The 225,708-nt window shown below is 65.5% G+C and carries 223 protein-coding genes, 7 pseudogenes and 1 riboswitch (1 of these 231 only partly in view); of the genes and pseudogenes, 135 read left to right on the forward strand and 95 right to left on the reverse strand.

The annotated features are described in order from the left end of the window. The first annotated feature begins 216 nt into the window (after positions 1 to 216). The 5 genes from DB708_RS23715 to rfbA all read left to right on the forward strand — a co-directional run bounded on the left by DB708_RS23715 (position 217) and on the right by rfbA (position 5,248). Positions 217 to 1,761: a DUF7159 family protein gene (locus tag DB708_RS23715; RefSeq protein ID WP_420873725.1), complete on the forward strand. Its 1,545-nt coding sequence runs from the start codon at positions 217 to 219 to the stop codon at positions 1,759 to 1,761. Positions 1,762 to 1,850: 89 nt separating this feature from the next. After that, entirely contained in the window at positions 1,851 to 3,176 is a 1,326-nt protein-coding gene (locus DB708_RS23725) for a UDP-glucose dehydrogenase family protein (protein WP_108925924.1), read from the forward strand. Between the two features lie 29 nt (positions 3,177 to 3,205). Continuing rightward, positions 3,206 to 3,961, forward strand: a complete 756-nt coding sequence (locus DB708_RS23730; RefSeq protein ID WP_108925925.1) for a maleylpyruvate isomerase family mycothiol-dependent enzyme — start codon at positions 3,206 to 3,208, stop codon at positions 3,959 to 3,961. Positions 3,962 to 4,013: 52 nt separating this feature from the next. Further along, on the forward strand, positions 4,014 to 4,364 hold the full coding sequence (locus DB708_RS23735; RefSeq protein WP_108925926.1) for a nuclear transport factor 2 family protein: 351 nt from the start codon (positions 4,014 to 4,016) through the stop codon (positions 4,362 to 4,364). A 17-nt stretch (positions 4,365 to 4,381) separates the two neighbouring features. Then, a complete protein-coding gene (rfbA, locus tag DB708_RS23740) occupies positions 4,382 to 5,248 on the forward strand; it encodes a glucose-1-phosphate thymidylyltransferase RfbA (RefSeq protein ID WP_108925927.1) in 867 nt (288 codons plus the stop codon). Here rfbA and DB708_RS23745 read toward each other — a convergent pair. The 4 genes and pseudogenes from DB708_RS23745 to iniR all read right to left on the reverse strand — a co-directional run bounded on the left by DB708_RS23745 (position 5,199) and on the right by iniR (position 13,340). Then, positions 5,199 to 6,497 (reverse strand): YibE/F family protein, encoded by a 1,299-nt coding sequence (locus tag DB708_RS23745; RefSeq protein WP_108925928.1) that lies wholly within the window; start codon positions 6,495 to 6,497, stop codon positions 5,199 to 5,201. The genes rfbA and DB708_RS23745 overlap by 50 nt on opposite strands. 22 nt (positions 6,498 to 6,519) lie before the next feature. Continuing rightward, positions 6,520 to 7,809, reverse strand: a complete 1,290-nt coding sequence (locus DB708_RS23750) for a pyridoxal phosphate-dependent aminotransferase (RefSeq protein ID WP_108925929.1) — start codon at positions 7,807 to 7,809, stop codon at positions 6,520 to 6,522. A gap of 30 nt (positions 7,810 to 7,839) precedes the next feature. Further along, the gene (locus tag DB708_RS23755; RefSeq protein ID WP_108925930.1) at positions 7,840 to 10,803 is read right to left on the reverse strand and encodes a heterodisulfide reductase-related iron-sulfur binding cluster; all 2,964 of its coding nucleotides are present in this window, start codon (positions 10,801 to 10,803) and stop codon (positions 7,840 to 7,842) included. Between the two features lie 136 nt (positions 10,804 to 10,939). After that, positions 10,940 to 13,340, reverse strand: a pseudogene (gene iniR, locus DB708_RS23760) (isoniazid response ATPase/transcriptional regulator IniR). A gap of 259 nt (positions 13,341 to 13,599) precedes the next feature. On the opposite strand from iniR, the gene DB708_RS23765 reads away from it, so the two are divergent. From DB708_RS23765 to iniC, 4 genes are all read left to right on the forward strand, one after another. Continuing rightward, positions 13,600 to 14,139, forward strand: a complete 540-nt coding sequence (locus DB708_RS23765) for an Rv0340 family IniB-related protein (protein ID WP_108926266.1) — start codon at positions 13,600 to 13,602, stop codon at positions 14,137 to 14,139. A 247-nt stretch (positions 14,140 to 14,386) separates the two neighbouring features. Next, the gene (locus DB708_RS28030) at positions 14,387 to 16,615 is read left to right on the forward strand and encodes an IniB N-terminal domain-containing protein (RefSeq protein ID WP_133251050.1); all 2,229 of its coding nucleotides are present in this window, start codon (positions 14,387 to 14,389) and stop codon (positions 16,613 to 16,615) included. A gap of 93 nt (positions 16,616 to 16,708) precedes the next feature. After that, the gene (locus DB708_RS23785; protein ID WP_108925934.1) at positions 16,709 to 18,550 is read left to right on the forward strand and encodes a dynamin-like GTPase family protein; all 1,842 of its coding nucleotides are present in this window, start codon (positions 16,709 to 16,711) and stop codon (positions 18,548 to 18,550) included. Further along, the gene (gene iniC, locus DB708_RS23790; protein WP_108925935.1) at positions 18,547 to 20,052 is read left to right on the forward strand and encodes an isoniazid-induced dynamin-like GTPase IniC; all 1,506 of its coding nucleotides are present in this window, start codon (positions 18,547 to 18,549) and stop codon (positions 20,050 to 20,052) included. Before DB708_RS23785 ends, iniC begins: the two co-directional genes overlap by 4 nt. Here the strand turns inward: iniC and DB708_RS23795 are convergent. The 4 genes from DB708_RS23795 to DB708_RS23810 all read right to left on the reverse strand — a co-directional run bounded on the left by DB708_RS23795 (position 20,046) and on the right by DB708_RS23810 (position 23,438). Continuing rightward, the gene (locus DB708_RS23795) at positions 20,046 to 21,680 is read right to left on the reverse strand and encodes an Hsp70 family protein (protein ID WP_108925936.1); all 1,635 of its coding nucleotides are present in this window, start codon (positions 21,678 to 21,680) and stop codon (positions 20,046 to 20,048) included. The genes iniC and DB708_RS23795 overlap by 7 nt on opposite strands. 68 nt (positions 21,681 to 21,748) lie before the next feature. Continuing rightward, positions 21,749 to 22,237: an oligopeptide transporter substrate-binding protein gene (locus tag DB708_RS23800; RefSeq protein WP_108925937.1), complete on the reverse strand. Its 489-nt coding sequence runs from the start codon at positions 22,235 to 22,237 to the stop codon at positions 21,749 to 21,751. Positions 22,238 to 22,334: 97 nt separating this feature from the next. Next, positions 22,335 to 22,835: a hypothetical protein gene (locus DB708_RS23805; protein ID WP_409347631.1), complete on the reverse strand. Its 501-nt coding sequence runs from the start codon at positions 22,833 to 22,835 to the stop codon at positions 22,335 to 22,337. Between the two features lie 15 nt (positions 22,836 to 22,850). Further along, the gene (locus DB708_RS23810; protein ID WP_108925939.1) at positions 22,851 to 23,438 is read right to left on the reverse strand and encodes a hypothetical protein; all 588 of its coding nucleotides are present in this window, start codon (positions 23,436 to 23,438) and stop codon (positions 22,851 to 22,853) included. Between the two features lie 246 nt (positions 23,439 to 23,684). Between DB708_RS23810 and DB708_RS23815 the strand changes: the two genes are divergently transcribed. Continuing rightward, the gene (locus DB708_RS23815) at positions 23,685 to 24,248 is read left to right on the forward strand and encodes a nucleotidyltransferase family protein (RefSeq protein ID WP_235616922.1); all 564 of its coding nucleotides are present in this window, start codon (positions 23,685 to 23,687) and stop codon (positions 24,246 to 24,248) included. A gap of 1 nt (position 24,249) precedes the next feature. On the opposite strand, the gene DB708_RS23820 is transcribed toward DB708_RS23815, so the two are convergent. Further along, on the reverse strand, positions 24,250 to 25,200 hold the full coding sequence (locus tag DB708_RS23820) for an amidohydrolase family protein (RefSeq protein ID WP_108925941.1): 951 nt from the start codon (positions 25,198 to 25,200) through the stop codon (positions 24,250 to 24,252). A gap of 10 nt (positions 25,201 to 25,210) precedes the next feature. Continuing rightward, positions 25,211 to 26,701: an aldehyde dehydrogenase family protein gene (locus DB708_RS23825; protein ID WP_108925942.1), complete on the reverse strand. Its 1,491-nt coding sequence runs from the start codon at positions 26,699 to 26,701 to the stop codon at positions 25,211 to 25,213. A gap of 141 nt (positions 26,702 to 26,842) precedes the next feature. On the opposite strand from DB708_RS23825, the gene DB708_RS23830 reads away from it, so the two are divergent. After that, positions 26,843 to 27,736, forward strand: a complete 894-nt coding sequence (locus DB708_RS23830) for a LysR family transcriptional regulator (RefSeq protein WP_108925943.1) — start codon at positions 26,843 to 26,845, stop codon at positions 27,734 to 27,736. A gap of 1 nt (position 27,737) precedes the next feature. On the opposite strand, the gene DB708_RS23835 is transcribed toward DB708_RS23830, so the two are convergent. After that, positions 27,738 to 28,910, reverse strand: a complete 1,173-nt coding sequence (locus tag DB708_RS23835) for a sulfotransferase family protein (RefSeq protein WP_108925944.1) — start codon at positions 28,908 to 28,910, stop codon at positions 27,738 to 27,740. Between the two features lie 409 nt (positions 28,911 to 29,319). On the opposite strand from DB708_RS23835, the gene dnaK reads away from it, so the two are divergent. The 8 genes and pseudogenes from dnaK to DB708_RS23875 all read left to right on the forward strand — a co-directional run bounded on the left by dnaK (position 29,320) and on the right by DB708_RS23875 (position 40,379). Beyond that, positions 29,320 to 31,182 (forward strand): molecular chaperone DnaK, encoded by a 1,863-nt coding sequence (gene dnaK, locus DB708_RS23840; protein WP_108925945.1) that lies wholly within the window; start codon positions 29,320 to 29,322, stop codon positions 31,180 to 31,182. Then, positions 31,179 to 31,814 carry a nucleotide exchange factor GrpE gene (grpE, locus tag DB708_RS23845; RefSeq protein WP_108925946.1) on the forward strand — a complete coding sequence of 212 codons (636 nt, stop codon included), beginning with the start codon at positions 31,179 to 31,181 and terminating at the stop codon, positions 31,812 to 31,814. Before dnaK ends, grpE begins: the two co-directional genes overlap by 4 nt. A gap of 53 nt (positions 31,815 to 31,867) precedes the next feature. After that, complete coding sequence (gene dnaJ, locus DB708_RS23850; RefSeq protein ID WP_108925947.1) at positions 31,868 to 33,046, forward strand: molecular chaperone DnaJ; 1,179 nt, start codon at positions 31,868 to 31,870, stop codon at positions 33,044 to 33,046. Continuing rightward, positions 33,046 to 33,432, forward strand: coding sequence for a heat shock protein transcriptional repressor HspR (locus tag DB708_RS23855; protein ID WP_108925948.1), 387 nt, complete (start codon positions 33,046 to 33,048; stop codon positions 33,430 to 33,432). The genes dnaJ and DB708_RS23855 overlap by 1 nt, the downstream gene beginning before the upstream one ends. A 429-nt stretch (positions 33,433 to 33,861) precedes the next feature. Beyond that, positions 33,862 to 37,137: a LuxR C-terminal-related transcriptional regulator gene (locus DB708_RS23860; protein ID WP_235616923.1), complete on the forward strand. Its 3,276-nt coding sequence runs from the start codon at positions 33,862 to 33,864 to the stop codon at positions 37,135 to 37,137. A gap of 427 nt (positions 37,138 to 37,564) precedes the next feature. Further along, entirely contained in the window at positions 37,565 to 38,764 is a 1,200-nt protein-coding gene (locus DB708_RS28110) for a PPE family protein (RefSeq protein ID WP_165839906.1), read from the forward strand. A 119-nt stretch (positions 38,765 to 38,883) separates the two neighbouring features. Beyond that, positions 38,884 to 39,183: pseudogene (locus DB708_RS23870) on the forward strand (PE family protein). A gap of 20 nt (positions 39,184 to 39,203) precedes the next feature. Continuing rightward, a complete protein-coding gene (locus DB708_RS23875) occupies positions 39,204 to 40,379 on the forward strand; it encodes a PPE family protein (RefSeq protein WP_108926267.1) in 1,176 nt (391 codons plus the stop codon). Positions 40,380 to 40,449: 70 nt separating this feature from the next. Here the strand turns inward: DB708_RS23875 and DB708_RS23880 are convergent, their stop codons facing one another. From DB708_RS23880 to DB708_RS27860, 3 genes are read right to left on the reverse strand one after another with little or no spacing between them, the layout of a single operon-like run. Further along, positions 40,450 to 41,340, reverse strand: coding sequence for an aldose 1-epimerase (locus DB708_RS23880; protein ID WP_108925950.1), 891 nt, complete (start codon positions 41,338 to 41,340; stop codon positions 40,450 to 40,452). A gap of 16 nt (positions 41,341 to 41,356) precedes the next feature. After that, positions 41,357 to 42,529, reverse strand: a complete 1,173-nt coding sequence (locus tag DB708_RS23885; RefSeq protein ID WP_108925951.1) for an FAD-binding oxidoreductase — start codon at positions 42,527 to 42,529, stop codon at positions 41,357 to 41,359. Positions 42,530 to 42,570: 41 nt separating this feature from the next. After that, positions 42,571 to 43,506 carry a DUF3060 domain-containing protein gene (locus DB708_RS27860; RefSeq protein ID WP_235616924.1) on the reverse strand — a complete coding sequence of 312 codons (936 nt, stop codon included), beginning with the start codon at positions 43,504 to 43,506 and terminating at the stop codon, positions 42,571 to 42,573. 104 nt (positions 43,507 to 43,610) lie between these two features. Here DB708_RS27860 and clpB point away from each other — a divergent pair, with 104 nt between their 5' ends. Further along, the gene (gene clpB, locus DB708_RS23895; RefSeq protein WP_108925952.1) at positions 43,611 to 46,157 is read left to right on the forward strand and encodes an ATP-dependent chaperone ClpB; all 2,547 of its coding nucleotides are present in this window, start codon (positions 43,611 to 43,613) and stop codon (positions 46,155 to 46,157) included. Positions 46,158 to 46,160: 3 nt separating this feature from the next. On the opposite strand, the gene DB708_RS23900 is transcribed toward clpB, so the two are convergent. Beyond that, on the reverse strand, positions 46,161 to 46,976 hold the full coding sequence (locus tag DB708_RS23900; protein ID WP_108925953.1) for an enoyl-CoA hydratase/isomerase family protein: 816 nt from the start codon (positions 46,974 to 46,976) through the stop codon (positions 46,161 to 46,163). 92 nt (positions 46,977 to 47,068) lie between these two features. Here DB708_RS23900 and ttfA point away from each other — a divergent pair, with 92 nt between their 5' ends. The 4 genes from ttfA to DB708_RS23920 are packed head-to-tail and all read left to right on the forward strand — an operon-like array spanning position 47,069 to position 50,066. After that, positions 47,069 to 47,926: a trehalose monomycolate transport factor TtfA gene (gene ttfA, locus DB708_RS23905; protein ID WP_108925954.1), complete on the forward strand. Its 858-nt coding sequence runs from the start codon at positions 47,069 to 47,071 to the stop codon at positions 47,924 to 47,926. Between the two features lie 46 nt (positions 47,927 to 47,972). Continuing rightward, positions 47,973 to 48,512 (forward strand): orotate phosphoribosyltransferase, encoded by a 540-nt coding sequence (gene pyrE, locus DB708_RS23910; protein WP_108926269.1) that lies wholly within the window; start codon positions 47,973 to 47,975, stop codon positions 48,510 to 48,512. Between the two features lie 13 nt (positions 48,513 to 48,525). Continuing rightward, a complete protein-coding gene (locus DB708_RS23915; RefSeq protein WP_108925955.1) occupies positions 48,526 to 49,425 on the forward strand; it encodes a hypothetical protein in 900 nt (299 codons plus the stop codon). Further along, a complete protein-coding gene (locus DB708_RS23920; RefSeq protein WP_108926270.1) occupies positions 49,422 to 50,066 on the forward strand; it encodes a TrmH family RNA methyltransferase in 645 nt (214 codons plus the stop codon). Before DB708_RS23915 ends, DB708_RS23920 begins: the two co-directional genes overlap by 4 nt. 97 nt (positions 50,067 to 50,163) lie before the next feature. On the opposite strand, the gene DB708_RS23925 is transcribed toward DB708_RS23920, so the two are convergent. Then, on the reverse strand, positions 50,164 to 51,129 hold the full coding sequence (locus DB708_RS23925; protein ID WP_108925956.1) for a LysR family transcriptional regulator: 966 nt from the start codon (positions 51,127 to 51,129) through the stop codon (positions 50,164 to 50,166). A 23-nt stretch (positions 51,130 to 51,152) separates the two neighbouring features. On the opposite strand from DB708_RS23925, the gene DB708_RS23930 reads away from it, so the two are divergent. The 8 genes and pseudogenes from DB708_RS23930 (at position 51,153) to DB708_RS23965 (ending at position 59,801) form a co-directional block, all read left to right on the forward strand. Next, positions 51,153 to 52,322 carry an XdhC family protein gene (locus DB708_RS23930; protein ID WP_201263607.1) on the forward strand — a complete coding sequence of 390 codons (1,170 nt, stop codon included), beginning with the start codon at positions 51,153 to 51,155 and terminating at the stop codon, positions 52,320 to 52,322. A 66-nt stretch (positions 52,323 to 52,388) separates the two neighbouring features. Then, positions 52,389 to 53,267 (forward strand): FAD binding domain-containing protein, encoded by an 879-nt coding sequence (locus DB708_RS23935; protein ID WP_108925957.1) that lies wholly within the window; start codon positions 52,389 to 52,391, stop codon positions 53,265 to 53,267. A 2-nt stretch (positions 53,268 to 53,269) separates the two neighbouring features. Continuing rightward, the gene (locus DB708_RS23940) at positions 53,270 to 53,749 is read left to right on the forward strand and encodes a (2Fe-2S)-binding protein (RefSeq protein WP_108925958.1); all 480 of its coding nucleotides are present in this window, start codon (positions 53,270 to 53,272) and stop codon (positions 53,747 to 53,749) included. Next, a complete protein-coding gene (locus tag DB708_RS23945) occupies positions 53,746 to 56,145 on the forward strand; it encodes an aerobic carbon-monoxide dehydrogenase large subunit (protein WP_108925959.1) in 2,400 nt (799 codons plus the stop codon). Before DB708_RS23940 ends, DB708_RS23945 begins: the two co-directional genes overlap by 4 nt. Before the next feature lie 11 nt (positions 56,146 to 56,156). Continuing rightward, positions 56,157 to 56,855: pseudogene (locus tag DB708_RS23950) on the forward strand (XdhC family protein); the annotation flags it as partial. 176 nt (positions 56,856 to 57,031) lie between these two features. Then, positions 57,032 to 57,910: an AAA family ATPase gene (locus tag DB708_RS23955; protein ID WP_108925961.1), complete on the forward strand. Its 879-nt coding sequence runs from the start codon at positions 57,032 to 57,034 to the stop codon at positions 57,908 to 57,910. Positions 57,911 to 57,923: 13 nt separating this feature from the next. Further along, on the forward strand, positions 57,924 to 58,589 hold the full coding sequence (locus DB708_RS23960) for an SRPBCC family protein (RefSeq protein WP_108925962.1): 666 nt from the start codon (positions 57,924 to 57,926) through the stop codon (positions 58,587 to 58,589). A gap of 6 nt (positions 58,590 to 58,595) precedes the next feature. After that, complete coding sequence (locus DB708_RS23965) at positions 58,596 to 59,801, forward strand: vWA domain-containing protein (protein ID WP_108925963.1); 1,206 nt, start codon at positions 58,596 to 58,598, stop codon at positions 59,799 to 59,801. A gap of 51 nt (positions 59,802 to 59,852) precedes the next feature. Here DB708_RS23965 and eutC read toward each other — a convergent pair whose 3' ends face one another. After that, positions 59,853 to 60,614 carry an ethanolamine ammonia-lyase subunit EutC gene (gene eutC / locus DB708_RS23970; RefSeq protein WP_108925964.1) on the reverse strand — a complete coding sequence of 254 codons (762 nt, stop codon included), beginning with the start codon at positions 60,612 to 60,614 and terminating at the stop codon, positions 59,853 to 59,855. Then, positions 60,614 to 62,020, reverse strand: a complete 1,407-nt coding sequence (locus tag DB708_RS23975) for an ethanolamine ammonia-lyase subunit EutB (protein ID WP_108925965.1) — start codon at positions 62,018 to 62,020, stop codon at positions 60,614 to 60,616. The genes eutC and DB708_RS23975 overlap by 1 nt, the downstream gene beginning before the upstream one ends. 185 nt (positions 62,021 to 62,205) lie before the next feature. Between DB708_RS23975 and DB708_RS23980 the strand changes: the two are divergent. Further along, positions 62,206 to 63,325, forward strand: a pseudogene (locus DB708_RS23980) (glycoside hydrolase family 76 protein). Between the two features lie 13 nt (positions 63,326 to 63,338). After that, a complete protein-coding gene (locus DB708_RS28115) occupies positions 63,339 to 64,697 on the forward strand; it encodes a 3-oxoacid CoA-transferase (RefSeq protein WP_108925966.1) in 1,359 nt (452 codons plus the stop codon). On the opposite strand, the gene DB708_RS23990 is transcribed toward DB708_RS28115, so the two are convergent. Further along, the gene (locus tag DB708_RS23990) at positions 64,632 to 65,348 is read right to left on the reverse strand and encodes a DedA family protein (protein WP_108925967.1); all 717 of its coding nucleotides are present in this window, start codon (positions 65,346 to 65,348) and stop codon (positions 64,632 to 64,634) included. The two genes, DB708_RS28115 and DB708_RS23990, sit on opposite strands and share 66 nt — an antisense overlap. Positions 65,349 to 65,437: 89 nt before the next feature. Here DB708_RS23990 and fbaA point away from each other — a divergent pair, with 89 nt between their 5' ends. Further along, the gene (gene fbaA / locus DB708_RS23995) at positions 65,438 to 66,472 is read left to right on the forward strand and encodes a class II fructose-bisphosphate aldolase (RefSeq protein ID WP_108925968.1); all 1,035 of its coding nucleotides are present in this window, start codon (positions 65,438 to 65,440) and stop codon (positions 66,470 to 66,472) included. Here the strand turns inward: fbaA and DB708_RS24000 are convergent. Continuing rightward, positions 66,469 to 67,323, reverse strand: a complete 855-nt coding sequence (locus DB708_RS24000; protein ID WP_108925969.1) for an Rv0361 family membrane protein — start codon at positions 67,321 to 67,323, stop codon at positions 66,469 to 66,471. The genes fbaA and DB708_RS24000 overlap by 4 nt on opposite strands. A gap of 45 nt (positions 67,324 to 67,368) precedes the next feature. Between DB708_RS24000 and DB708_RS24005 the strand changes: the two genes are divergently transcribed. Further along, positions 67,369 to 67,782 carry a DUF3151 domain-containing protein gene (locus tag DB708_RS24005; RefSeq protein WP_108925970.1) on the forward strand — a complete coding sequence of 138 codons (414 nt, stop codon included), beginning with the start codon at positions 67,369 to 67,371 and terminating at the stop codon, positions 67,780 to 67,782. Here DB708_RS24005 and DB708_RS24010 read toward each other — a convergent pair. The 3 genes from DB708_RS24010 to DB708_RS24020 are packed head-to-tail and all read right to left on the reverse strand — an operon-like array spanning position 67,779 to position 70,152. Further along, on the reverse strand, positions 67,779 to 68,672 hold the full coding sequence (locus DB708_RS24010; RefSeq protein ID WP_108925971.1) for a cation diffusion facilitator family transporter: 894 nt from the start codon (positions 68,670 to 68,672) through the stop codon (positions 67,779 to 67,781). The two genes, DB708_RS24005 and DB708_RS24010, sit on opposite strands and share 4 nt — an antisense overlap. A 40-nt stretch (positions 68,673 to 68,712) precedes the next feature. Next, complete coding sequence (locus DB708_RS24015) at positions 68,713 to 69,489, reverse strand: site-2 protease family protein (RefSeq protein WP_108925972.1); 777 nt, start codon at positions 69,487 to 69,489, stop codon at positions 68,713 to 68,715. Between the two features lie 9 nt (positions 69,490 to 69,498). After that, the gene (locus DB708_RS24020; protein WP_108925973.1) at positions 69,499 to 70,152 is read right to left on the reverse strand and encodes a peptidase M50; all 654 of its coding nucleotides are present in this window, start codon (positions 70,150 to 70,152) and stop codon (positions 69,499 to 69,501) included. A gap of 80 nt (positions 70,153 to 70,232) precedes the next feature. Here DB708_RS24020 and DB708_RS24025 point away from each other — a divergent pair, with 80 nt between their 5' ends. The 5 genes from DB708_RS24025 (at position 70,233) to DB708_RS24045 (ending at position 75,006) form a co-directional block, all read left to right on the forward strand. Then, the gene (locus tag DB708_RS24025; protein ID WP_108925974.1) at positions 70,233 to 71,531 is read left to right on the forward strand and encodes an adenylosuccinate synthase; all 1,299 of its coding nucleotides are present in this window, start codon (positions 70,233 to 70,235) and stop codon (positions 71,529 to 71,531) included. Further along, positions 71,528 to 72,166 carry a PaaI family thioesterase gene (locus DB708_RS24030; RefSeq protein ID WP_235616925.1) on the forward strand — a complete coding sequence of 213 codons (639 nt, stop codon included), beginning with the start codon at positions 71,528 to 71,530 and terminating at the stop codon, positions 72,164 to 72,166. Before DB708_RS24025 ends, DB708_RS24030 begins: the two co-directional genes overlap by 4 nt. Positions 72,167 to 72,261: 95 nt before the next feature. Continuing rightward, a complete protein-coding gene (locus DB708_RS24035; RefSeq protein WP_108926272.1) occupies positions 72,262 to 73,338 on the forward strand; it encodes an ATP-grasp domain-containing protein in 1,077 nt (358 codons plus the stop codon). A gap of 40 nt (positions 73,339 to 73,378) precedes the next feature. Further along, positions 73,379 to 73,789 carry a rhodanese-like domain-containing protein gene (locus tag DB708_RS24040; RefSeq protein WP_108925976.1) on the forward strand — a complete coding sequence of 137 codons (411 nt, stop codon included), beginning with the start codon at positions 73,379 to 73,381 and terminating at the stop codon, positions 73,787 to 73,789. Then, positions 73,786 to 75,006: an O-succinylhomoserine sulfhydrylase gene (locus DB708_RS24045; protein ID WP_108925977.1), complete on the forward strand. Its 1,221-nt coding sequence runs from the start codon at positions 73,786 to 73,788 to the stop codon at positions 75,004 to 75,006. The genes DB708_RS24040 and DB708_RS24045 overlap by 4 nt, the downstream gene beginning before the upstream one ends. On the opposite strand, the gene DB708_RS24050 is transcribed toward DB708_RS24045, so the two are convergent. Together DB708_RS24050 and DB708_RS27345 are read right to left on the reverse strand one after the other, a co-directional pair. Further along, a complete protein-coding gene (locus DB708_RS24050) occupies positions 75,003 to 76,379 on the reverse strand; it encodes an NAD(P)/FAD-dependent oxidoreductase (RefSeq protein WP_108925978.1) in 1,377 nt (458 codons plus the stop codon). The genes DB708_RS24045 and DB708_RS24050 overlap by 4 nt on opposite strands. 112 nt (positions 76,380 to 76,491) lie before the next feature. After that, on the reverse strand, positions 76,492 to 76,734 hold the full coding sequence (locus tag DB708_RS27345; RefSeq protein WP_165839907.1) for a hypothetical protein: 243 nt from the start codon (positions 76,732 to 76,734) through the stop codon (positions 76,492 to 76,494). A gap of 667 nt (positions 76,735 to 77,401) precedes the next feature. Here DB708_RS27345 and DB708_RS24065 point away from each other — a divergent pair. After that, complete coding sequence (locus tag DB708_RS24065) at positions 77,402 to 77,692, forward strand: CDGP domain-containing protein (RefSeq protein ID WP_108925979.1); 291 nt, start codon at positions 77,402 to 77,404, stop codon at positions 77,690 to 77,692. Positions 77,693 to 77,715: 23 nt separating this feature from the next. On the opposite strand, the gene DB708_RS24070 is transcribed toward DB708_RS24065, so the two are convergent. The 3 genes from DB708_RS24070 to DB708_RS24080 form a co-directional block, all read right to left on the reverse strand. Further along, the gene (locus tag DB708_RS24070; protein ID WP_108925980.1) at positions 77,716 to 78,318 is read right to left on the reverse strand and encodes a hypothetical protein; all 603 of its coding nucleotides are present in this window, start codon (positions 78,316 to 78,318) and stop codon (positions 77,716 to 77,718) included. A 17-nt stretch (positions 78,319 to 78,335) separates the two neighbouring features. Continuing rightward, entirely contained in the window at positions 78,336 to 79,565 is a 1,230-nt protein-coding gene (locus DB708_RS24075; RefSeq protein WP_108925981.1) for a serine hydrolase domain-containing protein, read from the reverse strand. A 103-nt stretch (positions 79,566 to 79,668) separates the two neighbouring features. Then, entirely contained in the window at positions 79,669 to 80,853 is a 1,185-nt protein-coding gene (locus DB708_RS24080; RefSeq protein ID WP_108925982.1) for an acyl-CoA dehydrogenase, read from the reverse strand. A 36-nt stretch (positions 80,854 to 80,889) separates the two neighbouring features. Between DB708_RS24080 and DB708_RS24085 the strand changes: the two genes are divergently transcribed. From DB708_RS24085 to DB708_RS24110, 6 genes are read left to right on the forward strand one after another with little or no spacing between them, the layout of a single operon-like run. Next, complete coding sequence (locus DB708_RS24085) at positions 80,890 to 81,252, forward strand: DUF3054 domain-containing protein (RefSeq protein WP_108925983.1); 363 nt, start codon at positions 80,890 to 80,892, stop codon at positions 81,250 to 81,252. Between the two features lie 7 nt (positions 81,253 to 81,259). Then, positions 81,260 to 82,204, forward strand: a complete 945-nt coding sequence (locus DB708_RS24090) for an SAM-dependent methyltransferase (RefSeq protein ID WP_108925984.1) — start codon at positions 81,260 to 81,262, stop codon at positions 82,202 to 82,204. Positions 82,205 to 82,224: 20 nt separating this feature from the next. Further along, positions 82,225 to 82,710, forward strand: a complete 486-nt coding sequence (locus tag DB708_RS24095; RefSeq protein ID WP_108925985.1) for a GNAT family N-acetyltransferase — start codon at positions 82,225 to 82,227, stop codon at positions 82,708 to 82,710. Next, on the forward strand, positions 82,707 to 83,807 hold the full coding sequence (locus DB708_RS24100; protein WP_108925986.1) for an LLM class flavin-dependent oxidoreductase: 1,101 nt from the start codon (positions 82,707 to 82,709) through the stop codon (positions 83,805 to 83,807). The genes DB708_RS24095 and DB708_RS24100 overlap by 4 nt, the downstream gene beginning before the upstream one ends. Beyond that, positions 83,804 to 84,919, forward strand: a complete 1,116-nt coding sequence (locus DB708_RS24105; RefSeq protein ID WP_108925987.1) for an LLM class flavin-dependent oxidoreductase — start codon at positions 83,804 to 83,806, stop codon at positions 84,917 to 84,919. The genes DB708_RS24100 and DB708_RS24105 overlap by 4 nt, the downstream gene beginning before the upstream one ends. A gap of 35 nt (positions 84,920 to 84,954) precedes the next feature. Further along, the gene (locus tag DB708_RS24110) at positions 84,955 to 86,271 is read left to right on the forward strand and encodes an NtaA/DmoA family FMN-dependent monooxygenase (RefSeq protein ID WP_409347632.1); all 1,317 of its coding nucleotides are present in this window, start codon (positions 84,955 to 84,957) and stop codon (positions 86,269 to 86,271) included. Here DB708_RS24110 and DB708_RS24115 read toward each other — a convergent pair. After that, the gene (locus DB708_RS24115) at positions 86,246 to 86,581 is read right to left on the reverse strand and encodes a YnfA family protein (protein ID WP_108925989.1); all 336 of its coding nucleotides are present in this window, start codon (positions 86,579 to 86,581) and stop codon (positions 86,246 to 86,248) included. The two genes, DB708_RS24110 and DB708_RS24115, sit on opposite strands and share 26 nt — an antisense overlap. Next, positions 86,578 to 87,330 carry an MBL fold metallo-hydrolase gene (locus DB708_RS24120; protein ID WP_108925990.1) on the reverse strand — a complete coding sequence of 251 codons (753 nt, stop codon included), beginning with the start codon at positions 87,328 to 87,330 and terminating at the stop codon, positions 86,578 to 86,580. Before DB708_RS24120 ends, DB708_RS24115 begins: the two co-directional genes overlap by 4 nt. 29 nt (positions 87,331 to 87,359) lie before the next feature. On the opposite strand from DB708_RS24120, the gene fgd reads away from it, so the two are divergent. The 4 genes from fgd (at position 87,360) to DB708_RS24140 (ending at position 92,551) form a co-directional block, all read left to right on the forward strand. Beyond that, positions 87,360 to 88,370, forward strand: a complete 1,011-nt coding sequence (gene fgd / locus DB708_RS24125) for a glucose-6-phosphate dehydrogenase (coenzyme-F420) (protein ID WP_108925991.1) — start codon at positions 87,360 to 87,362, stop codon at positions 88,368 to 88,370. After that, on the forward strand, positions 88,363 to 90,450 hold the full coding sequence (gene pta, locus DB708_RS24130) for a phosphate acetyltransferase (protein WP_108925992.1): 2,088 nt from the start codon (positions 88,363 to 88,365) through the stop codon (positions 90,448 to 90,450). Before fgd ends, pta begins: the two co-directional genes overlap by 8 nt. Then, complete coding sequence (locus DB708_RS24135) at positions 90,443 to 91,591, forward strand: acetate kinase (protein ID WP_108925993.1); 1,149 nt, start codon at positions 90,443 to 90,445, stop codon at positions 91,589 to 91,591. Before pta ends, DB708_RS24135 begins: the two co-directional genes overlap by 8 nt. Before the next feature lie 96 nt (positions 91,592 to 91,687). Next, positions 91,688 to 92,551: an endonuclease domain-containing protein gene (locus DB708_RS24140; RefSeq protein ID WP_108925994.1), complete on the forward strand. Its 864-nt coding sequence runs from the start codon at positions 91,688 to 91,690 to the stop codon at positions 92,549 to 92,551. Positions 92,552 to 92,598: 47 nt separating this feature from the next. Here DB708_RS24140 and DB708_RS24145 read toward each other — a convergent pair whose 3' ends face one another. The 3 genes from DB708_RS24145 to glnX are packed head-to-tail and all read right to left on the reverse strand — an operon-like array spanning position 92,599 to position 97,165. Further along, on the reverse strand, positions 92,599 to 94,869 hold the full coding sequence (locus DB708_RS24145) for a serine/threonine-protein kinase PknG (RefSeq protein WP_108925995.1): 2,271 nt from the start codon (positions 94,867 to 94,869) through the stop codon (positions 92,599 to 92,601). Continuing rightward, on the reverse strand, positions 94,869 to 95,846 hold the full coding sequence (locus tag DB708_RS24150; RefSeq protein WP_108925996.1) for a glutamate ABC transporter substrate-binding protein: 978 nt from the start codon (positions 95,844 to 95,846) through the stop codon (positions 94,869 to 94,871). The genes DB708_RS24145 and DB708_RS24150 overlap by 1 nt, the downstream gene beginning before the upstream one ends. Then, positions 95,846 to 97,165: a protein kinase G-activating protein GlnX gene (glnX, locus tag DB708_RS24155; RefSeq protein ID WP_108925997.1), complete on the reverse strand. Its 1,320-nt coding sequence runs from the start codon at positions 97,163 to 97,165 to the stop codon at positions 95,846 to 95,848. The genes DB708_RS24150 and glnX overlap by 1 nt, the downstream gene beginning before the upstream one ends. A 132-nt stretch (positions 97,166 to 97,297) precedes the next feature. On the opposite strand from glnX, the gene DB708_RS24160 reads away from it, so the two are divergent. Further along, a complete protein-coding gene (locus tag DB708_RS24160; RefSeq protein WP_108925998.1) occupies positions 97,298 to 97,930 on the forward strand; it encodes an NUDIX hydrolase in 633 nt (210 codons plus the stop codon). Here DB708_RS24160 and thiE read toward each other — a convergent pair. Next, entirely contained in the window at positions 97,902 to 98,573 is a 672-nt protein-coding gene (gene thiE / locus DB708_RS24165) for a thiamine phosphate synthase (RefSeq protein WP_108925999.1), read from the reverse strand. The genes DB708_RS24160 and thiE overlap by 29 nt on opposite strands. A 154-nt stretch (positions 98,574 to 98,727) precedes the next feature. Between thiE and thiO the strand changes: the two genes are divergently transcribed. Genes thiO through DB708_RS24185 form a run of 4 tightly spaced genes read left to right on the forward strand, consistent with a single transcriptional unit; the run spans position 98,728 to position 101,468 of the window. Beyond that, entirely contained in the window at positions 98,728 to 99,756 is a 1,029-nt protein-coding gene (gene thiO / locus DB708_RS24170) for a glycine oxidase ThiO (RefSeq protein ID WP_108926000.1), read from the forward strand. Further along, the gene (gene thiS / locus DB708_RS24175; protein WP_108926001.1) at positions 99,756 to 99,953 is read left to right on the forward strand and encodes a sulfur carrier protein ThiS; all 198 of its coding nucleotides are present in this window, start codon (positions 99,756 to 99,758) and stop codon (positions 99,951 to 99,953) included. The genes thiO and thiS overlap by 1 nt, the downstream gene beginning before the upstream one ends. Next, positions 99,946 to 100,704 (forward strand): thiazole synthase, encoded by a 759-nt coding sequence (gene thiG / locus DB708_RS24180; RefSeq protein WP_108926002.1) that lies wholly within the window; start codon positions 99,946 to 99,948, stop codon positions 100,702 to 100,704. Before thiS ends, thiG begins: the two co-directional genes overlap by 8 nt. Beyond that, the gene (locus tag DB708_RS24185) at positions 100,701 to 101,468 is read left to right on the forward strand and encodes an SGNH/GDSL hydrolase family protein (RefSeq protein WP_108926003.1); all 768 of its coding nucleotides are present in this window, start codon (positions 100,701 to 100,703) and stop codon (positions 101,466 to 101,468) included. Before thiG ends, DB708_RS24185 begins: the two co-directional genes overlap by 4 nt. 3 nt (positions 101,469 to 101,471) lie before the next feature. Here the strand turns inward: DB708_RS24185 and DB708_RS24190 are convergent, their stop codons facing one another. Continuing rightward, on the reverse strand, positions 101,472 to 101,990 hold the full coding sequence (locus DB708_RS24190; protein WP_108926004.1) for a serine/threonine protein kinase: 519 nt from the start codon (positions 101,988 to 101,990) through the stop codon (positions 101,472 to 101,474). A 180-nt stretch (positions 101,991 to 102,170) separates the two neighbouring features. Next, positions 102,171 to 102,692, reverse strand: coding sequence for a serine/threonine protein kinase (locus DB708_RS24195; protein WP_108926005.1), 522 nt, complete (start codon positions 102,690 to 102,692; stop codon positions 102,171 to 102,173). A gap of 337 nt (positions 102,693 to 103,029) precedes the next feature. Here DB708_RS24195 and DB708_RS24200 point away from each other — a divergent pair, with 337 nt between their 5' ends. The 6 genes from DB708_RS24200 (at position 103,030) to DB708_RS24225 (ending at position 109,003) form a co-directional block, all read left to right on the forward strand. After that, positions 103,030 to 103,362, forward strand: a complete 333-nt coding sequence (locus DB708_RS24200) for a CD225/dispanin family protein (RefSeq protein ID WP_108926006.1) — start codon at positions 103,030 to 103,032, stop codon at positions 103,360 to 103,362. A 21-nt stretch (positions 103,363 to 103,383) separates the two neighbouring features. Continuing rightward, on the forward strand, positions 103,384 to 103,803 hold the full coding sequence (locus DB708_RS24205; RefSeq protein WP_235616926.1) for a DUF2752 domain-containing protein: 420 nt from the start codon (positions 103,384 to 103,386) through the stop codon (positions 103,801 to 103,803). Between the two features lie 59 nt (positions 103,804 to 103,862). Continuing rightward, the gene (locus DB708_RS24210; protein ID WP_108926007.1) at positions 103,863 to 105,359 is read left to right on the forward strand and encodes a M28 family metallopeptidase; all 1,497 of its coding nucleotides are present in this window, start codon (positions 103,863 to 103,865) and stop codon (positions 105,357 to 105,359) included. A gap of 8 nt (positions 105,360 to 105,367) precedes the next feature. Then, positions 105,368 to 106,837 (forward strand): M28 family peptidase, encoded by a 1,470-nt coding sequence (locus DB708_RS24215; RefSeq protein WP_108926274.1) that lies wholly within the window; start codon positions 105,368 to 105,370, stop codon positions 106,835 to 106,837. Positions 106,838 to 106,941: 104 nt separating this feature from the next. Next, a complete protein-coding gene (locus DB708_RS24220; protein WP_201263608.1) occupies positions 106,942 to 108,438 on the forward strand; it encodes a neutral zinc metallopeptidase in 1,497 nt (498 codons plus the stop codon). A 73-nt stretch (positions 108,439 to 108,511) separates the two neighbouring features. After that, positions 108,512 to 109,003 (forward strand): DUF4190 domain-containing protein, encoded by a 492-nt coding sequence (locus DB708_RS24225; RefSeq protein WP_235616927.1) that lies wholly within the window; start codon positions 108,512 to 108,514, stop codon positions 109,001 to 109,003. 37 nt (positions 109,004 to 109,040) lie between these two features. Here the strand turns inward: DB708_RS24225 and DB708_RS24230 are convergent, their stop codons facing one another. After that, positions 109,041 to 109,229 (reverse strand): hypothetical protein, encoded by a 189-nt coding sequence (locus tag DB708_RS24230; RefSeq protein WP_372510866.1) that lies wholly within the window; start codon positions 109,227 to 109,229, stop codon positions 109,041 to 109,043. Positions 109,230 to 109,306: 77 nt separating this feature from the next. Between DB708_RS24230 and DB708_RS24235 the strand changes: the two genes are divergently transcribed. Next, complete coding sequence (locus DB708_RS24235; RefSeq protein ID WP_108926009.1) at positions 109,307 to 109,585, forward strand: hypothetical protein; 279 nt, start codon at positions 109,307 to 109,309, stop codon at positions 109,583 to 109,585. Between the two features lie 4 nt (positions 109,586 to 109,589). Here DB708_RS24235 and DB708_RS24240 read toward each other — a convergent pair whose 3' ends face one another. The 3 genes from DB708_RS24240 to thiC form a co-directional block, all read right to left on the reverse strand. After that, positions 109,590 to 110,210, reverse strand: coding sequence for an alpha/beta hydrolase family protein (locus DB708_RS24240; RefSeq protein ID WP_108926010.1), 621 nt, complete (start codon positions 110,208 to 110,210; stop codon positions 109,590 to 109,592). 73 nt (positions 110,211 to 110,283) lie between these two features. Next, entirely contained in the window at positions 110,284 to 111,111 is an 828-nt protein-coding gene (gene thiD, locus DB708_RS24245) for a bifunctional hydroxymethylpyrimidine kinase/phosphomethylpyrimidine kinase (RefSeq protein WP_108926011.1), read from the reverse strand. Then, positions 111,108 to 112,748: a phosphomethylpyrimidine synthase ThiC gene (gene thiC, locus DB708_RS24250; protein WP_108926277.1), complete on the reverse strand. Its 1,641-nt coding sequence runs from the start codon at positions 112,746 to 112,748 to the stop codon at positions 111,108 to 111,110. Before thiC ends, thiD begins: the two co-directional genes overlap by 4 nt. Beyond that, positions 112,739 to 112,849, reverse strand: a riboswitch (TPP riboswitch). It overlaps the preceding gene by 10 nt. Before the next feature lie 174 nt (positions 112,850 to 113,023). Between thiC and DB708_RS24255 the strand changes: the two genes are divergently transcribed. Beyond that, positions 113,024 to 113,743, forward strand: coding sequence for a PAS and ANTAR domain-containing protein (locus tag DB708_RS24255; RefSeq protein ID WP_108926012.1), 720 nt, complete (start codon positions 113,024 to 113,026; stop codon positions 113,741 to 113,743). Between the two features lie 5 nt (positions 113,744 to 113,748). On the opposite strand, the gene DB708_RS24260 is transcribed toward DB708_RS24255, so the two are convergent. Beyond that, on the reverse strand, positions 113,749 to 114,024 hold the full coding sequence (locus DB708_RS24260) for a hypothetical protein (RefSeq protein WP_108926278.1): 276 nt from the start codon (positions 114,022 to 114,024) through the stop codon (positions 113,749 to 113,751). Positions 114,025 to 114,087: 63 nt separating this feature from the next. On the opposite strand from DB708_RS24260, the gene DB708_RS28040 reads away from it, so the two are divergent. Beyond that, positions 114,088 to 114,342 (forward strand): Rv1535 domain-containing protein, encoded by a 255-nt coding sequence (locus DB708_RS28040; protein ID WP_108926013.1) that lies wholly within the window; start codon positions 114,088 to 114,090, stop codon positions 114,340 to 114,342. Positions 114,343 to 114,354: 12 nt separating this feature from the next. Here the strand turns inward: DB708_RS28040 and DB708_RS24270 are convergent, their stop codons facing one another. The 4 genes from DB708_RS24270 to DB708_RS24285 form a co-directional block, all read right to left on the reverse strand. Then, positions 114,355 to 114,792 carry a hypothetical protein gene (locus tag DB708_RS24270; RefSeq protein ID WP_108926014.1) on the reverse strand — a complete coding sequence of 146 codons (438 nt, stop codon included), beginning with the start codon at positions 114,790 to 114,792 and terminating at the stop codon, positions 114,355 to 114,357. A gap of 171 nt (positions 114,793 to 114,963) precedes the next feature. Beyond that, positions 114,964 to 115,770 (reverse strand): exodeoxyribonuclease III, encoded by an 807-nt coding sequence (locus DB708_RS24275; RefSeq protein ID WP_201263624.1) that lies wholly within the window; start codon positions 115,768 to 115,770, stop codon positions 114,964 to 114,966. Positions 115,771 to 115,841: 71 nt separating this feature from the next. Next, complete coding sequence (locus DB708_RS24280; RefSeq protein ID WP_108926016.1) at positions 115,842 to 116,627, reverse strand: GNAT family N-acetyltransferase, cg3035/Rv0428c family; 786 nt, start codon at positions 116,625 to 116,627, stop codon at positions 115,842 to 115,844. Continuing rightward, positions 116,627 to 117,220 carry a peptide deformylase gene (locus DB708_RS24285; RefSeq protein ID WP_108926017.1) on the reverse strand — a complete coding sequence of 198 codons (594 nt, stop codon included), beginning with the start codon at positions 117,218 to 117,220 and terminating at the stop codon, positions 116,627 to 116,629. The genes DB708_RS24280 and DB708_RS24285 overlap by 1 nt, the downstream gene beginning before the upstream one ends. A gap of 200 nt (positions 117,221 to 117,420) precedes the next feature. On the opposite strand from DB708_RS24285, the gene DB708_RS24290 reads away from it, so the two are divergent. From DB708_RS24290 to DB708_RS24320, 7 genes are read left to right on the forward strand one after another with little or no spacing between them, the layout of a single operon-like run. Continuing rightward, a complete protein-coding gene (locus DB708_RS24290) occupies positions 117,421 to 117,729 on the forward strand; it encodes a DUF3263 domain-containing protein (RefSeq protein ID WP_003873790.1) in 309 nt (102 codons plus the stop codon). A 19-nt stretch (positions 117,730 to 117,748) separates the two neighbouring features. Continuing rightward, entirely contained in the window at positions 117,749 to 118,228 is a 480-nt protein-coding gene (locus DB708_RS24295) for a LytR C-terminal domain-containing protein (RefSeq protein ID WP_108926018.1), read from the forward strand. Between the two features lie 32 nt (positions 118,229 to 118,260). After that, positions 118,261 to 118,968, forward strand: a complete 708-nt coding sequence (gene sodC / locus DB708_RS24300; protein ID WP_108926019.1) for a superoxide dismutase[Cu-Zn] — start codon at positions 118,261 to 118,263, stop codon at positions 118,966 to 118,968. Then, entirely contained in the window at positions 118,958 to 120,088 is a 1,131-nt protein-coding gene (locus DB708_RS24305; RefSeq protein ID WP_108926020.1) for a glutamate--cysteine ligase, read from the forward strand. The genes sodC and DB708_RS24305 overlap by 11 nt, the downstream gene beginning before the upstream one ends. Then, positions 120,088 to 120,711 (forward strand): LON peptidase substrate-binding domain-containing protein, encoded by a 624-nt coding sequence (locus DB708_RS24310; RefSeq protein ID WP_108926021.1) that lies wholly within the window; start codon positions 120,088 to 120,090, stop codon positions 120,709 to 120,711. Before DB708_RS24305 ends, DB708_RS24310 begins: the two co-directional genes overlap by 1 nt. Positions 120,712 to 120,758: 47 nt before the next feature. Continuing rightward, positions 120,759 to 121,781: a TIGR03617 family F420-dependent LLM class oxidoreductase gene (locus DB708_RS24315; protein WP_108926022.1), complete on the forward strand. Its 1,023-nt coding sequence runs from the start codon at positions 120,759 to 120,761 to the stop codon at positions 121,779 to 121,781. Beyond that, positions 121,778 to 122,596, forward strand: a complete 819-nt coding sequence (locus DB708_RS24320) for an enoyl-CoA hydratase-related protein (protein ID WP_108926023.1) — start codon at positions 121,778 to 121,780, stop codon at positions 122,594 to 122,596. The genes DB708_RS24315 and DB708_RS24320 overlap by 4 nt, the downstream gene beginning before the upstream one ends. Positions 122,597 to 122,614: 18 nt before the next feature. Here DB708_RS24320 and DB708_RS24325 read toward each other — a convergent pair whose 3' ends face one another. Both DB708_RS24325 and DB708_RS24330 read right to left on the reverse strand, forming a co-directional pair. Beyond that, positions 122,615 to 123,544 carry an SDR family NAD(P)-dependent oxidoreductase gene (locus tag DB708_RS24325; protein WP_108926024.1) on the reverse strand — a complete coding sequence of 310 codons (930 nt, stop codon included), beginning with the start codon at positions 123,542 to 123,544 and terminating at the stop codon, positions 122,615 to 122,617. A gap of 67 nt (positions 123,545 to 123,611) precedes the next feature. Then, positions 123,612 to 124,433, reverse strand: a complete 822-nt coding sequence (locus DB708_RS24330; protein ID WP_108926025.1) for a DUF2867 domain-containing protein — start codon at positions 124,431 to 124,433, stop codon at positions 123,612 to 123,614. Positions 124,434 to 124,454: 21 nt separating this feature from the next. On the opposite strand from DB708_RS24330, the gene DB708_RS24335 reads away from it, so the two are divergent. After that, positions 124,455 to 125,063: a TetR/AcrR family transcriptional regulator gene (locus DB708_RS24335; protein ID WP_108926026.1), complete on the forward strand. Its 609-nt coding sequence runs from the start codon at positions 124,455 to 124,457 to the stop codon at positions 125,061 to 125,063. On the opposite strand, the gene DB708_RS24340 is transcribed toward DB708_RS24335, so the two are convergent. Genes DB708_RS24340 through DB708_RS24350 form a run of 3 tightly spaced genes read right to left on the reverse strand, consistent with a single transcriptional unit; the run spans position 125,037 to position 128,826 of the window. After that, positions 125,037 to 127,208, reverse strand: coding sequence for an AAA family ATPase (locus DB708_RS24340; RefSeq protein WP_108926027.1), 2,172 nt, complete (start codon positions 127,206 to 127,208; stop codon positions 125,037 to 125,039). The two genes, DB708_RS24335 and DB708_RS24340, sit on opposite strands and share 27 nt — an antisense overlap. Further along, positions 127,205 to 128,098, reverse strand: a complete 894-nt coding sequence (gene pssA / locus DB708_RS24345) for a CDP-diacylglycerol--serine O-phosphatidyltransferase (RefSeq protein ID WP_108926028.1) — start codon at positions 128,096 to 128,098, stop codon at positions 127,205 to 127,207. Before pssA ends, DB708_RS24340 begins: the two co-directional genes overlap by 4 nt. After that, the gene (locus DB708_RS24350; protein WP_235616928.1) at positions 128,095 to 128,826 is read right to left on the reverse strand and encodes a phosphatidylserine decarboxylase; all 732 of its coding nucleotides are present in this window, start codon (positions 128,824 to 128,826) and stop codon (positions 128,095 to 128,097) included. The genes pssA and DB708_RS24350 overlap by 4 nt, the downstream gene beginning before the upstream one ends. 132 nt (positions 128,827 to 128,958) lie before the next feature. On the opposite strand from DB708_RS24350, the gene DB708_RS24355 reads away from it, so the two are divergent. After that, a complete protein-coding gene (locus DB708_RS24355; protein WP_108926030.1) occupies positions 128,959 to 130,116 on the forward strand; it encodes an MFS transporter in 1,158 nt (385 codons plus the stop codon). Here the strand turns inward: DB708_RS24355 and moeA are convergent. After that, on the reverse strand, positions 130,113 to 131,318 hold the full coding sequence (gene moeA / locus DB708_RS24360; RefSeq protein ID WP_108926031.1) for a molybdopterin molybdotransferase MoeA: 1,206 nt from the start codon (positions 131,316 to 131,318) through the stop codon (positions 130,113 to 130,115). The genes DB708_RS24355 and moeA overlap by 4 nt on opposite strands. Positions 131,319 to 131,396: 78 nt before the next feature. On the opposite strand from moeA, the gene DB708_RS24365 reads away from it, so the two are divergent. Together DB708_RS24365 and DB708_RS24370 are read left to right on the forward strand one after the other, a co-directional pair. Continuing rightward, a complete protein-coding gene (locus tag DB708_RS24365; RefSeq protein WP_108926032.1) occupies positions 131,397 to 131,873 on the forward strand; it encodes a VOC family protein in 477 nt (158 codons plus the stop codon). Next, complete coding sequence (locus DB708_RS24370) at positions 131,864 to 133,306, forward strand: flavin-containing monooxygenase (protein ID WP_108926033.1); 1,443 nt, start codon at positions 131,864 to 131,866, stop codon at positions 133,304 to 133,306. Before DB708_RS24365 ends, DB708_RS24370 begins: the two co-directional genes overlap by 10 nt. Position 133,307: 1 nt before the next feature. On the opposite strand, the gene DB708_RS24375 is transcribed toward DB708_RS24370, so the two are convergent. Further along, positions 133,308 to 135,062 (reverse strand): CocE/NonD family hydrolase, encoded by a 1,755-nt coding sequence (locus DB708_RS24375; protein ID WP_108926034.1) that lies wholly within the window; start codon positions 135,060 to 135,062, stop codon positions 133,308 to 133,310. Between the two features lie 87 nt (positions 135,063 to 135,149). On the opposite strand from DB708_RS24375, the gene DB708_RS24380 reads away from it, so the two are divergent. Next, complete coding sequence (locus tag DB708_RS24380) at positions 135,150 to 135,761, forward strand: TetR/AcrR family transcriptional regulator (protein ID WP_235616949.1); 612 nt, start codon at positions 135,150 to 135,152, stop codon at positions 135,759 to 135,761. 20 nt (positions 135,762 to 135,781) lie between these two features. Here DB708_RS24380 and DB708_RS24385 read toward each other — a convergent pair whose 3' ends face one another. Then, entirely contained in the window at positions 135,782 to 136,273 is a 492-nt protein-coding gene (locus DB708_RS24385; RefSeq protein ID WP_108926036.1) for a cupin domain-containing protein, read from the reverse strand. Positions 136,274 to 136,303: 30 nt separating this feature from the next. Between DB708_RS24385 and DB708_RS24390 the strand changes: the two genes are divergently transcribed. Next, complete coding sequence (locus DB708_RS24390) at positions 136,304 to 136,996, forward strand: M24 family metallopeptidase (RefSeq protein WP_108926037.1); 693 nt, start codon at positions 136,304 to 136,306, stop codon at positions 136,994 to 136,996. Between the two features lie 5 nt (positions 136,997 to 137,001). Here DB708_RS24390 and DB708_RS24395 read toward each other — a convergent pair whose 3' ends face one another. Then, positions 137,002 to 137,913: an SDR family NAD(P)-dependent oxidoreductase gene (locus DB708_RS24395; protein ID WP_108926038.1), complete on the reverse strand. Its 912-nt coding sequence runs from the start codon at positions 137,911 to 137,913 to the stop codon at positions 137,002 to 137,004. Between the two features lie 105 nt (positions 137,914 to 138,018). Here DB708_RS24395 and DB708_RS24400 point away from each other — a divergent pair, with 105 nt between their 5' ends. From DB708_RS24400 to DB708_RS24415, 4 genes are all read left to right on the forward strand, one after another. Then, positions 138,019 to 138,585 (forward strand): TetR/AcrR family transcriptional regulator, encoded by a 567-nt coding sequence (locus tag DB708_RS24400; RefSeq protein WP_108926039.1) that lies wholly within the window; start codon positions 138,019 to 138,021, stop codon positions 138,583 to 138,585. Positions 138,586 to 138,806: 221 nt separating this feature from the next. Beyond that, on the forward strand, positions 138,807 to 140,432 hold the full coding sequence (gene groL, locus DB708_RS24405) for a chaperonin GroEL (protein ID WP_108926040.1): 1,626 nt from the start codon (positions 138,807 to 138,809) through the stop codon (positions 140,430 to 140,432). 165 nt (positions 140,433 to 140,597) lie between these two features. Further along, the gene (locus DB708_RS24410) at positions 140,598 to 140,972 is read left to right on the forward strand and encodes a heme-binding protein (RefSeq protein ID WP_108926041.1); all 375 of its coding nucleotides are present in this window, start codon (positions 140,598 to 140,600) and stop codon (positions 140,970 to 140,972) included. A gap of 22 nt (positions 140,973 to 140,994) precedes the next feature. After that, entirely contained in the window at positions 140,995 to 141,810 is an 816-nt protein-coding gene (locus DB708_RS24415; RefSeq protein ID WP_108926042.1) for an SDR family NAD(P)-dependent oxidoreductase, read from the forward strand. Positions 141,811 to 141,817: 7 nt separating this feature from the next. On the opposite strand, the gene DB708_RS24420 is transcribed toward DB708_RS24415, so the two are convergent. The 4 genes from DB708_RS24420 to DB708_RS24435 are packed head-to-tail and all read right to left on the reverse strand — an operon-like array spanning position 141,818 to position 145,485. Further along, a complete protein-coding gene (locus DB708_RS24420; protein WP_108926043.1) occupies positions 141,818 to 142,381 on the reverse strand; it encodes a carboxymuconolactone decarboxylase family protein in 564 nt (187 codons plus the stop codon). Positions 142,382 to 142,416: 35 nt separating this feature from the next. Continuing rightward, a complete protein-coding gene (locus tag DB708_RS24425; protein ID WP_108926044.1) occupies positions 142,417 to 142,845 on the reverse strand; it encodes a hypothetical protein in 429 nt (142 codons plus the stop codon). 31 nt (positions 142,846 to 142,876) lie between these two features. Beyond that, positions 142,877 to 143,716 carry a PPE family protein gene (locus tag DB708_RS24430; RefSeq protein WP_108926045.1) on the reverse strand — a complete coding sequence of 280 codons (840 nt, stop codon included), beginning with the start codon at positions 143,714 to 143,716 and terminating at the stop codon, positions 142,877 to 142,879. 38 nt (positions 143,717 to 143,754) lie between these two features. Next, positions 143,755 to 145,485: an N-acyl-D-amino-acid deacylase family protein gene (locus tag DB708_RS24435; protein ID WP_108926046.1), complete on the reverse strand. Its 1,731-nt coding sequence runs from the start codon at positions 145,483 to 145,485 to the stop codon at positions 143,755 to 143,757. Between the two features lie 45 nt (positions 145,486 to 145,530). Here DB708_RS24435 and DB708_RS24440 point away from each other — a divergent pair, with 45 nt between their 5' ends. Genes DB708_RS24440 through DB708_RS24450 form a run of 3 tightly spaced genes read left to right on the forward strand, consistent with a single transcriptional unit; the run spans position 145,531 to position 147,310 of the window. Beyond that, on the forward strand, positions 145,531 to 145,917 hold the full coding sequence (locus DB708_RS24440) for a VOC family protein (protein WP_108926047.1): 387 nt from the start codon (positions 145,531 to 145,533) through the stop codon (positions 145,915 to 145,917). Between the two features lie 10 nt (positions 145,918 to 145,927). Next, positions 145,928 to 146,443 carry a mycothiol transferase gene (locus DB708_RS24445; RefSeq protein ID WP_108926048.1) on the forward strand — a complete coding sequence of 172 codons (516 nt, stop codon included), beginning with the start codon at positions 145,928 to 145,930 and terminating at the stop codon, positions 146,441 to 146,443. Between the two features lie 21 nt (positions 146,444 to 146,464). Next, entirely contained in the window at positions 146,465 to 147,310 is an 846-nt protein-coding gene (locus DB708_RS24450; protein WP_108926049.1) for a hypothetical protein, read from the forward strand. Between the two features lie 5 nt (positions 147,311 to 147,315). Here the strand turns inward: DB708_RS24450 and DB708_RS24455 are convergent, their stop codons facing one another. The 7 genes from DB708_RS24455 to DB708_RS24485 are packed head-to-tail and all read right to left on the reverse strand — an operon-like array spanning position 147,316 to position 154,501. After that, positions 147,316 to 148,017 carry an anti-sigma factor gene (locus DB708_RS24455; protein WP_108926050.1) on the reverse strand — a complete coding sequence of 234 codons (702 nt, stop codon included), beginning with the start codon at positions 148,015 to 148,017 and terminating at the stop codon, positions 147,316 to 147,318. After that, entirely contained in the window at positions 148,014 to 148,577 is a 564-nt protein-coding gene (locus DB708_RS24460) for a sigma-70 family RNA polymerase sigma factor (RefSeq protein WP_108926279.1), read from the reverse strand. Before DB708_RS24460 ends, DB708_RS24455 begins: the two co-directional genes overlap by 4 nt. Positions 148,578 to 148,621: 44 nt before the next feature. After that, positions 148,622 to 149,425, reverse strand: coding sequence for a DUF1295 domain-containing protein (locus tag DB708_RS24465; RefSeq protein WP_108926051.1), 804 nt, complete (start codon positions 149,423 to 149,425; stop codon positions 148,622 to 148,624). Next, on the reverse strand, positions 149,422 to 150,693 hold the full coding sequence (locus DB708_RS24470; RefSeq protein ID WP_108926052.1) for a class I SAM-dependent methyltransferase: 1,272 nt from the start codon (positions 150,691 to 150,693) through the stop codon (positions 149,422 to 149,424). The genes DB708_RS24465 and DB708_RS24470 overlap by 4 nt, the downstream gene beginning before the upstream one ends. Next, complete coding sequence (locus DB708_RS24475; protein WP_108926053.1) at positions 150,690 to 151,400, reverse strand: DUF1365 domain-containing protein; 711 nt, start codon at positions 151,398 to 151,400, stop codon at positions 150,690 to 150,692. The genes DB708_RS24470 and DB708_RS24475 overlap by 4 nt, the downstream gene beginning before the upstream one ends. Continuing rightward, positions 151,394 to 152,701 (reverse strand): NAD(P)/FAD-dependent oxidoreductase, encoded by a 1,308-nt coding sequence (locus tag DB708_RS24480; RefSeq protein WP_108926054.1) that lies wholly within the window; start codon positions 152,699 to 152,701, stop codon positions 151,394 to 151,396. The genes DB708_RS24475 and DB708_RS24480 overlap by 7 nt, the downstream gene beginning before the upstream one ends. A gap of 57 nt (positions 152,702 to 152,758) precedes the next feature. Continuing rightward, a complete protein-coding gene (locus DB708_RS24485; RefSeq protein ID WP_108926055.1) occupies positions 152,759 to 154,501 on the reverse strand; it encodes a cytochrome c biogenesis protein DipZ in 1,743 nt (580 codons plus the stop codon). 110 nt (positions 154,502 to 154,611) lie between these two features. Between DB708_RS24485 and DB708_RS24490 the strand changes: the two genes are divergently transcribed. The 3 genes from DB708_RS24490 to DB708_RS24500 all read left to right on the forward strand — a co-directional run bounded on the left by DB708_RS24490 (position 154,612) and on the right by DB708_RS24500 (position 159,005). Next, the gene (locus DB708_RS24490; protein ID WP_108926056.1) at positions 154,612 to 155,298 is read left to right on the forward strand and encodes a TetR family transcriptional regulator; all 687 of its coding nucleotides are present in this window, start codon (positions 154,612 to 154,614) and stop codon (positions 155,296 to 155,298) included. Positions 155,299 to 155,529: 231 nt separating this feature from the next. Continuing rightward, the gene (locus DB708_RS24495; protein ID WP_108926057.1) at positions 155,530 to 156,078 is read left to right on the forward strand and encodes an MmpS family transport accessory protein; all 549 of its coding nucleotides are present in this window, start codon (positions 155,530 to 155,532) and stop codon (positions 156,076 to 156,078) included. Continuing rightward, positions 156,075 to 159,005, forward strand: a complete 2,931-nt coding sequence (locus DB708_RS24500; RefSeq protein WP_108926058.1) for an MMPL/RND family transporter — start codon at positions 156,075 to 156,077, stop codon at positions 159,003 to 159,005. Before DB708_RS24495 ends, DB708_RS24500 begins: the two co-directional genes overlap by 4 nt. 139 nt (positions 159,006 to 159,144) lie before the next feature. Here DB708_RS24500 and DB708_RS24505 read toward each other — a convergent pair whose 3' ends face one another. From DB708_RS24505 to DB708_RS24520, 4 genes are all read right to left on the reverse strand, one after another. Then, complete coding sequence (locus DB708_RS24505; protein ID WP_108926059.1) at positions 159,145 to 159,597, reverse strand: DUF5078 domain-containing protein; 453 nt, start codon at positions 159,595 to 159,597, stop codon at positions 159,145 to 159,147. 65 nt (positions 159,598 to 159,662) lie between these two features. After that, positions 159,663 to 160,571, reverse strand: coding sequence for a crotonase/enoyl-CoA hydratase family protein (locus DB708_RS24510; protein WP_108926060.1), 909 nt, complete (start codon positions 160,569 to 160,571; stop codon positions 159,663 to 159,665). A 14-nt stretch (positions 160,572 to 160,585) separates the two neighbouring features. Beyond that, entirely contained in the window at positions 160,586 to 160,912 is a 327-nt protein-coding gene (locus tag DB708_RS24515; protein WP_235616930.1) for a hypothetical protein, read from the reverse strand. Beyond that, a complete protein-coding gene (locus DB708_RS24520; protein ID WP_108926062.1) occupies positions 160,909 to 162,957 on the reverse strand; it encodes a prolyl oligopeptidase family serine peptidase in 2,049 nt (682 codons plus the stop codon). Before DB708_RS24520 ends, DB708_RS24515 begins: the two co-directional genes overlap by 4 nt. A 59-nt stretch (positions 162,958 to 163,016) precedes the next feature. Between DB708_RS24520 and exaC the strand changes: the two genes are divergently transcribed. From exaC to DB708_RS24550, 6 genes and pseudogenes are all read left to right on the forward strand, one after another. Continuing rightward, positions 163,017 to 164,540, forward strand: a complete 1,524-nt coding sequence (gene exaC / locus DB708_RS24525) for an acetaldehyde dehydrogenase ExaC (protein ID WP_108926063.1) — start codon at positions 163,017 to 163,019, stop codon at positions 164,538 to 164,540. Then, positions 164,540 to 165,029: pseudogene (locus DB708_RS24530) on the forward strand (DUF779 domain-containing protein). Before exaC ends, DB708_RS24530 begins: the two are co-directional and overlap by 1 nt. A 19-nt stretch (positions 165,030 to 165,048) precedes the next feature. Then, the gene (locus DB708_RS24535; RefSeq protein WP_201263609.1) at positions 165,049 to 165,327 is read left to right on the forward strand and encodes a putative holin; all 279 of its coding nucleotides are present in this window, start codon (positions 165,049 to 165,051) and stop codon (positions 165,325 to 165,327) included. Next, the gene (locus DB708_RS24540; RefSeq protein ID WP_108926065.1) at positions 165,320 to 165,928 is read left to right on the forward strand and encodes a hypothetical protein; all 609 of its coding nucleotides are present in this window, start codon (positions 165,320 to 165,322) and stop codon (positions 165,926 to 165,928) included. The genes DB708_RS24535 and DB708_RS24540 overlap by 8 nt, the downstream gene beginning before the upstream one ends. A gap of 18 nt (positions 165,929 to 165,946) precedes the next feature. Beyond that, complete coding sequence (lpdA, locus tag DB708_RS24545) at positions 165,947 to 167,344, forward strand: dihydrolipoyl dehydrogenase (RefSeq protein ID WP_108926281.1); 1,398 nt, start codon at positions 165,947 to 165,949, stop codon at positions 167,342 to 167,344. 8 nt (positions 167,345 to 167,352) lie between these two features. After that, positions 167,353 to 167,628, forward strand: coding sequence for a hypothetical protein (locus DB708_RS24550; protein ID WP_108926066.1), 276 nt, complete (start codon positions 167,353 to 167,355; stop codon positions 167,626 to 167,628). A 4-nt stretch (positions 167,629 to 167,632) separates the two neighbouring features. On the opposite strand, the gene DB708_RS24555 is transcribed toward DB708_RS24550, so the two are convergent. Both DB708_RS24555 and ramB read right to left on the reverse strand, forming a co-directional pair. After that, on the reverse strand, positions 167,633 to 168,211 hold the full coding sequence (locus DB708_RS24555) for a carboxymuconolactone decarboxylase family protein (RefSeq protein WP_108926067.1): 579 nt from the start codon (positions 168,209 to 168,211) through the stop codon (positions 167,633 to 167,635). Next, positions 168,208 to 169,623 carry an acetate metabolism transcriptional regulator RamB gene (gene ramB / locus DB708_RS24560; protein ID WP_108926068.1) on the reverse strand — a complete coding sequence of 472 codons (1,416 nt, stop codon included), beginning with the start codon at positions 169,621 to 169,623 and terminating at the stop codon, positions 168,208 to 168,210. The genes DB708_RS24555 and ramB overlap by 4 nt, the downstream gene beginning before the upstream one ends. A gap of 163 nt (positions 169,624 to 169,786) precedes the next feature. On the opposite strand from ramB, the gene DB708_RS24565 reads away from it, so the two are divergent. The 4 genes from DB708_RS24565 (at position 169,787) to DB708_RS24580 (ending at position 174,112) form a co-directional block, all read left to right on the forward strand. Continuing rightward, positions 169,787 to 170,581, forward strand: a complete 795-nt coding sequence (locus DB708_RS24565; RefSeq protein ID WP_108926069.1) for an acyl-[acyl-carrier-protein] thioesterase — start codon at positions 169,787 to 169,789, stop codon at positions 170,579 to 170,581. A 253-nt stretch (positions 170,582 to 170,834) separates the two neighbouring features. Further along, on the forward strand, positions 170,835 to 172,121 hold the full coding sequence (gene aceA / locus DB708_RS24570; RefSeq protein WP_108926070.1) for an isocitrate lyase: 1,287 nt from the start codon (positions 170,835 to 170,837) through the stop codon (positions 172,119 to 172,121). A gap of 157 nt (positions 172,122 to 172,278) precedes the next feature. Beyond that, positions 172,279 to 173,142, forward strand: a complete 864-nt coding sequence (locus tag DB708_RS24575) for a 3-hydroxybutyryl-CoA dehydrogenase (protein ID WP_108926071.1) — start codon at positions 172,279 to 172,281, stop codon at positions 173,140 to 173,142. Between the two features lie 109 nt (positions 173,143 to 173,251). Beyond that, positions 173,252 to 174,112, forward strand: a complete 861-nt coding sequence (locus tag DB708_RS24580) for a cyclopropane mycolic acid synthase family methyltransferase (RefSeq protein WP_108926072.1) — start codon at positions 173,252 to 173,254, stop codon at positions 174,110 to 174,112. A gap of 49 nt (positions 174,113 to 174,161) precedes the next feature. Here DB708_RS24580 and pcaA read toward each other — a convergent pair whose 3' ends face one another. After that, on the reverse strand, positions 174,162 to 175,025 hold the full coding sequence (pcaA, locus tag DB708_RS24585; protein WP_108926073.1) for a cyclopropane mycolic acid synthase PcaA: 864 nt from the start codon (positions 175,023 to 175,025) through the stop codon (positions 174,162 to 174,164). A gap of 181 nt (positions 175,026 to 175,206) precedes the next feature. After that, the gene (locus DB708_RS24590) at positions 175,207 to 175,908 is read right to left on the reverse strand and encodes a TetR/AcrR family transcriptional regulator (protein WP_108926074.1); all 702 of its coding nucleotides are present in this window, start codon (positions 175,906 to 175,908) and stop codon (positions 175,207 to 175,209) included. A 133-nt stretch (positions 175,909 to 176,041) separates the two neighbouring features. Between DB708_RS24590 and DB708_RS24595 the strand changes: the two genes are divergently transcribed. The 6 genes from DB708_RS24595 (at position 176,042) to deoC (ending at position 180,276) form a co-directional block, all read left to right on the forward strand. Further along, positions 176,042 to 177,421 carry a DUF445 domain-containing protein gene (locus DB708_RS24595; protein WP_201263610.1) on the forward strand — a complete coding sequence of 460 codons (1,380 nt, stop codon included), beginning with the start codon at positions 176,042 to 176,044 and terminating at the stop codon, positions 177,419 to 177,421. Between the two features lie 87 nt (positions 177,422 to 177,508). Beyond that, positions 177,509 to 177,916: a helix-turn-helix domain-containing protein gene (locus tag DB708_RS24600; protein WP_108926075.1), complete on the forward strand. Its 408-nt coding sequence runs from the start codon at positions 177,509 to 177,511 to the stop codon at positions 177,914 to 177,916. 313 nt (positions 177,917 to 178,229) lie between these two features. Continuing rightward, positions 178,230 to 178,838, forward strand: a complete 609-nt coding sequence (locus DB708_RS24605; RefSeq protein WP_108926076.1) for a heparin-binding hemagglutinin — start codon at positions 178,230 to 178,232, stop codon at positions 178,836 to 178,838. A gap of 43 nt (positions 178,839 to 178,881) precedes the next feature. Further along, positions 178,882 to 179,169, forward strand: a complete 288-nt coding sequence (locus tag DB708_RS24610; RefSeq protein ID WP_036466514.1) for a DUF2516 family protein — start codon at positions 178,882 to 178,884, stop codon at positions 179,167 to 179,169. Between the two features lie 4 nt (positions 179,170 to 179,173). Further along, a complete protein-coding gene (locus tag DB708_RS24615) occupies positions 179,174 to 179,611 on the forward strand; it encodes a DUF2599 domain-containing protein (protein ID WP_108926078.1) in 438 nt (145 codons plus the stop codon). Beyond that, the gene (gene deoC / locus DB708_RS24620) at positions 179,608 to 180,276 is read left to right on the forward strand and encodes a deoxyribose-phosphate aldolase (RefSeq protein ID WP_108926079.1); all 669 of its coding nucleotides are present in this window, start codon (positions 179,608 to 179,610) and stop codon (positions 180,274 to 180,276) included. The genes DB708_RS24615 and deoC overlap by 4 nt, the downstream gene beginning before the upstream one ends. Before the next feature lie 8 nt (positions 180,277 to 180,284). On the opposite strand, the gene DB708_RS24625 is transcribed toward deoC, so the two are convergent. The 3 genes from DB708_RS24625 to DB708_RS24635 form a co-directional block, all read right to left on the reverse strand. Continuing rightward, entirely contained in the window at positions 180,285 to 181,289 is a 1,005-nt protein-coding gene (locus tag DB708_RS24625; protein ID WP_108926080.1) for an LmeA family phospholipid-binding protein, read from the reverse strand. Continuing rightward, a complete protein-coding gene (locus tag DB708_RS24630) occupies positions 181,286 to 182,128 on the reverse strand; it encodes a carbon-nitrogen hydrolase family protein (RefSeq protein WP_108926081.1) in 843 nt (280 codons plus the stop codon). The genes DB708_RS24625 and DB708_RS24630 overlap by 4 nt, the downstream gene beginning before the upstream one ends. Positions 182,129 to 182,208: 80 nt before the next feature. Further along, positions 182,209 to 182,730 carry a DUF2505 domain-containing protein gene (locus DB708_RS24635; protein ID WP_108926082.1) on the reverse strand — a complete coding sequence of 174 codons (522 nt, stop codon included), beginning with the start codon at positions 182,728 to 182,730 and terminating at the stop codon, positions 182,209 to 182,211. 2 nt (positions 182,731 to 182,732) lie between these two features. On the opposite strand from DB708_RS24635, the gene DB708_RS24640 reads away from it, so the two are divergent. Together DB708_RS24640 and DB708_RS24645 are read left to right on the forward strand one after the other, a co-directional pair. Next, entirely contained in the window at positions 182,733 to 183,833 is a 1,101-nt protein-coding gene (locus tag DB708_RS24640; protein ID WP_409347633.1) for a UDP-N-acetylmuramate dehydrogenase, read from the forward strand. Positions 183,834 to 183,872: 39 nt separating this feature from the next. Next, on the forward strand, positions 183,873 to 185,234 hold the full coding sequence (locus DB708_RS24645; RefSeq protein WP_409347628.1) for a L,D-transpeptidase: 1,362 nt from the start codon (positions 183,873 to 183,875) through the stop codon (positions 185,232 to 185,234). Here DB708_RS24645 and DB708_RS24650 read toward each other — a convergent pair. Then, positions 185,218 to 185,967: an SDR family oxidoreductase gene (locus tag DB708_RS24650; protein WP_108926085.1), complete on the reverse strand. Its 750-nt coding sequence runs from the start codon at positions 185,965 to 185,967 to the stop codon at positions 185,218 to 185,220. The genes DB708_RS24645 and DB708_RS24650 overlap by 17 nt on opposite strands. A 178-nt stretch (positions 185,968 to 186,145) precedes the next feature. On the opposite strand from DB708_RS24650, the gene DB708_RS24655 reads away from it, so the two are divergent. From DB708_RS24655 to DB708_RS28265, 8 genes are all read left to right on the forward strand, one after another. Continuing rightward, the gene (locus tag DB708_RS24655) at positions 186,146 to 187,453 is read left to right on the forward strand and encodes an ROK family protein (protein ID WP_235616931.1); all 1,308 of its coding nucleotides are present in this window, start codon (positions 186,146 to 186,148) and stop codon (positions 187,451 to 187,453) included. A 59-nt stretch (positions 187,454 to 187,512) separates the two neighbouring features. Then, positions 187,513 to 188,847: a D-inositol-3-phosphate glycosyltransferase gene (gene mshA / locus DB708_RS24660; protein WP_165839910.1), complete on the forward strand. Its 1,335-nt coding sequence runs from the start codon at positions 187,513 to 187,515 to the stop codon at positions 188,845 to 188,847. Then, on the forward strand, positions 188,844 to 189,359 hold the full coding sequence (locus DB708_RS24665) for a type III secretion system chaperone family protein (protein ID WP_165839911.1): 516 nt from the start codon (positions 188,844 to 188,846) through the stop codon (positions 189,357 to 189,359). Before mshA ends, DB708_RS24665 begins: the two co-directional genes overlap by 4 nt. Positions 189,360 to 189,384: 25 nt before the next feature. After that, entirely contained in the window at positions 189,385 to 190,134 is a 750-nt protein-coding gene (locus DB708_RS24670) for a phosphoglyceromutase (protein ID WP_108926285.1), read from the forward strand. A 162-nt stretch (positions 190,135 to 190,296) separates the two neighbouring features. Beyond that, positions 190,297 to 191,526, forward strand: coding sequence for a sensor histidine kinase (locus DB708_RS24675; RefSeq protein WP_108926087.1), 1,230 nt, complete (start codon positions 190,297 to 190,299; stop codon positions 191,524 to 191,526). After that, positions 191,523 to 192,206, forward strand: a complete 684-nt coding sequence (gene regX / locus DB708_RS24680; RefSeq protein ID WP_108926088.1) for a two-component sensory transduction protein RegX — start codon at positions 191,523 to 191,525, stop codon at positions 192,204 to 192,206. The genes DB708_RS24675 and regX overlap by 4 nt, the downstream gene beginning before the upstream one ends. 368 nt (positions 192,207 to 192,574) lie before the next feature. Further along, positions 192,575 to 193,792, forward strand: coding sequence for a PPE family protein (locus DB708_RS28120; protein ID WP_108926089.1), 1,218 nt, complete (start codon positions 192,575 to 192,577; stop codon positions 193,790 to 193,792). A 10-nt stretch (positions 193,793 to 193,802) separates the two neighbouring features. After that, positions 193,803 to 193,979: a PPE family protein, SVP subgroup gene (locus DB708_RS28265; RefSeq protein WP_165839912.1), complete on the forward strand. Its 177-nt coding sequence runs from the start codon at positions 193,803 to 193,805 to the stop codon at positions 193,977 to 193,979. A gap of 46 nt (positions 193,980 to 194,025) precedes the next feature. Here the strand turns inward: DB708_RS28265 and DB708_RS24695 are convergent, their stop codons facing one another. Together DB708_RS24695 and DB708_RS24700 are read right to left on the reverse strand one after the other, a co-directional pair. Beyond that, positions 194,026 to 194,967, reverse strand: coding sequence for a hypothetical protein (locus DB708_RS24695; RefSeq protein ID WP_201263611.1), 942 nt, complete (start codon positions 194,965 to 194,967; stop codon positions 194,026 to 194,028). Positions 194,968 to 194,998: 31 nt separating this feature from the next. Further along, complete coding sequence (locus tag DB708_RS24700; RefSeq protein WP_108926092.1) at positions 194,999 to 195,784, reverse strand: hypothetical protein; 786 nt, start codon at positions 195,782 to 195,784, stop codon at positions 194,999 to 195,001. Between the two features lie 174 nt (positions 195,785 to 195,958). On the opposite strand from DB708_RS24700, the gene DB708_RS24705 reads away from it, so the two are divergent. From DB708_RS24705 to DB708_RS24745, 9 genes are all read left to right on the forward strand, one after another. Next, positions 195,959 to 196,975 (forward strand): Ppx/GppA family phosphatase, encoded by a 1,017-nt coding sequence (locus tag DB708_RS24705; protein WP_201263612.1) that lies wholly within the window; start codon positions 195,959 to 195,961, stop codon positions 196,973 to 196,975. Continuing rightward, positions 196,972 to 197,991 carry a hypothetical protein gene (locus DB708_RS24710; protein ID WP_108926093.1) on the forward strand — a complete coding sequence of 340 codons (1,020 nt, stop codon included), beginning with the start codon at positions 196,972 to 196,974 and terminating at the stop codon, positions 197,989 to 197,991. The genes DB708_RS24705 and DB708_RS24710 overlap by 4 nt, the downstream gene beginning before the upstream one ends. A 16-nt stretch (positions 197,992 to 198,007) precedes the next feature. After that, the gene (locus DB708_RS24715; RefSeq protein ID WP_108926094.1) at positions 198,008 to 198,850 is read left to right on the forward strand and encodes a sugar phosphate isomerase/epimerase family protein; all 843 of its coding nucleotides are present in this window, start codon (positions 198,008 to 198,010) and stop codon (positions 198,848 to 198,850) included. A gap of 13 nt (positions 198,851 to 198,863) precedes the next feature. After that, positions 198,864 to 199,694 carry a thioesterase family protein gene (locus tag DB708_RS24720; RefSeq protein WP_108926095.1) on the forward strand — a complete coding sequence of 277 codons (831 nt, stop codon included), beginning with the start codon at positions 198,864 to 198,866 and terminating at the stop codon, positions 199,692 to 199,694. A 36-nt stretch (positions 199,695 to 199,730) separates the two neighbouring features. Next, the gene (proC, locus tag DB708_RS24725; RefSeq protein ID WP_201263613.1) at positions 199,731 to 200,609 is read left to right on the forward strand and encodes a pyrroline-5-carboxylate reductase; all 879 of its coding nucleotides are present in this window, start codon (positions 199,731 to 199,733) and stop codon (positions 200,607 to 200,609) included. 140 nt (positions 200,610 to 200,749) lie between these two features. Next, the gene (locus DB708_RS24730; protein ID WP_108926097.1) at positions 200,750 to 201,004 is read left to right on the forward strand and encodes a cell division/environmental response transcriptional regulator; all 255 of its coding nucleotides are present in this window, start codon (positions 200,750 to 200,752) and stop codon (positions 201,002 to 201,004) included. 175 nt (positions 201,005 to 201,179) lie between these two features. Then, the gene (locus DB708_RS24735) at positions 201,180 to 201,281 is read left to right on the forward strand and encodes a 30S ribosomal protein bS22 (protein WP_003402602.1); all 102 of its coding nucleotides are present in this window, start codon (positions 201,180 to 201,182) and stop codon (positions 201,279 to 201,281) included. Positions 201,282 to 201,364: 83 nt separating this feature from the next. After that, entirely contained in the window at positions 201,365 to 202,492 is a 1,128-nt protein-coding gene (locus DB708_RS24740) for an SDR family oxidoreductase (RefSeq protein ID WP_108926098.1), read from the forward strand. Next, a complete protein-coding gene (locus DB708_RS24745; protein ID WP_108926099.1) occupies positions 202,474 to 203,553 on the forward strand; it encodes a lysophospholipid acyltransferase family protein in 1,080 nt (359 codons plus the stop codon). The genes DB708_RS24740 and DB708_RS24745 overlap by 19 nt, the downstream gene beginning before the upstream one ends. Positions 203,554 to 203,653: 100 nt before the next feature. Here DB708_RS24745 and cmaA2 read toward each other — a convergent pair whose 3' ends face one another. The 4 genes from cmaA2 to DB708_RS28270 all read right to left on the reverse strand — a co-directional run bounded on the left by cmaA2 (position 203,654) and on the right by DB708_RS28270 (position 206,722). Next, a complete protein-coding gene (cmaA2, locus tag DB708_RS24750) occupies positions 203,654 to 204,562 on the reverse strand; it encodes a cyclopropane mycolic acid synthase CmaA2 (RefSeq protein WP_108926100.1) in 909 nt (302 codons plus the stop codon). 10 nt (positions 204,563 to 204,572) lie between these two features. After that, the gene (locus DB708_RS24755) at positions 204,573 to 205,106 is read right to left on the reverse strand and encodes an FAS1-like dehydratase domain-containing protein (protein WP_108926101.1); all 534 of its coding nucleotides are present in this window, start codon (positions 205,104 to 205,106) and stop codon (positions 204,573 to 204,575) included. Positions 205,107 to 205,153: 47 nt separating this feature from the next. Continuing rightward, on the reverse strand, positions 205,154 to 206,071 hold the full coding sequence (locus DB708_RS24760) for an HAD family hydrolase (protein ID WP_108926287.1): 918 nt from the start codon (positions 206,069 to 206,071) through the stop codon (positions 205,154 to 205,156). Between the two features lie 168 nt (positions 206,072 to 206,239). After that, entirely contained in the window at positions 206,240 to 206,722 is a 483-nt protein-coding gene (locus DB708_RS28270; protein ID WP_369692936.1) for an ADP-ribosyltransferase domain-containing protein, read from the reverse strand. On the opposite strand from DB708_RS28270, the gene DB708_RS24770 reads away from it, so the two are divergent. Further along, positions 206,681 to 208,075, forward strand: a complete 1,395-nt coding sequence (locus tag DB708_RS24770; protein WP_108926103.1) for a type VII secretion protein EccE — start codon at positions 206,681 to 206,683, stop codon at positions 208,073 to 208,075. The genes DB708_RS28270 and DB708_RS24770 overlap by 42 nt on opposite strands. Before the next feature lie 208 nt (positions 208,076 to 208,283). Continuing rightward, entirely contained in the window at positions 208,284 to 208,553 is a 270-nt protein-coding gene (locus DB708_RS27350) for a hypothetical protein (RefSeq protein ID WP_165839915.1), read from the forward strand. Positions 208,554 to 208,775: 222 nt separating this feature from the next. Here DB708_RS27350 and DB708_RS24780 read toward each other — a convergent pair whose 3' ends face one another. Further along, a complete protein-coding gene (locus DB708_RS24780) occupies positions 208,776 to 210,704 on the reverse strand; it encodes a tRNA-dependent cyclodipeptide synthase (protein WP_108926105.1) in 1,929 nt (642 codons plus the stop codon). Positions 210,705 to 211,261: 557 nt separating this feature from the next. Between DB708_RS24780 and DB708_RS24785 the strand changes: the two genes are divergently transcribed. Then, positions 211,262 to 211,498: a hypothetical protein gene (locus DB708_RS24785; RefSeq protein WP_108926106.1), complete on the forward strand. Its 237-nt coding sequence runs from the start codon at positions 211,262 to 211,264 to the stop codon at positions 211,496 to 211,498. 171 nt (positions 211,499 to 211,669) lie between these two features. Here DB708_RS24785 and DB708_RS27105 read toward each other — a convergent pair whose 3' ends face one another. From DB708_RS27105 to DB708_RS27355, 10 genes and pseudogenes are all read right to left on the reverse strand, one after another. Continuing rightward, positions 211,670 to 212,038 carry a hypothetical protein gene (locus tag DB708_RS27105; protein ID WP_133251051.1) on the reverse strand — a complete coding sequence of 123 codons (369 nt, stop codon included), beginning with the start codon at positions 212,036 to 212,038 and terminating at the stop codon, positions 211,670 to 211,672. Between the two features lie 100 nt (positions 212,039 to 212,138). After that, the gene (locus DB708_RS24795) at positions 212,139 to 213,377 is read right to left on the reverse strand and encodes an FtsK/SpoIIIE domain-containing protein (protein ID WP_165839916.1); all 1,239 of its coding nucleotides are present in this window, start codon (positions 213,375 to 213,377) and stop codon (positions 212,139 to 212,141) included. 50 nt (positions 213,378 to 213,427) lie between these two features. Continuing rightward, complete coding sequence (locus DB708_RS24800) at positions 213,428 to 213,865, reverse strand: hypothetical protein (RefSeq protein ID WP_133251052.1); 438 nt, start codon at positions 213,863 to 213,865, stop codon at positions 213,428 to 213,430. A 135-nt stretch (positions 213,866 to 214,000) separates the two neighbouring features. Further along, entirely contained in the window at positions 214,001 to 215,083 is a 1,083-nt protein-coding gene (locus tag DB708_RS27110) for a hypothetical protein (protein ID WP_133251053.1), read from the reverse strand. 380 nt (positions 215,084 to 215,463) lie between these two features. Further along, entirely contained in the window at positions 215,464 to 216,237 is a 774-nt protein-coding gene (locus DB708_RS24805) for an ESX secretion-associated protein EspG (protein WP_108926110.1), read from the reverse strand. Beyond that, positions 216,230 to 216,394 (reverse strand): annotated as a pseudogene (locus DB708_RS28275) (WXG100 family type VII secretion target); the annotation flags it as partial. The gene DB708_RS24805 and the pseudogene DB708_RS28275, both read right to left, overlap by 8 nt. A 12-nt stretch (positions 216,395 to 216,406) precedes the next feature. Continuing rightward, complete coding sequence (locus tag DB708_RS28045; protein WP_261859501.1) at positions 216,407 to 216,529, reverse strand: hypothetical protein; 123 nt, start codon at positions 216,527 to 216,529, stop codon at positions 216,407 to 216,409. 218 nt (positions 216,530 to 216,747) lie between these two features. Then, the gene (locus DB708_RS24815; protein WP_133251054.1) at positions 216,748 to 216,948 is read right to left on the reverse strand and encodes a hypothetical protein; all 201 of its coding nucleotides are present in this window, start codon (positions 216,946 to 216,948) and stop codon (positions 216,748 to 216,750) included. Positions 216,949 to 217,683: 735 nt separating this feature from the next. Further along, positions 217,684 to 218,139, reverse strand: a pseudogene (locus DB708_RS28280) (PPE family protein); the annotation flags it as partial. Between the two features lie 93 nt (positions 218,140 to 218,232). Beyond that, positions 218,233 to 218,532: a WXG100 family type VII secretion target gene (locus tag DB708_RS27355; protein ID WP_165839917.1), complete on the reverse strand. Its 300-nt coding sequence runs from the start codon at positions 218,530 to 218,532 to the stop codon at positions 218,233 to 218,235. 462 nt (positions 218,533 to 218,994) lie between these two features. Here DB708_RS27355 and DB708_RS24830 point away from each other — a divergent pair, with 462 nt between their 5' ends. From DB708_RS24830 to DB708_RS24865, 8 genes are all read left to right on the forward strand, one after another. Beyond that, the gene (locus DB708_RS24830; protein WP_108926114.1) at positions 218,995 to 219,267 is read left to right on the forward strand and encodes a hypothetical protein; all 273 of its coding nucleotides are present in this window, start codon (positions 218,995 to 218,997) and stop codon (positions 219,265 to 219,267) included. Between the two features lie 29 nt (positions 219,268 to 219,296). Beyond that, on the forward strand, positions 219,297 to 219,566 hold the full coding sequence (locus DB708_RS24835) for a glutaredoxin family protein (RefSeq protein WP_108926115.1): 270 nt from the start codon (positions 219,297 to 219,299) through the stop codon (positions 219,564 to 219,566). A gap of 122 nt (positions 219,567 to 219,688) precedes the next feature. Continuing rightward, positions 219,689 to 221,086, forward strand: a complete 1,398-nt coding sequence (locus DB708_RS24840; protein ID WP_108926116.1) for a glutamyl-tRNA reductase — start codon at positions 219,689 to 219,691, stop codon at positions 221,084 to 221,086. 13 nt (positions 221,087 to 221,099) lie between these two features. After that, on the forward strand, positions 221,100 to 222,047 hold the full coding sequence (gene hemC, locus DB708_RS24845; protein WP_165839918.1) for a hydroxymethylbilane synthase: 948 nt from the start codon (positions 221,100 to 221,102) through the stop codon (positions 222,045 to 222,047). A gap of 23 nt (positions 222,048 to 222,070) precedes the next feature. Beyond that, entirely contained in the window at positions 222,071 to 223,738 is a 1,668-nt protein-coding gene (locus tag DB708_RS24850) for a bifunctional uroporphyrinogen-III C-methyltransferase/uroporphyrinogen-III synthase (RefSeq protein ID WP_108926118.1), read from the forward strand. Between the two features lie 46 nt (positions 223,739 to 223,784). After that, complete coding sequence (gene hemB / locus DB708_RS24855) at positions 223,785 to 224,774, forward strand: porphobilinogen synthase (protein WP_108926119.1); 990 nt, start codon at positions 223,785 to 223,787, stop codon at positions 224,772 to 224,774. A gap of 40 nt (positions 224,775 to 224,814) precedes the next feature. Continuing rightward, positions 224,815 to 225,366 (forward strand): DUF3093 domain-containing protein, encoded by a 552-nt coding sequence (locus DB708_RS24860; RefSeq protein WP_108926120.1) that lies wholly within the window; start codon positions 224,815 to 224,817, stop codon positions 225,364 to 225,366. Next, the gene (locus tag DB708_RS24865) at positions 225,366 to 225,623 is read left to right on the forward strand and encodes a hypothetical protein (RefSeq protein ID WP_409347634.1); all 258 of its coding nucleotides are present in this window, start codon (positions 225,366 to 225,368) and stop codon (positions 225,621 to 225,623) included. Before DB708_RS24860 ends, DB708_RS24865 begins: the two co-directional genes overlap by 1 nt. Here the strand turns inward: DB708_RS24865 and DB708_RS24870 are convergent. Then, a protein-coding gene (locus tag DB708_RS24870) for an STAS domain-containing protein (protein ID WP_108926288.1) crosses the window boundary here: on the reverse strand, positions 225,607 to 225,708 show its end. Its footprint extends 336 nt past the window's final position; only the last 102 of its 438 coding nucleotides appear in the window; the start codon falls outside the window, past its right edge; the stop codon is at positions 225,607 to 225,609. The genes DB708_RS24865 and DB708_RS24870 overlap by 17 nt on opposite strands.

Here is a 225,708-nt window from a genome sequence, read left to right on the forward strand (position 1 = left end):
GCGGAAGCCACAGCAGCGGCGGCGGTGGGGGGCACAGCGGCGGCGGTGGCGGCGGCCACCACTAGCCATCTCACCCCGGGCGCGGTCAGCGGAACGCGCGTAAAGTCGGGTCGCTAGGGGAATACAGGGTGGGGACTCGTGACGTCTCGAGGTGGCCGGAGCCTGCGATGACGACGATCCCCACGACACTGTCTAGCAAATGACAATGGAGGGGCATTGGACACCGTACTTGTGGTGTCGATGGCGCCGACGGCAGTCCGGATGGTTCTGGTCGAAGGCGAAAATGGCGATGGCGCCACCGTCGACGAAGACAATTTCGACGTCGCTACCGACGATGACACAGCAACGACCAGCGCCGCGAACCAGGTGGTCTCGGCGATCCTGGGCACCCAGGAGGGTGCAGCCCAGGGCGGCTACCAGCTGACGTCGACGGGAGTCACCTGGACCGATCCCATCGAGGCCGCCGCGCTGCGTGACGCGCTGGCCGCACATAAGGTCGAGAACGTGATGTTGGTCTCGGCCTTCCTGGCCGCGGCCGCTCTGGCGCAGTCCGTCGGCAATGAAACCAACTACGCGCAGACCGCGCTGCTGTTCATCGAACCCGACACCGCGACCTTGGCGCTTGTCGATACCTCCGACGGGTCGATCGCCGACGTGCACCGCCAGCCGCTGCCCGAAGACGATGACGCGGCAGTGGCGCAGCTGGCCACCATGGTCTCGGAGGCTGAGGCGCTAGAGACGCGTCCGGGCGCCGTGTTCGTCGTGGGCTCCGGCGTCGACGTGCCGCTGATCAAGTCGGCACTGGAGTCCGCAACCACACTTCCGCTGGCGATGCCCGAGGAACCGGAGACCGCGCTGGCTCGCGGAGCGGCCCTGGCGTCAGCGCACGCGCCGCTGTTCGCGTCCTCCACCGCCGCGCAGGCATACGCGCAGGATCCTGGCACCGGTGCGCTCGACCCGTTCGCGGTTGCCCCCGGATACTTCGACATCCCGGATTCCGACGAGGGCGCGCTCGCCTACAGCGCCGTCCCCGACGACTACGCCGAGGCCTATACCGGCGCGCACACCGCTGCCACCGCGCTTGCCGACTACGACGACCGCAGGTCCTTCGGGCTGGTGGGCAGCGTGGTCGCGGCCATCTTCATCGTCGGCGTGGCGGCGCTGGTCGTTTCCCTGGCCATCGCGATCCGACCGACATCTGGCGTGAAACCCGCGCCAAGCCAAAACATCGTGGCACCGGCCACGCCGGCGCCCGCAGCTCCGGCTCCTGCGCCAGCGGCACCTGCCCCGGCTCCTGCTCCTGAGGCGGCTCCGGTGCCGGCTCCGGCGTCTGTTCCTCAGGCACCCGCGCCGATTCCTCAGGCTCCCGCCCCGGTCGCGGTCCCGGTGCCGGCCGCGCCCGCTCCGATACCCGAGGCTCCTGCACCCGTCCCGGTGCCCGCGGCCCCGGCTCCTGTACCGGTAGCGCCGATTCCCATCCCGATCCCACTGCCCATTCCGCCGATCATCGGCGGGCCGATAGGTCCCGGTGGTGGCGGGTTCCCAGGTAACGGGGGTCCGGGCGGCGGCTTCCCGGGCGGTGGTAGCCGCGGTGGCGGCGGCCCCGGTGGCGGCGGCCACGGCGGCGGCTTCCCCGGCGGTGGCGGCTTCCCGGGCGGTGGCCACGGTGGGGGTGGGTTCCCCGGTGGCGGTGGCTTCCCAGGTGGTGGCGGCGGTCACGGTGGATTCGGCGGCGGCCACGGCGGGTTTGGTCGCCGGTAGTTCTTCGAGAGTCACCTGTCACCTCCCGTTTGCCTCCCGCTTAGCGGAGCGATGCAGTTAGCTCATCGCGGCCACCTACACACAGTGGTATGCGATGCACCGTCTTTGGCACCGGATACCTGGGTGCCACGCACGCCGTGGGGATGGCTGAACTGGGACACGAGGTCGTCGGTGTTGATATCGACCCGGGGAAAGTCGCGAAGCTGGCCGCGGGTGACATCCCCTTTTACGAACCAGGTCTGCGAGAGTTGTTGGCCGACAACTTAGCTGCCGGACGACTGCGGTTCACCACCGATTACGACTTGGCAGCCGATTTCGCCGACGTGCATTTCCTTGGAGTCGGCACGCCGCAGAAGAAGGGCGAATACGGCGCCGACCTGAGCCACGTCCACGCCGTCATCGACAATCTCGTGCCGCGGTTGACCAGGTCGGCCGTGCTCGTCGGGAAATCGACTGTCCCAGTGGGCACTGCCGCAGAACTGGGCGATCGGGCCGCCGCACTGGCACCCGCGGGGGTCGACGTCGAAATCGCCTGGAACCCCGAGTTCCTGCGCGAGGGGCACGCCGTGCACGACACCTTGGAGCCGGACCGCATTGTGCTTGGCATTCAGCAGGACTCGGTGCGCTCAGAGATCGTCATCCGCGAGTTGTACGCGCCGATCCTCAACGCCGGCGTGCCGTTCCTGGTAACCGATTTGCAGACAGCGGAATTGGTCAAGGTTTCAGCCAATGCCTTTCTAGCGACCAAGATTTCGTTCATCAACGCGGTCTCCGAGGTGTGCGAAGCGGCGGGTGCCGACGTCACGCTGCTAGCTGATGCGCTCGGGTACGACTCCCGGATCGGGCGCAAATTCCTCAACGCGGGCTTGGGCTTTGGCGGTGGCTGCCTGCCCAAGGACATTCGGGCGTTCATGGCGCGCGCGGGCGAGCTGGGTGCCAACCAGGCGCTGACGTTCCTGCGCGAGGTGGACAGCATCAACATGCGTCGGCGTACCAAAACGGTCGAGTTGGCCACCGCGGCGTGCGGCGGTTCGCTGCTAGGTGCCAACATCGCCGTGCTCGGCGCGGCGTTTAAGCCCGAGTCCGACGATGTCCGCGACTCGCCGGCGCTCAACGTCGCGGGGCAGCTGCAGCTCAACGGGGCCGCGGTCAACGTTTACGACCCGAAAGCCCTCGAGAACGCCCGTCGCCTGTTCCCGACGCTGAACTACGCGGTTTCGGTGACCGAGGCATGCGAGGGCGCGGACGCGGTCTTGGTGCTGACCGAGTGGCAGGAGTTCACCAACCTTGACCCGAACGACCTAGCCGACGGGGTGCGAGCCCGCGTCGTCGTCGACGGTCGCAACTGCCTGGACGCCGAGCGCTGGACGCAGGCGGGCTGGCGGGTGTTCCGGCTCGGAGCGCGACGCCCCTAAAGCGCACCCTTGCCAGGTAGCCTGATTGCGTGGATTACGCGGCGGCCTTTGTCGACGAAAACCGCGCTTTTTCGGAGTTTTTCCGCGATGTCGACGACTCACACCCGGTGCCGACTTGCCCGGGCTGGAGCCTCCAGCAGCTGTTCCGCCACGTCGGGCGGGGCGATCGCTGGGCCGCACAGATCGTGCGGGATCGACTTGACCAGCCGCTCGACATGCGCAGCGTCGAAGCCGGGAAACCACCGCCAGACCCGGCCGACGCGATCTCCTGGTTGCACGGCGGGGCGCAGCGGCTGATCGACGCCGTCGAGCTGTCGGGCGTCGAGACGCCGGTGTGGACCTTCCTCGGCGAGCGCCCGGCGAACTGGTGGATCCGGCGCCGGCTGCACGAAACGTCGGTGCATCGCGCCGACGCGGCCATCGCGCAGGGGCGCGAATTCATCCTCGAACCCGATGTCGCGGCGGACGGAATCACCGAGTTCCTCGAGCGGATCGAGATCCAGGCCGGCGCCAACGGCGCCCTGCTGCCGCTCGATGACGGTAGAACCCTGCACCTGCACGCGACCGACCCGGGGTTGGGTGAAGCCGGCGAATGGACGGTCGGCGTCCGCGACACCGGCCTCGCCTGGTCGCACGAGCACGGCAAGGGCAGTGTGGCGTTGCGGGGCGGCGCCACCGAGCTGTTGCTGGCGATGTCGCGACGAACTCCGCTCGCCGACACCGGCATCGAGATGTTCGGCGACGAGGCGGTGTGGCAACACTGGCTGGAGCGCACTCCTCTCTAGCAACGTCGGGGAAACGACGTGCTGCAAGGGGGTACACGGTAATTTTTAGATCATGACCACTTCGGAGATCGCCACCGTGCTGGCGTGGCATGACGCTCTCAACACCGCCGACATCGAGACCTTGGCGGCCCTATCCAGCGACGACATCGACATGGCCGACGCGAACGGTGCCCAACAAGGCCACGAGGCGCTGCGCACGTGGGCCGCCTCCGGCCGGGCGGCCACCGAACTCGGCAAGATGTATGTGCACAACGGCGTTGTGGTCGTCGAACAAAATGGCGGCACCAACGCCGCGTTAGCCTTCCGGGTAGTCCACGACCATGTCACCTCGGTATTCCGTCATCAGGACTTGGCGTCGGCGCTGGCGGCCACCGAACTCACCGAGGCAGACCTCGTTACCTAGGGCATAGGAGCCACTACATGCGCGGAATCATCTTGGCCGGCGGTTCGGGCACTCGACTGCACCCGATCACGATGGGCATCAGCAAGCAGCTGCTGCCCGTCTACGACAAGCCGATGATCTACTATCCGTTGTCCACGTTGATGATGGCCGGAATCTGCGACATTCTGGTGATCACCACCCCGCATGACGCGCCCGGATTTCAGCGACTCCTGGGCGATGGCTCGCAATTCGGTGTCAGCATCAGCTACCTCGAGCAGGAAAAACCCGATGGTCTGGCGCAAGCTTTCATTTTGGGCGCCAAGCACATTGGTAATGATTCGGTAGCTTTGGTGTTGGGGGACAACATCTTTTACGGACCGGGTTTGGGTACCAAACTCAGCCGATTCCAATCCGTCAGCGGCGGAGCGATTTTCGCGTATTGGGTGGCGAACCCGTCGGCCTACGGTGTCGTCGAATTCGGCGCGGACGGGATGGCGTTGTCGTTGCAGGAGAAACCCGAAACGCCGAAGTCCAAGTACGCGGTGCCGGGCCTGTACTTCTACGACAACGACGTGATCGAAATTGCCAAGGGCTTGAAGAAATCCGATCGCGGCGAATACGAGATCACCGAGGTCAACCAGATCTATCTCAACCGCGGCCGGCTCTCGGTCGAGGTGCTCGCTCGCGGCACCGCGTGGCTGGACACCGGCACCTTCGACTCACTGCTGGACGCCAGCGACTTCGTTCGCACCCTGGAACGCCGGCAGGGCCTGAAGGTCGGCGTGCCCGAGGAAATCGCGTGGCGGCAGGGCTGGATCAGCGACGAGCAGCTGGCCAGACATGCGCGCAGCATGGTCAAGTCCGGGTACGGCGACTACTTGCTGGAGCTGATGGAACGGGGCTGACTGATCCGGTTTCGGAGCCGGGTTTGGCCAGCACCGCGGCGATCGCCGTCGTCAACGGCACTGACAGCGCCAGTGCGATTCCGCCGACGGCGGAGCGCACGAGTTCGATGGCCACGCTTTCGCTGATCAGCACGTCGCTCAAAGATCGATTCGCGACACTGAACAACAACAGCAGCGGTAGCGAACTGCCGGCGTAAGCCAGCACCAGCGTGTACACCGTGCTGGCAATGTGATCGCGTCCCACCCGAATCGCGCTCAGGAAAATCGCCCGTCGGGAGGTATCGCCGCCGATGTGGGCAAGCTCAAACACGGTCGAAGCCTGCGTCACGGTCACGTCGTTCAGCACACCCAGCGATCCGATGATGAATCCGGCGAGCAGCAGGCCGCTGATCGACACGCTGCCAAGGTACGCGCTTACCGCAGAGTTCTGTTCATCCGACAGGCCGGTCAAGTGTGCGAGTTCGATTGCTGCCCAAGACAATCCGGCGGCCAGCAGTAAGGCCGACAAAGTGCCCAGTAAGGCGGCACTGGTGCGCAGGTTGACCCCGTGGGCCAGGTAGATAACGGCGTACAGGATCGCGGCCGACGCCACCAGGGCCACCGGGACCGCGGGCGCTCCGTCGCGCAACGCCGGCAGCAAGAACATCACCAGCACCGAGAACGCAACCACGATTCCCACCAGTGCCAGCAGCCCACGCCAGCGGGCCACGGCGACAATGACCACCGCGAACGCCAGGGCCAGCGCGATCAGCGACCAGCCGCGCTCGAAGTCGTAGAACGCGTACGTGGTGGCGCCTTGGGCGTCAACCTGCCGCACCACCCGGATGTGGTCGTCCGCTTTGAATTGTGGCTGGCCGGGACCGGGGGAGAACTCCAGCAGGGTTTTCGCGCCGGCATTCGGTCCCGAATCGATTGCGACCAACGTCTGCACGCATCGTCCCCCGCCCGGAGCTCCCGGTTGCGGAGCCGTGGTGAGCACCTGACTGGCCGACGGGCTGCCGCAATCGCCGAGGCCGCTGGACAGCACGTGCGCGCGCTGGGTGCTCACCGCGCCACCCGTCGCGGTCTGGAACGTCATCGGGATGTCGACATGCTGGCGGCTCGGCCACAGCAACACGGCGCCGGCGATCACGGCTATCCCGATCGCAATCAGCAATCCCACCACGATTTTGGCGGGCAGCGGCCCCAGTGGGGACGGACCTGACGACAGGTTGTGCGAGTGCGCGTGGGAGTGGGTCACGCGCTCCACCGTAGAGGCGGTGCCTGCCTACTTACTGTCGATAGGCGGTCAGGAAGTTGCCCAGCCGTTCGATTGCGGACGACAGATCGCGCGCCCACGGCAGGGTCACAATGCGCAGGTGATCCGGTGCCGGCCAGTTGAACCCGGTGCCCTGGCCTACCAGGATCTTTTCCTGCAGCAGCAAGTCAAGGACCAGTTGCTCGTCGTCGGCGATGTCGTAGACCTCGGGGTCCAGCCGCGGGAATGCGTACAGCGCGCCATCCGGCTTGACGCAGGACACCCCCGGAATCTGGTTGAGCTTGGTCCACGCGACATCGCGCTGCTCGAGCAGCCGGCCGCCGGGCAGCACAAGGTCATCGATGCTCTGGTAGCCGCCGAGGGCGACCTGGATCGCATGCTGGGCAGGGACGTTCGGACACAGCCGCATGTTGGCCAGCAGGCTGATTCCCTCGATGAAGCTGCCGGCGTGGTCCTTGGGCCCGGTGATCGCCAGCCAGCCGGAGCGGTAGCCGGCGACCCGGTAGGCCTTCGACAGCCCGTTGTAGGTCAGGCACAACACGTCCGGGGCGAGTGTGGCCAGGCTGATGTGCTTCGCGTCGCCGTAGAGAATCTTGTCGTAGATCTCGTCGGCGAGCAGCAGCAGTTGGTGCTTACGCGCGAGCTCGACGATCTGGGTGAGAATTTCGCGGCTGTAGACGGCGCCGGTGGGATTGTTTGGGTTGATCACGACCAGCGCCTTGGTGCGCTCGGTGATCTTCGACTCCATGTCGGCGATGTCGGGCTGCCAGCCCTGCGTCTCGTCGCACAGGTAGTGCACCGGCGTGCCGCCGGCCAGGGACGTCGACGCCGTCCACAACGGGTAGTCGGGGGAGGGAATCAGCACCTGATCGCCGTTGTCCAGCAGAGCCTGCAGCGTCATCGTGATCAGCTCGGATACGCCGTTGCCGAGGAAGACGTCATCGACGTCGAATCGTGGGAAGCCGTCGACCAGTTCGTAGCGGGTGACCACCGCGCGCCGGGCGGGCAGGATGCCCTGCGAGTCGGAGTAGCCCTGGGCGTAGGGCAGCGCCTGGATCATGTCGCGCATGATCACGTCGGGTGCGTCGAAGCCGAACGGCGCCGGGTTGCCGATGTTGAGCTTGAGAATGCGGTGGCCCTCGGCCTCTAGCCGCGCAGCATGCTGGTGCACCGGGCCGCGGATTTCGTACAGAACGTCCTGAAGTTTGGACGATTGCGCGAAGGTCCGCTGCCGGTGGTGGCCGGGGATGTGCACGGGCACCTGGTGAGTGGTCACGTCACCTATGGTGCCATCGTTGTCCACCGAAATTTGCTGGTCTACGCCAATCTGTGATCAGCGCTTGCCCGGTGGACGGGCGCCACGAGCCATGCCGAGCCCCTTAACAGGGGCTGCCGGTGGTGCCGCGTCGCCGTTGGATTCCTCCGGCTTCGGCTCGGGTTTGGCCTCGGCCTTGGGCTCGTCGGCCGCGGGAGCCTCGGCCTTGGCTTGGGTTGCCGGGGCTGCGGGTGCCGTTTTCTTCGCGCCTGGCTTCCGCGCGCCGGCGGCGATACCCAGACCCTTGACGGGTGCGGCCGGTGCGGCCGGCGCTTTGGGCTCCGCAGCCTCCGCCTTGGTCTCGGGGGTTTGCTCGGCTGCCGGGGCTGCGGGTGCTGTTTTCTTGGCGCCCGGCTTCCGCGCGCCGGCGGCCATGCCCAAGCCCTTGGCGGGCGCGGCTGGTGCCTTGGCCTCTGCGGCCTCAGTGCTCTGCTCGGCTGCCGGCGTCTCGGCGGCCGGGGCTGCTGTTTTCTTGGCGCCCGGCCTCTTCGCGCCGGTTGCCATACCCAATCCCTTGGCAGGCGCGGCCTTGACCTCTGCGGCCTCGGCTGCTGGTGCCTCGGCCGCCGGCGCCGCGGCTTTCTTGGCTCCGGGTCGCTTGGCGCCACCGGCGATACCCAGCCCCTTCGCGGGAGCGGCGGCCTTGGCGGGCTGCTCCGGCTCGGCGGCCGCGGGTTCGTCGGTCTTGGCGGGCGCTTGCGCCGGGGCGGCCGGTGCAGCGGCCTTGGGCTCCGCTTTCGCGGCCAGCTCTTCTGCTTCCTTTGCGGCCGTGCCCTTCTCAGGCAGCGTCGCCTTGTCGTACTCGAGCGAACTGAGCAGGATCTGCGCGACGTCGAGCACCTCGACGCCGCTGCGGCCGGCCTCTTCCTGCCGGTCGTTGACACCGTCGGTCACCATCACCCGGCAGAACGGGCACCCGGTCGCGATTGTCGAGGCGTTGGTGGCCAGCGCTTCGTCGACGCGCTCGTGGTTGATGCGCTTGCCGATGTGCTCTTCCATCCACATGCGTGCACCGCCGGCACCGCAGCAGAAGCTGCGGTCGGAGTTGCGCGGCATTTCGGTGAGGTTCGCTCCGGCGAAACCGATCAGCTCGCGCGGCGCCTCGTAGACCTTGTTGTGCCGGCCCAGGTAGCAGGGGTCGTGATACGTAATGTCCTGCGAGACAGGCTTTACCGGAACCAGCTTCTTGTCGCGCACCAATCGGTTGAGCAGCTGGGTGTGGTGCAGCACGCTGTAGTTGGCGCCCAGCTGGCGGTATTCCTTACCGATCGTGTTGAAGCAGTGCGGGCAGGTGACGACGATCTTGCGGTCGACGTTCTCCACACCCTCGAACACCCCGTCCAGGGTCTCGACGGCTTGGGCGGCCAGCTGCTGGAACAGGAATTCGTTGCCGGACCGGCGTGCCGAGTCACCGTTGCAGCTCTCCCCGGTGCCGAGCACCATGTACTTCACGCCGGCGATGGCCAGCAGCTCGGCGACGGCCTTGGTGGTCTTCTTGGCCTTGTCGTCGTAGGCGCCGGCGCAGCCTACCCAGAACAGGTACTCATAGCCGTCGAAGCTCTCGACATCCTGGCCGTAGACCGGGACATCGAAGTCGACCTCGTCGATCCAGTTGGTCCGGTCGCCGGCGTTCTGGCCCCACGGGTTGCCCTTGGTCTCCAGGTTCTTGAACAGCACCGACAGCTCGGAGGGGAACTCCGACTCCATCATCACCTGGTAGCGGCGCATATCGATGATGTGATCGATGTGCTCGATGTCCACCGGGCACTGTTCGACGCAGGCGCCGCAAGACACGCACGACCACAGCACATCGGGATCGATCACACCGCCCTGCTCGGCGGTGCCGACCAGCGGCCTGGCTGCCTGCTCGGGCCCGTGCCCGGGAATCCGGCCGAAGCCGGACTCCGGAACGTGGTGGCCCTCTTCCTTTGCCGTTTCGAGGTCCAGACCCTCGAGCGGTTCGGCGGTCTTCTCACCCAGGATGTAGGGCGCCTTGGCCATCCAGTGGTCGCGCAGGTCCATGATGACGAGCTTGGGCGACAAAGGCTTTCCGGTATTCCAGGCCGGACACTGCGACTGGCAGCGCCCACACTCGGTACAGGTGGCGAAGTCGAGGTTCGCCTTCCAGGTGAAGTCCTCGATCTTGCCGCGCCCGAAAACGTCGTCCTCGCCGGGATCTTCGAAGTTGATCGGCTTGCCACCGGACTCCATCGGCAGCAGCGGGCCCAGGCCGTCGGGCAGTCGCTTGAAGGTGACGTTGATCGGCGCCAGGAAGATATGCAGGTGCTTGGAGTGGAGCACGATCAGCAGGAAGAACAGCGCCACCGCGATATGGGAGAGCAGCGCGATGGTCTCGATCCACTCGTTGGCAGTTACGCCCAGCGGATGCAGGAGCGCCCCCATCGCGTGCGAGAAGAATGCCGCCCGGCCGTAGGGAGAGTTTCCGGTGTTCACCGCGGCACCGCGGACGAAGGCGTAGCTGAAGATGACCAAAAAGATCATGAACAGGATCAGCCAGGCGCCGCCGGTGTGTGAGCCGTAGAACCGCGATGAGCGGCCGTGTTCCTTTGGCTCGCTGCGCAACCGGATGATGGTGAACGTGATGATGCCGGCCACCACGGAAAGGGCAATGAAGTCCTGCAAGAAGCCCAGCACGCCCCACCGACCGACAATCGGGATGTGGAAGTTGGGCTGGAACAGCGTGCCGTATGCCTCGATGTAGACCGTGATGAGGATGAAGAATCCCCACATGGTGAAGAAGTGGGCAAGGCCGGGGATCGACCATTTCAGCAGTTTGCGCTGACCGAACACCTCGGAGACCTGCGCCCAGATTCGGGAGCCAATGTCGTCGGTGCGTCCACTGACCGGCTGGCCGGACATGACGAGCCGGTAGAGCCACCAAACGCGTTTGAGCGCGAACAAGACCACGACCGCGGTCAGGCCCAGCCCCAGCACCAACCTGATGAGCGTCTGCGTGGTCACAGCAGGTCTCTCCCCAATGCCTCGTCATTCAACGAAAATTCGTTCGATCTTTGCCAGCTAATAGTGACATCTGCGCCGTGATCGACGCGAGAAAGGTTCCCCTAACTGACGTCCGTCAAAGTCGTTGACCAGCGGCTTAGCTCTCCGATACCAGCATGGCGCGCAACATAGAGAGCATCTCCGAGCGCGAACCGGCATCGAGCCGCCGACGGATCCGGGCGACGTGATGCTCGACCGTCTTCGCCGAGATGAAGAGTTGCGCACCGATGTCGCGATACGGCATTCCCAGGAGTAGGAGTTCAGCGACTTCGCGTTCCCGATGAGACAGCGGCGATCCCGACGTCGGCTGGTGCTGGGGCGATAGGGTCGCGCCCGCCGGTTCGTCGCCCGCCGGTGCGCTGGGCAGGTCGCCCGGCGCCGCCCCCAACTTGAGATCGCGGGCCAGTTGCAGCATCGCTCCTGACACCCTGCCGTCGGGGGTTTGCAGCGCGGCCTGGCCAGCCAGCCGGGTCGCGTCCGAGGTCAGCCCCACATGCGATAGCGCGCGCCGACGCGGTGACCTCGTCGGCGTCGACCTGGTTGGCCAGCACGCGTAACCAGGTGCGCCCGGCGCCCGACAGGACCTGCGCCAGGGTGCTGGCCTCGGTCGCCACACCGAGGGCCTGCCCATGTGGGGCCACCAACTCCGGCGCATTGGCGAGGATTCCCGCATGCACGCCGGCCCAATGTAATGGGATTGACCACAAAATCGGATTGCCCAGCGATTCCAACAGGGTGAGTGCCTGATCCAAGGCATGTCGCAGCTGCTCGACCTGACGCATCCGGGCGGCCGCGACCCACAACTCGCCCAACGGCAGCAGTGCGAACAGGTCGACAGAGTATTCGGCCAGCACTTCCATGCCTGCGTACCAATGCTTTTGCAGGGCGCCGGTGTCGCCGCTGCGCCGCGCGATCGCCGTCTGCAGCGCCGCCGCCCACAATGCGTCGCGCCGGTGTAGCGCGGCAGATCCGGCCGCGGCGGCGTCCGCGCTGGCGGACGCCAGCTGACCGTCCAGCATTTTGATCCAGCCGGACAGCAACATGTGCCGGGGCGCAAATAGCGCTTGATTATCGGCGCGCACCGCGCGCCCGATCACGCTGCGGGCGCGGACCGGATCGCCGCCGTGGATCGCGGCCAAGGTAACCAGTGCCGCCGGGCTGTCCGGTGTGACTTCGCTCATGGGTTGTTCGGTCGCGATGGCCTGGCCTAGTTGCGTCATCGCTGCCGTATACGGCTGGTCCATGGTCAATAGCAGCCCCTCGGCCAGGCTGCGCGAGGTGCGGGCGGCCATCGTCGGGGGACCGGAGTCCTTGAGCCGCAGCGCTGTTCGCGCCGTCGTCAAATCGCCGGTGGCGGTAAGCACGATCGCTGCGGCCGCGCCGACCACCGCGTCCGGGTGCGGGCCCAGCCAGCTGAACAATTCTGCTGCCTGATTCGCGTTGCCCTGATGGGCCGCGACGCTGGCCGCGATCCGAACCGCCGCGGCGCGTTCGGCGGAATCGGGCGAGCTGAGCAGGCCGTCGGCCAGTGCCGCCGCGGTGGCGCAGTCTCCCGTGAGGGCCAGCGCGTCGGCGGCGCGAGATGTCAGGCCTTCGGCGCCGGCGTTGATGGCTGCCTGGTAAAGCTTTGCGGCCCTGATAGATTCGCCGTGCACGGCGGCGGCTTGCCGAGCGAGTATGCCGGCCAGCCGATCGTCTTTGTGCCCGTGCTCGGCGAGCCGCAACGCGAGCTGCGGTGTAACCGTCGAAATATCGAGTTGTGAACGCAGTAGCGCGGTTTCGACTTCCCGGTGGTGGGCATTGCCGACGATCTGGGCAATCGCGCCATGCAGCAGCTGTTGGAACTCCGGGGTATGTGATGGCTCGATCAGCCCGCTGGCGCGCGCGCGATCGACCAGTCGACGCCCTTCCGTTGTTGAAATGCTCAGTGCAGCAGCCACATCGGCTGCTCCTAGCTCCTGGGTCAGCGACATGATGAGAAGCGCGTCCAGGTCGGGTTCGTCGAGCCGGCGCAACCGCGCGATTAACGCGAACGTCGCCGACTGAGTCGGCGATTGCGCCCCCTGGGCCGTTGCATGCACTAGAAGAGGCAGCCCCGCAGTACATGCCAGCAGGTCTTCGGCGACGGGAAGGCGACCCAGCACTATGCGGGGTCGCTCACGTTCCATCGCCACAGTCAGGTCCCGCAGCTGCTCCTGTGGTTCGCCGGCCACCACGACAGTGGTGCGCGGGTCGGTGACGCACTCGGTGAGGCTGAGCAGTTCGTGCTCGCGGAGCAGATGGGCGTCGTCGATCACCAGCGCCGCGTCGGGCGAATCGCCGGGTCGAAGAGGGCGTGCAAGCACGGTCAACCCGGCACTGCGCAGTGCGTCTCGGGCGGTGGCCAGTGCCGTGGACTTACCGGAGCCGACGCCGCCGCAGATCAAGAGCTTCACCGGAACTGTCGACGCGTTGGCAAGGGCCTCGACGGCTTCTTGCGCGATCGGGGAGTCGCTCATGGTGCGTACCCCCTGGATTCGGCGCTTCGTGGTGGTCGGGAGCGGTTTTCACACCATAACCGCAGCAACCCCCGTATCCCGGTAGCCATCCCCGTAGTCCCGGTATTCCCCTAAAGCAGCACCCCCTAATGTGGTGGAACGGCAGGTGGGTTGCGCACCGATCACAGCGCCCGGCTGAGCCGATAACATCGTGGTAATTGACTGGGCTTTCCCTGCGGAGGCGACCGCAGAGGCAGAGTGCGGCAAGGAGGTGTACTCGATGGCAAACTCATTGCTGGACTTCGTGATCTCGCTTGTGCGCGATCCCGCTGCCGCGGCGCGGTATGCGTCCAACCCCGCGCAGTCCATCGCAGATGCTCACCTTACCGATGTGACCAGCGCCGATGTGAACAATTTGATTCCCATGGTGACGGACTCGCTGTCGATGGCAGCTCCTGCCGGCCCCGCCTCGGGGGTGCCCGCCGCTGATCACGGAAACGTCTGGGCAAGCGGCGCGGCCGCGGCCGCTCTCGATGCCTTCACGCCGCATACCCCCATCGGGATGGTGGATTCCCATGGTCCGACGGGCGGCGTGATCCATCAGCCGTCCGCACCGGCACCCATCCAGCCGGCGGCCGAGCCGCATCCGCTAGGGATCCACTCTCCGGAGCCATCGGTGCAGTTCACTGGTGCTGAAATGGCCGACAGCACGGTCGACCACGGCGGATTCCCGGCGCATGATGTGTCCCTGTGGGAGCACCCGGTCGCCCACCCGCATCCCGCCGAACCAGAGCACCACGACTTCGGCCTGCACGGCTAAGTCATCCCTCTTCCAGATCTCCTCTTGCGGTCCTGAACTGCTTAAATGCCGTTGACTAGGGGCATCTGCTGCCCTGCGTGGGGGTCCCCCGCAAATCCCCTAATCCCCTAATGGGGTGTACCGGCGGATCCCGATGGGGTGCCGGTCAGCTGGGGGATCCGTCCCCGATTCCGAGCACATCCGGAATCCATAGCGTGTATTGCAGAACGCCGGTTGTCGGCGCAGGGGATTTGAAGGGGAAACGATCATGGACTCGCTGATTCAATACATCCTGGATCTGTTCAGCAATCAGGACGCGGCTCGCGCTTTCGTCTCAGGACCCGGGCAGGCGATGACTGATGCAGGTCTGGTCAACGTGGCCCCGGACCAGTTCTTTTCCGCGCTCGCCAGTGCCCTACCCGGGGTGGCTCTTGGTCCGGGCGACCCGATCGGTGGGTTGCAGCAGGTGCTGACCGACCAGTACGGCTTTGCCCCGGGCTACGGGGGCTACGATCAGGGCTACGGCGGCTATGACCCCGGCTATGGCGGATACGACCAGGGTTACGGGTACGGACCCGGCCTTGTTGGTGCGGTTGCCCAGGACGCGGGCGCCCTGGTGGGTGACGCGGTTGCCCCTGTTGTCGACGGCGCCGGCGCTGTCCTGGGTCTAGGCGGTGCGCTCGTGGGAGACGTGGGCGGCAGCCTGCTAGGCGGAGTCGACGCCGGACTGTACGGCGGCGGGTACGGCGGGATGGGCCTGCAGCCCGGCTGGGGTGGGTTCGGACCGGGCACCGGCGAGTGGGGTCACGGCTTCCGCCCGGGCTGGGGCGAGCCTCGCCCCGGTTGGGGACACGGGTGGGGTGATGGACGGCCTGGGTTCGGCCACGGCGGTGGCCCTGATTGGGGCACTGGTTGTGGCCCCGACTGGGACGGGTTCCGGCCTGGCGTAGGCGAATTCGGCGCCGGCGCCGGCTTCGGCGGACACGTTGGTCTGGGCGTAGAACTCAATGCAGGCTTGGGCCTTGGTGGTGGCGTCGACGGACACACCGGCTTCGGTTTGGCCAACGAGGCCGGCTTTGATGGCCGCGCTGGCTTTGGTGAGGGTGTTGGTCTGCGGGCTGGTGGTGGGCTTGAAGGTGGCGGCGGTGCGGCCCTGGGCGGCCGCGCCGGTGCCGGCCTAGGCATCGGCGGCCAGACGGGCGGCGGACTTGGCGGCGACATCGGAGGCCACGCCGGCATTGGTCTGAGGGGTCATGCCGGTGGTGGTCTCGGCGCTGGCGGCCAGGCTGGTGGCGGAGTGAGCGCTGGCGGTCAAGCCGGTGTTGGCGTTGGTAGCCAGGTCGGTGGTGGCTTTGGTGCCGGTGGTCAGGCAGGCGGCGGGTTCGGCGTTGGTGGTCAGGTCGGTGGCGGCTTTAGTGCTGGTGGTCAAGCTGGCTTGGGGGGCCAGGCTGGCGGCGCATTCGGTGCCAGCGGTGGACTGGCCGGTGGCAGCAACCTGGGCGGCCAAGCCGGTTTCGGAGGCCAGGCCGCTCTGGCAAGCCAGACAAGTTTCGGCGCCAGCGGTCAGTTGGCGGGTGCCGCCAACGTCGGTGCTGGTGGCAATGCAGCGCTGGGCGCTAGCGGTCAGGCGGGGTTGATCGCTAGCGAGGGCGCAGCGCTGAACGGTGCCGCCACTCCTCACGTGGCCGGCCCGCTCGGGGGTGTCGGTGTCGGCGGTGCCGGCCTAGGCATCGGCGGCGCACGCACTGGGGCCTCAGTGAGCGGCGAGGGCGGGCTGGGAGGTCACGCGCAATCCGCAACCCCGGCCCTGGCCGGCGGCGCGGGCATGGGCAGCCACGCCGGAGCCGGTGGTGCCGCGGGGGCTGGTGTCGGCGGCGGCGTCCCGGCTGGTGGAGCTGGCGGCGGGCTGAACGCGGGTGCCGGCGGTGAAGTTGGCGGCGGGCTGAACGCGGGTGCCGGCGGTGGAGCGGGCGGCGGCGTCAATGCGGGTGCCGGCGCGGGAGCTCACGGCGGCATCCTTAACCAGGAAGGCGCGGCGCTCGGTGGCGGCGGCAGTATCGCCGGCAACGGGGGTATCGCGGCTCCGCATGGCCCGACCAGTCCGGCTGGACAGGGCCCGGTTATTCAGGGCGGCGGCGGTGCCGCGGGCGGGCCGGGCGGTCACGTGACGCCGCCGTCGAACCCGGGCCCCGTCATCCAGGGTGGGGGCTCCGGCGGCGCTGCCGGCCACGGCGGCGTGGGCGGACCGGTGATCCACGAGCCGGCGCAACAGGCCCCGGTGCAGCATTCGCCGGCTCCGGTCGAGCACGCGCCGGCTCCGGTTCAGCATTCGCCTGCGCCGGTGCAGCATTCGCCGGCTCCGGTCGAGCATTCGCCTGCCCCGGCACCGCATAGCCCGTCGGTGTTCGAAGGCACTCCGCACGCACCGGCCCCGGTGCATGAACCTGCACCGGCGCCGCATCCTGCGCCGTCGCACTTCGGCGGCCCACATGGATAACGGCTGACAAGAGCGAAATTGGCGGGGATCCTTTGATCCCCGCCAATTCGCGCGCATACCGTAATCGCAGATGCGAGAAAGTGGGGAAGCGCGGTGACTCAACCCAATGACCCTCGACGGGTCAGCGTGATCGTCGAGCTGATCGACCACACGACTGCCATCGCCGAACTGAACGAGCGCAATGATCTCGCGCAGCGACTGGCGCGGGCGCGCGAACGCATCACCGACCCGCAGATCCGGGTGGTCATCGCCGGGCAACTCAAACAGGGCAAGAGTCAGCTGCTCAACTCGTTGCTCAACCTGCCGGTGGCGCGAGTCGGCGACGACGAGGCCACCGTGGTCATCACGGTCGTCAGCCACGGCGACCCGCCGTCGGCACGGCTGATCGTGGCGGCAGGACCCAACGGCGAGCCCGCGCCCGTCGACATCGCGATCGACGACATCAACAAGGACCTGCGCCGAGCGCCGCAAGCCGGCAGTTGCGAGGTGCTGCGCGTCGAAATCGGTGCGCCCAGCCCGCTGCTGCAAGGCGGGCTGGCGTTCATCGACACTCCCGGTGTAGGGGCCCACGGGCAGCCGCACCTGTCGGCGACGCTTGGACTGCTGCCCAACGCGGACGCGCTGATCATGGTCAGCGACACCAGCCAGGAGTTGACCGAACCGGAGATGTGGTTCATCCGGCAGGCACACCGGATCTGCCCCGTTGGGGTGTTGGCGGCCACCAAAACTGATCTCTATCCGCACTGGCGCGACATCGTCGGCGCCAACACCGCGCACCTGCAGCGCACCGGCGTACCGATGCCGATCCTGCCCGTGTCGTCGCTGCTGCGCAGCCACGCCGTCACGCAGAACGACGGCGAACTCAACGAGGAATCCAACTTCCCGGCGATCGTCAAATTCCTCAGCGAGAAGGTGCTGTCCCGGGAGAGCGATCGGGTGCGCGACGAGGTGTTACGCGATATCCGTTCGGCTGCAGAACAATTGGCGATGTCTGCGGGATCTGAACTCGCGGTCGTCAACGATCCGGGACTGCGTGACCGACTTGCCGAGGACCTGGAGCGGCGCAAGCGCGATGCGCTGGACGCGCTGGAACAAACCGCCCTGTGGCAGCAGGTGCTCAACGACGGATTCACCGACCTGAGCACCGACGTCGACCACGACATGCGGGCTCGATTCCGCTCGCTCACCGAGGACATCGAGCGCCAGATCGATTCGTGTGACCCGACGAGGCATTGGGCCGAGATCGGCGCCGACGTCGAGGACGCGGTCGCCACCGCCGTCGGGGACAACTTCGTGTGGGCCTACCAACGCGCCGAGGAGCTGGCCGACGACGTCGGCCGTTCGTTCGCCGCGGCGGGACTGGATTCGGTGATGACTCCTGAGCTGAGCCAACGTGCGATGGGTGAGGATTTCGGCCGGCTCAAGTCGGTGTCCGAGCTGGACTCCAAACCGGCCGGCAAGGGCCAGAAAATGGTGAGCGGTCTGCGTGGTTCGTACGGTGGCGTGGTGATGATCGGCATGTTGTCCTCGGTAGCGGGGCTGGGCCTGTTCAACCCGCTGTCCGTGGGCGCCGGGCTGATCCTGGGCCGCATGGCGTACAAGGAGGACAAGGAGAATCGGCTGTTGCGGGCGCGCGCCGAGGCCAAAACCAATGTGCGGCGCTTCGTCGACGACATCTCGTTCGTGGTCGGCAAGGAATCTCGAGACAGGCTCAAGATCATCCACCGCGCGCTGCGCGACCACTACCGCGACATCGCCAACGAGATCACCCGATCGCTCAACGAATCGCTGCAGTCCACCGTCGCCTCGGCGCACGTCGAAGAAGCCGAACGCGACACCAAAGTCCGTGAACTCGAGCGGCAGTTGAATATCTTGAACCAAGTCACCGACAATGTGGACAAACTAACGCCACAGGTGACCGTAGGACGGGTGTGAGCACTAGCGATCGAGTTCGTGCGATTCTGGGCGGGACCATCCAGGCCTACCGTAGTGAGCCGGCATTCCGGCAACGGCCCGAGGTCTTCTACGAACTAGAGCGCATCGGCGCGCGGCTGAACGAACCGATCCGCATCGCGCTGGCCGGCACGCTGAAAGCCGGAAAGTCCACTCTGCTCAACGCTTTGGTCGGTCAAGACATCGCACCTACCGACGCCACCGAGGCTACCCGCATCGTGACGTGGTTCCGCCACGGTTCCACCCCGAAGGTCACCGCCAACCATTGGGGCGGAAGGCATTCCAATGTGCCGATTAGCCACAGCGGTGGGCTGACGTTCGATTTTCGGGCGCTCAACCCCGCCGACGTGGCCGACCTGGACGTCGAATGGCCCGCCGAAGAACTGGTCGATACCACCATTATCGACACCCCCGGAACGTCGTCGTTGACGCGTGAGGCCTCCGAGCGCACGCTGCGGCTACTGGTACCGCCCGATGGGGTGCCGCGGGTGGACGCCGTGGTGTTCCTGTTGCGCACCCTCAACGCCGCAGATATCGCCCTGCTCAAGCAGATTGGGCAACTCGTTGGCGGGTCGGGCGGTGCGCTGGGCATCATCGGGGTGGCGTCACGTGCCGACGAGATCGGCGCCGGCCGCATCGATGCGATGCTCTCGGCAGCCGACGTGGCGCGGCGATTCACCAAAGAGATGAACGAGACCGGCATCTGCCAGGCGGTGGTGCCGGTGTCGGGGCTGCTGGCGCTGACCGCGCGCACGCTGCGCCAAAGTGAGTTCATCGCACTGCAGAAGCTCGCCGCGGCCGACAAGGCCATGCTCGGCAAGGCCATGCTCAGCGTGGACCGCTTCGTCCGGGTCGACAGCCCGCTGCCCGTCGACGCGGCGACCCGCGCCCAGCTGCTGGAGCGGTTCGGCATGTTCGGCCTGCGGATTTCGCTCGCCGTGCTGGCCGCCGGAGTCGCCGATGCGGCGGGGCTCGCCGACGAATTGCTGGAGCGCAGTGGGCTGGTGGCTTTGCGTGAGGTCATCGATCAGCAATTCGCGCAGCGTTCCGACATGCTCAAGGCGCACACCGCGCTGGTGTCATTGCGTCGATTTGTAGAGGTCTTCCCGATCGTCGCGACGCCCTACGTCATCGCCGATATCGACCCGCTGCTGGCAGACACCCATGGTTTCGAAGAGCTTCGGATGCTTAGTCAATTAGCTTCTCGCCCAACATCATTGAATGAAGAAGAGGCAGCGTCACTGCGCCGCATCATCGGTGGATCGGGCACTCGGCCGGCCAGCAGGCTGGGTCTGAATTCCGAGAACGCCGACCCCCAGGAGGGCCCGCGGGCCGCATTCGCCGCGGCACAACGCTGGCGCCGCCGAGCCGAACATCCGCTCAACGACCCGTTCACCACCAAGGCGTGCCGTGCCGCGGTGCGCAGCGCTGAGGCGATAGTGGCCGACTTCGCCGCGCACGGTTCCCGCATCCAGCCTCAGTAGCGCCGCCACGGCCAGCGCCGCTCCCGTTCCGTCGGCAGCGGCGGCGGCGGAACCGTCGTGGTGACCGGTGGAGCCGTCGTGGTGGGCGGAGGTTGGTAGGTCGTGGTGGGCGGTGGTTGATAAGTCGTTGTGGGCGCCTCGGTGGTTGTCGTCGACGGTGGCGGCGGTGCGGTCACCGTCTCGGTTGGCTCGGTCACGGTTACGGTCTGCTCGGGTGGCGGTGCCGTTGGCTGGGTCGGCGGGGTCCGGACCGGGGTGGTGTTATCTTCGCCCAGGGTCAACGCCAGCACCGTGGCCACCAGGATGGCAATGCCCGCACCGGCCAGGCTCAAGACCACGGCGGTGCGCTTGTACCACGGGCCGGCTTCGGCCGCGTAAGGATCGTCGTCCGCGTAGTCCAATCCCATTGCGTCCCTGATATATTGGCCGCTGTGCTCAGGGCCGCTATAGGGGACCGGATCGTCCTCGTCTTGGTCCTCCGACCAAGCCAGCGGGCGCTCTTCCTCGATCCGGGCGCCGGGGAGGGCTTGGGTCATGTCTGCCGGTGCAGCGCTCGCCAGTTGCGTCGGGTTCTCGACGGCGGGACTGGCCGTCGCCGCGCCGGCCGCGGGGTGCTGCTCACCGAAGGCGGCCGCGCCGATCGCGGCGCTCAACCCCGGCTGCGGCGCGGTGCGGATCGGCGCTTCGAGACGTTGGGAAAGGCGGGTGCCGAGCAGCGGGATTACGGCACCACCACCCACGGTGGCCACAGCGGCCAGCTTTGTCTTCGGAATCTCGTTGCGCTGCAACACGTCTTCGACGCCTGCGACAAATTCGTCCAGCGGTCCGGAGATCAGGTCCTCGAATTCGTTGCGGGACAGCTCGATATCCTCGCCGGTGACCGCCGGGACGGTGGTGATCGTCTCCGTCGACAGACTTTCCTTGGCGGTCCGGCATTGGTCGAGCAGGCGGGCCAACGACCCCATCCGGGTCGTGCTTGCCTGGCCACCGGAGCTGTCGCTCGGCGCGCTGTCGCGCACCCGGTCGAGGATGAGCTGGTCGATCGCGTCGCCGGAGAAATCCCGGTAACGAACCGACGGGCCGATCTGTGCAAAGTCCGACCCGGCGTCGCAGAGCGTCACGGTGGTGCCACTGGCGCCGAAGTCGCACAACGCGACGACACCCTGCGTCGGGAAATCCGGCTCGGTCCGCAGCGCCGTGAGCGCGGCGGTGGCATCAGAGATCAGGGCGGGCGGCACGCCGCCCGGCGCCAGTCCCGGCTGGGCGAAGAATTCCTCACGCAGGGCCGAGGACTGCTCCCGTGACCAGTACGCGGGGACCGCGATGGTGACCGGCGTGCCGTAGTCGACAGCGCGCGCCATTGCCTCGAGCGCCTCGACCGTCAGCGCGTCCCCGAGGTACTTCGTCCCGTCCGCTGCCACCAACGGAGTTCGGTCACCGACCCGTTCGACGAATCCGCGCATCACCAGGCCGGCTTGAGCCGGGTCCGGATTTTCCTCCGGCAGACCGGCTTCGGATGCCTGCTGGTCGAACAACGTCAGCACGGATCGGCGAGTCACCGCGTCGCGATCAGCGCGGGCCGCGACCAGGTTGGCCACCCCGATCGACAACCCGAGCGACTCGCTCATCTGGCCTGCCCCTGTGTTTTGTCGTACATGTGACTGTGGGTTCCCGCGAGTCTAAGTGGAAGCCCTCTTCACAGGCCGGGCGGCAACGTGATCTCGGTCGGTAGCCCGGGCAGTGCCGGCAGCGTGATCACCGACGGCAGTTGCGGCAGCGGGTACGCCTCGCTCGATGGGGTGGTCGGCGTGGTCGTCGGGGTCGATTCCTCGGTGGACGCCGTCGGAGCTTCAGGTGCGGTGGTCGTGGTAGCCGGATCGCTCGATTGCGGGGGAGTCACGCTCGCGCTGCTCGACGGCCGGGTGGTCGTCGTGGTGGGCACGGGCGTGGTGCGGGTGATCGGCTCCTGTGGCGGGGGCCCCTGCGCGAGCTGGATGATGCCCCAGACGATTAGCGCGATCAGAACCGCGATGAGGATGCCCCACCCGGCCAACGCAAATGGTTTGCGCCAACCGGGAATCGGGTCGTCGGTCACGGGCTGCGCGGGGCCGTACACGTCGTCGCCGTAATGGATGTAGACGGTCGGCTCATCGACGCCATAGTCCGCCGGCGCGTGCCTTGCCATGGTCGCCGACACTACTGGCGGTGGTTGGGGGGACGCGGCTCCCACACGCTCGGGTTCCGATCGGCCGTCAAACGTTGACCTAATTGCAACCAACTCGTTAGGGCAGGGCCGGGATGGTCGTGGGCAGCCAGGACGGCCAGTGATGCCGACGCGTTGGCTCTTGGCGGGTCGGTTGTTGCGTCGGCGGGGCGACCGCAGTGCTGGTGGTCTGCGGCGCGGTGGTGGTGGTGGGTGTGGTGGTCGACGGCGGCGTGGTGGTGGTCGTGGTCGTCGTTGTGGTGGTGTGCGACGGCGTCGTGGTGGTGCTCGGCGTGCTGCCGGTGCCCTGGTCTCCGATGAGCTCGATGATGCCGTAGACGATCAGTGCGATCAGGATCAGGACCATCAAGCCCCAGCCGATGAGCACCACAGGCCGGCGATACCAGGCGGTGGGCTCGGTCCCCTCGTCGTCGAAAGGATCCAGCGATGCTTCACCCTCGAACCGGTCGGGACCTCGCGGCGGCGGTTCATCGCCCTGCGGGCGATCGCCACTACCGACGTCTCTGTACCGCGTCGGCTCATTGTTGAAGTTGTCCGGCGGGCCTGCCACGGCACCGATCGTACTGACCCGCGCTTAGAACGTGCTGACCTTCTCGACACTGACGAACATGCCGTGGCCTGTGTGGCTGTTGGTGAACCTGGTGCCCGCTTCCGACGCGTCGATCGTCCAGCCCTGAGCGTCGTAGGTCTTGTAGTCGATCGTGACGGTGGGAATGGCGCCCAGGTTGCCCAAAATCCACTGCACAGAGCCCCCGGAGGTGATGTTGACGCCGTTGGTGTGCTCACCATCCTGCAGGGGTGAATCGGTGAACGCAGCCTCACACCCGACGCTGTCTTTGTTGATCTGGCAGCGCGTCACGCCGGACTTGGTCTCGATGAAGACATAGCCGTTCTGATCGGGCGGCAGCGGGATGGCGCCGGCCGGTGCGGTCGGGTTGGCCGGCGTGGTCGGTGGGGCTGCGATGGGGTTCGACGGTGCCGCCGCGCTGCTCGACCTCGGCGTGGGGAACGAGGGTTCGGTGGGCCCGGTACCCGGCGCGGCGACCGGCCGGCCCTCGATGACGGAGCTGCAGCCCGAAGTCAGCAGGGGACTAGCCAGCAGGGCCGCGAGCACCAGCGAACCACCCGCCAGGCCTCGCCTTGCGTTCTGCGAAAACCGCACGCGTCACTCCCGAAGTTCGGAGATATCAGTCGTAGATTACGCACGAGGTGGGGCAAGGTGCCGGGGTGACGCGCTTTTGAAATGTCGCTGATAGCAAAGTGTTATCGCCGAGTGGCAGGAAATGTCCGCGGCCGCTGACCCACGGTGTCACCAGCCTCAGCGATGGAACCGCTTGGCGGACTTGGGCATCGGCGCCCGCGTCGTTGGTCGCTCGCCGAGCGAGCAAGTGAATGCCATCATAGAAGGGTGGGGTTGTCGCAGTTCACGGATCCGCCACGGCACGTCGGAGTCCTGCTGGCCGCGGGTGCCGGCCGACGGTACGGCAAGCCGAAAATCCTGGTCCAGGGCTGGCTGGAGATCGCGGTCGGCGCGCTGCGCGACGGGGGCTGCACCGACGTCGTTCTGGTCATGGGCGCCGCCGAGGTCCCGGCCCCGCCCGGGGTCACGGCGATCACCGCGCCGCTTTGGCACGAGGGGCTCAGCGTCTCGGTGCGCGACGGCTTGGCTCAGGCCGACCGCATGAACGCCGACTACGCGGTGCTGCATGTGATCGACACCCCCGACGTAGGCCCCGCCGTGGTGGCGCGGGTGCTGGGCCGCGCGACCGCCTCGCCAAGCGGTCTGGCACGCGCACACTTCGGCGACCGGCCCGGGCACCCGGTCGTCATCGCGCGGCGGCACTGGCCCGAGGTACTGGCCCAAATATCGGGAGACCAAGGCGCCGGGGCGTATCTGCGCAGCAGGCGCGACGTCGAGATCGTCGACTGCACCGACCTCGCCGGCGGTCAGGACGTCGACGAGTCCGGCTAGCTCACAGACCCAGCAGCTTCTCGGCGTTGCGGTGGCTGATGCGTGCCCGCTCGTCGTCGGTCAGGGGGAGGTTGTCCATAAAGGCGCGGGCCGCCTTCATCGATCCGAACGGATAGTCGGCGGAGAACGCCACCCGGTCGATGCCGACTTGTGCGACCAGGTTCGCGTACATCGCCTCGTCGTTGAAGTTGGCGAAGGTGTAGGTCAGGTTCTGTCGTAGGTAGGTGCTGACGGGGTGTTTGAGCCCGGTCAGCTCCGGCTTCAACGTGGCGTCGAATCGCGGCAGCATGAACGACGTCGCCTCGCCCATGTGCCCGATCACTACCTGCAACTCCGGATAGCGGTCGAACACGCCACCGAGGATCAGCCGCAGCACGTGGGTGGCGGTGTTGATGTGCCAGCCCCACCCCACCGTTGCCAGCGCGAACGTGACTTCAGGCGCGAACCCCGCGTAACTGGACTCGATGACGGCCGTCGGCGGGATCGTCGGGTGCAGGTAGATCGGAGCATTCAGCGCCGCGGCGCGATCGAGAACCGGCTCGAAGTAGGGGTCGTCCAGGTAGCGGCCTTGGCTGTGCCCGTTGATCACCGCGCCAAGGAAACCGAGCTTGAGCATCGCTCGCTCCAGCTCGTCGGCCGCCGCATCGGGCGCGCTGATCGGCATGGTCGCGAAGCCCGCCAGCCGACCGGGATACCGGCCGACCGCTGCCGCGAGTTCGTCGTTGCATTCGCGGGCCAGCGGGGCGGCCTTGGGGCCGTCGAGTTGTTCGACGCCGGGCGCGGCCAGCGAGAGCACCGCCAGATCGACACCCGCCTCGTCCATCGCCGCGATGCGGCCATCGCCGAGATCGGCGATGGGTTCGATCACGCCCGCGCGCGACGCGAGCCAGCTGCCCGGTCCGCGCAGGAATCCCGCTGTGGCGTAATGCTCTTCGAGTGCGATGGTTCGCACTTAGTTGTCCTTAGGTCGCCAGCACCCGGCTGGCCGCGGTCCAATAGGGCAGCTCTTCGCGTTTGGCGGCCCACCGGATCGTCTTGGTGTACCCGTATTCGCTCAGCGTCTCCTCGGCGTGCTCGCGCCCGAATCCGCTGTGGCCGACCCCGCCGAATCCGGTGCCGATCGCAATCCGGACGTAGTTGTTGACGAACACAGCGCCGGCCCGGATCTGCCGACTCACCCGCAACGCGCGGTCGCTGTCCTGGGTGAACACCGCCGCCACCAATCCAAACGGTGTGCTGTTGGCGATTCGCACCGCCTCAGCTTCTTCGGAGAACGGGATCAACGTGACCACGGGACCGAAGATCTCTTCCCGGGCGATCCGCATCCGCGGAGTCACGTCGGTCAGCACGGTTGGTGATACGTAGAAGCCGTCGGCCAGGCGGGGATCTTCGGGCAGCGGCGCCTGGGCCGCGATGCGCGCGCCCTCGGCCACGCCGAGCTTGAGGTAGTCCAGCACCTGCTTTTGCTGCGCGCGGGTGACCAATGGCCCGACATCGGTCATGGCGTCGGCGCCGTCGCCCACCCGCAACCGAGTCACCGCTTTGCACAACTTCGCGGCGAACTGCTCATAGATCGTGTCCTGCACCAGGATTCGCGACGACGCGGTGCACGCTTCGCCCTGGTTGAAGAAACCACCGTCAATGGCGGCCAACAGCGCCTCGTGCACGTTGGCGTCATCGAACACGACTAACGGGTTCTTTCCGCCCAGCTCCATCAGCGTCGGGGTGAGGTTGCAGGCGGCATTGCGCATGACTGCCGAACCCGTCCTCGGCGATCCGGTGAAGGAGACCTTGCCCACCAGCCGGTGTCCGGCCAGGGCGGCACCCACCTCGCCCCTGCCGGGCACGGCGTGCACTACGCGGTCCGGAAGCACCGACTGGATCAGTTCCACCATGCGCAGCACCACCGAGGGCGCCTGCTCCGGTGGCTTCACCACGACGGCATTGCCGACAGCCAGTGCCGGAGCGATCTTTCCGGCGGTGTGGATGGGTGGCCAGTTGAACGGCACGATGGCGGCGATCACCCCGTACGGCTCGAGGGTGGTGACGTCCAGGACGGTGTCGTGGTCGCGCGCCCGGTTCGGCAAGGCCTCCACGATGCTGCTGAAGTATTCGAAGATGGAGATCGCCGCTTCGAGGTCGAACTGGCGCGCTTGGGCGATCGGCTTGCCCATTTCCCGTGACTCGAGCATCGCGAGTTCATCCGCGTGCGCGCGGATGACTTTGGCGATCTCACGCAGGTAGGCACCGCGCTCCCGGGCCGGCCGCTGCTTCCAGCGCAGGTGTGCGGCATGGGCTTTGCGCACCGCCTGGTCAACCTCGTTGGGCCCCGCTCCCTGGACCACGGTGATGGTCCGGCCGGTGGCGGGGTTCTCGACGACGAATTGGTCGTCGGTGGAGGGAGACGACCAACGCGTTCGGGTTCTGGTCAGGGGGGGAGCTTGCAGAGTCATTGGCACGTCCAGCAAGGTCGGGGGTGGGATGGTCGACGGGCGATACGGCACGCTCGACGAAAACGACGCTACGTTTGCCCGCCACATCAGGGCCAACGAAAAGTTTTGATGGCTCTCAGCACAGTCGGTGATAATGGCTGTATGGAGCTTCGCCATCTTGAGTACTTTCTGGCGGTCGCGGACAACAGGAGCTTCACTGAGGCAGCGAAGAAACTGCACGTCGTCCAATCGGGTGTGTCGGCGACGATCAAGGCCCTGGAACGCGAACTCGGCGCCGAGCTATTCGTCCGGGGCTCTGCGGGAGTGGAGCTGACTCCCGCAGGAGAGGAGCTGCGACCCCGCGCCCGCGAAACTCTGGACGCCGCCCGCGCGGCCAAGGACGCTGTCAACGCCACCCGCGGCTCTGTACGCGGCACTGTCGCGGTGGGGATCCTGACGTCGATCAGCGTGATCGACATGCCCGCGGTGCTGGCCGAACTGCATAGCAGGCATCCCGGGGTGACGGTGCACTTGCGTGCCGCCAGCGCCGGCTCGGCCGGGCTCGCCGGCCAGCTCCGCGACGGTGATCTCGACGTTGCCTTTCTCGTCTTCACCGGGCCGCCGCCGGCCGACCTGAATGCCCGGCTCGTTGCGGCCGTCCCGCTGCTTCTAGTGGTGCCGGCCGATCATCCACTCGCCCAACGGGATTCGGTGCCATTGGCCGAGTTGGCGGGAATGTCGTTCGTCGACAGCCCACCGGGATACGGCACCAGAACCGTGATCGACAATGCGTTCACCGCCGCCGGCGTCGAGCGGACCGTCGCGGTGGAGGTCGCCGACCTCGGCACGGCGGCCACCTACATCCGCAACGGTCTGGGGATCGGCTTCCTGAGCTGGACCATCCTCGACGAGATCGATGATTTCGGCTTGGCCACGCTGCGGGTGAGCGACTACGACCTGGAATGGCGTTTGTTCGTCACCACGTCCGCGGCCCGATCGACCAGCGCGGCCACCCGCGCCGTGCTCGCACTGATCGAGGAAATCGCTTCCCGCTGAATTACCCTGCGAAGGATGCCTTTTCGCACGTTAGCGCCGCGCCCTTAGCCGCCACCCCGTAGCCGTAGCGATCGATGACCTCGGCCCAGCGCTCCGTGACGATCGCACGCTGTTCGGTCGTCATCTCGTAGGTGTTCGTCCGGTAGGCTGCCTTGTCGGCAAGGTATTGGCGAAGCCGCGGCGCGTACCGGTCGAAGTCGCCCAGGTCCAGGTGCTCGTACATTTTGCGCAGGTGCCCCTCGGGATCGCCGACCAGATCCTCGTAGCGCAATTCGTAAAACTTTGATGGGTCGACGAGTTCGCGGCCTTCGTCCAGCTTTCGGTACAGGTCGAGGTAGGTGGACAGCACGTTTTCGATCAATCCCTCAAACGTCGGCCGTTGCAGGCCGTGGACAAGCGAGAACGCCTTGAAAAGATTGACGGTCGACGGATATACGACGTAGGGATCGCGCACGATGTGGATGAACTTCGCCTGCGGAAATATGTCCAGCAGCACCTTGATCCGGAAACTGTGCGTCGGGCTCTTGAGGACGATTGCCTTGCGGCGGCGGAAGTACACCTGCTGAACGAACCGAAAGAGGGTCCGTTTCCACGTTTCCAGTTCCCGCGCGCTCAGCTTGTCCATGTCCAGGTACTGCTCGTCCTGGGTCGGCCGATTCGGGAACGCGATGGTCAGGTACGGGGAGGGCAGGCCCAGCATGCACCATGCGAACTCGTCTTCCTGCGGGTGCGCCATGCTCATGTCCATGTTGTCCATGGCGCGGTGCTTCGACGTCAGGAATTCCGCGAATCGGGCAAACCGCTGGGTCAGCAGAAAGTGGTGCGGCGCAATGCATTCGTAGGTCGTGGGACCGGTGTGGCGGTCGTCGAGGACCATCATTTCGTGCAGCATGGTGGTGCCGCTGCGCCAGTGCCCGACGATGAAGATCGGCGCATCGCCGATCGCCGTGTTGGCGACGCGCCTGCCGAATACGATCCGTTGGCACATCCCCAGAAAAGAGTTGACGACGCTGAGCACCGTGTAGAGCGCCGCGTAGTGCCAGCGGCTCCAGTGCACGGCGAAGCGGTTGCGGATCAGCAGGCGCGTCCAGGCAGTGAAGTTGCAACCGATCCACAGCGGTGCGGCCCACTCGTGCCACCACGCCAATCGCGATGCCGAACGTCCGGCCTTCATCGCAGTCGGGGACAACACTCATGCGTTGCGTGCTGCGCAACGACGACCCGCGGAGCAGCCATGACGCTTTCGCCCTTCTCGTGGAGGACTAGGACAGATGCACAACAGTGCAGACGCTACTGCTTAGTTGTCCTACACATGGCAAATTAACGAGAACGTCATTTCCATGACGCGGCGAGTTTGGTTCGACGCCGTCTGGCCTGGTGGAAAGGGGTGGCGATGACTACCGGAAGAATTTTCAGACCCCCGGGAACAAAGCTGCCGATGCCAGCCGTTAGCATGATCGACAAGTTGAGTGACCCAGACTCAATACTGGGTTGACAGGCCGACGCCCCCAAAGGCAGGCTTGAGCGGGGTTCACTCAGCATAGTGGCACCAAACAAGCTCTACATAGTCAGGAGGAATCACTATGGCTCGTGCGGTCGGTATCGACCTCGGGACCACCAACTCCGTCGTAGCAGTCCTGGAGGGTGGCGACCCCGTCGTCGTCGCCAACTCCGAGGGCTCACGCACCACCCCGTCCGTCGTCGCCTTTGCGCGCAACGGTGAGGTGCTCGTCGGTCAGCCCGCCAAGAACCAGGCGGTCACTAACGTCGACCGCACCATCCGTTCGGTGAAGCGGCACATGGGCACCGACTGGTCCATCGAGATTGACGACAAGAAATACACCGCTCAGGAGATCAGTGCCCGCGTGCTGATGAAGCTGAAGCGTGACGCCGAGGCGTACCTGGGCGAGGACGTGGCCGACGCGGTCGTCACCGTGCCCGCCTACTTCAACGACGCCCAGCGTCAGGCGACCAAGGAAGCCGGCCAGATCGCCGGCCTGAATGTGCTGCGCATCGTCAACGAGCCGACCGCGGCGGCACTGGCCTACGGTTTGGACAAGGGCGAGAAGGAGCAGACCATCCTGGTCTTCGACCTCGGCGGTGGCACCTTCGACGTCTCGCTGCTCGAGATCGGCGAGGGCGTGGTCGAGGTCCGCGCGACCAGTGGTGACAACCACCTTGGTGGGGACGACTGGGATGACCGCGTGGTCGAATGGCTGGTCGATAAGTTCAAGGGCACCAGCGGAATTGACCTGACCAAGGACAAGATGGCGATGCAGCGGCTGCGTGAGGCCGCCGAGAAGGCCAAGATCGAGCTCTCGAGTTCGCAGAGCACTTCGATCAACCTGCCCTACATCACCGTCGACGCGGACAAGAACCCGTTGTTCCTCGACGAGCAGTTGACCCGCGCCGAATTCCAGCGCATCACACAGGATCTGCTGGACCGCACCCTTCAGCCCTTCCAGTCCGTGATCAAGGACGCCGGCATCTCGGTGTCCGAGATCGACCACGTGGTGTTGGTGGGTGGTTCCACCCGCATGCCCGCGGTGTCGGAACTGGTCAAGGAGATGACCGGTGGTAAGGAGCCCAACAAGGGCGTCAACCCCGACGAGGTCGTGGCCGTTGGTGCCGCGCTGCAGGCGGGTGTCCTCAAGGGTGAGGTGAAAGACGTTCTGCTGCTTGATGTGACGCCGCTGAGCCTCGGTATCGAGACCAAGGGTGGCGTGATGACCAAGCTCATCGAACGCAACACCACGATCCCGACCAAACGCTCGGAGACCTTCACCACGGCCGATGACAACCAGCCGTCGGTGCAGATCCAGGTGTACCAGGGCGAGCGCGAAATCGCTTCGCACAACAAGCTGCTGGGCTCCTTCGAGTTGACCGGTATCCCGCCGGCTCCGCGAGGCGTCCCGCAGATCGAGGTCACCTTCGACATCGACGCCAACGGCATCGTGCACGTCACGGCCAAGGACAAGGGCACCGGCAAGGAGAACACGATCAAAATCCAGGAGGGCTCCGGCCTGTCCAAGGAGGAGATCGACCGGATGATCAAGGACGCCGAGGCGCACGCCGAGGAGGACCGCAATCGTCGCGAAGAGGCGGACGTCCGCAACCAGGCGGAATCGCTGGTCTACCAGACGGAGAAGTTCGTCAAGGAGCAGCGTGAAGCCGAGGGCGGGTCGCAGGTCCCCGAGGACACGCTGACCAAGGTCGACGCCGCGATTGCCGATGCCAAGTCGGCACTGGGCGGCACCGATATCTCGGCGATCAAGTCGGCAATGGAGAAGCTGGGCCAGGAGTCTCAGGCGCTGGGTCAGGCGATCTACGAAGCGACTCAGGCGGCCGGGCCGCAGCCCGGTAGCCCCGAGTCCGGCGGCTCATCCGGCTCCGCTGATGATGTCGTGGACGCGGAGGTGGTCGACGACGACCGGGAGTCCAAGTGACCGAAGGCAATCCGCAGGAACAGGTAACTGTGACCGACAAGCGGCGGATTGATCCCGAGACCGGAGAAGTACGGAACGTCCCTCCCGGCCCCCAGCAAGGGGAGCCGGGAGGAACCGTCCCGGCGGGTTCCGCGACGGAGCAAGACGCCGGCAAGGTCGCCGAGCTGACCGCCGATTTGCAGCGGGTGCAGGCCGACTTTGCGAACTACCGCAAGCGGGCGCTTCGCGATCAGCAGGCCGCGGCGGATCGGGCTAAAGCCGGCGTTGTCAGCCAATTGCTTGGTGTACTCGACGATCTCGATCGTGCGCGCAAGCACGGTGACCTGGAGTCGGGCCCGCTGAAGTCGGTAGCCGACAAGCTGGAAAGCGCACTGACCGGGCTCGGGCTGGTGGCGTTCGGCGCCGAAGGCGAAGATTTCGACCCGGTGCTGCACGAGGCGGTTCAGCACGAGGGCGATGGCTCTCGACCGGTGATCGGCACCGTGATGCGACAGGGCTACAAGCTGGGCGAAAGCGTGCTGCGCCACGCGCTGGTCGGCGTCGTCGACACGGTGGGTGACGAGACCAGCGCGGTGAACGAGACCGCCGCTGACAGCGACACCGGCGAAAATAACGACACCTCCGGTGAATAAGGCACAGAATCAGGACTACGGAAACAGCGAAAGGTGAGAGGGGGTGACGCGACATGGCTCAGCGTGAATGGGTCGAAAAGGACTTCTATAAGGAGCTTGGCGTCTCCCCCGACGCCAGCCCCGAAGAGATAAAGCGCGCCTATCGCAAGTTGGCGCGTGATCTGCATCCGGACGCGAATCCCGACAACCCCGCCGCCGGTGAACGGTTCAAAGCGGTGTCGGAAGCACACAATGTGCTCTCGGATACCGCCAAGCGCAAGGAGTACGACGAAACCCGTCGACTCTTCGCCGGCGGTGGCCTTGGTGGTCGAAGGTTCGACACCGGCGGCTTCGGTGGTTTCAACGTGGGTGGCGACGGCGCCGAGTTCAATCTCAACGATTTGTTCGACGCCGCGGGCCGTAGCGGCGGGACCAACATCGGTGACTTGTTCGGCGGTCTGTTCGGACGGGGCGCGAGCGCTCGTCCCAGCCGGCCCCGGCGCGGCAACGATCTGGAAACCGAGACCGAGCTGGATTTCGTCGAGGCCGCCAATGGCGTCGCGATGCCGCTGCGACTCACCAGCCCGGCGCCGTGCACGAATTGTCATGGCAGCGGGGCACGCCCGGGCACCAGCCCGAAGGTGTGTCCCACCTGTAACGGCGCCGGTGTGGTCAGCAGCAACCAGGGGGCGTTCGGATTCTCCGAGCCCTGCACCGACTGCCGGGGCATCGGCTCGATCATCGAGCACCCCTGCGACGAGTGCAAAGGTACCGGTGTCACCACCCGCACCCGCACCATCAATGTGCGGATCCCACCCGGAGTCGAAGACGGACAACGTATCCGGTTACCCGGGCAGGGTGAGGCGGGCTTACGCGGTGCACCGTCGGGTGATCTGTACGTGACGGTGCATGTGCGGCCGGACAAGGTCTTCGCCCGCGACGGCGACGACCTTACCGTCACCGTGCCGGTCAGCTTCAGCGAATTAGCTTTGGGTTCAACGCTTTCAGTGCCCACACTGGACGGAAAGGTCGGCGTTCGGGTGCCCAAAGGCACCGCCGACGGCCGCATACTGCGGGTGCGTGGACGCGGTGTGCCCAAGCGCAGCGGTGGCAGCGGGGACTTGCTTGTCACCGTGAAAGTCGCTGTGCCGCCGAACTTGGAAGGCGCTGCGGAGGAGGCGCTTAAGGCGTATGCGGAGGCCGAGCAGTCCAGTGGTTTCAACCCGCGGGCAGGATGGGCAGGTAATCGCTGATGGCGAAAAACCCTAAGCGAGAAGATGCCCGGACGTTTTTGATCTCGGTGGCGGCCGAGCTGGCCGGCATGCATGCGCAGACGTTGCGTACCTACGATCGCCTCGGACTGGTCATCCCGCGCCGCACTTCCGGTGGCGGGCGGCGCTATTCGCAGCACGACGTGGATCTGCTGCGCGAGGTGCAGCGGCTCTCGCAGGACGAAGGCGTCAACCTCGCCGGCATCAAGCGCATCATCGAGCTGACCAACCAGGTCGAGGCGCTGCAGTCGCGGCTCAAGGAAATGGCCGAGGAGGTAGCCGTGTTGCGAGGTAAGCAGCGCCGCGATATCGCGGTGGTGCCCAAGAGCACGGCGCTGGTGGTGTGGCAGCCACGTAGAGGTCGTTAGTCGACCGCCATCAGCGGCACCCTTTGCCTCGTCGGCTTGGGCAGCAAGGGTTTTCGGTGTATTCGAGGAGCGTCGCATCCCGCCTTGAGAGCAGAACAGAGGGCCGGGTGCCGGCCGTCAACGCAATTCATATCGCCTTACTTGTTTCGGCAGGGCAAACTCAAATGTGAAACAGAGGAACCGCGCAGTAGTCGGTCGAATTCAGCCTCCCTCAATGGCTTGCCGGCTGACAGCAGACAGCACGGCTTAATGCCCAACTCTTTCAGCTTCATTCGACCCGCACCGACGAGGAGCCTGTACCTTAGTATCGGATGTCAGCCCCGTACATCCGCTGGTGGATTGTCAAGAACCCGAATAGGGATGACAGCATCTTTTGATACCGACAGTTCCGCCTTCAGGACCGCTCATAGAAGTGATCAGAATGTCAATATGGTTCTCGCAACTGGAACGGTGACACTATTGCTCGCCGAGGTAGCGGGATGGACGCAACTATGGCAGTCGCACCCTCGGGACATGAAGGCAGCAGTAACCCAACTCGATGCGGCCGTGCCGAGCATCGTCGGGAACCACCAGGGCGTCAAACTAGCCGAGCAAGGCATTGGCAACAGTTTCATGGCGGCATTCACCTGCGCCACCGATGCCGTCGCATGTGCGTTGGAGCTACAGCGCGCGCCGCTGGCCCCGCTTCAGCTGCGTATCGGTCTGCACACCGGCGAGGTGCAGCTGCGCAATGAAACCAGTTATGTCGGTGCTGCCCTCAACCGCGCGGTTCGGTTGCGCGACTTGGCTCATGGTGGTCAGACCGTCCTATCAGGGACAGTGCATGACCTTGTCGTCGACTGCCTACCCGCTGATGTCTGGTTGATGGACCTGGGCACGCACCATCTGCGGGATCTACCTCGTCCGGAGCGAGTCTTTCAGCTGTGCCGTCCGGGGATACGCATCCAGTTCCCGGCTCTGCGCTCATCCGACAGCTCATTGGCGCGCCAACTTCCTTTGCAGCTAGTCAGTTTCGTATGCCGTGGTACACGCCTGAGCGAAGTGCAGGAACTGATTCACCGCAGCCGGCTGGTGACGCTGATCGGTGTGGGCGGTGCCGGGAAGACCCGCCTGGCCATACAGGCGGCGGCAGCAGCAGCGGCGAACTTTGCCGATGGCGTCTGGTTTGTCGATCTGGGGCCCGTCACCGAACCACACGGTGTGGAGACGGCGATCGCACGCACGATCACCTCACCCGACCAGCCCAGGAGTTCGACGATCGCTACCCTGACGAACTTCCTCTGGGGCAGGCAGACCCTGATCGTGCTCGACAACTGTGAGCATCTGCTTGACGCTTGCCGAGCCGTTGTCATGAGACTGCTCGCGCAATGTCCGAGATTGACCATTGTGGCCACCAGCCGTGAACCGATTGGTTTCGCGGGGGAAATTCGTTGGCGGGTACCACGGATGTCACTGGATGATGAAGCCGTCGAGCTATTCGCCGATCGCGCCCGAGATGTCCAGCCGGACTTCGATCTTTCCGACGGTCACCGCGAGATAGTGAAGGACATATGCCGCCGTCTCGACGGACTGCCACTGGCGATCGAGTTGGCTGCAGCACAAGTTCGTTATATGTCCTTGGGTGAGATCGTGGACGGCTTGGACGAGACCTTCATTCGTCTGGACGGGGGCGTGCGAGCCACCACTAGCCGCCAACGGACTTTGTGGGCTTCGATCGACTGGTCTCATCGTTTGCTGACTGGACCCGAACGTGTTCTGTTTCGTCGGCTGGCGGTATTCAGGGGCGGGTTTACCGTGAGCGCCGCGAAGGTCGTAGGCAGGGCTGATCACGAGGAGCGCGCCGATGTCACCCGTAGGCTCAGCCGGCTGGTCGACAAGTCGGTTGTCGTGGCGGAAACCATTGACGGCCGAACCCGGTACCGGTTGCTTGAGACAATGCGCCAATACGCGCTCGACGTGCTTCGTGATTCTGGTGAGTACGAACTCGTAGCGCGTCGTCACAGCGACTACTACATGAACATGGCGGGTGCTTTTGAGACGCCCGCACGATGTGGAGATGAGCAGCACGTCCAGCAACTCGACCGTGACTTCGACAATCTGAAGGCCGCGTTTACCTGGTACTGCGATAGCGCTGAAATTGTTTCGGCACTGCGACTGACATCGTTGTTGCAACCAATGTGGCTCGCGCGCGGCCGAATCCAAGAGGGGTTACGTTGGTTCGACGCCATTTTGGCCGCGAACCTCGGGTGCAATCAGGCAGTTACGCAGGTTGTGCGAGCGCGCGCGCTAGCCGACAAAGCGGGGTTGGACGCGTGGGTTGGTGCTGTCGACAGTACTGCGCTGGCGCATGAGGCGTTGGAGACTGCGCGAAGGCTCAACGACCCCGATCTGCTGGTACGTGCACTCACCGCCTGCGGGGCAACGAGCGGTTACGACCTAGACGCCGCACGCTCCTACTTCGCTGAGGCGTTAGGCGCAGCGAGATCGATCAACGCGCGGTGGAGACTGACCCACGTCCTCGGATGGCAGGCTTACAGTGCGCTCGTGGCGGGTGACCCGGTCACCATGCTTGCAGCGGCCGAGGAAGGCAGAGACCTTGCGCATTCGGGCGGCGACCGCCTCTCTGCCCGGTACTGCCGCTGGAGCGTCGCTGTGGCAACGATGCTCAAAGGCGAACTCGAACCGTCAATTGCCACGCTGCGCGACATGGCAGACGAGGCCGAAGCAGCGCGTGACCCGTTGTGGTACACGATCGTCCTGGTAAATCTGTCACGCGGACTGGCATATAGCGGAGAGGCGAACGGCGCAATCACCGCAGCACGCGATGCCCTCGGAACAGCTGCCGTCATGGGGCCATGGTACGAAGGCTTTGCGCAGGGCGCCTTGGCGGCTGCCGCGTTGTCAGCAGGTGATATCCCGATGGCTGGCAAGGCAATTGCCGCAGCGCCTCAGCTGGTGGGAACCCACCCCAGCATGATGGCCAGAATCAACGCGTATACGGCCCAAATAGAACTTGCACGCGGCAATCTTTCTGCGGCCAAATGTAAAGCCGACGAGGCGATATCATCATCTTCGGGCTGGCACCTCGCACAGACATTGACGACGCGCGCGCGGATCTGGTCAGCGCAAGGTGAGTGGTCCCGCGCTGAAAGCGATGTGCGCGCGGCGCTCACGAAAGCCGTTGAAGTTGAGGCATTTCTCGGGGTCTCCGACATAATCGAGTGCCTTGGCGCGGTTGCCGCCCACGAAGAGAATTACCGCTGCGCAGCTCGACTGCTCGGAGCGGCCAATGCTATCCGTGAACGGAGCAGCGAAGAGCGATTCACGATATATCAAGCCGAGTATGACGCTGCGCTTGCGGTGACGCGTAGTGCCCTGGGCGATGCTGATCTCGCTGCAGCCTTAGCTGAAGGCGATGTGTTGGGTGTGCAGGAAGCCATCGCCTATGCACAGCGGGGTCGCGGCCAGAAGAAGCGGGCGGCCAGCGGCTGGGCATCGCTCACTCCCACTGAATTCGAGGTTGCAGAACACGTCGCAGAAGGTTTGTCCACCAAGGAGATTGCCGCGCTGATGTTCGTGTCGATCCGGACGATACACTCGCATCTCACCCACATCTATACCAAACTCGGGATCAACTCACGCGTGCAGTTGGCGAACCTTGCCAACCACCACATCTTCAAGACTGAATCCGCACCATCGCTGTGACGGGCGATCACGCCGCAATTTAGCAGTCACCGAAAGCGAACCCGAGCCGCACGCCGTATGCATGCGTAGGAATTTCCTTGTTCACCACGCATCGGTAGGTATACGTAGGCGGGCGTGGTGCGGCTTTAGTCAAATTAACGACGACTCATAGTGCGCCCTCCGTATTTTGACCGATGGTTTGTTCTCGCCGGTCCTGCACCCTAGTACTGCATCGATGAGCAAACACCAACCGTGTTACCCACCGGCTCATCCGTATCGGAACAAAGTGAGGCCTCGATAATGCAGCCGTTTTTGACTACCTCGCTACCATCCCTCGGCGGACAGCGCCGTCCCGAGAACCATCGACCTCGATTGCGAACCAATCTGCGCCGACCAACCAAACCCTGGCTCCGGCTACCCGGATGGACGTGGTAGCGGAGCTGTCCAAGTGGACTTTGGGGTGCTGCCTCCGGAGATCAATTCGGGGCTGATGTATACCGGCCCCGGGTCGGGCTCGATGATGTCAGGGGCTTCGTCCTGGGATGCGTTAGCTATCGAATTGAGTTCGGCAGCTTGTGGTTACACGTCGTTGGTGTCAGAGATGACTAGCTCGGCGTGGTTAGGGCCGGCATCGCGTGCCATGCTTGCTGCAGCGACACCCTACCCGTTGTGGCTGAGTGCTGCCGCCATCGTGGCCGGTGAGGCAGGCACACAGTTGAGAGCGGCAGCCGCAGCTTATGAAGCGGCGTTTGCGATGACGGTGCCCCCGCCGGTAGTTGCAGCCAACCGGGATCTCCTCGTCGCGCTGACTGCGACAAACTTCTTCGGCCAAAACAATCCGGCGATCGCGGCGACCGAAGCCCAGTACGCCGAAATGTGGGCTCAAGATGCCACTGCGATGTATGACTATGCGGCCGCTTCGGCGAGCGCCACGCGGTTGGCAACGTTCGCCGACCCGAAACCAAAACAAGAGCAAGCCGAGTCGCTCGCCCACGCTACCGCGGTCGGACGAGCTGTCGGGAGTGCGAGCGCGGTGATAGAGCTGACCGTGACCGAGAGTAACGGAATGGGGACGTGGTTAACCATAGGCTCGGCGATCACCCAGAAACTTCAGCCACTTGCGAGATCGACCTCGTCGCTACGATCCTTGTCCACCAATCGTATTCAGGTGAGGCCCGGGCCCATGCGGGACGAAGAAAAAGGCTGGATCGGTACCGATGAGCGGCATGCACTGTTTCGCACCATACCGGGTTTGGTCGAGCTCGCAACGAGTCTTTCAAATGCATGGTCCTCGCTGGCTCAGCAGTTCCTACCTATTGCGGGTGCAGCAGGAGCCACTAGTCCAGCGCCGCAATCCGTGCTCCCGCCGGCGATCGGTGGAGACGGGTTGGTTTCAGTTAATAGGCTGACCGCAAACAGGATTGGGAATCTCTCGGTGCCGTCCTCCTGGACCAGTGCACCCGGCATGGCGGAAGGGTCGGCCTTTCGGGTGGCAGCCGTCAGTCATGTAGGCGGCCCGGGAAGCGCGACGGATGGACTTCTTCGCGCAATGCCAATGGGCAGACACGGTCGGCGTGCAGCAGCTGTCATTGCGCACAAATACGGATACCGCCAACGGGTGGTCGTCCGCCCACCGCCCGGGGGATGACGCCGTGGTTTCAGAAAGGGAAAAGACGACCAGGTAGTGACGATAAACGCTAGCGCGGGGTTGAGCTGCGCCCACAACTCAAACCCCTTGCGCCTGAAGGGCTGAGAGAAGGAGATGACATGTCGTATGTGACTGCGCAGCCAGAAGAGTTGGCGGCGGCGGCCGCTGCGTTGCAAGCCATTGGCGCGGGCTTGAGCGCCGAGAATACTGCTGCGGCAATGCCGACCACGGGGGTGATTCCCGCGGCCGCCGACCCGGTATCGGCCCTGACCGCCGCGCAGTTCGTCGTGCATGCCTAGATGTATCAGGCAGTGAGCGCCCAAGCTATGGCGATCCACGAAATGTTCGTGCATACCTTGATGGCGAGTTCGGCGTCCTATGCCGCCACCGAGGCCGCTAACGTGATCGAGACCAGGTGAGTACGGATCGATCCATGGCAATCGATTTTGGGGCGCTGCCACCAGAGGTCACTTCGGCACTCGTATATTCCGGTCCGGGGTCAACGTCGTTGATGAATGCCGCGTCGTCCTGGAATTCGCTGGCAGCCGAGCTTAATTCGGCGGCAACAGGTTGCGGCCACTTGGTCCAGCGGGTTGAGGAGCAGTGGATGGGTGCGGCGTCGGAGTCGATGATGTCGGCGGTGCGGCCGTATCTGGAGTGGATGAATGCCATGTCGATTGCGGCTGAGCGGGCGGCAGTCCAGGCGCAAGCAGCCGCGGCGGCCTTCGAGGCTGCGTTCGCGGCGGTGGTGCCGCCGCCGTTGATCGCGGCCAACCGTGGGGACCTGGCGAAAGCGACGGCTACCAACGTGTTCCGTCAAAACGACGGCACAATCGCGGCACTGGAAGCCCAATACTTCGAAATGTGGGCTCACAACGTCTCGACGATGTACAGCTACGCCGCCAACTCCTCAGCAGCTTCGATTCTCGAGCCATTCGTAGCAGCACCAAAGGTCGCCCGCCCGGATGGTCTGGCCGCCCAGGCCGCCGCGGTCACCTCTGCCGCTGGTAATTCGGACGGTTCAATCCAGGACCGCCTCGAGATTGTGAACAGCGAGATCACCGCACTGCTAGAAGGCCTGGCGGAGCATCGGAACGGAATGTTCGAAGAAATTCGTCCCGTATCCAGAAGAGGCCCTCTGTGGTGGCTATGGCAGTTCCTGTTCGGGAAAGATACCTTTCCGAAGGGTCTTCAAGAGTTTCTAACCCAATTCGGGCCTTACTCTAGCTTCATCTATAACACCTTTGGTATGCACAACTTTGGCGTAGCCGCGGCCAGAGATTTTTTACAGATCTCGAAATCCTTTGTGCCAAGCGCAGCCATACCGGCCGCAGCCGCCATCAGCGGCGCGCCCGCGATGTTGGGGCGAGCCATGGGCGCCGCGGCTTCAGTAGGAAGGTTGTCGGTTCCGCCGGCGTGGAACGTGTCCTCGGCCGTCGTATACCCGGGCACGGCTCCGCTACCGGTCAGCACTATTACTGCAGCGGAGAGCGAAGGCGCCGGAAACCTGCTGGGCGGCATGCCAATTCCCGGATCCAGCATCGGCATGACCAGCAGCGGACCGAAATACGGATTCCGGCCGACCGTCATGGCCCGTCCGCCATTCGCCGGATGAGTTGCCCAAACAGCCAACGGTCAGTGCCGAGCACAGCGCTGGTGGAGTGGTGGCAGCAGCGAAGCGGTCGTTAGGCGCGGACCGAAAAAACCGCGACCGCCGGCTCGCCGGGGCACGCACTGCGGTAACCGCCGCGGCTCAGCGCATCGGTCGGAGCGGTCATCGGCTCGAAGCACACCACGTCCTCGCCGGGCGGTGCGAAGATCTGGGTCGCGGAATACCCTTGCTCGAAGTGCACTTCCAGGCGGCGTCCGCCGCCGGACAGCGCGAACACCGCGCCATCGGCCACCTGGTCGTAAGCATCGTCAAAAGTGTTGTCGCCCAATGGTTCCTTCTTGGCCGGCTGCTCAGAAAACTCACCGGTGGGCAGACCCCGCTCGTCGAGACTCAAATGCCGTAGCGGTGGTGTCTCGATGATCCAGTCGCTGCGCTCCGCGTCGGGCACGCGCAGATACGGATGAAAGCCGAAACACAGCGGGACCGCGGTCTCGCCGGTCGCGGCGACCGTTGTGGTTACCGTCAGCGTCCGCTCGGCCAGTCGCACCGACACCGTCAGCAGGTGCGGATACGGAAAGCTGGCCAGCAGCCGCTGCTCGGCGCCGAAGTCAACTTCGGCGGTCAGCTCATTGGACGACTCGGCCGTTACCCGCCAGCCCGGGTATGCGGCCAGGGTGCCGTGGATGGGCAGCCCGTTGGGGTCCGCGCGCACCCCGTTTTCACCCGGTGTCAATTCGACAGTCACGTTCTCCGCGGTATATGTGTTGGCGCCCAGCCGATTTGCCCAGGGATACAGAATCGGTATGCCCATCGTCTTACCGGCTTCGAGGTAGGCGCCCAGTCCGCGCCGCTGACCGAGTAGCTCGACTCCCGAGTCGGTAAGTGAGGCGCCGATCATGCCGCCGTCCGGTACGAACTGTGCAGCTAATGACGACGACGGATCGCGCAGGGTCACCACGTGCACGCGGTCAGCCTATCTCTTAACGGCTCAAGGGGTCGTGCTGAATACGCTCCGGCGAGGCACCTTTGGCGATCAGCGCCGCCTTGGTAGCGCGGACCATGGCGGGCCCGCCACAGACCAGGATCTGCCGGTCGCCCCAGCCGCCGTATTTCGTCACCACCTCGGGGAGCTGGCCGATCTGATGTACGTGCAGACCACGTGGCGGCGTGACGTCCGGGTAATCGGCAGCCCAGGCCGGGTCGCTGTGGTACTCCGACACCGGCGAGACCGACAGCCACGGACTGTGCGAGGCGACCTGCCACAGCGTCGGCAGGTCGTAGAGCTCGCAGCGATAGCGGGCGCCGAAGAACAGGTGCACCCGTGGGTTCTCTCCGTAGCGGGACAGGTCCATGATCAGCGCCCGCAGCGGTGCCAAACCGGTGCTGCCGGCCACCATCAGGATGTCGGCGCCGTTGCGGTCGATTTGCAGGCCGCCGTGCGGGCTGGATAGCCGCCAGCGATCGTCGGGCCGGGTTTCGTTGACTATCGCGGTGCTAACCAGACCACCGGGAACCTGGCGGACGTGAAACTCGATGCCGCCGTGCGCGTCGGCCGGAATGGCGGGGCTGAGAAATCGCCACCGTCGTGGGCACTGCGGTACTTGCACGTTGATGTACTGACCGGGGTGGTAGTGCATCGCGCGGTCCAGTCGCAGCCGCACAACGGCAAGGTCCCGCGAGACCCGCTGATGTTCGATCACGGTGCCATCCCACCAGGCGGGTCCCTCTTCGGCATCGGCGGCGCCGCTCATCACCCCGGTGATCAAGTTCAGCGACTGGCCGGCTGCCGAGTCGACGGCGCCGGTCCAGGCGTCCCCCAAGTGGGCGCGCAGCGTCGTCTGCAGCGCACGTCGCAACGACTCGTAATGTGTTGGCAGCACACCGTATTTGCGATGATCCCGGCCGAGCTGAGCAAGAAAGGCCACCGGCTCGGCGGCGCGCTGCTCCACCAGCTCGCCGTAGACCCAGTGCAGTGCGTGGCCGAAAGCGGCTCGCTGAGCATCCATTTCGGGAGGGAATAGGTCGCGCACCCTGACGTCGAGTGCGAACCATTGGGTGTAGAAACGGTGGACGAGTTCGCCGCCGGCGCCCGAGCCGTCCGGGGCGAGGGCGTCGCGCAGCACTCGCAGCGCGTCTGAATCCTCTAAGCCCACAGGGCCCGATTCTAAGCTCGCTGCGGCAGAGCGCGTCCTCGTCAGCCCTGCCCGACGGTGTTCGATGTTCCGGTGTTGGCGACTTTCGGCGAGCCCCAGTGATAGATGACGACGTTGCCCGTGCCCGAAATGCTGATCGCATCCGTGCTGTCGACGGTCACCCCATTGCCCTTGCCGGCGACGCTGACGCTGGTGCAGTGGCCCGTGACGGTGATCGTGTTGTTCACCCCACTCACCGAGAGATAGCCGCCGTGGCAGGGGATGGTTTTCGTCGTGCCAGTGCCGGTGACATGCAATGTACCGGCATTGGGGACGTTCTCGGCCGGGATGTCGCCGGCCAGGCCGGTGCGGAATCCGGTGGCCGCCAAGCCGGCCAGGGCCAGCCAGCCGATCACGATGATCGACCAGCAGGCCATCCCTACCCGCAGTTTCGGCCGCAGCGCGCCGACCCAGTTGCCGGTCTGGTCGCGGTCCAGGTCGTAGGCAAAAGCGGTGATGCAGCGGGCCCGCGCCGGATTGCGCTCGTCGGCCAGGATCACGCCGTTGACGTACTCCCGCCCGCGCACCACGATCTCGGCACGCTGCCCGTCGAGCGTGTAGGACACCTTGGTCTTGGTGCTGGGTCCGCTGTAGCGCCGGCGTGTGACCGTCCATCCGTGCGCCACCGGCAGGTTGACGTTGTAACGAGTTGCGCGCGAAATCGGTTCGGCTGCAATGACTTCAGCGACACGCCCATACTGGAGCAGTCCCAAGCGGACCCGCGCACCCCGCAGTTGCATGGTGTAGATCGAGGCCAGTGCGAGCACCGCGACCGCGGCGAACGCCATGGGCTGCTGTATCCACAGCGCGATCGGCGCGATGCCGACCATGAACAGCGTCCAGACGTACCGCCAGCGAAACGGCAGCACCTCGGCCAACCGGAAAGCAACCGGAATCCTGCGCGGCGGCGGCGCGAGGCCGGGGTCGACGGCTTCCACGTGCAAAATTCCTCCGAAAAATCTAAACTTGAGCGGAACAGACTCAACCTTGACGACGTTGGACAAGGCGACAAGCATTTTCCCTATACCCGAACGGAGGTGTCGTGGACTCTTTTAACCCGACTACCAAGACGCAAGCGGCCCTGACGTCAGCATTACAGGCGGCCAGTGCCGCAGGTAACCCTGAGATCAGGCCCGCTCATCTGCTGTTGGCGCTGCTAACGCAGAACGACGGGATTGCCCCGCCGCTACTGGAGGCGGTCGGTGTCGAGCCCGCGACCATTCGCGCCGAAGCCGAGCAGCTGCTCGAAAAGCTGCCCCAGGCCAGCGGCTCCAGCTCGCAGCCGCAGCTGTCCCGCGAATCGCTGGCCGCGATCACCACCGCCCAGCAGCTGGCCACCGAGATGGACGACGAATACGTGTCCACCGAACACCTGATGGTGGGCCTGGCCACCGGCGACTCCGACATCGCCAAACTGCTCACCGGACACGGCGCATCCCCGCAAGCCTTAAGGGAGGCATTCGTCAAGGTCCGCGGCAGCGCCCGGGTCACCAGTGCCGACCCGGAATCCACCTATCAGGCACTGGAGAAGTACTCCACCGACCTGACCGAGCTGGCCCGCGAAGGCAAACTCGATCCGGTTATCGGCCGGGACAACGAGATTCGGCGCGTCGTGCAAGTGCTCTCCCGTCGCACCAAGAACAATCCGGTGCTGATCGGCGAGCCCGGCGTCGGCAAGACCGCGATCGTCGAGGGACTGGCCCAGCGCATCGTGGCCGGCGATGTGCCGGACAGCCTCCGCGACAAGACCGTCGTCAGCCTGGACCTCGGATCGATGGTGGCCGGCGCGAAGTATCGCGGCGAGTTCGAGGAGCGGCTCAAGGCCGTGCTCGACGACATCAAGAACTCGGCCGGGCAGATCATCACGTTCATCGACGAGTTGCACACCATCGTCGGCGCCGGTGCGTCCGGCGAGGGCGCGATGGACGCCGGCAACATGATCAAGCCGATGCTGGCCCGCGGCGAGCTGCGGCTGGTCGGCGCCACCACGCTCGACGAGTACCGCAAGTACATCGAGAAGGACGCCGCGCTGGAGCGCCGCTTCCAGCAGGTGCTGGTCGGCGAACCGTCAGTGGAGGACACCGTCGGCATTCTGCGTGGCCTGAAGGATCGCTACGAGGTGCACCACGGGGTTCGCATCACCGACTCCGCACTGGTGGCCGCGGCCACGCTGTCCGACCGCTACATCACCGCCCGCTTCCTGCCGGACAAGGCCATCGACCTGGTCGACGAGGCCGCCAGCCGGCTGAAAATGGAGATCGACTCCCGGCCCGTCGAGATCGACGAGGTCGAGCGGCTGGTGCGCCGGCTCGAGATCGAAGAGATGGCGCTGTCCAAAGAAGAGGACGAGGCATCCAAGGAACGGCTGGAAAAGCTGCGCTCCGAACTGGCGGACCAGAAGGAGAAGCTGGCCGAGCTGACCACCAGGTGGCAGAACGAGAAGAACGCCATCGACGCCGTCCGTGAACTCAAAGAACAGCTGGACACGCTGCGCGGAGAGTCCGAGCGCGCCGAGCGCGACGGCGACCTGGCCAAGGCCGCCGAGCTGCGCTACGGGCGGATACCCGAAGTGGAGAAGAAGCTCGACGGCGCGCTTCCGCACGCCGAGGCCCGCGAGAACGTGATGCTCAAGGAGGAAGTCGGTCCCGACGACATCGCCGATGTGGTGTCGGCGTGGACGGGCATCCCGGCCGGACGGATGCTGGAAGGCGAGACTGCCAAGCTGCTACGGATGGAAGACGAGCTGGGCAAGCGCGTGGTCGGGCAGAAGAAAGCGGTGCAGGCCGTGTCCGACGCCGTGCGCCGCAGCCGCGCCGGGGTCGCCGACCCCAACCGGCCCACCGGGTCGTTCATGTTCCTGGGCCCCACCGGCGTCGGCAAGACGGAGCTGGCCAAGGCGCTGGCCGACTTCTTGTTCGACGACGACCGGGCGATGGTCCGCATCGACATGAGCGAGTACGGCGAGAAGCACTCGGTGGCCCGCCTGGTCGGCGCGCCTCCCGGCTACATCGGCTACGACCAGGGCGGCCAGCTGACCGAGGCGGTGCGGCGGCGGCCCTACACCGTCGTGCTGTTCGACGAGGTCGAAAAGGCCCACCCCGATGTTTTCGACGTGCTGCTGCAGGTGCTCGACGAAGGCCGCCTGACCGACGGCCAGGGCCGCACGGTCGACTTCCGCAACACGATCCTGATCCTGACGTCCAACCTCGGTTCGGGCGGCAACTCCGAGCAGGTGATGGCGGCGGTGCGCGCGGCATTCAAGCCGGAGTTCATCAACCGGCTCGATGACGTGCTGATCTTCGATGCCCTCAATCCCGAAGAGCTGGTGCAGATCGTCGACATCCAGCTCACTCAGCTGGCCAAGCGCCTGGCGCAGCGGCGGCTGCAGCTCGAGGTGTCGCTGCCGGCCAAGGAATGGCTGGCAGCGCGCGGGTTCGACCCGGTGTACGGCGCCCGGCCGTTGCGGCGGTTGGTCCAGCAGGCCATCGGTGACCAGTTGGCCAAGCTGTTGCTGGCCGGCGACGTGCACGACGGCGACACCGTTCCGGTCAACGTCAACCCGGACGGCGACGGCCTGATCCTCGGTTGAGTACTAGCGGCGCCGGTCGCCCAGCTCGTAGTCACGGGTCTGGGCGCCGGCGTCGATCACTGCCCGCAGCAGTTCCCGGGCGGCCGGCTGCGCGACGGTTTCGCGAAAGAGCTGATCCTCGATGCGCAGGCCGGTCGCCATATCGGCTGACGCGGCGGCGTCGACCGCGCGCTTGGCGTTGGCGATGGCCACCGCGTGCGACGACGCGATGCGGGCGGCGAGCTTGTCGACAAACCGCCGCAGCTTGTCGGCCGGCAACGCGCGGTTCACATATCCCCACGCTTCGGCCGTTGCGGCGTCGACGTCGATGCAGCCAAGGATGACTTCCAGGGCCCGCGCCCGGCCGATCAGTCTGGGCAGCCGCTGCGTGCCGCCGCCGCCGGGGATGATGCCGACCGCCAACTCCGGATGTCCCAGCACCGTGGTGCCGAGTGCGGCGAACCGCATGTCGAAAGCCATCGCGAATTCGCAGCCACCGCCGCGGCAGACGCCCTCGATGACGGCGATGGTGGCCTTCGGCAGGGTCCGGAGCTGCTCGGTCACGGCGTGAAAGAGCGATAGCTCGTCGTGCAGCCCGATGTCGTCGGCCGGCAGGTCCAGAATCAGGCCCACGTCGGCATGGGCGATGAAGATCTCCGGGTCGGCCGAGTCGACGATCAGCACCCGGACCTCGTCGTCGGCCGCGACCTCACGCGTCAGCCGGTCGATCTCGTTCAGCAGCGGTACGTCCAGCAGGTTGATCGGGGGGTTGTCGATCGTCGCGCGGCAAACACCATCGGCCGCGGCGATGCGAATTAGCTGGTAGCCCTCGTAGACCATGGTGGAACCCTACGCGGCCCTAGCAAACCTTAATTGGGTTGTGACCAGGTCGCATTCTCGCTTCGGGTGGGGTAGCAGATACGCTACTTAGGATGGTCCCGTTATGGTTCACCCTCTCCGCGCTGTGCTTCGTCGGCGCGGTGGTGTTGCTGTATGTCGACATAGATCGACGCCGGGGGCGCAGCAGACGGCGCAAATCCTGGGCACGTTCACACGGGTTCGACTTCGAGCGCGAATCGACCGACATCCTCAAGCGCTGGAAGCGCGGCGTGATGTCGACGGTGGGAGACGTGCCCGCCCACAACGTGGTGCTGGGCCAGATTCGCGGCGAGGCCGTGTACATCTTCGATCTCGAGGAAGTCGCCACGGTGATCGCGCTGCACCGCAAGGTGGGCACCAACGTGGTGGTCGACCTGCGACTCAAAGGGCTCAAAGAGCCGCGCGAGAGCGACATCTGGCTGCTGGGTGCGATCGGCCCGCGGATGGTCTACTCGACCAACCTGGACGCGGCCCGTCGAGCCTGCGATCGGCGGATGGTTACCTTCGCGCACACCGCGCCGGACAGCGCCGAGATCATGTGGAACGAGCAGAACTGGACGCTGGTCGCCATGCCGGTCTCCAGTACGCGCACCCAATGGGACGAGGGGCTGCGCACGGTGCGCCAGTTCAACGACCTGTTGCGGGTGTTGCCGCCGACGCCCGCCGATAGCGACGAGCCGGCTGGACTTCGAAATGCGGCGCCGAGCCGTCCGTTGGCGCCCGCCGGCCGGGCGGAGTTGCCGACCCGGCGCTCGGCTCAGGACGTGTCCGGGATGATGGGCTCAGATGTCCAGGCCAGCCGCCGTGCCCCGGAGTCGGCCAACCGCGACGACGGCCGTACCGAAGCCATCCGGCGTCCCCCGTCGTCGACGGGGCGTAATGGCCAGCAGGCCAGCAATTTCCATCACTGAAACCTGTTGTGCTGCAACGGTAGACGAATAAAGGGTGCACAAGGCCGTGGCCGAAACTGACCGTGCGGAACTGGCCGAACTGGTGCGCCGGCTATCGGTGGTACACGGCCGCGTGACGCTGTCATCGGGCAAGGAAGCCGACTACTACGTCGACCTGCGCCGGGCCACCCTGCACCACCGCGCCGCGGCACTGATCGGCATGCTGATGCGCGAACTCACCGCAGACTGGGATTACGCGGTCGTCGGCGGTTTGACCCTGGGCGCCGATCCGGTGGCGACTGCGGTCATGCACGCGCCCGGGCGCCCAATCGACGCCTTTGTGGTGCGCAAGTCCACCAAAACCCATGGCCTGCAACGTCTTATCGAGGGATCCGAGGTAACTGGTCAACGGGTGCTGGTGGTCGAGGACACCAGCACCACCGGCGGTTCGGCGCTGACGGCGGTGCACGCCGTTCAGGACGCGGGTGCCGAAGTCGTCGGCGTGGCCACTGTGGTGGATCGCGCCACCGGCGCCGCGGAGGCTATCCAGGCCGAGGGGCTGCCGTACCGCAGCGTCCTGGGGCTGGCCGATCTGGGGCTGGGCTAGGGCCGTTACCGCTGTGCGCACTTTCCTTGCGATAGCAGCCTGCTTGGCCGTCTGCCTGGTGGGTTGCTCGGGGTCCAGTCATGCTGTTGCGCCCTACGGTGCTCAGGGCGCGCGGCTGGGTGAATCGCTGGCGCTGCTGGGCTGGAACATGTCGGTGTCGAACCTGCGCTGGGACGACGACTACGTGTTGATCAACGTCGACGCCTCACCGGCGGATCCCAAGGCGCCGCATGCCAAACCCGAGGACATTCGCTTCGGGCTCTACGGCGCGCTCGCCCACCCGATGGAAGCCGTCGGTTTGGGCAGCTGCGACGCCGCGATGGCCACGGTGCGCGATATCCCGGCGCCGCTGTCGTCGCCGCCCGACCGGCTGACCGGCACCGTGTGCCTGGGCCCGCTGAAGGACCGCAGTCAGGTCCGCGGCGTGTACAGCTACTCGACGCGGGACCGGATTGCCGACACCTCCGCGGCCTACCCGGCGGCGTTTCCGGTGGGGCTGATGCCGACGAACGTCAACGACACCGGACTGGTGGTCAAGACCACCAACCTGTCGGCGTGGCGAGCGGACGGAACCCCGATAGCCCAGGCGCAGCTGGGTGATCCGGCGGCCTTCACCGGCAACGGCTACATGCTGCTCGGTCTGGATGCCGAAGCCATCGCCGCCCGGTATCGCGACGACTCCGCCCGGCGCGGCGGCCCGATGATGCTGCTCGCGGCGCCGACGCTGCCCGGTAGCGGCCTGAACCCGGCATGCGCGGCGTACGGGTCGGCGGTGCTGATCTTGCCCGACGCCTCGTTGGACGCGGTGCACGTCTCCGCATCCTTGTGCACCCAAGGCGAAATCAACCAGGCGCTGCTCTATGCGACGGTGGCGATCGTCGGCACGCATGCCGGTGTGTGGACGCCGCGATGAGCGGACCCGGGCCCACCGAATGGGGAGACGCGGCCACCGGCGTCGGGCCGTGGCATGGCGAGCTGCCCGAGGACCCGCGGTATGACCCAATTCTGTTGCGCGACGGTGACACTCGCAATGTCGTAGATGCCTATCGGTACTGGACCCGGGAAGCGATCGTCGCCGATATCGACCATCGCCGGCACCCGCTGCACATCGCGATCGAGAACTTCGGTCACGACGCCAATATCGGTTCGGTGGTGCGAACCGCCAACGCTTTCGCGGTGGACACCGTGCACATCGTCGGGCGTCGGCGCTGGAATCGCCGCGGCGCCATGGTGACCGATCGCTATCAGCGGTTATGCCATCACGACAACACTGCCGAGCTGCTGGATTTCGCGACGGCAGCCGGATTGAACGTGGTCGCGGTGGACAACGTGCCGGGAGCGGCACGCCTGGAGGAAACCGTGCTTCCGCGCGAGTGCCTGTTGGTGTTCGGTCAAGAGGGGCCTGGCATCACCGACGGCATCCGGGTGGGTGCGGCGACCACGGTGTCGATCGCTCAGTTCGGCTCGACCCGCAGCATCAACGCCGGCGTCGCTGCCGGGATCGCGATGCATGCCTGGATCCGCCAGCACGCGGACTTGCACCGCGCCTGGTAGGCCTAACGCCGCTTCACGACGTCGAGTGTGCGTCGTTGGCGTTGAGTGTGCGGTCAGGGCGCCGCCAAGGCGCACTTCAATGGCCAGGGCCCGCTGCCTAGCTCCACAGCGTGACGTGAACCTTCGGGCGAAACCGCGTCACCCCGACGCCAGACCCCCGGATCATCGCCTGGATACATCGCGGGGTGGTGATGAAGCGGACCAGCTCGGACACCGCCGGCTGACGCGCCGACGGCGCCAGTGTTGTGGCGCACCACTCACCCGACCGGTCCAGGCCCGGACCGTTCACGTGCACCAGCCTCGCGGCAGCGAGATCCTTGGCGACCGCGAAACCGATTGTCAGCCCGACACCGCTGACCCGCTGCACCTCCTCGAGCGCGGCCGCATCGCTCTGAAAGATTCGCTGCTGGGATTCCGGAATTGCCAAGCCGCGCAGCATGGTTGCGATCTCGCCGTCTACGCTGCCCGCCGACGGCCCGAGCATCCATTGTTGCTGGCGCAACAATCCCGGCGTCGGAATGCCGGTTACCAGTGGGCTATTCGGCGCGACCACCGTAATGATCTGATATTTCAGGAAGGGCCGGATAAAGATCGACTCGTCGGCAGCCGCCGAGCTCTCACTTGCCGGGCCGATCGCGATGTCGACTGCGCGCGAGGCGATCAGCTCCCGGAATCGGCTCGTCGGATGCACGCTCAACTCCACCGAAAGGTCGTCGGCTCGCGACGAGAACAACTCGATCAGACCGGGCGCGGCGTGTTCGGCGAACGCCGTGGACGCCGCGATCCGCAGCAGCCGCCGCCCATGCGCCGCCTCGGTGACCTCGATCGCGGTTTGTTGCTGCAGACCCAGAATTTCAACCGCGCGGCTGGCCAGCCGCAGCCCGCCGGGTGTGAACGCCAGCCCCGCACCGGTTCTGGTGAACAACGGGTCGTCGAGTTCCTTGCGCAGCGCCGCGACATGCATCGAGACTCCGGCGTCGGAAACGCCAAGTTCGGCGGCGGCGGCTCGCACCGAGCCCAACCGAACCACCGCGGAATAGGCCCGAAGTTGAGCCGGAGTCATGTTATGAGCTTACTTTGGGAAGTGTGCGTGACGTGCTTGCCGAGTTGATGTCGATTTGGCGTGCTGGCGGTACCGCGGGACTGGGGACGGTAGTGCGAACCTTCCAGTCGGCGCCGAGACTGCCCGGAGCCTCGATGGTGGTCGCGCCGGACGGGTCCGTCAGCGGGTCAGTGTCGGGTGGCTGCGTGGAAGGCGCTGTCTACCAAGCTGCCACCGAGGTGACGCAGACCGGAACACCGCGGCTGGAACGCTATGGAGTCAGCGACGGCGACGCGTTTGCGGTCGGCCTGACATGCGGCGGCGTCATCGACATCTTCGTCGAGGCGATGTCGCAGACAACCTTTCCCGAACTCGGCGCGATCGCCGACGACATCGACGCGCAATGTCCCGTTGCGGTCGCGACCATCGTCGCCCACCCCGACGCGCAGTGGATCGGCCGGCGCCTCGTCGTTCGTCGTGATGCGACGGCGGGATCGCTGGGATCGGAGCGGGCCGACGCCGCGGTCGCCGACGATGCCCGCGGTCTGCTCGCGGTCGGGCGCAGCGAGGTGCTCAAATACGGGCCCGACGGGCAACGGCTGGGTGAAGGCATGGAGGTGTTCGTATCCTGCTACGCCCCGCAGCCGCGGATGCTGGTGTTCGGCGCCATCGACTTTGCCGCCGCCCTCGCGGAGCAGGGCGCCTTCCTCGGCTACCGCGTCACGGTCTGCGACGCACGCTCAGTGTTCGCTACGCGGGCCCGATTTCCGGCGGCCGAGCACGTCGTCGTCGATTGGCCGCACCGCTACCTCGCCGCCCAGGCGGAGACGGGTGCCATCGACGACAGCACCGTGATCTGCGTGCTCACCCACGATCCGAAGTTCGATGTGCCGGTGCTCGAAGTAGCGCTGCGGCTGCCGCAGGTCGGGTATGTGGGGGCGATGGGCTCGCGTCGCACACACGACGACCGCACGGCGCGGCTGCGGGCGGCCGGGCTGACCGAGGCCGAACTGAGCCGGCTCGCCAGCCCGATCGGGCTGGACCTCGGGGCCCGGACACCGCAGGAGACCGCGGTCTCGATCGCGGCCGACATCATCGCCAGAAGGTGGGGCGGCGGAGGTTTGCCGCTGGCCCAGCTGCTTGGCCGGATCCACCATGACGCGGCAGATCAGCTGGTCACAGGCGACTTCGAGGCGACTTCAACGATCACTTAACTCGCTATTGACGCCCCTGTCAGTGCGGCCGACACTGGGGTTCCCTTTTCGAGTGAGGTGCGCCACATGCAGGTACCCGGGCCCTTTGAATATGAACGTGCAACCAGTGTCGACCATGCGATCGGATTGCTGGATCGGCTGGGGGAGGGGGCGCGAGTAGTCGCCGGCGGCCACAGCCTGCTGCCGATGATGAAGCTGCGCATCGCCAACCCCGAATACCTCGTCGACATCAACGACCTGGCCCTCGAACTCGGGTATGTGATCACCGACCCGACCCTGGTCCGTATCGGCGCCATGACCCGTCACCGCGAGCTGCTGGAGTCCGACACCTTGGCCGCGGTGTGCCCGATCTTCCGTGACGCCGAACGGGTGATCGCCGACCCCGTGGTCCGCAACCGCGGCACCCTGGGCGGCTCGCTGTGTCAAGCGGACCCGGCCGAGGATCTGTCGACCGTGTGTGAGGCGCTGGACGCGGTGTGCCTGGCCCGCGGACCCTCGGGTGAACGCGAAATACCGATCGACGACTTCATCGTCGGGCCGTACCAAACCGCGCTCGCCTTCAACGAGATGCTCGTCGAGGTGCGGATACCTTTGCGGCACAACACGTCCAGTGCCTACGCGAAAGTGGAGCGGCGGGTTGGTGACTGGGCTGTAGCGGCGGCGGGGTCCGCGCTCACGCTCGACGGTACAGCGATCGTCGCGGCGCGCCTCGGCCTGACCGCCGTCAACGTCGACCAGGCAGCACTGGCCGAAGTCGCCGCAGGACTGGCCGGGCAGGCCGCCACCGAGGAGGTCTTCGCCGACGCGGGTCAACGCGCCTCGCAAGCCTGCGACCCGGTGACCGATGTTCGCGGCACCGCCGAGTACAAGCGGCATCTGGCCGCCGAACTGACTACCCGGACCTTGCGCACCGTCGCCGAACGAGTACGGGCAGAAGGGAATTAGCCATGCAGGTGAATATGACCGTCAACGGCGACCAGGTCAGTGCCGACGTCGAGCCCCGGATGCTGCTCGTGCACTTTCTGCGTGATCATCTGCGGCTTACCGGAACCCACTGGGGTTGCGATACCAGCAACTGTGGAACCTGTGTGGTCGACGTCGACGGCGTGCCGGTGAAATCCTGCACGATGCTGGCCGTTATGGCGTCGGGCCACAGTGTGCGGACCGTCGAGGGGCTCGCGGTGAACGGCGAGCTGGACCCCGTGCAGGAGGGCTTCATGCGTTGCCACGGGCTGCAATGCGGCTTCTGCACACCGGGAATGATGATCACCGCCCGCGCCCTGCTGGACAGCGACCCGAACCCCGACGAGGACACCATCCGGGAAGCGATCTCGGGGCAGATCTGCCGATGCACCGGATACACCACGATCGTGCGCTCCATTCAGTGGGCCGCATCGCACACAGCTCCAGTGGAGGCCGGGTCATGACCACTATCGAATCTCGCCCGCCGTCACCGGAAGACCTGGCCGACAACGACCAAAAACCGTGCGGCTATGGCCGGATGATGCGCAAGGAAGATCCCCGGTTCATCCGCGGCCGGGGCCGCTACGTCGACGACATCGCGCTGCCGGGCATGCTGCACCTGGCGATCCTGCGTTCGCCGTACGCACACGCCACCATCGTCAGCATCGATGTGACTGCCGCGCAAGCACATCCGAAGGTTAAGGCGGTGGTGACCGGCGCCGACCTGGCCGCCAAGGGCCTGGCCTGGATGCCGACGCTGTCCAACGACGTGCAGGCCGTACTGGCCACCGACAAGGTTCGCTTCCAAGGTCAGGAGGTGGCATTCGTCGTCGCCGAGGACCGGTATTCGGCCCGTGACGCCTTGGAGCTGATCGACGTCGACTACGACCCGCTGGACCCGGTCGTGGATGTGCGCACGGCGCTCGATCCGTCCGCGGCCGTGATCCGCACCGACTTGGAGGGCAAGACCGACAACCACTGCTTCGACTGGGAGACCGGCGATGCGGCCGCCACTGATGCCGCCTTCGCGAAGGCCGACGTGGTGGTCACGCAGGAGATCGTCTATCCCCGGGTACACCCGGCGCCGATGGAAACCTGTGGTGCGGTAGCGGATCTGGATCCGGTGACAGGCAAGTTGACGCTGTGGTCCACCAGCCAGGCACCGCACGCACATCGCACGCTCTACGCGTTGGTCGCCGGTCTGCCCGAGCACAAGATCCAGGTGATCTCGCCCGACATCGGCGGGGGATTCGGCAACAAGGTGCCGATCTACCCCGGTTACGTCTGCGCGATCGTCGGCTCGCTGCTACTGGGCAAGCCGGTGAAGTGGATGGAGGACCGCAGCGAGAACCTGACCTCCACCGGCTTCGCGCGCGACTACATCATGGTCGGCGAGATCGCGGCCACGGGCGACGGCAAGATCCTGGCGATCCGGTCTACCGTGCTGGCCGACCACGGCGCATTCAACGGCACGGCGGCGCCGGTGAAGTATCCGGCGGGTTTTTTCGGGGTGTTCACCGGCAGCTACGACATCGAAGCCGCCTATTGCCACATGACGGCGGTGTACACCAACAAGGCGCCCGGCGGGGTGGCTTACGCGTGTTCGTTCCGGATTACCGAGGCGGTGTATTTCGTTGAGCGGCTGGTCGATTGCCTGGCATTCGACCTGAAGATGGATCCGGCTGAGTTGCGGCTGCGAAACTTGCTGCGGCCCGATCAGTTCCCGTATCGCAGTAAGACCGGCTGGGTGTATGACTCGGGTGACTACGAGACCACCATGCGCAAGGCCATGGACATGATCGGCTATGACGCGCTGCGCGCCGAGCAGACCGAGAAGCGCGAGCGCGGCGAGCTGATGGGCATTGGCATGTCGTTCTTCACCGAGGCCGTCGGCGCCGGCCCTCGCAAGGACATGGATATCCTCGGCCTCGGCATGGCCGACGGCTGCGAGCTGCGGGTGCACCCGACCGGCAAAGCCGTGGTGCGGCTTTCGGTGCAGACCCAAGGCCAGGGCCATGAGACGACGTTCGCCCAGATCGTCGCCGAGGAGTTGGGCATTCCGCCCGACGACATCGATGTGGTGCACGGCGACACCGACCAGACGCCGTTCGGGCTGGGTACTTACGGAAGCCGGTCCACGCCGGTGTCCGGGGCGGCGGCGGCACTGGTGGCCCGCAAGGTCCGCGACAAGGCGAAGATCATCGCGTCGGGCATGCTCGAAGTCTCGGTGGCCGACTTGGATTGGGAGAAAGGCAAATTCCACGTCAAGGGCGATCCGTCCGCAGCGGTCACCATTGCCGACATCGCGATGCGCGCGCACGGCGCCGGTGACCTGCCCGACGGCATCGAGGGTGGTCTGGACGCCCAGATCTGCTACAACCCGGAGAACCTGACCTACCCGTACGGTGCGTACTTCTGTGTGGTGGACATCGATCCGGGCACCGCAGTGGTCAAGGTGCGGCGCTTCCTCGCGGTGGACGACTGCGGTACTCAGATCAACCCGATGATCATCGAGGGCCAGGTGCACGGCGGCATCGTCGACGGTATCGGAATGGCGTTGATGGAGATGATCGCCTTCGACGAGGAAGGCAACTGCCTCGGCGGATCGTTGATGGACTACCTGATTCCGACCGCGGTCGAGGTGCCGCATCTGGAAACCGGACACACCGTGACGCCGTCGCCACATCACCCGATCGGCGCCAAGGGCATCGGCGAATCGGCAACGGTCGGCTCGCCACCCGCGGTGGTCAATGCGGTGGTGGATGCGTTGGCGCCGTTCGGGGTTCGGCACGCTGACATGCCGCTGACGCCCTCGCGGGTCTGGGAGGCCATGCAGGGCCGCGCGAGACCGCCGATCTAGGGGCCTTGCCGATGTCGACGATCAGCGAGCGGGCTCAGCAACTGTTGGCGGCGCGCACACCCTTTGTGCATGCCACGGTGGTGCGTGCCCAGCCGCCCACGTCGGCGTTTCCGGGTGATGAGGCAATCTTATTGCCGGACGGAACAATTGAGGGGTTCGTCGGCGGGCAGTGCGCGCAGAACTCGGTGCGCAAGGCGGCGCTGGGTGTGCTGCAGGCGGGCGAGAGTGTGCTGCTGCGCGTGCTGCCCGACGGCGACGTGCATTTCCCGGAGGCCTCCGGAGCCAGCGTGGTGGTCAACCCGTGCTTGTCCGGCGGGTCGCTGGAGATCTTCCTGACACCGCAGCTGCCGGCGCCGCTGATCCGGATCTACGGCGCGACGCCGATCGCCGACGCGCTGATCGAGGTGTGCCGGGTGCTCGGCTACGACGCCCGGCGTGACACCGACTTGTCCGACACCTCCGCCGTGGTGATCGCCAGCCACGGTGGGCCGGAGGCCGAAATCATCCGCGCCGCACTGGACAACGGCGTCGAGTATATCGGCCTGGTGGCCAGCAGAGTGCGCGGGGCCTCAATCCTGAACGACCTCGAACTCTCCGAGGACGAGCAAGCCCGCATCCACACGCCGGTCGGATTGCGAATCGGCGCGAAGACGCCCGCGGAGATCGCGGTGTCGATCGCGGCCGAGCTGATCGCCGCCGTGCGCGACGGCAGCCTGGCCCGGCTGTCCGTCCCGGTGAACGACGGCCCGGCCGAAGCCGTCGACCCGGTGTGTGGCATGACGGTGCCGATCGGGCTCACTACCGAGCATCTGGAACTGGCCGGCACCGATTACTGGTTCTGTTGCCAGGGATGCCGATCGGCATTCGCCGCCGAAAACGCCGGCACATGACACCGGAAGTGTTCGCCGGCCCCGACGAGGTGGTGCGCCAGTTCGACGCAAAGGACTACCTGCTCGACACCGGGACCGCGTCCGCGATTTATCTGGCCGTCACGCTGGGCAGGCCGCTGCTGCTCGAGGGGGAGCCGGGAGTGGGCAAGACCACGGCAGCGAAAACCCTTGCCGCCGTGTTGAATACCAGCATGGTGCGGTTGCAGTGCTACGAGGGCCTGACCGCGAACGAGGCGCTCTACGACTGGAACTATCAACGCCAGCTGCTGTCCATCCGGCTGGCCGAGGCCCGTGGTACGGGCATCGAGGAAGCGGACCTCTACACCGAGGACTATCTGGTCGACCGGCCCATCCTGCAGTGCGTTCGGCACCGCGGACCGGCGCCCCCGGTGCTGCTGATCGACGAAATCGACCGCGCTGATGACGAATTCGAAGCTCTGCTGCTGGAGTTCCTCGGCGAGTCCGCGGTGTCCGTCCCGGAGCTGGGCACCTTCGTCGCCGAGCGGCCGCCGATCGCGGTGCTCACCTCCAACCGCAGCCGCGACCTGCACGACGCGCTGCGACGGCGTTGCCTGTACCACTGGATCGACTATCCTGAGCCATCCCGGGCGGCGGCTATCGTTCGGCGAACGGTGCCCGGTGCGGCCGCCCCGCTGATCGAGCAGGCCACCCAGTTCGTCGGCAGCGCACGCGATCTCGACCTTGACAAGCCGCCCGGTGTGGCCGAGACCATCGACTGGGTTGCCGCCCTGGTGTCGCTCGGCGTCGCGAACCTCGTCGACGATTCCGCCGTCATGAGCCTGGGGGCGCTGGCCAAGACGCCCGACGACCGTACGCAGATTCGCGACGCTTTCACCGAGTACAGCCGCACCTGAGAGGACCCGCAGCATGAAAATCGCTAACCAATTCACCGTAAGCGCGCCCATCCAACAAGCCTGGGACGTGCTGTGCGACCTGGAGCAGGTGATCCCGTTGATGCCGGGCGCCCAGCTGATCGGCCATGAAGGCGAGGAGTATCTCGGCAAGGTCAAGGTCAAGGTTGGCCCGGTGACAAGCGAATTCAGCGGCAAGGTGCGTTTCGTCGAACAGGACAGCGATGAGTATCGCGCGGTCATCGATGGCAAGGGCAAGGAAGCGCGTGGCACCGGCAATGCGGCCGCCACGGTCACCGCGCAGCTGCAGGCAAACGGGGAGCAGACCACCGTCAGCGTCGACACCGATCTCAAGATCGTCGGCAAACTGGCCCAATTCGGCAGCGGCATGCTGCAGCAGGTGTCGGAGAAATTGTTGGGGCAGTTCGTCGAATCGCTGGAGGCCAAGTTGGCCGCTGAGAAGAACGGCGACCCAGCCCCTTCCGAAGCGGCATCGGAGGAGCCCATTCCCGCGTGGCCGGTGAATCCGGTCCCGGGAACCCGGCAAGCACCCGTTTCCGAACCCGAACCCATCGATCTGCTGCAGCTCGCCGGCGGCGACCAACTCAAGAAATACGCCGCCCCGGCGCTGGCAGCGCTGGCCGCGCTGGTGCTGATCTGGGTGCTGCTGCGACGGCGTTAGCGGCTCGTGGCCACCCCATTGCTGTTGCGGGGCGTCGATCGGGCGGCGCTGGCGACAGCGCTGGTCGCTCGTCTGCGCAGCGTTGGGGTATTGGTGTCCGCCAGTGGCCCGGCCAGCTTCGTGGAAGCGCTGCGAAAGCTGATGCCGGACAACATATCTGCGCTGTACTGGGCGGCCCGGCTGACGTTGGTCAATCGGATGGAGGATCTGGGCGCCTTCGATGCGGTATTCGCGACGGTGTTCGGTGCCGCCGAACCCGACGGCACCACGGCACCCGAGACGGCGCTGCCGTTGCCGGGACCCAAAACGCCGGCTGCCGGCACGCTGCGCTCGGGCGGTAGCGGAGCCGGTTCCACCCAAAAGCTGCCCTGGGTGACGCGGAGCATCGCCGCGGCGGAGCAGACGGCAGGCTCGAGCCTGCTGGTGCCGGATGTGCTGCCCAGCCGCATCGCGGCGCTGGCGGACGAACCGTTCGACCGATTCGATCCCGAAGACCTCCGCCTGCTCGGCATCTGGCTGGAAGCGACCGTCGCGCGCTGGCCGCGGCGCCGCAGCCTGCGATTTGAGCCGAGCCCTGGCGGCAAGCGAATCGACCTGCGGGCCACCATGAACGCGTCGCGCTCGACCGGCTGGGAATCGATGGTGCTGGCGCGAACCCGGCCGCGCCGCCGGCCGCGGCGGATCGTGCTTGTCTGCGATGTCAGCCGCTCGATGCAGCCCTACGCCGCGGTCTATCTGCATCTGATGCGGGCGGTGTTGCGCCAGGGCGGAACTCGTCCCGAGGTGTTCGCGTTCTCGACGTCGCTGACCCGGCTCACCTCGGTGCTCTCGCACCGATCGGCCGAGGTGGCGCTGCAGCGGGCCAACGCCAAGGTCACCGACCGCTACGGCGGCACCTTCATCGGCCGCAGCCTGGCCGCGCTGCTCGCCCCGCCGCATGGCAACGCGCTGCGCGGCGCCGTGGTGATCATCGCCTCGGACGGCTGGGACAGCGATCCGCCCGACGCGCTGGAGCACGCGATGGTCCGGCTGCGTCGCCGTGCCGATCGGCTAGTGTGGCTCAATCCCCGAGCGGCACACGGTGAATTCCAACCGCTGGTGGGGTCGATGGGCGCGGCCCTGCCGTATTGCGATCTGTTTCTGCCGGCACACTCGCTGACCGGGCTGCGCGAACTGCTGCAGGCATTGGCCAGTGTGCATCCTTGGCATTGAGTGTGCACCCAGGGCGGCGACACGCTGGCCGAGGCCGCCGACGGCGCACACTCAAATCTGTTGGCGCACAGCTAATCCTCGGGAGGCGTCTTTGAGGGCGACGCCGGAACGACCGAGCTCGCGGGCACCGGCGACGAGCGCGGCGGCGACGCCCGCGGCCGTGGAGTAGTCCAGGCCGTCGGGCGGATGGATGTTGGAGATGCAGTTGCGGTCGGCGTCGGTGAGCCCCGGCACCGGACGATGCGTGAGGTAGATACCCAGGCTGTCCGCGACTGAGAGTCCCGGGCGTTCGCCGATAAGCACTAGAACTGTTGTCACGCCAAGTGATTGACCGATGTGATCCCCGAGCGCCACGCGCGCCTGGGTGGCGATGACCAGCGGTGCCATCCGGTAGCGGCCGCCGAATTCGCGGACCAGCGCGTCGACCAAGCCCACGCCATGGTCGGTCAGCGCGCGGGGTGACAATCCGTCGGCGAGGACAAAGCCGATATCCGCCTTAGTTTTTGGTAAGTCCGACAGGTCAGCGGGGCTGCGACCGAGGTCAGGCCGCCGCAGGTACTCGCTGCGCGAGGTCGCCCGGCTGTGTACCCGCAGCGGCTGGTCGATGCCGATGTGATGCAGCTGCTCGATGAGGTCGTCGACGTTGAGTGGGTCATGGACGGCATCGCGTGCCGCGGCGTGGGCTGCCTGGAATTCCAGAATCCGCTTGGTGGGCAACGAGTTTCCCGCACGGCCCAGCCCGATGCGTGCCTGCGTGGTCGCTCGCAGTGGCGCCCAAATATCGCAGTCTGACGGCAGATTCGCAGTGCTCATCAGCCGGCCGCCAATGCTCGCAGCGGCGACGTCGCGAGGTCGACGGGAAGGATCCGGCCGTCGGCATCGGCTATACCCAGGCTGGCCAGCCACGCCGCGAATTCAGGTGCTGGCCGCAGCCCCAACGCTTTTCGCACGTACAGCGCGTCGTGAAAGGACAGGCTTTGATAGCCGAGCATGATGTCGTCGGCGCCGGGAACGGCGATCACGAACGCGGTACCCGCCACGCCCAGCAGCGTCAACAGCGTGTCCATATCGTCCTGGTCGGCTTCGGCGTGGTTGGTGTAGCACACGTCGACACCCATCGGCAGGCCGAGCAGTTTCCCGCAGAAGTTGTCTTCGAGCCCGGCGCGGATGATCTGTTTGCCGTCGTAGAGGTACTCGGGCCCGATGAATCCGACCACGGTGTTGATCAACAGCGGTTGTAGTGCCCGGGCTACCGCGTAGGAGCGCGCCTCGAGCGTCTGCTGATCGACCGGCTTGTTACCCATGCCGAGGTGGGCACCGGCCGACAGCGCCGAACCCTGTCCGGTCTCCAGATACATGACGTTGTCGCCGACCGTGCCGCGGTGCAGCGATCGGGCCGCCTGGTTGGCCTCGGTCAACATCGCGATCGAGGTGCCGAAGCTGGCATTGGCGCCCTCGGTGCCCGCGATGGACTGGAAAACCAGGTCGACGGGCGCGCCCCGCTCGATCAGCTCCATCGTCGTCGTGACGTGGCACAGCACGCACGACTGCACGGGGATGGCGAACTGTTGGCGAATGTCGTCGAGCAGGTGCAGCAGATCCGACGCCGCGTGCGGCGAGTCGGTCGCCGGGTTGATGCCGATCACCGCGTCACCGCAGCCCATCAGCAGGCCGTCGAGCATCGCCGCGGCTATGCCGCGCGGGTCATCGGTGGGGTGGTTGGGTTGCAGCCGGGTGGCCAGCGTGCCGGGCAATCCGATCGTGGTTCGGAAGGCAGCGGTAGTCGTCGCGGCGGCGGCAACCAGGATCAAGTCCTGGTTGCGCATGATCTTTGACACCGCGGCGACCATCTCCGGGGTGAGTCCCGGGGAGACGGCGGTGATCCACGCCGCGCTGTCGTCGAGCGATGCCGTATCCAGGAGCCAGTCGCGAAAGCCACCGACGGTCAAGTGCGCGATCGGGCCGAACGCCTCGCGGTTGTGGCTGTCGATGATCAGCCGGGTGACCTCATCGGTCTCATACGGCACGATCACGTCGTTGAGAAATGTCGCCAGCGGTATGTCGGCCAGTACCCACGCCGCCGCGGCCCGTTCGGCGTCGGAATCGGCGGCGCAGCCGGCCAGCTGGTCACCGGAGCGCAGCGGCGTTGCCTTCGCCATCACATCGACCAGGCCGTCAAAGGCGTAGGTCGTCCCCGAAATGGAGTGCCGGTAGCGCATATTTCACAGTAGGTCACCTTGGGTCACCAGCAGGTCAACGTGGCCGGTGCCGGGTCCGTTACGTCGAGTGTGCGGCCCCGGCGACGACGCGCCGATCCTGGCCGCCGTGAGTGCACACTCAAGTCCCTAAGTACACACCCGACGCCCACAGCACCGCCAATGCGCATGAGGCAGGATCGGCAGGTATGGATCAGCTATGGGCCAACCGGGCAGCCAGCTCCGAAGCCGCTGTCGCGCAACGACACCTGAAGCGGCTGTGGGCCTTGCCGGGAACCCAGCTGGGAGTGGTGGCCTGGCCGGCGACGCGGCGGGACAGGTTGTTCGGCACTTGGCACTACTGGTGGCAGGCGCATCTGCTGGATTGCCTGGTCGACGCGCAGCTACGCGACCCACAGCCGCACCGGCACACCGAGATCAACCGCCAGGTCCGCTCGCACCGGCTGCGCAACAACTTCCGCTGGACCAACAGCTATTACGACGACATGGCATGGCTGGCGATCGCCCTGGAACGCGCCGCCCGGATCGCCGGCGTCGAGCGCAGCCGAGCTCTGCCCAAGCTGGCCGATCAGTTCGTCAAGGCATGGGTGCCCGAAGACGGCGGCGGTATCCCGTGGCGTAAGCAAGACCAGTTCTTCAACGCCCCGGGTAACGGTCCGGCGGGGATTTTCCTGGCCCGTTATGGCGACCACCTGAAGCGAGCAGGGACAAATGGGGGACTGGATTGATCGCACCCTGATCGACCCCGAGACGCACCTGGTGTTCGACGGCATCAAGGCCGGCTCGCTGGTCCGCGCGCAGTACACCTACTGCCAGGGCGTGGTGCTCGGGCTGGAAACCGAGCTGGCCGCCCGCACCGGCGCCGAAGCCCGGGCAACACACGCCCAGCGCGTGTATCGCCTGGTCGCTGCCGTCAACGAACATATGGCGCCGGCCGGTGTGCTGAAGGGTTCCGGTGGCGGCGATGGCGGGTTGTTCGCCGGCGTCACCGCCCGCTACCTCGCGCTGGTCGCCACCTCACTACCCGGTGACTCCGCCGACGACGCGGTGGCCCGTGACACCGCGCGCACGATCGTGCTGTCCAGCGCGAAATCGGCGTGGGACTACCGGCAGACGGTGGACGGGCTGCCGTTGTTCGGCGCGTTCTGGGACCGCGACGCGGAGCTGCCGACGACGGGCGGTGCGCAGGCGCAGTTCGTCGAGGGCGCGGTGAACGCTTCGGAGACTCCCGAACGGGATCTGTCGGTGCAGCTGTCGGGGTGGATGCTGATGGAGGCCGCCTGTAACGTCACCGCCGTCCAGTATTGATAAGGAGCGTTCGATGACCCCTTCCAGCACCAAGGTCCGTCCTGACGCCGAGTCGGCTCTGCGGGACCTGCTGAAGGACGGAATCACCATTGCCGCAGGCGGATTCGGCCTGTGCGGCATTCCGGAGAACCTGATTCAGGCGCTGGTCGACAGCGGCGTCAAAGACCTGACGATCGTCGGAAACAACGCCGGTGTCGACGATTTCGGCATGGGGCTGTTGCTCAAGGGTCGGCAGGTCAAGAAAGTCATTGCCTCCTACGTAGGAGAAAACAAGGAATTCGAACGCCAGGTGCTGGCCGGCGAACTGGACCTAGTGCTTACCCCGCAAGGCACGCTGGCCGAGAAGTTACGCGCCGGCGGCGCGGGGATTCCGGGCTTCTACACGCGCACCGCCTTTGGCACCCAACTCGCCGAAGGCAAGGACATGCGAGTTTTCGACGGCATCGAATATGTGCTGGAGGAAGGCATCCACGCCGACGTCGCGATCGTCAAGGCGTGGAAGGGCGACAAGGCAGGCAACCTGGTCTACCGGCGGACGGCGCGCAACTTCAACCCGATGATCGCCACCTGCGGCAAGGTGACCGTTGCCGAAGTAGAGGAGCTGGTCGAGGTTGGCGAGTTGGATCCCGACGACATCCACACCCCCGGCATCTATGTGGACCGCATCATCCAGGGACCCAGCTACGAGAAGCGGATCGAATTCCGCACTACGGCCGGCGGCGCCGCGACCAAGAACGACAGCCCCATCCGCGAGATCATGGCCAAGCGCGCGGCCCGAGAACTGCGCGACGGCTACTACGTGAACCTGGGAATCGGCATTCCGACGCTGGTGGCCAATTACATCCCCGACGACATCAACGTGACGCTGCAATCAGAGAACGGCCTGCTGGGAATCGGGGCATACCCGGCTGAGGATCACGTGGACCCCGACCTCGTCAACGCCGGTAAACAGACCATCACCACGATCAGCGGTTCCAGCTTCTTCAGCAGCGCTGATTCCTTCGCGATGATCCGCGGCGGCCACATCGACCTGTCCATCCTCGGCGGCCTGGAGGTGGCCGAGAACGGTGACCTGGCCAACTGGATGGTTCCGGGCAAGATGGTCAAGGGCCCCGGCGGTGCGATGGACCTGGTGTCGGGTGTCAAGCGGGTGATCGTCGTAATGAATCACACCGCCAAGGACGGCAGCCCGAAAATTCTCAAGCAATGCACGCTGCCGCTGACCGGAAAAGGCGTGGTGGACATCATCATCACCGACCTGTGCGTGTTCGACGTCGACCCGCAACGCGGCCTCACCCTGACGGAGCTACATCCCGGGGTGACGGTCGCCGACGTCCGTGCCAAGACCGGTTGCGATTTCGTCGTGGCCTGAACCCTCCTTGTTGGCGCGCCGTCGCGCCAGGTAGCCCCGCGTGGCGGCGATAAGTGCCGGCAGTAGCGAGACGAACAGGATGACCAGGATGATCTTTTCCAGATTCTGGTGCACGAACGGCACGTTGCCCAGGAAGTAGCCGGCAACCGTCACGCCGCCGCCCCACAGCACGCCGCCGACGATGTCGAAGCCCAGGAACACCGGATAGCGCATGTAGGACACCCCGGCGACGACCGGCGTGAACGTCCGGATGAACGGCATGAAGCGGGCCAGGATGATCGCCGCGGGTCCGTACTTCTCGAAGAAGGCGTGCGAATCGGTCACGTAATGCTGCTTGAAGAACCGGGAATCTTCCTTCTTGAACAGCGCCGGCCCGATCCGGCGGCCGATGAAATACCCGGTCTGGTCGCCCAGCACCGCGACTACCGCGACGGCAGGCGCCAGTACCCAGATGTTCAGCGTTCCGTGGGCGGCCAGCAGGCCCCCGGTGAAAAGCAGCGATTCGCCGGGCAGCAGCGGAAACAGCAGACCGGTCTCGACGAAGACGATGACCAGGATGGTCGGCAACACCGCGGAGGCGAACAAGCCCTGGGGGCCAATCCAGAACATCGGGTCGATGATGTCGGGCAAGGCCGTCACGGCGGTGCTCATGGTGCCTCAACATACCGGCCCCGAGGTGGCTGCCCGCTGCCAACGTCGGGTTGCGATACTGAGGCAACTGAAGTCTTCAGGAGGAATTCATGCCCATCGCAACCCCCGAGGTCTATGCCGAGATGCTGGCGCGCGCGAAAGAGAACGCGTACGCCTTCCCGGCCATCAACTGCACCTCGTCGGAGACCGTCAACGCCGCCATCAAGGGTTTCGCCGACGCCGGCAGCGACGGCATCATCCAGTTCTCCACCGGTGGCGCCGAGTTTGCCTCCGGCCTCGGGGTCAAGGACATGGTCACCGGCGCGGTCGCGCTGGCCAAGTTCACTCGCCACATCGCGGCCGAGTACCCGATCAACGTCGCGCTGCACACCGACCACTGCCCCAAGGACAAGCTGGACACCTACGTACGCCCGCTGCTGGACATCTCGGCCAAGCGCGTAGCGGCGGGTAAGGACCCGCTGTTCCAGTCGCACATGTGGGACGGGTCGGCCGTGCCGATCGATGAGAACCTCGTGATCGCCCAAGAGCTGCTCAAGCAGGCCGCTGCCGCCAAGATCATCCTCGAGATCGAGATCGGCGTGGTCGGCGGCGAGGAGGACGGCGTCGCCCACGAGATCAACGACAAGCTGTACACGACGCCGGAGGACTTCGAGAAGACCGTCGAGGCGCTGGGTCACGGTGAGCACGGTCAGTACCTGCTCGCCGCGACATTCGGCAACGTGCACGGCGTCTACAAGCCCGGCAACGTCAAGCTGCGCCCAGACATCCTCGACGAGGGCCAGAAGGTGGCGTCGGCCAAGCTCGGCCTGCCCGACGGGTCCAAGCCGTTCGACTTCGTTTTCCACGGCGGATCGGGTTCGCTGAAATCCGAGATCGAGGAAGCGCTGCGCTACGGCGTAGTGAAGATGAACGTCGACACCGACACCCAGTACGCGTTCACCCGACCGCTCGCCGGCCACATGTTCGCCAACTACGACGGCGTGCTCAAGATCGACGGCGAGGTGGGCAGCAAGAAGGTCTACGACCCGCGCAGCTACCTCAAGAAGGCCGAGGCGTCGATGACCGAGCGCGTGATCGAGGCCTGCAACGACCTGCACTGCGCCGGAAAGTCAGTGAGCAGCTAGCCGCTGGGGGACTGGCAGATCTTCCACTGATCGTCGCGGTACTGCAGGTCGAGGCTGCGTGTGGAGCGGACTTGCGGGTCGAAGGCCATGAAAGTGGTGATGTTGGCCTCGGCGTGCTGCCCGTTGACGACGATCTGGTCGATGCTGGCGATCACGGGATACTGCTTGGCCGCCGAAACCCGTTGGTAGGTCTCGGTCCACGCGTGCTCGTCGTAATCGACGTAACCGTCGCGGGTGGTGCCGCAGGTGATACCGCGCAGCAGAGTCAGGTCACCGCGCTGCACCGCGTTGTCGAAGGAGTTGATGGTCTGGCGGACCATGTCTTCCTGCGAGACGTGTGAGTGCTTTCCGCGGGTCAGCAACACGGTGCCCAGGATGGCGATCGCGGCGAGCGCCAACACGATCACGGTGATCGCCAGCACCCAGCCCCAGTTGAAGCTCCTGGCTCCGGATCGCGGCTTGCTGCCGTCCCGTCCCGGGATCGATTGTGGCACAGCAGGTTTCGTAGGAAATGGCGGCTGCCCCGGCTGCCCCGGCTGGCCCGGCTGTCCCGTCGGCCCTGGCTGCCCGGGCGGCGTCGAAAAGACTTCCGTCGCGGGCTCCGCAGTGGTGTGGATGATCGCCGTTTCTTTCGCGTCGAAGCCGGGCGCGGTGAAGCGGCGCTCGTGCTGCTGCCCTGCCGGGCCGCCCTCGAGCTGGTTGTCCGGATCGGGGTTGATGACCACGGTCTCAGTTTCAGGATCCGACGGCAGCAGTGGATAGGCCTCGGTTGCCTCGTCGACCTGCTCGGATTCCGCGTCGCCAGCAGGGTCGACCCCGTGTTCGCGGCCGGGCTCCGGTGGGTTAGGCATGAGTTGGAGCTTAGCGACCCGCGGCGGGACGGCAGAATGGAACTTATGACACCGATGGGTGATCTCCTGGGACCTGATCCAATCCTGCTGCCCGGCGACATCGAAGCCGAAGCCGAACTGCTGGCCAACGAGAATCCGGGCATCGTCGCCGCGGCACATCCGTCGGCGTCGGTGGCCTGGGCGGCCCTCGCCGAGGAGGCGCTGGCCGACGACCGGGCTATCACGGCCTACGCGTACGCCCGGACCGGCTACCACCGCGGGCTGGACCAGTTGCGCCGCAATGGCTGGAAGGGCTTCGGCCCGGTGCCCTATGCGCACGAGCCCAACCGTGGCTTCCTGCGCTGTGTGGCGGTACTGGCCAAGGCCGCCGACACGATCGGCGAGACCGACGAGCTGAACCGCTGCTTGGACCTGCTCGACGACTGCGACCCTGCGGCACGCAAAGAGCTCGGTCTCTAGCAGTTCTCCGAGCAGTCGCTGTTGCGGTCCTCGACCTGCACGGTGGCGTGCTCGAGCCCGCGGGCGTGCAGCACTTCACGGGCGTCACTGAGCACGCGGGTCGAGTCGCTTGAGCTGATCAGGTGCACGGTGCACATGTCCTTGCCCGGCGACAGCGTCCACACGTGCAGGTCGTGCACTTCGGCCACGCCGTTGACGGCGCCCAGTGCCGACCGCAGCTCCTCGACGTCGATGTGGGCCGGCGAGGTCTCGGACAGGATCCGCAGCGCCGCACGAGCCAGTGAGAACGCGCGGGGCAGCACCCAGAGCGCCACCAGTACGGCGACCACTATGTCGGCGTAGGGCCAGTGCGTCGTGACCGTCACGATTCCGGCGATCAGTACGCCCAGGCTGCCAACGGTGTCGGCGACGACTTCCATGTACGCGCCCTTGACGGCCAGGCTGCCCTCGGAGTCTGCCCGCAGCAGCATCGCCACGGCGAAGTTGGCGACCAGCCCGGCCAGCGCCACCACGATCATCGGCGTACCGGGGACCGACGCTCCCGTGCCGAGCCGCTCGATTGCCTCGTAGAGGATGAACGCTGCCACTCCGACCAGCAACACCGCGTTGGCGACCGCGGTGAAGACCTCGGCGCGGTGCCAGCCGTAGGTGCGATCCGGGGAGGTGCTGCCGCGCTTGGCCAGCATCACGGCCGCCAGCCCCATGAACACCGCGACCACGTCGGTCAGCATGTGCCCGGCATCGGCCAGTAGCGCAAGGGAATTGATCAACAGCGAGGTGGTCAGTTCGATGACGAAGAACGTCGCCAAGATCCCGGCGGCCATGATCATGCGGGGGATCATCCGAGACGCGTCGGCCTCGGCGGGGGTGTGACTGTGTCCGGCGCCCATGCCGATCAATATATGCGCGTAATCGCATATATGGCAAGGATTAGAACCAGCGGCTCCAGAAGCGGGTCAGCGAGTTGCCGGCGGTGGCCAGCAGATGCGGCACCCCGGAGAAGTCGAAGAACCAGTCCACGACCGCGAACAGCCACTGATTGATCGCCGGCGCCAATAGCAGGAACAGCAGAATGAACACGCCGTACTGCTTGGCCGGCGCCACCGCACGCTGCGTCTCGGGGCTCAGATGCGGCTCCAGGGCGTCGTAGCCGTCCAGGCCGGGGATGGGCAGCAGGTTCAGCACCACCGCCATGATCTGCAGGAAACCCAGAAACGCCACGCCGGCCCAGAGCACCCAGTGCTCCGGGTCGAAGAACAGCCGGGCCAGGGCCAGCAACAGCACCGCTAGCAGCAGGTTGGCCGCCGGACCGGCCAGACTGACCAGGGTTCGTCGCATCGGCGTCATGAACCAGGTGCGCACATAGACCGCGGCGCCGGGCAAGCCGATGCCGCCCAGCGCGATGAACACCATCGGCAGCAGCAGCGAGAGCCCGGGATGGGCGTAGCGCCGCGGGTCCAGGGTCAGGTAGCCGCGCACTGCCTCGTCGTGGTCGCCGAAGCGCCAGGCGGTCGCCGCGTGGCCGAATTCGTGCAGGCACAACGAAACCAGCCAGCCGGAGATCACGAAGATGAAGACCCCGGCATACGCTATCGGTCGCACGGTCGCGCCGGCCAGCCAGGCCACCACGCCGCCAACGGCCGTCAATGCGACCAATGCCAAGAAGATTGGGCTGGGTCGCACCGATGCGTGCCCGTGTGAGTCCACCGGTCGAAGCTACCGGACCAGCAGCCAACCTTCGACGTGGCGGTAGAAGGTCGATCGCCGGGCGGGGCGCGCCGCGGCGACGCCGTCCCGGATCACCACGACGCCGGTGCTGCCCAGCTGCACGGCGCGACCGGCCATCCACCGGCGCCAGCGGGTGCGCAGCGAGGCCCGCAGGCCCGGCACGGCCAGGGTGGGCTCGATGTAGGCGCCGGTGACGTCGCCGTCGAAGAGCCGCGCGTCGTCGACGACGGCCTCGCCGTGCATGCGTTGTTGGCCGGCCGGCGGCAGCCAGCCGGCCCGCCCGACGATCACCGCGCCGGTCTCGTCGCGCACCAGGGTGACTCGCTGGGGTGTGCCGCGCCGCGCACGCCGCGCCGCCCGCCGTCCCGCTGGTAAGCGATAGATCCGCGTCGCCCGGGTGCGGCGGTCCGGCACGTAGGCCACTTCGACGTCGAGTCGCTCGGCGCGCAGCAGCCTGCTCAGCACGGCCGCCAGCTCGGCGTCGTCGCCGAGGACGACCAGCCGTCGGTAAGGCCCGATCGCGGCGTCGATGGCGGCCGGGCTCTCGACCCGATAGACGGGCAGGCCGTCCAGCGGACCAGGCAGTCGCCGCGCGCCGAACCACAACACCGCCACGCTGGCCGTGTCCGCGGCGATATTCATGAGCTCCTCGCGACCTGCTGGGTTATCGTTGGTCCCCGGCTGGACCACAATAAGCAGGCGAGACCAGGCGGGAGCATGTCATGCCGGCAATCGTCCTTATCGGCGCCCAATGGGGTGACGAGGGCAAAGGTAAGGCCACTGACCTGCTCGGTGGGCGTGTGCAGTGGGTGGTGCGTTATCAGGGCGGCAACAACGCCGGGCACACCGTCGTCTTGCCGACCGGGGAGAATTTCGCACTTCACCTGATCCCTTCGGGAGTGCTGACGCCCGGCGTCACCAACGTCATCGGCAACGGCGTGGTGATCGATCCCGGCGTGCTGCTCGACGAGCTGAAGGGCCTGGAAGTCCGCGGAGTCGACACCTCCAAGCTGCTGATCTCCGCGGACGCGCATCTGTTGTTGCCCTACCACGTGGCCATCGACAAGGTGACCGAGCGCTACATGGGCAACAAGAAGATCGGCACCACCGGCCGTGGCATCGGGCCCTGCTACCAGGACAAGATCGCCCGCCAGGGAATACGGGTTGCCGACGTGCTCGACCCGGAGCTGCTGACGCACAAGGTCGAGGGCGCCCTGGAACTCAAAAACCAGATCCTGGTCAAGATTTACAACCGCAAGGCGCTGGATCCGCACCAGGTGGTCGAGGCCCTGCTGGAACAGGCCGAAGGTTTCCGGCATCGCATCGCCGACACTCGGCTGCTGCTCAACACCGCACTGGAGTCCGGCGAGACCGTGCTGCTGGAGGGCTCGCAGGGCACGCTGCTCGACGTCGACCACGGCACGTATCCCTATGTGACGTCCTCGAATCCGACCGCGGGCGGGGCGGCCGTCGGGTCCGGCATCGGCCCGACCCGGATCACCACCGTGCTCGGAATCCTGAAGGCCTACACCACCCGGGTGGGCTCGGGCCCGTTCCCGACCGAATTGTTCGACGAGAGCGGCGAGTACCTGTCGAAGACCGGCGGCGAATTCGGTGTCACCACCGGGCGGCGGCGTCGCTGCGGCTGGTTCGATGCCGTGATCGCACGGTATGCCACCCGCGTCAACGGCATCACCGACTACTTCCTGACCAAGCTCGACGTGCTGTCCAGCCTGGAAACCGTGCCGGTGTGCGTCGGCTACCGGGTCGGCGGCGTGCAGACCAACGAGATGCCGATGACACAGAGTGATCTGCACCGGGCTGAACCGATTTACGAAGAGCTGCCCGGCTGGTGGGAGGACATCTCGGACGCGCGGGAGTTCGACGACTTGCCGGCCAAGGCGCGCGATTACGTGTTGCGTCTGGAAGAGCTTGCTGGAGCACATGTTTCATGCATCGGCGTGGGGCCGGGACGGGATCAGACCATCGTGCGCCGCGACGTCCTGGCGGCTCGCCGGTGACCGATCCTGATCCCAAAGAGCTCGACCCCGAATACGAACACCACGGCGGCTTCCCGGAATACGGCCCGGCCACCCCGGGCCCGGGATTCGGCCGGTTCGTGGCGGCCATGCGCCGGCTGCAGGACCTCGCCGTGTCGGCCGACCCCGCCGACGACGTCTGGGACGACGCGGCCGAGCGGGCCGCGTCGCTGGTGGAGCTGCTGGGGCCGTTTGAGGCCGATGAAGGCGTCGCGCCCGCGGGTCGCACGCCCGATCTGCCCGGCATGGGCAGCCTGCTGCTCCCGCCATGGGTGTTGACGCGGTATCAGCCCGACGGCGTCGAAATGACGGGCCATTTCACCCGCTTTCATGTCGGCGGTAATCACGCGGTGCACGGCGGTGTGCTGCCGCTGCTGTTTGACCACATGTTCGGGATGATCTCCCATGCCGCGAATCGGCCCATCAGCCGTACAGCCTTCCTGCATGTCGACTACCGCAAGGTCACCCCGATCGACGTTCCGTTGCTGGTGCGTGGACGGGTCACCAGCACCGAGGGCCGCAAAGCGTTCGTCTCCGCCGAATTGGTCGACCGCGACGACGTGGTTCTGGCCGAAGGCACCGGCCTTATGGTGCGGTTATTGCCCGGTCAGCCGTGATCGGCGCTCGGCCGCGCTCGCGACGCACCTATCCTTAGCTGGTGACTGACGGCGTGACCGAACGACAGCGCGAGACCTCTCACGGGGCCCGGGTGATGTTGCTGGGTTCCGGCGAGTTCAGCCGGGAGCTGGCGATTGCGCTGCGGCGCCTCGGCGCGAAGGTCGAGGAGCACTCCGACGCGACGGCCGGCGATTTGGCAGGGGCGATCGACCGGCTGCAACCCGACTTCGTGGTGACCGCCACCCGCGCGGTCTCCGTTGCCGCCCTCGAGGCGCTGGCCGCCCGATCCGAGAGCGACGGCGCCGTTGAACTGGTGCCCAATGCCCGCACCGTCCGGCTGACCAACGATCGGGAGGGCCTGCGCCGGCTGGCCGCCGACCAGCTGGGCCTGCCCACCGCGCCGTTCTGGTTCGTCGGATCGGTCGGCGAACTCAAGGCGGTGGCCGCACACGGCGGATATCCGCTGCTGGTGGAGTCGCTGGGTGGGACGGCCGGGCGTTCGGTGGTTTCCGGGCCCGACGACGTCGAGCCCGCGTGGCGGCGCGCGGTCGGGCAAGCCGAGCAGCAGCGAGTGTTGGCCGAAACGGAGGTCGAGGTCGAGTTTTACGTCACCCTGCTCGCAATCCGCAGCGAGGGCGCAGGCGGGCCGGTGATCGAGTTCTGCTCACCGATCGGGCATCGTCGCGCCGAGCCCGAGGTGCTGGAATCCTGGCAGCCCCAGAAAATGAGCCCGGCCGCACTCGACGCCGCCAAGTCGATCGCCGCCCGCATCCTCAAAGCGCTCGGCGGCCGCGGCGTTTTCGCCGTCGAATTGATGATCAATGGCGACGAGGTGCACTTCGCCGATGTCAGCGCCGTGCTGCCGCAGAGCGCCTGGGTAACCCTACGTAGCCAGCGGCTTTCGGCGGTCGAACTACAGGCCCGGGCAATTCTGGGTTTGCCGGTGGACGCCCTGATGATCTCACCGGCCGCCGCCCGCACGATTCACCCGGCGCCCACTGCCGAGGCGTTGACGGCGGCGTTGGCCGTCGGCGAAAGCGACCTTCGCGTGTTCGAGCCGGGGCCCGGCCCGCGCCGGGGAATCGCCCTGGCGACCGCACCCGACGTGGCTGCCGCACGGGACCGTGCCCGCGAGGTGGCCACCGCGGTGTCACGGGGCCGCCAGCTGTGAGGTTCGCAGGGGAGGAACTGAATGTGCGAGACTCACGCGGATGAGCTACGCAGGAGATATCACGCCGCTTGAGGCATGGAAGTTGCTGAGCGACAACCCCCAAGCTGTCCTGGTCGACGTGCGCACCGACGCCGAATGGCGATTCGTCGGGGTGCCCGATTTGTCGAGTCTTGGACGCAATGCGGTGTTCATCGAATGGAACACGTCGGACGGGCAGCACAACGCGAACTTTTTGGCTGAGTTGAAGGACCGGATCCCCACGGAGTCGGGCCCGGTGGTCTTTCTGTGTCGCTCGGGAAACCGCTCCATCGGTGCCGCCGAGATCGCGACCGACGCAGGCATCGCGCCGTCCTACAACATCCTGGACGGTTTCGAAGGGCAACTCGACGCACTCGGCCACCGGGGTGAAACCGGTTGGCGGGCAGTCGGATTGCCCTGGAAGCAGCAATGACCGATAAGCCGTCGGTCCGCACTCCGAAGGCACTCCCTGACGGCGTCAGCCAAGCCACCATTGGTGTGCGCGGCGGACTCTTGAGGTCCGAGTTCGAAGAGACTGCCGAGGGCATGTTCTTGACCTCCGGCTACGTCTACCCGTCGGCTGCCGAAGCCGAGCAGTCGTTCACCGGCGATCTGGACCGGTTCGTCTACTCGCGCTACGGCAATCCCACCGTGTCAATGTTCGAGGAACGACTGCGGCTGATCGAGGGCGCGCCGGCGGCGTTCGCCACTGCCAGCGGCATGGCCGCGGTCTTCACCTCGCTGGGCGCGCTGCTGGGCGCCGGCGATCGGTTGGTGGCGGCGCGCAGCCTGTTCGGCTCGTGCTTCGTGGTGTGCAACGAGATCCTGCCACGCTGGGGCGTCGAGACAGTGTTCGTCGACGGCGACGACCTCGCCCAGTGGGAGCAGGCGCTGTCGGTGCCCACGCAGGCCGTGTTCTTCGAGACGCCGTCGAATCCGATGCAATCGTTGGTGGATATTGCCGCGGTGACCGAGCTGTCTCATGCGGCGGGTGCAAAAGTGGTGCTGGACAATGTCTTTGCCACACCTCTGCTGCAGCAAGGCTTTCCGCTCGGCGTCGACGTGGTGGTCTACTCCGGCACTAAGCACATCGACGGCCAGGGCCGGGTGCTGGGCGGTGCCATCCTTGGCGACCAGGAGTACATCGACGGGCCGGTGCAGAAACTGATGCGGCACACCGGCCCAGCGATGAGCGCATTCAACGCCTGGGTGTTATTGAAAGGCCTTGAGACGATGGCGGTTCGGGTGGAGTACAGCAACTCCTCGGCGAGCCGGATCGCGGAGTTCCTGGAAGGCCACCCGGCGGTGAGTTGGGTGCGCTACCCGTGGCTGTCGTCGCACCCGCAGTACGACCTGGCCAAGCGTCAGATGTCCGGCGGCGGGACGGTGCTCACCTTCGAGCTCAACGCGCCGGCCGGTGCCGCGAAGGACCGGGCTTTCGAGGTGCTGGACAAGCTGCAGCTGATCGACATCTCGAACAACCTCGGCGACGCCAAATCGCTTGTCACACACCCGGCTACGACGACGCACCGGGCCATGGGGCCCGAGGGTCGCGCCGCGATCGGGCTTGGTGACGGCGTGGTGCGTATCTCGGTCGGCCTGGAAAACACCAACGATTTGCTCGCCGATATCGATCAAGCCCTGAGCTAGCCGGCTCTCTGCTCGGCCGCTTGCTTTTCGGTTTGGTCCGTCGCTTCTTGCGTCGTCGCTTCCATCCAGTTCTGTGCGACCACTCGGGCGTACATCATCTGGCTGGTGATGGCCATCTGGCCTCTTCCGTCGCCCAAGAAGGTGATGAACCATGCGATCACTGTGGTGAACCGGTTCTTGAATCCGACAAGGTAAAGGAGGTGCAACCCCAGCCAAGCCAGCCAGGCGATGAAGCCGCCGAACTCCAGCTTGCCGACCTGTGCGACGGCGCTAAATCGGGAGATCGTGGCCATGCTGCCCTTGTCGAAGTAGCTGAAGGGTTTGCGGGCTGCCGGATCATCGGTGCCCTTGACCATGTGCTTGATCAACGTCGCGGCGTAGTGCGCGCCTTGAATCGCGCCCTGTGCCATGCCGGGTACGCCGGGCACAGACATCAGGTCACCGACGACGAAGACGTTCGGGTGACCCTTGACGGTCAGGTCGGGTTCTACGACCACCCGTCCGGCACGGTCGACCTCGGTGCCGTCGGACTGGTCTGCGATGATCTTGCCCAGCGAGCTGGCCTGGACACCGGCAGCCCAGACCTTGCAGGCGCATTCGATGCGGCGCTTTGTGCCGTCCTTCTCCTTGATCGTCAGGCCCATGTAGTCCACGTCATCGACCATCGCGTCCAGCTGGACTTCGACGCCCATCTTTTCCAGCCGGTGTTGCGCCTTGAGTCCCAGCTTCTCGCCCATCGGGGGCAATACCGCGGGCGCGGCGTCAAGCAGGATCACCCGGCAATCGCGCGGCTCGATGGTCCGAAACGCGTCCTTCAGGGTGCGGTGGGCGAGTTCCTTGATCTGCCCCGCGACCTCTACGCCGGTGGGGCCCGCGCCGACGACGACAAACGTCAGGCGTCGTTGGCGCTCTACCGGATCGTCGGTGAATTCGGCGGCCTCGAACGCACCGAGGATTCGCCCGCGCAATTCCAGCGCATCGTCGATCGTTTTCATGCCGGGCGCGTAGGTCGCGAACTCGTCGTTACCGAAGTAGGACTGCTGGGCGCCGGAGGCCACGATCAGGCTGTCGAACGGGGTCACGGTCTCCATGCCCATCAACTTCGACGTCACCGTGTTGGCCTGCAGGTCGATACCGTCGACGTCACCCAGCAGCACCTGGACGTTCTTCTGTTTGCGCAGGATCAGTCGGGTGGCGGGCGCGATCTCGCCTTCGGACAAGATGCCGGTGGCCACCTGATACAGCAGTGGCTGGAACAGGTGAGTGGTCGTCTTCGAGATGAGAGTGACGCTGACATCGGCACGCTTGAGCGCTTTGGCCGCGTTCAGCCCCCCGAACCCGCTTCCGATGATGACGACGCGATGGCGCGACATGATTCTCCTTCAGGTCGTTAGATCCTTCTGGCCTCTACAGTCTTCGCAGCGCATACCCACCCTATGACTTTGCCTCGCCTGACGTCGCGCGTTCGCCGGGTCGGCCCCGGGCTCACCCAGGCAGCGGTCGCGGAACGTCGCCGCGACCGCTGCATGCGTTGACGTTCGGATTAGCGAGCGCCGCCGGTGCTGCCGCCGCCTCCGCCGCCTCCGCCGGTGCTGCCGCCGCCGCCGCCGGTGCTTCCACCGCCGGTGCTGCCGCCTCCGCCGCCGCCACCAATTCCGCCGCCACCGCCAGGGGCGCTGCCGCCTGGTCCGCCTGGTCCGCCGGGATGGTCAGGTCCACCGGGTCCACCGGGTACGCCTGGTCCGCCGGGGTGGTCAGGGTATCCAGGTCCGCCGGGGTGAGCGTGGTGGTATCCCGGCGGGTACGGCACAACGCCCGGGTCGGGTGTCACCAGGGTGTTCCAGTCGTCTCGGCAGTTGATCGGAGCCGGACCCCATCCGGGGTCCCAGGCATCCCCGGGACACCAATGCGGGGGTGGTCCCGGGTCAGCCCGAGCTGGGCTTGCAGAACCTAATCCAGCCAACCCGAAACCCGCGGCCACCATGGCTGTTGCTGCAACGCTTGCGAAGTTCTTCATACCAATAATCTTACTTAGGCTAACTGTGTACAAGATATGACAACTTTCGTTTTCAGTTGTCTACCAACATCTTTCGCGATCATTTTCTCGAAAAGGTTTCGTGTGACGGTCATTTCGTAGCGACGACCGATGTAGCCGGCATGACCCACGGGTCGTCGGGGTTACCCCGCTTACCCTGGCCCGCGCCGATTAACTGGCGGCAATCGGAGCGCGGTTGGCGACCGAAATTAGTTGCCGAGCTTGCCGTAACGTGCCCGCGTGAGGCGATCGGGCTGTGGGAGCGTGGCTCGCCCACGGGGGGTTTCGACCACGGAGAAATCCGTGTTATCGCCATTGATGAGGCTTGCGGCCTCCAACGAGCGGTAGTCTCAATTGAGCATGAAGCAATTCATCGTTCCAGGACTGGCTGCCACGCTGATCGCCGGCGCGCTGATCGCCTCCGCGCCCCCGGCCAATGCCGCTTGCCAGTTGGGCGGAGTTGCTATCAGCAAGTGCGATGGCCCCGTCCAGCCCGACGGCACCTGGCAGCGTTGCGTGGTTTTCCCGCCCACTGGCGGACGTGACGGTTCCCCCGTTTCCGTCACCAACACGGACTGTCAGACGCTGGGTCCCGACCAGCACCCGTGGGGCCTTGCCTTCAACGACCCACCGACGCACATCGACGACTAGCTGCTAACGGCTGCTGAGCCCGCTCATGGCCACACGGATGCGGTGCCCTTGTAGTTCCCGTTCAACGCCGTGCAGAAGTCCGAGTTGGTTCCGGCGAGCAACACGCTGAAGTCGCCCCCCTTGTTGTCGAATGTCTGTGGGGGATAAGCCCATCCGCTGTTGCACATTTGCGTGGGGCTGCCCATCGACGGCCTGCGCCAATTGGACATCTCGCAAGCCTTCATCGCGACGACGTCCGGGTAAGCGCTCTTGGCGATCACCAGCATGGCGCCTCCCCATTTACCGTCATTGCGGCGGTAGGCGCGCGCCCCGAATCCGGCGTTGTCCTTCTGGCACGCCAGCGCACGCTGCAGCGCCATGAAAGGTAAGGCGAGGTTGCGATCGCTGATACCAGCTGCGGCAGCGATGAATTGAGCCGCATCCGGTCCGTCGACTTCCTGGACATTGGGATCGTTGAGGCTCTTGAATTGCTGCGACATCTGCGACGCGGCGCCTCCGCCGCCGATGATGGGCCCGCCGTTGGTGGCCGTCATCGGTGGCAGCGTGCCGGTGGGATCGGCGACGGCGGTAGGCACGGCCAACGCGCCCAGTGCCAGCGTGCACGCAGCGATGATTCGAATCCGCATACTCAGATCTCCTTCGCTCATCTCCCCGGCGGCATCGGTGGGGCAGCGTTTGGAGCCACCACCGCACCGATCTTGCGGAACAGTATGTCGGCCTGGTTACTGTAGTTGCCCTGGTCGTCGAACGCCTCCGGAGCGTAGGTAACCGCGACGGCGATCGCGATCTTCTGGGCCGGCAGGTAGGCCTCGACACCTGCGCACCCGGAGAACAACGGATTCTGCAGCAGCCAATCGCCCGAGGTGATGATTCCCAGACCGTAGGTGTAGCCCTCGTTTTGGTCGAAGCAAGTCGGGCAGCCCGGTTGGGTGTGCGTCTTGCCGCGCAGCGCGGTCGACACCATCTTCTTGTACGAGTCCGCCGAGAGCAGCTTGCCCGAGCCGACCCCGACAGCGGTGGCTTCCATGTCGAAGATGTTGGTGGTCTGAATGGCGCCATGGGTGATGGTCCAGGACGGGTTCCAGTACGTGGACTCTTCGTAGAACGGTGTCCCGGCAGGGATTTTGAGAGCCTTACGCCGCTCGGAGCTGAAGGTGTGCAGGACGGGCCAGGGTATTTCGGGTGTATCGGAGTTCGTGGTGGACTTCAGGCCCAGCGGGCCCAGTACCTCGTTGCCCAGCAGCGTCGGCATGTCCTGACCGGTGGCCTTCTCCAGCGCCAGCCCCAGCAGCACGTAGTCGGTGTGCGCGTAATTCCAGTTCGTTCCCGGGTCGTAGAGCAGCGGGTGCCCGGAGATCTGGGTGAGAATATCTTGAGTTGTCGTCTGCTGGAACGGATTTGCGTATATCTGGTTGTCGAACTGATCATTTCCGATGACGTAGTCGGGGTAACCGGCCGTCATCTGTGCCAGCTGCCCCAGCGTCACGCGCCCGGCGTTGGGGAAGTCGGGCAGCCATTTCGACAACCGGTCGTCGAGGCTCAGCTTTTTTTCGTCGACCAGCTTGAGCAGCAGCGTCGACACGTAGGAGATCGCGACCGCGCCGTTGCGGAAATGCATATCGGTGGTGGCCGGCACTCCGGTCATCGAGTCGCCGATCGCCTGGGTGACGACTTCCTTGCCGTCCACCGTGACGCGAATGATCGCGGCCTTCAGGTGCGCCTGCGTCATGAAGTTCTGCACCACCCGCATCACGGCGTCGGCCCTTGACTTGTCGGCGGAGTTCGCTTGCGAGGCCGTCGGTGGCGACTGATGCCCGCAGCCAAGCATCACCGAAGCAATGACCAGACACGCGACCCAGCGCAACAACCGCATGCCTGAGTCTTGCAGCCAGGTGTGCTACCCGTCGACCAACGAGTGCAGGATGTGGCGGGTCTGCGGCCGGAGGTATCAGCCGTCCCGCCATCGGGTGCTGCTGTCAGCGGAAGGCGTCGTTACCGGTGAAAGCCTGGCCGAGCACCAGCTGATGCATCTCCGGGGTGCCTTCGTAGGTCAGCACCGACTCCAGGTTGACCATGTGCCGGATGACCGGGTATTCCAGCGATATCCCGTTGCCGCCCAATATGGTTCGAGCGGTCCGACAGATCTTGATCGCCTCGCGGGTGTTGTTGAGCTTGCCGAAGCTGACCTGTTCGGGGCGCAGCCCGACGGTGTCCTTGAGACGCCCGAGGTGCAGCGACAGCAGCTGCCCCTTGTGCAATTCGACGGCCATGTCGACGAGTTTCGCCTGGGTCAACTGGAATCCCGAGATCGGCCGGCCGAACTGAGTGCGCTGCGTCGCATACTCGAGCGCGGCCTGCCACGCCGTGCGTGCCGCTCCCATCGAACCCCAGGCGATGCCGTAGCGCGCCTCGGACAGGCACGACAACGGCCCACGCAGACCCTTGGCGTCGGGCAGCATCGCGTCGGCGGGTAGCCGCACGTCGTCGAGCACCAGCTCGCTGGTGATCGAGGCGCGCAGCGACAGCTTGTGGTGAATCGTGTTGGCGGTGAAGCCCGCGGTGCGGGTGGGCACGATGAATCCGCGAATCCCGTCGTCGGTGTTGGCCCACACGATCGCGACGTCGGCGACCGACCCGTTGGTGATCCACATTTTGCGGCCGTTGAGCACCCAGTCCGAGCCATCTTGTCGCGCATGGGTTTTCATCGTGGCGGGGTCGGACCCGGCGTCGGGTTCAGTGAGCCCGAAACAGCCGAGCAGTTCGCCGGCGGCCATGTCGGGAAGCCACTGCTGCTTTTGCTCCTCGGAGCCGAAGTTCCAGATCGCGAACATCGCCAGCGATCCCTGCACCGAGACCATCGACCGTACCCCGGAGTCGGCGGCTTCGAGTTCGGTACAGGCCAGTCCGTAGTGCACCGACGAGGCACCGCCGCATCCGTACCCGTCCAGATGCATGCCGAGCAGCCCGAGCTGGCCGAACTGCTTGCCGAGTTGGCGGACCGGCAGGTCGCCGACCTCGAACCATTCCGCGATGTACGGGTTGATGTGCTCGGCGCAGAACTTTCTGACGGTGTCGCGCACCGCGATCTCATCGCTGGACAGCAAGGTGTCCAGGCCCAGGGGGTCTTCTCGGTTGAACGCGGGAGGTTTGTGACTGCTCATGGACACCAGCCTGCCACCTTTGGGTAGTCTCGCTGCATGCAGCGGTTGGGGTGGCTCAGTGCCGACGTGGTGAGCGTCCTGGTGTTCTGCGCGATCGGACGGAGCAGCCACGCCGAAGGCATCACGATTGTCGGCTTCGCTACGACAGCCTGGCCGTTTCTCACCGGAACCATCGTCGGATGGTTACTCTCCCGAGCTTGGCAACGGCCCACCGCGGTGGTTCCCACCGGTCTGATCGTCTGGGTGTGCACGGTAGCGATCGGCATGTTGTTGCGTAAGGTCACCTCCGCAGCTGTGACACCGGGTTTCCTGCTGGCGGCGTCGGTGTTCACCGCGCTGTTCTTGCTTGGCTGGCGAGTCGCCGTCGGGCTGACCCTGCGGCGCCGCTCGAACGTCTGACCCGCCGATGGCGCGGACCGACGACGACACGTGGGGCCCGGACAGCGGCGTCGGCATGACCGCGACATTCGGGGCGGTCGCGAGGGCGCTGGCCACCAGCAGGGGGCTGATCAACGACCCGCTCGCCGAGCAGTTGGTGCGCGCCGCGGGGGTGCAGTACTTCGCCCGGATGCTGGACGACCAGCGGTATGCGGACGACGGCGGCGATAACGCCATCATCAGCGGGCTCATCACCTTGCTGGGGGTGCACACCCGGTTTCTGGACGAATTCCTGGCCGCCGCGGGTCGCGGGGGTATTCGCCAAGTGGTGATCCTGGCCTCCGGTCTGGATACCCGGCCGTATCGGATGTGGTGGCCGTCCGGTACGACGGTGTATGAGATCGATCAGCCGGACGTGATCGATTTCAAGACCGCCGTGTTGCGCCGGCTGGGCGCCGAGCTGACCGCGAACCGCCGTGCGGTCGGCGTCGATCTGCGGCGGGATTGGCTGACGGCTCTGCAGCGGGTGGGTTTCGATGCCGCCGAGCCCACGGTGTGGATCGCGGAGACGTTATTGATCGGGTTCTTGCCCCCCGACGAACAGAACCGGTTGCTGCACGACGTCTCGGCGGCCAGTGCGCCGGGCAGTCGCTTCGCCGGCGATCACCTGCCCACCCGGAGCCCATTTCAGCTCGAAGCTGCGCAGTCGTTCGTCGATACCTGGCGGCAATTCGGTCTCGACGTCGATCTGGCCGGACTGACGTACCCAGGCGAATACCGCGCTGTCCCGCGGTCTCTGGCGGATCACGGTTGGCAGGCCGTCGAAAGAAACGTTGCCGATTTGTTCACCGCGATTGGAATGGGCACCCGATGGCGGGGCACCCCCGATGACAACGCGATTACGCCCCGATATGTCACCGCAACGCGATCGGCCGGGCCCGGGGCGCGACGCGGCCGGAATGCATCCGCCTGATAGGCGTTAGAGGTGAGGTGATGTCCAAGACCGCGCTCCGGTTCGTGAAGGTCGCGTTGGACGACGCGTTGGCGCAGCCGTTGTTGGTGGAGCTGGCCGAGGAGTACGCGCAGCGCTACGACAGCGCAGCACCAACGGTGTTGGCGTGGCTCAAGGACAACCCCTCCGACGAGTTCGCGCCACCGGACGGGGGCATGTTGATCGGTCTACTGGACGGCCGCCCGGTTACCGGCGGCGGCTTTCGGCGCGTTGACGCCGGGACGGCCGAGCTCAAGAGAATCTGGACCGACAGCGCGCATCGCCGCCGCGGATACGCAATGGCACTGCTGGCCGAGCTGGAAGCCGAGATCGCGGCGCGTGGCTACCGCAAGGTTTATCTGATGACCGGCAACCGCCAGCCCGAGGCCGAGCAGCTGTATCAGGCCACCGGATACACCCGATTGGACGAGCCGCTGCCGTCTGAAGGCCCCGTTTTCCCGATCGCGTTCGAGAAGTGGCTCACATGACCGGGCAGCAACTGGGTCTGGGCGTCGCGCTGGACGGGTACGGCTGGGACCCCCAGGCGTGGCGGGCCACGCTGGCGTCCGATCCCCACACACCGTCGGCGCTCAGCGGAAGCTATTGGGCCGGGCTCGCGGCCACCGCCGAGCGCGGCCTGCTCGACTTCCTCACCATCGACGACAGCTTGATGCCGCAGCCCGGCCGCGGCGAGCGGATCGACCCGAGGCGGCTGGCCGGTCGCGGCGACGCCGCGCTGGTTGCCGCCCGTATCGCGCCGGTGACACGTCACATCGGTTTGATTCCAGTCTCGACGGTGACGCATACCGAGCCATTCCATATCTCCAAATCCATTGCCACGCTTGATTATGTCTCGCGCGGCCGGGCCGGCTGGCAGCCTCGCGTCAGCTCGACCACGCATGAAGCGGCTTTATTCGGCCGCCGCGACGGTTCGGTGGAGGGCCTCTTCGAGGAGGCCGTCGACTTCGTCGACGTGGTGCGCCGGCTCTGGGACAGCTGGGAGGACGACGCGATCATCCGCGACGTGACGACCGGCCGCTACGTCGACATCGACAAGCTGCATTACATCGACTTCACTGGAAAGTTCTTCTCGGTCAAGGGCCCGTCGATCACGCCCCGTCCGCCGCAGGGCCAACCGGTGGTGGCGGCGCTGGCCCACCTGGGACCGGTGTATGAATTCGCGTCTGCCAGTGCTGATCTGGTGTTCATAACACCCCACGACGAAGCTGCGGTTCGGCGTATTCTGGACGAGGTCCGCGCGGCGGGCGGTGCTGGGCTGAAGGTCTATGCCGACGTGCTGGTGTCGTTCGGCGGTGTGGGCGATCCCCGCTCCGATGCCCTTAACTTCACTGGGGGACCAACTGAATTGGTCGACCTGCTGCAAAAGTGGCGGCGCCTGGGCATCGACGGCGCACGGTTGCGACCGGCCATCAACGCCACCGATCTGCCGGTGATCGTCGACGAGGTGGTTCCGCTTTTGCAGCGGGCCGGGCATTTCCGCACCGGCTATCAAGATGGCGAAACGCTGCGCGCCCGGCTTGGATTGCCGTTGGTTCCCAACCGATACTCGGTGGTCACGCGATGACGCCGCTTTCGATCCTGGATCTGGCGCCGGTGAGTGCCGGCAGCGACCCGGCGACGGCGTTGCGCAACACCATCGACCTGGCCCAGCATGCCGAGCGGTGGGGCTATCGGCGGTACTGGATCGCCGAGCACCACTTCGTCGCTGTCGCCAGTGCCGCGCCGGCAGTGCTGATCGGGCAGATCGCGGCCGCTACCAACACGATTCGGGTGGGCGCCGCGGCGGTACAGCTGGGATACACCACCGCCATCGCGGTGGTCGAGAGTTTCGGCATGCTCGATGCGTTCTATCCCGGACGCATCGATCTCGGCGTCGGTCGGTCCGGGCAACGCCGCTCCGACGAGAGCAGACCGAAAAAGCCGAGAGAACCGCGGCCGGCGCGGGTGTGGCACGAGGTGGACGGCGTGGTGGTTCCGACGCCATTCGACCTGCGCGGGCTGCTCGACCTCGAACAGTTGCAGTCGACCATGGGAATTCTGCAGCAGCCGGAGGCGGTATCGCCGGACTTCGCCGAGCAGCTCGCAGACATTCTGGCGCTGCTCGATGGCACGTATCGCATCGGCAAGTTCGATCTGCATGCGGTTCCGGGCGAAGGAAGTGGGCTGCGGCCGTGGATCTTTGGTAGTACCAGGGGGCAAAGCGCGCGGGTTGCCGGTGCGTTGGGATTGCCGTTCGTGGCCAGTTATCACATCACGCCGGCGACCGCGCTGGAGGCGATCGAGGCCTACCGCGACACGTTCGTGCCATCGGCTGCGCTGGCGAAGCCGTATGTGGTGGTGTCCGCCGACATTGTGGTCGCAGACGATAGCGATACTGCACGGCGATTGGCCGCGGGCTACGGCCATTGGGTGTACTCGATCCGAACCGGCTTGGGTGCCATGCCCTATCCCGATCCAGATGACTTGCCGCCGCTGACCGAAGAGCAGCTGGCGGTGGTAAATGACCGGTTAGCAACACAATTCGTCGGAAATCCGGACGAGGTCGCGCAGCGATTGCGAGCCCTGCAGCGGGTCACCGGAGCCGACGAACTCGTCGTCACCTCGGTGACTCACCGCCACGAGGACCGGCTGCGGTCGCACGAGCTGATCGCGCAGAAGTGGGGGTTGAACGAGTGAGCACACGAGAGGGTAAGCACCGCAAGCCGATTCACATGGCCGCCCACTTCCCTGGTGTCAACAACACCACGGTGTGGACCGATCCCACCTCGGGCAGCCAGATCGAATTCGACTCGTTCGTCCACCTCGCTCGCACTGCCGAGCGGGGGCTGTTCGACTTCTTCTTCCTGGCCGAAGGGTTGCGACTGCGTGAGCACCGCGGCCGGATCTACGACCTCGACGTGGTGGGGCGACCGGATACCTTCACCGTGCTGGCGGCCCTGGCGGGCGTCACCGACCGGATCGGCCTGACCGGTACTATAAACACGACATTCAACGAACCATTCGAAGTGGCAAGGCAATTCGCCACCCTTGATCACCTGTCCGGCGGCCGCGCCGGCTGGAACATCGTCACCTCGTCGGACGCCTTCACCGGAGCCAACTTCCGGCGCGGCGGCTTCCTGAACCATGCCGACCGCTACCGGCGGGCCGAGGAGTTCCTCACCGTCGCACGCCGATTCTGGGACAGCTGGGCACCTGAAGCGGTGCTGGCCGATATCGAAAACGATACGTACATAGACCCTTCTGGGATTCACGCGGTCGAGCACGAGGGACCGGACTTCAACGTGCGGGGGTTCGCGACCCTGCCGGTGGGGCCGCAGGGTCATCCGATCCTGCTGCAGGCCGGCGACTCCGCCGACGGCCGCTCCTTCGGCGCGCGATATGCCGACGCATTGTTCACCCTGCATGGCTCCCTGGAGGATGGCCAGCGCTACTACGCCGACGTCAAGGGCCGGGCACACGAAGCCGGTCGAGACCCCAACCAGCTCAAGGTTTTTCCGGCTGCGACCTTCGTTCTCGGCGACACCGAGGGCGAGGCGCAGGACAAGGCGCGCCACATTCGCTATCAGCAGGTCAGCGGTGCCACAGCGATCGCGATGCTGGAGCAGGTGTGGGGTCGTGAGCTCTCCGACTACGACCCGGACGGCCCGCTACCCGAATTCGATCCGGTCGTGGACAGCGATATCACCCAGGGCCGGGTCCGTCACGTCGACCCGGTCGCGGTGGCGGGCGATTGGCGCGAACGTGCCAAGGCTGAGAAGTTGTCGATCCGTGAGCTGATCATCGCCGTCACCAGCCGGGAGCAGTTCATCGGCACAGCCAGCCGGATCGCCGACGAGATCGACGAATATATCCAGGCCGATGCCTGTGACGGGTTCATCCTGGTGCCGCATCTGACGCCGCACGGTCTCGACGAGTTCGTCGACCGGGTGGTGCCGTTACTGCAGGAGCGTGGCGCGTTCCGCTCCGAGTACACCGGCGAGACATTGCGAGATCATTTGGGGCTCAGTGAGTTCGCGGCGCATACATGATGACGGCCACGCCCAGCAGACAGATCAGCGCACCGGTGACATCCCACCGGTCTGGGCGAAAGCCGTCGAAACCCATGCCCCACAACAGCGAGCCAGCCACGAAGATACCGCCGTACGCGGCCAGGATGCGACCGAAATGGGCGTCGGGCTGCAAGGTGGCGACAAAGCCGTAGGCGCCCAATGCGATGATGCCCCAGCCCACCCACATCCAGCCGCGATGTTCACGCACTCCCTGCCACACCAACCAGGCGCCGCCGATCTCGAACAGCGCCGCCAAGATGAACAACGCGATCGACTTGGCAACTGTCACAATGCGCCTGCTTTTTCCAGTGCGGCATTTGTCGCTTCGCGGATCGGGCCGCGCCACAGCGGGCCGTGACCCGGTGCCAGGACTTCTGTCTCCAGCAGGGCCAGCGCGGACAGGGTTCGGATGCAGTTCTCCTGGCTGTAGCTGAAGATCGCCGGCAGCAATTGTGGCCCGTCGTGCCGAATCAGCGGGTGCCCGGTGATCAGCGCATCGCCGCTGGCCAGCACGCCGTCAACCAGGTACGAGCAGTGACCTCCAGTGTGGCCGGGGCTGAAAACGGGCCTCGGGTGGCCCGGCAGTGTCGCGGCGACTTCGGGCGTCAGCGGCGTGGTGGTCGGGATTCCATCGCGGATCAACCCGCCGCTGCGCACCACGTGGGCGGTCCACACCGCCCACCGGGGCCGCCAAATTCGCAACGCGAGATCGATGACCGAGACCTGTTCCAGGTACTCGCGCTTGGCGTGGCCGACCTCGTCGGCGTGGCAATAGACCGGCGTGCCGTGCTCGCTGGCGAACCAGATCGCCGAGCCCAGATGGTCGATGTGCGCGTGCGTCAGCAGGATGGCGCGCACGTCGCCGGCGCCGTAGCCGAGCTCCTTCAGCGAGGCCAGCACGGCCTCCCGGTCGCCGGGATAGCCGGCGTCGATCAGCATCACGCCGGTGTCGTCGGTGACCAGCGTCCAGTTGACCGCCTCACCCTGAGCGAGGTGCACGGTGTCGGTGACTTGAACAAGTGTTGGCGCTGCAGCCATGCCCAACACTGTAGGAGTAGAAAGAACGGGTGGCTGAACTGAAACTTGGATACAAAGCGTCTGCGGAACAATTTGCACCGCGCGAGCTGGTGGAACTGGCGGTTGCCGCCGAAGCGCACGGCATGGACAGCGCCACCGTCAGTGACCACTTCCAGCCGTGGCGACACAAGGGCGGACACGCTCCCTTCTCGCTGGCCTGGATGACTGCGGTTGGCGAGCGCACCGAGCGGCTGGTGCTGGGCACGTCGGTGCTCACCCCGACCTTCCGGTACAACCCCGCCGTCATCGCCCAAGCCTTCGCCACGATGGGCTGCCTGTACCCGAACCGCATCTTCCTGGGCGTTGGCACCGGCGAAGCCCTCAACGAGATCGCCACCGGCTACGAGGGCGAGTGGCCGGACTTCAAGGAGCGCTACGCGCGGCTGCGCGAGTCGGTGCGGCTGATGCGCGAACTGTGGCTCGGCGACCGCGTCGACTTCGAGGGCGAGTACTACAAGACCAAGGGCGCCTCGATCTACGACGTTCCCGAGGGCGGTATCCCGATCTACATCGCCGCGGGCGGACCGCAGGTGGCCAAGTACGCCGGGCGCGCGGGCGATGGGTTCATCTGCACGTCCGGCAAGGGCGAGGAGCTCTACAAGGACAAGCTGATCCCCGCGATGCGCGAGGGTGCCGAAGCGGCGGGCAAGAATCCGCAAGACGTCGACCGGATGATCGAGATCAAAATCTCCTACGACACCGACCCCGAATTGGCCCGCGAGAACACCCGGTTCTGGGCGCCGCTATCGCTGACCGCCGAGCAGAAGCACTCCATCGACGATCCGATCGAGATGGAGAAGGCTGCCGACGCACTGCCGATCGAGCAGATCACCAAGCGCTGGATCGTGGCGTCGGATCCCGACGAGGCCGTCGCCAAGGTCAAGGACTATGTCGACTGGGGCCTGAACCACCTGGTGTTCCACGCGCCCGGTCACGACCAGCGCCGGTTCCTGGAGCTGTTCGAAAAGGATCTGGCGCCCAGGCTGCGGCGACTTGGCTGATACCGCGCGGCCTGCGTCGGGGATCTACATCGCGGCGCCCGAGCCAGAGACCGGCAAGTCGACGATCGCGCTCGGGCTGCTCAACCGATTGACGGCGACGGTCGCCAAAGTCGGTGTGTTCCGGCCGATTACCCGGCTCGGAGAGGATCGCGACTACATCCTGGAGTTGCTGCTGACCCGCACCACCGCGGGCCAGTCCTACGAGCAGTGCGTGGGCGTCACCTACCAAGAAATCCATGCCGATACCGATGCCGCGATCGCCAGCATCGTCGACGCGTATCACGCGATGGCACAGGCATGCGACGCGGTAGTGATCGTTGGCAGCGACTACACCGATGTCACGGGTCCCGCCGAACTGTCAGTGAATGCGCGCATCGCGGTCAATCTCGGCGCGCCGGTGCTGCTGGCCGTGCGGGCCAAGGGCCGTACGGCCGATCAGGTCGTCGGGGTCGTCGAGGTGTGTCTGGCCGAGCTCGCCGCGCAGCGTGCCCACGCCGCGGCGGTGGTCGCCAACCGGTGTGACCCGGCCGAAGTGGGCGCCGTTGCCGAAGCGCTGCACATGTTCACGACACCCGGCTATGTGCTGCCCGACGAGCCGCTGCTGCTGGCACCGACGGTGGCCGAGTTGCAGGAGGCAGTGCACGGGACGCTGGTCAGCGGCGACGCCGAGCTGGTCGGACGCGAGGCGATGGGCGTGCTGGTGGCCGGGATGACCGCGGACCACGTGCTGGAGCGACTGCGCGACGGCATGGCGGTGATCACGCCTGGTGACCGCTCGGATGTGGTGCTGGCCGTCGCGAGTGCCCATGCGGCCGAAGGGTTTCCGTCGCTGTGCTGCCTGATCCTCAACGGCGGCTTCGACCTGCATCCGTCCATCTCGGCGCTGGTGTCCGGCCTGCGGCTGCGGCTGCCGATCATCGCCACCTCGCTGGGCACCTACGACACGGCCAGCGCGGTCGCCGCGGCCCGGGGCCGGGTCACCGCCAGCTCGCACCGCAAGATCGACACCGCCGTCGAGCTGGTGAACAGCCACATGGACGTCGCGGATCTGATTACACAGCTGGCTATTCCGATTCCAACCGTGACGACCCCGCAGATGTTCACCCACCGGCTCACGCAGCAGGCGCGGATGAATCGCAAGCACATCGTGCTTCCCGAAGGCAACGACGACCGGATCCTCAAGGCCGCCGGGCGGGTGTTGAAGCGCTGCATCGCCGACCTGACCGTTCTGGGTGACGAGGCTCAAATTCGTTTGCGCTCTGCGGAACTCGGCGTCGATCTAGACGACGCGACAATCATCGACCCGCGCGACGAAGAACTGTGCAGCCAGTTCGCTGCGCAGTACGCCGAACTGCGCAAGACGAAGGGCATCACCGTCGAGCAGGCGCACGAGACGATGCACGACGTCTCGTATTTCGGGACCATGCTGGTGCACAACGGCATGGTAGACGGCATGGTGTCCGGCGCCGCCCACACCACCGCCCACACGGTCCGCCCGGCGTTCGAGATCATCCGGACCGTCCCGGACGTCTCGACAGTGTCCAGCATTTTCTTGATGTGCCTGCCGGATCAGGTGCTGGCCTACGGTGACTGCGCGATCGTCCCGGATCCCACGCCCGAACAGCTGGCCGACATCGCGATCAGCTCGGCGCGCACCGCCGCGCAGTTCGGGATCGAGCCAAAAGTAGCGATGCTGTCCTATTCCACCGGCGACTCCGGAACCGGAGCCGACGTCGACAAGGTAAGGAAAGCAACGGAATTGGTGCGTGCCCGGGATCCGCAGCTATTGGTCGAGGGGCCGATCCAGTACGACGCCGCGATAGAACCCTCGGTGGCCGCCACCAAGCTGCGCGACTCGGCGGTGGCGGGTCACGCCACGGTGCTGATCTTTCCCGACCTCAACACCGGCAACAACACCTATAAGGCGGTGCAGCGCAGCGCGGGGGCAATCGCGATCGGCCCGGTGCTGCAGGGCTTACGCAAACCGGTGAACGATCTGTCGCGCGGCGCGCTGGTCGAAGACATCGTCAACACCATCGCGATCACCGCCATCCAGGCGCAGGGGGTCGAGCGTGGCTGAGGGCACTGTGCTCGTCATCAACTCCGGCTCGTCATCACTGAAATTTCAGCTGGTGAAACCCGATTCGGGTGACGCGCTGGCGGGTGGCGTCATCGGGGAGATCGGCGAGCCGTCGGGGCGGGCCGCCGACCATGAGGAGGCGTTGCGTCTCGCGTTCCAGCAGTTGGCCGAGGACGGCATAGACCTGACGTCGGGGGGGCTATTGGCGGTCGGACACCGAGTAGTACACGGGGGCGAGGCGTTTTACCGTCCGACGCTGCTCGACGACGAGCGGATTGCCGACCTCGAGAAGCTGTCAGCGCTTGCTCCGCTGCATAATCCGCCCGCGGTGCAAGGCATCAAGGTGGCACGAAAGCTGCTGCCGGACGTCGCGCATGTTGCCGTGTTCGATACGGCCTTCTTTCACAACCTGCCCGCGGCGGCCGCGACGTACGCGATGAATCGGGAGCTGGCGCAGCGATACCAGATACGCCGCTACGGATTTCACGGCACGTCGCACCGGTACGTCAGCGAGCAGGCTGCCGCATTCCTGGGCAAGTCGCTGGATAGCCTGAATCAAATAGTGCTGCACTTGGGCAATGGCGCTTCGGCCTCGGCGATCGGCGCCGGCCGGCCGGTCGACACGTCGATGGGTCTGACTCCGCTGGAGGGCCTAGTGATGGGCACTCGCAGCGGCGACATCGACCCCGGCGTCATCAGCTACCTGTGGCGCACCGCGAACATGGACGTGGACGCGATCGAGTCCATGCTCAACAACCAGTCGGGGGTCTGGGGTCTGGCCGGAGAGCGCGACTTCCGCAGGCTGCGCTCGATGATCGAATCTGGTGACAGCTCAGCACAATTGGCGTACGACGTGTTCATCCACCGGTTGCGCAAGTACATCGGTGCCTACCTGGCCGTGCTGAGGCACACCGACGTGATCAGCTTCACCGCCGGGGTGGGTGAAAATGATGCCGCGGTGCGCCGCGACGCGCTGGCGGGGCTGGAGCAGCTGGGTGTGGTTCTCGACGAAAGCCGTAACCTGGCTGGAGGCGAAGGCGCACAGCGGATTTCCGCCGATGATTCGACGATCACGGTGCTGGTGGTCCCGACCAATGAAGAACTCGCGATCGCCCGCGACTGCGCGTCGATTGTGCGCTGACGGCTTGGAATGCGCGCCTACGGCGCCCAGGACGCACACTCGGTGAGCTGTGGATAGATGAAATCGCGTCCGGCCTGAACGTGCGAGTGTTCGCTAATGCCGGACCTGGGAAAACCGTTCATTGGGAGCGAGGCGCTAGTGCGCGGCGCGTTGACCCGCCATCAACTACGCACGCACTACCGCGCGCTGCTTCCGAATGTCTACTTATCGCAGGACGCCGAGATATCGCTGGAACGGCGCATCATCGCGGCGTGGCTGTGGTCTAAACGCCGCGGAATCATCGCGGGAGCGGCCGCCGCGGCATTGCATGGTTCGCGGTGGATTCCCGACGGCGTCCCAGTAGAGCTGATACACGCTAATGCGCGCACACCCCCCGGTGTGCTGACGCGGCACGAGATGTTGCTGGACAACGAAATACAGCTCATCGACGGGCTCAACGTCACCACTCCGGAGCGAACCGCGTTCGATATCGGCCGGCGTGGGGCTGTGCACTCGGCGGTCGCACGACTTGACACGCTAGCTCGGGCAACGGGTGTCAAGGCCGACGACGTGTTGAGGATCGTCGCGTGCCACCCGCGTTCACCCGGGATTCGTCGCCTGGAGGCGGCGCTGGAACTGATGGACGGGGGTGCTCAGTCGCCGAGGGAGAGCTACCTGCGGCTGCTGCTCATCGATGCGGGCCTGCCTCGGCCGCAGACACAGCTACCCGTGCTCGGCCTGGACGGCATGCCGGTCGCCTACCTAGACCTGGGCTGGGAGGACCGCTTGGTCGCGGTCGAGTATGACGGTGACCAACATCGGACCGATCGACGGCAATACGTCAGAGACATTCGGCGTCTCGAGATGCTCGACCAGATGGGCTGGATCGTCGTCCGGGTTGTCGCGGAGGACCGGCCCGCTAATGTCCTGCGTCGGGTCCGTGCCGCGCTAGCCGCATCGACTGTGCGCCAGGGGTTTTAAGTGTGCGCTCAGGCCGCCGTGGACGCACACTCGACACAAGAGGTGAGCTAGAACGTGCTGGTGGGCCGCACGTTGTTGGCCATGTCGACGAGCGTGTAACGATGCCGCTGGGTGGGCGCCACCCGGGCCAGGCTGCGTAGCGATGCCTCGACGCCGAGCCGCAGCCCGTGCTGGGTGAACGGGAAGCCGAGGATGTGGTTGGTACTGGCCTGATTGGCTTCCAGCCAGTCCATCGCACCGCCGAGCACAAGCGCGCGGATCTGCAAGACGCGCGGCTCGGTGGGCGGCAGCGCCTCGACCCGTCGGGCGGCGTCGCGGATCTGCTCCTCGCTGATTTCGTTGGTCGACCGGCCGGACAGCAGCGTCACCGCACTGGTCAGCCGCGCGGTGGTGAAATGCCGTGAAGTCGCCGGCACTTCGTCGAGGGTGCGCACCGCACTCCGTCGATCACCTTCGGCCGAAAGGGATCTCGCCAACCCGAAAGCCGCGGAGATCGCGCCGTCGTTGGTGCGCCACACCGTTTTGTAGAACTTGTCCACGTCGACGTGGCCCGCCAGTTCGCCGGTGGCGGCCAACGCCAATTTCGGGGCCGGCTCGCCGGGGAAGAAATCGAGCACCTCGGTGAAATGTTTGATGGCGGAGTCATAATCGCCAGTGAGCAACTCGGCAACGGCCCGGAACCACACCAGCCGCCAGCGCCAGCCCACCCGCTCGGCCAGGTCGTCGAGTTTGCGGGTGGCCTTGGCGACGTCGCCGAGGTCCAGCAGCGCGCGGACCTCCATCAGTGGCAGCTCGACGGACTCGGCCACGTCGATGCCTTCGGCGGACAGTGAGCCGTGCCGGGCAGCACGCAACGAGTCAAGGGTCTGCACCGGCTGGGAGAGCACCGTCGCCTGCAGCACCGGGGCGGCGACGTCGGTCGGATCGACCAGCGGCACCGACAGCGCGGTCACGATCTCTCGGGCGGTCAGCTTCTCGGAGTGCACCTGCCCGTCCTGATACACGTCGGTGTGTGCGACCGACAGATCCACGCCGAAGGTGGAGCGGCTCGGGCTGAACAGCGTCGACAAGCCGGGCCGGGGCACCCCGGAGTCCTGGGCGACCACCTCGCGCAGCACACCCATCAACTGCGCCGATATCTCTTCGGCGGAGGAGAAGCGGCGCCGCAGGTCGGGGTCGATGGCGCGGCGCAGCAGCCGGCCGAACGAGTCATAGGTGGACAGCACCGGGTCGTCTTCGGGCAGCCCGTCCACGTAACGGCCATTGCGGGTGCGCAGATTCAACGTGAGCGCCGCCAGAGTGCGCCCCACCGTATAGATGTCGGTGGCGATCGTCGGGCCGGTGCGCACGATCTCCGGCGCCTGGTAGCCGGGTGTGCCGTAGAGATAGCCGAACGAGTTCACCCGCGACACCGCGCCCAGGTCGATCAGCTTCAGCTGCTCTTCGGTGAGCATGATGTTCTCTGGCTTGAGGTCGTTGTAGACCAGGCCGATGGAGTGCAGATAACTCAGCGCGGGAAGGATTTCCAGCAGGTAGGCGATGGCCTCGGCGACTTTGAGCCTGCTGTCCTTCTTGCCCCGCTTGAGCGACTGACCGCCGATGTACTCCATCACGATGTAGCCGACCGGAGCACCGTGCCGGTCGGTGTGCTCGACGAAGTTGAAGATCTGCACGATCTGCGGGTGCACCACCTCGGCGAGGAACTGCCGTTCGGCCATCGCGATCGCTTGAGCTTCGGCGTCACCGGAATGCACCAGGCCTTTGAGCACCACCGGGCGGTCGTTGACGTTGTGGTCGACGGCCAGGTACACCCAGCCCAGCCCGCCGTGTGCAATGCAACCCTTGACCTCGTACTGGTGTGCCACGGTGTCGCCGGGACTCAGCTGGGGCAGGAACGAATACGGACTACCGCAGGACGGGCATTTGCCCTCCGAGGCGCCCTTGCCGTCGCCGCGGGACCTGCCCACGGGTTTTCCGCAGTTCCAGCAGAACCGCTTGGCCTCCGGCGCCATCGGGTTGGTCATCAGGGCTTCGACCGGGTCGATGTCGCGCATCCGGCGGATTTCGACCAGCCCACCGCCGAGCTGCCGAGTGGGCGGTAGCACCCGGGTCGCGACGGTCTTGCGGTCTTGCGGTTCGGTGTCTAGGCCGCCGAGCGAGATGTGCGGCAGGTCGTCGTCATCGTCGTCGTCCCAGTCGGGACGGAACAGTGCCTGGGTAGCAAACGCGCGTCCCGTCGTCGCACCGGTCTGTACGTCGGGCGCGTCGGTGCCGGGCTCCAAGTCCTCGGAGCCAGTGACGTCTTCGGCCTCTGCCATCAGTCCACATACCTTGGTACGGGCGGGGAGGGCGCCGGGCCGAGGACCGTTAACCACTTGCGGTACAACGTATTCCAGGTTCCGTCTCGGCGGATGCGGTCCAGCGTGCCGTTGACGAACCGGACCAGCCCGGTGTTGTCCAGGTTGGTCCCGATTCCGTAGGGCTGGGTGGCCATGTTCGGTCCGACGATGTGCAGATACGGGTCCTCTTCGACCAGCCCGGCCAGAATCGAATCGTCGGTGCTGACAGCGTCGATCTCGCGCTGTTGGATGGCCACCAGGCAGTCCGCCCAGTTCACCACTGAGACGATGACCGGGGGCGGGTCGATCTGCCGGATTCGGTGCAACGACGTGGTACCCCTGGCCACGCAGACGCGCTTGCCGGACAAGTCGGCAATTTTTGCGATCGGCGAGTCGCGCGGGGCCAGGATGCGCTGGTTGGCATCGAGGTAGACGGTGGAGAAGTTTACCTCCTTGCGGCGGTCGCAGGTGATGGTCATCGTCTTGACGACGATGTCGACATCGGAGTGCTGCAGCGCGGTGATGCGTTCGTCGGACGACAGGATCCGGTACTCGACATGTGACGGGGCGCCGAAGATGTCACGGGCGATCTCACCGGCGATGTCGACATCGAAACCGGTGATCTCACCGGTGATCGGGTCGCGGAAGCTGAACAGATTGCTGCCGATGTCGAGCCCGACGATCAGCCTGCCGCGGGCCCGGATGTCGGCCACCGCGGCGTCGGCCTCGGGCTTGGTGGCGAAGGGGCGCAGGCTGGCGGTCGCGTTGCAATCCTCACTCGTCGCGTCGGGCGGCAGCGCCGGTTCCGGCGGCAGTTGCTGCATGCCGACCGGGGTGGGCGGCGGCAACGTCGGCGCGGTCGCCACCGTCAGCGATTCGGTGCGCCCGCAACCCGCCAGCACGATCGCCGTGGCGAGCACGGTGCACGCCCGGCGGATCCTGGGCAGACGGTTCATCACCGATACTCTTTCAGCCGCGGCCACAGGCCCAGGGCGACCGCGATGGCGGCACCCAGACTGAGCACCACGCCGCCCACCTGAGCGCCGGACAGCCCGCTGCGCGCGTTGACCACGTCGTTGCGCAGGTGGGTACGGCTTTGGGTCATGGCCTTGCCCAACTGATCTTCCAGCTTGTCGAACGCCGGGGTCGAGTCGTCTTCGGCGCTACCCAGTGCGATCTGAGTCGCGGCGCGGTAGTTACCGACCGAAATGTAGGAGTTGATCCGGTCGTTGGCCTGCCGCCAGCGGACCAACAGCTGATCGGCGCCTTGCAGATCGGCTTTGTCGACGGCATCGTTGCGGGCCATGTAGTGGTTGATCTGCTCATGCATGTAGTCGATGCGCTGGTAGAACGACTGCTTGCGGATCTGCTCATCGCCGCGCCGGATCAGCGACAGCGTCTCGTCGGCTCGGGCTTGCTGCGCGGTGATCGCCACGTTGGTGACGGTCTTGAGCGACGCGGCCGCCGTGTCTTTAGCGCTACGGCTGGCGGTCGTCGAGATTGTTAGCGCAGTTCCGACCCACACCACCATGACGAGAATACCGAGCGCGCCCACCACCAGGCCCGGATTAATTCGTCGCCTGGTGCGCCGGGCCAGCCAGCGATGCGAGAACAGACCGAACACCACCGTGGTGGCGACGACGAGGATCACCGGGGCCGGGAAGTGTGTGGACGCGGTGGTTTCCGAGTCCACCCGCGCTGATGTCGCCTGATAGAGCTGCGCCGCGTCGGGCAGGATCGTGGACTGCATCAGGCCTGACGCTTCCGACAGGTACGACGACCCGACCGGGTTGCCTTCCCGGTTGTTGGTCCGCGCTATCTCGATCAAGCCCGTATAGACCGCCAGCTCCGCATTGATCTTGCCGAGCAGCTGCACCAGCGCCTCGTCGGTCAGCCCGCTCGAAGCTCGGGTCACGGCGACCGCCGCGTCGGTGATGGCCTGTTCGTAGCGCATCCGCACCGGCCACGGCTCGGCTTGGGCGATGAACGCCGTGGCCGCCGCGGCATCCGCCACCGACAGCGTGGTGTAGAGCCGCCCGGCCGCGAACGACAGCGGCTCGGTGTGGTTGAGCACGGTGGACAGCACCTGCTGGCGGTGGTTGATGGTGGTCGAGGTGGCGAAGGCGCTGGAGACTCCGAGCGCGGCCAGGACGATGCCGATCGTCAGGATGCGGCCTGGGGTCGTCGAGATGAACCACCAACGGGGGTGGGCCGGTTCGCCTGGCGACCGCGACCCCAGTGGTTCGGTCGTCGGGTGCGCCAGCTCAACCGTCACGACTGTTACGACCTCATCTCTCGGTCACTGGAATGCGCTGCTCGAACGTGTATAAGCGAATTCTAAGAGAATGTCGGGGCAGATGGGGGGAGGCGGACCCAATTTCGGTGATCGCCTGCATATCCTGAACGCGTGCATGGCGACGGTGACGGATGGGTGATATCCGACGGCGGCGCCCATTACTGGGGTCGATTCGGCGCCGCCGGTTTGCTGCTGCGAGCCCCACGCCCCGACGGTACCCCCGCGGTGCTGCTGCAGCACCGTGCCGTGTGGAGTCATCAGGGCGGCACCTGGGGATTGCCGGGCGGTGCCCGGGATAGCCACGAAACCCCGGAGGAGACGGCGGTTCGCGAAGCGCACGAAGAGGCCGGTCTACTCGCCGAGCGCCTCGCGGTGCGGGCGACCGTGGTCACCGCCGAGGTTGCCGGGCTCGCCGGTACGCACTGGACCTACACCACCGTCGTCGCCGACGCCGGCGAGTTGCTGCACACGGTGCCCAACCGGGAAAGCGCCGAAATGCGCTGGGTCGCCGAGGACGAGGTGGTCGATTTGCCGCTGCATCCGGGTTTCGCCGCCAGCTGGGAGCGGCTGCGCACCGCCCCGGCGCTGGTTCCGCTGGGGCAGGGCGACGAACGGCGCCAGCACCTGCCGCGGACCCTGGAGATCGAGACCGGGGTATTCGTCTGGTGTATGCCGGGTGATGCGGACCAGGCGCCGTCGCAACTGAGTCCCCGCATCAGCTCGCTGCTAGAAGCGCTGACCTGAGCCGGCCGGCCGCGGCCCGCGGGTCTTCGGCCGCGGTGATCGCGCGCACCACCACGATTCGCCGGGCGCCGGCCTCGAGCACTTCGGGCAGCCGCTGCGCGTCGATGCCGCCGATCGCGAACCACGGCTTGCCGGTCGCAAGGGTGGTGGCCGCGCGGACCAGGTTCAGGCCCGGGGCGGTGCGGCCCGGTTTGGTGGGTGTCGGCCAGCACGGGCCGACGCAGAAGTAGTCGGCTGTCCCGCTAGCCGCCGCGGCTGCCTGGTCGGAATCGTGGCTGGACAGGCCGATCAGCGTGTCCGGCCCGGTGATCTCGCGGGCCACGGCCGGCGGCAGGTCGCCCTGTCCCAGGTGCAGCACGTCGGCGCCGGCGACCCGGGCAATGTCGGCGCGGTCGTTGACCGCGAACAGCGTGCCGTGCCGACGGGACGCGTCCGCGAGGATTTCGCAGGCGGCCAGCTCGTCGCGGGCCTCCAGCGGGCCGAAGCGCTGTTCACCGGCCGATCCCTTGTCGCGAAGCTGGATGATGTCCACCCCACCGGCCAGCGCGGCATCGGCGAACTGAGCCAAATCACCGCGCTCGCGGCGCGCATCGGTACACAGATAGAGCCTGGCGGTGCTAAGTCGGGTAACAGGATTGTGCACACCGCGACGCTAGCGCGCTAGCGTAGAACACGAACAACTAAGACACGGGAGTCCCGAGCGCTCTGCGGGGCTGAGAGTGGGCACAGCCGGACCAACCGGAGCTGTCCTTACCGTCACACCTGATCCGGATCATGCCGGCGAAGGGAGGCCAAGGATGCCGACGAACGTGTTGGGCCCACCGGCGGGGTGTTTGGCCGTCATCGGTGGGGGAGTCATCGGGCTGTCGGTGGCCCGCCGCGCCGCGCAGGCCGGATGGTCGGTGCGGGTGCACCGCACCGGCGAGCAGGGCGCGTCCTGGGTCGCCGGTGGCATGCTCGCCCCGCACAGCGAAGGCTGGCCCGGCGAAGAACGCCTACTGCGGCTGGGCCTGGAGTCGCTGCGACTATGGCACCAGGGCGGTTACCTGGATGGGCTGCCGCCCAAGGTGGTCACCGCCCGGGAGTCCCTGGTGGTGGCCGTCGACCGGGCTGACGTCGCCGACCTGCGCACGGTCGCGGATTGGCTGGCCGGCCAGGGGTATCCGGTGGTGTGGGAGCCGGCCGCGCGTGACGTCGAACCCCTTCTGGCGCAAGGTATCCGACATGGCTTCCGGGCGCCCACCGAACTCGCCGTGGACAACCGCGCGGTCCTCGACGCGCTGGCGGCCGAATGCGAACGGCTCGGAGTTCACTGGGCACCGCCGGCGCATGACCTGTCCAGGGTCTCCGGCGATGCGGTGGTGATCGCCAACGGCATTGACGCGCCGGCGCTGTGGCCGGGCCTGCCTCTGCGCCCGGTGAAGGGCGAAGTGCTGCGGCTGCACTGGCGAAAGGGCTGTATGCCATTGCTGCAGCGTGTGATTCGCGCAAGGGTGCACGGGCGTCAGGTGTACGTGGTGCCGCGGGCGGACGGGGTGGTCGTCGGCGCGACGCAGTACGAGCATGGCCGCGATACCGCCCCGGTGGTGTCCGGCGTACGTGACCTGCTTGGCGACGCGTGTGCGGTGCTGCCGGCGCTGGGCGAGTACGAGCTCGCCGAGTGCGCCGCCGGGCTGCGGCCGATGACCCCGGACAACCTGCCCCTGGTGCAACGCCTGGACGAGCGAACTCTGGTCGCCGCGGGGCACGGTCGGTCGGGCTTTCTGCTGGCGCCGTGGACCGCCGAACAGATTGTGTCCGAACTTGTTCCGGTAGGAGTTCGCTGATGATGGTGGTAGTCAACGAAAGTGCGGTCGAGGTCGACGGGCAGACCACCGTCGCCGGGCTGCTGGAGTCGCTGGGCTTTCCCGAATGCGGCATCGCGGTGGCGATGGACGACGCCGTGCTGCCACGGTCCAGTTGGACCACAAAGCTTTTCGACGGTGCTCGGCTCGAGATAGTGACGGCGGTGCAAGGTGGTTGATTCCAAGTTAACGATCGCCGACCGCAGCTTCACCTCGCGGCTGATCATGGGAACCGGTGGAGCGACGAGTCTGGCGGTGCTGCAGGAGGCGCTGACCGCCTCGGGCACCGAGCTGACCACCGTCGCGATGCGCCGGGTCGACGCCGAGGGCGGTACCGGGTTGCTGGACCTGCTCAACCGGCTGGGTATCACGCCGCTGCCCAACACCGCCGGGTGCCGCGGCGCGGCCGAAGCGGTACTCACCGCCCAGCTGGCGCGCGAGGCACTCAACACCAACTGGGTCAAACTCGAAGTGATCGCCGACGAACGCACACTGCTGCCCGATGCGGTCGAATTGGTCCGGGCAGCAGAACAATTGGTCGACGACGGATTCGTCGTGTTGCCCTATACCAACGACGACCCGGCGCTGGCGCACCGACTGGAGGAGGCCGGTTGCGCGGCGGTGATGCCGTTGGGCTCGCCGATTGGAACCGGCTTGGGCATCACCAACCCGCACAACATCGAGATGATCGTCGCTCGGGCCGGCGTTCCGGTGATTCTGGACGCCGGCATCGGCACCGCCAGTGACGCTGCATTGGCGATGGAATTAGGTTGTGATGCTGTGCTGTTGGCCAGCGCGGTGACCCGGGCCACCGATCCGCCCGCGATGGCTGCGGCGATGGCTGCCGCGGTAACCGCCGGCTATCTTGCGCGACGTGCCGGGAGAATCCCGAAACGCTTCTGGGCGCAGGCATCCAGCCCTGACCGATGAAACGGTATGTAGCGCTCGGAAGTTCGATGGCTGCCGGCCCCGGAATCCAGCCGCACGCTCCCGACGCTCCCCGCTGGTCGGGCCGGTCGGCCCGCAACTACGCCCATCTGGTCGCCGAACGGATGAACCTCGAACTGGTCGACGTCACGTTTTCCGGCGCGACCACCGCCCATCTCCTGGCCGATCGCCAGCACAATGCGCCGCCCCAGATCACCGTGCTGGACGGCTCGGAGGACTTGGTCACCGTCACGATCGGCGGCAACGACGTGGGCTACGTTCCGCTGCTGATGGCTGCGGCATTGCCGCGGCCGGCCCGGCGGCTACCGCTGCTGGGCACGCGGATAGCCGAGCTGCTGGACCGCGACGCGCGCGAGCAGGCACTGGCCGAAGTATTCGATTCCTTATGTGCGGTAGGAAAATCGGTCCGCGAGCGCGCTCCACGCGCACGGGTCTTGTTGGTCGACTACCTGACGATACTGCCGCCCGCGGGCTCGCCCGCAGGTCCGATTTCGGATGCGGATGCCGACCTGGGCCGCCACCTGGCGACCACCCTGGAGCGACTCACCGCCGACGCGGCAGTGGTAACCGGCTGCGAGGTGATCGGCGCTGGCGCGGCCAGCCGCGATCACCACGCGTGGTCGGCCGAGCCGTGGACGACTACTCCGGCCAAATATGTTGTGCCGCTGCCAGGTCGGCCAGCACCGCTACATCCCAACGGCGCGGGAATGCGTGCGGTCGCGGAGTTGGTGTCAGCTCAGCTCTGACGATCAGCCGTTGGACTGCCACCATTTGTACAGGGACGCCGTATCGCCATTGGACGCGCGGACGAAGGCCAGCACGTTCTTGGAATCGACCGTCCAGAGCACCTCGGCCTGGCCCGAATCCGTCCCGCACGCAACTTGTCCGGCCGAGTCGGAACTGCCCTGGTGCCATGTGGTGGGCGACTTGGCGTCTCCGCAGTTGGTAAGGGTGTCGCTGCTAATGAGCTTGGTGAACGAGCTTGCTGTGTCGGCGCTGTTGGCGAACAGGAAGTACTTGCCGCCCATCGGACCGGTGGAGTCGGCGCTTTGCCCACACTGCAGCACCGCGACCACGGTGGCGGTAAAGGAGCCTTGTACTTCGGACACCGCCTGCGACGAGCAATTGCTGGTGCTGTAGCCCTTCGAGAGTGCGCTTAAGAGTGTGGCGTTGTTGTCTGCCGTCGCGGTGCCAGTACCGACGCAGAAAAAACTGGCTGTGATCACTGCGGCCGCCGCGGCGCGCAGGGTTTTGGTCGGGTAAGACATCCTCGACTCCTGACATTCGGGTAACCGCCCAGAAGGCTGCGCAGACGTCATTTGTCTTTGCCAGGATTATCGTAGGGCTAAACCACGGCTATGCAACCCGTTCCGGCGCATACCATTTACATCGGCACTATTTCTCCCTCAACTTGAGCGTGGAACCCATTGGGGCCCAACTGCGAAACGTCAGCCGTTGTTTCGCCACCATTGGTAGAGCGACGGGACGTCGCTGCCGGAGGCGCGGATCAGGCCCAGCATGTTTTTGGCGTCATTGGTCCAGATGATTTCGGCATGGCTCTGAAAAGTCCCGCACGCCACCGATCCCGCGTTGGTGGTGGAACTGCCTTGGTGCCATGGAGTGGGTGAGGAAGCATCGCCGCAGTTGCTCAGGCTGTCACCCCCAATGACGGCCTTGAACGAGCTGACCAGATTGCCGCCATTGCCGAAAAGGAAATACTTGCCCAGTACCGGCCCGCTCGGATCGGGGCTCTGCCCGCATTGCAGGTAGGCCAACGCATCGCTGGGAACCGACTGGGCGGTGCAGTTGTTGAGGCCATATCCCTTCGACAGCGAGGCGGCCAAGGTGTTGATATCCGCGGCGCTGCCGGCGTTGGGGTCTGCCGTCGCCGTCGCGGCTCCCGCAAACGCGAAGCCGCCCGCAAGCACCGCGGCCGTTGCGGTGTGCAGCGCATTGGTCAGAGGGAACATCCAACGACTCCTTACAGTTGTCGGAGCAGCCGTGTGTTACCCAAATCGTAGGGCTATGTCGTGGCTCTGTAATACATTCCGCCGGACATTGTCTTTCTGGGCATCAATCGTTGTTGACCGGGGAATCGCCTATTGGCAACGGAAGTGGAACCCACACAATGTATTTCGTCGGCACGTCCGCGTCCCGGATGAACCGGTGATGGGGAGCGCCGCTGCGGCGATGGCGATGTCGAGGATCTCGCCGAACTGATTTTTGCGTACCTAGTGCCGTCGCGACTCAGCTCGGGTAGGGTAAGCACCGCTTCACGCCAGCTAACTTCTCGTGACTGGAGAATCCATGACTGCACAACCGCCACCTCCGGGTTACCCGCCGCAGCAGCCTGCTGGGCAAGCACCGAATAACTATTTGGTGTGGGCCATCCTGGCGACGTTGTTCTGCTTCCCCATCACCGGGATCGTCGCGATCGTGAAGGCCGCCTCGGTCAATGGATTGTGGACGCAGGGCCTGCACGCCGAGGCTCAGGCAGCGTCTGCCAGCGCCCGGAAGTGGTCGATCTGGTCGGTCATTGCCTGGGTTGTCATCGTCATCATCTACGCGATCATCGCGATCGCCGCGGCCATGAGCACGCCGGACGTGAACGCGGCGGCAATGCTTGTGGGGATGCGCTAAACGCGGGTTACGCTCGCGGTCATGCGCCAGGGGCATATCGCGCTTGGGCTCGGCGCCCCGCTGATGGTCGCCGCGTCCACAACGTTGGTCTGTGCCGCCACCTGGGTGGGTGACCCGACCACCCCGGGTGGCCCGCTGCCGATATGCCCCACCAAGGCGTTGCTGGGGATCGACTGTCCCGGATGCGGCAGCCTGCGCATGCTGTATTCGCTGCTGCACGGCAATCTGATGGCCGCCGCCAGGTTCAACGCATTGGGCCTGGTGGCGGTCGTGCTGTTGGTGTGGACGTACCTGGTCTGGACCTACGGCCGGGTGACCGGACGGCGGATCAGAAGCTGGCAGCACCAGCGCTGGGCGGCCTTGGTGGCACTGTCGTTGGTGACGGTTTGGTTTGTGGTGCGCAACATTCCCGTTGCCCCATTCAGCGGGCTGCATGTCTGACGCGATGCCGCGGTGCGCCGAGTGCGCTGACGTGCCATGGGCGTCTAACCTTGGGCGCGATGGTGAACAAATCACGAACGCTGGCGGCGATGCTCGCCACGATCGCCCTCGCCGCCGGGTTGACCGGCTGTTCGGATCGGCCGGCTGACTCCCCGCAGCCGAGCAACCCCGCCGCGGCCGAATTCGCTACCACCTTGCACAACAAGGTCACCGCCGACGCGATGATGGCGCACCTGACAAAACTTCAGGACATCGCCAACGCCAACAATGGCACCCGGGCGGTAGGCACGCCTGGCTATGAAGCCAGCGTCGACTATGTGGTGGACACATTGCGCCACAGCGGTTTTGACGTGCAAACCCCCGAGTTCTCGGCGCGCGTCTTTCACGCTGACAAGCCGGTAGTGACGGTCGCCGGCACGGCCGTCGAAGCCCATGCGCTCGAGTTCAGCCTCGGCACGGGACCCGACGGGGTAAGCGGTCCGCTGCTGACGGTGCCGGCGGGCAACGGTCTGGGTTGTGCGGCATCGGACTACGACAACATTGCGATCAAGGGCGCGGTGGCTTTGGTGGACCGCGGTACCTGCCCGTTCGCGCAGAAGGAGGACGCCGCGGCGCAGCGCGGTGCCGTGGCGATGATCGTTGCCGACAACGTCGACGAGGAGCAGATGGGCGGCACCCTCGGGCCCAACACCGAGGTGAAGATTCCGGCGGTCGGCGTCACCAAGTCCGTCGGAATGCTGCTGCGCGTCCAACCGGGACCGGCGACCATCAAGCTGAACGCCAGCAGCCAGAATTTCAAAGCCCGCAACATCATCGCGCAGACCAAGACGGGCTCGCCCACCGATGTGGTGATGGCGGGCGCGCACCTGGACAGCGTGCCGGAGGGGCCGGGTATCAATGACAATGGCTCTGGCGTCGCCGCGATCTTGGAAACCGCAGTGCAGCTGGGTAATTCGCCACAGGTACACAACGCGGTGCGCTTCGGTTTCTGGGGCGCCGAGGAACTCGGATTGATCGGATCGCGCAACTACGTCGAATCACTTAGCCTCGACGATCTCAAAAACATTGCGTTGTACCTCAACTTCGACATGCTCGCCTCGCCGAACCCCGGTTACTTCACCTATGACGGAGACCAATCCCTGTCCGCGGACACCCGCGGTCAGCCGGTGGTGCCGGAAGGCTCGGCCGGCATCGAGCGCACGCTGGTCGCCTACCTGAAGTCCGCTGGTAAGACCGCGCAGGACACCTCGTTCGACGGGCGCTCCGACTACAACGGCTTCACCCTGGCCGGCATCCCGGCGGGTGGCCTATTCTCCGGTGCGGAAGCCAAAAAGTCCGGCGACCAAGCCAAACTGTGGGGCGGAACCGCGGACGAACCGTTCGATCCCAACTACCACAAGAAGACCGACACCCTCGATCACATCGACCGCGTCTCGCTGGGCATCAACGGCGCCGGCGTCGCCTACGCGGTGGCTCTGTACGCCCAAGACATCACCGGACGAAACGGGGTTCCCGTCATCGGGGACCGCACCCGCCACGTGCTCGCAAAGCCATGAACCAGACCATGATCCGCCGGCTGTGCACAGGCTTGGTGGTGATCGGGCTGGCAGCGGCATGCTCGTCGTCGCACCACGGGCCGCCGGGCGCTGCGCCTGACCTCGGACGGGCGCTGGCCGGAAAGGTCACCGCCGACGGGATGTTCGTGCACCTGCGCGCGCTGCAGGATATCGCCGACGCCAACAAAGGAAACCGGGCAGAGGGGACGCCAGGCTACGATGCAAGCGTCGAATATGTCGCGAAGGCATTGCGCAGCAAAGGGTTTGAAGTAGCCACACCGCAGTTCGACCGGCTCTACGCGGTGTCACCGGGTAAGCCGTCGCTGACGATTGCCGGCAGCAGCTATTCGGTGGAGCAGGCCTCGCTGCTGGTCCGGACTCCGTCCGGTGGCCTTACCGGCCAACCGGTGCGGCCAACCCAACCGTCGGGCTGCGTGGTGAACGATTACCCGGCCATGCTGCCTGCGGGTGCGATCGCGGTCGTCGACGACGCGCACTGCTCAGTGGTCGAAAAGCAGAACAACGCGAAGGCCAAGGGAGCGGCGGCGCTGGTCGTGGTCAGCGCGTCCAACGGCCAGGGCGCCCCGCCCACGTTGTTCAACCCCGGTTACTACAAGCAACTGAACATGCCGGTCGCAATCGTGGGCAGCTACGGCGGCAGCGTGCTCTCGCACGCCACCGCGCCGGTACGGCTGGTGCTGGACGCCGAGAATCTCAAGATCACCTCCCGAAACGTGCTGGCGCAGACCAAGACCGGCTCGCCGCGAGACGTGATCATGGTCGGTGCTCATCTCGACGGCCCGCGCAGCGGCCCGGGCATCAACGACAACGGGTCCGGCGTGGCCGCGACACTGGAAACCGCACTGCAGCTGGGCCCGTTGGCGCCGGTGAACAACGCGGTGCGCTTCGTGTTCTGGGGAGCCGACGAGGACGGCCTCAACGGCGTCATGGATTACGTGTTCGGCCTGGACGACGAGCAGCTCAACGACATCGCGATGTACCTGAACTTCAACCTGCTCGGTTCGCCGAACGCCGGCTTCTTCACCGACGACGGCGATCAATCCGGCCCGCCCGGCCAGGGCGTTGCGTTCGGTGACGTGCCCGCGGGGTCGGCGGGTATTGAGCGCACGCTGTCCGGCTACCTCAATCTGGCGGGCAAGCGGCCCGCCGACATGCCGCTGGGCACCCGGACCGACTACCACCCCTTCATGGTCGCGGGCGTACCGATCGGCGGCATGAGCACCGGCGCATCCCAGCTGAAAACCCCTGTGCAAGCTCGCCTGTGGGGCGGTCAGACCGGTGTCGGGTTCGATCCCAACTTCCAGACCCCGCGGGACACGGTCGACAACATCAACCGGGAAGCATTGGCCGTCATGGGCTCTGGCGTGGCATTTGCCGTGGGCAGCTACGCCGAGTCGATAACAGGCGTCAACGGCGTCCCACCCCACGACAAACGGCATCGAACCCGGGTACCCTAGCGGCGTTTGCTGGGTCTCACATTTTCGCTCCGCGGAGTCATCCAGCGGATCTAGAATGAGAACCCTTTGATGCTGCCGTGCAGCCGGTCGGGATGAGGTAGGTCATGATGAACCGCGGGCAAACTCGACGTCGGTGCCACGGCTATCGCCGGCGCACCGTGACCGGTTCGCTTCAGGCGGTAATTGCCTGTGCAGCGGCGGTGCTCGTGGTAGCGGGGTGCACCACCGTCCTCGAAGGGCGGGCCTTGTCGATGCTCAACGACCCATTCCATGTCGGGGACCTTCGGGCTACCAACGGTCCCAGTGGGCCGCGCCCGAACGGACCCGCGACCGACGGCACCGTGGTCAACACCGACAACGGGGCGATCGACAAGTTGGCGTTGCTGTCGGTCAACGACATTGAGGACTACTGGAAATCGACGTACAGCGAGTCGCTGAAGGGAACCTTCCTTCCCGTCGCCAAACTCGTCTCTTACGACTCCAACGATCCGAGCAGCCCCATCGTTTGCCACAACGAAACGTACAAGCTCGTCAACGCCTTTTTCACGTCGCGCTGCAACCTGATCGCCTGGGATCGCGGGGTGTTCATGCCTGTCGCGCAACGCTATTTCGGCGACATGTCCGTCCCCGGTGTGCTGGCGCACGAGTTCGGACACGCGTTGCAGCAGATGGCGAAACTGGTGACGAAAAAGGACCCCACCATCGTTCGTGAGCAGCAGGCCGACTGCTTCGCCGGCGTCTATCTGTATTGGGTTGCCGCCGGCAAGTCGCCGCGCTTCACGCTGAGTACCGCCGACGGGCTCGACCATGTGTTAGCCGGGATCATCACCACCCGTGACCCGGTGATGGATGCCGACACCGAGAACGACGACGAGCACGGCTCCGCCCTGGATCGGGTCGGTGCCTTCCAGATGGGCTTCATCAGCGGCGCATCGGCCTGCGCCGGGATCAATCAGCAGGAAATCACCCAGCGCCGCGGCGACCTGCCCAAGGCATTGCAGACCGATCCGAACGGCGAGCAGGAGACGGGTGAGGTTCCGATCAACGAAGACACCTTGTCGACGCTGATGGAGCTGTTGGGCAAGGTGTTCTCACCGAAGAACCCGCCGACGCTGTCGTTCAAGACGGACGGGTGCCCCGACGCGAAGCCCAGCCCGCCGGCGTCCTACTGCCCGGCCACCAACACGATCATGGTTGACCTGGCCGGGCTGGCGGCGTTGGCGAAAGTGTCCGACGAGAATCAACACACCTTGCCGCAAGGTGACGACACCGCGCTGTCGATCGTGATGTCCAGATACGCGCTTGCGGCACAGCATGAACGCGGTCTGCCGATGCAGAGCCCGTGGACAGCGCTACGGACTGCGTGTCTGACCGGTTTGGTGCACCGGAAGATGGCTGAACCGATCGACACCCCCTCGCACAAGGAGTTGTTGTTGACCGCCGGTGATCTCGACGAGGCCGTCGCCGGCTTGCTCACCAATCGCATGGTCGCCAGCGATGCGGACGGGACCAGCGTGCCGGCCGGCTTCACACGAATAGCGGCGTTCCGTGGCGGCGTGGCCGGCAACATGGATGCGTGCTACTCGCGCTACCCCTTGTGAGCCCCGAAATTCCTTCGCGACAAGGCAGGACGCCCAGCGTAGAGTATGGTCCACTCGATTTGAGGAGGCGTCTGTGACGGAAGAACCGCCTAGCTATCCGCCGCCACCGGGCGACTCGGGATATCCCCGGCCGGGGCAAGGGTATTCGCCCCCGCCGGGGCCGAGCTATCCGCCGCCACCGGGCCCGGGCTACCCACCTCCTGCGGGAGCGGGTTATCCGCCACCGCCGGGTCCCGGTTACCCGCCGGCCGTCGGCACCAATGGCATGGCCATCGCATCGTTGGTCTGCTCGTTGTTGGGCTGGCTCTGCGGCATCGGACCCATCCTGGGCATCATCTTCGGCATCGTCGCGCTGAGCAAGATCAAGCAGACCGGTGAAGGCGGGCGCGGGTTGGCCATTGCCGGAATAGCTATCGGTGCGGTGCTGATCGTGTTCGGCATCATTGGCGGGATCTTCTCGGTTATCAGCGGGAGCATGGAACACCACCGGTATTCCGGGGCTCCGGCCGTGGTCCTCGTCATCGACTCCGTTGCACCGCCGGCTATCCTAGGCATCGCCGCTTAAATACTCAGGCGCTCAGCCGATCTCAGGGCTATCGGCGTCAGGTCATGCAGACATTGGAAAACATCAGCACCGGCCAGGAGACGATCGAGCCGAGAAACGACACCACCAGGTCCGCGCCCTGCATACCACGAAGATGGTTGGTGTGTGTCGATGACCAGATTAGGCCGACGATCGAGTAGGGAATCCCGAGCAGCACCGCGAGTGCGATCCACTCGGCCACCGTCATCTCGTAGTTCAGCAGTTGGCGCAGCTTGGTGATCAACCACCCCACCCCTTCCCGGTGTCTCACCTATCGTTACGCATATGGCAGCGTTAGCGGCAGGAATGGCTCGCATTCGGCGTGGGCTGGCGCATCGGGTGTCGGTCCAAGCGCTGATCGAGTTGGCCGTCTGGCTCGCCCTGCCGTACCTGGTCATCGGCTTCGTCTGGGCCTTCTTCCACGCCGATCGGGTTCTCGAACTCCAAGCCGAATGGGACAAGGTGATTCCCACGGGTTCGGACGCCGCCGCGTTCGGCGAAGCCGCTGCGCTGTGGCCGGCGATTCTGCTGCTTCCCACCACGTGCACACTGCCGGGGTCCTAACGCGTCAGTGCAACAGCCGCAACGCCGCGTCGACCGCGAGCGCGGGCACATCGAGGGTCTTGGAGCGCAAGTCGTGCCGCGCACCGGCGATTTCGGCGATTTCCGTCGGTGCGGCGATCAACGCGGCGGCATCGCGCAGCTCGGCCGGCGTGCCGAACGGGTCCGACGTTCCGTGCGTGAACACGGTCGGCACCCGGATATTCCGCAGATGTTCGGTGCGGGGGCGTTCCGGCTTGCCCGGCGGATGGACCGGATAGGAGAACAGCGTCAAGACGTCGACCTGCGCCGGGTCGGTCTCGGCCACCACCATCGACGTCTGCCGGCCTCCATAGGAGTGTCCGCCCGCGACCAGCGGGCCACTGGAAAGGTGGCGGCACAAGGTGATTGCCTCTTCGATTCCGGCGCGATCGGTTGCCGCCGAGCCCGAAGGCGGACCTTTGGGCCGGCGGCGCCGGTAAGGCAGGTTATAGCGCACCGCCAGCCAGCCGCGCAGCGCCCACTCATCGCAAATCCGTTGCAGCAGTTCGGATTCACGGTCTCCTCCGGCGCCGTGAGTGAGTACCACTATCCCTTTTGGGCTATCCGCGGGTTCATGCGCGATGCCCGCGATCTGGTCGAGATTCATGCGCCCGACGACGATATGGTCCGGGACGGAGCCAGGTGGGGGTACCACCCGCGTGCGGGGGAGAGGCGGGCAATCATGACAGCCGAAACAACGGGGAGACCGGGCCGTGGCCGTGGCCGAGCGGATAGGCGGCACGTAGGCACTCGGTGACCCAGTGCTTCCCGAACTCGACGGCCTGGGGCATGGTGAGGTCGTGGGCTAGCGCGCAGGCGATCGCGGCCGCCAGGGTGTCACCGCCGCCGTGGTCGTTGCCGGTCGTGATCCGCTGCGCATCGAACTCGTGGAAGTCCGTACCGTCATACAGCAAGTCGCAGCTGCGCTGCGACGACCGCAGATGACCGCCCTTGACCAGGACCCACCGTGGGCCCAGCGCATGGAGTGTCTTCGCCGCGGCGCGCTGCGATTCGGTGTCCACCACGTCGATGCCTACCAGCAGGCGCACCTCGTCGAGATTCGGTGTCACCAGCGTGGCCAACGGAAACAGTTGATTGCGAAGCGAATCCAGCGCCGCCGGCGCCATCAGCGCGTCGCCGTGCATGGATGCGGCTACCGGGTCGACGACCAGCGGCACGGTCAGCTCGAGCCGGCGCCAGGTGCTTGCCACCGTGTCAATGATGCGCGGCGACGCCAACATTCCGGTCTTGGCGGCCTGGATGCCGATGTCGGTGACCACCGCTTCGATCTGGCCGGCGACGACATCGTCGGGAACCTCGTGAAAGCTCTTGACTCCCAACGTGTTCTGTACGGTGACTGCCGTGACCGCGATGCACGCGTGCACGCCCAGCATCGCGATGGTGCGCATGTCGGCTTCGATGCCGGCGCCGCCCCCCGAGTCCGACCCGGCGATGGACAGCACGCAACGCGGCGTCGTGCCCGGCGGTGGCAGCGGCAGGAAGCTCACTGGGTGATCGGCAGATACACCCGATTGCCGTGGTCGGCGAATTCGGCCGACTTCTCCGCCATCCCGGTGGCGAACATGGCCTCGATGTCCTCTTCGGTTTCCAGTCCGTGTTTTGCTGCGTAGTCGCGCACGTCTTGCGTGATGCGCATCGAGCAGAACTTCGGGCCGCACATCGAGCAGAAGTGCGCCGTCTTGGCGGGCTCGGCCGGCAGCGTCTCGTCGTGGTATTCCCGCGCGGTGTCGGGATCCAACGACAGCGCGAACTGGTCGTTCCAGCGGAACTCGAAACGCGCCGTGCTCAAGGCGTTGTCGCGATCTTGGGCGTGCGGGTGTCCCTTCGCCAGGTCGCCGGCATGTGCGGCGATCTTGTAGGCGATTACCCCAACCTTGACGTCATTGCGGTCCGGCAGGCCCAGGTGCTCCTTTGGGGTCACATAGCAAAGCATCGCGGTACCGGCCTGGGCGATGATGGCCGCCCCGATCGCCGAGGTGATGTGGTCGTAGGCCGGCGCGATGTCGGTGGCCAGCGGGCCCAGCGTGTAGAACGGGGCCTCCTCGCACCACTCCTCTTCCAGTCGCACGTTCTCGACGATCTTGTGCATCGGAACGTGTCCCGGGCCCTCGATCATCACCTGCACGCCATGGGATTTTGCGATCTTGGTCAGCTCGCCCAGGGTGCGCAGCTCGGCGAATTGCGCCGCGTCGTTGGCGTCGGCGATCGAGCCCGGTCGCAGTCCGTCGCCAAGGGAATAGGTGACGTCGTAACGGGCAAAAATCTCGCAGAGCTCGTCGAAGTTGGTGTACAGGAACGACTCCCGGTGGTGCGCCAGGCACCAGGCGGCCATGATGGAGCCGCCGCGGGACACGATGCCGGTGACGCGCTTGGCGGTCAGCGGGACGTAGCGCAGCAGCACGCCGGCATGCACGGTCATGTAGTCCACACCCTGCTCGCATTGCTCGATCACGGTGTCGCAGTAAAGCTCCCAGCTCAGCTCGGTCGGGTCGCCCTTGGTCTTTTCCAGCGCCTGGTAGATCGGCACGGTGCCGACCGGGACCGGTGAGTTGCGCATGATCCACTCGCGGGTTTCGTGAATGTTCTTGCCGGTAGACAGGTCCATGATGGTGTCGGCGCCCCACCGGGTGGCCCACACCATCTTGTCGACTTCCTCGGCGATCGACGACGTCACCGCCGAGTTGCCGATGTTGGCGTTGACCTTGGTCGCGAAGGCCTTGCCGATGATCATCGGCTCGATCTCGGGGTGGTTGTGGTTGGCCGGGATGACCGCACGCCCGCGGGCAACCTCGTCGCGCACCAGCTCGGCGGGCATGCCTTCGCGGGCCGCGATGAACGCCATCTCCGCGGTGATCTCGCCGGCCCGGGCACGCTGCAGCTGAGTGCCGCGGTCACGGACCAGGCCGGGCCGCCCCGGTAGCCCGGCCGCCAGGTCGATCGTCGCGCCCGGATCGGTGTAGGGCCCCGAAGTGTCGTAGAGATCGAAGTCGTCTCCGGTGGACAGGTGCACCCGCCGCAGTGGCACCCGGAGTTTGGTCCCGTCCGGGCTTTCTATTTCGCGGTAAGCCTTGCTGCTGCCTGCGATCGGTCCGGTGGTGACGGATGGTTCGACGGTAACGGTCATTTTCATCTCCCTACGCCGGCATTACCCGGTCAGGTTCGTACGGTCGACGGCCCCAAGCCGTCCTCTCAGCACACTCGGCGTGCGCTCCCGCGGTTTTTATTTTTGGGTGGCTAAAACCGCCCGCACGCGACGTTACTCCCACGACGGCCCTGCTGCGCCGCACGGGCGCAGCAGCCGTCCAGATTGCGAAGACATCGCCCAGGTCGGGCCGCTGAAACGGTTCCTGATAAGCGGATCCCACTGGCGGAAACACGCTGGAGTGGAATGATGAACGAGTGCAGCAGCCCAAGGAAGCGGGCGCCGCGACCTTCACCCGGACGCGGAATCAGCCGACCAGCGTGACCGGGGACGCCGCGCTGACGTACCTGAACGTCGGCAGTTTCCGGTTCTGGTTCGACGGTGAGCGCTGGGAGTGGTCCGACGAGGTTGCGCGGATGCACGGTTACGAGCCCGGCACGGTAGCGCCGACCACCGAATTGATGTTGTCGCACAAGCATCCCGAAGACCGCCAACACGTCCGGGATCTGCTCCACCACGCATTGCATTCCGGCGAGTCGTTCTCGAGCCGTCACCGGTTTGTCGACACGAGCGGGGGCGTGCACGAGGCGGTCGTCGTGGCCGATCGGATTGTGGACTCGTCGGGTGCGGTGTCGGGGACGGCCGGCTATTACATCGACCTCACGGGCGTTGACGAAGCCTTTCACGAGAGCCGCCAGGAAGTGCTCGACGAGGCGTTGCCGGATCTGTTCGAAAACCGCGCGGCTATCGAGCAGGCCAAGGGCGTGATGATGGCCGTCTACCGGGTCAGCGCCGACCAGGCGTTCCGGGTGTTGCAGTGGCGTTCACAAGAGACCAATATCAAGCTGCGCACGCTGGCCAAGCAACTGATCCACGAGGTCAGCACCCTGCCACCGATGTCAGCGGCCGTCCAGAGCCAGGTCGACCACCTGTTGCTGACGATTCACGAGCGAATTCACGTCGACAACGGCCGTTAGCGGCGCTAGACCTCTTCCATCGCTTCGCCGATCTCTTCAAGCAGCCGGTTGTGGTGATTGCTGGCCAGCACGTGTCCGGCCGCGATGACCAGGGCGACCGGCCAGTCGATGAGTTCCACGGCGGCCAGGGCGGCTAGACCGCCGTAGTAAGCGAGCTGTTCGGGCCGCGGAATCTCGGTCTGGCCGACCAGGGGCAGATTTACCACGAAGGTTTCGCCTTCGCGAACTTTCTCCACCGCATCGCGCTGAGACGTTGCCCGGCGAGCTTTCTTTTCCGCCATCATTTGCCTTTCAGTAACGAAGCGTTTCCCAATTCGCCGAGTGACTTGGTCACCGTCAGACCTATGTCGACGACCGACTCCCTGGCCGATCCGATATTTTCGTCTGTTGCTTCGGTGCTCAGAGTGCCGCTGCTTGAACTCTATGCGCTTCTGTGGCGCGTCGGAATCGTGGAGATTGTCGAGCCCGATCGCAGGTATCGCAGGTATCCACGGTTTTCGTCCCGGGTAGCTCCGCGGCCGAAAGCAAGGCTCTGTCCCGACCCGTCCGCACACGGTTCAGGAAGGCCGCACCGGCGGCCGCAGCGCGCGTCGGCGTGAGTCGGACCGCTGTCAGTTGGTGCTGCGCAACTCGGCGGTGCCCGCCCGACGTCCTGCCGTCTTCTTGGCGGGCGACTTGGCAGCGGATTTTCGCGGTGCGGCCTTTTGTGACGTCGGCTCGGTGGGCACCGGTTTGAGGCTGGCCTTCGCCGGCGCCGGTGGCTTCTGATTCAGCCGGCGCAACACCAACGCGCCGCCACCGACGGCCAACAGCACCGGCCACTCGACCAGCCCGGCAAAGCCAAGCGCGCCGATGGCCAGTGCGGCGGCAGGTGTCGAATGACTACCTGAGTTGATGCCGCGCTTGATGCCCTCGGCGGCTCCGGTTACGCCACCGACGATTCCGTTGACTGCAGCACCTCCGACGGCGCCGGCGGCCGCGGTAGCCGCATCTGCCGCGCGATTAACTGTTTTCCCTACGTTGCGGACTGCCCCTCCGACGACACCCATGATGACTCCCGGTTCCTCGGTTGCTCTCGACGCAAACCGCGTAGCAACATGTATACCCGCCGAACGGGGAGTTAACAGCCGCAACGAATACTGTTCACGCACCTAACAGGGGAAAATGCTGCCACGTCGGAAACGCCCAGACAACGCAAAGGCGTCAGGAATTTCCGCGGATCACTCGGCAAACAGGTCGACCAAAACCGGCGCATGATCGCTGGGCGCCTTGCCTTTGCGTTCGTCTCGCACGATTTGCGCGGCGGCTACCCGGTCGGCCAGCGCCGGTGAGCCGAGGATGAAGTCGATGCGCATGCCTTGCTTTTTCGGAAACCGGAGCTGAGTGTAATCCCAATACGTGTAGACCCCGGGGCCTGGGGTGAAAGGCCTTACTACGTCGCTGAATTGCGCGTCGACGATGGCGTTGAACGCTTGGCGTTCCGGCTCGGACACATGCGTGGCGCCTTCGAAGAATTCGGTGCTCCACACGTCTTCGTCGGTCGGGGCGACGTTCCAGTCGCCGACCATCGCGATCTGCGCACTGGGGTCGTCGCGCAGCCAGCCTGCCGCCGTATCACGCAGGGCGGCAAGCCAATCCAGCTTGTAGGTGTAGTGCGGATCAGCCAGGGCGCGGCCGTTGGGCACGTACAGACTCCACACCCGGACGCCGCCGCAGGTGGCGCCCAGCGCGCGGGCTTCCGCCGTGGCGGCCACTTCCGGCTTGCTGCTCCAGGTGGGCTGGCCGTCGAATCCGATCTGCACGTTGTCCAGGCCCACGCGTGAGGCGATCGCCACGCCGTTCCACTGATTGAAGCCTACGTGCGCGACCTCGTAGCCGAGTTCCACGAACGGCAGCGCGGGGAACTGGCCGTCGGAGCACTTGGTCTCTTGCATGGCCAGCACGTCGACCTCGGCGCGACCGAGCCAATCGACGACGCGGTCCAAGCGAGTGCGAATCGAGTTGACGTTCCAGGTCGCGAGTCGCATGCCCGGCGATCGCAAGCGCGGCGAAGCCGGGTGAAGCGGGTCGCCGCCATCAACAGTGCCGTCGGGCATGGCTAGAAGGTATCCCAGGCGTCCGGTCGGGCTTGCAAGTAGCGACGGCTGTGGTGCAGCCGGAAGCCCAGACCTTCGGCAAGCCCGGCGTCATCATGCTCGGGCACCGCGATATAGCCGCGGGTGGCGCCGTGCTGTGCACCCCAGGCCAGCAGCGCTTCGCAGAGCCGGCTATCGCAGACGCACGGAGCCGAAAGTCCCACCCACCGAATGCCGTCGGGCGCATCTGTCACCGCCGCACCCGCGGGTGGATCCGATCCGGCGATGGACGGGTCGGGCTGATGGGCGGCGAACTCACGCACGTCGCGCACCAGCACGCGCTCGGTGTGTTCGCTCGTCCAGCCCGGCGGCAGCGCCAACAAGCGGTCCGGGATGGCCAGCCACGGGTTCAGTCCACGACGGCCGTACCAGGCGACGATCGCCGGGACGGAGCTGATCTGAGCAGAAATATCCAGTGGCACAGCAGAATTGGCGGAATGGCCGGCTTCGGGCCCGGCCCGCAGCAGCCAGCCGTCGAGCCAGGCTTGTTCCGAGCCGGCCCGGGCCGCCGCGGCGGCGTGCTCGAGTGCACGAATTGCCGAGGTGCGCACCGGCGTGTCGGTCAGCACCCGCAACGCCACCACGTCGGCGGCCGCGAACTCGACGACTGCGCCGGTCTTTGTCCGCACCCGCACCATCGGATCGACCGCCAACAGGTGGCCAACCGCATCCGTCAGCGGCGGCACCGAACCGGGCCGGCGCCGGTAGCGAACCGTCACCCGGGTTCCGAGCTCGGGCCACGAGACCATCAGTGACCGAACGGATCCGGTCCTTCGCCCGGCGTCCAGGACAGCCCGGGTACGCCCCAGCCGTGGGATTTGACGGTACGTTTCGCGGCGCGGGCGTGCCGGCCGATCAGGCGGTCCACGTAGAGGAATCCATCGAGGTGCCCGGTCTCGTGTTGCAACATCCGGGCGAACAGCCCGGTGCCCTCGATGGTGACCGGTTTGCCGTCGGCGTCCAGACCCGTGACCCGTGCCCAGGTCGCGCGCCCGGTAGGGAATGACTCGCCGGGAACCGACAGACAACCCTCGTCGTCGTCGCCTGGGTCGGGCATGGTCTCGGGTATCTCGGAGGTTTCCAGGATGGGGTTGATGATCACACCGCGGCGGCGTTCGGTCATTCCGCGATCGTCGGCACAGTCGTAGACGAACAGCCGCAGGCTATGTCCGATCTGATTGGCGGCCAACCCGACGCCGTGGGCGGCGTCCATGGTGTCGTACATGTCGGAGATCAACCCGGCGAGGTCCGCCGGTAGTGAACCGTCGGCGTCGACGGGCACCGGTTGTGTCGAGGTGTGCAACACCGGATCGCCCACGATACGAATGGGTACGACTGCCATGGTCGGCTAGCTTAAGCCCGGCGACGATGCCCGGCGGGCGGGGTCGCCTAGTAAGCAATCAAGGCAATCGGCCGACTCGCGGGTCTGGATGAACGCTTGAGGGTTCGCGGCGTGATTCAATATTCGCCGAAACATGCCCCGATATAAGTCATGTCAGTAGAGCTACAGGGAATTCGGCGGAAGGGTCCAGGGGAAGCGATATGGACAGCGCCATGGCGCGGGCAAATCGATCGGGGGACGATGCTGAAATCGCCGATGGGCTGACCCGACGCGAACATGACATCCTGGCCTTCGAACGTCAGTGGTGGAAGTTCGCCGGTGTCAAGGAAGACGCGATCAAAGAGCTGTTCTCGATGTCGGCGACGCGTTACTACCAAGTGCTCAACGCGCTCGTGGATCGGCCGGAGGCCCTGGCTGCCGATCCGATGCTGGTGAAGCGGTTGCGACGGCTGCGTGCCAGCCGTCAGAAGGCGCGCGCAGCGCGCCGCCTCGGCTTCGAGGTGACCTGACTAGCTACAGTAGGGCTCGATGAAAGAGCGCGTTCCCGACTCCACGGGGCTACCACTGCGGGCCATGGTGATGGTGTTGTTGTTCCTCGGCGTCATCTTCTTGCTGCTTGGGTGGCAGGCCCTGAGTTCCTCCGGGAAGTCCGACGACGATTCGGCCTCGGCGGCCTCGAGCGCGACCAGTTCCAGCGCTCCCGCCTCGACCTCGACGAGCCCGAAGCCCGCGGCGACCGACGCAGATATCCATGTGTTCAACATCTCCGGCAAGGACGGCGTTGCCGGACGCGCCGCGGACCAACTGAAGGCCGGCGGCTTCAAGGTCGTCGACGTCGGGAACCTCTCGCTACCCGATGTGACGGTCACGACGGTCTACTTCACCGACGCCGACGGTGAGCACGCCACCGCGGACGCGGTGGGCAAGAACTTGAACGCGCCCGTCGAACCGCGTATCCCCGCGCTCAGCGGCGAACCGCCCGGCGTCATCGTCTTGGTTGCGGGCTGACTCCGCGTCGTGAGCCGGGTTAGGCTCTCGCTATGCCTACGCTTGCCGGTCACCGCAAGGTCGTTGTCACCATGTCCGCACTGTCCGCGGCCACCAGCATCGCGTTGCTGAGTGCGTGCTCCTCGCCCCAGCACGCGTCGTCGGTCCCGGGCACCACGCCGGCCATCTGGACGGGATCTCCCGCGCCCTCGGGCACCGCGGGGGCCGAAGGCGAGGGCGCCGGACACCCGAGCGTCACCACCCTCAGAGCGCCCGACGGAACCCAGGTCGCTACCGCCAAGTTCGACTTCAGCAATGGCTACGCCACCATCACGATCGCGACAACCGGTGTTGGCGAAATCGCGCCCGGCTTTCACGGGGTGCACATTCACAAAGTGGGCAAGTGCGAAGCCAATTCGGTTGGCCCCACCGGCGGTGCGCCCGGCGACTTCCTCTCGGCCGGTGGGCACTTCCAGGCGCCGGGCCACTCGACCGAGCCGGCCAGCGGGGACCTCACCTCGCTGCAGGTTCGTCGGGACGGTGTTGGCACGTTGGTGACATCCACGGATGCCTTCACCATGGAGGATCTGTTGACGGGTGAGAAGACCGCGATCATCATCCACGCGGGCGCGGACAACTTCGCCAACATCCCGCCGGAGCGCTACAGCCAGACCAACGGGACGCCAGGTCCGGATGCGACCACGATGAGCACTGGTGACTCCGGCAAGCGAGTTGCGTGCGGTGTCATTGGTGCCGGCTAAAAGGCCCCTCGCCCACATCGATTTCGCCCGGTCGCCGCGGCCGACACTCGGCGTCGAATGGGAGTTCGCACTCGTCGACGCACAAACCCGCGACCTGAGTAACGAGGCCACCTCAGTCATCGCCGAAATCGGCGAGAATCCGCGTGTGCACAAGGAATTGCTGCGCAACACCGTTGAGGTGGTCAGCGGCATCTGCGAGTGCACCGGGCAGGCGATCGAGGATCTCCGCGAAACCTTGGGCCCCGCACGCCAGATCGTTCGGGATCGCGGCATGGAGCTGTTCTGCGCCGGCGCCCACCCGTTCGCGCAGTGGAGCACCCAGAAGCTGACCGACGCTCCCCGCTATGCCGAGCTGATCAAGCGCACCCAGTGGTGGGGCCGGCAGATGCTGATCTGGGGCGTGCACGTGCACGTCGGGATCTCCTCGGCGCACAAGGTGATGCCGATCATGACGTCGCTGCTTCGGTACTACCCGCACCTGCTGGCGCTGTCGGCATCCTCCCCGTGGTGGACCGGCGTGGACACCGGATACGCCAGCAACCGGGCCATGATGTTCCAGCAGTTGCCGACCGCCGGGCTGCCGTTCCAGTTTCAGACTTGGCCGGAATTCGAAGGGTTCGTCTACGACCAGAAGAAGACCGGCATCATCGACCATGTCGACGAAGTCCGTTGGGATATCAGGCCTTCGCCGCGTCTGGGCACCATCGAGGTGCGAGTCTGCGACGGGGTCTCCAACCTGCGTGAGCTGAGCGCCCTGGTCGCGCTGACGCACTGCCTGGTGGTCGACCTGGATCGCAGGCTGGAAGCCGACGAGTCGTTGCCGACGATGCCGCCGTGGCACAACCAAGAGAACAAGTGGCGCGCGGCACGCTACGGGCTGGACGCGGTGATCATCCTGGACGCCGACAGCAACGAGCGCCTGGTCACCGATGATCTCGCCGATCTCCTTAACCGGTTGGAGCCGGTCGCCAAATTGCTGAACTGTTCCGACGAACTCACTGCGGTGGAGGAGATCTCGCGCCACGGCGGTTCCTACCAGCGGCAGCGGCGAGTGGCCGAAGAGCACGACGGCGATCTGCGCGCGGTCGTCGATGCATTGGTGGGCGAGCTGGAGATCTGATGGAGCTGGCGATGTTTCCGCTGGAGACGGCGTTTCTGCCGAACCAGGATCTGCCGCTGCGTATCTTCGAGCCTCGCTACGTCGCGCTGGTGCGGCACTGCGTCGACACCGGGGAACCCTTCGGCGTGGTGCTGATCTCACGCGGCCGCGAGGTCGGTGGCGGTGATACGCGATGCGATGTCGGTGTGCTGTCCCGAATCACCGAATGCGTCGACGAGGGCGCGGACCGGTACTCCATTGGCTGCCGGACCGGCGAGCGAATTCGGGTGTCCGAGTGGCTGCCCGACGATCCCTACCCGCGGGCTGTCGCGCGACCGTGGCCGGACGAGGCGGGTGACGAGGTAACGCAGGCGCAGCTGCTCGACGTCGAAGACCGGATCATGGCCTTGTTCGAGCGGATCGCCCAAGCGCGCGACGCCGTGCTGCCGGACCGGGAGGCGCTGCTGGGTTCGGGAGAAGCCGACCCGGGACAGCACCTGTTCACGTTGGCCAGCCGTATCCCGATCGGTGCGGCCGACCGCTACGCCGTGCTATCGGCACCGTCGGCGGCCGGCCGGCTCACGGCACTGAGCGAGGCGGTCGACGCGATCACCGAGGTGGTGGAGTTCGGTTTGTCCGAGTAGCGGTGTGCTTTCCTATAGGGAAACTGATTGCGCGACTGGATGGTTGAGTGAAAGTACATTTGCAGGTCAACGGCTCGCCGACCGGGGCGTCGGCGAGCGCGGCCGAGATCGCCGAGACGGGTGCCGACGGCGTGTTCACCTTCGAGGGTCAGCACGACGTGTTCTTCCCACTGATCATCGCCGCCAACGAGACCAGCCTGGACTTGATGACCAACGTCGCGATCGCCGCGCCACGCAGTCCATTGCACATGGCGCATGCCGCCTACGATCTGCAGGTCTTGGGCGGCGGCAGGTTCCGGCTCGGCCTGGGCTCGCAGATCAAAGTCCACATCGAAAAGCGCTATGGCAGTAAGTGGGATCGCCCGGCAGCGCGGATGGCTGAAACGATCGCGGCGATCAAGGCGATATTCGCGGCGTGGGAAGGTCAGTCCCGCTTGGACTTTCGCGGTGAGTTCTTCACCCACACCCTGATGGCGCCCAACTTCAACCCGGGCCCCAACCCGTTCGGACCGCCTCCGGTGTTGATGGGGGCACTCGGCCCGATCATGACGCGCACCGCGGCCGAAATTGCCGACGGCCTGCTGGTGATGCCTTTCAACAGCACCCGTCACTTCGCCGAACGCACCATTCCCGCGATCAGCGAGGGACTGCGCCGTTCGGAGCGGTCCGTTGACGAGTTTGAGGTGATCGCCCAGGCCATGGTCGCGGTCGGCAGCAACGATGCGGACCTGGCCACCGCCGTCAACGGCGTCGCCTCGCTGATCGCCTTCTACGGCTCGACACCGGCCTACCTGCCGGTGCTCGAGGTCGAGGGCTGGGCGGATATCCAGCCGGAACTCAATGTGCTGTCCAAGCAGGGGCGCTTCGCCGAGATGCGCGCGCTGATCACCGATGACATGGTGGCCCGGATCGGGGTCGTCGGAACCCCCGAGCAGTGTGCCGAGCAGCTGGTCGTACGGTTCGGCGAGCACGTCGACGAAGTGTGTTGCTACTTCCCCGGTTACACGCCATCGGGCGCTGACATCGCGGAGCTGATCGGCGCCCTACACCGGAGCCCCGCACGACGATGAGCGGTGATGTGGTGGTTGACATCGATGCGGGCGTGGCGGTGCTCACGCTGAATCGGCCCGACCACCTCAACGCCTACACCGCCGAGATGGGTGCGCTGCTGAGCCGGGCGTACCGGGAGTGCGACGAGGACGACGACGTCCGGGCGATCGTCGTCACCGGCGCGGGCCGCGCCTTTTGCGCCGGCGCCGATTTCTCCAGTGGCACAACACCGTTCGAGAGTCCGCAGGACGATGGCACGTTCTCGGCGTCACCGATCGACCCGGCAGCCTTCGAATTGCGCAAACCCGTGATCGCCGCCGTCAACGGACATGCCATCGGGATCGGCCTGACCATAGCGCTGCAGGCCGACATTCGCATCGTCGCCGACGACGCCAAATACGGTGTGGTGCAAGTACGACGGGGCGTGATACCTGATTGCATGTCGCACTGGACGCTGGCGCAGCTGACCAACCTGGGCGTGGCCGCCGAGGTGTTGCTGACCGGGCGCACGTTCAGCGGGCTCGAGGCAGTCGAGTTCGGCATCGCGAATCGGGCGCTGCCCGCCGCTCAGGTGTTCGCTCACGCGCTGGAGATGGCGCGCGATATCGCGGTCAACGTGGCGCCGATGTCGGCGGCCTTGTCTAAGCGGTTGTTGTGGGACACCGCGATCCACAACTACACGCCGCGACAGGTCGCCTCCCTGGAAACACAGTTGCACCACCGCGTGATGGGCACGGCCGACGCGAGTGAAGGTGTCGCGGCGTTCTTCGAGCGACGGCCCCCGCGGTTCGCCTCCAAGGTGTCCCGCGACTGGAAAATCCTGCCGGAGCCGTGAGTATGCGGGCGGTCCGGCTCAGTTGGCACACAGCTTCTCGGAGAGTGTCCACAACTGTGCGGCCCGCTGTTCGTCGCGCGCGTACGGGGCGACGTTCTCGCTGATGCAGCAGTCTTCCAGGTACAGCGCGCCCTGGTCGGCCAGTTCCGGGCATACCGCGGCCCACACCTGGGTGGCCGCGCCCTGCTCGGGAGTGGAGAAGTCGAGGCGGCCGTCGCTCAATTCGCCGCGCAGCGCGCTGTTGTCCACGACGAGCTTGCGGAGGTCGGAGAAGTCCTCGCGGGACATGTGCCGCGCCAGCGAGGTGGCGACGGTGCCGGGATGGACGGCATACGCGCGAATTCCCAAGTCGCGCAGCCGCCGATCGGCCTCGATCGCGTGCAGGATGTTCGCCGTCTTGGACGCGCCGTATGCGAGGAACTTGTTGTAGTCGCGGTGCTCCCAATTGGGATCGTCGAAATCCACGTCGCCCATCACGTGGCCCCCGGAAGACAGGATCACCAGCCGGGCGCCCTGTGCGGCGGCCAGCTGCGGGACAAGCAGCCGGGTGAGCTCGAAGTGACCGAAATGATTTGTCCCGATCTGCAATTCGAAGCCATCACGGGTCCGGCCGAACGACGTGAACATCACGCCGGCGTTGTTCATCAACACATGCACCGCCGGCGTGATGTCGCGGATAGCCGCCGCGGCCGCGCGAACGCTGGGCAGTGCGGTCAGGTCGAGCTCGACGGTCGAGATCTGCGCACCCGGTACTTCGGTCCGCACCCGCTCGGTGGCCTCGGTGAGTGCATCCCGATTGCGAGCGGCCAGAATCACGTGGGCGCCCGCGGCGGCCAGCGCCCGCGCCGACTCAAGGCCGAGACCGGACGACGCACCGGTGATCACACAGGCCTTGCCGGACAGGTCGACTCCCTCGACAGCCTGCAGGGCGGTCCGGCGTTCGCTCACCGTGCCAGCGTAAACAACACCCGAGCCGTCAAGTGCGGGGGCTATGGACGAATTCGGGGCAATTCTGCTATCTCGGCGCCAGACTCGGCGGTAGCGCCCGGGCGGCGCGCTGCATCAACCGCGGTGCCACAATCCGATGCAGAGGCCCGACCGCGGCCCAGACCGTCCTGGCAGCGACCTTGCGGTGATAGTGCACGCGAGTGGTGAGTGTGGCACGCCGACCGTCCTCACGTCGCAGCGTCAGCTCGCCGCGCATCAGCGGGCCGTTCGTCGTCAGCACGATCGCATCCGGATCCGAATGCACGATTTTCCAGCCGATTACGTAATCGGGCGAGGACGGCGGACCCAGCCGAAATCTCAATATGTGCCCGTGAATCCACAACACGATGCCGGCACGTCGTTGCGCTTTCAGCGCAGCGCGAAACATCTGTTCGGCACCGCGTGTGTCGCCATGCGGGATCGGGACTTCGAAGACATCCGTGTAGTCAGACGCGGTCTCGCCGGTTTCGGACTGCTCGGCCAGCACCGCCGCCGCAATGCGTTTCAGTGTCCATCGCACCGCGACCCGGTGTCCGCCAGTGCCGATGACCAGCGCGCGATAGATCTTTCCCTGCACACCGGGGAAGGCGGCCCAGGTCGCCGAGCGCACCCGGGTGCGCTCGGCCGCTTCGGCATCCAACTCGAACACCCAGCGGTAGACCGCGAACGGGTGGCGGCCTTTGCACGTGAACCGCTCGGGCTCGCGGGCTTCCTCGAGCACGAAACCGGTTGGCACGGTGGTCGGGTCGTGCGGGTTGCGACACATGACTCGTTGCAGCGCCGACCACGTTTCTGCGCGATTCGCGTCGATCGTTATGGCATGCTCATCGATATAGGGTAATCGTTCCATATAGAAGGAATGTACTAGATCATGGCTCCTCCGCGGAAGCATGAAACCGATGTGATCCTCGACGCTGCCCGGGCGCTGGTGCTCGAGGGTGGGCCGCGTGCGGCCAGTGTGGCGGCGATCGCGAAATCCAGCGGCGCACCGGCCGGCACGTTGTATCACCGCTTCGGCAGTCGCGACGGGATCCTGACGGCGGCGTGGCTGCGTGCGCTGGAACGCTTCCAGTCCCGCGCGATGGCGGCCTCGGAGACCAACACGGCCGATACCCCGACCGAAACCGGGGTCGCGATGGCCGTCGCCGCGATCAGCTTCGCACGTGAACTCCCGGCCGATGCCCGGCTGTTATTGACCATTCGCCCTGCCGACCTGCTCGATGAGGAGCCCGACGCACAATTTCAGCAGACGGTGGCCGCCATGAACGCGCCGCTGACCGAGCGGGTCGGCGCCCTGGCCCGAAAACTATACGGGCGCAAAGATGCCCGATCCGTCGACGCCGTCGCACGCGCGGTCGCCGACCTGCCCTATGCCGTGGTTCGGCGGCATGCCCACGACGACGCGATGCCGACCTGGCTGGAAGCCGACGTCGCGGCGTCGGTGCGGGCGCTGCTAGAGAGCTTTGGCGAACGCCCGTAGCGAATCGACCTGGTCGGGGTCCAGCGAGGGCCGCACGGTTTTGACCGCCGCCGCCAAGTCGGCGGCGGTCACGTCGGCGGCGTCGATGGATCGGCGCATCGCGGTGAGCGCGGCCTCGCGCAGCAGGGCCACGCAGTCGGCTGCGCTATACCCGTCGAGTTCGGCGGCGATGTCGTCGAGATCGACATCGGCGCTCAGCGGAATGGACTTGGCTGCGGTCCGCAGGATTTCGCGGCGGGCCGCGGCGTCGGGCGGTTCGACGAACACCAGTCGCTCCAGGCGGCCGGGCCGCAGCAGCGCGGGGTCGATCAGATCGGGCCGGTTGGTGGCGCCCAACACCACGACGTCGCGTAGCGGGTCGATGCCGTCGAGCTCGGTCAGCAGCGAGGCCACCACCCGGTCGGTCACGCCGGAGTCGAAGCTCTGCCCGCGCCGGGGCGCCAGCGCGTCCACTTCGTCGAGAAACACCAGCGACGGCGCCGAATCCCTTGCGCGCCGGAATAACTCGCGGACCGCCTTCTCCGAGGCGCCCACCCATTTGTCCATCAGCTCGGAGCCTTTGACGGCGTGCACGCTCAGTTGCCCGGTGCTGGCCAGCGCGCGGACCACAAAGGTCTTGCCGCAGCCGGGCGGCCCATAGAGCAGCACGCCGCGCGGCGGATCGACACCGAGGCGTGCGAAGGTGTCGGGGTGCTGCAGCGGCCACAGCACCGCTTCGGTCAGCGCCTGCTTGGCTTCGGTCATGTCGCCGACATCGTCGAGCGTCACGTTGCCGACGGTCAGCTCCTCGCTGGCCGAGCGGGACAGCGGCCGGATGACGCTCAGCGCACCGACCAGATCCTCCTGGTTCAGCTTGGGCGGTTGACCGTCGGCACTGGCCCGAGACGCCGCCCGCAGCGCCGCCTCTCGTACCAGCGCGGCCAGATCGGCGGCAACGAAACCCGGTGTACGCCCTGCGATTTCATCGAGGTCCAGCTCGCCGGTGGGTACGGATTTCAGCAGTGTCTCCAGCAGCGCTTTGCGGGTCGCGCCGTCGGGCAGCGGCAAGCCCAGTTCCCGGTCGCACAGCTCGGGGGAGCGCAGCCGGGGATCGAGCTGGTCTGGTCGCGCGGACGTGGCGATCAGCGCGACGCCGTCGGTGGCCACCGCGGTGCGCAGCTCGGCGAGCACAAGGGCGGCCACCGGTTCGGCGGTCTCCGGCAGCAGTGCGTCGGCATCGGTGATCAGCAGCACGCCGCCGTCGCCACGGACCGCGGTCACCGCGGCGGCCACGGTTTTGAGCCGGTCCTCGGCCGCCAGCGCGCCCACCTCCGGGCCGTCGAGTGCGACCAGCCTGCGGCCCGCGCACACCGCGCGCACCATCGTCGCCTTGCCGACGCCGGCCGGGCCCGACACCAGCACACCCAGATTCGTCGTGGCGCCAAGGGTTTTCAGCAGGTGCGGTTCATCGAGCGCCAGCTTGAGCCATTCGCTGAGCTTGCCGGCCTGAACCTGCGATCCTTTGAGATCATCGACTCCGATGGCGGGATCGGCGACCGCGACCGATTCCGGCCGGGGTGCGAGGGCGCCGATCGGAACGCCGTCGCCCCAGGTGACCAACGAGTTCGGCTGCACACTCACCGGACCGTCGGGGTCAACGCCGGTGACGGTGAGCAACTCCGACGTCCAGCTGATCCCGACCGCCGACGCCAGTGCCCGGCTGGCGACCGACGTCGACGTGCCGGGGCCCAGGTCGCGGGGCAGCAGTGACACCGCGTCGCCCACGGTCATCACCTTGCCGAGCAGGGCCTGGCGTAGGTGGGCGGAGGTAATCGATTGGGTGGCAAGCGAAGAGCCGTTCAGCGTGACCGATCGTGCGCCGTACACCGTGACGGCGCTGACGATCACCGCGGTGCCCTCGCGCAGCCCGGCGTTGGACAGCGTCACGTCGTCGAGCAGCACCGTACTCACCGGGATCGCCCGATCGGCCAGCCCGGCCACCGCGGCGGTGGTTCGCAATCCGGTCAGCGATACCGCGTCCCACTCCCGGATGCCAAGAGCGGCAACAGCATTGGGGTGCATCCTGATGACACCGCGGCGCGAGTCGACGGCTGAGGTGTTCAGCCGGGCGGTCAGCGTCAGCTGGCCCGAGCCCGCGCGGGTCATGGCAATCGTCCACCGGGCTTACGCAGTCCCAGTCGTGCCATCGATCGCCCGCCCGGTCTTCCCAGCCGGACTATCGGCCGCCGGCTGGGCTGTGCGCGGCGGCTGGCGCGCCGCACGGCACGCCGTTGCTCGGGTTTTTCGTCCCACACTTCCGGGTGCGCGGCCAGCCAGCGCTGGTGGCGCAGTGCGAATGGGACATGGCACAGGTAGGCGATGATGATCACCCAGATTAGAACGTAGGGCGCCAACACCGCCGCCGCCGCGCAGATCGCCAGGATGGCCAGCAGCGGGGCCGCCCAGTTCGGTGGCACCGCTGCCGCATGCATCTTGCGCATCGGAAGTTTGCTGATCATCAGTATCGACGTCCCGGTGATCCAGATGCACAGAAACACCGGCGACGACCACCAGCCGGCACCGAACTGCAATTTGAGTCCGATCAGGCCGATCATCGAGATCGCGCCCGCCGGGGCGGGCATCCCGACGAAGAATTCGTGCGCATAGGCCGGCTGGGTCCCGTCGTCCTGCAGCGCGTTGAACCGGGCCAGTCGCAGCACCACGCACACCGCGTACAGCAGCACCACGATCCAGCCGGCCGGCGAGGCCGACAGCAGCGTCACGTAGAGCACGATCGCGGGCGTCACCCCGAAGTTCACCGCGTCGGCCAGCGAGTCGATCTCCTCACCGAGCCGCGATTGCGCGTCCAGGATGCGGGCTACCCGGCCGTCCAGCCCGTCGAGAATCGCAGCGGCGGCGATCAGCGCCATAGCGGCCTTCGGCTGGTGCTCGAGGGCGAACTTGATGGAAGTCAGCCCCGCGCAGATGGACAGCACCGTCATCGCACTGGGCAGGATCTGCAGGTTGACTGCCCGGCCCCGGATCTTGTTGGTCATGGCAGGTCGGCCAATACGGTTTCGCCGCCCACCGCGCGCTGCCCGACGGCGACGATCGGCGCGGTGCCCGGTGGCAGGTAGGTGTCCAGCCGTGAGCCGAACCGGATCAGGCCGTAGGTGTCACCGATGGCCAGCTTGTCTCCGACGTGCGCGTCGCACACGATGCGGCGCGCGATGAGTCCGGCGATCTGCACGGCGACTACCTCGGCGCCACTGTCGGTCCGGATCCGCACGCTGGTGCGCTCGTTCTCGTCGCTCGCCGACGGCAGGTCGGCCGACCCGAAGCGGCCGGGCCGGTGCTGCACGGCGATCACTTCGCCGCCGACCGGGGCGCGCTGCACGTGGGCGTCCAGGATCGACAGGAAGATGCTGACCCGCGGTAGCGGCGCGTCGCCCATGCTGAGTTCGGCGGGCGGGACGGCGGAGTCGACCAGGCAGATCAGGCCGTCGGCCGGGGCGACGACAACACCGGGTTTGGTGGGCGGCACTCGCGGCGGGTGCCGGAAGAACGCCGCGCAGGCAGCGGCGGTTAGCAGGCCGGCCCGACGGGGCCACCGGTGGTTGTGTCCGAGGACTGCCAGCGCCAAGCCGGCCGAGATGAACGGCAGGCCGGCGGGATGCACCGGCGGAACGGTCTCGCGCACCAATTCGAGCATGTGCCGTGGGCTGACCGTCGGGCCCTGGTAGGACGGGCCTTCCTCAGTGGAAGGGCGGGGGCGTCGTGCCACCCGCGTCATCTTACGGAGCGTGGGCGGCCTTCGGGTTCGCCCGGGCCACAGCGGTAAGGATTTAACTATCACGACGCAGGAGGTCCACCGATTTCGACGCAGGCGCAAACTCACAACATCTCGGTACGACAGCTGCGTCACGCAAAAATCACCGTCACCGTCGTCTTCACGGCGCATGCGGTGATGGCCGCGTCCTGGGTCGCCTATATCCCCCAAGTCAAAGCCCAGCTCGGTCTGTCCAACGCGGATCTGGGCACGGCGCTGTTCGGTGCGCCGCTGGGTTCCGTCGCGGCCATGATCTTTTGCCACTGGGCACTACCCCGGTGGGGCAGCCGCCGGTTGGTTCCCGTCACCCTCGTCGGTTATGCCGTCGCCACAACAACTATTGGGGTGGCCTCCTGCGAGCTGTCGCTGTTCCTGACACTGGCCGTGTGGGGCGTGTTTCAGGGTGCATTGGACGTCGCGATGAACACCCAGGCCGCCACCGTCGAGCGGCTCGCGCGGGCGCCGATCATGGCTCGCTTCCACGGCATGTGGAGTGTGGGCGCATTGCTCGGAGCAAGCACCGGTGCGGCCGCTGTGACCGCCGGAGTCGGCCTGAGCCCGCTGTTGACGGTCGTGGGGATCGTCGTCCTCGTTGTCGCGGGACCGTTCACCCGGTACCTGGTAGCCGAGCAGGCGGACGCCGGCGATTCGAGAGCGCGCTCGAGGAGGCGCTCGGGGTTGACGGCCACGGTGGGCGTGCTTGCCGCAGTGTCCTTCGCGTCCTTTCTGACCGAGGGCGCTGCGTCGGACTGGTCGACCACCTACTCACGCAACGTCGTCGGTGCCAGCCCCGGCGTGGCCGCGCTGAGCTACGCCGCGTACACCTTGCTGATGGTGGTCACCCGGTTGGGGGCCACCCGGCTACAGGCACGTTTTTCCGCCCGTCGGCTACTGCCCGTTTTAGCCCTGTTCGCGGCGATCACGATGAGTGTGACGCTGGTGGTGGCCAGCCCCGTCGTCAGCGTGATCGGCTTCGCCTGCCTGGGTGCCGGCGTGGCGCTGCTGGTTCCCACCGCGTTCAGCGCCGCCTACTCTGCGGGCAACGCAGGGTCGGCGATTGCGATCGTGGCTGCCGGGGGCTGGCTGGGCTATCTGTTGGGGCCGCCGCTGATCGGCCATCTCGCCGACCGGATTGGATTGCCGGGAGCGCTGGTGACCATTCCGGTGATGGTGAGCGTGGCCGCGATCGCAATCCGGTGTACCTCTGCGTTCCAGGCCGCCGACGACTTTCACCGGGCGCCTTAGCTCAGATCCCAGACCTGCAGCTCGGTTCCGGCGGACACCTCCTCGACATCCTCGGGGATGTCGAGGAGTCCGTTCGCCGAGGCGAGCCAGCGCAGATGGTGTGAGGCCGGCGGGCCGTAGCTGAGCACGCTGCCGCCGTCGGTGTCGAAGATCGCGCGGCGGAACTGACGCTTGCCCCGCGGTGAGGTCAACGACTCGGCGAGAACCGCGGGCCGGTGCGGGCGGTGTGGGTCTGGTAGGCCCATGGCCGTGCGCAGCGCCGGACGGATGAACACCTCGAAGGACACCAGCGCGCTGACCGGGTTGCCGGGCAGGGTGACGATCGTCGTGCCGGCGACCCGCCCGATGCCCTGGGGCATCCCCGGTTGCATTGCCACCTTGACGAATTCGACTCCCTGATCACCCTCACGACCAAAGGCGTCTTTGACGACCTCGTAGGCGCCGGCGCTGACTCCGCCGCTGGTGATGATCAGGTCCGCGTTCCCCGCGTGCCGATCCAGGATCGAGCTGAACTGCTCGACGTCGTCTTCGGCGGTCGCGACGGCGCTCACGTCCGCGCCCGCTTCACGCACGGCCCCGGCCAGCATGATCGAGTTGGACTCGTAGATCTGTCCGGCCAGCAGCGGGGTGCCCGGCGTCACCAGCTCCGTTCCGGTCGAGATCACCAGCACCCGCTGCCGTGGGATCACGGATAGCCCCGGCAATCCCAGCGCCGCGGCCAGGCCCAGCACTGCCGGCGTGACGACCTGGCCCTTGCGCAGCACGGTGGTGCCCGGTGCCACGTCCTCGCCCGCGCGACGGATGTGCTTGCCGGGCGGTGAACCTGAGCGGATCGCGACCGAGTCGACGCCGCCATCGGTGTTCTCCACCGGCACAATGCCCGTCGCCCCGGCCGGCAGTGGCGCGCCGGTCATAATCCGGTGCGCGGTCCCGGGTTGCAGCGTCAACTGATCGATGCGCCCGGCCGGAATGTCCTCGGCGACCGGCAGTACCACCGGATGCTCGGGCGTGGCGTCCGCCGTGTCCTCGGCGCGCACCGCGTATCCGTCCATCGCGGAGTTGTCGAAAACCGGCAGCGCCAGGTCGGCAACCACGTCGTCGGCCAGGACCAGGCCTTGCGCCTGCGCCAGCGGGACCGTGACGGCGGGGCGGGCACTGATCATTGCCGCTACGACGCGCTGATGCTCTTCGACTGACCGCACCCGGCCATTATCGGCCTGTCGGATTTCGAAGCTAGTACTACCCGCCCCGGGGGTCTCGCGCGACGTAGAGTCGAGAACGTGATTACCGGGTTGGCCCATACCGGGGTATGCGTCCCGGATTGTGAGGCCGCAGTGGCCTTCTACCGAGACGTATTGGGCCTGCGTGTGCTCTCGCCGCCGTATGTGATGGCCGGTAACGCCATTCGCAACGACATGGGCGAGCTGGTGGCCGACCCCACCATGAAAGCGGCCATTGTCGGCCTGGGCGACGACAGTGATCGCGTCCTGGAGGTGATCGAGTACCTCAACGTCGACGGTGACTCTCCCGCCGGCAGGGCCCTGACCGACCACGGGCTCTCGCACGTCGGGCTGATCTGTACGGACCTCGACGCCACTCGGGCCGAACTCGAGAGCAAGGGAGTTCGCTTCCTGGTCAGCGGAATTGCGGACGTCGCCCGCGTGCGCACCACGTGGTTCGTCGACCCGTGGGGCGTGGTGTTCATCCTGGTGGAGAAGAGCCGTCCCGAGCGACCCTACTTCGCGCAATGGGGCTAAAGCCGCGCGTCGGGGTGATCGGCGCGGGTGCCGGGGGCATCGCGATGGGAATTCAGCTCGCGCAGGGGGGCTACGACTTCACCATGTTCGACCGCGCCGACGGATTCGGAGGCACCTGGCGGCACAACACTTTTCCGGGTGCGGCCTGCGATGTCCCGTCGCATCTGTACTCGTATTCGTTCGCGCTCAACCCGCGATGGAGCAAGACCTACGCGAACCAGCCCGAGATCCTGGCCTATCTCGAAAGGGTGGCCGACGAACACGGGCTGGGCCCACACCTGCGGCCGGGCACCGCGATCAGCACGGTGCGCTGGTCGGACACGCACCGCCGCTGGACGCTGGTCACCGACGACGGGGATGAGCACGAGTTCGACGCCGTGGTCAGCGCGGTCGGGATGCTCGATGTGCCCAACGTCCCGGATATCCCTGGGGCGCGGCGTTTTCGGGGAAGGCGATTCCACTCCGCGCGCTGGGATCACAGCAAGTCGACGGCGGGTGAGCGGGTCGCATCCATCGGTACTGGCGCCAGCGCGATCCAGTACGTTCCCGCGATCGCCCCAAAAGCCGGTCATCTCACCGTCTTTCAGCGAACCCCGATCTGGATCTCGCCCCGCTTCGATTTTCCGTTCAGCGCCGAGCAGCACGCGGAGTTCGAACGCGATCCCGCGGCGGTTCAGAAGCTGCGCGACGAGGCCTTCGACGCCTACGAGTCGTCCAGTTTCGACGTCGACGCCACGCAGACCCGCGAGGCGACCGAGCTGGCCCGCAGCTACCTGATGCGCAAGGTCGCCGATCCCGAGCTGCGCGCCAAGCTGACGCCGGACTACCCGGCGGGTTGCAAGCGGCCACTGATGTCGCGTGAGTGGTACCCGACGTTCGGATTGCCGAACGTCAGCCTGGAAACGACCGCGATCGCCGAGATCACGGAGCGGGGCGTGCGCACCACCGACGGCGCCGAGCATCGCGTCGACACCATCATCTACGGCACCGGCTTCAAAGCCGCCGACTATCTGGACAGCATCGACGTGTACGGAAGCGGCGGCCGTCAGCTGCGCGAGGACTGGAGCGACGGCGCGGAAGCCTACTTGGGCACGCTGATTGCCGGGTATCCGAACTTCTTTACGCTATACGGCCCCAACACTAATGGCGTCAACTCGATCATCTACATCCACGAGGCACAGACGACGTTCATTCGCCAGATACTCGACGTAATGGGCAGTCGCGGCGCGCGGACCATCGAGGTCACCCCCGACGCACAGCGCCGCTACAACGACGAGCTCCAGACCGCGATGGAGGGCAAGGTCTGGCTCGCCTGCACCAATTACTTTCGCCATCCCAGTGGCAAGGTCGTCACCCAATTGCCCTACAGCGGGCGGACATTCTTCGAGCGCACCCGCACGCTGGTCGACGACGACTACCGGCTGCGTGCATAACCTAGCCAAGCACCGGCAGCAGCAGCCGCGACGACGACCGGATGGTGTTGATGGTGCTAGTGCCGACGGGCGCATGACGGAAGTCCATGATGGCCGGAACGTCGGGGTTCTGGTCGTCGCTGGTGAGTGTCAACCGGATACGGTGCCCGCGGCGGAACCGGCGGGCGTTGGGGAGCAACGGGATTCGATACACGACGTCTTGACCGATCGGGACCCCGACCGCGGTCCGGCACGGTAACGCCGGGGCGCCGGGTCGGCTGGCGTCTTCGTCGATCTCGCGCAGGCTGGCCCGAAGCCATCCACTGGTGAGGTGGTCGACAAGCGAGCCGTCTTCGGCGATATCGGACACGGTGACGATCCAGCCGGTGTCCAACGCCGTCGCCGAAGCGACCAAGCGCAGTTCGATGTCCCCGGCCACATCGAGGTCATCATCCAGCGGCGCGGTGGTCCAGGTCAGCAGCGACGGCGGATCGATCTCGCTGGGCCTGGCGCGGTTGAGTCCTGTTCCCAGGGACCAATATTCGCGGCTGCCGGGTTCGCCCTCGTCGGCGGCGAGGGCCGCGTCGGCGCGCAGCGCAAGTTCGACGTGCGAGCTGTGCGCGGGCGGCCACGACTCCTCGGCCTTCCACTCGTCGGCTTCGGGCAGGAAGTAGCGGAACGCGGGCCCCTCGAGGATCCCGGTGTCGCGTCCCTTGAGCCAATGGTCGTACCATGCGAGCGCCTCGATGTGCATGCTCTCCCATGGCCAGGTCAGGCCGTACTTGCCGAGCATCGCGACCCGGACGCAGGGGCTCTTGGTCAGGTTGCGCAGCGCCGAAAAGGTCGACGGCAGATGAAGCGGCGCATTCTCCCAATCGCAACCCAAATAGACTGGTATGTCGATATTTTCGAGCAAAGGCGTAAGGTCGCGTTCGTCCCACCATGCGTCCCGTATCGGATGTCTGACGACGGCGTTCTGCCAGAGCTCGTCCCACGGCCGCGGCGGATGCGGGAGTTTCATCAGCAGGTTGAGCATGCCGTTGGCCGATTCGCCGTTCATCGTGGCGAATTTCTTGTGCACCGGCGGCAGATTCAAGATGCGCCGGGCAACGGTGAACGGCCCGCTGCGGTAGAACCTGTCGCTCTTGGGCGCCGTCAGCCCCAGCATCGACAGAAACGAACTGACAAATTTCGAACTGGGCAGGCCGTGATGGGTCGCGGCGTCGTAGAGATCACCGGTGACGGCGAACGGAAAGATGGCCCTCAGATGTGGGGGCCGCTCAACGGCGGCCTCCAGTTGAGTCATGGCGAAGTAGCTGATGCCGAGCATCCCGACATTGCCGTCACACCACGGTTGTTCGGCGACCCACTCGATCACGTCGTGCATGTCCCGGCGCTCTTGACTATCGAAGAAGGCGAAAGTCCCACCGGAGCCGCCGGTTCCACGCAGGTTCACGATGATGTGGACATAACCGCGCGGCACCCAGAAGTCGGTTGCGCCCGCCTCGATGAAGCCGGCCGGCGCGCCGAGATCTTGTATCTGCCGGGCATAGGGCGATGCGGCCACCAACGCCGGAAACGACTCGTCGGCATCCGGGCAATAGATGTCGGCCATCAACTCGATTCCGTCGCGCATCGCAATCTTGACGTTGAGGTGCCGGCGCGTGCCGTACCTCGGTTCGCTCAGGTTGCGGAACTCGCGGCCCGATGTCTGCGGTCCGTTCAGCCGGCGCTGGCCGCGGTCAAGTCCGGCGACGCGTTTCGAGGTGGTGATCACGGGGCTCTCCAAAGTTTCATGCTGCGTTGAGACAAGTCTCACGCTACGTTGAGATAAGTCTCAACGCAAGAGGAAATTCACGCTATGATGAGACTCGTGCCGAAGAAATCGTTAACTCCGGGTCCGCGCGATGAACGCGGCGTGCTGGCCGCGCGGATTGTTGCCGCCGCCCGCGACGAGTTCGCCGATCACGGCTGGGCCGGAACTACGATCCGGGCGGTCGCGCGGGCGGCCGATGTCGACCCCGCGCTGGTCTACCACTACTTCGGTTCGAAGGAAGGCCTGCTGGACGCCGCGACCAACCCGCCGCAGAAGTGGCTGGACAACGTCGCCAAGGCGTGGGCTACGCCGATCGATCAGCTAGGCGCCGCGCTGATCACGCTGTTGCTGGCCAGCTGGGCCGATGACGAGGTCGGCCCGACGCTGCGCGCCATCCTGCAGACCGCCGCGCACGAACCGGCCACCCGGGAGAAGCTGCGCCGCGTCGTCGCGGGCAGCCTGATGGGTGTTGCCGAACTCGGCAGCGACGAACGCGACCGCCTGGTCCGCAGCGGGCTCGTCTCCTCACAGATGATGGGTTTCGCCCTGATGCGCTACGTCTGGAGGATCGAGCCGCTGGCATCGATGACCGACGACGAGGTGATCGGCGCGATCACGCCCAACCTGCAGCACTACGTCAGCGGCGATCTGAGCGCTTGACTGCTCGCCAGGCCCAGCGCTCAGACCCAATAGTTGTCGTGCGAGACGAACCACTGAGTGCGTTCGTCGTCGGTCATGTCGGCCAGTGCGCCGACGCCCTCGAAGTAGGCCTCGCGCGGCGCACCCGGCGCGAACAGAACCAGGACCGAAGTGGGTTCGTCGGCCTCGTTGCGGAAACCGTGGATGCCGCCCGGCGGGACGTAGAGGAAGTCACCTTGATGTCCGTCGGTCCACTCGGTCCCCTCGTAGAGCTTGATCGTCCCGGAGAGCACGAAGAAGGCCTCTGACATGGCGCGATGAAAGTGGGCCGCGGGCCCGCCGCCGGCCGGGCCGATGTCGACCCGGTACAGGCCGTAGTCGCCGTCGGTCGCCTGCTGGTTCGCCAGGTAGTGGTATTTGACGCTGGCAGTCTCGTAGTCCGGTGGGGCGTCGGCCCGTCTAAGCCAGGCGCTGACCTCTGGCTCGTCGGCGGTGTAGCGGGGCGGCGGATACGGCGGCACGACGAGGGACATGGTTCCAGATTGCCAGTTAGCATCGCGGGAGTGGCGGAGCCCGAGGACGTGCGTGTGGAACGGCTGCTGGACGCCCAGGGCAAGGCGGCGCAATTGTTCGACGAGATCGAACAGCGCGCCATGATCCGGCCCGGCGTGGCAGAGCGGGCGCTATCCGACGAGATTCGCGACCTGGCCGCGGAGATGTTCGGCGTGACCCGGCACTGGCACCGGCGCATCGTGCGAGCCGGCGAGAACACCTTGCAGCCCTTCAAGGAGCATCCGGCGGACCGGGTGATCGCCGATGACGACATCGCGTTCCTCGACCTGGGGCCCGTCTTCGAGGAATGGGAGGCCGACTTCGGGCGGACGTTTGTGCTGGGCGACGATCCTGCCAAAATGGCTGTCCGCGACGCACTTCCGCGGGTCTGGGCGGCCGGGCGCCACTACTTCGACGAGCACGCTTGCGTCACTGGCACCGAGTTGTTCGACTATGTCGTCGGCGCGGCCGGGGCCGAGGGGTTCGACTGGGGCAGTCCGATCGCCGGGCATTTGGTGGGCGAGTTTCCGCACAAGAAGATCGCCGGCGACGGCGCGCAGTGGTACATCACACCCGGTGCGGACGAGCCGATGCGGCGCACCGACGGCCGCGGGCGGCCGTGCCACTGGATCCTCGAGATCCATCTGGTCGACCGCCCGCGCGGTTTCGGCGGCTTCTACGAACAGCTGCTCGATCTGCCTTAGCTGCCCTAGTCGAAGGGGTAGACCACGCCGGTGAGCTCCTCGGAGACCGCCCACAACCGGCGCTGCACCTCGAGGTCATGCGACTTCTCGCTGGAGGACACGATCTTGGGGTGGCCGCGTTGCTCGCCGAGGCCGTCGGGGCCGTAGTACTGCCCGCCGAGCACGCCGGGGTCGGTCGCGGCACGCAGGGTCGGCAGCGCGCCCATATCGGCTCCCTGGAACAGTGGCTCGATCGCCGGCGCGATGCGCGCCAGCAGCGGAGGCAGGTGGCGGGTCAGCTCGGTGCGGGAGCCGCCGGGGTGCGCGGCCGCGGCGATCGTCGTCCCCTGGGGAGCCAGCCGTCGCTGCAGTTCATAGGTGAACAGCAGGTTGGCCAGCTTGGCCTGCCCGTAGGCGGCGACCCGGTTGTAGCTGCGCTCCCACTGCAGATCGTCGAAGTGAATGTCGCCGCGGATGCGGTGCCCGATGCTGCTGACCGTCACGACCCGGGACCCGGCGACCGGCAGCAGCCGATCCAGGAGCAGGCCGGTGAAGGCGAAATGGCCGAGGTGGTTGGTGCCGAACTGCAGCTCGAAGCCGTCTTTGGTGGTCGACTTCGGCGTCCACATCACGCCCGCGTTGTTGATCAGCAGGTCGATGCGGTCGTGTGCGGACCGCAGCTCGTCGGCCGCGGCCCGGATCGAGTCCAGCGACGTCAGGTCGAGCTCCTGCAGCGCGACATCGGCCTGCGAGCTGGTGGCCGCGATGCGTGCGGCGGCCTCCTTGCCTTTGTCGAGATTGCGCACCGCCAGCACGACGTGGGCGCCGTGGTCGGCGAGTGCGGCGGCGGTTTCGTAGCCCAGGCCGGTGTTGGCTCCGGTGATGACGGCGACGCGACCGGATTGGTCGGGAATGTCGGCGGCGGTCCATTTGGCCATGACGGGCTCCTTAAGAACTTGTAGAGTAAAACGGGGCGAGCGCTCCGGTTGTCTTCACAATACGGAACGATCGCCCCGCTTTGTCAACCGATGGGTGGTGAATAGATGGCGCAGCCCGAACGTCGGCTGCGTGCCGACGCGGCGCGCAATCGTGCGCGGGTGCTGGAGGTCGCCTACGACACTTTTGCGGCCGAGGGCTTGTCGGTGCCCATCGACGAGATCGCGCGTCGCGCCGGAGTCGGGGCCGGCACCGTCTACCGGCATTTCCCGACCAAGGAGGCGCTGTTTGCGGCGATCATCGAGGACCGCATGCAGCGATTGGTCGACGACGGGCGCGCCCTGCTGGAATCCGACGGGCCTGGCGACGCGCTCTTTGTCTACCTGCGCTCGATCGTGCTGCAGTGGGGCGCCGGGGATCGTGGCCTGGTCGACGCCCTGGCCGGGTTCGGCATCGACATCGCCACCGCGGCACCGGACGCCGAGGAAGCCTTCCTGGCGATCCTCGACGAGCTGCTGCGCGCCGCGCAGCGGGCGGGCACCGCGCGGCCGGACATCGGGGTGCGCGAAGTGAAGGCGATCATGGTCGGATGCCAGGCGATGGAGGCCTACAACTCGGAGTTGGCCGAGCGGGTTACCGACGTCGTCGTCGACGGTTTACGCGCTAGGCGATAGCGGCTGCCCCGTTCTTGCACTCGGCATAGGCGAGTGCTAAGAATGACACTGGCACTCGCAGTGGGTGAGTGCTAGGTCGGGACGGTGAGGCCCAGGCTGTCGTCGCTAGACGGCAACTTGAGCCGTCCGTCGCGGGCACTGCGCCCGGCCAGCGTAAGTAACCTGATGGCCCACCACGTGGCCATTGGGTGTCATCCCCAATCCGGAGGAATCACTTCGCAATGGCCAAGACAATTGCGTACGACGAAGAGGCCCGTCGCGGCCTCGAGCGGGGTCTGAACAGCCTCGCCGACGCGGTAAAGGTGACGTTGGGCCCCAAGGGTCGCAACGTCGTCCTGGAGAAGAAGTGGGGCGCTCCCACGATCACCAACGATGGTGTGTCCATCGCCAAGGAGATCGAGCTGGAGGACCCGTACGAGAAGATCGGCGCCGAGCTGGTCAAGGAAGTTGCCAAGAAGACCGACGACGTCGCCGGTGACGGCACGACGACGGCCACGGTGTTGGCTCAGGCGCTCGTCAAAGAGGGCCTGCGCAACGTCGCTGCCGGCGCCAACCCGCTGGGTCTCAAGCGCGGCATCGAGAAGGCGGTCGAGAAGATCACCGAGACCCTGCTGAAGTCGGCCAAGGACGTTGAGACCAAGGCGCAGATCGCTGCGACCGCGGGCATCTCCGCGGGCGACCAGTCGATCGGTGACCTGATCGCCGAGGCGATGGACAAGGTCGGCAACGAGGGCGTCATCACCGTCGAGGAGTCCAACACCTTCGGCCTGCAGCTCGAGCTCACCGAGGGCATGCGGTTCGACAAGGGCTACATCTCGGGCTACTTCGTCACCGACGCTGAGCGTCAGGAAGCGGTCCTGGAGGACCCCTACATCCTGCTGGTCAGCTCCAAGGTGTCGACCGTCAAGGACCTGCTTCCGCTGTTGGAGAAGGTCATCCAGGGCGGTAAGCCGCTGCTGATCATCGCCGAGGACGTCGAGGGCGAGGCACTGTCCACGCTGGTCGTCAACAAGATCCGCGGCACCTTCAAGTCGGTGGCGGTCAAGGCCCCCGGCTTCGGTGACCGTCGCAAGGCGATGCTGCAGGACATGGCCATCCTCACCGGTGGTCAGGTCGTCAGCGAAGAGGTCGGCCTCTCCCTGGAGACCGCCGACATCTCGCTGCTCGGTAAGGCCCGCAAGGTCGTGATCACCAAGGACGAGACCACCATCGTCGAGGGCGCCGGAGACTCCGACGCCATCGCCGGCCGGGTGGCCCAAATCCGCGCCGAGATCGAGAACAGCGACTCCGACTACGACCGTGAGAAGCTGCAGGAGCGCCTGGCCAAGCTGGCCGGCGGTGTTGCGGTGATCAAGGCCGGAGCTGCCACCGAGGTGGAGCTCAAGGAGCGCAAGCACCGTATCGAGGACGCGGTCCGCAACGCCAAGGCCGCCGTCGAGGAGGGCATCGTCGCCGGAGGTGGCGTGGCCCTGCTGCAGGCTGCACCGGCCCTAGAGGAGCTCAAGCTCAAGGGTGACGAGGCCACCGGTGCCAACATCGTCCGGGTGGCGCTCGAGGCTCCGCTGAAGCAGATCGCCTTCAACTCCGGGCTGGAGCCCGGCGTTGTCGCCGAGAAGGTCCGCAACTCGAAGGCTGGCACCGGCTTGAACGCCGCCACGGGTGAGTACGAGGACCTGCTGAAGGCCGGCGTTGCCGACCCGGTCAAGGTGACTCGTTCGGCGCTGCAGAACGCGGCGTCGATCGCGGGGCTGTTCCTGACCACCGAGGCTGTCGTTGCCGACAAGCCGGAGAAGTCAGCCGCACCGGTCGGCGACCCGACCGGCGGCATGGGCGGTATGGACTTCTAAGAAGTCGACTAGCGAAAAAGCCCGGTCCCCTGGAAACCCCAGCGGGCCGGGCTTTTTCCTTGTTCGACGGTCGGCCATTGTCCGGGCCTGGGTCGAGCGTCTTCGGCATTTTTGGGTAATTGATCTACTGAACATTCGAACAGTTGGGGACGAAGGGACCACGCAATGAGCAAATCGTTATGGCGCACACTTTTTGGAGCGATCCTCGGCTGCGTTCTGTGCGTCATGATCGCGCCGACCGCAGGTGCCGCGCCTGATCCCTGCTCCGCCAGCGGCGTCGCCGCCACCGCCAGCGGGGTACTCAACGCGGCAAGCGGATATCTCGACGGCCATCCCGACGCCAACAACGTCATCACTGCCGCGGTCAACCAATCGCCCGCCGACGCGAAGGCGTCCGTGCGCGGCTATTTCCTCAGTCATCCCGGTGAGGCATTGGAGCTGAAGGGCATCGCGCAACCGCTGCTCGACCTGCGCAGCCAATGCAACAATTCAATTTCTCCCGATCAGCTGGCGGCTTTGTTCAACGCGCTGTCCGGCTAGCCGCGACCGGTAGGTTAACCCCGTGGCTCTTCCGACTCCCGCACCCACCAGCACGGCCGTCGTCACCGGAGCATCGTCGGGCATCGGCGCCGCCATCGCCCGCGAGCTCGCTGATCGTGGACACGGCGTCACCCTCGTCGCGCGCCGCGAGGAGCGGCTGCGCGAGTTGGCAAACGAACTGGCGGGCTGCGGCTCGAAGGTAGAGGTGATCGGCTGCGACGTCGCGGATTCCGCCGCTCGCGCCGGCCTCTTCGACGAGATTGAGCGTCGCGGGCTGACGGCCGACATCCTGGTCAACAACGCCGGCATCGGCACCATCGGGTCGGTAACGACCACGTCGGTCGACGACGAGATCGCCCAGGCGCGGGTCAACGTCGAGGCCGTCATCGACCTGACCACGCGCGCCGTCCAGCAGATGGTGCCCCGCAAAAAAGGCGCGATTCTCAACGTCGGATCCACCGCGGGCTACCACCCGTTCCCCGGCCAAGTCGGCTACGCGGCCACCAAGGCGTTCGTGATCACCTACACCGAAGGCCTACGCGCCGAACTCGCCGGCAGCGGTGTCACCGTCGCGCTGCTCAACCCCGGGCCGGTGCGCACCGAATTCCTGAAGAACGCCGGCATGGACGAGCGGAAATTCGCCGACGCGTTCCCGAAGTTCATGTGGCTACCGGCAAGCGATGTCGCGCGCACCGGAGTCGACGCCCTCGACCGCGATCGCGGAACCGTGATCCCCGGGCTGCCGAGCCAAATCAACACCAAGCTGTTTCAGTTGATGCTGCGACGGCTGCTGCTGCCGCTACTGAAAAAGCAGCATCCGGGGCTTAGACGGCCCTAAGCAAAACTCAGCGAGCTGCGCCCGGCCAGCGCCGCATCCAGCCCTCCGCGGGAAGCGTCAGCGCGTTGCACAGCGTGCAGATCGTGCGATACCACCCGAGGGCCGTGAGCAATTCGATGCGCTGCTCGTCGTCGAGCTCGTCGCCCAGCGCCGCCCACGTCGCCTCCGACCACGAGCCGGTGCGCTCCAGCTCGTCCACCGCCTCGATCAGCGTCCGCTCGGCCGGGGCCCACCGCGGATCATCCGGGCCGCCGGTGACCAGCGCGTCGCACTCGTCGTCGCCGACACCGGCGATCGGCCCCCAGAACGCCGCCTGCCCGCCCCACTCGTACTCGCAACCCAGCAGCGCGCAGATGCGCAGAATCGCGATCGTTCGGGTCCTGGGCGGCAAAAGCGCTGCGATGTAGAGGGATTCACCGAGCTTGCGCAGCCGGCTGGCCAGCGCCGGATGGCGCTGCAGGCAGCGCACCAGAAGCAGCGGCTCATACGAGCGGTCCGGGTGGCCCCAGCTGTTGATGCTGGTGGCATCTTCTTCGCTCCACGGCGGGGCGAGCGGCGCGACGCGGCTCATCCGAACGACTGTACGGCGGCGGCCGCCCCGTTTCGTCAGGCGGGCAGCGAGAACACCACGCAGTCGTGCAGGCAGCCTTTGGCCGTGTCGGGGGAGTCGGGGTCGGCTTCGCGGTGCAGCAGGGCGCGGGTCGGCACCACGCCCAACCGGACTGCTTCCGAGCCGGACTCGGTGGTTTCGGCTTCACCGTCGACGATCAGCGAATAGCCGCCGGGCTCGGGCGGCGGCCACAGCAGCGTGACATCGCTGCGGTGAGCCAGGTTTTCGCGTGTGCGGCCACCGATGAGTCCGACGTCGACGACGGTGCGGCGCCCGTCCGGGCGCTCGGAAAGGTCGCGCAGCCGGGGTTCGACCGTCACGGTGTGCACGCGGTACCCGTCGTCGACGGTGATCAGGTACGCGAACGGGTAGTCGGGCAGGGCGGCGGCCAGGCGGTCGAGGTCCACCCTCTTCTTCGTGCGCATGATCTCGAGGATAGGCGTCTTACGCCCGGTGTCAGTCCGCCGAACCCGTCGGCATAGCGCCGGAGCCGAGATCGCTGAGCAGGCCCGAGCTTGGGATGCCCGAGTGGAAGCCCGTGCCCGCGGTCGGCGAGTTGAGCAGGCCGGCCTGGAAGTCCGCTGAGCTCATGCTGCCGCTTGTGACGGTGTGTGCGAAGCCGGTGCCGGGAGTGTCGGTGAGCCAGGATCCGACATGACCGCCGGTGTGATCGAGGTTGGCCAGTGCGCTGATGTGGTGCGCCAAGCTCCCGGTGCCGGTGTGGGGCCCGAAGGTCAGGTCGCCGTTGCCGAACTGCACACCGAGGTTCTGCATGACGTTCTGCCAGGGCGCCATCTGCTCGGCGGCCGCCGACGCGTCGGCGTGATAACCGGTCATCGCAGCGACGTCGGTCGCCCACATCTGTTCGTAGGCGGACTCGATGTCCATGATTGTCGGGGCGTTCTGTCCCAGGTGGTTCGATGAAGCCAACATTCGCACCAGGGCGCGGTTGGCCGAAACCACCGCCGGCTGCACCGTCGCCGACAGCGCCGTCTCGAAAGCGCCCGCGACCGCCGAGGCCTGGCTGGAGGTCGCCTCGGCCTGAGCCGCGGCCGCCTTGAGCCAGCTCACATACTGCGTCGCGACCGCGAGCATCGCTGTCGCCGAGGGGCCTTGCCACACTCCGCTGGCCAGGTCCGATGCCACGGAGAAAAACGAGGATGCTGACGTCGCCAGGTTCTCCGCAAGCCCATCCCAGGCTTCCGCGGCAGCATGCAGCGGCGCCGATCCAGGACCGGCGTAAAGGAGGGCCGAATTGATCTCTGGCGGCAACCACGCGTAATGTGGGCTCGTCACTGAACTAACTTAACCGGGACGGCCCCCTGTTCGTGGCGTTATGGGGTGGGTGCCGGCGCGGTTTGGCGCCCGCGGATCAGCTTGCCGGGACGCGCATCGGTCGGTTTGCCGTGTTCGGCGATCACTTCGCCGGACACAATTGTGGCCACATACCCGTCGGCGGTCTGGTCCAGTCGGCGTCCTCCGGCCGGCAAGTCATAGGTGATCACGGGCTTGTGCAGGCGCAGCCCGGCATGGTCGATGACGTTGAGATCGGCCTTGTATCCGACCGCGATACGGCCCCGATCGGCCAGCCCTGCGACGCGGGCCGGGACGGAGGTCAGCTCGCGGACGGCCTCGGGCACCGAGAAGCGTCCGGACGCCCGATCCCGGGCCCAGTGTGACAGGAAGAACGTCGAATAACTGGCGTCGCAGATCATCCCGTAGTGGGCACCGCCATCGCCAAGGCCAAGCACCACGTCGTCGCGGTGCAGCAGTTCGCCGACGGTGTTCAGCGAATTGCGTTCCATGTTGCTGCTGGCGACCAGCAGCATGGCACGGCCTTCGTCGTCGAGCAGCCGGTCGTAGGCCTCCTCCATCGGGTTCACCCCGCGGGCCCTGGCCCGGGCACCGATGCTGTCCACCGGGTCGGGCTCGTAGTTGGGGTTGTCGCCCAGCGGGAAGATCCAGTCCCACATCTGCGCGACGTAGAGGATCGGGTGTCCCTGGCCCGGCTTGTCGGCCAGGATGCGGGCGCGAATCTCCGGCTTGCGCATCTCGGCGACCCGCTCGGCCAGCGGCAGATGCGCGATCTCCTGATAGCTGGGGTAGAGCACGAACGGGTTGGCGGTGAGCTGCAGCCCGATGATCAACCCGATCGGGCGCGGCAGCAGCTGCGCGGTGATATCGCCGCCGGCCGCGTTGGCCTTCTCGACCATGTTGATAGCGTCGGGCCAGGTCGGGTCGCCGACGTTGGCGACGACCAGGGTGAAGGTGACAGGCAGGCCGACCTCCTCGGCGACGTCGAACACCGTCTGCAGCACCGGTTGGTAGCCGCCGGCCGGAATGTCGGGCACGAACTGCAGCAGCCCGCCGCCGCCGTCGACGACGCCCTTGGCGATCTCCTCGATCTCCTCACGGGCGGCCTCGTAACTCGGGATCGGCGAACCGCTTTCGGTCTTGTGGATGGTCAGCCGCGACGACGCGAAGCCCAGCGCCCCGACCTCCATGGCCTCCTTGGCCAGCGCCCGCATCTTCGCGAGGTCGTCGGCGGTGGCCGGTTCGCGATTGGCGCCGCGCTGCCCCATCACGTAGACCCGCAGCGGCGAATGCGGAAGGTAGGCGGCCACGTCGATGTCACGCCTGCCGGCTTCCAGCGCATTCAGGTATTCGGGGAAGGTCTCCCAGCTCCATGGCAGGCCGTCGGTCATTACGACGCCCGGGATGTCCTCGACCCCGGCCATCACGTCGACGAGCACGTCGTGGTCTTCCTGCCGGCACGGCGCGAACCCGACGCCGCAGTTGCCCATCACCACGGTGGTCACCCCGTGCGCCGAGGACGGCGTCAGGCGCTCCGACCAGATGGACTGGCCGTCGTAGTGCGTGTGCAGGTCGACGAAACCCGGCGTGATCAACAGGCCGGTGGCGTCGATCTCGCGTTCGGCGGTGTCGCCGTTGATGGCGCCGACAGCGGTAATGACTCCGCCGTGTACCCCGACGTCGCCGACATAGGGGTCGCCCCCCAAGCCGTCGACGATGGTGCCATTGCGAATGAGGAGGTCGTAGATCACCTAATCAATCTACGACCGTGCATCAAGTCGTGCCACGATGTTTTCGTGATCGACCACATAGGTATTAACTGCGCTGACTACCCGAAATCGCAGGCGTTCTACGACGCGGTGCTCGGTGTCCTGGGGTACTCCCGGCAGATGGATTTCGACGTGGCCGTCGGGTACGGCCGTGACGGCAATCCGGATTTCTGGATTGCCGACGGTGTCGGTAACGGTGCCGGCACGGGGCCCAACCGGGAGAACCACATCGCGTTCCATGCCGCCGACGAAAACGCCGTGCGCGCGTTCCACGAGACGGCGCTGCAGCTGGGCGCGGAATCGCTGCATGAGCCCAGGTTGTGGCCGGAATATCACCCCGGCTACTTCGGTGCATTCGTGCGCGATCCGGACGGCAACAACGTCGAAGCGGTCTATCACGGGGCCGGCCCGTAATGTCGCCGGTATGTCAGATACCGACGCCGCCGTCCACGAGTTGCTTCGCGACGCGTTCACCCGGTTGATCGAACACGTCGATGAGCTCACCGATGGCCTGACTGACGAGCTGTCCAACTACCGGCCGGCCCCGGACGCCAACACCATCGCCTGGCTGATCTGGCACAGTGCTCGGGTGCAGGACATCCAGCTGGCCGACGTGGCCGGTGTCGAGGAGGTCTGGACCCGCGACGGCTGGGTGGACCGCTTCGCGCTGGACCTGCCGCGCCGCGACACCGGCTACGGCCATGGCGCCGCCGAAGTGGCGAAGGTGCACGCCCCCGCCGACCTGCTGGCCGGCTACTACCACGCGGTGCACGCGTTCACCTGCGAGTACGTCGCCGGCGTGACGGCCGACGAGCTGGCCCGCGTGGTGGACACCAATTGGGATCCGCCGGTGACGGCCAGCGCCCGGATTGTCAGCATCATCGACGATTGCGCCCAGCACCTCGGGCAAGCGGCATACGTGCGGGGGATCGCGCCGTAGCTTGGCCCGTAGATTGGCCAGGTGCGATTCCTTGCGATCCTGCAGCTGTGGCTGATCACCACGGCTGCGCTGGCGCTGGCGGTTCCCTCGATGTGGGCGCAGTGCAATCTCGTCGACGAGAACGGCTACGTCGCGCTGGCTCGCAAGGCGGCGGCCGATCCCGCCCTGCAGTCGGCAATGGCAGGTGAACTCACCACCCGGACCATGGCGCTGATCGCCGAGCGTGGCGGCGGACACTATCCGCTCGACAGCTCGCAGGTGCACGACGCCGCCGCCGAGTTCACGGCCGGCCCCTCGTTCCCGCCGCTGTTCGCGACGGCCAATCGGGCGGCGCACCGCTGGCTGTTCGCCGACGTGGGGTCCGGCGATTCCTGGGCCATCGACGTGGCGCCGATGCTCAACGACAGCGCGTTTGCGCAGATCTTGAGCGAGCACAACGTAACGGTGCCGGCGACGCTGACCGTGCCGTTGACGGCTTCGGTGCCGCACGCGCTGCGGCAGGGGGAGCTGAGCCGAGTGGCCGCCTGGGGCAAGTGGGCGAGCCTGGGTGTGGCGGGCCTGTGCGGTGTGTGCGCGCTGCTGACGCTGCTCGCTGCCCGGCGCCGCGGTAAGGCGCTGACCAGTCTCGGTGTCTCGGCGCTGCTCGTCGGGGCGACCGGGTGGGTCGGCATCGAAGTCGCGGGCCGCTACCTCAACGAGGTGCTCAATCGCACCACCGGCGACATTCGCCAGATCGCCGACGTCATGGTGCGTAGCGTCGAGTCCGGCCTGCGGGACTGGCTTACCCTGACCTTGGCCGCCGGCGCGGCGCTGGTGGTATGCGGCGTGATTGTCGCGGTGCTGGGCAGCCTGGTGAAGAAGGTCTGAAGGGCCTAGCTCAGCGGCAAGGTCGCCAATATCGGCGAAGTCGGCTGCGGTGAGCCGGCGCCGGGTTCGACGGTAAAGGCCAGGGCCGTCGACTTTCCGAGGTTGGTCAGCGTCGCCGTCGTCGACGGCGAGACGGCCGTGGTGCCCATCGTCCCGGCCGAGGTCGGGCCCTTGGCATCGATCAACCACATCTGATAGACGGTGCCCGGAGTCGGCGGCGGCACGTTGTTCATCACCAGCACACCCGCGCCGCGGTCGCGCGAGAACACCACCGTGGCCGTCCCGTTGGCCAGTGGGCGCGAAACCGTCCGCACGTCGGGGGCCGCCATCACCTGCTCGGCAACCGACCGCGTCGGTGTCGGCCGCAACAGGGTCTGCACGCCGAATGCCGTCAGTCCCGCCACAATCGCCGCCGCTACCGATACCAATACCGTTGTGCGCCAACGTCGCTGGTGATTCGGCTGGTTCGAAGCGGTGATAGCCAGGACGGCCGCCCGCAGATGCGCCGGTGGTTCGGTGATCGTCGACGCCGAGACGACGGCCATCGTTTCGCGCACGGCGCGAACTTCCTCGGTGAAGGCCGCCGCGACGGACGGCGGCGCGCCCGCGATCTGCCGGTCGATATCGGCTCGCTCTTCGTCGGATACCGCATGCAAGGCGTACGGCGTGGCCAGCTCGAGCAGTTCGAAGTCGGTGGGTTCGGTCACGGCACGTCCAGGCAATTACGCAGGCCGCGCAATCCGTCGCGGATGCGCGATTTGATCGTCGACAGATTGGCGGCCAGCCGCTGCGACACCTCGGAATAGGTCAGCCCGCCGTAGTAGGCCAGCTCGATGCACTGCCGTTGCGCGTCGGTCAGCGAGCCTAGGCAGTCGGCCACCCGGCGCCGCTCGTCACCGGCGATGGCCGAGTCGGCGACCACGTCGGTGGCGGTCTCGACGTTGGATGCGCCGTAGCGCGATTCGCGGCGGCTGCCGGCCTGCTCGGAGCGCACCCGGTCGATGGCCCGGCGGTGCGCCATGGTCAGCAGCCAGGACAACGCCGACCCGCGCGCGGGGTCGTACTCCGACGCCGAGCGCCACACCTCGAGATAGATCTCCTGGGTGGTTTCCTCGCTGTAGCCGGCATCCCGCAAAACCCGGATCACCAGCCCGAATACCCGGCTCTTGGTGAGGTCGTAGACCGCCGCGAAAGCCTGGGTGTCTCCGCGCGCGACTTCACGCAGCAACACATCCAGGTCGCTGCTCAGCTGCGGCAGTCCGGTCATTGTCAGGTAGCCTATCGCTCGCCACCGGGCCGCATCGGCGACGGCTATCGACGTGCCGGTCGCGGTGGTCGTGGAAAGAAACACGCGGTCCTTTGCTGATATTCCGCAAAGCCGGGCCGGCCGGCCATCATTCTCTCGGTCAGCCGGGCGCCGGTCACGTTGACCAGGAAGTAGGTCATCAGCAGCGGCGAGCCGACCGTGGCCAACGGCCACCAGCCGTTGATGGTGATCAGCCACAGCCCCCACCACACGGTGGCGTCGCCGAAGTAGTTGGGGTGACGCGTCCACGCCCACAAGCCGCGATCCATCACCACGCCGCGATTGGCCGGGTCCGACTTGAACACCCGCAGCTGCCGGTCGCCGACGGCTTCGAAGGTGATACCCACCAGCCAGCCGGCCACGCCCAGCACCCCGACCGCTATCAGCGGTTTCGGCGTCGGCCCGGTCACCGCGGACAGCTGCAGCGGGAAGGCGACGAACCAGGTGATCAGCCCCTGCAGCAGAAAGACCTTGCGCAGCACCTGGCCTGGTGTGGAATCCCGGAGCATGACGGCGTATCGGGGATCCTCACCCTTGCCGGCGGTCTTGCGCTGGATGTGCCAACTCAGCCGCACACCCCAGATCGCCACCAGCATCAGCAGCAGCCAGCGCCGGGTCGGGTCGCCGTGGCCGAGCGCCGCGCCGACCGCGGCGATGGCGACAAACCCGATGCCCCACGCCACGTCGACGACGTTGTAGCGGCCGATGCGCCTGCCGATGACGAACGTGATCGAATGCACCACGGCGAGAACCACAACCGAGGCTCCGCACACCTGGGCCAAGTTCCAAGTGAAGCTCACGTTGCTCATCGGCACCCCTCGCGCGCGAACGTCCACTGGTAGACGTTCAGATAGCCCGACCGGAAGCCTGCCTCCGAATGCGCCAGGTACAGCTCCCACATCCGCTGAAACACATCGTCGAAGCCCAACTGCGCCAATCGTTCTCGCTGCTTGATGAACTGCTCGCGCCAGAGCCGCAGCGTCTCGGCGTAGTGCGGGCGTAGCGACGCCATGTCCACCGTGCGTAAATCCGTGCGGAGTTCGGTGATTGCGGAGATGGCCTGGGTGGACGGCAGCAGTCCGCCCGGGAAGATGTACTTCTGGATCCAGGTGTGCGTATTGCGGCTGGCCATCATCCGGCCGTGGGGCATCGTGATCGCCTGGATCGCCACCCGGCCGCCGGGCCCGACCAGCCGCTCGAGCGTGGTGAAATACCGTTGCCAGGCATGGAATCCCACCGCCTCGATCATCTCGACCGACACCACCGCGTCATAACACCCGTCGACGTCGCGGTAATCGCAGAGGTCGATCGTCACCCTGTCGGACAGCCCCGCCGCGGCAACCCGAAGCCGCGCCAGCTGCTGCTGTTCCACCGACAAGGTCACCGAGCGGATCTGGGCTCCGCGTGCGGCCGCGCGGATGCACAGCTCTCCCCAGCCGGTGCCGATTTCGAGAACCCGGCTGCCCTGACGCACTCCGGCGATGTCGAGCAGCCGATCGATCTTGCGCTCTTGCGCCGCAGCCAAATCCGATGACGACGCGGGCAGCCGGTCAAACACCGCGCAGGAATACGTCATGGTCTCGTCGAGAAATTCGGCGAACAGATCGTTGGACAGGTCGTAGTGCTCGGCGACGTTGCGCCGGGCGCGTTCTCCGCCTGCTCCCCACCAGCGCGGCCGGAAGGCCGGCGCGATCGGGCGTAGCCATTGCATCGGGCGCGGCACGAGATCGCTCACCGACGTGGCGAATACCGTCAACAAACCGGTGAGGTCGTCCGAGGACCATTCACCGGCCATGTAGGACTCGCCGAATCCGATCAGGCCGTAGCGTCCGATCCGGCGCGCCAGCGCTTCCGGTTGGTGGACAACAAGGGTCGGCACCGTCGGGTCGGCCGCCCCGACCACCGTGCCGTCGGGGTAAGTCACTCGCAGCGGTAGGCGAGCGGCCGCGCGGCGCAGCAGCCGGTCGGCGGCCACCGCCACCGTCGCGCTCAGCGGGCCGGACGGCACCTTGGCGATCGCCGGCCACCGCATGGAATCTATTGCGGCCGGAGGTATTCGGATTGTCGGTACGGTCATCGCGGCACCAACGGAACTCGACGTAACCACAGTTTGATCCCCTGAATTCGGATACGTACGGCCACCAGCAAGGGTGCCAGTGGCGAAATGATCTGCATGATCGCGACCTGCCGGTTGCTCGCCGGCCGCCGCTGTCCGCGCACGCTGGCCACGAACGCGGGCTGATGAGCACGACGCAGCTCCACGGTGATGTTGACCTCGCCGTCGGGCCGTGGTGCTCGCACCAGGTAGTAGCCGTCCACCGCATTGAAAGGTGAGACATAGAGCTTCTTCTCGGTAACCACTGGCAGATCTGCCGGCGGCAACAGGTAGGCGTGGCGCTCGCCGTAGGTGTTGTGTACTTCGGCGATCACATACCGCAGCCGGCCGTCACGGTCGTGGCACCAAAAGACGCTCAGCGGGTTGAACACGTACCCGAATACGCGAGCCTGCAGCAGGGCGGTGATGCGGCCCTCAGGAGCGGCCAGGCCGCGGTCGGCGAAGACGGCGCCAAGCCGGTCGCGCAGCGAGCCATGCTGCGGGCTGGCCAAGTGATCCGAGGCGCGGAAGCGAGCGAAGGGCCGCAGCCACCAGGGCAGTCGCGGCAGGTCGTCGACGTCGACATACCAGCTGTAGCTTCGGTATTCGAACGAATGGCGCACCGGAGCTTGCCGTGCATGGCTGATCGTGGTGCGGTAGATCGCGGGCGTCTGTGTCGCTGTCAGCATCGGGCCACCGCCTCGGCCCGGATCGCCGTCGGCCAGTCGGCGCCCAGGCGTCGTGCCGCGGCCAGGCCCGAGGCGGCGCCGTCCTCGTGAAAGCCCCAGCCGTGGTAGGCACCCGCGAATGCCACTCGATCGTCGTCCAGCGTCGGTAATAATGCCTGGGCCGCAACAGATTCCGGTGTGTACAAGGGATGGCTATAGGTCATTTCGGCGATCACCGACGCCGGGTTGACGCGGTCGTGGCCGCCCAGGGTCACCAGGTACCGGGTGTGGGTGTCCAGCCGCATCAGCCTGCTGACGTCATAGCTGACCACCACATGGTCGTTGCCGGGGGTAACCAGGTAATTCCATGATGCGCGGGCGCGGCGGCGCCGGGGCAGCACCGATTCGTCGGTGTGCAGCTGCGCCTGGTTGGTCGAGTACGGAATCGCTCCCAGCACCGCGCGCTCCCACGGGTTCGGATCGTCGAGCAGCAGCAGCGCCTGGTCGGGATGCACGGCGACGACGGCCGCGTCGAAAAACCGCGGCACGTTGTCGCCCGCCCGCAACCACACGCCATCGGGTACCCGCCGCAAGGAATGCACCGGGGTCCCGGTCGACACCTCGGCGAGCCGAGCGGCGACGGCCTGCACGTACTGCGCCGAGCCTCCCGTCACGGTGCGCCAGGTGGGAGAGCCGAAAACCGACAGCATGCCGTGATGGTCGAGGAAAACGAACAGGTAGCGGGCCGGGTAGCGCAGCGCGTCGTCGCTGGCGCACGACCACACCGCCGCCACCAGGGGGGTGATGAAGAAGTCGATGAAATACGACGAGAAGCGGTGCCGGTTCAGAAAGGCTTCCAGCGTCTCCTGGTCGTCGTGCGCGGTGTCCGAGCGCAGCAGCCGCGCCGCGGCGCGGTGGAAGCGGACGATCTCACCGAGCATCCGCAGATACCGCGGCCGCAGCGACTGCTTGCACGCGAATAAACCGCTAATGCCCAGAGCGCCGGCGTATTCGAGCCCGATGTCGTCGGCGCGCACCGACATCGACATCTCCGACGGCTGGGTGGCTACCCCGAGCTCGCGCAGCAGCCGGCACAGCGTCGGATAGGTGCGGTCGTTGTGCACCAGGAACGCCGAGTCGACGCCGATGAGATTCCCGTCCGGGCCGCCGTCGTGCACGAAATGGGTGTGGGCGTGGCCGCCGAGCCGCACCTCGGCTTCGTACAGGGTGACACGGTCACGGCCGGACAGCAGGTAAGCGGCGGTGAGGCCGGCCACCCCACTGCCGATGACCGCGACCGACCGCGCGTGTGACGAGTCCACAATCCCTATTCGGAACCACCGAGCTGGCGGATGGGAAGCGGCGTGCTTACCGAATGTCTAGCCGAAAGTGAACGAAAACACCTGCAAGCCCTTGCTGACTTGCATGTCGAGCTGATCGCGGTGCGCGCCGTTATCGGCCACGATCTGGTGCAGCGTGGGAGCACCGCCGATCTGCGTGGTGGTGGTTTGCCCATCGCGGGTCACGGTGATGGTTCCGGTGCCGCCGACGACGGCATACACGCTTTTGCCGGTGTAGTTCAGCCGGATGGCGGCGTCGTCGCTGTCGGCGGTGACGCCCTGGTCGTCCAGGGTCCACCGGCCGCGCAGGGCGAATTTGTCTGCTGCGACCTGCGCCGGGAAGTTGAATCCGGCCGTGCCCGCCTGGTAGCTGCCGTCGCCGCCATAAGTGGTGGCCTTGTCGGGTGCCAGGTAGGTCTCCGGTGTGAGGTTGGTCTTCGGGGTGGTGTCGGCCCCGTTCACCGGCGCCGGCAGCGCGACGTTCGGGTTGGCATCGACCAGCAGTTGGCGAATCAGCTTTTCGGTGCCGTCGTAGTCGCCTTCGCCGAATTTGGTGTGCCGCAGGGTTCCGTTCGCGTCGATCAGGTACTCGGCCGGCCAGTACATGTTGTTGAAGGCGTTCCAGGTCGCGTAGTCGTTGTCCAGCGCGATCGGGTAGTCGATGTGCAACCCGGCGGCGCCGCTGGCCACGTTGTCGGGGATCCGTTCGAAGGCGTACTCGGGGGTGTGCACCCCGATCACCACCAATCCGCTGTCGCGATAGCGGTTGTACCAATCGACGACGTGCGGAATGGCGCGCTGGCAGTTGATGCAGGAGTAGGCCCAGAAGTCGATCAGCACCACCTTGCCGCGCACCGACGCGGGGTCAAGCGGTTTGTTGTCCGGCGTGTTCAGCCAGCCGGTGATTCCGGTGATGCTTGGGGCCTGCCCGCACTGTTGCAGCTCGGTGGAACCGTCGGTGCAATTTGTCGCTAGACCGTTGCTGGTGTTGCCCTGATTCAGCTGCAGCACGCTGGCCGAGGCCGGCGGCTGCGTGTTGGCGGGGATCAGCGAATGCTGGATTTCCTTGGTGTCCAAGCGATTCTGCATTGCCGTGGTGTAGTCGGGCACGGCACGCTGCAGCATTGCGGGCAGGTTGAACACCAGCGCCACCGCCAGCACGATCATCATGACTCCGCCGGCGATCTGAATTTGGCGCTGCCGACGGCGGAACGCCGCAACGCGTTCGGCGACGTGCCGACCGGCCAGCGCGAAAGCCAACAGTGGTATTGCGTTGCCGAGCGCGAACGTCGCGGTCAAAATCAGCACGGGGGCGCCGAGTGAGGCCGTGCCGCCGGCGACCACGATCGCGGCGAGCACCGGTCCCGCGCACGGCACGTACAACGCGCCCAGCGTAAGACCCAGCCCGAAACCATCTGTGTTGCTACCGATTTGGCGCTGTGGAATGAATGCGAACGGCCGCTCGATCAAGTGCTGCAGTGGCGGGAAGATCAATCCCAATCCGATCAGGGCCAGCACCACCAGGGCGGCCCAGCGGATGGCGTCCTGGGGCAGATGCAACGCCGATAGCAGCGCGGACCCGATCAGGGTGGCCAGGCTGAAGCTGCACACCAGGCCCCCGATCACCATGTAGGGGCGTGTCGTAGCGCGCATGCTGCGCCTGCTGCGGTTCGTACCGCTGTCCATGCTGGACAGAAAAATCACCGGAAGCACGGGCAGGATGCATGGCGAGATGCCGGTGATCAGGCCACCGAGAAAGCCGATGAGCGCAATTGTCTGCATACGTTTTATTCGGATCGACGGCGATTACGGACGGGACATCGGGGGCTGCGTTTCTCCACGGTAACCGCATCGCACAAATCACATGATGTGCGTTATACAAATCACGTCATGTGCGTTATCCTCCGGGAGTGGCGCAACTAACATTCCAACGCGCCCGCACTGAGGAAAAAAAGCGCCAACGTGCGGAGGCCCTCGTGGAAGCCGCGCGCTCGCTGGCCATGGAGACGGGCGTCGCGTCGGTCACCCTGACCGCGGTCGCCAGCCGCGCCGGAATCCACTACTCGGCGGTGCGCCGCTACTTCACCTCGCACAAAGAAGTCCTGCTGCACCTGTCCGCCGAGGGCTGGGTGCGGTGGTCGAATACGGTGTCGGAGAAGCTGGCCGAGCCGGGCGCGAAGTCGCCCTCGCGCATCGCCGAGACACTGGCCGAAGCTCTGGCCGACGACCCGTTGTTCTGCGACCTGCTGGCCAACCTGCACCTGCACCTCGAACACGAGGTGGACGCCGAACGGGTCATCGAGGTCAGGCGGATCAGCACCGCGGCCACACTCTCGCTGGCCGATGCGATCGGCAGCTCGCTGCCCGAACTCGGACGGTCGGGCTCGCTCGACATCCTGCTGGCGGCCTACTCGCTGGCGGCCACGCTGTGGCAGGTGGCGAACCCGCCGGAGCACCTGACCGATGTCTATGCCGAGGAGCCGGAAGTGGTTCCGCCGGAGTGGAATCTGGACTTCGCATCCGCGCTTATCCGCCTGCTGACGGCCACCTGCGTCGGCCTCATCTCGAAATCCTCATGAACTCAGAAAGGAGGCCGCAACGCTGTGGCTTGGCGAACTGCAACCGGTGAAGGCGGTCCCGAACTCCAAGCTCCCGGGGCCGGATACCAAGCGCCGCAGCGACGCCCGGGTGAAGGAAGGCAGCCGAAGGGGGACTGCGTTGGCTAACGCGATCAAGAAACTGTGGGTCATCGCTAAGGTTCCACAGAGGCAAATTAATGTTGCGCCCGTGGTGAAGGACTTGAAGCGCCCATGACGACGACTGAGCCAAGGACCGAGCCGCTGAATAAGCAGGGCTCCGCCGACAGCGAGGGGAACGAGGTCGCCCCGCAGCGCGCTAAGAAAAAGGGGTTTCTTGGGCGTTTCTGGCTGGTGCTCACGATCGCAGCTGTCGTCGCGCTCTCAGGATTCGTGGTGTATCGGTTGCACGGCGTCTTTGGCGTTCACCGCGGTTCGTTCGGTGGCGGCACGTCGGGCGAGGTCCTCGACGAGTTCAACGCCAAGACGATCACGCTCGAGGTCTGGGGCCCACCGGGCAGCACGGCAACCATCAACTACCTCGACGAAAACTCCCATCCGCAGCAGGCCCTCAACGTGCCCTTGCCCTGGAGCAAAGTATTGAGTTCAACGAAGCCCGGCATTCCGGCAAACCTGGTGGCGCAAGGAGACGGCAGTTGGATTGCCTGCCAATTCGTCGTGAACAACCACGACGGGCACGGTGACGTCATCAAGACTCCGAATCGCTCAGATTCCAACCAAACCGTGGACGCCTTCGTCTACTGCCTGGACAAGTCCGCATGAGCGAACCAAGCGAGGCTCCGCCGCGCGTCGACCAGCCGCTGATCCCGCCGTTCCTGCCCCGGATGATCCACCGGCTGGCGCTGCCGATCGTCCTGGTGTGGTTGGGCATCGTATTCGTCACCAATACCGTGGCGCCGCAGCTGGAGGTTGTCGCCAAGACCCACTCGGTGTCGATGAGTCCGACTGACGCAGCATCCTTTCAGTCGATGATGCGGGTCGGATCGACGTTCAAAGAGTTCAACTCCGACAACTCGGCCATGATCTTGCTAGAGGGCGACAAGCCGCTCGGGGCCGAAGCGCACCGCTACTACGACGAGATCGTCAGGCGCATCGAGCAAGACAAGGTACATGTTCAGCACGTCCAGGATTTCTGGAGTGATCCGCTGACGGCGGCGGGTTCCCAGAGCCACGATCAAAAGGCCGCGTACGTCCAGGTTTACCTCGCCGGCAACATGGGCGGCGGGCTGGCGAACGAGTCTGCCGCGGCTCTCCGCAAGATCGTGGACTCGGTGCCCGCGCCGCCGGGAATCAAGGCATACGTCACCGGCGCGGGCCCGCTGTTCGCCGATCAGTCCCACGCGGGAGAGAAGGGCGTAGCGAAGGTCACCATGGTCACGTTCGCAGTGATTGTGGTGATGCTGCTGTTCGTATACCGGTCGGTGATCACCATGCTGATCATGCTGGCCATGGTGTTCATCGAGCTGGCAGCGGCCCGCGGCGTCGTCGCGACGCTCGGAAACTACGGCATCATGGGGCTGTCGACCTTCGCCAACAACATGCTGGTGCTTATGGCGATCGCCGCCGGGACGGATTACGCGATCTTCGTCGTCGGCCGCTATCACGAGGCCCGTGGTCTGGGCGAGACCCGCGAAAAAGCGTTCTACACCATGTTCCACAGCACCGCGCATGTCGTGCTGGGATCGGGCCTGACCATCGCCGGCGCGATGTACTGCCTGAGCTTCTGCCGGCTGCCGTACTTCCAGTCGCTGGGGGTGCCTTGTGCGGTCGGCATGCTGGTCGCGGTGTTCGCGGCTTTGACGCTGGGTCCGGCGGTACTGACGGTGGCTTCGTTCTTCAAGCTCATGGATCCGAAGCGGAAGCTGCAGACCCGGGGCTGGCGTCGCATGGGCACCGCGGTCGTCCGCTGGCCCGCACCGGTTCTCGCGGTGACCATCGCGGTCGCGTTGGTTGGTCTGCTCGCCCTGCCCGGTTACCAGACGGACTACGACAACCGCCACTTCCTGCCGGCGGACACCCCGGCCAATGTCGGTTATGCCGCCGCGGACCGCCACTTCGACCAGGCTCGGCTCAATCCTGAGCTGTTGATGATCGAGACCGATCACGACTTGCGTAACTCGGCCGATTTCCTGATCTTGGACAAGGTCGCCAAGGCGGTCTTCCACATCCCCGGTATCGGCCGGGTGCAGACCATCACCCGGCCGTTGGGCACGCCGCTCGACCACAGCACCCTCGGTTTTCAGATGGGTGCACAAGCCGCCGGGCGGATCCAGACCCAGCACTACCAAGAGGAGCAGGCGAACAATCTGCTCAAGCAAGCCGCCGAGCTGCGCAAGACGATGGCGACGCTACATGAGCAAATGCAGGTCACCCAGGATCTCAGCAACACGACGCACGAAACCACCAAGCTCACCAGAGAAACCGTGCGGATCACCGAGGCGTTGCGCGACGACATCGCCAATTTCGACGACTTCCTCCGGCCGATCCGCAGCTATTTCTACTGGGAGAAGCACTGTTACGACATCCCGGTCTGCTGGGCAATCCGGTCGGTCTTCAACGCGCTCGACGGCATCGACCGGGTGGCGGAGAACATCGTGAACCTGAGCGCGAACCTCGACAAGCTGGATCAGATCCAGCCCAAGCTGGTGGCGCTGATACCGCCGCAGATCGAGAGCCAGCAGCACAACCTCGACACCATCATGTCGAACTATGCGATCACACAGGGTCTTAACGAACAGGCGAAAGCGCAGTCCGACAACGCCACCGCGCAGGGCGATGCCTTCGACAAAGCGAAGAACGACGACACGTTCTACCTTCCGCCGGAGGCGTTCCAAAGCCCGGATTTCGCGCGAGGTCTCAAACAGTTCATCTCGCCGAACGGGCACGCCGTCCGGCTGATCATCTCCCATGAAGGCGACCCGGCGACTCCTGAAGGCATCAAGCACATCGAACCGATCAAGCAGGCCGTGCACGAGGCGATCAAGGGCACTCCCTGGGAGGGCGCCAAGGTCTACCTGGGTGGCACCGCCGCGACGTACAAGGACATGCACGACGGCTCCAACATCGACCTGATGATCGCCGGAATCGCGGCAGCCACTTTGATTTTCGTCATCATGCTGGTGATCACCAGAAGCGTCGTGGCGGCAGTCGTGATCGTTGGTACGGTGTTGCTGTCGCTGGGCGCCTCATTCGGGCTGTCCGTGCTCTTGTGGCAGTACATCCTGGGTATGAAGTTGCACTGGATGGTGCTGGCGATGGCGGTCATCCTGCTGCTGGCGGTCGGCTCGGACTACAACCTGCTGCTGATATCGCGGTTCAAAGAGGAAATCCACGCCGGACTCAAAACCGGGACGATCCGCGCGATGGCCGGTTCGGGCTCGGTGGTTACCTCCGCCGGTCTGGTGTTCGCCGCCACCATGGCCACGTTCATGTTCAGCCCGCTGCTGGTGATGGCTCAGGTAGGTACGACGATCGCGCTGGGTTTGTTGTTCGACACCTTGATCGTGCGGTCGTTCATGACACCGTCGCTGGCCACCTTGCTCGGGCGCTGGTTCTGGTGGCCGCAGCACGTGCGTCCACGGCCGGCCAGCACCATGCTGCGACCGTACGGACCGCGTCCCGCCGTGCGCCGGCTGATCCTCAACGACGTCGAGGAGCACCCGGCGGGCGGAGTGGTACAACCGCGCTGATCGCCATGCTGCCCGAGGAACCCGTATCGAACACGGTTCGCTGCCGCGCAACCGCACTACGGACGAGGGCAGTCACGCGCAAGACGTGACTCGATGATCGGCCGACCCCCACTAGGGGTCGAATACCTGAAGCGCTGGGCTAGCCCCAGTTCCAGACCGACATGTCGCCGGCCGGGTAGGTGCTGCAGGCGTCCGTGGCCTTGGCGACGACGCCCTTGTTGTTGAAGAAGACCTTCATGTGGTTGGGCCAGGCCACCCACAGCGGGTCGGAGACCGGCGCGTAGAAGTTCTCGGAGTAGCCCCGCCGGTCCTGCGGTGACAAGGAGTAGAACCAGTGCGCCTTGTCGATCGTCGCCTGCTGGACGTTCGGGTGGTTGTTGAAGTCGATCATGTACCGCTGGTAGTACACCGGGCTGGTGTCCCTGGTGGCGGCAAGAATCTGCTCGGCGTCACAGGTGGTGTTGATCATCCGGCGGGGGATAGGGAAATCCTCCGTGGAGTCCGCCACCGCGGTCGTCGGGACGGCCACAGCAGCCATACCCATTGCAAAGAAAACGGCGCCTGCACGCAGACACGAACTCACCCGAGACATAGTCGTAACGGTAGCACTTCCGATGGGATGCGGGCGAGTCTTGGTCGGCCTTCTAGTCCGTCTTACTAGCCGTCGCTATCAGGGACGATGATGTGCGAGGGATCGGGCCGCAGGTCAGCGGGAGCCTGGCTGTAGTCGCCGAACGGGCCGTCGCGTCGTTCCACCGCTGCCCGTACCCCCTGAGTTTGCGCGGTGTTGATGAAGTCCAGTGCATCGGGGGTATTGCGCATCAGACCATCCAGGATGCCGCCCAACGTCTGGGTGGAGGCCAGGCCCATGTTCTCGTAAGCCTGGTTGACGATCAGCTTCTGCGCCCGCAGCTGTGACAGCGGGATTTGCGCCAGCTCGCCGGCGATCTCGGCGACCCGCGCCTCGAGGCGTTCGAAGGGCACCGCCTCGTTGATCAGCTCGATCTCGGCGGCCTGGACGCCGGTCAGCGGCCGGCCGGTCAGCGAGTGCCACTTGGCCTTGGCCAGGCTGAGCCGGTAGAGCCACATGCCGGTCAGGTAGGCCCCCCACATCCGGCTGTACGGCGTACCAATCACCGCGTCTTCGCTGGCCACGATGATGTCGGCGCACAGCGCGTAGTCGCTCGCGCCGCCGACACACCAGCCGTGCACCTGCGAAATCACCGGCTTGGACGCTCGCCAGATGGCCATGAACTTCTGCGTCGGCCCGGTCTCGCGGGCGCTGACCATCGCGAAGTCCTTACCCGGATCCCACTTGCCGTCGGTCATCATGGTCTCGCCCCAGTGCTGGAACCCGCCGCCGAAGTCGTAGCCCGCGCAGAAGGCGCGTCCCGCGCCGCGCAGCACGATGACCTTGATGTCCTGGTCTCGTTCGGCCAGGCCGATCGCCGCCTCGATCTCGTCGGGCATCGGCGGGACGATCGTGTTGAGGTGCTCGGGGCGATTCAGCGTGATGGTGGCGACCGGGCCGGCGGATTTGTACAGCAGGGTCTCGAAGTCGGGCATACCCCCAGTGTGGGCTAGCGCTCCTCGACGGGCGGGTCCGGTACGCGATTCTCCGGAGTCGATGCGTAGATCTGGTCACCGATCTTCAAGTACGGCGTGGTGAAGTAGGCCGATCCCACGACGAGCGTGGTGAAGATCAACGTCGTGATGACGCCGTTCGGCCAGAGTTGCCCTGTCCCGAATGCAAAGAACACGATGCCCAGCGCCGAGGTTCCCCAGTAGAAGTACCGGGCTTTGCGGCGCTCGGAGATGAAGTGAAAGCGTGACTGCGCCCAGCCGGCCAGGATCAGGATCAACCCGGCTACGACCAATCCGAGTTCGATGATGTCGAGGATTTTCACGCTTGGCCTCCCAATGTCCGCCATAGGAACGAATAACTCAGTGCTGCCTTGAACGCGGCCTGCTCGTTGTCCGCCGCGCCGGCATGTCCGCCCTCGATGTTCTCGTACAACCAGACCTGATGGCCAGCGGCCTGCAGCGCCGCGACCATCTTGCGGGCGTGGCCGGGGTGCACCCGGTCGTCGCGGGTGGACGTGGTGAACAATACCTGCGGGTAGCGGCGCGTCGTCGAAATATTCTGGTATGGCGAGTATTTGGAGATGAAGTCCCAGTCGTCGGGGTTGTCGGGATCGCCGTACTCGGCGACCCACGACGCGCCGGCCAGCAACAGGTGATAGCGCTTCATGTCCAGCAGTGGCACGTCGCAGACCAGTGCGCCGAACTTCTCGGGGTACTTGGTCGCCATGATGCCCATCAGCAGCCCGCCGTTGCTGCCGCCCTGTGCACCCAGCTGCCCGACGGTGGTGATGCCCCGGTTCACCAAATCGTCTGCCACCGCGGCGAAATCCTCGTCGACCTTGTGCCGGCCCTCGCGCATCGCCTGGGTGTGCCAACTCGGTCCATATTCGCCGCCGCCGCGAATGTTGGCCATCGCGTAGGTGCCGCCCCGGGCCAGCCACAGCCGGCCCAGCACCCCGCTGTACCCGGGTGTCTTGGAGGACTCGAACCCGCCGTAGCCGCCCAGCAGGGTCGGGCCAGGCCCTTTAGTTGATTGCGATCGCACCACAAAGTACGGGATCTGGGTGCCGTCCTTCGACGGCACGAAATACTGCTTCACGTCCAGGTCTTCGGCATCGAAGAATGCCGGCGCCGACTTGATCTGCTCGAGCTGCCCGCAGCCCGTGCCGCGCAACAGCTGCGAGGGCATATCGAATCCGCTTGAATCCAAAAAGAATTCGTCGCCGGTGTCGTCGGCGGCAGCGATCACCGTATGGGTTGCCGGCGGGATGCCAGCGATTGCGGCGCGCTGCCAGCTGCCGGGCGTGACGATCTCGACCCGGCTGGCGACGTCGGCCAACGTGACGAGCAACAGCCGGTCGCGGATCCAGGCGCTCTGATGCAGGCAGGTGTGCTCGTCGGGTTCGAATACCACTCGCAAATCGGTTGTCCCGGAGAGAAATTCGTCGTAGTCTGCAGCCAGCAGCGAGCCGGCGCGGTAGGTCGTGGTGCCTACTGTCCAATCGGTGCGTAGCTCGATCAGCAGCCACTCGCGGTGCACCGACACTCCCGCGTCGGTGGGCACGTCGATGCGAATCAATTCCGACCCGCGTACTTCGTAGGTCTCCGAATTCCAGAAGTCGAGGGACCGGCCCGCGAAGCTGCGCTCGAAGCCCGGCATCCGGTCGACATTCGCCGACGCACTGACGTCGGTCCGCGTCCCTTCGAAGATCGTCTCGGCCTCGCTTCGTGGTGTGCCGCGCCGCCACTGCTTGACGATCCGCGGATATCCGGATTCGGTGAGCGAGTCGGTGCCGAAGTCGGTGCCCACCAGCACGGTATCCGGGTCGGCCCAGCCGATTTGCGACTTGGCTTCCGGGAGTGCGAACCCGTCGGGAATGAATTCGCGTGTCAGCATGTCGAATTCGCGCACTATCACTGCGTCCGAGCCGCCGCGGGAAAGATTGACCAGCGCGCGAGTGAACTCCGGTTCGATGACTGTGGCGCCGGCCCACACCCACTTCTCGTCATCGGCACGCCCCAGGGCGTCGACGTCGATCAACACGTCCCATTCGGGGGAGTCGCTGCGGTAGCTGTCCAGCGTGGTGCGCCGCCACAAACCGCGTGGGTTGGCGCCGTCGCGCCAGAAGTTGTACAGGTACTCACCGCGGCGACGCACGTACGGGATGCGAGCGTCGGTGTCGAGGATCTCCAGCGCCTCGGCCCGCATCACGTCGAAATCACCATCGCCGAATTCCGCGATGGTCGGCTCGTTACGTGCGCGTACCCAATCCAGCGCGTTGGCGGCGGTGACGTCCTCGAGCCACAGGTACGGGTCGTCGGGTGATTGGTTGTCTGGGTCGGCAACCTTTGCTGTCATGGAAGCCATTGTGGCCCCAGCGGTAATGTGAGCCGTACAACAGGTGAAGCAGAACGGGAGTCGAGCAAATGACCGTCTTCGCGCGCCCGGGTTCCAGCGGGGCCCTGATGTCTTATGAATCGCGGTACGACAACTTCATCGGCGGCCAGTGGGTCGCCCCTGCCAAGGGTCTCTACTTCGAGAACCCGACACCGGTCACGGGCCAAACGTTTTGCGAAGTGGCGCGATCCGACGAGGCCGATGTCGACAAGGCGCTCGACGCCGCGCATGCTGCCGCCCCGGCGTGGGGGAAAGCCTCCCCGGCTCAACGGGCCGCGGTGCTGAACAAGATCGCCGATCGCATCGAGGCCAATCGGGATGCGTTGGCGGTGGCCGAGGTCTGGGACAACGGCAAGCCGATCCGCGAGACACTGGCCGCCGACATCCCGCTGGCCGCCGATCATTTCCGGTATTTCGCCGCGGCGATCCGCGCCCAGGAAGGGTCGCTGTCGCAGATCGACAAGGACACCGTCGCCTATCACTTCCACGAGCCGCTCGGGGTCGTCGGGCAGATCATCCCGTGGAACTTCCCGATCCTGATGGGCGCATGGAAGCTGGCGCCGGCGCTGGCCGCCGGCAACACGGTGGTGCTCAAGCCCGCCGAGCAGACGCCGGCGTCCATCCTCTATCTGATGTCGCTGATCGGCGACGTGATCCCGCCGGGCGTGGTCAATGTCGTCAACGGATTCGGCGTTGAGGCCGGCAAGCCGCTGGCCTCCAGCGACCGGATCAACAAGGTCTCATTCACCGGGGAGACCAGCACGGGCCGGCTGATCATGCAGTACGCATCGCAGAACCTGATCCCGGTCACGCTGGAGCTCGGCGGCAAGAGCCCCAACATCTTCTTCTCCGACGTGATGGCTGCCAATGACAAGTTCCAGGACAAGGCCCTGGAGGGCTTCACGATGTTCGCCCTCAACCAGGGCGAGGTGTGCACCTGCCCGTCGCGCAGCCTGATCCAGTCCGACATCCATGACGAGTTCCTGGAGCTGGCCGCGATCCGGACCAAGGCGGTCCGGCAAGGCGACCCACTGGACACCGAGACCATGATCGGTTCGCAGGCCTCCAACGATCAGCTGGAAAAGATCTTGTCCTACATCGAGATCGGCAAGGGTGAGGGTGCCAAGGTCATCACCGGTGGTGAGCGGTCCGAGCTCGGTGGTGACCTGTCCGGCGGCTACTACGTGCAGCCGACGATCTTTTCCGGCAACAACAAGATGCGCGTCTTCCAGGAGGAGATCTTCGGGCCGGTCGTGACGGTGACGTCGTTCACCGACTTCAACGACGCGATGGGCATCGCCAACGACACCCTCTACGGTCTGGGCGCCGGGGTGTGGAGCCGCGACGGCAACACCGCCTACCGCGCCGGTCGCGAGATCAAGGCCGGACGGGTGTGGGTGAACTGCTACCACATGTACCCGCCGCACTCGGCGTTCGGCGGCTACAAGCAATCCGGGTTCGGCCGCGAAACCCACAAGATGGCGCTCGACCACTACCAGCAGACCAAGAACCTGTTGGTGTCCTACGCCGACAAGGCGCAGGGCTTCTTCTAATGAGTGGCCGGGCGGCGCTAGCAGGTGCGGTCATCACGGTTGCCGCCGCCGAACTGCTGGTTCGGCTGCAGGACCGCCACGGCCCGGTGATGTTCCACCAGTCCGGCGGCTGCTGCGACGGGTCGTCGCCGATGTGCTATCCACGCGGCGACTTCCTGGTCGGCGATCGTGACGTGCTGCTCGGACTTCTGGACGTGGGGGCCGAGGGTGTCGCGGTGTGGATCTCGGGCCCGCAGTACCAGGCCTGGAAACATACCCAGCTGATCATCGACGTGGTTCCCGGCCGCGGTGGCGGATTCAGCCTGGAAGCGCCCGAAGGCGTGCGGTTTCTCAGTCGCGGCCGCGTCTTCACCGATGAGGAAAAAGCGCAGCTAGAGGCCGCGGCGGTGATTACCGGCGCCGCCTACGAAGCTGGCGAGCGCCCGCCGATTCCGGGGCCCGGTCCTTGACCAGGCCGCGCCGGGAACGTGCCCGCCCAGCACGGGATAACCGCAGTAATGTCGATGAGGTGATCCCGCTACCCCGGCCCTGGCTACTGGCCAGCGCGATGCTGATCGGCACCGCGGTCGGGTTGTTGGCGGGGGTGGCGCTGACCGTGGTGGTGCACACCCGGGTCCGCCCTGACATCGTCATCGCACTGGTTGTCGGGCTGCCCAGCGTGATCGGGCTGCTGACGATTCTGTTCTCCGGTCGTCGTTGGGTCACGATGCTGGGCGCGTTCATTCTCGCCATGTCGCCCGGATGGTTCGGCGTACTCGTCGGCATCGAGGTGACCGCAGGTGGCTGACGACCGTGCGTCGAACCCGGGAACCGAGCCGTTCGTTCCGGACTTCAAGGACACCGGCACGCAAGGATTCGTCCCGGACTTCGGCGACACCGGTGAGCACTCGGTGCCGTTCGTGCCGAACTTCGACGACACCGGCTCGCAGCCGATACCCGCCGCTGCGCGTAAGCCGGGGACGTCGGTGGCCAAGGGTGCGACCGAGACTCCTTCTGCCGCTTCCGAACCGGATTCCCACGCCGAGCCGGCCGGACCGGTGCAGTCGGTCACGGTGCCCGGCCGCTACCAGTACCTGAAGTGGTGGAAGTTGGTGCTGGTGATCTTCGGCGTGTGGGCCGCGACTGCCGAGGTCGGGCTGAGCCTCTTCTACTGGTGGTACCACACGATCGACAAGGCGCCGGCCGTGTTCATGGTGCTGGTCTACGTCGTTGCGTGCACCGTCGGCGGTGTGATGCTGGCGATGGTGCAGGGCAGGCCGCTCATCGCGGCGCTATCCATCGCGGTGATGTCGGGACCGTTTGCCTCCGTCGTCGCCGCGGCACCCCTGTACGGCTATTACTACTGCGCCCGCACCAGCCATTGTCTGATCGGCGTCATCCCGTATTGACCCATTAGGGTGGGTGCCGTGACTTCTCACTATGACGTCGTTGTCCTTGGAGCTGGTCCCGGCGGATATGTGGCAGCGATTCGCGCCGCGCAGCTGGGCCTGAACACCGCAGTCGTCGAGTCGAAGTACTGGGGTGGAGTCTGCCTCAACGTCGGCTGCATCCCGTCCAAGGCGCTGCTTCGCAACGCAGAACTCGTGCACATCTTCACCAAAGAGGCCAAGACGTTTGGTATCAGCGGCGAGGCTTCGTTCGATTACGGGGTCGCGTTCGACCGCAGCCGCAAAGTAGCCGAGGGCCGCGTCGCCGGCGTGCACTTCCTGATGAAGAAGAACAAGATCACCGAGATCCACGGATACGGCCGATTCACCGACCCGCACACGCTCGCGGTCGAGCTCAATGACGGTGGCAGCGAAACGGTCACGTTCGACAACGTCATCATCGCCACCGGCAGCAGCACCCGCCTGGTTCCCGGTACCTCGCTGTCGGAGAACGTGGTCACCTACGAGGAACTGATCCTGTCCCGGGAACTGCCCGAGTCGATCATCATCGCCGGTTGCGGGGCGATCGGCATGGAGTTCGGCTACGTGCTGAAGAACTACGGCGTCGACGTGACTGTCGTCGAGTTCCTGGCGCGTGCGCTGCCCAACGAGGACGCCGAGGTATCCAAGGAGGTCGAGAAGCAGTTCAAGAAACTCGGCGTCAAGATCCTCACCGGAACGAAGGTCGAGTCCATCACCGACGATGGGTCCGTGGTCCGGGTGGCGATCAGCAAGGACGGTAAGTCAGAGGAGCTAAAGGCCGAGAAAGTCTTGCAGGCCATCGGTTTTGCGCCCAACATCGACGGGTTCGGATTGAACAAGGCCGGGGTCGCGCTGACCGACCGCGGGGCCATCGGGATCACCGACTACATGCGCACCAACGTCGAGCACATCTACGCGATCGGCGACGTCACCGGAAAGCTGCAGCTGGCCCACGTCGCGGAGGCGCAAGGTGTGGTGGCAGCCGAAACCATTGCCGGCGCAGAGACTTTGGCGCTCGGCGACTACCGGATGCTGCCGCGTGCGACGTTCTGCCAGCCGAACGTCGCCAGCTTCGGGTTGACCGAGGAGCAGGCCCGGGAGGAAGGCTACGACGTGGTGGTGGCCAAATTTCCGTTCACGGCCAACGCGAAAGCACATGGTGTGGGTGACCCCAGCGGCTTCGTGAAACTGATCGCCGACGCTAAATACGGCGAATTGATCGGCGGACACCTGGTCGGTCATGACGTGTCCGAGCTGCTGCCCGAGCTCACCCTGGCGCAGAAATGGGACCTGACGGCGAACGAGCTGGCCCGCAACGTGCACACCCACCCGACCATGTCCGAGGCGCTGCAGGAGTGCTTCCACGGCCTGACCGGCCACATGATCAACTTCTGAGTCGGGCGATGATTCGCGGCGAAAGCATAATCGGTGCCATCGGCGGGGCGGCCGCCGGTTATGTGCTGTGGCTGATCGCCATTTCGTTCGCGGGCGACAATGCGACGGTGGGCAACTGGGGTCCACTGGTGTTGCTGGGGTCGGCGGTGCTGGGAGTCGTCGCCGCGCTCTGGGGTTGGCGAATGCGCCGGCGCCGCAAGTATCTGTGGGCCGCGTTTGCGTTCGACCTACCGATATTGCCGGTGCTTCTGACGCTGGCCGTGCTCGCCGACGTCTACGCCTGAGGCGTTACCTCGGGTTGTCTAACTCGATGTTCAGCGCGGTTATCGTCGCGGCTAGCCCGTCGTATTGCGTTGCGAGCAAGCAAAATTCGATGAGCCGACGGCGGTCGAGATGCAACGCCAGTTGCTGCCAGGTGTCTTCGCTGATGGACCGGTTCTTGATCAGCTCGTCGGTCGCGTTCAGCAGCGCCTGTTGGCGGGCGCTGAGTATCACTTTGGGGCCGTCGCCGTCCGGAACTTCGGGCCAGGCGAATATCGTCTCCTGCACGTGAGCGTCCAGACCGTATTGGCGTCCCATCCGCCGATGGTGTTGCAGCTCGTATTCGCTCGAGCGCAGATGCGCGACGCGCAGGATCACCAATTCGGTGTCCACACGCGGTAATCGGCCGCGCAGCAGCCGCCCGCCGTAAACCGACCACGCCCAGAACAGCCCTTGGCGCTGGCCGAGCGTGGTGAACAGATGCATCTCCGGCGCGGAGACCGTGCGTGCGGCCGCCTTCGCGAGCACCCAGTTGATCGGCCCGAGCCGGCGCAGTTTGGTGGTGGACGGGATGCGGGCGATGTGGCCGTCCTGTGTGTCACTCATGGCTGCTTCACCAAGTATGGAGAAACCGTGCTGCGGTGCTCGTCGAGATCGAGTGCGCGGCCCAGAGCGGGGAAGGCTCGCTGTGGACAGTTATCGCGTTCGCAGACACGGCAACCCGCGCCGATGGGTGTGGCAACGTCTCCCGACAAGTCGAGTCCTTCCGAGTAGACCAGCCGGTGCGCGTGCCGCAGCTCGCAGCCCAGCCCGATCGCGAAGGTTTTACCTGGCTGACCATACCGGGCAGCGCGGCGCTCAACGGTGCGGGCCACCCACATGTAGTTGCGTCCGTCGGGCATCTGGGCAATCTGTACCAAGATATTGCCCGGGTTGGCAAACGTCTCGTACACGTTCCACAGCGGGCAGGTCCCGCCGCTAGAGGAGAAGTGAAAACCTGTGGCGGACTGACGTTTCGACATATTGCCGGCGCGATCCACCCGGACGAACGAGAACGGCACACCGCGCATCGACGGTCGCTGCATCGTCGAGAGTCGGTGTGCGATGGTTTCGTAGCTCACCGAGTAGAACGCCGACAGCCGCTCGACGTCGTAGCGGAAGTTCTCGGTGACGTCGTGGAATTGGCGGTAGGGCAGCACCGCCGCGGCGGCGAAGTAATTGGCCAGTCCGAGCCGGGCCAGCGTGTGGGATTCCTCGCTGGTGAATTTGCCCTCGGACACCATGCTGTCGATCAGGTCACCGAACTCCAGGTAGGCCAATTCGGCGGCCATCTTGAAGACCTGCTGTCCCAGCGAGAGGTGATTGCTCATCTCCAGCGTCTTGGTCTTCGGCTCGAAGCGGTGCAGCACCGTGTCACCGAGGTCGATGCGCCTATTGATGTGTACGCCGTGCACCTCGGTGAGCCGACGCGTCAGTTCGCGGGCCAGGTCGCCGTGGTTCAGCCGGGTATGGACCGTGAGGTCCTCGGCCGCGGTGTCCAGCTCGTGCAGGTAGTTCTGCCGCTGGTAGAAGTAGTCGCGCACCTCTTCGTGCGGCATGGTGATCGATCCGCTGCCACTGCCGTCGGAGTAGCGCTCCTCGGTGGCGGCCGCCAGCTGCGCGGTGGTGAGGCGGTAGCGCCGGTGCAGGTTGACCACCGCGCGGGCCAGGGCGGGATGGGTGTTGACCATCTCGGCGACCTCGGGCGGATCGATGTTGATGTCCAGATCGCGATCCATGGTCACCTCGCGCAGCTCGGCGACCAGGCGGGTGTCGTCATGGGAGGCGAAGAAGGTCGCGTCCACACCGAACACCTCGGTGATCCGCAGCAGCACGGCCACCGTCAGCGGGCGAACGTCGTGCTCGATCTGGTTGAGGTAGCTCGGCGAGATCTCGAGCAGCTGGGCCAGCGCGGCCTGAGAGAACCCGCGTTCGTTGCGCAGCTGCCGAACCCGTGAGCCGACGAACGTTTTCGACATTTAACGCAGTCTACCTGCATTGCGAAGGAAGGGTTCGCAGACTTGGCAGCCGACAGCCGACGTCGCCAGGTTTGGTGTTTGTCTGCCGTCGTTGGCATGATTCGCATCGGGTCCTCGGGTACACCCCGGGGTAACTGACGCACGTTAATTGGGGAGCGAAGTCGTGAGCCTGGATAAATCAATGATGCCGGTGCCCGACGGTCACCCCGACGTGTTCGACCGCGAATGGCCGCTTCGGGTTGGCGACATCGACCGCACCGGCCGGTTGCGGTTGGACGCCGCGTGCCGGCACATCCAGGATGTCGGGCAGGACCAGCTGCGCGAGATGGGCTTTGAGGAGACCCATCCGCTGTGGATCGTCCGGCGGACAATGCTCGACCTGATCCGCCCCATCGAGTTCCAGGACATGCTGCGGTGTCGCCGCTGGTGTTCGGGCACGTCGAACCGGTGGTGTGAGATGCGAGTTCGGGTCGACGGACGCAAGGGCGGCCTGATCGAATCCGAGGCCTTCTGGATCAACATCAACCGGGAAACTCAGATGCCGTCGCGCATCTCCGACGACTTCCTGGAGGGCCTTCACAAGACCACGTCCGTCGATCGGCTGCGGTGGAAGGGCTATCTGAAGCCCGGCAGTCGCGACGATGCGACGGAGATCCACGAGTTCCCGCTGCGCGTCACCGACATCGACCTGTTCGACCACATGAACAACTCCGTTTATTGGAGCGTCATCGAGGACTATCTCGCGTCGCACCTGGAATTGATGCGGGCACCGCTGCGCATCACCATCGAGCACGAGGCTCCGGTGGGGCTGGGCGACAAGCTGGAGATCATCTCGCACGTCCATCCCGCCGGATCGACCGAGCAATTCGGTGCCGGACTGTCCGATCGCCCTGTTACAACGCTCACATATGCGGTCGGGGACGAGACAAAAGCGGTCGCTTCGCTCTTCAATCTTTAACCGGACAAGCGTCCCGTTAAATTAGCCGTGACCTGCGGATTTTAGTTACTGGCGGGTAGTTTCTGGAACGGTTCAGTTGCCGTTCACCTTCGCAGAATTTGCAAAATCGCGGCTCGGTCGTGGCCGAAATTGGCAATCAAAATGGGTGGACCAGCATTAACAGGCTGTGCGATCGTCGTGTTAACACACGAGTGAAGCTGTTATCGAACGCTGGTACGGCTTAACAAATTTTGACTGTTAAGGAGTAGCCCAAATGTCTGTTGTTGGCACCCCGAAGAGCGCCGAGCAGATCCAGCATGACTGGGACACCAACCCGCGCTGGAAGGACACCAGCCGCACCTACACCGCCCAGGATGTGGTGGCCCTGCAGGGCAGCGTCGTCGAGGAGAACACGCTGGCCCGTCGCGGTGCCGAGGTGCTGTGGGAGCAGCTGCACGACCTGGAGTACATCAACGCCCTGGGTGCCCTGACCGGCAACATGGCCGTGCAGCAGGTGCGCGCCGGCCTGAAGGCGATCTACCTGTCCGGTTGGCAGGTCGCCGGCGACGCGAACCTGTCCGGCCACACCTACCCGGATCAGAGCCTGTACCCGGCGAACTCGGTGCCGCAGGTCATCCGTCGCATCAACAACGCGCTGCTGCGCGCCGACGAGATCGCCAAGGTCGAGGGTGACCGATCGGTGGAGAACTGGCTGGCACCGATCGTCGCTGACGGTGAGGCCGGCTTCGGTGGCGCTCTCAATGTGTACGAGCTTCAGAAGGCGATGATCGCCGCAGGCGTCGCGGGGTCGCACTGGGAAGATCAGCTGGCTTCGGAGAAGAAATGCGGCCACCTCGGTGGCAAGGTGCTGATCCCGACCCAGCAGCACATCCGCACCCTGACCTCGGCGCGTCTGGCCGCCGACGTCGCCGGTGTGCCGACGGTCGTGATCGCTCGCACCGATGCCGAGGCGGCCACCTTGATCACCTCGGACGTCGACGGGCGCGACCAGCCGTTCATCACCGGTGAGCGGACCAAGGAAGGCTTCTACCGCGTCCGCAACGGCCTCGAGCCCTGCATCGCGCGGGCCAAGGCCTACGCGCCGTACTCCGACCTGATCTGGATGGAGACCGGGACTCCGGACCTCGAGCTCGCGGCCAAGTTCGCCGAGGGTGTCAAGTCCGAGTTCCCCGACCAGATGCTGGCCTACAACTGCTCGCCTTCCTTCAACTGGCGCAAGCACCTGGACGACTCCACCATCGCGAAGTTCCAAAAAGAGCTTGGCGCAATGGGATTCAAGTTCCAGTTCATCACGCTGGCCGGCTTCCACGCGCTGAACTACTCGATGTTCGATCTGGCCTACGGCTACGCCCGCAACCAGATGAGCGCCTACGTCGAGCTGCAGGAGCGCGAGTTCGCCGCCGAAGAGCGCGGCTACACCGCGACCAAGCACCAGCGCGAGGTCGGTGCCGGTTACTTCGACCGCATCGCCACCACGGTCGACCCGACGTCGTCGACCACCGCGCTGGCCGGTTCCACCGAAGAGGGTCAGTTTCACTGAGGACGAGCGGGCTTTGGCCGCGAGGACGAAGTGAAACCGACGGCCGAAGTCACTGAGCTAAGCTGCGCAACTCGCGGCTGAAGTAGCATAGGCCCCGCCCAGCGATCCTGGGCGGGGCCTATTGCGGTGCAAGACACTACGAGTGGAGAGAAACGCAGTGAGCGACAAAGGGATTCAGCGGGTTGGGGTCGTCGGAGCCGGCCAGATGGGGTCCGGAATCGCCGAAGTTTCGGTCCGCGCCGGTGTCGCCGTCACGGTGTACGAGTCCACCGAAGCACTGATCACGGCAGGCCGCAACCGCATCGTGAAGTCGCTGGAGCGCGGCGTCAGCGCGGGCAAAGTCACCGAGCGCGAGCGCGACCGCGCTCTGAGCCAGCTCACCTTCACCACCGATCTGAAGGACCTCGCCGACCGCCAGCTGGTGATCGAGGCGATTATCGAGGACGCCGCCGTCAAGGCTGAAGTCTTCGCGAAACTCGACGAGGTAATCACCGATCCCGACGCGGTGCTCGCGTCGAACACTTCGAGCATTCCGATCATGAAGATCGCGGCGGCCACCAAGAACCCCCAGCGGGTGTTGGGTCTGCACTTCTTCAACCCGGTGCCGGTGCTGCCGCTGGTCGAATTGGTCAGCACGCTGGTCACCGACGAAGCCGCCGCCGCTCGTACCGAAGAGTTTGCCGGCGCGGTGCTGGGCAAGCAGGTGGTGCGCTGTTCCGACCGATCCGGATTCGTGGTGAATGCCCTTCTGGTGCCCTATCTGCTGTCCGCCATCCGGATGGTGGAGGCGGGATTCGCCACCGTCGAGGATGTGGACAAGGCGGTCGTCGCCGGCCTGTCGCACCCGATGGGTCCGCTGCGGCTGTCAGATCTTGTTGGCTTGGACACACTGAAACTGATCGCCGACAAGCTGTTCGAGGAGTTCAAGGAACCGCACTTCGGTCCGCCGCCGCTGCTGCTGCGAATGGTCGAGGCGGGCATGCTGGGCAAAAAGTCGGGTCAGGGCTTCTACGCGTACTGAACCGCCTCGCATATTTCTGCACCGACCTGCGCATTGTCGTTGTGAGAAGCATGTGAGCACGTCGGGTATCATTTTTGGCGGTCACCAAAGCGAGAGGTAATTATTTAGCATGACGCAGCTCAGGCCGTATTACGAAGAGTCGCAGTCCATCTACGACGTCTCGGACGAGTTTTTCGCATTGTTCCTGGACCCGACGATGGGTTACACGTGCGCTTACTTCGAGCGTGACGACATGACGCTGGAAGAGGCGCAGAACGCGAAGTTCGACTTGGCGCTGGGCAAGCTGAACCTTGAGCCCGGCATGACGTTGCTCGACATCGGTTGCGGCTGGGGCGGCGCGCTGCAACGGGCGGTTGAGAAGTTCGACGTTAACGTCATCGGAATCACGCTGAGCCGCAATCAGTTCGAGTACAGCAAGGCCAGGCTGGCCAAGGTTCCTACCGAACGCACCGTCGAGGTGCGCCTGCAGGGCTGGGAAGAATTCGAGGACCGGGTCGACCGGATCGTCACCATCGGCGCCTTCGAAGCCTTCAAGTCGGAGCGTTACCCCGCGTTCTTCGACCGTGCCTACAACGTTCTTCCCAACGGCGGCAGGATGCTGCTGCACACAATTCTGGCGCAGACTCAGAAGTCGATGTTCGAAAAGGGCATCAAATTGACGATGAACGATATCCGTTTCGCGAAGTTCATCGGCGACGTGATTTTCCCGGGTGGGCAGTTGCCGGCCGTGGAGGACCTGTTGCAGCTTGCGCCGGACGCCGGATTCACGGTCGAGAAGGTGCAATTGCTGCAGCCGCATTACGCCCGGACGCTGAACATGTGGGCCGCCAACCTCGAGGCCAACAAGGACAAGGCGATCGAGATCCAGTCCGAAGACATCTACGACCGCTATATGCATTACCTCACGGGCTGCGAGAACTTCTTCAACAAGGGCATCACCGACGTCGACCAGTTCACGCTGGAAAAGTAAACGAAAGCGGGCCGGGACAAACAGCCCGGCCCGCCCTTTCTGCTGGGGTCTACTTGACGCAGGTGAATTGGTCGACGTCGGTGTAGCCCTGGCGGAACAGCTTGGCGCAACCGGTCAAGTACTTCATGTAGCGGTCGTAGACCGCTTGAGATTGGATCTCGATCGCCTTGTCCTTGTTGGCCTCCAGCGCGGCGGCCCACATGTCCAGGGTTCGCGCATAGTGCAGCTGCAGCGACTGGACCCGGGTGATCTTAAAGCCGGCGTCGCTAGCATGCTCTTCCACCAACTGAGCGGTGGGCAGCCAGCCGCCGGGAAAGATCTCGGCCAGGATGAACTGTGTGAAGTGAACGACTTCGTGGGTCAGCGGTCGGCCGTTTGCCCGGGTCTCCTTGAACGTCGGGCGCGCGATGGTGTGCAGCATCATCACGCCGTCGGCCGGCAGTACTCGATAGGCCATCTCGAAGAAGCGGCCCCAGCGCGCGCGGCCGAAGTGCTCGAATGCACCGATTGAAACGATCCGGTCGACCGGCTCGTCGAATTTCTCCCAGCCTTCCAGCAACACCCGCCGAGTGCGCTCGGTGTCCAGCTGATCGAAGGATTTCTGGACGTGCTCGGCCTGGTTCTGGGACAACGTCAGGCCCACGACATTGACGTCGTACTTCTCGATGGCCCGCCGCAGGGTGGCACCCCAGCCGCAACCGACATCCAGCAATGTCATCCCGGGTTCGAGGTGCAACTTGGACAGCGACAGGTCGATCTTGGCGAGCTGCGCCTCTTGCAGGGTCATGTCGTCGCGCTCGAAGTACGCGCAGCTGTAGGTCTGCGAAGGGTCCAGAAAAAGCCGGAAGAAATCGTCAGACAGGTCGTAGTGTGCTTGCACGTTTCCGAATTGCGGCGTGAGCTGCACGGCCATAACGAAAACGCCTTTCTGTATCCCGGAGGAGGAAACGAATCGGGAGGGAACCTATCGACCTCCGGTGCATGCCTCACTGCATGCTAGCGGGTTCGACCGGCACAGGTTGTGCTCGCGGCCGTCACCTAGAGTCACACGGAGCAGGGGCAATTCACAAAACGAGCGGCACGCCAGGGATCGTTCAGGACTCTCGCGGGGGCACGATCGGCGAAGGATGGGGCTCCTCGCGGAACTTCTCCAGTGATCCGCCCACTTCGACGATTCCGCATAGCGCATTCCAGCTAAGCATGGTCAAGTAGTCGATCAGTTCGTCTCTGCTCATTCGCGGGTTCGACATCCACGAGTGAGTGGCCAATTGCACACCGCCGACGATCAAGTAGGACCATGGCTCCGCGCCGCCGGTGTCCATCCCGGCCTGCTCCATGCGGCGGCGCAGCATCACCGCGATCATGCGGGCGATGATCCGCTCGGAGTCGGCGATCACCTTGCTTTTGCTGGCCGAGCTGTTCGCCATCACGAACCGGTATGGTTCCGGTTCGTTCGCGACTGTGTCGACGTAGACGCGGATCACCGCGCGGGTCAGGTCGATGCCGTCGAGATTGGAGGACAGCGCCGCGGCCATGTTCGGAATCAGCGTGGTCTGCGCGATCCGGCGCATCACCGCGGTCGTCAAATCGTTCTTGTCGACGAAGTAGCGGTACAGAACCGTCTTGGAAACCCCGATCTCCGCCGCGATCTCGTCCATGCTGAGGTAGCGGCCGTGTCGGCGGATTGCCTCGATCGTGCCGTCAACCAGCTCATTGCGACGCTCGACCTTGTGTTGATGCCAGCGCCGCTTGCGACCGTCCGTCTTAACGATTACAGCCGGGATTTGCTCTGTCACTGTCGACGATTCCCATTCACTAGACGTCCCCGATACTACGACGGAGGGGGTCTGTTTGGCGGACGGACGCCATCTCCGGGGACGGCGGGCGGTGGTGTCGTAACACGAATTGGCCCAGGCGATACATGATGGTGTGGTGGTACACAGAGCCTCGCCGAGAACAGAGGTATCGGAGCCGGCCGCCCCGCGGCCGCAGCCAACCACGCCGTCAGAGGCGCAGCGGACCCGCACATCCTTCGCGGAGTCATTCGCTGGAGCCGACCCGGAGGCGGACGCGCAGCGCCGGATAGGGCTGCGTCGGATGAAATTGGTGGCATTGAGTTTCTTGATTGGTGCCACCGGCGTGTTCCTCGCCTGTCGATGGGCGCAGGCGCACGGCAGCGTGGGCGTCTGGGTCGGCTATGTCGGCGCGGCCGCCGAGGCGGGCATGGTGGGTGCCCTCGCGGACTGGTTCGCGGTGACCGCGTTGTTCAAGCACCCGCTGGGCATACCGATCCCACACACCGCGATCATCAAGCGGAAGAAGGACCAACTCGGCGAGGGTCTGGGGACCTTTGTGCGGGAGAACTTCCTGTCGCCGGCGGTGGTGGAGACGAAGCTGCGCGACGCCCAGGTGCCCGGGCGGCTCGGCAAGTGGCTCTCGGAGCGGGCGCACGCCGAGCGGGTGGCGAGCGAGGCTGCGACGGTGCTTCGCGTGCTCGTCGAGCTGCTGCGTGACGAGGACGTCCAGCAGGTGATCGACAAGATGATCGTGCGGCGGATCGCCGAACCGCAGTGGGGGCCGCCGGTAGGGCGGGTGCTGGCGACGCTGCTCGCCGAGAACCGGCAGGAAGCCCTCATCCAGCTGCTCGCCGACCGGGCCTTTCAGTGGTCCCTGAACGCGGGCGAGATCATCCAGCGAGTAGTCGAGCGTGACTCGCCGACCTGGTCGCCGCGGTTCGTCGACCATCTCGTCGGCGACCGCATCCACCGCGAATTGATGGACTTCACCGACAAGGTGCGGCGCAACCCCGACCACGAGTTGCGCCGTTCGGCGACCCGCTTCCTGTTCGAGTTCGCCGATGACCTGCAACACGACCCGGACACCATCGTGCGCGCCGACGCGATCAAAGAGCAGCTGATGGCCCGCGACGAGATCGCCAACGCGGCCGCGACGGCGTGGACGACGCTGAAGCGGCTGGTGCTCGAGGGCGTCGACGATCCGTCCAGCGCGTTGCGCACCCGCATCGCGGACACCGTCGTTCGCATCGGGGAGTCACTGCGCGACGACGCCGAGCTACGTGACAAGGTCGACGGCTGGATCGTGCGGGCCGCTCAACATCTCGTCTCGCAGTACGGCGTCGAGATCACCGCGATCATCACCGACACGATCGAACGCTGGGATGCCGAGGAGGCGAGCCGGCGAATCGAACTGCACGTGGGCCGTGACCTCCAATTCATTCGGATCAACGGCACCGTGGTCGGGTCGCTCGCGGGGCTGGCGATCTACGCGATAGCGCAGCTGTTCTTCTAGGGGTGCTAACTACTGCTTGCAAATGCAAGCACATGTCCGTACGCTCTGTTCCTGTCAAGGTTGGCCATCGGACCCAAGGAGCACGCAATGTCACCGGAGGAGACGCTCTCCGCCAAGGTGTCTACCGCGGCGTCCGATATCGGCAGCTTCATCAGAAGTCAGCGCGAGCTCGCTCAGGTCTCGGTGCGACAACTCGCCGAACTGGCCGGTGTCAGCAATCCCTATCTGAGCCAGGTCGAGCGCGGCCTGCGTAAACCCTCCGCCGACGTCCTCAGTCAAATCGCGAAGGCGCTGCGGGTCTCCGCCGAAGTCCTCTATGTGCGCGCCGGAATCCTTGAGCCGAGCGACAAGAGCCAGGTGCGTGACGCGATCATCACCGACACGGCGATCACCGAGCGTCAGAAGCAGATTTTGCTCGAGATCTATGCCTCATTTGCCCAGCAAAACGAATCGATCCATGAGGAGTGTCCGCCCGAATCCGATAGCCACGAGTGAAGTAGCCCGGCCCGGCCCGCTCAGCTGCGAAATCGCCTGAGTTTGAGTTGGTGACGTATATCCCAAGGGCCGCCGGGTTACCCAGAAGGGAAGGATCCCTTGATCCTCATTGGTTTCAAGGCGCGGTGCGGCGCCGAAACCCACTCGATCGTCAACCTGACCCGACCAACCAGGAGGTTTCCCGGCAAGCCGCGTGCAATGTCAATCCGCGGGTCTTGACTACTCCTCGCACGAGGAGCCGACGCTTGCCTCGACTTCCAAACCAGACGCTTCACAACCCTGAGAACGACAACCAATCATGAAAGGAAAAACCATGGCTGAAAACACGAACATCGAAGAGCTTCGGGCGCCGCTGCTGGCGGCCCTGGGTGCCGCAGACCTGGCCCTGGCCACGGTGAACGAGCTGCTCGGCAGCCTGCGTGACCGGGCCGAAGACACCCGCACCGACACCCGCAGCCGGGTCGAGGAGAGCCGCGCTCGCATCGCCAAGCTGCAGGAGGACCTGCCCGAGCAGTTCACCGAGCTGCGCGAGCGCTTCACTCCCGACGAGCTGCGCAAGGCTGCCGAGGGCTACCTCGACGCCGCGACCAACCGCTACAACGAGCTGGTCGAGCGGGGCGAGGCCGCGCTGCAGCGCCTGCGGAGCCAGCGGCCCTTCGAGGAGACCACGGCTCGCGCCGAGGGCTACGTCGACCAGGCCGTCGAACTGACCCAGGAAGCCCTGGGCACCGTCGCCACGCAGACTCGCGCGGTCGGTGAGCGTGCGGCCAAGCTGGTCGGCATCGAGCTGCCCAAGAAGGCTGAGTCGGCCGGCAAGGCAGTGGCGAAGAAGGCTCCGGCCAAGAAGGCTCCCGCCAAGAAGGCCCCGGCCAAGAAGGCTCCCGCCAAGAAGACCGCGGCCAAGAAGGTCACCCAGAAGTAGTTCGGATTCGACGTTTCCGACGGTGCCCGCATACCCTTAAGTCGTGAGTCACCTCGTGGGTACCGTCATGTTGGTCTTGCAGATCGGCGTCCTGGTGATGTCGGTGTACGCGTTCGTGCATGCTGCGATGCAGCGCCCCGACGCCTACACCGCCGCCGAAAAGCTGACCAAGCCGGTGTGGCTGGTGATCCTGGGCCTGGCTGTTGCGCTGACTTCCATCCTGAGCTTCGTTTTCGGCGTGCTGGGAATGGCGATCGCGGCCTGCGCGGCCGGTGTGTATCTGGTGGACGTGCGGCCCAAACTTCTCGAAATTCAGGGTAAGTCGCGCTGACGCGATGAAGGCCCTGCTGGCCGCGCCTGCGGCGGCGGTTCTCGCGCTGCTGGGCCTGCTCCCGGAGACGGCCTCCGCCGATCCCGGCACCGAGACGCCGAATCCGGTGTACTCCCCGCCTTTTGTCGATCACACCGCATGGGCGCAGTGGGCACGGCTGACCAGCCTGCGGGTCTTCCCCACACCATCCGGGCGGCTGGCGTCCCGGCAACCCGGCACGACAGATGCGGCCGACGAAGCCTGGTCCGAGGTGCTGGCGATGGCGCCGGACGCGGACACCCCCGGCATACGGGCGCAATTCATCTGCCATTGGCAATTCGCCGAAACGGCGCAACCCGGCAAGACCAGCTGGAATCTCGAGCCGTGGCGGCCCGTCGTCGATGACACCGAGATGTTCGCGTCCGGGTGCAATCCCGGCGGTCCGGAAGAATCGTTCTCGTGACGCTGAATCGTGAGCAGCTGGCCGCACTCGTCGACCACACGCTGCTCAAACCCGAGGCCACCGAGGCCGATGTCGTCGCACTGATGGCCGAAGCCGCCGACTTGGGTGTCTACGCGGTCTGCGTCTCTGCGTCGATGGTGGAGGTCGCCGTCGCGGCCGGGGGCGTGCGGGTTGCGACGGTGGCGGGTTTCCCGTCGGGCAAGCACGCGTCGGCGGTCAAGGCGCAAGAGGCGGCTGGCGCGGTGGCATCCGGTGCAAGCGAAGTCGACATGGTCATCGACGTCGGCGCCGCATTGGCTTCAGAGCTGGACGCGGTGCGCTCCGACATCGCGGCGGTGCGGGCCGTGGTCCCGGGGGCCGTGCTCAAGGTGATCGTGGAATCGGCTGTGCTGTTGGGGGATTCGGACGGTCGCACGCTGACCGAGGTGTGCCGCGCCGCCGAGGATGCCGGCGCGGACTTCGTCAAAACCTCGACCGGGTTTCACCCCGCGGGCGGGGCATCGGTGCGCGCGGTCGCGCTGATGGCCGAGACCGTCGGCGGCCGCCTCGGGGTCAAAGCCAGCGGCGGAATCCGCACCGCGGCCGACGCGATCGCGATGGTGGACGCCGGCGCGACCAGGCTTGGCCTATCGGGCACCCGGGCGGTTCTTGACGGACTCGGCTAACCCGGCGCCTAGATGTTGGCGAAGCAGGGGTTGGTGCTGCCGGTGGGAATGGTGGCGTTCTGGGTCGAGAAGTGGCTTGTCACGCCGGTAGACGTCACCTGCACGCGGTCCGCGTGGATACCCAACGGGTAATTGCCGGTCAGGTTTGCGGTGTAGGCGTCCAGCGTCGATTGCACGCTCTCTCTCGGCATGGTGAAGCCGAGCGCGTTGAAGCTCTGGATCTGCAGCTTGATCCCGTTGCCGGACACCACTGGCTTGGTGGTGATGTCGTCGAGCAATCCCTTCAGCTCGATGGTGCCGTCCGCGGGATGGGTGATCACGCTGTTGGTGACGAAGGGGCCCAGCACCGGTATCGCGTTTTGCACCGATCCCTTGATGCCGTCACTCGTCCAGGTGATGGTCGCGTCGAGCGACCCGATGGTGCCCTTCGACGACTCGGTCCTGTTCAGCTTGACGTCTTTGATGTTGATATCGATCTTCATGCCCTTGGCATCGCGGATCTGATTGCCCGCTGTCGACGCCGAGATGTTGGTGAAGTGCTGCGTCGCGAGCTGCCACAGCAACAGCGGTGCCACCCCGAACGACGCGGTGGCCTGATCCTTGACCTCGCAGGCCACCGCCTCGGCGACCTTGGTGTCGGCCACGCGCCGGGCGTACAGCTCGCCGCCGATCAATCCCGCGACGACCAGCGAAACCACGATGATGCCGATCAAAAGCAGCGACAGCGGGTCGCGTAGTCGTTTCTTCTTCGCCGGTGCCGGCTGTTCGCCGATCGGGGCAATGCGCTCGGTCGGGGCTGCCGGCGGAGCGGGCGGCGGTGTGTAGTCGGCCTGCTGGGTGTCCGCGCCCGCCGGGTATTGCGCCGCGGTTGCGGTGTTCGGCAGCGAGCCCGCATCGTCGGCGCCCAACCCCTCGGTAGGGCCTTCGGTGAAGATTGGCCCGAAGGGTCCGTGATCCCCGGGAGGAGCCTGCGACGACGGGCCCTCGTTCGGTGGTCCTTGCGGGTTCGTCACCCGACCGATTCTGCCCTATCTCTACGAGCAAAGTCGGACTGGTTGCGCAGCACTGCGATGCTGTCCCGGGCCTTCGCGACGTTGTCGATCTCGATGTCGGCAACCACCAGCTGCGGGTTCGAGCCGGCCGAGGCGACCACCTCACCCAGCGGTGAGGCCACCAGGCTGCCACCGACCCCCATCGGCGCACCGGAGGCAGATCCCGAGCTGGCCAGGGTGGCACCGGGATCGGCCTGACCGGCCGCGGCAACGTAGCTCATCGAGTCGAGCGCGCGGGCGCGGGCCAGCAACGTCCACTGCTCGAGCTTTCCGGGACCCGAACCCCAGGACGCGCAGACGGCGATGAGCTGGGCCCCGCGCCGGGCCAGCTCGGTGTAGAGCTCCGGAAAACGGATGTCGTAGCAAACACTCAGGCCCACTGAGACCCCGTCGACCGTGATCACCACCGGTTCCCGGCCGGGCGCCACGGTACGTGACTCGGTGAAGCCGAACGCGTCGTAGAGATGGATTTTGTCGTAATGGGTGTCCGGCTGGTTGGGAGTGCCCGGACCCGCCGCGATCAGCGTGTTCGTCACTCGCCCGTCGCCGGATGGGGTGAACATCCCGGCGATCACCGTCACGCCGGAGTCGGTCGCGATCCGCCGGACACCGTCGGCCCACGGGCCGTCGACGGGCTCGGCGATCGGTCCTAGCGGCACGCCGAATCGGCACATGGTCGCTTCGGGGAACACCACCAGGCTGGCACCGGCGTCGGCGGCTTGGGCGGTGTAGCCGCGCACCTGCTGCAGGTTCGCCGCCGGATCGCTGCCACTGAGCATTTGCGCCAACGCAATTCGCATGGCCGCCAGCTTAGGCTCGGTGACGATGCGCTCCGATTTGCGGAGCGTTGAGGAGGCGGCCAGTTCAGCTTAGGAGCGAATCACGCGTTGTTGGTGATCCATTCCGTGGTGAAGCGGTGTTCTCTACTCACCAGATCGGCCAGATGAATGCCGATGATCTTCTCCACCTTGCCGCCGATGAGGGGGATCCGCACGTGGATGGTGATTCGGAACGTCAGACGCGCGCCGCCGCGAGCTATCGGCGACAGCTCTGCGGTGCCCGAGACGTTCACCGGGGTGTCCACGATCGAGCCTTTGATGGACGCCACCGCGATGCCGTCGGTGACTGGTCCCCAGGTCTCTTCGCGTTTGAAAGAGAGATCGCCACGGTGCAGCTGGGTGACCATGGCCGGCAGGTTGTGACTGCGCACTTCCTGCAGCGTCACCACTTCGATGGTGCCGTCGTCCCCGGATTCACCACCGACCAGGATCGATTCCAGCCTCGCGCGGTCGACCGGAATGTCGGCCAGCCTGGCCCGCCAGTAGTCCGCCTCACCGAAGGCCCGATGAAGCTTTTCGACACTGTCCGCGTAATCCGCGGCCAAGTCGAATGAGCGGGGCATAGCTGGTCAGGCTACCGTTACGGCCCGTGACCGGATCGCTGTACGCGGGTGCGCGCGTCGCCGAGGCGGCGCCGTTGGCTCCGCTGACCACTTTGCGGGTGGGACCGGCCGCGAGACGCCTGATTACCTGCACCAGCAGCGAACAAATCGTCGCCGTGCTGGCGGAGCTGGACCGGGCAAGCCGCGGACCGGTTCTGGTGTTCGCCGGTGGCTCCAACCTGGTGATCGCCGACGACCTGACCGACCTGACCGCGGTGCAGTTGGCCACTCGCGGGATCACCGTCGACGGCAACGTGGTGCGCGCCGAGGCCGGCGCCGTCTGGGACGACGTGGTGCTCGCGTCCATCGAGCACGGGCTGGGCGGGCTGGAATGCCTGTCCGGCATCCCGGGATCGGCCGGTGCCACCCCGGTGCAGAACGTCGGGGCTTACGGCGCAGAGGTATCCGACACCATCAGCCGCGTCCGCGTGCTGGATCGCGGCAGCGGCGCGGTGCGCTGGATACCGGGCGGTGAGCTGGGCTTCGGCTACCGCACCAGCATGTTCAAGCGAGCCGGCGGTCAGCGGGTCCCAGCGGTCGTACTGGAAGTGGAGTTCGCGCTGGACGACTCGGGCCGCAGCGCGCCATTGCGCTACGGCGAACTCGCGACGGCGCTGAACGCGACCAGCGGTGAGCGTGCCGAACCGGCGGCGGTTCGCGAGGCTGTGCTGGCCCTGCGGGCGCGCAAGGGCATGGTGCTCGACGCGGCCGACCACGACACCTGGAGCGTGGGTTCGTTCTTCACCAACCCGGTTGTCGCGCCGGGCGTTTATGAATCACTGGCGGCCCGGACCGACGGGCCGGTGCCGAACTATCCAGCACCCGACGGCGTCAAGTTGGCCGCCGGCTGGCTGGTGGAGCACGCGGGGTTCGGTAAGGGTTATCCGGAGGATCTGTCCGCCCCGTGCCGGTTGTCCACCAAGCACGCGCTTGCTCTGAGCAATCGCGGCAACGCATCCACCGCGGATGTGATGGCGCTCGCTCGAGCCGTCCGCGACGGGGTTCGCGCCGTGTTTGCCATCACACTGGAACCCGAACCTGTCCTGGTGGGCTGTGGCCTGTAGCTGTGAATTTGGTCTAGCTGTACGCTTACCCGACTGATTGTGGCGCCGACGGTGCCGGTCCTGCCGGTATCTTTTATTGTCGTGAGCACTTCCGACGCCCCGCCGCCAGTGAACCGGCGCCTGGCTTTGGCGGCCCTTGGGTTGGGTGTGTTCGCGCCGAGTGTGCTGGCCGCCTGCAGCGGCACCGTGGCCAAGCAAGCGCACAAGAACAAAGAGCAGTCGGCACCAAATCTGAAGTACCAGCCCGCCGACGCCGCCGCCGACGTGGTCCCCATCGCCCCGGTCAGTGTTTCGGTCAGCGACGGCTGGTTCCAGAAGGTGGCGTTGACGAATTCGTCCGGCAAGACCGTTGCCGGGGCGTTCAACCAAGACCGCACCGTCTACACGACGACCGAGCCGTTGGGCTACGACGCGAGCTACAGCTGGAGCGGATCGGTCGTCGGCCACGACGGCAAGGCCGTTCCCGTCACGGGCAAGTTCACCACCGTGGCGCCCACCAAGAAGATCGACGGCGGCTTCCAGTTGGCCGACGGTCAGACTGTCGGCGTCGCCGCGCCGATCATCATCCAATTCGACGCGCCGATCACCGACAAGGCCGCCGTCGAGAAGGCGCTGACCGTGACCACCAACCCGCCCGTGGAGGGCAGTTGGGCCTGGCTCCCCGACGAGCAGCAGGGCGCACGTATCCACTACCGGCCGCGCGAGTACTACCCGGCGGGCACCACCGTGAATGTCGACGCGAAGTTCTACGGGCTGCCGTTCGGCGACAGCGCCTACGGGCTGCAGGACATGTCGTTGAAGATCCAGATCGGCCGCAAGCAGGTGGTCAAGGCCGAGGTGCCGTCGCACCGCATCCAGGTCATCACCGATGCCGGCGTGATCATGGACTTCCCGTGCAGCTACGGCGAGGCCGACAAGGCACGCAACGTCACCCGCAACGGCATCCACGTGGTCACCGAGAAGTACGCCGACTTCTACATGTCCAACCCGGCCGCCGGCTACAGCCACGTGCACGAGCGCTGGGCGGTGCGGATCTCCAACAACGGCGAGTTCATTCACGCCAACCCATCGAGCGCGGGAGCACAGGGCAACACCAACGTCACCAACGGCTGTATCAACCTGTCAACCGAGGACGCCGCGGAGTACTACCCGACAGCGATCTACGGCGACCCGGTCGAGGTGACGGGCAGCACCATCCAGTTGTCCTACTCCGACGGCGACATCTGGGACTGGGCCGTCGACTGGGATACCTGGGTGGCCATGTCGGCGCTGCCGACGCCGAACGCGCATCCGCCAGCCAGCCAGATCCCGCTCACCGCGCCGGTCACACCGTCGACCGCGCCGAGTTTGTCGGGCACACCCACCACCACCACGACGACGTCGCCTAGCCCCGGCGGTTAAACCGCATGGTGTTGGCCTGGTCGCGCGGCTTCAGCACGATCAGGTCCAAGTCGACGTGCGAAGGCCGCGAGGCCACGAACCCGATCACCTCGGCCACGTCGGCCGCCGTCAGCGGCGTGATGCCGTCATAGACCGAGCCCGCGCGTTGCTCATCGCCGTCGAAGCGGACCAGCGAAAACTCGGTTTCCACCGCGCCCGGAGCGATTTCGGTGAGCCGCACCGGCTTGCCCAGTAGCTCGCCGCGCAGGGTGCGATGCAGCGCGCCTTGTGCGTGCTTGGCTGCCGTGTACCCCGCGCCGTTGTCGTAGACCTCGAAGGCGGCGACCGAGGTGACGGTGATGATCAGGCCGTCGCCAGAGTCGATCAGCTTGGGCAGCAGCGCGCGGGTGACCCGCAGCGTGCCAATCACGTTGGTCTCCCACATCCACTGCCAGTGCTCGAGGTCGGCGCCGGCGACGGGTGCCAATCCGCGAGCGCCCCCGGCGTTGTTGACCAGCACATCGACCCGGCTCAATTTGCTCGCAAACGCCTCGACCCCAGCATCGTCTGTGACGTCGGCCACAATTGCCGTGCCGTCGATCTCGTTCGCCAGGGCATTTATCCGATCGGCGCGGCGCGCCACAACGACAACGTGAAACCCAAGGGCTGCAAGGGTTTTAGCGGTTGCTTCGCCGATTCCGGAGCTTGCGCCCGTGACCACTGCAACTCGTTGATCCGCATTAGCTGAACTCACCGAGACAACTCTAATAAACGTGCTAAATTTCTCGTGTGCACCACAGCGCCCAGTTCAGCAACACAGCCGCGTGTCTTTGCGCGGCATGTGCGTGTTGTTGCCGCGCACTTTGCCGCGCCTGAACCCAACACAGGTTGTGGCCAAGACCGGCCATTTGGAACTCGGACAAAGGACGCTCGTGCGCTCGACTTCTCTCACTCATACACTTCATTCGCCCAGCCGTAAGGGTCACCTGCGGCTGCACCGCCAGATTCTGCCGCCGTCGCTGCACATCTCCAACTCCGCCGCGGCCTCGGTATTTCGGGCGGTCCGGTTGCGCGGCCCAGTCGGCCGCGACGTCATCGCCGGAGTCACGTCGCTGAGCATCGCGACGGTGAACAGGCAAGTAATTGCGCTGCTCGACGCGGGTTTGCTGCGGGAGCGTGCCGACCTAGCGGTTTCCGGTGCCATCGGACGCCCTCGGGTACCGGTGGAGCTCAACCACGAACCGTTCGTGACGCTGGGCATCCACATCGGCGCGCGGACCACCAGCATCGTGGCCACCGATTTGTTCGGCCGCACGCTGGACACGGTGGAAACCCCGACGCCGCTGAGCCCCCCGGGAGCCGCGCTGACGTCGCTGGCCGAGAGCGCCACCCGGTACCTGCGGCGCTGGCATCGCCGCCGGCCGCTCTGGGTCGGGGTGGCAATCGGTGGCACGGTCGACGGCACCACCGGTCACGTCGACCACCCGCGGCTGGGCTGGCGGCAAGCGCCGGTCGGACCGGTGCTGGCTGACGCGCTGAGCCTGCCGGTGTCGGTGGCCTCGCACGTCGATGCGATGGCCGGAGCCGAGCTGTTGTTGGGCATGCGCCAGTTCGCGCCGAGCTCACCGACCAGCCTGTACGTCTACGCCCGCGAGACCGTCGGCTACGCGCTGGTCATCGGCGGACGAGTGCACTGCCCGTCCAGCGGCCCCGGCACCATCGCGGGCCTGCCGGCCCACTCTGAACTGCTCGGCGGCAGCGGCCAGCTCGAATCCACGGTCAGCGACGAGGCCGTGCTGGCGGCGGCGCGCCGGCTGCGAATCCTGCCGACGGCTCCCGCGGGCCGTGCCAACGGCTCCGCCACCGCGATCACCGATCTGCTGCGGGTGGCCCGGGCCGGGAACCAGCAAGCCAAAGATCTGCTCTCGGAGCGGGCCCGGGTGCTCGGTGAGGCGGTCGCGCTGCTGCGTGACTTGCTCAATCCCGACGAGCTGGTGGTCGGCGGCCAGGCCTTCACCGAATATCCGGAGGCGATGGAGCGGGTCGAGGAGGCGTTCACCGAGCGCTCGGTGCTGGCGCCGCGGGACGTCCGCGTCACCGCCTTCGGCAACCGGGTGCAGGAGGCCGGAGCAGGAATTGTGTCGCTGGGCGGGGTGTACGCCGACCCGCTGGGTGCGATGCGCCGTGCCGGTGTGATCGGCTCCCGGATCCCGGAAATCATCCCGGAGTCTTCCGCCTGACGCGAACAAGCCGCACGCGGGCTGGGCTGGGTGAAAGCCCGTCCTGTAAAGATGAAAGTGTGCGGCACGACGACGTCCTCCTGCGCAGCGATCCACGCCGGGTCGCGCTACTGGCAGTGCACACCTCACCCCTGGCTCAACCGGGCACCGGCGACGCCGGCGGGATGAACGTGTACGTGCTGCAAAGTGCGCTGCATCTGGCCCGGCGCGGTATCGAGGTGGAGATCTTCACCCGGGCCACCGCGTCGGCCGATCCGCCGGTCGTGCAGGTTGAGCCCGGCGTGCTGGTGCGCAACGTGGTGGCGGGACCGTTCGAGGGCCTGGACAAGTACGACCTGCCCACCCAGCTGTGCGCGTTCGCGGCCGGGGTGCTGCGTGCCGAAGCGTCGCATGAGCCCGGCCACTACGACATCGTGCACTCCCACTACTGGCTGTCCGGTCAGGTCGGCTGGCTGGCCCGCGACCGCTGGGCGGTGCCGCTGGTGCATACCGCGCACACGCTTGCCGCGGTCAAGAACGCGGCGCTGGCCAACGGCGATGCGCCCGAGCCGCCGCTGCGCACCGTGGGGGAGCAGCAGGTCGTCGACGAGGCAGACCGGCTGATCGTCAACACCGATGATGAAGCAAGGCAATTGATTTCGATCCATCGCGCCGGTCCGGAGCGAATCGACGTGGTTCATCCCGGCGTCGACCTGGAGGTGTTTCATCCGGGTGATCGCCGCGCGGCGCGGGCCGCGCTGGGACTGCCGCTCGACGAACAGATCGTGGCGTTCGTCGGGCGCATCCAGCCGTTGAAGGCGCCCGACATCGTGCTGCGGGCGGCGGCGAAACTGCCGGCGGTGCGCATCGTGGTGGCCGGCGGGCCGTCGGGCAGTGGCCTGGCCACCCCGGACGGTTTGGTTCGGCTGGCCGACGAACTCGGGATCGCGGCGCGGGTGACGTTCCTGCCGCCGCAGTCCCGGGAGAATCTGGCCACCTTGTTCCAGGCCTCGAATCTTGTTGCGGTGCCAAGCTATTCGGAGTCTTTCGGCTTGGTCGCCGTCGAGGCGCAGGCCTGCGGAACTCCGGTGGTGGCGGCGGCGGTCGGCGGGCTGCCGGTGGCGGTGCGCGACGGTGTCACCGGCTCGCTGGTTTCCGGGCACGACGTCGGCGACTGGGCGCACGCACTCGATGGGCTGCTGCGGTTGGACGGCACGCCGCAGGGCACGGCGATGAGCCGGGCCGCGGCCGCGCACGCGGCGACATTCTCCTGGGAAAGCACCACTGACGCGTTGCTGGCCAGCTACCGGCGGGCCATCGGCGACTTCACCGCGGCGCGGCAGCGCCGGGTTCGCGACCGGGTCGCCGCCCGCAAACCGCGCCGCTGGACACCGCGTCACGGGGTGGGCGCGTGAATTCGTCCGTGCAGCAGCTGATCGAGCGTGCCCTCGATGCCAGCGATCTGACGTACTCGAAACACGAAGGCGCACATGGTGGGAAGCCGGGGCTGGTGGTGGAGCTGCCCGGTGAGCGCAAGCTCAAGACCAACACCATCCTGAGCATCGGCGAGCACTCGGTGCGCGTCGAGGCGTTCGTGTGCCGCAAGCCCGACGAGAACTATGAGGGCGTCTACCGGTTCCTGCTCAGGCGCAACCGCCGGCTTTACGGAGTCGCTTACACGCTGGACAACGTCGGCGACATCTATCTGGTTGGCCGGATGTCGCTGGCATCGGTTGACGCCGAGGAGATCGATCGAGTGCTGGGGCAGGTACTCGAAGCGGTGGATGCAGACTTTAATACTTTGCTGGAGTTGGGTTTTCGCTCATCGATTCAGAAGGAATGGGATTGGCGGGTGTCGCGTGGCGAGTCGCTGAAGAATCTGGAGGCCTTCGCCCACTTGATCGACGACGACGATGACGACCGCTGAATGAGTGCGTGAGAGACTGACCGGCATGGGTGACACTGCGACGCTGGTACTGCTTCGCCACGGCGAAAGCGAGTGGAACTCGCTGAACCTGTTCACGGGGTGGGTCGACGTCGGCCTCACCGAAAAGGGCCGCACCGAAGCGGTTCGCAGCGGCAAGCTGCTGACCGAACATAACTTGCTGCCCGACGTGCTCTACACCTCGCTGTTGCGCCGCGCGATCACCACCGCACACCTGACACTGGATGCGGCCGACCGGCTGTGGATCCCGGTACACCGCAGCTGGCGGCTCAACGAACGTCACTACGGCGCGCTGCAAGGCCTCGACAAGGCCGAAACGAAGGCCCGCTACGGCGACGAGCAGTTCATGGCGTGGCGGCGCAGCTACGACACCCCGCCGCCGCCAATCGAGAAGGGCAGCGAGTTCAGCCAGGACGCCGACCCGCGTTATGCCGATATCGGCGGCGGCCCGCTGACCGAATGCCTGGCCGATGTGGTGGTGCGGTTCCTGCCGTACTTCACCGACGTCATCGTCCCGGATCTGCGCTTTGGCAAGACGGTGCTGATCGTCGCCCACGGCAACTCGCTGCGCGCCCTGGTCAAGCACCTCGACCAGGTCTCCGACGATGAGATCTCCGAGCTGAACATCCCGACCGGGATTCCGCTGCGTTACGACCTGGACGCGGACCTGCGTCCGGTGGTGCCGGGCGGTACCTACCTGGACCCCGACGCTGCGGCGGCCGGCGCCGCGGCGGTAGCCAGCCAGGGAGCCCGGTAGGTTGGCCGCGCGGCCTGATTTTCGTCGCTTTTGAGCCCAAAAGGCCCTCTGGCCAAATTCCGCATGAACGGCAGCCGAACACCTGTGGCGCAAGTTGTGACTTGTCCGATTTTGGCCTCGTTCCGCTAGGGCTGCGTTCACCAGATTTGTAGAATTTGGTTCGTGACTGTGTTCTCGGCGCTGTTGCTGGCCGGGGTCTTGTCCTTGCTGACGCTGGCCGTTGGTGTGGCGGCCGGCACCCGTTTGTCTGCACGTGTGGTCCGACGCCGTCAGCGAGCGGCCACCGAATCGACTGGGATCACCATCGCGCAGATGCTGCAGCAGATCGTCACCCTGATGCCGTTGGGTGCCGCCGTGGTGGATTCACACCGCGACGTCGTTTACCTCAACGAGCGAGCCAAGGAATTGGGCCTGGTGCGCGACCGTCAGCTCGACGACCAAGCCTGGCAAGCGGCGCAGCAGGCGCTGGGCGGTGAGGAAGCCGAATTCGACCTACAGCCCGGCAAGCGCGCGGCCGCCGGGCGGTCCGGGATATCGGTGCACGGGCAAGCCCGGCTGCTCAGTGAAGAGGATCGCCGGTTCGCCGTGGTCTTCGTCCACGACCAGTCCGACTACGCCCGCATGGAGGCCACCCGGCGTGACTTCGTCGCCAACGTGAGCCACGAGCTCAAGACCCCGGTCGGCGCCATGGCTCTGCTCGCCGAGGCTCTGCTGGCGTCAGCCGACGACTCCGAAACCGTGCGCCGGTTCGCCGAGAAGGTGCTGATCGAGGCCAACCGGCTGGGGGACATGGTCGCCGAGCTCATCGAATTGTCCCGGCTACAGGGTGCCGAGCGGTTGCCGAACGTCACCGCTGTTGAGGTCGATACCGTTGTGTCCGAAGCAATTTCGCGTCACAAGGTGGCCGCTGACAACGCCAAGATCGAGGTTCGCACCGATTCGCCCGCCGGTTTACGGGTACTCGGGGACCAAACGCTGCTGGTGACCGCATTGGCCAATCTCGTGTCCAATGCGATCGCCTATTCGCCGCCGGGTTCACCGGTGTCGATCAGCCGTCGCCGGCGTGGCGAGAACATCGAGATCGCGGTCACCGATCGCGGCATTGGGATTGCGCTCGAAGACCAGGAACGGGTCTTCGAGCGGTTTTTCCGGGGGGACAAGGCGCGTTCGCGAGCCACCGGCGGCAGTGGGCTGGGGCTGGCGATCGTCAAGCACGTTGCGGCCAATCACGATGGCAGCATCGGCGTGTGGAGCAAGCCGGGAACCGGTTCGACGTTCACGTTGTCCATCCCGGCCTATCAGGACAGCGAACGCGACGAAGAATCCGAGCAACCCCGGGCTCGCGAGGTGCGGCCCAACAGGTCCCAACGAGAGGAAGAACTAAGTCGATGACCAGTGTGCTGATAGTGGAGGACGAGGAGTCGCTTGCCGATCCACTGGCCTTCCTGCTCCGTAAGGAAGGCTTCGAAGCCACCGTGGTGACCGATGGGCCCGCGGCGCTATCCGAGTTCGATCGCGCCGGCGCGGACATCGTGCTGCTCGATCTGATGCTGCCGGGCATGTCGGGCACCGACGTGTGCAAGCAGCTGCGCGCTCGTTCCAGCGTTCCCGTGATCATGGTGACGGCCCGCGACAGCGAGATCGACAAGGTGGTCGGCTTGGAGCTCGGAGCCGATGACTATGTGACCAAGCCGTATTCGGCGCGCGAATTGATTGCGCGGATCCGGGCGGTGCTTCGCCGGGGCGGCGACGACGACTCCGAAATCAGTGACGGCGTCCTCGAGTCCGGCCCGGTGCGGATGGACGTCGAGCGGCACGTCGTGTCGGTCAGCGGCGACACAATTACCTTGCCGCTCAAGGAGTTTGATCTGCTTGAATACCTGATGCGCAACAGCGGGCGGGTGCTCACCCGTGGGCAGCTGATCGATCGGGTTTGGGGCGCGGACTATGTCGGCGACACCAAGACGCTGGACGTCCACGTCAAGCGGCTGCGGTCCAAGATCGAAGCCGACCCGGCCAACCCGGTGCACCTGGTGACGGTTCGCGGACTGGGCTACAAGCTCGAGGGCTAGTCGTTCGTCTGTTGTAAAGCTCTGACCCGCGCGAAACGCGTTGCCGCACATGGCAGTACGTCGCGTTGGCGATTCTCGCCGAATCTCTGTTTGCTGAAAATCCGCTCCAGCCAATCGGGACACTGGGGACATGCCATCAGGCAAGCGCCTGCTGGCAAATCAATGTAGTGCGTCGCCGCGGAGAGCGGGATACCCCACTTACCACTGACCGGCGGTCATTATCGAACCCCCTTGCGCTTGTGCCGGGCTCGTTAGACACTTTCTAGCAACACGCTTCAGAGGATTTGATCCTTAACGGGGAGACATGTGAGGCGCTTTTAGCAACACGTGTCAAAGGATTTCATCCTTAACTGGGGGAGGTTGAGGTCGTGGATTATGCGTTGTTGCCGCCTGAGGTAAATTCCGGGCTCATCTATGCCGGGCCGGGTTCGGGGCCGTTGTTGGCGGCTGCGGCAGGCTGGGATGCAGTGTTTGCCCAGTTGGAATCTGCCGCCAATGGTTACGCGTCGCAGGTTTCGCTGCTAACCGGCCAAGCCTGGTCGGGTCCGTCGTCGATGCTGATGGCTGCGGCGGCTGCGCCGTACACGGCGTGGCTACAGATCAGCGCTGCTCAGGCGGAGCAAACGGCCGCCCAGGCCTACGCCGCGGCAGCGGCTTATGAGGCGGCGTTTGCGATGACGGTGCCGCCTCCGATGGTCGCGGCCAACCGGGCGCAGTTGATGGCATTGGTGGCGACTAATTTCTTCGGGCAGAACACGTCCGCGATCGCGGCCACCGAGGCTCAGTACATCGAGATGTGGACGCAAGACACTACCGCCATGTATGCCTATGCTGCTGACGCTTCGACGGCGAGCACCCTGGAATCGTTCGAGGAGCCGCCGCGGACCACCAACGATGCCGGCCCCGCTAACCAGGCCCGCGCGGTGAGCCAGTCGGCAACGAACACCACCCAGCAAACAGTTACCAACGCCATTGGCCCGCTGCAGGATCCCACCCTGCAGCCCGGCAACATCATCACCCTCGCGCCGCGCGGCAACACCTTGGTCACCCTCAACCCCGGTGTCAGCGTCCAGGTCTTCCGCGGGTTCCCGATCGGGTTTGCCACCTCCACCGGTGCCACTGTCGATGTCACCCAGGGGGTGGTCGAAACGGCCGACGGCTCCGCGACGGGGCTCATCACCTTGCCCGCTGGCGGTTACTTCTATCCCGCCTCGTCAGGCGCCACCTTCACCGTTGAGGCCGGCACAATGTATGCGTTGAACAACTCCGCCACGGCGGCGTCCATGACCATTACGGGAGGCGCTGTCGACGTCACTGGCGCCGCCAGCGCGTTTAGCTGGAACCCCGCCACCGGGGTCCTCACGGTCCTGGCGCACGGCAGCGTCAGTGTCGCTCCCGCCGCCCCGGTCCCTGCTGTTGTGTCGGGTTCGTCGAGTGGCGTGGCGGCCGCCCCGATGGCGGCTTCGCCGGGCTTGGTGGGGACGTCGGCAATTCAGCCTCAGTTCAATGCGGAGGGACTCGCGGATTGGGCTCGTCGACTATCTGACGCCGACCTAGCCGCCGGCCTCGGCCAGAGCGCCGGTTGAAATGGGTGAGATGAACGTGCCGGTGCTGGCAGGGTGGCACGATTTCTCCAGCGTTCGCGTGCAGTGTGCGGGCCCGGGCACATCGTCTTCGCTGGGTGCGTTGTCGGTGCCTGCTGGCTGGCCGATGGCTGGCACAGAGACGGATCCGGCCGCGCCGCCAGCGTCGCCACGCTCGACGACACGGTAAGTCGGCGCGCGGCTCCCCGGTTCTTCGCAGCAACGTGCACGGGCGCTCAGCGCAGGCCGACCTCGGCGTGCCCGGTTCCCAACACTGACCAGCTGTGGTCGACGACTCGGGTACGGCCTTCGCGGTGGCTGATCTCGACGTGAATGTCAGCCTGCTCGGTGTTGGTGCACACCGCGGTGTCCCCGTCAGGATCGGTGTAGCGCAGACTCACGCACCTTTGCTCCGGCTGGTCGACCCGGATCGACACCGCGCGGTTCCCGATGCGCCCCTTCAATTGCCAGTGGCCCAGCTGTAGCGTGGTCCGCATCCGAAGTGCGGGCAAAGGGCTTGCGGGCCAATCCTTTCCGTCGATACGGAAGCGGATGAACGCCATCGGTGCAAGTCTGCGCAGCCCGGGCTTGTGTGACACCGCGGTGACCACCTCCAAGACGTCGCCGCCGCCGAGGTCGGCGTGGATCCACCCCCAGCGCTTGGCGTTGCCGTGCCCGTAGATGTGGGCGAGGGCACCGCGCCAGCCGTCGACGCGCCTAGTCGCGGCGCCGATGGTCAGCGACCCGGTGAAGTCGGCGGTAGGCGCGACCACCACCTGAGCACCGGGCAGTAGCTCGCGTTCCCACGCCACCCGCGGAAACGTCCACAACGGCTTTCCGGCGTCCGTCCAGGACAGTTCCCAGGCGAGTGCTCCGGCCTGACCGGTGAGGCCTTCGGGCCCCACGCGTATGCCCCCGGCATCGAACCAGGTCGCACCGGCAGCGGCTAGAGCGGGCACAGGGCCGAACCGTTCGGTGTGCGGCGGGCCGTCCGGCGGAAACCAGGTTGCCCAGCCATGTGCATAGGGGTCACCGCCCTGGGTCGGGGCGACCGTCTCGCCGTGAATCCACAGGCCGGCGTGCGTCTGCGGGTCCGAGAGGGTGGCGTACCAGACTTCAAGCCGCCCGGCCGCACCCTTCCAGCGCGGAGCCGCCGCCGATCGCATCTCGTCATCCATGGGCCCACCTCCGGCCGGCTGGTGGGTGCGGTTACTCAGCGATTCGAGTCGCCGGGTGCACGGCGATGAGCCCTAATTGACTGCGGCGCTTACACATTGCCGCCAGCTCGGCATAGGCTTTGGAGCCGAGTAGTTCGCTGAGTTCGTCGGCCAGGCTTTCCCACACCGGCTTGGCGCCGACATGCGCGGCCGGATCGCCGGTGCAGTACCAGTGCAAGTCGGCGCCCCCGGAGCCCCAGCCGCGGCGGTCGTATTCGGTGATCCACGTCTTGAGGATCTCCGTGCCGTCGGGCCGCGTCACCCATTCCTGGCTGCGCCGGATCGGCAACTGCCAGCAGACCTCGGGTTTCATCGTCAGCGGCGGCACGCCCAGCTTGAGCGCCTTGCTGTGCAGCGCGCAACCGACCCCGCCGGCAAAGCCGGGCCGGTTCAAGAAAATGCACGCCTGCTTGTATTTGCGGGTGCGGTACTGGGGCTGGCCTTCATGCTCGTCGAGTTCGAGATAACCCTTACGGCCCAAGCCCTTTTCGCGAAATTGCCAGTCATCGTCGGTGAGTTGTTTGACTGCGTCGTCCAAGCTGGCGCGGTCGTCGTCGTCGGACAGGAATGCGCCGTGCGAGCAACACCCGTCGTCCGGGCGGCCCTCGACCGTGCCGCGGCAGGCCGGCGTGCCGAAAACACACGTCCAGCGGGACAGCAGCCAGGTGAGATCGGCCGCGATCAAGTGTTCCGGATTGTCCGGATCGAAGAACTCCACCCATTCACGGGCAAAATCCAACTCCACTTCTTGCCCAGGCTCGGGGTGCGAATTCGCCACGGATGCAACGTTAGACCAATATTCGTGTCCATCGACCTGCTGACACTCGCGCCCGCCCGGTGGTGGATCAGCGGATCCCGGTTTGCCCCGGAATTGTGGCTCGCCGCGCCGGAATGTTGGGCTTCCCAGCGGGGCGCAAGCCAAACCGCATCGGTGTCCCGCTAGTTTGTTTTCGTGCGATTAGGCGTGCTTGACGTGGGTAGCAATACGGTCCATCTATTGGTGGTCGATGCCCACCGCGGCGGGCATCCGACCCCGATGAGTTCGACGAAGGCCACGTTGCGGTTGGCCGAGGCCACCGATAGCTCGGGCAAGATCACCAAGCGCGGCGCCGAAAAGCTGACCTCCACGATCGACGAGTTCGCAAAGATCGCCGTCAGCTCCGGTTGTTCGGAACTGATGGCCTTTGCCACCTCCGCGGTCCGCGACGCGGAGAATTCCGACGACGTGTTGACCCGGGTGCGCAAAGAGACCGGTGTCGACTTGCAAGTTCTGACCGGGGTGGACGAGTCCCGGTTGACCTTTCTGGCGGTGCGCCGCTGGTACGGGTGGAGTGCCGGGCGAATCATCAACCTCGACATCGGGGGCGGCTCGCTGGAGCTGTCCAGCGGTGTCGACGAGGAACCCGAAGTGGCGTTGTCGCTGCCGCTGGGCGCCGGGCGGTTGACCCGCGAGTGGCTGCCCGACGATCCGCCCGGGCGGCGCCGGGTGGCAATGCTGCGCGATTGGCTGGACACTGAATTGGCGGACGCCAGCACGGCCGTACTCGATGCCGGCGCCCCAGACCTCGCGGTGGCGACGTCGAAGACTTTCCGCTCGCTGGCGCGGCTCACCGGTGCGGCGCCGTCGGCCGCCGGACCACGGGTGAAGAGAAGCCTGACCGCCAACGGCCTCAGGCAACTCATATCTTTCATCTCTAGGATGACCACCGCTGACAGGGCGGAATTGGAAGGAGTCAGCGCCGAGCGGGCGCCGCAGATCGTGGCGGGCGCTCTGGTGGCGGAGGCGAGCATGCGAGCACTGTCGATGGAAACAGTGGATATCTGCCCGTGGGCGTTACGGGAAGGTCTCATCTTGCGCAAGCTCGACAGCGAAGCCGACGGAACCGCCCTCGTAGAGACTTCGGTGCGCAATGCTGGAGGTCAGGGAGTTGATCGGAACACCAACCGATCGAGAGGCGACAAACCATGACCGGACCACATTCCGAGACCGAGAGCCCCGGCACTCGGCCCATCTCGGTGGCCGAACTGCTGGCCAGGAACGGAACCATTGGCTCCCCCGCTGTCACCCGACGGCGGCGGCGGCGCCGCGGCGATAGCGACGCGGTGACCGTCGCCGAGCTGACCGGTGAGATTCCCGTCATCCGCGACGATGACGAGCACGACGAGACACAACACCAAGCCCACGGCTCGGTCGAGGTCGCCGAGACCGAGTCCGAAGCAAGCCCCAAGCCGGTCGACGAACAACGGGCTACCCGGGACCAGCCCAAACCCGGGTACTGGACTGAAGCAGAGCCGCGTTGGCCCAAGTCGCCACCGCAGCCGCCCCGGGTCGGGCCCGAGCGCAGTGCCTACCCGCGGCCCGCGCGCCGCGATGCAGAGCAAGCCGAGGAACCTGCCGGGGCGTCGATGCCGTCGTCCGGCGCCGAGGACATGAGCCCGGATCCGCTGGAGCAATACGCGGATATGCCGGTGGACGTGATGGACTCCGAGGTGCGCGAAGCCGAACCCGCGACCGAGGATTCGGCTTACGTGCGTTCCTACTTGCAGACGTCGGATTCGACCCTGTTCGGCGGGCAGACCCTGGCCGACGAGGTGGCTCGACGGCGCAGCGACGAGCGCGACGAAGCCGACGCGGACTCGCTGAACGCCGCGAAGGCTGTCGAGGAAGACCACCCAGCCGCGGCTCCGCCCAAGGACGCGCACCCGGCGCCGGGCCGATTAGCGGCGCTGTGGCACGGCAGCCTGATCGTGTTCCAGTCAATGCTGGCCGTCGCATTCGGCGCCGGGCTTTTCATCGCGTTCGACCAACTGTGGCGATGGAACAGCCTGGTAGCGCTGGTGCTATCGGTGCTGGTCATCCTCGGTCTGGTGGCCGGGGTGCGGGTAGTCCGCAAAACCGAGGACATCGCGAGCACGCTGATCGCGGTGGCGGTCGGGGCGCTGATCACCTTGGGACCGCTGGCGCTATCCATGCAGTCCGGCTAGGCGTCACCCGCAAACTGTGCGCCCCGCAATCAAGGTCGGCCTGTCCACGGCCTCGGTCTACCCGTTGAGGGCCGAGGCCGCGTTCGAGTATGCGGCCAGGCTCGGCTATGACGGGGTCGAGCTGATGGTGTGGAGCGAGTCGGTCAGCCAGGACGTCGCCGCCGTCAAGAAGCTGTCGCGGCGCTACCGCGTGCCGGTGCTGTCGGTCCACGCTCCCTGCCTGCTGATCTCGCAGCGGGTGTGGGGTTCCAACCCGATTCCCAAGCTGGAACGCAGCGTGCGGGCCGCCGAGCAACTCGGTGCGCAGACCGTCGTCGTGCATCCGCCGTTTCGCTGGCAGCGGCGCTACGCCGAGGGATTTAGCGAGCAGGTGACGACCCTGGAAGCGTCCAGCGACGTGATGGTCGCGGTGGAGAACATGTTCCCGTTCCGGGCCGACCGGTTCTTCGGGGCCGACCAGTCGCGGGAGCGGATGCGCAGGCGCGGCGGCGGCCCAGGACCGGCGATTTCGGCGTTCGCGCCGTCGTATGACCCGCTGGACGGCAACCACGCGCACTACACGCTGGACCTGTCGCACACCTCGACCGCAGGCACCGACGCGCTGGAAATGACGGAACGGATGGGCGCGGGCCTGGTTCATTTGCATTTGTGCGACGGGAGCGGCATGCCGTCGGACGAGCACCTGGTGCCCGGGCGCGGCACGCAACCCACCGCCGAGGTGTGCCAGATGCTGGCCGCCGGCCAGTTCGCTGGCCACGTCATCCTCGAGGTGTCCACGTCCACCGCACGCTCGGCCAGCGAACGTGAAGCCATGCTCGCCGAATCGCTGCAATTCGCCCGCACGCATTTGATGCGATGACCCTCAGGAGACTATGACCGCGCTATTCACCACCGCAATGACGCTGCGGGAGGTCGATCCGGGTGTATTCGAGGGAGAGCTCAACAAGCACTGGACCATCGGGACCAAGGTGCACGGCGGCGCGATGCTGGCGCTGTGCGCCAACGCCGCGCGCAGCGCGTGCGCCGGGCACCCGGCCGGACTCGAGCCGGTTGCGGTGTCGGCGAGCTTCCTGTGGGCGCCCGATCCGGGACCGATGCGGCTGCTGACCTCGATCCGCAAGCGCGGGCGCCGGATCTGTGTTGTCGACGTCGAGCTCTTGCAGGGCGATCGCACCGCCGTGCACGCTGTGGTCAACCTCGGCGAGCCCGAGCACTTTTCGCCCGGCGGTGACACGGCGCCGCTGCTGTCGGCGAATCCCGTCGCGGATCTGATGGCTCCAGAGCCGCCCGACGACATCGAGCCGATCGGGCCCGGTCACGCGCTGGCCGGGCTGGTGCACCTCGGCGAGGGCTGCGATGTCCGGCCGCTGCTGTCCACTCTTGCGCCCAGCACCGACGGGCGGCCGCCGGTGCTGCAGATGTGGGCGCGGCCGCGCGACGTTGCCCCTGACGCCCTCTTCGCGCTGATGTGCGGCGATCTATCCGCACCGGTGACCTTCGCCGTGCAGCGCACCGGATGGGCACCCACGATTGCGCTCACCGCCTTCCTGCGGGCACTGCCCACCGACGGCTGGTTGCGCGTGATCTGCACCTGCCTCGAGATCGGGCACGACTGGTTCGACGAGGACCACATCGTCGTCGACAGCCTGGGCCGGCTCGTTGTCCAGTCCCGCCAATTGGCGCTGGTGCCCGCGCCCCGGTAACCGGGAGAAGCCCGGCCGTCTGCGATGCTTTCTCCCATGGCGAGAATCGCGATCATAGGCGGTGGCAGCATCGGCGAAGCCTTGCTGTCGGGTCTGCTTCGGGCAGGTCGGCAGGTCAAAGACCTGGTGGTATCCGAACGTGTGCCGGAACGCGCCAAGTACCTGGCCGACACCTATTCGGTGTTGGTGACGTCGTCACTGGCCGACGCCGTCGAGCACGCCACGTTTGTTGTCGTTGCGGTGAAGCCCGCCGATGTCGAGTCGCTGATGGGGGAGCTGGCCCGAGTCGCCGCCGCGGCCGAGGACGGTAGCGCCGAGCAGGTTTTCGTCACCGTCGCGGCTGGAATCACGGTCACCTACTTCGAGTCCAAGCTCCCGGCGGGAACACCGGTGGTCCGGGCGATGCCGAACGCGGCGGCCGTGGTGGGTGCGGGGGTGACCGCTCTGGCCAAGGGGCGTTTTGTCACCGGCCCGCAGCTCGAGGAGGTTTCGGCGTTGTTCGAGGCCGTCGGCGGCGTGCTGAGTGTCCCCGAGTCTCAGATGGACGCGGTGACCGCACTTTCGGGTTCGGGGCCCGCGTATTTCTTTTTGATGGTCGAGGCTCTGGTGGACGCGGGCGTCGCGGCGGGGCTGAGCCGGGACGTGGCGACCGGCCTGACGGCACAGACCATGGCCGGTTCGGCGGCGCTGCTGCTGGAACGGCTCGATCAGGAGCGGGGACCGGCCGGCAGCGAGGCCCTGGGGAAGCAGGGGGATACCGCCGCGGCCCAGCTGCGAGCCACGGTGACTTCTCCGGGCGGTACGACCGCCGCTGCGCTGCGCGAACTCGAACGAGGAGGCCTGCGGACGGCCGTCGACGCGGCCGTTCAGGCCGCTAAAAAGCGCTCTGAACAGCTAAGAATTACATCGGAATAATTCAAGAAATTTAAAATGATTGTCCCCCACCAGTACCAGTAACCCCACTAGTCCCGCTATTCTCCTTTGTGTATGCCCGTGTGGGTGCCAGCGGAGGGGAAGCCGCTGGCGTTGCGCGGGCCTGACACGATTGGGTTGCGATGACGTCTACGAACGGGCCATCGGCGCGGGATTCCGCAGGTAAGCCGCGGGATACAGCTTCTGTCGATAGCCAGGCCAGGACACAATTTCTCACCGTCGCCGAAGTGGCGGCCCTGATGCGGGTCTCCAAGATGACGGTTTACCGCCTGGTGCACAACGGAGAGCTACCGGCGGTGCGGGTTGGCCGGTCCTTCCGGGTGCACGCGAAGGCGGTGCACGACATGCTGGAGACGTCCTACTTCGACGCCGGCTGAGTCACCCCTCGCCGCGAGACGACGGCGGACGGGTCGGGACTGGCGCGTGGCCTTTTGAGCGGTCGCGCGACTGGGTGGTTTGGTGTTCGGTGCGGCCCGCCGGGTAAAGTGACTCGAGATTTTCAAGTCCTTTAGCAGTCCTTAACAAGCGGTCACAGGTCAGATAGCGGAGTTCATGGGTTCAGTAATCAAGAAGCGGCGCAAGCGTATGTCGAAGAAGAAGCACCGCAAGCTGCTGCGTCGCACGCGGGTGCAGCGCAGAAAACTTGGCAAGTAAGCCCTGCTTCGCCGCATTACCGAACTCGCCGACTGCCGCGCCGCTGTAGCGCCGGGGCTTGTCTCGGCCGTTAGGCTATTTGCGTGGATTCGTCGAGCGGGGGCGGCGCCGGAACCGGCGACAACGCGGATAACACCATGCACTACCCGAAAGTGGTGCTGGTTACCGGTGCGTGCCGGTTTCTCGGTGGCTACCTGACTGCCCGGCTGGCGCAGAACCCGCTGATCCAGGGCGTTATCGCCGTAGACGCGATCGCCCCCAGCAAGGACATGCTGCGCCGGATGGGCCGGGCCGAATTCGTCCGCGCCGACATTCGTAATCCCTTCATAGCCAAGGTGATTCGCAACGGCGACGTCGACACGGTGGTGCACGCCGCGGCGGCGTCGTATGCGCCGCGCTCCGGCGGGACGGCGGCGCTGAAGGAACTCAACGTGATGGGCGCCATGCAGCTTTTCGCGGCCTGCCAGAAAGCGCCCTCGGTTCGACGCGTCGTGCTGAAATCGACCTCCGAGGTCTACGGGTCGAGCCCCCGCGATCCGGTGATGTTCACCGAGGACAGCAGCAGCCGTCGGCCCCTGCGCGGTGGTTTCGCCAAGGACAGCCTCGATATCGAGGGCTACGTGCGCGGGCTGGGCCGGCGCCGGCCCGACATCGCGGTGACGATTCTGAGGCTGGCCAACATGATTGGGCCGGCGATGGACACCACACTGTCGCGGTATCTGGCCGGGCCGGTGGTGCCGACCATGCTCGGCCGCGATGCGCGATTGCAGTTGCTACACGAGCAAGATGCATTGGGTGCGCTGGAGCGTGCGGCGATGGCAGGCAAGGCCGGCACCTTCAACGTCGGTGCCGAGGGCATCGTCATGCTGTCGCAGGCGATCCGTCGGGCGGGCCGGATTCCGTTGCCGGTGCCCGGTTTCGGGGTGTGGGCGCTGGATTCGCTGAGACGGGCTAACCGTTACACCGAAATAAATCGTGAACAATTCAATTACTTAAGCTATGGCCGAGTCATGGACACGGCGAGGATGGAGTCCGAGCTCGGCTACCAGCCGAAATGGACGACGGCGGAGGCGTTTGACGACTACGTTCGTGGTCGCGGCTTGACTCCCATAATCGACCCAGATCGGGTACGCTCCTTGGAGGGTCGCGCCATAGCCTTAGCGCAGCGCTGGGGAAGCCGAAATCCAATTCCATGGGGTGGGGTCAGGTAGATATCGTGGCGGGTGAAACCAGAGCGAATGTCATTCCCCTGCACAGCAATAAGGGTCGAGTCGCAGCTCGCCGGAGAGCCGAAGCCTCGCGTCAGCATCCCTCGCTGCTCTCCGATCCGCACAGCCGGGCGTCGGCCGAACAGCTCGCCGCAGTAGTTCGTGAAATCGACGAGCACCGTCGCGTCGGGGGCGGAACTTCGGCAACCGAAGCGCCGTTCAGCGAGTTTGCCCAACAGGTCGCCGCGGTTGCCGGATTCTTCCGGCAGCGGTTGACGGGCGACTACACCGTCGACGAGTTCGGGTTCGATCCGCACTTCAACAACGCCGTCGTCCGGCCTTTGCTGAGATTCTTTTTCAAGTCGTGGTTCCGGGTCGAGGTCACCGGAATCGAGAACCTGCCGAGCGAAGGCGCCGCGCTGTTGGTGGCCAATCACGCCGGGGTGTTGCCGTTCGACGGACTGATGTTGTCGGTGGCGGTGCACGACGAGCATCCGGCGCAGCGCGACATGCGGCTGCTCGCCGCCGACATGGTGTTCGACATGCCGTTGATTGGCGAAGCCGCCCGCAAGGCGGGTCACACCATGGCCTGCACCACGGACGCGCACCGGCTGCTGGCCGCGGGCGAGCTGACCGCGGTGTTCCCGGAGGGCTACAAGGGCCTGGGCAAGCGCTTCGAGGACCGCTACCGGCTGCAACGGTTCGGTCGCGGCGGCTTTGTGACGGCGGCGTTGCGCACCAGGGCGCCGATCATCCCGTGCTCGATCATCGGGTCCGAAGAGATCTACCCGATGCTGACCGACGTGAAGCTGTTGGCGCGGCTGTTCGGCCTGCCCTACTTCCCGGTCACTCCGCTGTTTCCGTTGGCCGGGCCGGCCGGCCTGGTGCCGCTGCCGTCGAAGTGGCGGATCGCGTTCGGTGAGCCGATCTACACCAACGACTACGCCCCCTCCGACGCCGAGGACCCGATGGTCACCTTCGAGTTGACAGATCAGGTGCGCGAGACGATCCAGCAGACGCTGTACCGGCTACTCGCCGGGCGCCGCAACATCTTCTTGGGCTGAGCTTTTCGCTTCAGCGTCTTGAGCGTCTTGCCCTAACTCCGCTACGTCCCCTGCAGATATGCATAGTGCCCCGGCGCCGGGGCACTATGCATGCAAGCGGTTACTTGACCAGGGTGAACTGGCACACGTTCGTGTAGCCGTCGCGGAACAGATCCGAGCAGCCCCGCAGGTAGTGCATGTAGATGTCGAAGGTCTCCTGCCCTTTTAGGGCGATCGCCTCTTCCTTGTGTGCCTCGAGCGCATCCGCCCAGGCGTTCAACGTCCGAACGTAGTTCCATCCGATTTCGTGATGGCGCTCGATCTTGAAACCCGCCTGGGTCGAGTAGTGATCGACCTGGTCGATCTGCGGCAACTTCCCGCCCGGGAAGATCTCCCTGAGGATGAAACTGATGAACCGCAGCAGGCTCATCGTTATCTTCAAGCCGCTGTCTTTGGTCTGCTCGGCACTGGGCACCACGATCGTGTGCAGCAGCATCCGGCCGTCGTCGGGCAGCAAGTTGTAGTACTTCTTGAAGAACGTGGCATAGCGCTCGTATCCGGCGTCACCGGCGCCATCGGCGAAGTGCTCGAAGGCGCCCAGTGACACGATGCGGTCGACCGGCTCGTCGAATTGCTCCCAGCCCTGGATTCGCACCTCTTTGCGACGCGGACTGTCGACCTCTTCGAACTTCGCCTTGTCGTGGGCGAACTGGTTCTCGCTCAGCGTCAGGCCGATCACATTGACGTCGTACTCCTGGACGGCGTGGCGCATCGTCGAACCCCAGCCGCAGCCGATGTCGAGCAGCGTCATGCCGGGCTCGAGGTTCAGCTTGTCCAGCGCCAGCTTGCGTTTGGCGAATTGCGCTTCTTCGAGCGTCATGTTGGGACGCTCTTCAAAGTAGGCGCAGCTGTAGGTCATCGACGGGTCAAGCCAGAGCTTGAAGAACTCGTTTGATTTGTCGTAGTGGGATCGGACCGCTTCGACCGGTGGCTTTAACTGGGTGCCACCTGTTTCCCCCTGTGACGTCATTAAATCGACCCTACTTTCCTGCAGAAATGGACGCAATCGCGGCGACGGTTTCTTCAGCGCCGACTTCCTGATTTGCAGCCTCACCGAGCATCGTCACGGTGCTGGTTATGAGGGGGTTCCCATCGGCATCGGTGATCTCGCTGCGGATCTCCGCGATAACGGTGCCGTGGGACTCGATTACCGAGTCTAGATACGTGTCAAAGTGCAACTTGTCGTGGGCTAGGACCGGGCGGTGAAACTTGAACTTCTGGTCTCGGTGAAGAACCCTGGCGATATTGATTGGGATGCTGAACTTGGTGAAGATGTCCAGCTGCACACGCCGGCCCGCGATCGCCAGGAACGTCAGCGGGGCCACCACGTCGGGATACCCAGCCTCGGCGGCATCAATCTCGCTGAAGTGCGTCGGGTGCTCGTCTTGCACCGAGCTCGCGAACTCCCGGATCTTCTCTCGACCGACCTCGAAGTAGTCCGGTGCCCGGTAGTGGCTGCCGATGAGGCTCTGGGTCCCCTCTGGAAGGTGCTTGGAGCCCTCTGGAGTTGTCATGGCTTTGCCCGCTCCCCACTCGAATCGTTGCTCAGCGGCGCAGCTTATCAGCGTGATTGACGTCGCGACGCCAACGCCGCCAGCGCACCGCCCGCCGCGCCGAGCGCCAGCGCCGACGGCACTCCAATCCGGGCCGCCTTGCGCGCGGTCCGGAAGTCGCGGATCTCCCATCCCCGTTCGCGGGCCAGGCTGCGTAAACGCGCGTCGGGGTTGATGGCGACCGCCGTGCCCACCAACGACAGCATGGGCACGTCGTTGTAGCTGTCGGAATAGGCCGTGCATCGTTTGAGGTTGAGGCCCTCGCGGATCGCCAGGGACCGCACGGCATGTGCCTTGCCGGGACCGTGCAGGATGTCGCCGACGAGCCGGCCGGTGAAGATGCCGTCGACCGACTCCGCGACCGTCCCGAGCGCACCGGTCAGGCCGAGCCGGCGCGCGATGGTAGCGGCGAGCTCATACGGCGTTGCGGTGATCAGCCAGACCTGCTGGCCGGCGTCCAGGTGCATCTGGGTGAGTTCGCGGGTGCCATCCCAGATCTTGTCGGCGATGATCTCGTCGTAGACGTCCTCGCCGAGAGCGACCAACTCCTCGACCGAGCGGCCTTCGATGAAGGTGAGCGCTTTGCGCCGGCCGGCGGCGACGTCCTCGCTGTTCTCCTTGCCGAGCAGCTGAAACTTGGCCTGCGCGTAGATGAATCCGACCACATCGCGATAAGTGAAGTAGTTACGTGCGGCCAGCCCGCGTCCGAAATGCACCGCGGAGGAGCCTTGCACCAGCGTGTTGTCCACGTCGAAGAACGCGGCGGCGGTCAGGTCGATCGGCGGTTGCGGGCCACCCTCCGCGGCGGTCGCTTCCTGCAAGCCTTCAAGCGCACGGGCCGCGCTGGCGTTCGTGGCCACCGATTCCAGGTCGACTCGAACGGCGGGGTCGGCGCTGATCGACTCATCCGACTCAGAGGAAGTCATCGCCACACCTCCTAGATCACCCTGCCGCCTGGTGGCCGTTATTGCGACCGCTACCAACCCTATCCGGCAGTTGCGACGGGCAGCTTTACACCTCTGGCATCCGTTGGTGTCAGAGGATCTCGCTCCCTTGCACCGGGCCGCCGCAGCTCCCGGCTCGTGGCATCACAATTATCGAGCGGGTGATGACCTGACAGTATCTGTGTGTATTGGTGGTCCGTCCGGGAGGGGCGCATCGACGTTGTCGCCCGGGCCTAAATCATCCAATTCAATAAGCGGGTAATTGCCGTATTCTCTTCTGGATCTAACTTTGAATCGTGTGCCCGATGCAAACAAGACCTCGTCCTCAGTGGAGTCTCGCGCGAACTTGGAAACATCTCGACCAAAATGAGACGTAATCAAAAAGTTAACGTCGTCCATAAATTCAGACTTAACGCCCCTCGAAAACTTCTCGGATTTCGTATAAGACTTAGTGCTGCTTGCGAATCCGGGGGCGGTAACTATTTTGTCAAGTTCGTATTCCGCAAGATTGTCACCGGAAATGTTCGAGCCGCGGAATACGACCCCTCTATACGGTTCAAGCTTGCTCAAGGCGCTATTTAGCGCAGAAATATGCTCTTCTGTCTTGCTCGGTATAGCGAGGTCCTCGGGCAAAGCCCGTTGGTGGGGCAGCGACGCACGTGGCTTTTGTTACGGCTCAACGTTATTGACAGTCTTGCTGGTGTTGTAGCGCGTGGCCCGTCGCGTACGGCTGCTCCACGTGCACTTGCTGTTGCGAGTGCTCGGGTGGCGAAACGGCTGCGCGAGTGCGGGATCCTCGCACAAACGCTGTCGGCCGCGCAGTTCGACGCGATGACTGAACTGCTGCTAGAGCACATGCCCGCCGATACGGTGCGAGAACGTTGGTCTACGATGCGCTTCGACAACGTATACGCGACAACATGTGTGGTTAATCCAGAGAAGCTGGCTGGGACCGGAATCGATACGTTGTGGCGGTGGCCGGCCGACCGCACCGTGGTCACGATCAAGCTGGCCGACACTGCCGATGGCGTTCAAGCAGGCGCGTTGGTGCGGTACGTCAGTGATCGTCGGATTCGGCGTAAGCAAGTGCGCCGCTGGATGCCCGGGGCCTTGTGGTGGACTCCGGGCATCCAGCGGCGCCTACTACAGGCCGCGCTACTTGGCAGCGATTTCGGCTTTGCTGCGGAGATCGCCACTATCAAGCTGGCGGATTTAGGCCCACTACATATCCCGATTGGGCCGGCCGGACAGATGATTGGGCGCGCGGGGGAGACGGCCGTGGCTATCTCGCTCTGGAATGACAACGAACATCCGAGGCGCTTACGTATCGATGCCCGAGTGCATCTGGCGTTAGCTCATCAGCTAGTACTTCGGGCAGTGGCTACCGGTGCGGTGGTCTCCGTGCACACCGATGATCGTGCCCGCTGGCAATCTTTGATCACTGCGGTTGACGACCCTGACCGCCTGTTCCTTGCCGCCGCTGGCGCTAAATACAGCGGAATTGCGGTATTTGACCGCAAGCCCGTCAGCGCGGTCGCGGCGCGCAGCGTAATGGTGTTGTCGTTGCCACACGACGGGCCGCCCGGGGACGGGGTGGACGTTACCTTGGTGCAGAAACAGAAATCGATGCAGATCATCACCGGTGACGTCAATCCCATTACGGTGTTGGTTGATCTCGACGAAGACTTGCGAGTCGATCCGGTTGCACGTGGCGCGGGCGAGGCCGCGCTAGGAGGCGAACCACGAACGGCTGATACTGGAGTAAGCGGGTTTCATGCTGGCTCGTCTCATCATGGGCAGGCCTCGCCAATTGAATTGGGAGGGGGCCTTTCCCGGCTTGACGTGTCGCGTGCTCAACGACGCGGCTCGTCAGGGAAATTAGACGTTGTTGCGAAGGATCGGCGGACTGCAGGGTCGCGCAGTCGACCAGCCGCCTACCAGCCGCGGCATGGTAAGGAGACCAGACCCACCGAGTTAGATAGCTGAAGTGCCGCAGCGGCGGTGACGGCGCGCGGCACACTGAGGAATGCGTGTGAGGTTCGCCTAGTGCGCGTCAGATGTCGGTCGTGTGGCGACCAGCTCGGGATAAACGGCTGCCGGTCCGTCGCTTGTTCCCCAGATTGTAACAGCGAATAAGTTCGACTTAACGTCGGAAATTGATCGGTCGATATTCGCTGTTTTGGTATTTCGGTCGGTGTTGATCCTTTCGAATACCTCGGAGCTGGAGGTGCCGAATACCGTGTCGGAAAATACGGAGGAACTGGCCGGGAGCTTCGGTGATCTCCTCACCGGTTTTGCCCTCTGCGCCCAGCTCATCCGCACGGCGCAATTTGCGCACGATGTCCTCCGCGGAATTCCGCTTCCGACCAGCCATGTGTTTCATCGTCCCTTCCAGCCCGACATCGGGCCACAGGACTCTAAAACTGGTTGGACTCATTCAGCGGAAACACGCCAGCTGCACTAGGCGGCGCCACGTTCCGTGTGAATTCGTCGGGATATTTTTCCTTGCCATAGGGTTTATCATCTCGCTTCCCCCAGATCAATCCTGGGATTAAGCGTGTCAACCACACGGGTTCAATCCGGGGTGGTCCTTAAGCTAGTTCGCTCCAAACGCTCACGGCCGGAGTCGCCCGCGCGGGAGAAATGCTTAATCCGATCCACCGCTCACCTGACAGATCAACTCGGATCAGTTCGGGGCCGGGTTCCAAACCACCGGTACGCTGGCTGGTCCTGTGAAGAACAGGTCGAGCTCCCGGGGGATCTCGTGTTCGGAGATGGCGAGGAACAGGGTCGGGAAGTGGGCGAACAGGGCCTGGTAGGCGGTGAGGAGGAACATTCGGGTTAGGGCTGTGCCCAGGCAAAAGTGGGGGCCTGCCCCGAAGGCGGCAGTGGCGTCCGTGCCGCGGTGGATGTTGAACTTGGCTGGGTTTTGGTAGTGCTCGGGGTCCCAGGTGGCACTGAGCATGGGAGTGCACACGCCCTGGCCTCGGCGGATGGTCACATTGTGCAAGGTAATGTCTTCGGTCGCGACACGCGGCAAACCTAGGACGCCACCGTTGTGGTGATAGCGAAGGACCTCTTCGACGGCCTTCGGCCATAGCGTGGGGTCGTTGATGCAAGCATTAAGCTGGTCGCGGTTGACCAACAGGGTGGCGATCCCGGTGCCCAGCGGGGAGACCAGCGGCTCGGACCCTATGACGAGCAAGTATGCCACGGTGCCCTGCAGTTCCTGCTCGCTGATCAGATCAGCTGCCCGGGCTTGGATAAGCGCCTCGATCGGACCCTGCGCCGTATCGGCGTTGGTGGTTTCGCGGAGTTTTTCCTCAATGACCTCGCTGGTGAATTCGGTGACTGCTTTGGTGGCTGCGGCCACCTGTTCGGGGCTGGCGGCGGGATTGGTCTGGGCGTGGAAACAGCGGCGGTGAGCTTGCACCTGTTCTATTGGAATCCGCAGGATGGCGGAACTTGCCGCAAGTGGCAGTGGAGCGATGTAGGCAGGGACCAAGTCGGCCGGGTTGGGGCCTTCGGCCATCGCGTCCAGCAGTCGGGCTGCATGTTGTTCGACCATGGGCCGGTACGTCTCCGCCCCCGCGCTGGTGTAGAAGCGGCTGATGACATGTCTTACCCTGGTGTGGTCGGGCGGGTCGAGATTGAAGATGCAGCCGGGGACAGCGGTGAAGTCCTCACCTACGTATCGTGGTGCGTCTTTGTGGACCAGGTTTCGGGAGAACCGCGGATCGGTGAGTACCTGAGCGATGTTGTTCTTGCGGGTCACCATCCACACCTCGGTGCCGCTGGGTAATTGCACCGGACATACCGGGCGGTGTTTGCGCGCCCACTCCAGCACCGGCGGCGGGGTCCCCAACTCGCCGGGAGGAAACGGGTAGCGCAGGGGCAGAACTGAATCCGTGGTCGCAGTCCCAATGGTGTTGGGATCGTTTTGGGCGCGCGTGACCACCGCATAGCCCTGCCCCTTCGCCGGTCGCAGGCGTATGGTCTTACCCGCGATCAGGGGTGCGAGGAGATCCATCTGGCGGTGGTAGACGAACACCGAGGTCTTCGTTCCGAAGACCTCGGGTCCGTTCACGACCAGCGGGAGTTCGGCGATCGCGTAGCTGACTGCCTGGTCGATCTGCGCGTCGGTGGGCTCATGTCCCCCCGATGCGTGCCGCACGGCTTCGCGGGCGGTCAGTCTGCAGGCCCGACGAACCTCAGGATCGTCCCGGTAGGCGTCCTCCACACGGGCTCGCGCGGTGACATAGCTCGGGCGGTTGGCCAGTGTGGTCCAGGTGTGCAGATGCTTTGAAGGACTGACGCCGGCACGCTCTAATGCACTGCGAGCGGGATTACGGAGCTGCGTCACCGCCCGGCGGGCGCGACGCACCGCCTCAGGGGCGTCTATACCTGCCGCGGTGAGGGTGTGGGCGGCCTCGTAACCGGGTAGGAATACGTCGACCTTCGTGAAGTGCGAACAAGCCCAGCCCACGAGGGCGTCGATAGTGGCCGGCTTGTAGTAGCTATTCCACGGGGAAAGCCCTAACAATACGTGCTCGGCACCCTCTACCAGCAGCGCACTCTCCGGGGAACAGGGTTGTACGAGGAACTGTGATGTCATGAGTGGCGAATTCCATCTTGGTTAGGTGAAGCGATGCGTTCGGGAATTGCGATGTCGGCACTGAAGCTAAATCTGCTGTAGAAGAAGGGCAAGCCGTTGTTCCGCTGAGCGGTTTGACGGGATTGGTCTTTCCTTGGGCATTGCAGAATGTGGCCTCGTAATCGGCGGGTGGGATGTCGCAGAGGCAGCCGTGGAGGCTGGCCCAGTGGCGTGTTCCGTTGAGACCATCACGCCATCTCTAAACCATCGAGCACCATTGATATCCGCATATGCGAGGCCACCCGGCAACCCGCGATCATCGCTGAGTAGGCATCGACGGTGGACGTTACCTTGGTGCAGAAACAGAAATCGATGCAGATCATCACCGGTGACGTCAATCCCATTACGGTGTTGGTTGATCTCGACGAAGACTTGCGAGTCGATCCGGTTGCACGTGGCGCGGGCGAGGCCGCGCTAGGAGGCGAACCACGAACGGCTGATACTGGAGTAAGCGGGTTTCATGCTGGCTCGTCTCATCATGGGCAGGCCTCGCCAATTGAATGGATAACCGTCCGGAGATGGTTCCTCAAGCGCTGCAACGGTTTTACGAGAATAAGACCGGATTGCTCTATATTCCTCCGGGCTGTCCGTGGGACAACGGTTACATCGAATCGTTCACCCTGTTCGAAGCCCGCGTGATCATCGGCGACTTCAAGACCGAACACAACCGCCGACACCGCCACTCGGCCCTGGGCTACCGGACACCGGCCGAGTACAGGTGTACCCACACCCCGGTGGCCTGCAGCATCAACTGAATCTGGATCACACCAACCTGACTCCAAGACCGGGTGGACTCAGGATCGGGGACTCGCCAGCTTGATTACCGATATCTTGGCGAAAAGGGGTAGTCGTGAACGCTGCGCCTCTAACATGACTTTGGATTATCGGTTGTGTGTACTTGTGATGGCCGGATGAATTTCGTTTGATTAATCGTTTTCGAATTCTGTTGTGTCGTTGTCACGGATGTTTGACCATGCTGCTTGGATGCGTTCAGTACGTCCGAACGTCGTTTCAACGTAACGACCTCGGCCTGGGATGCCGAATCGTTCGAATTTGACTTCCCCGACCCCGCCCTCGAACTTGTCTGCCGATAGTAATACGGCGGGTGCTCGGTCGGCGTTGAGCTGGCGCAGTAACGGATCGGAGTTTTGGGCTGTCATTAGTCCTTCGGCTTGACGAGCTATGACGAAGTGCAAGCCTCGTTCTAAGGAGTCGGTGCGCAACCAGGGAAGTAGTTGGTGAATAGGCGGGTTGGAGTGCCGCGGAGCGACAAGCTGATAGTCATCGACGATCACGAATAGCTCGGGCCCGTCCCACCAGGAGCGTGCTTTGCGCTCGGCGGCGCTGATATCGTTGGGTACTGTTCGCGACGCTAAATTGTAAATCTTGTTGAGCCTATTGATAACCGACTCCAGTTCGTTGTCGCGGCGAACAGTGGCGAACAGGTTCTTCTCGGGAATCCGCTCCAGATGGGCGATTACGTGGATCCAGTAACACTATTTCCGCGTCGTCCTCGGTGGGAAACATCCGTGCGATGCTGTCGATCACGGTGCCTATTAGCTCACTCTTTCCCGACTTAGGCTCACCGTAGATCACCAGATGCGGTTCTCGGTACATTTCGGCATACGCTGGGCGTAACGTAGATTCCCGCACTCCTAGCGGCAGACGCAGGCGTCTGCGCTCATCTGCACCGACCGGGGGAACCAACTCCGCGATCTCGCTACGGAGAAGCGAGATAGGCAGCGTACGCAGCTTTTCTACTTGTTGAGTGAACTCATGCGTTGAGATGGCTTTTATTAGGTGATCTAGGCCCGCGCCCATGTTAGCGGTGTCGGCCACGCCATCGATGCGGGGAAGCGCGATGAGTCCTTGCAGTTCCGAGCCGCTAGTGATAGCACGACCCGCAGCCTGAGGCCTTTCTTTGGCCAACGACGACTTGATCCTCGATATTTCGCCGCTGTGTAACTCAATAAACAGGTTGATATGGGGTCCGATACCGCGCATCTCCACGACACGAGATGTCGTGAACACGAAGTGAACTCCATAGTTGAGTGCCCCGGCGATCAGCGACTCGATCTCACCGCCGCGTCCGTTGAGGATTTGCCCAGGGGCTACGGCCGCATCCCAACCGTCGATGATCACGAAAACATCGCCGAAGGCGTCGGATGATGAGGACGAGTCAGCTCGAGTAACTAGTTCTCGATACTCCTTCATAGTTGGAATCCGATGTTCGCGAAACAATCGTTCACGACTTGCAATCAAGTCTTTCGTCTGAACCAGCATGCGATTAATCGCATCAGGGTCAGCGCGGGTAGCCACACCGCCGACGTGCGGAAGATCGAGCAACGGCGCTAGCCCGCCGCCGGCGTAGTCGATTACATACATCTGGACCCGGCGGGGATGATTGTTCAGCGCAAGCGAAGACACCAGTGTTTTGATCGCTGTCGACTTGCCCACCTGACTACCGCCGGTAAGAAGAACGTGATTATTAGTCAGGTCCACATTCCATGGCGGTTGGGTGTGGCGCAATGGGTTATCGAAGAGCCCGAATGGAACATCGAGTTGGGTAGGTGTGGTGCTGGTCAGGGAATCGAGTTTTCGCAGATTGGGATCAACCTGGTCAAGGGTTTTCACCGTCAATATGGGAAGCCACATGCGATATGCGTGATCGACGTTGGCTGACTTCAGGCGTTCGACAACAGTAGTGAAAATTGTTGGCGGGTCATGGAATTCGTCGCTAACCTAGCCAACGTGAGTTGCGGTGGTGTGGCCTCCGCCAGTGCTGCCGCGTAGGCCACCCCAAGATGGGCCGTTGACCGTATCGGGACTTGTACAGCCAAAGCGCCCACACTCAGCGTTACCCTCGGATCCAGCTGGTCAATGCTCACACCACTGCGATTGGTCGCCATCCCAAAATTGCGGCGGGCTTCGTGCGCGCCGGCGGCCACTTCAACACTTTGCTCGCCGGCGGCCAATCGGCCCAACCATGCATCGCACATCATCGGGTCAGCCAGTGTCGCCCGCATAAATGCCTCACGTGCCTGCGCCGACTCGCCATTGCGCAAATGGCGAATGCCCATTACAAATACGCTTAAAGCGTCCACGGAATTAGCTATATCCATATACGCACCCACCTCCAGCTATCGTCCAGCAGCGCATACTTTCAAACACTGCTTAGCATCGCGTTTTCTATCAAATGTAAACCAGCTGGGTAATGCGAACGCCGGCCGGTATCGGGAGATCTGGTCAATGCCTTGCTAATATCTTTCTGTTCGAGGTATTTCGTTTGATCTGCGTTCGCTTTCCGTCGGTGCCATGTGATCAATAGTCGCGCCGCCACCCCAGGGTAAGAAATCGAAATCCGTAGATTCAGGCACCCTGATTAACGGCGCATTTTCTTTGCTGGACTTATGCTTTGACTCTGCGTCCGATCGACCTCCGCCTTTCCCTGCCGATAGGGGCATCATTGGCATACCTTGCATCCCCCCTTGCATTCCCGCACTGGCTGTCGCACCCGTGTTTACACCGCTAATTTGAGGAGATCCTGCATTATTACCCAAATGGTCCCACCCCTCCGGGAATCGGAATCCGCTAGACGCCTCCGATAATCCACTAGTGTCCGGCACACGTTCACCGGCAACCTTGGCCTTGCCGCCCTGCTCGGCCTGTCCGGTGGAATTGGGGGGCTCGGCCTGTCCGGTGGAATCGGGGGCAGGACCGGATCCTCGCGACCCGGAGCGCCCCATGCTCGAAGCTAGGCCGCCAAGAGTGCTCAGGCCTGCCATGCCTGCCATTTCCAGTGCCTCAAAGCCGCCGCCACCCGAGCCGCCACCTCCGTGATGTTTGTGATGTCCGCCGCCGCCGCCGCCACCACCACCTCCGGGCGTGAGCTTTGGGATCTTTGGCAACGTTCCGTATGTCATATTCGCGGTTTTTGCTAAGCTGTAAGCCTGGTAGCCAGCATTATTGTGCGCGGTCATGATGGCGTAGGCGATAGCTGCGCCAGCCGCCACGGCAAATTCGCCGATGGTCCACCAATATTTCGCCAGATCATCGGTGAAGAGTTTTTTGCAGTCGGTGCAGGCCTTATCTGAATAAGGCGTTGCATCCCACCAGGCCATGAATGCGGCAGCCTGCTGTTTTGTGTTGTGTGAGGCGGCGCCCAACTGACCGTGCACTCCACTCAGCACAAGAAGGAATTGATTCATGGATTGCTGAATCTTTGCGACCACTGGTGCATCCCAATCGGCGGCCAGTATCGCCTGTTGCTTTTTGAGGCCGGTAATCAGGGTATCGAACGCTATGGCGCAGCTATTAAAAGCAGTCGAGGCGCCTGTCATAGGTTTAGATCCAGGCCACGGTGTCACCTTTGTGCTGTCGGTTAAATAGCCTACCCATCTTGCAAGCAGTTCCGGCGCTTGGGTCATGAGCCTTTAGCCTCCGTTCAATTATGACCGAATTAACACACCCTGTTGGCGCGCCTTTGTAATCTCTGGACAGTAATGTAACTGTCAAAAGAAACTTTTTACGATAAGTAGTTGACACCTTTGGTTGCCGCTGCGCTGAATGCTGGGAATTCGTAATCGTGATTCAGGGTGGTCGATGTCGGGCGGGTAAACCAATCCCTTGAGGGAGGCATTGCTACCAGGTCGGTTATTGCACCGAGAAATCGGGGATATGTTCCTTCGCCGATCGTCGTCACGATTCCCGTACGCTCCATTCATGTCCCCGAAATCACACGTCCAAAACTTGTGTCCGCGACGAGAACCGCAGCTGGGCAAAACGCTATCTCCGTCCCCCAGTTGCGTTCAACCATGATGTGGCAACGTTGACCTTCACCATTCATCACCGCATCGAGTACTTGTGCGGTCTGACCGTTCCTCTTTAGCGCGTTATCAATTTCCTTGGGAAATTGGCTGGCCTGGTCCTGATAGCCGGACTTGATGTTTTTCCGGGTGAAAGTTACTGATTGCATCGCAGCCGCCGGGGGATCCATATTATGCCCGGGTAACATCAGCGAATCCCATAGAGGCGCAGCAACCAAGTCGTCAACCGAGCGCCCTCGTGACCATATCGACTGAATTACCAATTCCTCACCGATACGCGCGGCCATGACGTGGTCGCCGCCCCGCTGCGCCACCACCACTCGACGCAGTCGCGGTCCCTCTCTGGCCATTGCTGAGGCACTAATATCAGGCTTACACAATACGTACAACCAGGCGGCTAACGCACGATCGATATCTCCGTCAGAATTGATTAGTTGCGCATCGAGAAGGGCCGAAAATGCGTGATCGTCGATTGCCTGTTGCTCGCGGCTAGTGAGGCCACGAGAATAGAGATCCAGTGTCAACGGCGCTGAGTTGAGGCTTAGTTTTTTCATAAGATAGAGGACGGAGTCGGTGTCTAGATATGCGGCGGCCAGAAGAGGTGTTCTGGAATTATGCACAGTTGCCACTTTCGAGATGTGGTTGATGTATTGGGTGTTGTTAGACATCGAACATGCCGGCTATTTGGTTATCGGTGTGTTGCATATCGTTGTTAGCGGTGCATAGATTTTGAATAGCCCGAGTTGTGACGTCAATGATGTCTTGGTTTGCTTTCGTGAACTTTTGGAATGCGTCTTGGAATGAGGTGCCCGAGGAGCCATCCCATGATGCCGCTAATCATGATTGGGCGGCATTGCCTTCGGAGAGCAGTTCCTGGGATCGGGAGACTACTCCTTGCAAAGATCCGGCCCCGGATTCAATTCCGGCGTGGTTGTACAGGATAGTACTGTCGTCAGACATGTCTACACCTCTCGATTTCGTATTTACTGATTACATTGTGGAGATCAACGATGTGGGCCAGGTATCAATGAGTGCGCGGGACGGGTTGATGTTCGGGATGCTCACACGATGCTTTGAAAATACGACGCGCTTGTCTCTTCCTGGTGCTGAACCATGTTGATGCCCTGACCCAGATTTGCTGTTATACCGTCAAGCGTGTCATTGTTTTTTTGGCAGACTTAATGAATCTCCTGGGCGTGATTGAAGAACGCGTTTGCCATGCGCCCCTTCGCGGAGCCCATGATCTCATCGGTCACCCCAAGCAGTTTCTTATTATTTGCAGAAGTTTCCTCAACTAACGCAACGAATTTTTTGGTTTGCGCTGCTTGATTATTAAGATCCTGTCGAAATTGTCCAGCCATTAGTTTCTCACCTTTCACAATCGAAAATTTATCACCATGTCGCGTCAAGCATTTAGAGTTATTATCTAAGGGGCCTCCTCTGCCGGGACGGATGCGGATGGGTTACGTGGGCATTCCGCGTCGTCGCCGACTACGGCCAGAAGAGGGCGACGACGGTATCGGAGTCGAATTGATTCCGGTGCGGTTAGCGGCCGCGCCATTGGGAGAGCCCATAAAGCTGTTCATGGATGGGGTGGGCAGCAGTGAAGTCCTGGTCGTCGCGGCAGGCGAACGCGAGCCAGCAGTGCTGCCGGGTAGCGCCCCTGCGCCAGCACGGGCACCAGAGCTATGCCATCCCACGGGGTAGCGAAACGCCCCCGTTTTCTTGGAAGCCCCAGAGATACCGTTTCGACTGGTGATTCGTTCGCTTCTCACCAACGACGGTTTCGCGCCCGGTGCTGAATCCGGCCGGCCGGCCGACCCGCCAGCCAGCGCGTTGGACGAGGAGAGCGCTGAATGATTCGGTATGCCACCCGTAGTCATCGACCGTAGACCCCCAATCGGTGGGATGGATGACATGGACGGAAAACCCCCCGATGGGCCAGAACTGCGGCGGTGATCATCCGGAGGCCCAGGGTCCGGATGAACTCGCTCACTGAAGACATCCGGACCTTGTGTAGGGCCCGGGTCTCCTAAACGGTCTCCTAAACAAGAGGCCGACGCCTTCGCTAACGGTGGGACAGACGCCAACGAACTAAACTGCGCGTTCACCTCGGTCGCCGCTCGATACGTCGACATGGCCGCATTGTTCTGCACGGTGTACTGCACATACTCGGCGTGCAAGCGAGCGAGCTCCGCGCTGTTTTGACCAAAAACGTTTGTGCTCTGAGCGATCGCGAGGGCGGTCCGGTTTGCCGCGATCTGAGGGAGCTCAACGATGGACATGAGCGCAGTGTTATAAATCTGGGCCTGCTGCAGAGTTCGAGCGCCGGCATCGGCCAGTGCCGCGCAATGATGTTGCGCCGCAGCAAGATAGTCGGTTATCCGTGATTGCATAGGCGCGATCGCGGCACCCGACCAACTCGACGTCAGACGTTCCGCATTGGTCGTGGTCTCACTAATAAAATTCTGATAAGCGCTTAGCGAATTGCCAAACGCCACTGATGCCGCATACATCGGTGCCGGACCCGCGCCCGTAGTCAACTGAGTTGCGATTACCTCTGGTGGCATAAACACAATAACCTCACCCCCGGGTCCGGCTTATCGGCTGTTCGGTTTGTCGTGACTACTACGGCATCATTGTGGTGATGTCGTGTGGTCGGTCTAACCGCCAGGAAACGATGTCGAATTTAATTTGTCTTGATTTTCATACGATTGAGCAGCCTCTCTCAATGCCTCGGCATATTGATTCAACTCAGTAGAGACTTGACCGGCCACCGCGATGAATTCCCCACCGAACTTGGCCGTTTTCATCGCCGCATCGGTCGACGCGTCATCCAGGCCTGCTGGCGGTAGGGCGGTCATCGCGTCCGTATGACTCTCGACCTGATCAATCATGGCCTGCGCCAATGTTTGAACCTCGCTGGCAACCGACCGAAGTACCGCAGGATCAACTTTAACCATGGAAACAATGTACGACAGCAACAGTAGGCATGGGAATAGTTTTGCGCATCTTTTTGGGCGAACCACGTGGATCGATTTGGATGATGATCGATTACTGTCATCGTTTTGGCGTGTTGGGCGCGAATGGCTTCCACGGGTGCGCCGGTGCCTAGGGCTTCGTCGAGCGCAAACTGTGCGCCCGCCGGACGCGGTCGCCGCGGAGCGCACCTTCGCCGAATTGTCAGTGGGCCAGATCATCTCGAGATGCGGAGCCGCCCAACCCCAACCTGGGGGGCGTCACTGCTTCCGGCCGCTGACGGCCGAGAGCAGGCAGATATCGGCCTGGTCGTGGGCGACGCGGGAAGCGGGATGCTGTTGCCGCCGATTTGGATATTGCTTGGCCTAGCGACTAGTTGTGCGCCGACATCCGCACGCCAATACCTAGTCTGCACAACATATTTAGAGGCTGTTGTCCTCGCCTCGATGGGCTTGGGCGCCGAACTGTGGTGGCAGTTGCCCGGCGGCGCCCCGCCGGGGTCGTCGCAGGCGATGCCGGCGCATCCCGACAGCACCGCGGTCAACGTCGAAATCGCCGATGCCATGCGCAGTCGCGCCCGCCGTTTGCAATTGGTCCAACGCCTTGCGCATTATCGCCTCACCGTGAGTCCAGTGTTGATAAGCCGCACGGGCGCGGGCTACTGCCCTCGCCAGGGGCGACAAGCCGGCCTCGGCCTCGGGCGCCCCGAGGCCGGCTAGCGGTCCGGCGCTGATGCCACACTGGGCTCATGACTCAGGCCCCCGGCCGCCCGAAGGTGGAGCTGCTGACCCGCGATGGATGCACCATCTGCGCGCGGGCCTACGCACGGTTGGCTGAGCTGGCCGGGGAGCTGGATTTCGACCTCGCGGCCACCGACGTCGACGTCGCCGCGGCGTCCGGCAACCCCGGGCTGCGGGCGGAGTTCGGCGACCGCCTACCGGTGATCTTGCTGAATGGCAGCGAGCACAGTTACTGGGAGATCGACGAGCCGCGGCTGCGCGCCGACCTCGGCCGGTAACGCTGCGGGCCCCGAGCAAGGTGTGCGCCAACTCAATATTTGGTAGCCCACCGAATAAACGTTTACCGTAGACACCAGTTCAGTTACTGGAGTAGCGAGGGAGCTGGCCAGGTGATGCTGCCGTGAGCATCTTGCTCTTCGGGGTTTCGCACCGTAGTGCGCCGGTCTCCGTTCTGGAACAACTCAGTATCGACGAATCCGACCGCAACAAGATCATCGAACGGGTCTTGCAATCGCCGCTGGTCACCGAGGCCATGGTGCTCTCGACCTGCAACCGGGTCGAGGTCTACGCGGTCGTCGATGCGTTCCACGGCGGTTTGGCCGCAATCGGGCAGGTGCTGTCCGAATACTCCGGAATGTCGATGGGCGACCTCACCAAATACGCCTATGTGCGCTACAGCGAGGCCGCCGTCGAGCACCTGTTCGCCGTTGCCAGCGGGCTGGACTCCGCGGTGATCGGCGAGCAGCAGGTGCTGGGACAGGTCCGCCGGGCCTACGCCGCCGCCGAGGCGAATCGCACGGTCGGACGGGTGCTGCATGAGCTGGCCCAACGCGCGCTGTCGGTGGGCAAAAGAGTGCACTCCGAAACCGCCATCGACGCTGCCGGTGCCTCGGTGGTCTCGGTCGCGCTGGGCATGGCCGAACGCAAGGTGGACGGGCTGGCGGGCAGGACCGCGGTCGTCGTCGGAGCCGGAGCGATGGGCGCACTGGCGGCCGCACACCTGACCCGTGCCGGCATCAACCAGATCATCGTCCTCAACCGTTCGCTGTCCCGGGGACAACGGCTGGTCCGCAAGATCCGCGAATCGGGGGTGCGCGCCCAGGCGCTGACGCTCGACCGGCTCGCCGACGCGCTGGCCGGTGCCGACGTCGTGGTCAGCTGTACCGGAGCGGTGAGCCCCGTGGTGTCGCTGGCCGACGTCCACAACGCGCTGGCCGCCGCGCAGCGCGACGAGGCCGGTCACCCGCTGCTGATCTGCGACCTGGGCATGCCGCGCGACGTCGATCCCGCGGTGGCCGGACTCCCCGGCGTCTGGGTCGTCGACGTGGAGCGGATCCAACACGAGCCCGCGGCGCACGCCGCCGCCGGCGACGTCGACGCCGCTCGCCATATCGTGGCCGCGGAGGTTGCCGCCTACCTGGCGGGGCAGCGGATGGCCGAGGTCACCCCGACAGTCACCGCGCTGCGCCAGCGCGCCGCCGACGTCGTCGAAGCCGAGCTGCTGCGGCTGGAAAACCGGCTTCCGGGACTCGAGAGCACCCAGCGCGAGGAGGTCGCCCGCACCGTCCGGCGGGTGGTGGACAAGCTGCTGCATGCACCCACGGTGCGGATCAAACAACTCGCCAGCGCACCCGGCGGTGACAGCTATGCCGAAGCCCTGCGCGAGCTTTTCGAACTCGACCAGACCGCCGTCGACGCCGTCGCCACCGCAGGCGAATTACCGGTGGTATCGACGGGATTCGACGCGGGTACGCACACCCATCCCGCGTCGGGCGGCCCAATACCGTCCGCCGAGTAGCCGATTGGCGCACGTGATTCGGTTAGGCACGCGGGGCAGTCTGCTGGCCACCACTCAGGCCTCCGTCATCAGAGACACTCTCATCGCCAACGGCCACCCCGCGGAGTTGGTGATCATCAGCACAGTTGGCGATCAGTCCTCGGCGCCCATCGAGAGTTTGGGGGTGGGCGTCTTCACCACGGCGTTGCGCGAGGCCATTCTGGATGGCCGGGTCGACGCTGCGGTGCACTCGCACAAGGATTTGCCAACCGCCGACGACCCGAGGTTCACCATCGCGGGGATACCGGCACGCAACGACCCGCGCGACGCGCTGGTTGCGCGCGACAGGCTGGTGCTCGGGGAGTTGCCGGCAGGTTCGCTGGTGGGGACATCTTCGCCGCGGCGGGCCGCACAGCTTAGAGCACTGGGTCTCGGTTTGGAAATCCGCCCCCTACGAGGCAACCTAGATACCAGGTTGAACAGGGTAAGTAGTGGTGATCTTGACGCTATCGTGGTGGCCCGGGCCGGACTGGCTCGATTGGGCCGGCTCGCTGATGTCACCGAGACGCTAGAGCCGGTGCAAATGTTGCCAGCACCGGCTCAGGGCGCGCTCGCCGTGGAATGCCGCGCTGATGACAGCCGGCTGGCGGCAGTGCTGGCGGAGTTGGACGACTCCGACACACGTGTTGCGGTCACCGCGGAGCGAACTCTGTTGGCCGAATTGGAGGCGGGTTGCTCCGCACCGGTGGGAGCGATCGCTGAGGTGGTCGAGTCCATTGATGAGGACGGGCGCGTCTTCGACGAGCTGTCGCTGCGTGGTTGCGTGGCGGCGCTGGATGGATCGGATGTGATCCGTGCGTCCGGCATCGGCGCTCCGCAGCGGGCTCGAGAGTTGGGGCTCTCGGTGGCCGCGGAGCTGCTGGAGTTGGGCGCGGGAGAGCTGATTGGGGGAGCGCGGCAAGACCCCGCGCAAGGAAACTGAATGAGAGTGACTTGGGAGCGACAATGACGACGCGAGGGCGCAAGCCGAGACCGGGCCGCATCACGTTCGTGGGCTCTGGCCCGGGTGACCCGGGATTGTTGACCACGCGGGCGGCCACAGTGCTGGCCAATGCGGCCCTGGTATTCACCGATCCCGACGTACCCGAACCGGTGCTGGCGCTGATCGGCAAGGACCTGCCGCCCGTTTCGGGCCCGGCGCCTGCCGAACCACCGCCGACGACGGCCGACGGCTCACCTGATCCGGATCAGCCTCAGGCTGCACCGACGGTGCTGTCCGGCGGTGCCGACATCCGCCCGGCGCTGGGTGAGCCCGCCGAGGTTGCCAAGACGCTGACCGCAGAGGCCCGCACGGGCGTTGACGTGGTGCGGCTGGTCTCCGGTGACCCGCTGACGCTCGACGCGGTCATCAGCGAGGTGAACGCCGTCGCGCGGACTCACCTGCATGTCGAGATCGTGCCCGGCCTGGCCGCGACCAATGCGGTACCGACCTATGCGGGTCTGCCGCTGGGCTCCTCGCACACGGTTGCCGATGTGCGCGGCGACGTGGACTGGGAGGCGCTGGCCGCGGCTCCCGGACCGCTGATCCTGCAGGCCACCCCGACGCATCTGGCTGACGCGGCCCGCACCCTGATCGAGCACGAGCTGTCCGAGACCACCCCGTGCGTCGTGACGTCACAGGGCACCACCTGTCAGCAGCGTTCGGTCGAAACCACGCTGCACGGGTTGCTCGATCCGGCGGTCGTGGCCGGCGCCGGTGACCCCGCGGGCCCGCTGACCGGACCGCTGGTGGTGACCATCGGCAAGACGGTGAACAGCCGCTCGAAGCTGAACTGGTGGGAGAGCCGGGCGCTGTACGGCTGGACCGTGCTGGTGCCGCGCACCAAGGACCAGGCCGGGGAGATGAGTGATCGGCTGACCTCATACGGCGCGCTGCCGGTCGAGGTGCCGACCATCGCCGTCGAGCCGCCGCGTAGCCCCGCCCAGATGGAACGAGCCGTCAAGGGATTGGTCGATGGCCGGTTCCAGTGGGTGGTGTTCACTTCCACCAACGCGGTCCGCGCGGTGTGGGAGAAGTTCGGCGAGTTCGGGCTGGACGCCCGCGCGTTCTCCGGCGTGAAGATCGCCTGCGTCGGTGAGTCGACGGCGGACCGGGTCCGGGCTTTCGGGATCAGCCCCGAGCTGGTGCCGGCCGGGGAACAGTCCTCGCTGGGCCTGCTGGATGACTTCCCGCCCTACGACAGCATTTTCGATCCGGTGAACCGGGTATTGCTGCCGCGTGCCGACATCGCCACCGAGACGCTGGCCGAGGGGCTGCGCGAACGCGGTTGGGAGATTGAGGATGTCACCGCGTACCGGACGGTGCGTGCGGCGCCGCCGCCGGCGACCACCCGGGAGATGATCAAGACGGGCGGCTTCGACGCGGTGTGCTTCACCTCCAGCTCGACGGTGCGCAACCTGGTCGGCATCGCCGGTAAGCCACACGCGCGCACCATCATTGCCTGCATCGGTCCCAAGACGGCCGAGACCGCCGCCGAGTTCGGCTTGCGGGTGGATGTGCAGCCCGAGACTGCTGCCGTCGGTCCACTGGTCGACGCGCTGGCCGAACACGCCGCGCGATTGCGGGCCGAGGGCGCGCTGCCACCGCCGCGTAAGAAGAGTCGCAGGCGCTAATGGCGATCGCCAGCGCGGCGAAGCCTGATGCGGTGGGTCGCCGTTCATGAGCGGTGGCTCCTACCCGCGGCAGCGGCCGCGTCGGCTCCGTTCCACCCCCGCGTTGCGTCGCCTGGTGGCGCAAACATCTTTGGAACCAAGACATTTGGTGCTGCCGATGTTTGTCGCCGACGGCATCGACGAGCCGCGTGCGATCCCGTCGATGCCCGATGTCGTGCAGCACACCCGCGAGTCGCTGCGCCGTGCCGCCGCCGATGCGGTGGCGGCGGGGGTGGGCGGGCTGATGCTGTTCGGTGTGCCGCGCGACGAGGACAAGGACGCGACCGGCTCGGCCGGCACCGACCCCGACGGCATTCTCAATGTCGCGCTTCGGGACCTGGCCAAGGATCTCGGTGACGCCACGGTGCTGATGGCGGACACCTGCCTCGACGAATTCACTGACCACGGTCACTGCGGCGTCCTCGACGCCCGCGGGCGGGTCGACAACGATGCTACCCTGGGCCGCTACGTGAAATTAGCTGTGGCGCAAGCAGAGTCAGGCGTTCACGTGGTGGGGCCGAGCGGGATGATGGACGGGCAGATGAGCGCCATTCGGGACGGCCTGGACGTCGCCGGCTACACCGACGTGGTGATCCTGGCCTACGCGGCGAAGTTCGCTTCGGCGTTCTACGGCCCGTTCCGGGAAGCGGTGAGTTCGAGCCTCTCCGGTGATCGTCGCACCTACCAGCAGGAGCCCGGGAACGTCCGGGAAGCGGTGCGTGAGATCGAATTGGACATCGACGAGGGCGCCGACATCATTATGGTCAAACCGGCGATGAGCTACCTCGACGTGGTGGCCGCCGCCGCGGAGGTTTCGCCGGTGCCGGTGGCCGCCTACCAGGTGTCGGGGGAGTACGCGATGATTTGCGCTGCGGCAGCGAACAATTGGATCGACGGGCGTGCCGCCGCGCTGGAGTCGCTGACCAGCATTCGCCGCGCCGGAGCCGACATCGTGCTCACCTATTGGGCCGCGCAAGCGGCGGGCTGGCTTTCCTAACGGCCACCGCGGCGGTAGACAATCAGGGGATGAGGCTCCAATGACCACAGCGAGGGATGTCAACCCCAAACCGCTTTTCTACGAACCCGGCGCCAGCTGGCTTTGGGTGCTGAGCGGCCCGGCGGCGGCGGCGTCAATGATCCTGATCGAAATATGGAGTGGCGCCGCGATATCGCTGTGGGTTCCGGCGATCTTTTTGGTGATGGTCTCGGCGTTCATCTCGCTGCAGGTGAAGGCGGCACGCATCCACGTTTCCGTCGAACTGACCGACGACGCCTTGCGTCAGGGCACCGAGACCATCCTGGTGCGCGAAATCATTAAGGTGTTTCCCGAGCCCGAGAATCCGGCGAATTCCGACAAGGAGCTGGCGAGGTGGCAGTCGGCGCGGGCGCTCGGTGAACTGTTCGGTGTTCCGCGCGGCCGGACCGGCATCGGCCTGAAGCTCACCGGGGGTCGCACCGCGCAGGCGTGGGCGAAACGGCATCGTCGCCTTCGGGAAGCGCTGACCCCGCTGGTGCAGGAGCGGGTGGAGCCGGCCCGATCGGACGCCTTCGATATCGATGGTCACGATGACGAAGGGTCGCAGCTGTGATGGCCCGCTACCGGGCTCTGATCGAACTCGGCCTGGCTGGTGCGGCATTGGTCGGTGTCGGGGCGAGCTGGCTGCATGCCCGTCACATCGTGGGCGTCGCGCCGATCACGGACGGGCAGCCGTCGACCACCTCGTTGGTTTACGACCCTGCGCTATTGCTACTGGCCATGCTGCTGACGACGATCGCCGGAGTGCTGGCCGTCCTCGGAACGTCGCGGCTGTGGCAAGCAAGCCGCAGCGCTAAGCCGTCTTCCTGATCAGCGGCAGCGCCAGCCGGCGCCGGTAGACGACCGCGTCGGCAAGGTCGCCGAACGCCTCGGGCACCGAGCCGGCGGTCAGAAA

The organism is Mycobacterium montefiorense, from assembly GCF_003112775.1.
GTDB lineage: Bacteria > Actinomycetota > Actinomycetes > Mycobacteriales > Mycobacteriaceae > Mycobacterium > Mycobacterium montefiorense.

What these genes read in the sequence shown, in the direction of transcription:
- DB708_RS23725 (WP_108925924.1), top strand. Translation starts at nt 1,851, where the DNA reads ATGCGATGCACCGTCTTTGGCACCGGATACCTGGGTGCCACGCACGCC.
- DB708_RS23735 (WP_108925926.1), top strand. Translation starts at nt 4,014, where the DNA reads ATGACCACTTCGGAGATCGCCACCGTGCTGGCGTGGCATGACGCTCTC.
- rfbA (WP_108925927.1), top strand. Translation starts at nt 4,382, where the DNA reads ATGCGCGGAATCATCTTGGCCGGCGGTTCGGGCACTCGACTGCACCCG.
- DB708_RS23765 (WP_108926266.1), top strand. Translation starts at nt 13,600, where the DNA reads ATGGCAAACTCATTGCTGGACTTCGTGATCTCGCTTGTGCGCGATCCC.
- DB708_RS28030 (WP_133251050.1), top strand. Translation starts at nt 14,387, where the DNA reads ATGGACTCGCTGATTCAATACATCCTGGATCTGTTCAGCAATCAGGAC.
- DB708_RS23795 (WP_108925936.1), bottom strand. Translation starts at nt 21,680, where the DNA reads ATGAGCGAGTCGCTCGGGTTGTCGATCGGGGTGGCCAACCTGGTCGCG.
- DB708_RS23800 (WP_108925937.1), bottom strand. Translation starts at nt 22,237, where the DNA reads ATGGCAAGGCACGCGCCGGCGGACTATGGCGTCGATGAGCCGACCGTC.
- DB708_RS23825 (WP_108925942.1), bottom strand. Translation starts at nt 26,701, where the DNA reads ATGACTCTGCAAGCTCCCCCCCTGACCAGAACCCGAACGCGTTGGTCG.
- DB708_RS23830 (WP_108925943.1), top strand. Translation starts at nt 26,843, where the DNA reads ATGGAGCTTCGCCATCTTGAGTACTTTCTGGCGGTCGCGGACAACAGG.
- DB708_RS23835 (WP_108925944.1), bottom strand. Translation starts at nt 28,910, where the DNA reads ATGAAGGCCGGACGTTCGGCATCGCGATTGGCGTGGTGGCACGAGTGG.
- dnaK (WP_108925945.1), top strand. Translation starts at nt 29,320, where the DNA reads ATGGCTCGTGCGGTCGGTATCGACCTCGGGACCACCAACTCCGTCGTA.
- dnaJ (WP_108925947.1), top strand. Translation starts at nt 31,868, where the DNA reads ATGGCTCAGCGTGAATGGGTCGAAAAGGACTTCTATAAGGAGCTTGGC.
- DB708_RS23855 (WP_108925948.1), top strand. Translation starts at nt 33,046, where the DNA reads ATGGCGAAAAACCCTAAGCGAGAAGATGCCCGGACGTTTTTGATCTCG.
- DB708_RS23860 (WP_235616923.1), top strand. Translation starts at nt 33,862, where the DNA reads ATGGTTCTCGCAACTGGAACGGTGACACTATTGCTCGCCGAGGTAGCG.
- DB708_RS23900 (WP_108925953.1), bottom strand. Translation starts at nt 46,976, where the DNA reads ATGGTCTACGAGGGCTACCAGCTAATTCGCATCGCCGCGGCCGATGGT.
- ttfA (WP_108925954.1), top strand. Translation starts at nt 47,069, where the DNA reads ATGGTCCCGTTATGGTTCACCCTCTCCGCGCTGTGCTTCGTCGGCGCG.
- DB708_RS23920 (WP_108926270.1), top strand. Translation starts at nt 49,422, where the DNA reads ATGAGCGGACCCGGGCCCACCGAATGGGGAGACGCGGCCACCGGCGTC.
- DB708_RS23925 (WP_108925956.1), bottom strand. Translation starts at nt 51,129, where the DNA reads ATGACTCCGGCTCAACTTCGGGCCTATTCCGCGGTGGTTCGGTTGGGC.
- DB708_RS23935 (WP_108925957.1), top strand. Translation starts at nt 52,389, where the DNA reads ATGCAGGTACCCGGGCCCTTTGAATATGAACGTGCAACCAGTGTCGAC.
- DB708_RS23940 (WP_108925958.1), top strand. Translation starts at nt 53,270, where the DNA reads ATGCAGGTGAATATGACCGTCAACGGCGACCAGGTCAGTGCCGACGTC.
- DB708_RS23945 (WP_108925959.1), top strand. Translation starts at nt 53,746, where the DNA reads ATGACCACTATCGAATCTCGCCCGCCGTCACCGGAAGACCTGGCCGAC.
- DB708_RS23955 (WP_108925961.1), top strand. Translation starts at nt 57,032, where the DNA reads ATGACACCGGAAGTGTTCGCCGGCCCCGACGAGGTGGTGCGCCAGTTC.
- DB708_RS23960 (WP_108925962.1), top strand. Translation starts at nt 57,924, where the DNA reads ATGAAAATCGCTAACCAATTCACCGTAAGCGCGCCCATCCAACAAGCC.
- eutC (WP_108925964.1), bottom strand. Translation starts at nt 60,614, where the DNA reads ATGAGCACTGCGAATCTGCCGTCAGACTGCGATATTTGGGCGCCACTG.
- DB708_RS23975 (WP_108925965.1), bottom strand. Translation starts at nt 62,020, where the DNA reads ATGCGCTACCGGCACTCCATTTCGGGGACGACCTACGCCTTTGACGGC.
- DB708_RS28115 (WP_108925966.1), top strand. Translation starts at nt 63,339, where the DNA reads ATGACCCCTTCCAGCACCAAGGTCCGTCCTGACGCCGAGTCGGCTCTG.
- DB708_RS23990 (WP_108925967.1), bottom strand. Translation starts at nt 65,348, where the DNA reads ATGAGCACCGCCGTGACGGCCTTGCCCGACATCATCGACCCGATGTTC.
- fbaA (WP_108925968.1), top strand. Translation starts at nt 65,438, where the DNA reads ATGCCCATCGCAACCCCCGAGGTCTATGCCGAGATGCTGGCGCGCGCG.
- DB708_RS24000 (WP_108925969.1), bottom strand. Translation starts at nt 67,323, where the DNA reads ATGCCTAACCCACCGGAGCCCGGCCGCGAACACGGGGTCGACCCTGCT.
- DB708_RS24005 (WP_108925970.1), top strand. Translation starts at nt 67,369, where the DNA reads ATGACACCGATGGGTGATCTCCTGGGACCTGATCCAATCCTGCTGCCC.
- DB708_RS24010 (WP_108925971.1), bottom strand. Translation starts at nt 68,672, where the DNA reads ATGGGCGCCGGACACAGTCACACCCCCGCCGAGGCCGACGCGTCTCGG.
- DB708_RS24020 (WP_108925973.1), bottom strand. Translation starts at nt 70,152, where the DNA reads ATGAATATCGCCGCGGACACGGCCAGCGTGGCGGTGTTGTGGTTCGGC.
- DB708_RS24025 (WP_108925974.1), top strand. Translation starts at nt 70,233, where the DNA reads ATGCCGGCAATCGTCCTTATCGGCGCCCAATGGGGTGACGAGGGCAAA.
- DB708_RS24035 (WP_108926272.1), top strand. Translation starts at nt 72,262, where the DNA reads ATGTTGCTGGGTTCCGGCGAGTTCAGCCGGGAGCTGGCGATTGCGCTG.
- DB708_RS24040 (WP_108925976.1), top strand. Translation starts at nt 73,379, where the DNA reads ATGAGCTACGCAGGAGATATCACGCCGCTTGAGGCATGGAAGTTGCTG.
- DB708_RS24045 (WP_108925977.1), top strand. Translation starts at nt 73,786, where the DNA reads ATGACCGATAAGCCGTCGGTCCGCACTCCGAAGGCACTCCCTGACGGC.
- DB708_RS24050 (WP_108925978.1), bottom strand. Translation starts at nt 76,379, where the DNA reads ATGTCGCGCCATCGCGTCGTCATCATCGGAAGCGGGTTCGGGGGGCTG.
- DB708_RS24065 (WP_108925979.1), top strand. Translation starts at nt 77,402, where the DNA reads ATGAAGCAATTCATCGTTCCAGGACTGGCTGCCACGCTGATCGCCGGC.
- DB708_RS24070 (WP_108925980.1), bottom strand. Translation starts at nt 78,318, where the DNA reads ATGCGGATTCGAATCATCGCTGCGTGCACGCTGGCACTGGGCGCGTTG.
- DB708_RS24075 (WP_108925981.1), bottom strand. Translation starts at nt 79,565, where the DNA reads ATGCGGTTGTTGCGCTGGGTCGCGTGTCTGGTCATTGCTTCGGTGATG.
- DB708_RS24080 (WP_108925982.1), bottom strand. Translation starts at nt 80,853, where the DNA reads ATGAGCAGTCACAAACCTCCCGCGTTCAACCGAGAAGACCCCCTGGGC.
- DB708_RS24085 (WP_108925983.1), top strand. Translation starts at nt 80,890, where the DNA reads ATGCAGCGGTTGGGGTGGCTCAGTGCCGACGTGGTGAGCGTCCTGGTG.
- DB708_RS24090 (WP_108925984.1), top strand. Translation starts at nt 81,260, where the DNA reads ATGGCGCGGACCGACGACGACACGTGGGGCCCGGACAGCGGCGTCGGC.
- DB708_RS24095 (WP_108925985.1), top strand. Translation starts at nt 82,225, where the DNA reads ATGTCCAAGACCGCGCTCCGGTTCGTGAAGGTCGCGTTGGACGACGCG.
- DB708_RS24100 (WP_108925986.1), top strand. Translation starts at nt 82,707, where the DNA reads ATGACCGGGCAGCAACTGGGTCTGGGCGTCGCGCTGGACGGGTACGGC.
- DB708_RS24105 (WP_108925987.1), top strand. Translation starts at nt 83,804, where the DNA reads ATGACGCCGCTTTCGATCCTGGATCTGGCGCCGGTGAGTGCCGGCAGC.
- DB708_RS24110 (WP_409347632.1), top strand. Translation starts at nt 84,955, where the DNA reads ATGGCCGCCCACTTCCCTGGTGTCAACAACACCACGGTGTGGACCGAT.
- DB708_RS24120 (WP_108925990.1), bottom strand. Translation starts at nt 87,330, where the DNA reads ATGGCTGCAGCGCCAACACTTGTTCAAGTCACCGACACCGTGCACCTC.
- DB708_RS24140 (WP_108925994.1), top strand. Translation starts at nt 91,688, where the DNA reads ATGCCGGACCTGGGAAAACCGTTCATTGGGAGCGAGGCGCTAGTGCGC.
- DB708_RS24145 (WP_108925995.1), bottom strand. Translation starts at nt 94,869, where the DNA reads ATGGCAGAGGCCGAAGACGTCACTGGCTCCGAGGACTTGGAGCCCGGC.
- DB708_RS24150 (WP_108925996.1), bottom strand. Translation starts at nt 95,846, where the DNA reads ATGAACCGTCTGCCCAGGATCCGCCGGGCGTGCACCGTGCTCGCCACG.
- thiO (WP_108926000.1), top strand. Translation starts at nt 98,728, where the DNA reads ATGCCGACGAACGTGTTGGGCCCACCGGCGGGGTGTTTGGCCGTCATC.
- thiS (WP_108926001.1), top strand. Translation starts at nt 99,756, where the DNA reads ATGATGGTGGTAGTCAACGAAAGTGCGGTCGAGGTCGACGGGCAGACC.
- DB708_RS24185 (WP_108926003.1), top strand. Translation starts at nt 100,701, where the DNA reads ATGAAACGGTATGTAGCGCTCGGAAGTTCGATGGCTGCCGGCCCCGGA.
- DB708_RS24190 (WP_108926004.1), bottom strand. Translation starts at nt 101,990, where the DNA reads ATGTCTTACCCGACCAAAACCCTGCGCGCCGCGGCGGCCGCAGTGATC.
- DB708_RS24195 (WP_108926005.1), bottom strand. Translation starts at nt 102,692, where the DNA reads ATGTTCCCTCTGACCAATGCGCTGCACACCGCAACGGCCGCGGTGCTT.
- DB708_RS24200 (WP_108926006.1), top strand. Translation starts at nt 103,030, where the DNA reads ATGACTGCACAACCGCCACCTCCGGGTTACCCGCCGCAGCAGCCTGCT.
- DB708_RS24205 (WP_235616926.1), top strand. Translation starts at nt 103,384, where the DNA reads ATGCGCCAGGGGCATATCGCGCTTGGGCTCGGCGCCCCGCTGATGGTC.
- DB708_RS24210 (WP_108926007.1), top strand. Translation starts at nt 103,863, where the DNA reads ATGGTGAACAAATCACGAACGCTGGCGGCGATGCTCGCCACGATCGCC.
- DB708_RS24215 (WP_108926274.1), top strand. Translation starts at nt 105,368, where the DNA reads ATGATCCGCCGGCTGTGCACAGGCTTGGTGGTGATCGGGCTGGCAGCG.
- DB708_RS24220 (WP_201263608.1), top strand. Translation starts at nt 106,942, where the DNA reads ATGATGAACCGCGGGCAAACTCGACGTCGGTGCCACGGCTATCGCCGG.
- DB708_RS24230 (WP_372510866.1), bottom strand. Translation starts at nt 109,229, where the DNA reads ATGACGGTGGCCGAGTGGATCGCACTCGCGGTGCTGCTCGGGATTCCC.
- DB708_RS24235 (WP_108926009.1), top strand. Translation starts at nt 109,307, where the DNA reads ATGGCAGCGTTAGCGGCAGGAATGGCTCGCATTCGGCGTGGGCTGGCG.
- DB708_RS24240 (WP_108926010.1), bottom strand. Translation starts at nt 110,210, where the DNA reads ATGAATCTCGACCAGATCGCGGGCATCGCGCATGAACCCGCGGATAGC.
- thiC (WP_108926277.1), bottom strand. Translation starts at nt 112,748, where the DNA reads ATGACCGTTACCGTCGAACCATCCGTCACCACCGGACCGATCGCAGGC.
- DB708_RS24260 (WP_108926278.1), bottom strand. Translation starts at nt 114,024, where the DNA reads ATGGCGGAAAAGAAAGCTCGCCGGGCAACGTCTCAGCGCGATGCGGTG.
- DB708_RS28040 (WP_108926013.1), top strand. Translation starts at nt 114,088, where the DNA reads ATGTCGACGACCGACTCCCTGGCCGATCCGATATTTTCGTCTGTTGCT.
- DB708_RS24270 (WP_108926014.1), bottom strand. Translation starts at nt 114,792, where the DNA reads ATGGGTGTCGTCGGAGGGGCAGTCCGCAACGTAGGGAAAACAGTTAAT.
- DB708_RS24275 (WP_201263624.1), bottom strand. Translation starts at nt 115,770, where the DNA reads ATGCGACTCGCGACCTGGAACGTCAACTCGATTCGCACTCGCTTGGAC.
- DB708_RS24280 (WP_108926016.1), bottom strand. Translation starts at nt 116,627, where the DNA reads ATGGTCTCGTGGCCCGAGCTCGGAACCCGGGTGACGGTTCGCTACCGG.
- DB708_RS24285 (WP_108926017.1), bottom strand. Translation starts at nt 117,220, where the DNA reads ATGGCAGTCGTACCCATTCGTATCGTGGGCGATCCGGTGTTGCACACC.
- DB708_RS24290 (WP_003873790.1), top strand. Translation starts at nt 117,421, where the DNA reads ATGGACAGCGCCATGGCGCGGGCAAATCGATCGGGGGACGATGCTGAA.
- DB708_RS24295 (WP_108926018.1), top strand. Translation starts at nt 117,749, where the DNA reads ATGAAAGAGCGCGTTCCCGACTCCACGGGGCTACCACTGCGGGCCATG.
- sodC (WP_108926019.1), top strand. Translation starts at nt 118,261, where the DNA reads ATGCCTACGCTTGCCGGTCACCGCAAGGTCGTTGTCACCATGTCCGCA.
- DB708_RS24310 (WP_108926021.1), top strand. Translation starts at nt 120,088, where the DNA reads ATGGAGCTGGCGATGTTTCCGCTGGAGACGGCGTTTCTGCCGAACCAG.
- DB708_RS24320 (WP_108926023.1), top strand. Translation starts at nt 121,778, where the DNA reads ATGAGCGGTGATGTGGTGGTTGACATCGATGCGGGCGTGGCGGTGCTC.
- DB708_RS24330 (WP_108926025.1), bottom strand. Translation starts at nt 124,433, where the DNA reads ATGGAACGATTACCCTATATCGATGAGCATGCCATAACGATCGACGCG.
- DB708_RS24335 (WP_108926026.1), top strand. Translation starts at nt 124,455, where the DNA reads ATGGCTCCTCCGCGGAAGCATGAAACCGATGTGATCCTCGACGCTGCC.
- DB708_RS24340 (WP_108926027.1), bottom strand. Translation starts at nt 127,208, where the DNA reads ATGACCCGCGCGGGCTCGGGCCAGCTGACGCTGACCGCCCGGCTGAAC.
- pssA (WP_108926028.1), bottom strand. Translation starts at nt 128,098, where the DNA reads ATGACCAACAAGATCCGGGGCCGGGCAGTCAACCTGCAGATCCTGCCC.
- DB708_RS24370 (WP_108926033.1), top strand. Translation starts at nt 131,864, where the DNA reads ATGGGGCTAAAGCCGCGCGTCGGGGTGATCGGCGCGGGTGCCGGGGGC.
- DB708_RS24380 (WP_235616949.1), top strand. Translation starts at nt 135,150, where the DNA reads ATGAGACTCGTGCCGAAGAAATCGTTAACTCCGGGTCCGCGCGATGAA.
- DB708_RS24385 (WP_108926036.1), bottom strand. Translation starts at nt 136,273, where the DNA reads ATGTCCCTCGTCGTGCCGCCGTATCCGCCGCCCCGCTACACCGCCGAC.
- DB708_RS24395 (WP_108926038.1), bottom strand. Translation starts at nt 137,913, where the DNA reads ATGGCCAAATGGACCGCCGCCGACATTCCCGACCAATCCGGTCGCGTC.
- DB708_RS24400 (WP_108926039.1), top strand. Translation starts at nt 138,019, where the DNA reads ATGGCGCAGCCCGAACGTCGGCTGCGTGCCGACGCGGCGCGCAATCGT.
- groL (WP_108926040.1), top strand. Translation starts at nt 138,807, where the DNA reads ATGGCCAAGACAATTGCGTACGACGAAGAGGCCCGTCGCGGCCTCGAG.
- DB708_RS24410 (WP_108926041.1), top strand. Translation starts at nt 140,598, where the DNA reads ATGAGCAAATCGTTATGGCGCACACTTTTTGGAGCGATCCTCGGCTGC.
- DB708_RS24420 (WP_108926043.1), bottom strand. Translation starts at nt 142,381, where the DNA reads ATGAGCCGCGTCGCGCCGCTCGCCCCGCCGTGGAGCGAAGAAGATGCC.
- DB708_RS24425 (WP_108926044.1), bottom strand. Translation starts at nt 142,845, where the DNA reads ATGCGCACGAAGAAGAGGGTGGACCTCGACCGCCTGGCCGCCGCCCTG.
- DB708_RS24445 (WP_108926048.1), top strand. Translation starts at nt 145,928, where the DNA reads ATGTCAGATACCGACGCCGCCGTCCACGAGTTGCTTCGCGACGCGTTC.
- DB708_RS24460 (WP_108926279.1), bottom strand. Translation starts at nt 148,577, where the DNA reads ATGACCGGACTGCCGCAGCTGAGCAGCGACCTGGATGTGTTGCTGCGT.
- DB708_RS24465 (WP_108926051.1), bottom strand. Translation starts at nt 149,425, where the DNA reads ATGAGCAACGTGAGCTTCACTTGGAACTTGGCCCAGGTGTGCGGAGCC.
- DB708_RS24470 (WP_108926052.1), bottom strand. Translation starts at nt 150,693, where the DNA reads ATGACCGTACCGACAATCCGAATACCTCCGGCCGCAATAGATTCCATG.
- DB708_RS24475 (WP_108926053.1), bottom strand. Translation starts at nt 151,400, where the DNA reads ATGCTGACAGCGACACAGACGCCCGCGATCTACCGCACCACGATCAGC.
- DB708_RS24485 (WP_108926055.1), bottom strand. Translation starts at nt 154,501, where the DNA reads ATGCAGACAATTGCGCTCATCGGCTTTCTCGGTGGCCTGATCACCGGC.
- DB708_RS24495 (WP_108926057.1), top strand. Translation starts at nt 155,530, where the DNA reads ATGACGACGACTGAGCCAAGGACCGAGCCGCTGAATAAGCAGGGCTCC.
- DB708_RS24500 (WP_108926058.1), top strand. Translation starts at nt 156,075, where the DNA reads ATGAGCGAACCAAGCGAGGCTCCGCCGCGCGTCGACCAGCCGCTGATC.
- DB708_RS24505 (WP_108926059.1), bottom strand. Translation starts at nt 159,597, where the DNA reads ATGTCTCGGGTGAGTTCGTGTCTGCGTGCAGGCGCCGTTTTCTTTGCA.
- DB708_RS24510 (WP_108926060.1), bottom strand. Translation starts at nt 160,571, where the DNA reads ATGCCCGACTTCGAGACCCTGCTGTACAAATCCGCCGGCCCGGTCGCC.
- DB708_RS24520 (WP_108926062.1), bottom strand. Translation starts at nt 162,957, where the DNA reads ATGGCTTCCATGACAGCAAAGGTTGCCGACCCAGACAACCAATCACCC.
- exaC (WP_108926063.1), top strand. Translation starts at nt 163,017, where the DNA reads ATGACCGTCTTCGCGCGCCCGGGTTCCAGCGGGGCCCTGATGTCTTAT.
- DB708_RS24550 (WP_108926066.1), top strand. Translation starts at nt 167,353, where the DNA reads ATGATTCGCGGCGAAAGCATAATCGGTGCCATCGGCGGGGCGGCCGCC.
- DB708_RS24555 (WP_108926067.1), bottom strand. Translation starts at nt 168,211, where the DNA reads ATGAGTGACACACAGGACGGCCACATCGCCCGCATCCCGTCCACCACC.
- ramB (WP_108926068.1), bottom strand. Translation starts at nt 169,623, where the DNA reads ATGTCGAAAACGTTCGTCGGCTCACGGGTTCGGCAGCTGCGCAACGAA.
- aceA (WP_108926070.1), top strand. Translation starts at nt 170,835, where the DNA reads ATGTCTGTTGTTGGCACCCCGAAGAGCGCCGAGCAGATCCAGCATGAC.
- DB708_RS24580 (WP_108926072.1), top strand. Translation starts at nt 173,252, where the DNA reads ATGACGCAGCTCAGGCCGTATTACGAAGAGTCGCAGTCCATCTACGAC.
- pcaA (WP_108926073.1), bottom strand. Translation starts at nt 175,025, where the DNA reads ATGGCCGTGCAGCTCACGCCGCAATTCGGAAACGTGCAAGCACACTAC.
- DB708_RS24600 (WP_108926075.1), top strand. Translation starts at nt 177,509, where the DNA reads ATGTCACCGGAGGAGACGCTCTCCGCCAAGGTGTCTACCGCGGCGTCC.
- DB708_RS24605 (WP_108926076.1), top strand. Translation starts at nt 178,230, where the DNA reads ATGGCTGAAAACACGAACATCGAAGAGCTTCGGGCGCCGCTGCTGGCG.
- DB708_RS24615 (WP_108926078.1), top strand. Translation starts at nt 179,174, where the DNA reads ATGAAGGCCCTGCTGGCCGCGCCTGCGGCGGCGGTTCTCGCGCTGCTG.
- DB708_RS24630 (WP_108926081.1), bottom strand. Translation starts at nt 182,128, where the DNA reads ATGCGAATTGCGTTGGCGCAAATGCTCAGTGGCAGCGATCCGGCGGCG.
- DB708_RS24635 (WP_108926082.1), bottom strand. Translation starts at nt 182,730, where the DNA reads ATGCCCCGCTCATTCGACTTGGCCGCGGATTACGCGGACAGTGTCGAA.
- DB708_RS24670 (WP_108926285.1), top strand. Translation starts at nt 189,385, where the DNA reads ATGGGTGACACTGCGACGCTGGTACTGCTTCGCCACGGCGAAAGCGAG.
- regX (WP_108926088.1), top strand. Translation starts at nt 191,523, where the DNA reads ATGACCAGTGTGCTGATAGTGGAGGACGAGGAGTCGCTTGCCGATCCA.
- DB708_RS28265 (WP_165839912.1), top strand. Translation starts at nt 193,803, where the DNA reads ATGAACGTGCCGGTGCTGGCAGGGTGGCACGATTTCTCCAGCGTTCGC.
- DB708_RS24695 (WP_201263611.1), bottom strand. Translation starts at nt 194,967, where the DNA reads ATGGATGACGAGATGCGATCGGCGGCGGCTCCGCGCTGGAAGGGTGCG.
- DB708_RS24710 (WP_108926093.1), top strand. Translation starts at nt 196,972, where the DNA reads ATGACCGGACCACATTCCGAGACCGAGAGCCCCGGCACTCGGCCCATC.
- DB708_RS24720 (WP_108926095.1), top strand. Translation starts at nt 198,864, where the DNA reads ATGACCGCGCTATTCACCACCGCAATGACGCTGCGGGAGGTCGATCCG.
- proC (WP_201263613.1), top strand. Translation starts at nt 199,731, where the DNA reads ATGGCGAGAATCGCGATCATAGGCGGTGGCAGCATCGGCGAAGCCTTG.
- DB708_RS24730 (WP_108926097.1), top strand. Translation starts at nt 200,750, where the DNA reads ATGACGTCTACGAACGGGCCATCGGCGCGGGATTCCGCAGGTAAGCCG.
- DB708_RS24735 (WP_003402602.1), top strand. Translation starts at nt 201,180, where the DNA reads ATGGGTTCAGTAATCAAGAAGCGGCGCAAGCGTATGTCGAAGAAGAAG.
- DB708_RS24745 (WP_108926099.1), top strand. Translation starts at nt 202,474, where the DNA reads ATGGGGTGGGGTCAGGTAGATATCGTGGCGGGTGAAACCAGAGCGAAT.
- cmaA2 (WP_108926100.1), bottom strand. Translation starts at nt 204,562, where the DNA reads ATGACGTCACAGGGGGAAACAGGTGGCACCCAGTTAAAGCCACCGGTC.
- DB708_RS24755 (WP_108926101.1), bottom strand. Translation starts at nt 205,106, where the DNA reads ATGACAACTCCAGAGGGCTCCAAGCACCTTCCAGAGGGGACCCAGAGC.
- DB708_RS24760 (WP_108926287.1), bottom strand. Translation starts at nt 206,071, where the DNA reads ATGACTTCCTCTGAGTCGGATGAGTCGATCAGCGCCGACCCCGCCGTT.
- DB708_RS24770 (WP_108926103.1), top strand. Translation starts at nt 206,681, where the DNA reads ATGCTCTTCTGTCTTGCTCGGTATAGCGAGGTCCTCGGGCAAAGCCCG.
- DB708_RS24780 (WP_108926105.1), bottom strand. Translation starts at nt 210,704, where the DNA reads ATGACATCACAGTTCCTCGTACAACCCTGTTCCCCGGAGAGTGCGCTG.
- DB708_RS24785 (WP_108926106.1), top strand. Translation starts at nt 211,262, where the DNA reads ATGGTTCCTCAAGCGCTGCAACGGTTTTACGAGAATAAGACCGGATTG.
- DB708_RS24800 (WP_133251052.1), bottom strand. Translation starts at nt 213,865, where the DNA reads ATGGATATAGCTAATTCCGTGGACGCTTTAAGCGTATTTGTAATGGGC.
- DB708_RS27110 (WP_133251053.1), bottom strand. Translation starts at nt 215,083, where the DNA reads ATGACAGGCGCCTCGACTGCTTTTAATAGCTGCGCCATAGCGTTCGAT.
- DB708_RS24805 (WP_108926110.1), bottom strand. Translation starts at nt 216,237, where the DNA reads ATGTCTAACAACACCCAATACATCAACCACATCTCGAAAGTGGCAACT.
- DB708_RS28045 (WP_261859501.1), bottom strand. Translation starts at nt 216,529, where the DNA reads ATGTCTGACGACAGTACTATCCTGTACAACCACGCCGGAATTGAATCC.
- DB708_RS27355 (WP_165839917.1), bottom strand. Translation starts at nt 218,532, where the DNA reads ATGGTTAAAGTTGATCCTGCGGTACTTCGGTCGGTTGCCAGCGAGGTT.
- DB708_RS24830 (WP_108926114.1), top strand. Translation starts at nt 218,995, where the DNA reads ATGGGCTTGGGCGCCGAACTGTGGTGGCAGTTGCCCGGCGGCGCCCCG.
- DB708_RS24835 (WP_108926115.1), top strand. Translation starts at nt 219,297, where the DNA reads ATGACTCAGGCCCCCGGCCGCCCGAAGGTGGAGCTGCTGACCCGCGAT.
- DB708_RS24850 (WP_108926118.1), top strand. Translation starts at nt 222,071, where the DNA reads ATGACGACGCGAGGGCGCAAGCCGAGACCGGGCCGCATCACGTTCGTG.
- hemB (WP_108926119.1), top strand. Translation starts at nt 223,785, where the DNA reads ATGAGCGGTGGCTCCTACCCGCGGCAGCGGCCGCGTCGGCTCCGTTCC.
- DB708_RS24860 (WP_108926120.1), top strand. Translation starts at nt 224,815, where the DNA reads ATGACCACAGCGAGGGATGTCAACCCCAAACCGCTTTTCTACGAACCC.
- DB708_RS24865 (WP_409347634.1), top strand. Translation starts at nt 225,366, where the DNA reads ATGGCCCGCTACCGGGCTCTGATCGAACTCGGCCTGGCTGGTGCGGCA.